General features: G+C 70.5%; 246 protein-coding genes and 6 pseudogenes (2 of these 252 cut by a window edge). 78 read left to right on the forward strand and 174 right to left on the reverse strand.

The annotated features are described in order from the left end of the window. On the forward strand, positions 1-1115 hold the 3' portion of the coding sequence (locus tag QFZ58_RS01870) for a 4-hydroxybenzoate 3-monooxygenase (protein WP_307123106.1). The gene continues 85 nt to the left of window position 1, outside the view; 1115 of the gene's 1200 nt are visible here — the last part of the coding sequence; its start codon lies beyond the left edge, outside the window; its stop codon occupies positions 1113-1115. 63 nt (positions 1116-1178) lie between these two features. On the opposite strand, the pseudogene QFZ58_RS01875 reads toward QFZ58_RS01870, so the two are convergent. Together QFZ58_RS01875 and QFZ58_RS01880 are read right to left on the reverse strand one after the other, a co-directional pair. Continuing rightward, positions 1179-1695, reverse strand: a pseudogene (locus QFZ58_RS01875) (glycoside hydrolase family 48 protein); the annotation flags it as partial. Between the two features lie 85 nt (positions 1696-1780). Continuing rightward, positions 1781-2494 carry a VanZ family protein gene (locus QFZ58_RS01880; RefSeq protein ID WP_307123107.1) on the reverse strand — a complete coding sequence of 238 codons (714 nt, stop codon included), beginning with the start codon at positions 2492-2494 and terminating at the stop codon, positions 1781-1783. 60 nt (positions 2495-2554) lie between these two features. On the opposite strand from QFZ58_RS01880, the gene QFZ58_RS01885 reads away from it, so the two are divergent. Next, a complete protein-coding gene (locus tag QFZ58_RS01885; RefSeq protein ID WP_307123108.1) occupies positions 2555-3055 on the forward strand; it encodes a tetratricopeptide repeat protein in 501 nt (166 codons plus the stop codon). Between the two features lie 304 nt (positions 3056-3359). On the opposite strand, the gene rpmG is transcribed toward QFZ58_RS01885, so the two are convergent. After that, a complete protein-coding gene (gene rpmG / locus QFZ58_RS01890) occupies positions 3360-3524 on the reverse strand; it encodes a 50S ribosomal protein L33 (RefSeq protein WP_307123109.1) in 165 nt (54 codons plus the stop codon). Positions 3525-4051: 527 nt separating this feature from the next. On the opposite strand from rpmG, the gene QFZ58_RS01895 reads away from it, so the two are divergent. Further along, the gene (locus QFZ58_RS01895; RefSeq protein ID WP_307123110.1) at positions 4052-5479 is read left to right on the forward strand and encodes a SpoIIE family protein phosphatase; all 1428 of its coding nucleotides are present in this window, start codon (positions 4052-4054) and stop codon (positions 5477-5479) included. A 67-nt stretch (positions 5480-5546) separates the two neighbouring features. On the opposite strand, the gene QFZ58_RS01900 is transcribed toward QFZ58_RS01895, so the two are convergent. Next, positions 5547-7040 carry a hypothetical protein gene (locus QFZ58_RS01900; protein WP_307123111.1) on the reverse strand — a complete coding sequence of 498 codons (1494 nt, stop codon included), beginning with the start codon at positions 7038-7040 and terminating at the stop codon, positions 5547-5549. Positions 7041-7271: 231 nt separating this feature from the next. On the opposite strand from QFZ58_RS01900, the gene QFZ58_RS01905 reads away from it, so the two are divergent. Next, positions 7272-8408 carry an aminoglycoside phosphotransferase family protein gene (locus tag QFZ58_RS01905; protein WP_307123112.1) on the forward strand — a complete coding sequence of 379 codons (1137 nt, stop codon included), beginning with the start codon at positions 7272-7274 and terminating at the stop codon, positions 8406-8408. A 113-nt stretch (positions 8409-8521) separates the two neighbouring features. On the opposite strand, the gene QFZ58_RS01910 is transcribed toward QFZ58_RS01905, so the two are convergent. Then, positions 8522-9856 carry an N-acetylmuramoyl-L-alanine amidase gene (locus QFZ58_RS01910; protein WP_307123113.1) on the reverse strand — a complete coding sequence of 445 codons (1335 nt, stop codon included), beginning with the start codon at positions 9854-9856 and terminating at the stop codon, positions 8522-8524. Between the two features lie 237 nt (positions 9857-10093). Between QFZ58_RS01910 and QFZ58_RS01915 the strand changes: the two genes are divergently transcribed. Beyond that, on the forward strand, positions 10094-12358 hold the full coding sequence (locus QFZ58_RS01915) for a germacradienol/geosmin synthase (RefSeq protein WP_307123114.1): 2265 nt from the start codon (positions 10094-10096) through the stop codon (positions 12356-12358). On the opposite strand, the gene QFZ58_RS01920 is transcribed toward QFZ58_RS01915, so the two are convergent. Together QFZ58_RS01920 and QFZ58_RS01925 are read right to left on the reverse strand one after the other, a co-directional pair. Then, positions 12297-12797: a hypothetical protein gene (locus QFZ58_RS01920; protein WP_307123115.1), complete on the reverse strand. Its 501-nt coding sequence runs from the start codon at positions 12795-12797 to the stop codon at positions 12297-12299. The genes QFZ58_RS01915 and QFZ58_RS01920 overlap by 62 nt on opposite strands. Positions 12798-12854: 57 nt before the next feature. Further along, positions 12855-13256, reverse strand: a complete 402-nt coding sequence (locus QFZ58_RS01925; RefSeq protein WP_307123116.1) for an ACT domain-containing protein — start codon at positions 13254-13256, stop codon at positions 12855-12857. Positions 13257-13469: 213 nt separating this feature from the next. Here QFZ58_RS01925 and QFZ58_RS01930 point away from each other — a divergent pair, with 213 nt between their 5' ends. Both QFZ58_RS01930 and QFZ58_RS01935 read left to right on the forward strand, forming a co-directional pair. Beyond that, complete coding sequence (locus tag QFZ58_RS01930) at positions 13470-14552, forward strand: nitrous oxide reductase family maturation protein NosD (protein ID WP_307123117.1); 1083 nt, start codon at positions 13470-13472, stop codon at positions 14550-14552. 35 nt (positions 14553-14587) lie between these two features. Next, positions 14588-15685, forward strand: a complete 1098-nt coding sequence (locus QFZ58_RS01935) for a methyltransferase (protein ID WP_307123118.1) — start codon at positions 14588-14590, stop codon at positions 15683-15685. 74 nt (positions 15686-15759) lie between these two features. Here QFZ58_RS01935 and QFZ58_RS01940 read toward each other — a convergent pair whose 3' ends face one another. From QFZ58_RS01940 to QFZ58_RS01970, 7 genes are all read right to left on the reverse strand, one after another. Next, entirely contained in the window at positions 15760-16092 is a 333-nt protein-coding gene (locus QFZ58_RS01940) for a TcmI family type II polyketide cyclase (protein ID WP_307123119.1), read from the reverse strand. Between the two features lie 19 nt (positions 16093-16111). After that, positions 16112-16591 carry an SRPBCC family protein gene (locus QFZ58_RS01945; RefSeq protein WP_307123120.1) on the reverse strand — a complete coding sequence of 160 codons (480 nt, stop codon included), beginning with the start codon at positions 16589-16591 and terminating at the stop codon, positions 16112-16114. 1 nt (position 16592) lies between these two features. After that, a complete protein-coding gene (locus QFZ58_RS01950; protein ID WP_307123121.1) occupies positions 16593-16850 on the reverse strand; it encodes an acyl carrier protein in 258 nt (85 codons plus the stop codon). A gap of 16 nt (positions 16851-16866) precedes the next feature. Further along, positions 16867-18117: a ketosynthase chain-length factor gene (locus QFZ58_RS01955; protein WP_307123122.1), complete on the reverse strand. Its 1251-nt coding sequence runs from the start codon at positions 18115-18117 to the stop codon at positions 16867-16869. Then, complete coding sequence (locus QFZ58_RS01960; protein WP_307123123.1) at positions 18114-19382, reverse strand: beta-ketoacyl synthase; 1269 nt, start codon at positions 19380-19382, stop codon at positions 18114-18116. Before QFZ58_RS01960 ends, QFZ58_RS01955 begins: the two co-directional genes overlap by 4 nt. Then, on the reverse strand, positions 19379-19813 hold the full coding sequence (locus QFZ58_RS01965) for a cupin domain-containing protein (protein WP_307123124.1): 435 nt from the start codon (positions 19811-19813) through the stop codon (positions 19379-19381). The genes QFZ58_RS01960 and QFZ58_RS01965 overlap by 4 nt, the downstream gene beginning before the upstream one ends. Positions 19814-19884: 71 nt before the next feature. Beyond that, a complete protein-coding gene (locus QFZ58_RS01970; RefSeq protein WP_307123125.1) occupies positions 19885-20997 on the reverse strand; it encodes a SchA/CurD-like domain-containing protein in 1113 nt (370 codons plus the stop codon). Between the two features lie 258 nt (positions 20998-21255). On the opposite strand from QFZ58_RS01970, the gene QFZ58_RS01975 reads away from it, so the two are divergent. Further along, on the forward strand, positions 21256-22893 hold the full coding sequence (locus QFZ58_RS01975) for an FAD-dependent monooxygenase (protein ID WP_307123126.1): 1638 nt from the start codon (positions 21256-21258) through the stop codon (positions 22891-22893). 164 nt (positions 22894-23057) lie between these two features. Here QFZ58_RS01975 and QFZ58_RS01980 read toward each other — a convergent pair whose 3' ends face one another. After that, on the reverse strand, positions 23058-23618 hold the full coding sequence (locus tag QFZ58_RS01980) for a TetR/AcrR family transcriptional regulator (RefSeq protein WP_307123127.1): 561 nt from the start codon (positions 23616-23618) through the stop codon (positions 23058-23060). 111 nt (positions 23619-23729) lie between these two features. Here QFZ58_RS01980 and QFZ58_RS01985 point away from each other — a divergent pair, with 111 nt between their 5' ends. Both QFZ58_RS01985 and paaK read left to right on the forward strand, forming a co-directional pair. After that, on the forward strand, positions 23730-24197 hold the full coding sequence (locus tag QFZ58_RS01985) for a nuclear transport factor 2 family protein (RefSeq protein ID WP_307123128.1): 468 nt from the start codon (positions 23730-23732) through the stop codon (positions 24195-24197). A gap of 119 nt (positions 24198-24316) precedes the next feature. Next, on the forward strand, positions 24317-25606 hold the full coding sequence (gene paaK / locus QFZ58_RS01990; RefSeq protein ID WP_307123129.1) for a phenylacetate--CoA ligase PaaK: 1290 nt from the start codon (positions 24317-24319) through the stop codon (positions 25604-25606). Between the two features lie 106 nt (positions 25607-25712). On the opposite strand, the gene QFZ58_RS01995 is transcribed toward paaK, so the two are convergent. The 3 genes from QFZ58_RS01995 to QFZ58_RS02005 form a co-directional block, all read right to left on the reverse strand. Then, positions 25713-26624, reverse strand: a complete 912-nt coding sequence (locus tag QFZ58_RS01995) for a class F sortase (protein ID WP_373428505.1) — start codon at positions 26622-26624, stop codon at positions 25713-25715. Positions 26625-26894: 270 nt separating this feature from the next. Beyond that, on the reverse strand, positions 26895-27395 hold the full coding sequence (locus tag QFZ58_RS02000; RefSeq protein WP_307123130.1) for a sortase: 501 nt from the start codon (positions 27393-27395) through the stop codon (positions 26895-26897). A 362-nt stretch (positions 27396-27757) separates the two neighbouring features. Beyond that, the gene (locus tag QFZ58_RS02005) at positions 27758-29269 is read right to left on the reverse strand and encodes an acyl-CoA synthetase (protein ID WP_307123131.1); all 1512 of its coding nucleotides are present in this window, start codon (positions 29267-29269) and stop codon (positions 27758-27760) included. 287 nt (positions 29270-29556) lie between these two features. On the opposite strand from QFZ58_RS02005, the gene QFZ58_RS02010 reads away from it, so the two are divergent. The 3 genes from QFZ58_RS02010 to QFZ58_RS02020 all read left to right on the forward strand — a co-directional run bounded on the left by QFZ58_RS02010 (position 29557) and on the right by QFZ58_RS02020 (position 33960). Next, complete coding sequence (locus QFZ58_RS02010; RefSeq protein WP_307123132.1) at positions 29557-31410, forward strand: serine hydrolase; 1854 nt, start codon at positions 29557-29559, stop codon at positions 31408-31410. Positions 31411-31437: 27 nt separating this feature from the next. After that, positions 31438-32079: an SIMPL domain-containing protein gene (locus QFZ58_RS02015; protein ID WP_307123133.1), complete on the forward strand. Its 642-nt coding sequence runs from the start codon at positions 31438-31440 to the stop codon at positions 32077-32079. Between the two features lie 468 nt (positions 32080-32547). Continuing rightward, on the forward strand, positions 32548-33960 hold the full coding sequence (locus tag QFZ58_RS02020; RefSeq protein ID WP_307123134.1) for an endo-1,4-beta-xylanase: 1413 nt from the start codon (positions 32548-32550) through the stop codon (positions 33958-33960). A gap of 210 nt (positions 33961-34170) precedes the next feature. Here QFZ58_RS02020 and QFZ58_RS02025 read toward each other — a convergent pair whose 3' ends face one another. Further along, on the reverse strand, positions 34171-35751 hold the full coding sequence (locus QFZ58_RS02025; RefSeq protein WP_307123135.1) for an NAD(P)/FAD-dependent oxidoreductase: 1581 nt from the start codon (positions 35749-35751) through the stop codon (positions 34171-34173). A 136-nt stretch (positions 35752-35887) separates the two neighbouring features. Between QFZ58_RS02025 and QFZ58_RS02030 the strand changes: the two genes are divergently transcribed. Then, positions 35888-36514 carry a DinB family protein gene (locus tag QFZ58_RS02030; protein WP_307123136.1) on the forward strand — a complete coding sequence of 209 codons (627 nt, stop codon included), beginning with the start codon at positions 35888-35890 and terminating at the stop codon, positions 36512-36514. A gap of 7 nt (positions 36515-36521) precedes the next feature. On the opposite strand, the gene QFZ58_RS02035 is transcribed toward QFZ58_RS02030, so the two are convergent. The 3 genes and pseudogenes from QFZ58_RS02035 to QFZ58_RS02045 all read right to left on the reverse strand — a co-directional run bounded on the left by QFZ58_RS02035 (position 36522) and on the right by QFZ58_RS02045 (position 40023). Beyond that, positions 36522-38801 (reverse strand): serine/threonine-protein kinase, encoded by a 2280-nt coding sequence (locus QFZ58_RS02035; RefSeq protein WP_307123137.1) that lies wholly within the window; start codon positions 38799-38801, stop codon positions 36522-36524. Positions 38802-38828: 27 nt separating this feature from the next. After that, a pseudogene (locus QFZ58_RS02040) lies at positions 38829-39587 on the reverse strand (oxygenase MpaB family protein); the annotation flags it as partial. A gap of 190 nt (positions 39588-39777) precedes the next feature. Further along, positions 39778-40023 (reverse strand): hypothetical protein, encoded by a 246-nt coding sequence (locus QFZ58_RS02045; protein WP_307123138.1) that lies wholly within the window; start codon positions 40021-40023, stop codon positions 39778-39780. A 244-nt stretch (positions 40024-40267) separates the two neighbouring features. On the opposite strand from QFZ58_RS02045, the pseudogene QFZ58_RS34375 reads away from it, so the two are divergent. Together QFZ58_RS34375 and QFZ58_RS02050 are read left to right on the forward strand one after the other, a co-directional pair. Next, positions 40268-40456 (forward strand): annotated as a pseudogene (locus QFZ58_RS34375) (GntR family transcriptional regulator); the annotation flags it as partial. A 33-nt stretch (positions 40457-40489) separates the two neighbouring features. Further along, positions 40490-40879, forward strand: coding sequence for a hypothetical protein (locus QFZ58_RS02050; protein ID WP_307123139.1), 390 nt, complete (start codon positions 40490-40492; stop codon positions 40877-40879). A 903-nt stretch (positions 40880-41782) separates the two neighbouring features. On the opposite strand, the gene QFZ58_RS02055 is transcribed toward QFZ58_RS02050, so the two are convergent. Then, positions 41783-42970: a helix-turn-helix domain-containing protein gene (locus QFZ58_RS02055; protein ID WP_307123140.1), complete on the reverse strand. Its 1188-nt coding sequence runs from the start codon at positions 42968-42970 to the stop codon at positions 41783-41785. Between the two features lie 102 nt (positions 42971-43072). After that, positions 43073-43714, reverse strand: a complete 642-nt coding sequence (locus QFZ58_RS02060) for an HAD family hydrolase (protein WP_307123141.1) — start codon at positions 43712-43714, stop codon at positions 43073-43075. 54 nt (positions 43715-43768) lie between these two features. Between QFZ58_RS02060 and QFZ58_RS02065 the strand changes: the two genes are divergently transcribed. Both QFZ58_RS02065 and QFZ58_RS02070 read left to right on the forward strand, forming a co-directional pair. Next, positions 43769-43942 carry a hypothetical protein gene (locus tag QFZ58_RS02065; protein WP_307123142.1) on the forward strand — a complete coding sequence of 58 codons (174 nt, stop codon included), beginning with the start codon at positions 43769-43771 and terminating at the stop codon, positions 43940-43942. Between the two features lie 40 nt (positions 43943-43982). After that, positions 43983-44204: a hypothetical protein gene (locus QFZ58_RS02070; protein WP_307123143.1), complete on the forward strand. Its 222-nt coding sequence runs from the start codon at positions 43983-43985 to the stop codon at positions 44202-44204. Positions 44205-44214: 10 nt separating this feature from the next. Here the strand turns inward: QFZ58_RS02070 and QFZ58_RS02075 are convergent, their stop codons facing one another. The 6 genes from QFZ58_RS02075 to QFZ58_RS02100 all read right to left on the reverse strand — a co-directional run bounded on the left by QFZ58_RS02075 (position 44215) and on the right by QFZ58_RS02100 (position 46303). Then, the gene (locus tag QFZ58_RS02075) at positions 44215-44883 is read right to left on the reverse strand and encodes a hypothetical protein (RefSeq protein WP_307123144.1); all 669 of its coding nucleotides are present in this window, start codon (positions 44881-44883) and stop codon (positions 44215-44217) included. A gap of 176 nt (positions 44884-45059) precedes the next feature. Continuing rightward, on the reverse strand, positions 45060-45308 hold the full coding sequence (locus tag QFZ58_RS02080; protein ID WP_307123145.1) for a hypothetical protein: 249 nt from the start codon (positions 45306-45308) through the stop codon (positions 45060-45062). After that, positions 45305-45556, reverse strand: a complete 252-nt coding sequence (locus QFZ58_RS02085; protein WP_307123146.1) for a hypothetical protein — start codon at positions 45554-45556, stop codon at positions 45305-45307. The genes QFZ58_RS02080 and QFZ58_RS02085 overlap by 4 nt, the downstream gene beginning before the upstream one ends. Beyond that, on the reverse strand, positions 45553-45708 hold the full coding sequence (locus QFZ58_RS02090) for a hypothetical protein (RefSeq protein ID WP_307123147.1): 156 nt from the start codon (positions 45706-45708) through the stop codon (positions 45553-45555). Before QFZ58_RS02090 ends, QFZ58_RS02085 begins: the two co-directional genes overlap by 4 nt. A gap of 149 nt (positions 45709-45857) precedes the next feature. Further along, positions 45858-46103 carry a hypothetical protein gene (locus tag QFZ58_RS02095; protein WP_307123148.1) on the reverse strand — a complete coding sequence of 82 codons (246 nt, stop codon included), beginning with the start codon at positions 46101-46103 and terminating at the stop codon, positions 45858-45860. Beyond that, entirely contained in the window at positions 46100-46303 is a 204-nt protein-coding gene (locus QFZ58_RS02100; protein ID WP_307123149.1) for a hypothetical protein, read from the reverse strand. The genes QFZ58_RS02095 and QFZ58_RS02100 overlap by 4 nt, the downstream gene beginning before the upstream one ends. Positions 46304-46378: 75 nt before the next feature. Here QFZ58_RS02100 and QFZ58_RS02105 point away from each other — a divergent pair, with 75 nt between their 5' ends. Both QFZ58_RS02105 and QFZ58_RS02110 read left to right on the forward strand, forming a co-directional pair. Beyond that, a complete protein-coding gene (locus QFZ58_RS02105; RefSeq protein WP_307123150.1) occupies positions 46379-46813 on the forward strand; it encodes a hypothetical protein in 435 nt (144 codons plus the stop codon). A gap of 95 nt (positions 46814-46908) precedes the next feature. Then, the gene (locus tag QFZ58_RS02110) at positions 46909-47241 is read left to right on the forward strand and encodes a DUF6233 domain-containing protein (RefSeq protein ID WP_307123151.1); all 333 of its coding nucleotides are present in this window, start codon (positions 46909-46911) and stop codon (positions 47239-47241) included. Here QFZ58_RS02110 and QFZ58_RS02115 read toward each other — a convergent pair whose 3' ends face one another. Continuing rightward, entirely contained in the window at positions 47242-47676 is a 435-nt protein-coding gene (locus QFZ58_RS02115; protein WP_307123152.1) for an HNH endonuclease, read from the reverse strand. Between the two features lie 72 nt (positions 47677-47748). Here QFZ58_RS02115 and QFZ58_RS02120 point away from each other — a divergent pair, with 72 nt between their 5' ends. Beyond that, complete coding sequence (locus QFZ58_RS02120) at positions 47749-47958, forward strand: hypothetical protein (RefSeq protein ID WP_307123153.1); 210 nt, start codon at positions 47749-47751, stop codon at positions 47956-47958. Positions 47959-48093: 135 nt separating this feature from the next. Further along, a complete protein-coding gene (locus QFZ58_RS02125; protein WP_307123154.1) occupies positions 48094-48225 on the forward strand; it encodes a hypothetical protein in 132 nt (43 codons plus the stop codon). Between the two features lie 183 nt (positions 48226-48408). Here QFZ58_RS02125 and QFZ58_RS02130 read toward each other — a convergent pair whose 3' ends face one another. The 3 genes from QFZ58_RS02130 to QFZ58_RS02135 all read right to left on the reverse strand — a co-directional run bounded on the left by QFZ58_RS02130 (position 48409) and on the right by QFZ58_RS02135 (position 49864). Continuing rightward, entirely contained in the window at positions 48409-48687 is a 279-nt protein-coding gene (locus QFZ58_RS02130) for a hypothetical protein (protein ID WP_307123155.1), read from the reverse strand. Further along, positions 48684-49172 (reverse strand): HNH endonuclease, encoded by a 489-nt coding sequence (locus tag QFZ58_RS34380; protein WP_373428645.1) that lies wholly within the window; start codon positions 49170-49172, stop codon positions 48684-48686. Before QFZ58_RS34380 ends, QFZ58_RS02130 begins: the two co-directional genes overlap by 4 nt. 71 nt (positions 49173-49243) lie before the next feature. Next, a complete protein-coding gene (locus QFZ58_RS02135) occupies positions 49244-49864 on the reverse strand; it encodes a recombinase family protein (protein WP_307123156.1) in 621 nt (206 codons plus the stop codon). Positions 49865-50037: 173 nt separating this feature from the next. Here QFZ58_RS02135 and QFZ58_RS02140 point away from each other — a divergent pair, with 173 nt between their 5' ends. Beyond that, entirely contained in the window at positions 50038-50193 is a 156-nt protein-coding gene (locus QFZ58_RS02140; RefSeq protein WP_307123157.1) for a hypothetical protein, read from the forward strand. Positions 50194-50265: 72 nt separating this feature from the next. Here the strand turns inward: QFZ58_RS02140 and QFZ58_RS02145 are convergent, their stop codons facing one another. Beyond that, entirely contained in the window at positions 50266-50802 is a 537-nt protein-coding gene (locus QFZ58_RS02145; protein WP_307123158.1) for a hypothetical protein, read from the reverse strand. 145 nt (positions 50803-50947) lie between these two features. Here QFZ58_RS02145 and QFZ58_RS02150 point away from each other — a divergent pair, with 145 nt between their 5' ends. Further along, positions 50948-51640: a hypothetical protein gene (locus tag QFZ58_RS02150; protein ID WP_373428646.1), complete on the forward strand. Its 693-nt coding sequence runs from the start codon at positions 50948-50950 to the stop codon at positions 51638-51640. Positions 51641-51696: 56 nt separating this feature from the next. Here QFZ58_RS02150 and QFZ58_RS02155 read toward each other — a convergent pair whose 3' ends face one another. The 15 genes from QFZ58_RS02155 to QFZ58_RS02225 form a co-directional block, all read right to left on the reverse strand. Further along, the gene (locus QFZ58_RS02155; RefSeq protein WP_307123160.1) at positions 51697-51858 is read right to left on the reverse strand and encodes a hypothetical protein; all 162 of its coding nucleotides are present in this window, start codon (positions 51856-51858) and stop codon (positions 51697-51699) included. Positions 51859-51860: 2 nt separating this feature from the next. Then, a complete protein-coding gene (locus QFZ58_RS02160; RefSeq protein ID WP_307123161.1) occupies positions 51861-52190 on the reverse strand; it encodes a hypothetical protein in 330 nt (109 codons plus the stop codon). 446 nt (positions 52191-52636) lie between these two features. Continuing rightward, complete coding sequence (locus tag QFZ58_RS02165) at positions 52637-52984, reverse strand: hypothetical protein (protein WP_307123162.1); 348 nt, start codon at positions 52982-52984, stop codon at positions 52637-52639. Position 52985: 1 nt separating this feature from the next. Continuing rightward, a complete protein-coding gene (locus QFZ58_RS02170) occupies positions 52986-53960 on the reverse strand; it encodes an N-acetylmuramoyl-L-alanine amidase (RefSeq protein WP_307123163.1) in 975 nt (324 codons plus the stop codon). Between the two features lie 57 nt (positions 53961-54017). Next, on the reverse strand, positions 54018-55694 hold the full coding sequence (locus tag QFZ58_RS02175) for a right-handed parallel beta-helix repeat-containing protein (protein WP_307123164.1): 1677 nt from the start codon (positions 55692-55694) through the stop codon (positions 54018-54020). Then, positions 55631-56215, reverse strand: a complete 585-nt coding sequence (locus QFZ58_RS02180) for a hypothetical protein (protein WP_307123165.1) — start codon at positions 56213-56215, stop codon at positions 55631-55633. Before QFZ58_RS02180 ends, QFZ58_RS02175 begins: the two co-directional genes overlap by 64 nt. 8 nt (positions 56216-56223) lie before the next feature. After that, on the reverse strand, positions 56224-56955 hold the full coding sequence (locus QFZ58_RS02185) for a hypothetical protein (RefSeq protein ID WP_307123166.1): 732 nt from the start codon (positions 56953-56955) through the stop codon (positions 56224-56226). Beyond that, positions 56955-58052, reverse strand: a complete 1098-nt coding sequence (locus tag QFZ58_RS02190; protein WP_307123167.1) for a DUF5047 domain-containing protein — start codon at positions 58050-58052, stop codon at positions 56955-56957. The genes QFZ58_RS02185 and QFZ58_RS02190 overlap by 1 nt, the downstream gene beginning before the upstream one ends. 11 nt (positions 58053-58063) lie before the next feature. Continuing rightward, positions 58064-60304, reverse strand: a complete 2241-nt coding sequence (locus QFZ58_RS02195) for a hypothetical protein (protein WP_307123168.1) — start codon at positions 60302-60304, stop codon at positions 58064-58066. Positions 60305-60308: 4 nt separating this feature from the next. Further along, positions 60309-65093 (reverse strand): hypothetical protein, encoded by a 4785-nt coding sequence (locus tag QFZ58_RS02200; RefSeq protein ID WP_307123169.1) that lies wholly within the window; start codon positions 65091-65093, stop codon positions 60309-60311. Positions 65094-65112: 19 nt separating this feature from the next. Beyond that, positions 65113-65451, reverse strand: coding sequence for a hypothetical protein (locus QFZ58_RS02205; protein ID WP_307123170.1), 339 nt, complete (start codon positions 65449-65451; stop codon positions 65113-65115). An 86-nt stretch (positions 65452-65537) separates the two neighbouring features. Further along, positions 65538-65954 carry a hypothetical protein gene (locus QFZ58_RS02210; protein ID WP_307123171.1) on the reverse strand — a complete coding sequence of 139 codons (417 nt, stop codon included), beginning with the start codon at positions 65952-65954 and terminating at the stop codon, positions 65538-65540. A gap of 91 nt (positions 65955-66045) precedes the next feature. Continuing rightward, on the reverse strand, positions 66046-66633 hold the full coding sequence (locus QFZ58_RS02215) for a phage tail protein (protein WP_307123172.1): 588 nt from the start codon (positions 66631-66633) through the stop codon (positions 66046-66048). 70 nt (positions 66634-66703) lie between these two features. Then, positions 66704-67105, reverse strand: coding sequence for a hypothetical protein (locus tag QFZ58_RS02220; RefSeq protein ID WP_307123173.1), 402 nt, complete (start codon positions 67103-67105; stop codon positions 66704-66706). Next, entirely contained in the window at positions 67105-67440 is a 336-nt protein-coding gene (locus tag QFZ58_RS02225) for an HK97 gp10 family phage protein (RefSeq protein WP_307123174.1), read from the reverse strand. Before QFZ58_RS02225 ends, QFZ58_RS02220 begins: the two co-directional genes overlap by 1 nt. Between QFZ58_RS02225 and QFZ58_RS02230 the strand changes: the two genes are divergently transcribed. Continuing rightward, on the forward strand, positions 67439-67786 hold the full coding sequence (locus QFZ58_RS02230) for a DUF4429 domain-containing protein (protein WP_307123175.1): 348 nt from the start codon (positions 67439-67441) through the stop codon (positions 67784-67786). The two genes, QFZ58_RS02225 and QFZ58_RS02230, sit on opposite strands and share 2 nt — an antisense overlap. A gap of 358 nt (positions 67787-68144) precedes the next feature. Here the strand turns inward: QFZ58_RS02230 and QFZ58_RS02235 are convergent, their stop codons facing one another. The 29 genes from QFZ58_RS02235 to QFZ58_RS02375 form a co-directional block, all read right to left on the reverse strand. Next, positions 68145-68552 carry a hypothetical protein gene (locus QFZ58_RS02235; RefSeq protein ID WP_307123176.1) on the reverse strand — a complete coding sequence of 136 codons (408 nt, stop codon included), beginning with the start codon at positions 68550-68552 and terminating at the stop codon, positions 68145-68147. 9 nt (positions 68553-68561) lie between these two features. After that, positions 68562-69593, reverse strand: a complete 1032-nt coding sequence (locus tag QFZ58_RS02240; RefSeq protein WP_307123177.1) for a glycosyltransferase family 4 protein — start codon at positions 69591-69593, stop codon at positions 68562-68564. Beyond that, positions 69593-70549: a phage major capsid protein gene (locus QFZ58_RS02245; protein WP_307123178.1), complete on the reverse strand. Its 957-nt coding sequence runs from the start codon at positions 70547-70549 to the stop codon at positions 69593-69595. Before QFZ58_RS02245 ends, QFZ58_RS02240 begins: the two co-directional genes overlap by 1 nt. A 21-nt stretch (positions 70550-70570) precedes the next feature. Beyond that, positions 70571-71200: a hypothetical protein gene (locus QFZ58_RS02250; RefSeq protein ID WP_307123179.1), complete on the reverse strand. Its 630-nt coding sequence runs from the start codon at positions 71198-71200 to the stop codon at positions 70571-70573. A gap of 80 nt (positions 71201-71280) precedes the next feature. Then, entirely contained in the window at positions 71281-71880 is a 600-nt protein-coding gene (locus tag QFZ58_RS02255) for a hypothetical protein (protein WP_307123180.1), read from the reverse strand. Positions 71881-72043: 163 nt separating this feature from the next. Then, entirely contained in the window at positions 72044-73489 is a 1446-nt protein-coding gene (locus QFZ58_RS02260; protein WP_307123181.1) for a phage portal protein, read from the reverse strand. Continuing rightward, complete coding sequence (locus QFZ58_RS02265; protein ID WP_307123182.1) at positions 73486-75237, reverse strand: terminase; 1752 nt, start codon at positions 75235-75237, stop codon at positions 73486-73488. The genes QFZ58_RS02260 and QFZ58_RS02265 overlap by 4 nt, the downstream gene beginning before the upstream one ends. Before the next feature lie 236 nt (positions 75238-75473). Then, positions 75474-75911 carry a hypothetical protein gene (locus tag QFZ58_RS02270; RefSeq protein ID WP_307123183.1) on the reverse strand — a complete coding sequence of 146 codons (438 nt, stop codon included), beginning with the start codon at positions 75909-75911 and terminating at the stop codon, positions 75474-75476. Between the two features lie 86 nt (positions 75912-75997). Continuing rightward, complete coding sequence (locus QFZ58_RS02275; RefSeq protein ID WP_307123184.1) at positions 75998-76636, reverse strand: bifunctional DNA primase/polymerase; 639 nt, start codon at positions 76634-76636, stop codon at positions 75998-76000. A gap of 780 nt (positions 76637-77416) precedes the next feature. Then, positions 77417-77620, reverse strand: coding sequence for a hypothetical protein (locus QFZ58_RS02280; RefSeq protein WP_307123185.1), 204 nt, complete (start codon positions 77618-77620; stop codon positions 77417-77419). Positions 77621-77941: 321 nt separating this feature from the next. Further along, entirely contained in the window at positions 77942-78178 is a 237-nt protein-coding gene (locus tag QFZ58_RS02285; protein ID WP_307123186.1) for a hypothetical protein, read from the reverse strand. Further along, positions 78171-78476: a hypothetical protein gene (locus tag QFZ58_RS02290; protein ID WP_307123187.1), complete on the reverse strand. Its 306-nt coding sequence runs from the start codon at positions 78474-78476 to the stop codon at positions 78171-78173. The genes QFZ58_RS02285 and QFZ58_RS02290 overlap by 8 nt, the downstream gene beginning before the upstream one ends. Beyond that, positions 78473-78826: a hypothetical protein gene (locus tag QFZ58_RS02295; protein WP_307123188.1), complete on the reverse strand. Its 354-nt coding sequence runs from the start codon at positions 78824-78826 to the stop codon at positions 78473-78475. Before QFZ58_RS02295 ends, QFZ58_RS02290 begins: the two co-directional genes overlap by 4 nt. Further along, a complete protein-coding gene (locus QFZ58_RS02300) occupies positions 78826-79044 on the reverse strand; it encodes a hypothetical protein (RefSeq protein ID WP_307123189.1) in 219 nt (72 codons plus the stop codon). Before QFZ58_RS02300 ends, QFZ58_RS02295 begins: the two co-directional genes overlap by 1 nt. Beyond that, positions 79044-79232 (reverse strand): hypothetical protein, encoded by a 189-nt coding sequence (locus tag QFZ58_RS02305; protein ID WP_307123190.1) that lies wholly within the window; start codon positions 79230-79232, stop codon positions 79044-79046. Before QFZ58_RS02305 ends, QFZ58_RS02300 begins: the two co-directional genes overlap by 1 nt. Before the next feature lie 25 nt (positions 79233-79257). Further along, the gene (locus QFZ58_RS02310; RefSeq protein WP_307123191.1) at positions 79258-79821 is read right to left on the reverse strand and encodes a hypothetical protein; all 564 of its coding nucleotides are present in this window, start codon (positions 79819-79821) and stop codon (positions 79258-79260) included. An 18-nt stretch (positions 79822-79839) separates the two neighbouring features. After that, positions 79840-80103, reverse strand: a complete 264-nt coding sequence (locus QFZ58_RS02315) for a hypothetical protein (protein ID WP_307123192.1) — start codon at positions 80101-80103, stop codon at positions 79840-79842. Positions 80104-80129: 26 nt separating this feature from the next. Beyond that, positions 80130-81002: an NAD-dependent epimerase/dehydratase family protein gene (locus QFZ58_RS02320; protein WP_307123193.1), complete on the reverse strand. Its 873-nt coding sequence runs from the start codon at positions 81000-81002 to the stop codon at positions 80130-80132. Continuing rightward, entirely contained in the window at positions 81002-81601 is a 600-nt protein-coding gene (locus QFZ58_RS02325) for a bifunctional 2-polyprenyl-6-hydroxyphenol methylase/3-demethylubiquinol 3-O-methyltransferase UbiG (RefSeq protein ID WP_307123194.1), read from the reverse strand. Before QFZ58_RS02325 ends, QFZ58_RS02320 begins: the two co-directional genes overlap by 1 nt. After that, on the reverse strand, positions 81598-82302 hold the full coding sequence (locus tag QFZ58_RS02330) for a glycosyltransferase family 2 protein (protein ID WP_307123195.1): 705 nt from the start codon (positions 82300-82302) through the stop codon (positions 81598-81600). Before QFZ58_RS02330 ends, QFZ58_RS02325 begins: the two co-directional genes overlap by 4 nt. Before the next feature lie 13 nt (positions 82303-82315). Further along, positions 82316-84733, reverse strand: coding sequence for a glycerophosphodiester phosphodiesterase (locus tag QFZ58_RS02335; protein WP_307123196.1), 2418 nt, complete (start codon positions 84731-84733; stop codon positions 82316-82318). Positions 84734-84998: 265 nt separating this feature from the next. After that, positions 84999-85244, reverse strand: a complete 246-nt coding sequence (locus QFZ58_RS02340) for a DNA-binding protein (protein WP_307123197.1) — start codon at positions 85242-85244, stop codon at positions 84999-85001. An 83-nt stretch (positions 85245-85327) separates the two neighbouring features. After that, positions 85328-85612 (reverse strand): hypothetical protein, encoded by a 285-nt coding sequence (locus QFZ58_RS02345; RefSeq protein ID WP_307123198.1) that lies wholly within the window; start codon positions 85610-85612, stop codon positions 85328-85330. Continuing rightward, complete coding sequence (locus QFZ58_RS02350; RefSeq protein WP_307123199.1) at positions 85609-85944, reverse strand: hypothetical protein; 336 nt, start codon at positions 85942-85944, stop codon at positions 85609-85611. Before QFZ58_RS02350 ends, QFZ58_RS02345 begins: the two co-directional genes overlap by 4 nt. Beyond that, positions 85941-86336, reverse strand: a complete 396-nt coding sequence (locus QFZ58_RS02355; RefSeq protein WP_307123200.1) for a DUF6221 family protein — start codon at positions 86334-86336, stop codon at positions 85941-85943. The genes QFZ58_RS02350 and QFZ58_RS02355 overlap by 4 nt, the downstream gene beginning before the upstream one ends. Then, complete coding sequence (locus tag QFZ58_RS02360) at positions 86333-86905, reverse strand: DUF5565 family protein (protein ID WP_307123201.1); 573 nt, start codon at positions 86903-86905, stop codon at positions 86333-86335. The genes QFZ58_RS02355 and QFZ58_RS02360 overlap by 4 nt, the downstream gene beginning before the upstream one ends. After that, positions 86902-87609 carry a hypothetical protein gene (locus tag QFZ58_RS02365; RefSeq protein ID WP_307123202.1) on the reverse strand — a complete coding sequence of 236 codons (708 nt, stop codon included), beginning with the start codon at positions 87607-87609 and terminating at the stop codon, positions 86902-86904. The genes QFZ58_RS02360 and QFZ58_RS02365 overlap by 4 nt, the downstream gene beginning before the upstream one ends. Positions 87610-87781: 172 nt before the next feature. Next, positions 87782-87919: a hypothetical protein gene (locus QFZ58_RS02370; protein WP_307123203.1), complete on the reverse strand. Its 138-nt coding sequence runs from the start codon at positions 87917-87919 to the stop codon at positions 87782-87784. A 119-nt stretch (positions 87920-88038) separates the two neighbouring features. Further along, positions 88039-88308, reverse strand: coding sequence for a hypothetical protein (locus QFZ58_RS02375; protein WP_307123204.1), 270 nt, complete (start codon positions 88306-88308; stop codon positions 88039-88041). Between the two features lie 182 nt (positions 88309-88490). Here QFZ58_RS02375 and QFZ58_RS02380 point away from each other — a divergent pair, with 182 nt between their 5' ends. From QFZ58_RS02380 to QFZ58_RS02395, 4 genes are read left to right on the forward strand one after another with little or no spacing between them, the layout of a single operon-like run. Continuing rightward, on the forward strand, positions 88491-88754 hold the full coding sequence (locus tag QFZ58_RS02380) for a hypothetical protein (protein WP_307123205.1): 264 nt from the start codon (positions 88491-88493) through the stop codon (positions 88752-88754). Beyond that, positions 88751-89059, forward strand: a complete 309-nt coding sequence (locus QFZ58_RS02385) for a DUF6221 family protein (protein WP_307123206.1) — start codon at positions 88751-88753, stop codon at positions 89057-89059. The genes QFZ58_RS02380 and QFZ58_RS02385 overlap by 4 nt, the downstream gene beginning before the upstream one ends. Continuing rightward, entirely contained in the window at positions 89056-89523 is a 468-nt protein-coding gene (locus tag QFZ58_RS02390; protein ID WP_307123207.1) for a DUF6221 family protein, read from the forward strand. Before QFZ58_RS02385 ends, QFZ58_RS02390 begins: the two co-directional genes overlap by 4 nt. Positions 89524-89571: 48 nt before the next feature. Further along, positions 89572-89760: a hypothetical protein gene (locus tag QFZ58_RS02395; RefSeq protein ID WP_307123208.1), complete on the forward strand. Its 189-nt coding sequence runs from the start codon at positions 89572-89574 to the stop codon at positions 89758-89760. Positions 89761-89763: 3 nt separating this feature from the next. Here QFZ58_RS02395 and QFZ58_RS02400 read toward each other — a convergent pair whose 3' ends face one another. The 18 genes from QFZ58_RS02400 to QFZ58_RS02485 all read right to left on the reverse strand — a co-directional run bounded on the left by QFZ58_RS02400 (position 89764) and on the right by QFZ58_RS02485 (position 99939). Beyond that, positions 89764-90045, reverse strand: coding sequence for a hypothetical protein (locus QFZ58_RS02400; protein WP_307123209.1), 282 nt, complete (start codon positions 90043-90045; stop codon positions 89764-89766). A gap of 7 nt (positions 90046-90052) precedes the next feature. After that, positions 90053-90562: a hypothetical protein gene (locus QFZ58_RS02405; protein WP_307123210.1), complete on the reverse strand. Its 510-nt coding sequence runs from the start codon at positions 90560-90562 to the stop codon at positions 90053-90055. 76 nt (positions 90563-90638) lie between these two features. Further along, a complete protein-coding gene (locus QFZ58_RS02410) occupies positions 90639-90788 on the reverse strand; it encodes a pRL2-8 (RefSeq protein WP_307123211.1) in 150 nt (49 codons plus the stop codon). A gap of 13 nt (positions 90789-90801) precedes the next feature. After that, positions 90802-91269, reverse strand: coding sequence for a hypothetical protein (locus QFZ58_RS02415; RefSeq protein WP_307123212.1), 468 nt, complete (start codon positions 91267-91269; stop codon positions 90802-90804). Positions 91270-91289: 20 nt separating this feature from the next. After that, positions 91290-91484 (reverse strand): DUF4236 domain-containing protein, encoded by a 195-nt coding sequence (locus QFZ58_RS02420; RefSeq protein WP_307123213.1) that lies wholly within the window; start codon positions 91482-91484, stop codon positions 91290-91292. A 9-nt stretch (positions 91485-91493) separates the two neighbouring features. Further along, positions 91494-92276 carry a hypothetical protein gene (locus QFZ58_RS02425; RefSeq protein ID WP_307123214.1) on the reverse strand — a complete coding sequence of 261 codons (783 nt, stop codon included), beginning with the start codon at positions 92274-92276 and terminating at the stop codon, positions 91494-91496. A gap of 207 nt (positions 92277-92483) precedes the next feature. Beyond that, positions 92484-94502, reverse strand: coding sequence for a hypothetical protein (locus tag QFZ58_RS02430; protein ID WP_307123215.1), 2019 nt, complete (start codon positions 94500-94502; stop codon positions 92484-92486). Continuing rightward, positions 94499-95857: a hypothetical protein gene (locus tag QFZ58_RS02435; protein ID WP_307123216.1), complete on the reverse strand. Its 1359-nt coding sequence runs from the start codon at positions 95855-95857 to the stop codon at positions 94499-94501. The genes QFZ58_RS02430 and QFZ58_RS02435 overlap by 4 nt, the downstream gene beginning before the upstream one ends. Before the next feature lie 26 nt (positions 95858-95883). After that, complete coding sequence (locus QFZ58_RS02440) at positions 95884-96306, reverse strand: hypothetical protein (protein ID WP_307123217.1); 423 nt, start codon at positions 96304-96306, stop codon at positions 95884-95886. Further along, positions 96303-96611, reverse strand: a complete 309-nt coding sequence (locus QFZ58_RS02445; protein ID WP_307123218.1) for a hypothetical protein — start codon at positions 96609-96611, stop codon at positions 96303-96305. The genes QFZ58_RS02440 and QFZ58_RS02445 overlap by 4 nt, the downstream gene beginning before the upstream one ends. A 22-nt stretch (positions 96612-96633) precedes the next feature. Then, complete coding sequence (locus QFZ58_RS02450) at positions 96634-96807, reverse strand: hypothetical protein (protein WP_307123219.1); 174 nt, start codon at positions 96805-96807, stop codon at positions 96634-96636. Positions 96808-96969: 162 nt separating this feature from the next. Beyond that, positions 96970-97353, reverse strand: coding sequence for a hypothetical protein (locus QFZ58_RS02455; protein WP_307123220.1), 384 nt, complete (start codon positions 97351-97353; stop codon positions 96970-96972). A gap of 88 nt (positions 97354-97441) precedes the next feature. Next, on the reverse strand, positions 97442-97891 hold the full coding sequence (locus QFZ58_RS02460; RefSeq protein ID WP_307123221.1) for a hypothetical protein: 450 nt from the start codon (positions 97889-97891) through the stop codon (positions 97442-97444). A gap of 36 nt (positions 97892-97927) precedes the next feature. Continuing rightward, entirely contained in the window at positions 97928-98077 is a 150-nt protein-coding gene (locus QFZ58_RS02465; RefSeq protein WP_307123222.1) for a hypothetical protein, read from the reverse strand. Beyond that, positions 98077-98379 carry a hypothetical protein gene (locus QFZ58_RS02470; RefSeq protein WP_307123223.1) on the reverse strand — a complete coding sequence of 101 codons (303 nt, stop codon included), beginning with the start codon at positions 98377-98379 and terminating at the stop codon, positions 98077-98079. The genes QFZ58_RS02465 and QFZ58_RS02470 overlap by 1 nt, the downstream gene beginning before the upstream one ends. A 112-nt stretch (positions 98380-98491) precedes the next feature. Beyond that, positions 98492-98626 (reverse strand): hypothetical protein, encoded by a 135-nt coding sequence (locus QFZ58_RS02475; protein WP_307123224.1) that lies wholly within the window; start codon positions 98624-98626, stop codon positions 98492-98494. Positions 98627-98795: 169 nt separating this feature from the next. Continuing rightward, positions 98796-99029 (reverse strand): hypothetical protein, encoded by a 234-nt coding sequence (locus tag QFZ58_RS02480; RefSeq protein WP_307123225.1) that lies wholly within the window; start codon positions 99027-99029, stop codon positions 98796-98798. 145 nt (positions 99030-99174) lie between these two features. Continuing rightward, on the reverse strand, positions 99175-99939 hold the full coding sequence (locus QFZ58_RS02485; RefSeq protein WP_307123226.1) for a GntR family transcriptional regulator: 765 nt from the start codon (positions 99937-99939) through the stop codon (positions 99175-99177). A 191-nt stretch (positions 99940-100130) separates the two neighbouring features. Between QFZ58_RS02485 and QFZ58_RS02490 the strand changes: the two genes are divergently transcribed. The 4 genes from QFZ58_RS02490 to QFZ58_RS02505 all read left to right on the forward strand — a co-directional run bounded on the left by QFZ58_RS02490 (position 100131) and on the right by QFZ58_RS02505 (position 103369). Next, positions 100131-100673, forward strand: a complete 543-nt coding sequence (locus QFZ58_RS02490; protein ID WP_307123227.1) for a GntR family transcriptional regulator — start codon at positions 100131-100133, stop codon at positions 100671-100673. A gap of 87 nt (positions 100674-100760) precedes the next feature. After that, positions 100761-101222 (forward strand): hypothetical protein, encoded by a 462-nt coding sequence (locus QFZ58_RS34385; protein ID WP_373428506.1) that lies wholly within the window; start codon positions 100761-100763, stop codon positions 101220-101222. Positions 101223-101352: 130 nt separating this feature from the next. Further along, a complete protein-coding gene (locus tag QFZ58_RS02500; RefSeq protein WP_307123229.1) occupies positions 101353-102456 on the forward strand; it encodes a hypothetical protein in 1104 nt (367 codons plus the stop codon). Between the two features lie 79 nt (positions 102457-102535). After that, on the forward strand, positions 102536-103369 hold the full coding sequence (locus QFZ58_RS02505; protein ID WP_307123230.1) for a hypothetical protein: 834 nt from the start codon (positions 102536-102538) through the stop codon (positions 103367-103369). A gap of 151 nt (positions 103370-103520) precedes the next feature. Here QFZ58_RS02505 and QFZ58_RS02510 read toward each other — a convergent pair whose 3' ends face one another. From QFZ58_RS02510 to QFZ58_RS02580, 15 genes are all read right to left on the reverse strand, one after another. Next, entirely contained in the window at positions 103521-103763 is a 243-nt protein-coding gene (locus QFZ58_RS02510; RefSeq protein ID WP_307123231.1) for a hypothetical protein, read from the reverse strand. Further along, positions 103760-104101, reverse strand: a complete 342-nt coding sequence (locus QFZ58_RS02515; protein WP_307123232.1) for a hypothetical protein — start codon at positions 104099-104101, stop codon at positions 103760-103762. The genes QFZ58_RS02510 and QFZ58_RS02515 overlap by 4 nt, the downstream gene beginning before the upstream one ends. After that, positions 104098-104277 carry a hypothetical protein gene (locus QFZ58_RS02520; RefSeq protein ID WP_307123233.1) on the reverse strand — a complete coding sequence of 60 codons (180 nt, stop codon included), beginning with the start codon at positions 104275-104277 and terminating at the stop codon, positions 104098-104100. Before QFZ58_RS02520 ends, QFZ58_RS02515 begins: the two co-directional genes overlap by 4 nt. Next, positions 104277-104447: a hypothetical protein gene (locus tag QFZ58_RS02525; RefSeq protein ID WP_307123234.1), complete on the reverse strand. Its 171-nt coding sequence runs from the start codon at positions 104445-104447 to the stop codon at positions 104277-104279. Before QFZ58_RS02525 ends, QFZ58_RS02520 begins: the two co-directional genes overlap by 1 nt. Further along, entirely contained in the window at positions 104444-104836 is a 393-nt protein-coding gene (locus QFZ58_RS02530; RefSeq protein WP_307123235.1) for a hypothetical protein, read from the reverse strand. The genes QFZ58_RS02525 and QFZ58_RS02530 overlap by 4 nt, the downstream gene beginning before the upstream one ends. Positions 104837-104911: 75 nt before the next feature. Continuing rightward, the gene (locus QFZ58_RS02535; protein ID WP_307123236.1) at positions 104912-105487 is read right to left on the reverse strand and encodes a hypothetical protein; all 576 of its coding nucleotides are present in this window, start codon (positions 105485-105487) and stop codon (positions 104912-104914) included. Further along, on the reverse strand, positions 105484-106020 hold the full coding sequence (locus QFZ58_RS02540) for a hypothetical protein (protein WP_307123237.1): 537 nt from the start codon (positions 106018-106020) through the stop codon (positions 105484-105486). The genes QFZ58_RS02535 and QFZ58_RS02540 overlap by 4 nt, the downstream gene beginning before the upstream one ends. Further along, complete coding sequence (locus tag QFZ58_RS02545) at positions 106017-106616, reverse strand: hypothetical protein (RefSeq protein ID WP_307123238.1); 600 nt, start codon at positions 106614-106616, stop codon at positions 106017-106019. Before QFZ58_RS02545 ends, QFZ58_RS02540 begins: the two co-directional genes overlap by 4 nt. An 88-nt stretch (positions 106617-106704) precedes the next feature. Next, positions 106705-106974 (reverse strand): hypothetical protein, encoded by a 270-nt coding sequence (locus QFZ58_RS02550; RefSeq protein ID WP_307123239.1) that lies wholly within the window; start codon positions 106972-106974, stop codon positions 106705-106707. A 74-nt stretch (positions 106975-107048) separates the two neighbouring features. Then, positions 107049-107642, reverse strand: a complete 594-nt coding sequence (locus QFZ58_RS02555; RefSeq protein ID WP_307123240.1) for a hypothetical protein — start codon at positions 107640-107642, stop codon at positions 107049-107051. 86 nt (positions 107643-107728) lie between these two features. Beyond that, on the reverse strand, positions 107729-108310 hold the full coding sequence (locus QFZ58_RS02560) for a hypothetical protein (RefSeq protein WP_307123241.1): 582 nt from the start codon (positions 108308-108310) through the stop codon (positions 107729-107731). A gap of 184 nt (positions 108311-108494) precedes the next feature. Beyond that, complete coding sequence (locus QFZ58_RS02565) at positions 108495-109238, reverse strand: hypothetical protein (RefSeq protein WP_307123242.1); 744 nt, start codon at positions 109236-109238, stop codon at positions 108495-108497. Beyond that, positions 109235-110572: a DnaB-like helicase N-terminal domain-containing protein gene (locus QFZ58_RS02570; RefSeq protein ID WP_307123243.1), complete on the reverse strand. Its 1338-nt coding sequence runs from the start codon at positions 110570-110572 to the stop codon at positions 109235-109237. The genes QFZ58_RS02565 and QFZ58_RS02570 overlap by 4 nt, the downstream gene beginning before the upstream one ends. After that, positions 110573-110845, reverse strand: coding sequence for a hypothetical protein (locus tag QFZ58_RS02575; RefSeq protein WP_307123244.1), 273 nt, complete (start codon positions 110843-110845; stop codon positions 110573-110575). A 655-nt stretch (positions 110846-111500) separates the two neighbouring features. Then, positions 111501-112469 (reverse strand): DUF5131 family protein, encoded by a 969-nt coding sequence (locus tag QFZ58_RS02580; protein ID WP_307123245.1) that lies wholly within the window; start codon positions 112467-112469, stop codon positions 111501-111503. 165 nt (positions 112470-112634) lie between these two features. Between QFZ58_RS02580 and QFZ58_RS02585 the strand changes: the two genes are divergently transcribed. Further along, positions 112635-112910 carry a type II toxin-antitoxin system prevent-host-death family antitoxin gene (locus QFZ58_RS02585; RefSeq protein ID WP_307123246.1) on the forward strand — a complete coding sequence of 92 codons (276 nt, stop codon included), beginning with the start codon at positions 112635-112637 and terminating at the stop codon, positions 112908-112910. Positions 112911-112967: 57 nt separating this feature from the next. On the opposite strand, the gene QFZ58_RS02590 is transcribed toward QFZ58_RS02585, so the two are convergent. The 20 genes from QFZ58_RS02590 to QFZ58_RS34390 all read right to left on the reverse strand — a co-directional run bounded on the left by QFZ58_RS02590 (position 112968) and on the right by QFZ58_RS34390 (position 123522). Next, on the reverse strand, positions 112968-113141 hold the full coding sequence (locus tag QFZ58_RS02590; RefSeq protein ID WP_307123247.1) for a hypothetical protein: 174 nt from the start codon (positions 113139-113141) through the stop codon (positions 112968-112970). Beyond that, positions 113138-113863: a hypothetical protein gene (locus QFZ58_RS02595; RefSeq protein ID WP_307123248.1), complete on the reverse strand. Its 726-nt coding sequence runs from the start codon at positions 113861-113863 to the stop codon at positions 113138-113140. Before QFZ58_RS02595 ends, QFZ58_RS02590 begins: the two co-directional genes overlap by 4 nt. After that, positions 113860-114093 (reverse strand): WhiB family transcriptional regulator, encoded by a 234-nt coding sequence (locus QFZ58_RS02600; protein WP_307123249.1) that lies wholly within the window; start codon positions 114091-114093, stop codon positions 113860-113862. Before QFZ58_RS02600 ends, QFZ58_RS02595 begins: the two co-directional genes overlap by 4 nt. Next, positions 114090-115073 (reverse strand): hypothetical protein, encoded by a 984-nt coding sequence (locus tag QFZ58_RS02605; protein WP_307123250.1) that lies wholly within the window; start codon positions 115071-115073, stop codon positions 114090-114092. Before QFZ58_RS02605 ends, QFZ58_RS02600 begins: the two co-directional genes overlap by 4 nt. Beyond that, positions 115070-115351, reverse strand: a complete 282-nt coding sequence (locus QFZ58_RS02610) for a hypothetical protein (protein WP_307123251.1) — start codon at positions 115349-115351, stop codon at positions 115070-115072. The genes QFZ58_RS02605 and QFZ58_RS02610 overlap by 4 nt, the downstream gene beginning before the upstream one ends. Further along, positions 115348-115797 carry an SLOG family protein gene (locus QFZ58_RS02615; protein ID WP_307123252.1) on the reverse strand — a complete coding sequence of 150 codons (450 nt, stop codon included), beginning with the start codon at positions 115795-115797 and terminating at the stop codon, positions 115348-115350. The genes QFZ58_RS02610 and QFZ58_RS02615 overlap by 4 nt, the downstream gene beginning before the upstream one ends. Next, a complete protein-coding gene (locus QFZ58_RS02620; protein WP_307123253.1) occupies positions 115794-116162 on the reverse strand; it encodes a hypothetical protein in 369 nt (122 codons plus the stop codon). The genes QFZ58_RS02615 and QFZ58_RS02620 overlap by 4 nt, the downstream gene beginning before the upstream one ends. Continuing rightward, positions 116159-116590, reverse strand: a complete 432-nt coding sequence (locus QFZ58_RS02625) for a hypothetical protein (RefSeq protein WP_307123254.1) — start codon at positions 116588-116590, stop codon at positions 116159-116161. Before QFZ58_RS02625 ends, QFZ58_RS02620 begins: the two co-directional genes overlap by 4 nt. 77 nt (positions 116591-116667) lie before the next feature. Beyond that, entirely contained in the window at positions 116668-117237 is a 570-nt protein-coding gene (locus QFZ58_RS02630; RefSeq protein ID WP_307123255.1) for a hypothetical protein, read from the reverse strand. A gap of 63 nt (positions 117238-117300) precedes the next feature. Next, positions 117301-118179 (reverse strand): hypothetical protein, encoded by an 879-nt coding sequence (locus tag QFZ58_RS02635; RefSeq protein ID WP_307123256.1) that lies wholly within the window; start codon positions 118177-118179, stop codon positions 117301-117303. Beyond that, positions 118176-119048 (reverse strand): PD-(D/E)XK nuclease-like domain-containing protein, encoded by an 873-nt coding sequence (locus tag QFZ58_RS02640; RefSeq protein ID WP_307123257.1) that lies wholly within the window; start codon positions 119046-119048, stop codon positions 118176-118178. Before QFZ58_RS02640 ends, QFZ58_RS02635 begins: the two co-directional genes overlap by 4 nt. Positions 119049-119246: 198 nt before the next feature. Next, entirely contained in the window at positions 119247-120281 is a 1035-nt protein-coding gene (locus QFZ58_RS02645; protein ID WP_307123258.1) for a hypothetical protein, read from the reverse strand. 109 nt (positions 120282-120390) lie between these two features. Beyond that, complete coding sequence (locus tag QFZ58_RS02650) at positions 120391-120885, reverse strand: hypothetical protein (protein WP_307123259.1); 495 nt, start codon at positions 120883-120885, stop codon at positions 120391-120393. A 108-nt stretch (positions 120886-120993) separates the two neighbouring features. Next, positions 120994-121341, reverse strand: a complete 348-nt coding sequence (locus tag QFZ58_RS02655) for a hypothetical protein (RefSeq protein ID WP_307123260.1) — start codon at positions 121339-121341, stop codon at positions 120994-120996. After that, positions 121338-121613, reverse strand: coding sequence for a hypothetical protein (locus tag QFZ58_RS02660; protein WP_307123261.1), 276 nt, complete (start codon positions 121611-121613; stop codon positions 121338-121340). Before QFZ58_RS02660 ends, QFZ58_RS02655 begins: the two co-directional genes overlap by 4 nt. Further along, positions 121610-121879 carry a hypothetical protein gene (locus tag QFZ58_RS02665; RefSeq protein ID WP_307123262.1) on the reverse strand — a complete coding sequence of 90 codons (270 nt, stop codon included), beginning with the start codon at positions 121877-121879 and terminating at the stop codon, positions 121610-121612. The genes QFZ58_RS02660 and QFZ58_RS02665 overlap by 4 nt, the downstream gene beginning before the upstream one ends. Beyond that, the gene (locus QFZ58_RS02670) at positions 121876-122553 is read right to left on the reverse strand and encodes a hypothetical protein (RefSeq protein WP_307123263.1); all 678 of its coding nucleotides are present in this window, start codon (positions 122551-122553) and stop codon (positions 121876-121878) included. Before QFZ58_RS02670 ends, QFZ58_RS02665 begins: the two co-directional genes overlap by 4 nt. Then, positions 122550-122888, reverse strand: coding sequence for a hypothetical protein (locus QFZ58_RS02675; RefSeq protein WP_307123264.1), 339 nt, complete (start codon positions 122886-122888; stop codon positions 122550-122552). The genes QFZ58_RS02670 and QFZ58_RS02675 overlap by 4 nt, the downstream gene beginning before the upstream one ends. A gap of 89 nt (positions 122889-122977) precedes the next feature. Beyond that, on the reverse strand, positions 122978-123283 hold the full coding sequence (locus QFZ58_RS02680) for an AlpA family transcriptional regulator (RefSeq protein ID WP_307123265.1): 306 nt from the start codon (positions 123281-123283) through the stop codon (positions 122978-122980). A gap of 44 nt (positions 123284-123327) precedes the next feature. Beyond that, positions 123328-123522: a helix-turn-helix domain-containing protein gene (locus tag QFZ58_RS34390; protein WP_373428647.1), complete on the reverse strand. Its 195-nt coding sequence runs from the start codon at positions 123520-123522 to the stop codon at positions 123328-123330. A gap of 298 nt (positions 123523-123820) precedes the next feature. Between QFZ58_RS34390 and QFZ58_RS02685 the strand changes: the two genes are divergently transcribed. From QFZ58_RS02685 to QFZ58_RS02695, 3 genes are all read left to right on the forward strand, one after another. Then, positions 123821-124252, forward strand: coding sequence for a hypothetical protein (locus tag QFZ58_RS02685; protein ID WP_307123266.1), 432 nt, complete (start codon positions 123821-123823; stop codon positions 124250-124252). Between the two features lie 153 nt (positions 124253-124405). Then, positions 124406-124849 carry a hypothetical protein gene (locus tag QFZ58_RS02690; RefSeq protein WP_307123267.1) on the forward strand — a complete coding sequence of 148 codons (444 nt, stop codon included), beginning with the start codon at positions 124406-124408 and terminating at the stop codon, positions 124847-124849. A gap of 21 nt (positions 124850-124870) precedes the next feature. Beyond that, positions 124871-126196, forward strand: a complete 1326-nt coding sequence (locus QFZ58_RS02695; protein WP_307123268.1) for a site-specific integrase — start codon at positions 124871-124873, stop codon at positions 126194-126196. Positions 126197-126281: 85 nt separating this feature from the next. Here the strand turns inward: QFZ58_RS02695 and QFZ58_RS02700 are convergent. From QFZ58_RS02700 to QFZ58_RS02710, 3 genes and pseudogenes are all read right to left on the reverse strand, one after another. After that, positions 126282-126449: pseudogene (locus QFZ58_RS02700) on the reverse strand (oxygenase MpaB family protein); the annotation flags it as partial. A 245-nt stretch (positions 126450-126694) separates the two neighbouring features. Next, complete coding sequence (locus tag QFZ58_RS02705) at positions 126695-127852, reverse strand: methyltransferase (RefSeq protein ID WP_307123269.1); 1158 nt, start codon at positions 127850-127852, stop codon at positions 126695-126697. Positions 127853-127911: 59 nt separating this feature from the next. Continuing rightward, the gene (locus tag QFZ58_RS02710) at positions 127912-128124 is read right to left on the reverse strand and encodes a hypothetical protein (RefSeq protein WP_307123270.1); all 213 of its coding nucleotides are present in this window, start codon (positions 128122-128124) and stop codon (positions 127912-127914) included. Between the two features lie 245 nt (positions 128125-128369). On the opposite strand from QFZ58_RS02710, the gene QFZ58_RS02715 reads away from it, so the two are divergent. Continuing rightward, positions 128370-129194: an endonuclease I family protein gene (locus QFZ58_RS02715; RefSeq protein ID WP_307123271.1), complete on the forward strand. Its 825-nt coding sequence runs from the start codon at positions 128370-128372 to the stop codon at positions 129192-129194. Here the strand turns inward: QFZ58_RS02715 and QFZ58_RS02720 are convergent. After that, positions 129157-129492 carry a hypothetical protein gene (locus tag QFZ58_RS02720; RefSeq protein WP_307123272.1) on the reverse strand — a complete coding sequence of 112 codons (336 nt, stop codon included), beginning with the start codon at positions 129490-129492 and terminating at the stop codon, positions 129157-129159. The genes QFZ58_RS02715 and QFZ58_RS02720 overlap by 38 nt on opposite strands. A gap of 397 nt (positions 129493-129889) precedes the next feature. Between QFZ58_RS02720 and QFZ58_RS02725 the strand changes: the two genes are divergently transcribed. Further along, the gene (locus QFZ58_RS02725) at positions 129890-131002 is read left to right on the forward strand and encodes a chemotaxis protein (RefSeq protein WP_307123273.1); all 1113 of its coding nucleotides are present in this window, start codon (positions 129890-129892) and stop codon (positions 131000-131002) included. Positions 131003-131121: 119 nt separating this feature from the next. Here QFZ58_RS02725 and QFZ58_RS02730 read toward each other — a convergent pair whose 3' ends face one another. The 8 genes from QFZ58_RS02730 to QFZ58_RS02765 all read right to left on the reverse strand — a co-directional run bounded on the left by QFZ58_RS02730 (position 131122) and on the right by QFZ58_RS02765 (position 141056). Next, entirely contained in the window at positions 131122-133536 is a 2415-nt protein-coding gene (locus tag QFZ58_RS02730; RefSeq protein ID WP_307123274.1) for a phosphoketolase, read from the reverse strand. Between the two features lie 9 nt (positions 133537-133545). After that, positions 133546-134964 (reverse strand): NADP-dependent succinic semialdehyde dehydrogenase, encoded by a 1419-nt coding sequence (locus QFZ58_RS02735; RefSeq protein ID WP_307123275.1) that lies wholly within the window; start codon positions 134962-134964, stop codon positions 133546-133548. 147 nt (positions 134965-135111) lie between these two features. Beyond that, positions 135112-135573 (reverse strand): ATP-binding protein, encoded by a 462-nt coding sequence (locus QFZ58_RS02740; protein ID WP_307123276.1) that lies wholly within the window; start codon positions 135571-135573, stop codon positions 135112-135114. Positions 135574-135723: 150 nt separating this feature from the next. Further along, on the reverse strand, positions 135724-137820 hold the full coding sequence (locus QFZ58_RS02745; protein ID WP_307123277.1) for a xanthine dehydrogenase family protein molybdopterin-binding subunit: 2097 nt from the start codon (positions 137818-137820) through the stop codon (positions 135724-135726). 42 nt (positions 137821-137862) lie between these two features. Beyond that, the gene (locus tag QFZ58_RS02750) at positions 137863-138861 is read right to left on the reverse strand and encodes a xanthine dehydrogenase family protein subunit M (protein ID WP_307123278.1); all 999 of its coding nucleotides are present in this window, start codon (positions 138859-138861) and stop codon (positions 137863-137865) included. Continuing rightward, positions 138858-139427 (reverse strand): 2Fe-2S iron-sulfur cluster-binding protein, encoded by a 570-nt coding sequence (locus tag QFZ58_RS02755; RefSeq protein WP_307123279.1) that lies wholly within the window; start codon positions 139425-139427, stop codon positions 138858-138860. The genes QFZ58_RS02750 and QFZ58_RS02755 overlap by 4 nt, the downstream gene beginning before the upstream one ends. Positions 139428-139470: 43 nt before the next feature. Beyond that, positions 139471-139866 (reverse strand): hypothetical protein, encoded by a 396-nt coding sequence (locus tag QFZ58_RS02760; protein ID WP_307123280.1) that lies wholly within the window; start codon positions 139864-139866, stop codon positions 139471-139473. A 224-nt stretch (positions 139867-140090) separates the two neighbouring features. Continuing rightward, positions 140091-141056 carry an LLM class F420-dependent oxidoreductase gene (locus tag QFZ58_RS02765; RefSeq protein WP_307123281.1) on the reverse strand — a complete coding sequence of 322 codons (966 nt, stop codon included), beginning with the start codon at positions 141054-141056 and terminating at the stop codon, positions 140091-140093. An 88-nt stretch (positions 141057-141144) separates the two neighbouring features. On the opposite strand from QFZ58_RS02765, the gene QFZ58_RS02770 reads away from it, so the two are divergent. The 3 genes from QFZ58_RS02770 to QFZ58_RS02780 all read left to right on the forward strand — a co-directional run bounded on the left by QFZ58_RS02770 (position 141145) and on the right by QFZ58_RS02780 (position 143474). Beyond that, positions 141145-141483 carry a DUF6479 family protein gene (locus tag QFZ58_RS02770; protein WP_307123282.1) on the forward strand — a complete coding sequence of 113 codons (339 nt, stop codon included), beginning with the start codon at positions 141145-141147 and terminating at the stop codon, positions 141481-141483. A gap of 148 nt (positions 141484-141631) precedes the next feature. After that, the gene (locus QFZ58_RS02775) at positions 141632-142546 is read left to right on the forward strand and encodes a cation diffusion facilitator family transporter (protein WP_307123283.1); all 915 of its coding nucleotides are present in this window, start codon (positions 141632-141634) and stop codon (positions 142544-142546) included. Between the two features lie 103 nt (positions 142547-142649). Continuing rightward, positions 142650-143474: a VOC family protein gene (locus QFZ58_RS02780; RefSeq protein WP_307123284.1), complete on the forward strand. Its 825-nt coding sequence runs from the start codon at positions 142650-142652 to the stop codon at positions 143472-143474. A gap of 29 nt (positions 143475-143503) precedes the next feature. Here the strand turns inward: QFZ58_RS02780 and QFZ58_RS02785 are convergent, their stop codons facing one another. Then, complete coding sequence (locus tag QFZ58_RS02785; protein ID WP_307123285.1) at positions 143504-144082, reverse strand: DUF6328 family protein; 579 nt, start codon at positions 144080-144082, stop codon at positions 143504-143506. 68 nt (positions 144083-144150) lie between these two features. Beyond that, a complete protein-coding gene (locus QFZ58_RS02790) occupies positions 144151-144687 on the reverse strand; it encodes a cysteine hydrolase family protein (RefSeq protein WP_307123286.1) in 537 nt (178 codons plus the stop codon). Positions 144688-144955: 268 nt separating this feature from the next. Here QFZ58_RS02790 and QFZ58_RS02795 point away from each other — a divergent pair, with 268 nt between their 5' ends. Beyond that, a complete protein-coding gene (locus QFZ58_RS02795) occupies positions 144956-145342 on the forward strand; it encodes a VOC family protein (RefSeq protein ID WP_307123287.1) in 387 nt (128 codons plus the stop codon). Between the two features lie 61 nt (positions 145343-145403). Here QFZ58_RS02795 and QFZ58_RS02800 read toward each other — a convergent pair whose 3' ends face one another. The 4 genes from QFZ58_RS02800 to QFZ58_RS02815 form a co-directional block, all read right to left on the reverse strand. Then, positions 145404-145901 (reverse strand): GNAT family N-acetyltransferase, encoded by a 498-nt coding sequence (locus QFZ58_RS02800; protein WP_307123288.1) that lies wholly within the window; start codon positions 145899-145901, stop codon positions 145404-145406. Between the two features lie 36 nt (positions 145902-145937). Then, positions 145938-146342, reverse strand: coding sequence for a DUF1992 domain-containing protein (locus tag QFZ58_RS02805; protein ID WP_307123289.1), 405 nt, complete (start codon positions 146340-146342; stop codon positions 145938-145940). A 250-nt stretch (positions 146343-146592) separates the two neighbouring features. Then, positions 146593-147387, reverse strand: coding sequence for a tyrosine-protein phosphatase (locus QFZ58_RS02810; RefSeq protein WP_307123290.1), 795 nt, complete (start codon positions 147385-147387; stop codon positions 146593-146595). Between the two features lie 105 nt (positions 147388-147492). Further along, positions 147493-147990 carry an SHOCT domain-containing protein gene (locus QFZ58_RS02815; protein WP_307123291.1) on the reverse strand — a complete coding sequence of 166 codons (498 nt, stop codon included), beginning with the start codon at positions 147988-147990 and terminating at the stop codon, positions 147493-147495. A 189-nt stretch (positions 147991-148179) separates the two neighbouring features. Between QFZ58_RS02815 and QFZ58_RS02820 the strand changes: the two genes are divergently transcribed. From QFZ58_RS02820 to rho, 4 genes are all read left to right on the forward strand, one after another. After that, positions 148180-150036: a methylmalonyl-CoA mutase subunit beta gene (locus QFZ58_RS02820; protein ID WP_307123292.1), complete on the forward strand. Its 1857-nt coding sequence runs from the start codon at positions 148180-148182 to the stop codon at positions 150034-150036. After that, complete coding sequence (scpA, locus tag QFZ58_RS02825; RefSeq protein WP_307128748.1) at positions 150036-152258, forward strand: methylmalonyl-CoA mutase; 2223 nt, start codon at positions 150036-150038, stop codon at positions 152256-152258. The genes QFZ58_RS02820 and scpA overlap by 1 nt, the downstream gene beginning before the upstream one ends. Positions 152259-152268: 10 nt before the next feature. Then, on the forward strand, positions 152269-153294 hold the full coding sequence (gene meaB / locus QFZ58_RS02830; RefSeq protein ID WP_307123293.1) for a methylmalonyl Co-A mutase-associated GTPase MeaB: 1026 nt from the start codon (positions 152269-152271) through the stop codon (positions 153292-153294). A gap of 321 nt (positions 153295-153615) precedes the next feature. Beyond that, positions 153616-154755, forward strand: a complete 1140-nt coding sequence (gene rho / locus QFZ58_RS02835) for a transcription termination factor Rho (protein WP_307123294.1) — start codon at positions 153616-153618, stop codon at positions 154753-154755. A gap of 99 nt (positions 154756-154854) precedes the next feature. On the opposite strand, the pseudogene QFZ58_RS02840 reads toward rho, so the two are convergent. Together QFZ58_RS02840 and QFZ58_RS02845 are read right to left on the reverse strand one after the other, a co-directional pair. Next, positions 154855-155066 (reverse strand): annotated as a pseudogene (locus QFZ58_RS02840) (IS110 family transposase); the annotation flags it as partial. A gap of 64 nt (positions 155067-155130) precedes the next feature. Next, entirely contained in the window at positions 155131-156090 is a 960-nt protein-coding gene (locus tag QFZ58_RS02845; RefSeq protein ID WP_307123295.1) for a GlxA family transcriptional regulator, read from the reverse strand. 148 nt (positions 156091-156238) lie between these two features. Here QFZ58_RS02845 and QFZ58_RS02850 point away from each other — a divergent pair, with 148 nt between their 5' ends. Beyond that, complete coding sequence (locus QFZ58_RS02850; RefSeq protein ID WP_307123296.1) at positions 156239-157135, forward strand: NAD-dependent epimerase/dehydratase family protein; 897 nt, start codon at positions 156239-156241, stop codon at positions 157133-157135. 367 nt (positions 157136-157502) lie between these two features. On the opposite strand, the gene QFZ58_RS02855 is transcribed toward QFZ58_RS02850, so the two are convergent. Then, entirely contained in the window at positions 157503-158024 is a 522-nt protein-coding gene (locus QFZ58_RS02855; RefSeq protein ID WP_307123297.1) for a MarR family winged helix-turn-helix transcriptional regulator, read from the reverse strand. Positions 158025-158154: 130 nt separating this feature from the next. On the opposite strand from QFZ58_RS02855, the gene QFZ58_RS02860 reads away from it, so the two are divergent. Both QFZ58_RS02860 and QFZ58_RS02865 read left to right on the forward strand, forming a co-directional pair. Beyond that, a complete protein-coding gene (locus QFZ58_RS02860) occupies positions 158155-159624 on the forward strand; it encodes an MFS transporter (RefSeq protein WP_307123298.1) in 1470 nt (489 codons plus the stop codon). Between the two features lie 21 nt (positions 159625-159645). Next, the gene (locus tag QFZ58_RS02865; protein WP_307123299.1) at positions 159646-160119 is read left to right on the forward strand and encodes an LLM class flavin-dependent oxidoreductase; all 474 of its coding nucleotides are present in this window, start codon (positions 159646-159648) and stop codon (positions 160117-160119) included. Here QFZ58_RS02865 and pgm read toward each other — a convergent pair. Next, a complete protein-coding gene (gene pgm, locus QFZ58_RS02870; protein ID WP_307123300.1) occupies positions 160058-161704 on the reverse strand; it encodes a phosphoglucomutase (alpha-D-glucose-1,6-bisphosphate-dependent) in 1647 nt (548 codons plus the stop codon). The two genes, QFZ58_RS02865 and pgm, sit on opposite strands and share 62 nt — an antisense overlap. A 624-nt stretch (positions 161705-162328) precedes the next feature. Between pgm and QFZ58_RS02875 the strand changes: the two genes are divergently transcribed. From QFZ58_RS02875 to QFZ58_RS02915, 9 genes are all read left to right on the forward strand, one after another. Beyond that, a complete protein-coding gene (locus QFZ58_RS02875) occupies positions 162329-163519 on the forward strand; it encodes a glycosyltransferase family 4 protein (protein WP_307123301.1) in 1191 nt (396 codons plus the stop codon). After that, positions 163516-165006 carry a sugar transferase gene (locus tag QFZ58_RS02880; RefSeq protein ID WP_307123302.1) on the forward strand — a complete coding sequence of 497 codons (1491 nt, stop codon included), beginning with the start codon at positions 163516-163518 and terminating at the stop codon, positions 165004-165006. Before QFZ58_RS02875 ends, QFZ58_RS02880 begins: the two co-directional genes overlap by 4 nt. A 3-nt stretch (positions 165007-165009) precedes the next feature. Continuing rightward, positions 165010-166392, forward strand: a complete 1383-nt coding sequence (locus QFZ58_RS02885) for an O-antigen ligase (protein ID WP_307123303.1) — start codon at positions 165010-165012, stop codon at positions 166390-166392. Further along, positions 166389-168011, forward strand: coding sequence for a lipid II flippase MurJ (locus QFZ58_RS02890; RefSeq protein WP_307123304.1), 1623 nt, complete (start codon positions 166389-166391; stop codon positions 168009-168011). Before QFZ58_RS02885 ends, QFZ58_RS02890 begins: the two co-directional genes overlap by 4 nt. Further along, entirely contained in the window at positions 168001-168774 is a 774-nt protein-coding gene (locus QFZ58_RS02895; RefSeq protein ID WP_307123305.1) for a polysaccharide deacetylase family protein, read from the forward strand. The genes QFZ58_RS02890 and QFZ58_RS02895 overlap by 11 nt, the downstream gene beginning before the upstream one ends. After that, entirely contained in the window at positions 168771-169916 is a 1146-nt protein-coding gene (locus QFZ58_RS02900; RefSeq protein WP_307123306.1) for a glycosyltransferase, read from the forward strand. The genes QFZ58_RS02895 and QFZ58_RS02900 overlap by 4 nt, the downstream gene beginning before the upstream one ends. Next, complete coding sequence (locus QFZ58_RS02905) at positions 169913-170590, forward strand: YveK family protein (RefSeq protein WP_307123307.1); 678 nt, start codon at positions 169913-169915, stop codon at positions 170588-170590. The genes QFZ58_RS02900 and QFZ58_RS02905 overlap by 4 nt, the downstream gene beginning before the upstream one ends. After that, a complete protein-coding gene (locus QFZ58_RS02910) occupies positions 170587-171756 on the forward strand; it encodes a GNAT family N-acetyltransferase (protein ID WP_307123308.1) in 1170 nt (389 codons plus the stop codon). The genes QFZ58_RS02905 and QFZ58_RS02910 overlap by 4 nt, the downstream gene beginning before the upstream one ends. Positions 171757-171917: 161 nt before the next feature. Further along, complete coding sequence (locus QFZ58_RS02915; RefSeq protein WP_307123309.1) at positions 171918-172232, forward strand: chaplin; 315 nt, start codon at positions 171918-171920, stop codon at positions 172230-172232. A gap of 96 nt (positions 172233-172328) precedes the next feature. Here the strand turns inward: QFZ58_RS02915 and QFZ58_RS02920 are convergent, their stop codons facing one another. Both QFZ58_RS02920 and QFZ58_RS02925 read right to left on the reverse strand, forming a co-directional pair. Next, positions 172329-173189 carry a tyrosinase family protein gene (locus QFZ58_RS02920; RefSeq protein ID WP_307123310.1) on the reverse strand — a complete coding sequence of 287 codons (861 nt, stop codon included), beginning with the start codon at positions 173187-173189 and terminating at the stop codon, positions 172329-172331. Positions 173190-173207: 18 nt separating this feature from the next. Then, positions 173208-173672 carry a tyrosinase family oxidase copper chaperone gene (locus QFZ58_RS02925; RefSeq protein WP_307123311.1) on the reverse strand — a complete coding sequence of 155 codons (465 nt, stop codon included), beginning with the start codon at positions 173670-173672 and terminating at the stop codon, positions 173208-173210. Between the two features lie 419 nt (positions 173673-174091). Between QFZ58_RS02925 and QFZ58_RS02930 the strand changes: the two genes are divergently transcribed. The 3 genes from QFZ58_RS02930 to QFZ58_RS02940 all read left to right on the forward strand — a co-directional run bounded on the left by QFZ58_RS02930 (position 174092) and on the right by QFZ58_RS02940 (position 177916). Next, the gene (locus tag QFZ58_RS02930; protein ID WP_307123312.1) at positions 174092-175381 is read left to right on the forward strand and encodes a cytochrome P450; all 1290 of its coding nucleotides are present in this window, start codon (positions 174092-174094) and stop codon (positions 175379-175381) included. A 111-nt stretch (positions 175382-175492) separates the two neighbouring features. Beyond that, positions 175493-176686 (forward strand): glycoside hydrolase family 26 protein, encoded by a 1194-nt coding sequence (locus QFZ58_RS02935; RefSeq protein ID WP_307123313.1) that lies wholly within the window; start codon positions 175493-175495, stop codon positions 176684-176686. A gap of 114 nt (positions 176687-176800) precedes the next feature. Continuing rightward, the gene (locus tag QFZ58_RS02940; protein ID WP_307123314.1) at positions 176801-177916 is read left to right on the forward strand and encodes an AI-2E family transporter; all 1116 of its coding nucleotides are present in this window, start codon (positions 176801-176803) and stop codon (positions 177914-177916) included. 59 nt (positions 177917-177975) lie between these two features. Here QFZ58_RS02940 and QFZ58_RS02945 read toward each other — a convergent pair whose 3' ends face one another. Beyond that, positions 177976-179376 carry a hypothetical protein gene (locus QFZ58_RS02945; protein WP_373428507.1) on the reverse strand — a complete coding sequence of 467 codons (1401 nt, stop codon included), beginning with the start codon at positions 179374-179376 and terminating at the stop codon, positions 177976-177978. Between the two features lie 151 nt (positions 179377-179527). Between QFZ58_RS02945 and QFZ58_RS02950 the strand changes: the two genes are divergently transcribed. Next, positions 179528-180814: a molybdopterin-dependent oxidoreductase gene (locus QFZ58_RS02950; RefSeq protein ID WP_307123315.1), complete on the forward strand. Its 1287-nt coding sequence runs from the start codon at positions 179528-179530 to the stop codon at positions 180812-180814. A gap of 307 nt (positions 180815-181121) precedes the next feature. Here the strand turns inward: QFZ58_RS02950 and QFZ58_RS02955 are convergent, their stop codons facing one another. From QFZ58_RS02955 to QFZ58_RS02965, 3 genes are read right to left on the reverse strand one after another with little or no spacing between them, the layout of a single operon-like run. After that, positions 181122-181895, reverse strand: coding sequence for a bifunctional 2-polyprenyl-6-hydroxyphenol methylase/3-demethylubiquinol 3-O-methyltransferase UbiG (locus tag QFZ58_RS02955; RefSeq protein WP_307123316.1), 774 nt, complete (start codon positions 181893-181895; stop codon positions 181122-181124). Then, complete coding sequence (locus tag QFZ58_RS02960) at positions 181892-182551, reverse strand: DUF2064 domain-containing protein (protein WP_307123317.1); 660 nt, start codon at positions 182549-182551, stop codon at positions 181892-181894. The genes QFZ58_RS02955 and QFZ58_RS02960 overlap by 4 nt, the downstream gene beginning before the upstream one ends. Next, positions 182548-183279, reverse strand: coding sequence for a glycosyltransferase family 2 protein (locus tag QFZ58_RS02965; RefSeq protein WP_307123318.1), 732 nt, complete (start codon positions 183277-183279; stop codon positions 182548-182550). Before QFZ58_RS02965 ends, QFZ58_RS02960 begins: the two co-directional genes overlap by 4 nt. Before the next feature lie 124 nt (positions 183280-183403). Here QFZ58_RS02965 and QFZ58_RS02970 point away from each other — a divergent pair, with 124 nt between their 5' ends. Then, positions 183404-184174: a response regulator transcription factor gene (locus QFZ58_RS02970; protein ID WP_307123319.1), complete on the forward strand. Its 771-nt coding sequence runs from the start codon at positions 183404-183406 to the stop codon at positions 184172-184174. 5 nt (positions 184175-184179) lie between these two features. Further along, positions 184180-185292, forward strand: a complete 1113-nt coding sequence (locus QFZ58_RS02975; protein ID WP_307123320.1) for a sensor histidine kinase KdpD — start codon at positions 184180-184182, stop codon at positions 185290-185292. A gap of 42 nt (positions 185293-185334) precedes the next feature. Here QFZ58_RS02975 and QFZ58_RS02980 read toward each other — a convergent pair whose 3' ends face one another. Next, on the reverse strand, positions 185335-186396 hold the full coding sequence (locus tag QFZ58_RS02980) for an NAD(P)-dependent oxidoreductase (protein ID WP_307123321.1): 1062 nt from the start codon (positions 186394-186396) through the stop codon (positions 185335-185337). A gap of 83 nt (positions 186397-186479) precedes the next feature. Here QFZ58_RS02980 and QFZ58_RS02985 point away from each other — a divergent pair, with 83 nt between their 5' ends. Then, entirely contained in the window at positions 186480-187367 is an 888-nt protein-coding gene (locus QFZ58_RS02985; protein ID WP_307123322.1) for an oxygenase MpaB family protein, read from the forward strand. Between the two features lie 23 nt (positions 187368-187390). On the opposite strand, the gene QFZ58_RS02990 is transcribed toward QFZ58_RS02985, so the two are convergent. Genes QFZ58_RS02990 through QFZ58_RS03000 form a run of 3 tightly spaced genes read right to left on the reverse strand, consistent with a single transcriptional unit; the run spans position 187391 to position 189914 of the window. Continuing rightward, on the reverse strand, positions 187391-188155 hold the full coding sequence (locus QFZ58_RS02990; protein ID WP_307123323.1) for a polysaccharide deacetylase family protein: 765 nt from the start codon (positions 188153-188155) through the stop codon (positions 187391-187393). Beyond that, positions 188152-189099 (reverse strand): DMT family transporter, encoded by a 948-nt coding sequence (locus QFZ58_RS02995; RefSeq protein WP_307123324.1) that lies wholly within the window; start codon positions 189097-189099, stop codon positions 188152-188154. Before QFZ58_RS02995 ends, QFZ58_RS02990 begins: the two co-directional genes overlap by 4 nt. After that, positions 189096-189914: an SDR family oxidoreductase gene (locus tag QFZ58_RS03000; protein WP_307123325.1), complete on the reverse strand. Its 819-nt coding sequence runs from the start codon at positions 189912-189914 to the stop codon at positions 189096-189098. The genes QFZ58_RS02995 and QFZ58_RS03000 overlap by 4 nt, the downstream gene beginning before the upstream one ends. 119 nt (positions 189915-190033) lie before the next feature. Here QFZ58_RS03000 and QFZ58_RS03005 point away from each other — a divergent pair. The 4 genes and pseudogenes from QFZ58_RS03005 to QFZ58_RS03020 all read left to right on the forward strand — a co-directional run bounded on the left by QFZ58_RS03005 (position 190034) and on the right by QFZ58_RS03020 (position 194617). Further along, positions 190034-191132, forward strand: a pseudogene (locus QFZ58_RS03005) (galactosyldiacylglycerol synthase). A gap of 57 nt (positions 191133-191189) precedes the next feature. After that, the gene (locus tag QFZ58_RS03010) at positions 191190-191798 is read left to right on the forward strand and encodes a flavodoxin family protein (RefSeq protein ID WP_307123326.1); all 609 of its coding nucleotides are present in this window, start codon (positions 191190-191192) and stop codon (positions 191796-191798) included. A 242-nt stretch (positions 191799-192040) separates the two neighbouring features. Then, entirely contained in the window at positions 192041-193867 is a 1827-nt protein-coding gene (locus tag QFZ58_RS03015) for a thiamine pyrophosphate-requiring protein (protein ID WP_307128750.1), read from the forward strand. A 135-nt stretch (positions 193868-194002) separates the two neighbouring features. Next, complete coding sequence (locus tag QFZ58_RS03020; protein ID WP_307123327.1) at positions 194003-194617, forward strand: DUF1349 domain-containing protein; 615 nt, start codon at positions 194003-194005, stop codon at positions 194615-194617. 29 nt (positions 194618-194646) lie between these two features. On the opposite strand, the gene QFZ58_RS03025 is transcribed toward QFZ58_RS03020, so the two are convergent. The 3 genes from QFZ58_RS03025 to QFZ58_RS03035 form a co-directional block, all read right to left on the reverse strand. After that, positions 194647-196764: a SpoIIE family protein phosphatase gene (locus QFZ58_RS03025; protein WP_307123328.1), complete on the reverse strand. Its 2118-nt coding sequence runs from the start codon at positions 196762-196764 to the stop codon at positions 194647-194649. A gap of 121 nt (positions 196765-196885) precedes the next feature. After that, a complete protein-coding gene (locus QFZ58_RS03030) occupies positions 196886-198067 on the reverse strand; it encodes a GDSL-type esterase/lipase family protein (protein ID WP_307123329.1) in 1182 nt (393 codons plus the stop codon). A gap of 133 nt (positions 198068-198200) precedes the next feature. Then, positions 198201-198770, reverse strand: a complete 570-nt coding sequence (locus QFZ58_RS03035) for a TetR/AcrR family transcriptional regulator (RefSeq protein ID WP_307123330.1) — start codon at positions 198768-198770, stop codon at positions 198201-198203. Between the two features lie 223 nt (positions 198771-198993). Here QFZ58_RS03035 and QFZ58_RS03040 point away from each other — a divergent pair, with 223 nt between their 5' ends. The 4 genes from QFZ58_RS03040 (at position 198994) to QFZ58_RS03055 (ending at position 203494) form a co-directional block, all read left to right on the forward strand. Next, positions 198994-201078, forward strand: coding sequence for a SpoIIE family protein phosphatase (locus QFZ58_RS03040; RefSeq protein WP_307123331.1), 2085 nt, complete (start codon positions 198994-198996; stop codon positions 201076-201078). Positions 201079-201438: 360 nt separating this feature from the next. Continuing rightward, positions 201439-202431: a dihydroxyacetone kinase subunit DhaK gene (gene dhaK / locus QFZ58_RS03045; RefSeq protein WP_307128751.1), complete on the forward strand. Its 993-nt coding sequence runs from the start codon at positions 201439-201441 to the stop codon at positions 202429-202431. Positions 202432-202469: 38 nt separating this feature from the next. Next, positions 202470-203087 carry a dihydroxyacetone kinase subunit DhaL gene (gene dhaL / locus QFZ58_RS03050; RefSeq protein ID WP_307123332.1) on the forward strand — a complete coding sequence of 206 codons (618 nt, stop codon included), beginning with the start codon at positions 202470-202472 and terminating at the stop codon, positions 203085-203087. Next, positions 203084-203494 carry a PTS-dependent dihydroxyacetone kinase phosphotransferase subunit DhaM gene (locus QFZ58_RS03055; RefSeq protein ID WP_307123333.1) on the forward strand — a complete coding sequence of 137 codons (411 nt, stop codon included), beginning with the start codon at positions 203084-203086 and terminating at the stop codon, positions 203492-203494. The genes dhaL and QFZ58_RS03055 overlap by 4 nt, the downstream gene beginning before the upstream one ends. A gap of 101 nt (positions 203495-203595) precedes the next feature. On the opposite strand, the gene QFZ58_RS03060 is transcribed toward QFZ58_RS03055, so the two are convergent. Then, positions 203596-204738 carry a cellulose binding domain-containing protein gene (locus tag QFZ58_RS03060; RefSeq protein WP_307123334.1) on the reverse strand — a complete coding sequence of 381 codons (1143 nt, stop codon included), beginning with the start codon at positions 204736-204738 and terminating at the stop codon, positions 203596-203598. 275 nt (positions 204739-205013) lie between these two features. Between QFZ58_RS03060 and QFZ58_RS03065 the strand changes: the two genes are divergently transcribed. Next, on the forward strand, positions 205014-205520 hold the full coding sequence (locus QFZ58_RS03065; RefSeq protein WP_307123335.1) for an NUDIX domain-containing protein: 507 nt from the start codon (positions 205014-205016) through the stop codon (positions 205518-205520). A gap of 15 nt (positions 205521-205535) precedes the next feature. Here the strand turns inward: QFZ58_RS03065 and abc-f are convergent, their stop codons facing one another. From abc-f to QFZ58_RS03085, 4 genes are all read right to left on the reverse strand, one after another. After that, entirely contained in the window at positions 205536-207191 is a 1656-nt protein-coding gene (gene abc-f / locus QFZ58_RS03070) for a ribosomal protection-like ABC-F family protein (RefSeq protein WP_307123336.1), read from the reverse strand. A gap of 529 nt (positions 207192-207720) precedes the next feature. Then, positions 207721-208926 (reverse strand): glycoside hydrolase family 6 protein, encoded by a 1206-nt coding sequence (locus QFZ58_RS03075; RefSeq protein WP_307123337.1) that lies wholly within the window; start codon positions 208924-208926, stop codon positions 207721-207723. A 113-nt stretch (positions 208927-209039) separates the two neighbouring features. After that, entirely contained in the window at positions 209040-210305 is a 1266-nt protein-coding gene (locus QFZ58_RS03080; RefSeq protein ID WP_307123338.1) for a PP2C family protein-serine/threonine phosphatase, read from the reverse strand. 26 nt (positions 210306-210331) lie between these two features. Continuing rightward, positions 210332-211099 carry a GNAT family N-acetyltransferase gene (locus QFZ58_RS03085; RefSeq protein ID WP_307123339.1) on the reverse strand — a complete coding sequence of 256 codons (768 nt, stop codon included), beginning with the start codon at positions 211097-211099 and terminating at the stop codon, positions 210332-210334. A gap of 710 nt (positions 211100-211809) precedes the next feature. Between QFZ58_RS03085 and QFZ58_RS03090 the strand changes: the two genes are divergently transcribed. Together QFZ58_RS03090 and QFZ58_RS03095 are read left to right on the forward strand one after the other, a co-directional pair. Next, complete coding sequence (locus QFZ58_RS03090) at positions 211810-212682, forward strand: RNA polymerase sigma factor SigF (RefSeq protein WP_307123340.1); 873 nt, start codon at positions 211810-211812, stop codon at positions 212680-212682. A 480-nt stretch (positions 212683-213162) separates the two neighbouring features. Next, complete coding sequence (locus tag QFZ58_RS03095; protein ID WP_307123341.1) at positions 213163-214419, forward strand: sulfite oxidase; 1257 nt, start codon at positions 213163-213165, stop codon at positions 214417-214419. Positions 214420-214526: 107 nt separating this feature from the next. Here QFZ58_RS03095 and QFZ58_RS03100 read toward each other — a convergent pair whose 3' ends face one another. Both QFZ58_RS03100 and QFZ58_RS03105 read right to left on the reverse strand, forming a co-directional pair. After that, positions 214527-215414 (reverse strand): NAD(P)-dependent oxidoreductase, encoded by an 888-nt coding sequence (locus QFZ58_RS03100; RefSeq protein WP_307123342.1) that lies wholly within the window; start codon positions 215412-215414, stop codon positions 214527-214529. A gap of 101 nt (positions 215415-215515) precedes the next feature. Beyond that, entirely contained in the window at positions 215516-216100 is a 585-nt protein-coding gene (locus QFZ58_RS03105) for an adenosylcobinamide amidohydrolase (RefSeq protein WP_307123343.1), read from the reverse strand. 368 nt (positions 216101-216468) lie between these two features. Between QFZ58_RS03105 and QFZ58_RS03110 the strand changes: the two genes are divergently transcribed. Further along, on the forward strand, positions 216469-216881 hold the 5' end (the start) of the coding sequence (locus QFZ58_RS03110; RefSeq protein ID WP_307123344.1) for a PRC and DUF2382 domain-containing protein. 568 nt of this gene lie beyond the right edge of the window; 413 of the gene's 981 nt are visible here — the first part of the coding sequence; the start codon lies at positions 216469-216471; its stop codon lies beyond the right edge, outside the window.

A 216881-nucleotide genomic window follows, 5' to 3' on the forward strand; every position in this document is an offset into this window, starting at 1 on the left:
TGCACGGGCACGGCGTCGAGTGCGTCGTGCTGGAGAGCCGTGACCGGGCCTACGCCGAGCGGCGCCAGCGCGCCGGGATCCTGGAGCAGGGCGCGGTCGACGCGCTGCGTGCGTGCGGGGCGGGCGCGCGGCTGGAGCGCGAGGGGATCGCACACGACGGGGTCGAGCTCCGCTTCGACGGGCGCTCGCACCGGATCGACTTCCCGGCACTGACCGGCGGCAGCCGGGTCTGGGTGTACGCGCAGACGGAGGTGGTCAAGGACCTGATCGCACTCCAGGTCGCCGAGGGCGCGCCCCTCCTGTTCGAGGCGGAGGCCGTCGCCGTGGAGGGCGCCACCACCGACCGGCCGGTCGTCCGGTACCGGCACGCGGGTCGCGACCTCACACTCGAGTGCGACTACGTGGTCGGCTGCGACGGATTCCACGGGGTGACCCGGCGGTCCGTGCCCGACGGCGTGTCGCGGACGTTCGACCGGACGTACCCGTACTCCTGGCTGGGTGTCCTGGCGGACGCTCCGCCGGTGTACGACGAGTTGGTCTACGCGCACTCGCCGCGCGGCTTCGCGCTCGCCAGCATGCGCTCACCCGCCGTGAGCCGCCTCTACCTCCAGGTGCCGAACGGCGAGGACCCCGCCGCGTGGTCCGACGACCGGATCTGGGACGAGCTCGACGCCCGGCTGGCCTCGGCCGGCAGCCGGAAGCTGGAGCGCGGTCCGCTCACGGCCAAGTCCGTGCTGCCGATGCGCAGTCACGTGACCGAGCCGATGAGTCACGGGCGGGTGTTCCTCGCCGGGGACGCGGCGCACATCGTCCCGCCCACGGGCGCGAAGGGGCTCAATCTCGCCTTCGCCGACGTGGCCGTGCTCGCCCGTGCCTTCGACCACCTGGCACGGACCGGGTCCGCCGAGTTGCTCGACGCCTATTCGGACACGTGCCTGCGCCGGGTGTGGCGCGCCGAGCACTTCTCGTACTTCATGACGACGACGCTCCACGCCGATCCGGCGCAGAGCCCTTTCGACGCCCGCCTCCAGCTGGCGCAGCTGCACCGGCTCGCCGACTCGCCCCATGCGGCGGCGGAGTTCGCCCACAACTACACGGGGCACTTCCCCGGGTAGGTGGGGGCGTCGACGCCCGGCGGCTGCTGAACCGGCGGCCCAGGCGGCGTCCCTGTGGTCCGGTCACTCACTCAGGGAGATCGGCATGGGCCCCAGGGCGAGCGCGATGTCGGCCCGGGCCCGGAACCGGTGGTGGGTGAAGGCCGGAGCGGCTCCGCCGTCCAGGTAGGCCTGCGCCTTCGGCCAGTTCGGGCCGTCCTTGCGGAACGACCGTGGAACGACCGGACGGAGAGGAACGTCGAGCCGTTGTCGACGGTGTCACCGTCGGGCACGGCGCCCGTCCAGCCGCCGGGACGTACACCGGGTCGTCGAACCGGCTGCAGTCGGCGCGCGGCTCCGGCACCGCCGTCCCCGTGTCGTCCTGATAGTGGCTCCACATCCCGTCGAGCAGCCCCTTGGTCACGGCCTTCGCTCGCGCGTCACCGGACGTGGCGGCGTCGCAGGTCGGCGTCCTGGCGTAGGCACCGGGAGCGGGCGCGTTCCAGGTGTCGGGGGCACCGGGCCACGTGAGCGTGGACGGCACGAGACGGGTGCCGTCCGGATCGACGGTCGTCTCGGAGAGGGCCCGGTCGACCCACTCGAAGAACGCCTTCCCGGCGCTCCAGGACGGCGAAAGGCTCCGCCCCGTCGGGCGGAGCCGGCCGGGAGCGACATCACGCTCCGCGTCAGCGGGTTCCGGGCTCTCCCCCGCCCGGGCCCGGCCTGCGACCGCGCCACCGTTCGACGAGAGCACGTCCGCGAGCCCCCGGCGTGGATGCGCCCCGGCGTGGGGCCGGCATCGTCCCGTCGGTCTCTCCGGCCCCCTCGGCGGACCTCTTCGTGTACCCGGCGCCGGTCCGGGGGCCACCGTCATCCGGCGCATCGGTCCCGGCCGCACCCTTCGCAACCGGCTCGTCCGACAGCGCGTGGTAGCGGTGGCTGATCCGCCGGCCCACCAGTACGTAACCGAGCAGCGCGCCGCTGGTATTGAGGATCACGTCGTCGATGTCGAAGGCCCGTCCGGTGACGAGGGCTCCCTGCACCAGCTCGACGACGGCCATGACCAGCACCGTCAGCACGGTCATGCGGAGCATCCGCAGCCTACGGGGGACCAGGATCGGCAGAAGCACGCCGAACGGCATACCGAGAAGGAGATTGCCGCCTGCCTGTTTGCAGGCGGCGAGGAAGGTGTACTGCTCCGCGTACTGCCGCAACGAGCGTCCGGGCCGCAGGTTGGACGTCACGATGTCCTCCGACGCGGGTGACGGTGTGAGCGTCACCTTGGCCAGGACGACGGAGAACGCCACCAGGCCGAGGAACGCCACGGCCAGCACCGCCGCGCGCAACAGGAGACGGCCCACATGTCTGCGTCGCGCACCGGAATCCATCTCTACAGTCATGGCCAACGAATGCCCCCCAGCCCGGCGGCCACACCCCCTGCCGGGTGCGACCATGTGCTCATGAGCGCACAGGACAAGGACCGACTGCTGGCGGAGGCCGTCGCCCTGCGGGAGCAGGGCCATCCCGAACAGGCTCGGGAGCGCCTCCTCTCCCTCACCACGTCGTTCCCCGAAGCCGCGGACGTGGCCTACCAGACCGCCTGGGTCCACGATGTGCTCGGCCTGGAGGCGGAGGCCGTCCCGTACTACGAGCGCAGCCTGCAGGGCAGCGGTCTCGGCGACGAGGAACGCAGGGGGGCGCTGCTCGGGCTCGGCAGCACCTACCGGGTGCTCGGCAGGTTCGGACAGGCCGTCGAGACGTTGCGGCGCGGCGTGGCCGAGTTCCCGGACGACGGCGCGCTGCAGACGTTCCTCTCCATGGCGCTGTTCAACACGGGCGAGCATCACGAGGCGATGCAGCTTCTGCTGCGCCTGCTCGCGGCGACCAGCGACAACCCTTACGTGCAGCGGTACCGGCCTGCCATCGAGCACTACGCGGCCGACCTCACGCGGATCATCTGATGCCGGTCCCCAGTGGTCCCTCGCGGTCACCGGAGCGGCGCTCACGCGCACCCGCCGCGGCGGACAAGGGGAAGCCCCGGCCGGATCGGGGGAATCCGGCCGGGGCGGCTCGTGTGCGGAGCGCCGCAGGCATGCGCCGGCTCGCTCCCACATATAGGTGAACGATAAACCGCTCACTGCCGTTCCCTGGAATCGGCATCCCGCGGTGTGATCCACACCACGGTGACCTGGGGCGATGCCGGGTGTCAGCCGTTACCCCGGTAGCGGCACGAAGCCCCGGCAGCCGGCCGGATCCGGCCGGAGGTCAGCGGGCCTCGCGGAACAGGACGTGCCCGCCCGCGGCCGGGTCGTACTTGCGCAGCTCGAGCCGGTCGGGGTCGTTGCGGCGATTCTTGCGGGTGACATAGGTGTGCCCGGTCCCGGCGGTCGACCGGAGGAGAACGACGGGCCTGGTCTCACTGCGTGCCATGGGAACCTCCAGAGAACAGCGACCCCGGCCCCTAGGTGGGGATGGGTATCGTTTTCGTTCGGTGGGGTCAACGCGGCGGGGAGCGCCCGCATTCCCCCGCGCGCCGGCGACGTCGGCACAGGGATTCGAGCATGAAGCGCACGACCGACGCACGGCCGATCGCCGTATCGAACCTCTCGGCGGCTCGTCACCGCACGACGCCGGTGACAGGCGATCCGCACAGCCACCTGGTTTCCGCACAAGCCCCGCTTCGGTCCCACTCACACCCCGCCGCAGGGAGCGCGCACCGCTCGAGGGACGCTCGCGCGGGCGTGAGTTCCATGGTGCACGCCGGTCAACTTGCGCCAACCACCCGTAAACGCAAGGGTGTTCGGCGGACCTCGGCTCCACTCGGCCGACGGCATATGCCAGAAGCAACTACGCATCGAGTGTTGCCGAATCCCTTACGGGCTGCCGCACCCTGTGCGACAGTCGAGTCCGGCCCACCCCCACGAACCGGCCGCGCCGCGCCTGTATCGGAGTACGAGATGCCGTCCCATTCGTTTGCGGACCGCCCCGGCCCCCAGCCTCCTGAGCGGCACGCCGTCGACGCGTTGATCACCCGGGCGCGACGGCTTCGCGGAGATGTGGACGCCGTACGACGCGACACCGCGGTCATGGATGAGGACGATCCCCGGCTGCGGTGGCAGCACGCGCTCTGCGAACTCGCGGTCCACCAGCTCGACGACCTCGGCGAACACCTGGGACACCTGAGGAACGGCATCCCGGCACAGACCACCACCGGCCGAACGGCATGCATCTCGCGGGAGTCCGCGGCCGAGCCGGAGACGGGCGCACCGCCCAGCAGGGTCGGCAGCGCCGAGTGGAACCTCCTCACCGACGAAGTCAGCTGGTCGGACGAGCTGTACCGTATCTTCGGCAGGGCCCCGGAAGCCGGTGCGCTGTCCCTGGACGAGCTGCCGTCCATGCTTCTCGCCGAGGACCAGCCCGTGCTGACCTCCATGGTGACCGGCTGCCTGGTGGACGGCAGGCCGATAGACGGTGAATTCCGGATCCTGCGGCCCGACGGCGACATGCGGACGCTCCACATGAGGGGCGAGCCGGTACTCGACTCGAACGGCTGCACCGCCTCCATGTGGGCCGTGCTGCGTGATGTGAGCAGCCTCCGGCGCAGCCAGCACGTCGTGGGCAGCGCCCGGGACTCACTGGGGCACCGCGAACGCCTGGCCCGGGCCGAGCGCCGGATGGCCGTGGAGCTCCAGGAGGCCGTTCTGCCGGCGCGTCCGGGATCGCTGCCCATATCCGCTCCGGGAGGACCGGACATCGCCGGCCACTACCTGCCGTCACGGTCGAGCGACCTGATCGGCGGCACATGGTACGACGCGATGCGGCTCCCTGACGGCCGGACACTGCTCTCCGCCGGGGAACTGACCGGCCATGGGATCCCCGCCACTTCGGCCATGGCGATGCTGCTCGGTGCGCTGCGCGGGATCGCAGTGGCCGGCGTCGGACCGGGGGCCGTGATGAACCATCTCAACCAGCTGATCGAATGCTCGGCCCAGCCGGCTCTGGGCAGCGCGGTGTGCTGCCGCTTCGATCCTGCGACCGGCACGCTCACCTGGGCGCAGGCGGGGCACCCCGCGCCGTTGCTCTTCCGCGACGGAGTGGGGCGCCCTCTTCCCCCGGTGGACGGCGTACTGCTCGGTGCCGCGTCCGAGGTTGCCTACGAGCAGGACCAGGTGGCCCTGCTGCCGGGCGATGTGCTGATGCTGCACACCGACGGACTGACACGGCAGAGCGGCCAGGGTGCGGGTCCGGAGGCGCTCCTGAGCCTCGCGCCACGGTTCGCCGGGGCCCGCACCGCGCAGGACTGCGTTCGCACGGTCGTCGAGGAGTTCGGTGTGGCCGAACGCTCCGACGACGCATGTGTGTTGGTGGCCCGCATAGCCGATTGAGGGCACGCCCGGCCGATGGGCTGTCCCCTGCTGAGTGCTGAACGGTGGCCCGAGGACGGCCTCCGGGTCAGATGCGGGAACCCCCGGACTTCTTGAACGCGCTCTGCGGCAGGGCGAGCTGAATCTCCTCCCGCAGGTCCTCGATCTTGGCGTAGCCGGCGAACTGTCCGGTGAGCCGGTACATCTCGCGCAGCCGGTCCCAGGTGCGGTGCGAGGACGTCTCCCCCATCGACACCAGGGCGAGCCGTGCGTAACGGTCGGCCTGCTCCGGGTCGTCGGCGATGAAGCAGGCCGACGCGAGAGAGATGTAGTCGAAGATCTTGGAGCGCTGGCGACCGTTTATGCGCAGGTCCAGAGCTTGCTTGGCATGGCGCTGCGCCGTCGTGGCCGCCGCCGGATCGTGCTCGGCCAGCGTACGGAACGCCAGCGCCTGCATGCCGTGCATGTCCGCCTCGTCGAACATCTGCATCCAACTGGGGGGCGGCACGTCACCCTTGTCCGAGACGAAGAGCTCCTCGGCCTCACCGAGTGTGCGCCGCATGGCCTGGCCGCGGCCCATCGAGGCCTGTGCCCAGGCCTCGATGGTGCGCAGCATCGCCTGTGTGCGCGGCAGCATCTGGTCGCCCGAGCCGGACTTGGCGAGCTTCATCAGGTCCAGGGCGTCGTCCGGGCGGCCCAGATGGACCATCTGGCGGGCCGCGCGGGAGAGTGCCTCCCCGGCACGGGGGCGGTCGCCTCCCTCGCGGGCCGCGTGGGTGGCGATGATGAAGTACTTCTGGGCGGTGGGCTCCAGGCCGACGTCGTGGGACATCCAGCCCGCCAGGACCGCGAGGTTGGCGGCGACCCCCCAGAGGCGTCGCTGCAGATGGTCGGGGTGGCGGTAGGCGAGCATGCCGCCCACCTCGTTGAGCTGGCCCACGACGGCCTTGCGCTGGAGCCCGCCGCCCCGGGACGCGTCCCAGGCCCGGAAGACCTCGACCGAGCGTTCGAGCGCCTCGATCTCCTCGGAACCGATGGGCGCGGCCTCGTACCTGTCGAAGCCCGCATTGTCCGCGTGGAGGGGGTCGTCGGGGCGCGCGGTCCGGGCCGCCGGAGCGGGGTCGGACTGCAGCCAGTCGTGCATGGCACCGGTGAGTACTGAGCCGGCGGTGAGCGCGGCGCCCGCGCCCACCAAGCCGCGTCGGTTGAGCATGAGGTCCATTCCCGTGAATTCGGTGAGGACCGCTGCCGTCCGTTCGGGCGCCCACGGCAATCCGTCGGGATCCTTCTCCGTCCCGTTGTCTCGCCGCTTCCCCACACGCCCGCGCCGGCCGAACCCGAGGTCCTCGATGGTCACGACACGGCCGAGCCGCTCGGTGAACAGAGATGCCAGCACTTCGGGCACCGGGTCGCGGGGCGACTCCCCCATGTCGATCCAGCGCCGGATCCGCGAGGTGTCGGTCGCCAGCTGGTGGTGGCCCATGGCCGCCGCCTGCCGGTTCACCATTCTCGCGAGCTCGCCCTTGGACCAGCCGGCCAGGCCGAACAGGTCGGACAGACGGGTGTTGGGTTCTCCGGTCACTTCAAGCCCCCAGGTTCTCGGCTGACTTGACACTAACCCGCTGTCAGATGCTGAGCGACTATTCGCCAGGGTTCGCCAGGGTCCGCCAGATGGTCTGCCACCCGCGGGCCGGTGTCAGGTAGGAAAGCGCCACCCCGCCCGGCAGCCCTCGGTACTCCCCAGGGTGCCGAACGGCCGCCGGCCGGGGCGGCGCACGCAACTTGTCGGCGCACGAAGGGATCTGTCTCGCTCATGTACACAGCATCGTCCTCCGTGTCCGCCCCGCCCCGGCCGCTTCGTCCCATGGGGGCGGGCGGCGGGCCTTATCTCGACCCCCGCGCCGCGGCACCGGCGTCCGGCACGGGTCGGACCCGGCGGGCCGCGGGGCCGGGCACCCAACCGCTGAGCGGGCGCCTCGACCTGTCGGGCCCTCAGGGCGCCCAGTTGAGGATGGCCATCGCCTCCGTCCACCGCATCTGTCCCGAGTTCAATCCGGTGCAGGTGCTGCGCCGCAGCGGGCGCTCCGTGCTCATCGTCGGCACGACCGGTCGCGCCACCGCGGTGGCCAAGTGCTTACTGGACCACTCCCCCGCATGGACGGAGCGGTTCCGGCACGAAATAGCTGCATACCGCGCCTTCGTCAGGCACCGCCCACCGGTTCGGGTCCCCCGGCTCATCGCCGCGGACCCGGAGAACTGCACCCTGGTGATCGAGCGGATGCCCGGCAGGGTCGCGGCACTGACGAGGCACCCGGCGGAGGCTCCGCCCCGCGCGGACGTGCGCGCCGCTCTCGGAGCGATCAGCCGCGTCAACGCATGGCGGCCCCCGGCCGGCCTGTTCGACGCCCCGCTGGACTACGCCTCACGCATCGCCCGTTATCACGAGTTGGGGCTCTTCACCGACCGTGATCTGGGTGACCTGCAGAAGCTGCTGCACGGTCTGGCCCATGCGGGCGGCAGGCAGGGGACGGGCCAGTTCTGCCACGGTGACGCACTGCTCTCCAACATCCTGCTGCCCCCCACCGGCCCCGTGCTGGTGGACTGGGAGCACGCGGGCTGGTATCTGCCCGGCTACGACCTCGCCACGCTGTGGGCCGTGCTCGGTGACGCGCCGGCGGCTCGGCGTCAGATCAGCCAGCTCGCGCAGGCGGCGGGCGCGGCGGCGCGCGACGCCTTCCTGGTCAACCTCATGCTCGTACTCACGCGAGAGATCCGGACGTACGAGACGGCTGTGCAGCGGGCCATGCGGGAAGGGGCACCCTCCGGGGCCGGGCAGACACGGCAGGGCGCGCTCTCCTCGGGCGAGGAGCAGCGACTGCTGCTGCGCAGGCTGCACGACGACTGCGCGATGGCCCGCCGGGCCGTACGCGCAGCGGTGGGCACACGCTGACCGTGCCGGGCCGGCCGGGCCGGCCTGACCACGGGGGTGCGCGCTGCGGGACCGGTGCCGACACACGGGTCCCACAGCGCGATGCGGACGGCCCTGCCGTCCGCTCCGGCTCGCTATGAGCCGGCCCGCACCACATCTACGTCGGACGCCTTGACGAAGGCGATCCGGTGCCCGATCTGGACCGTCACGTACTTCTCGGCCCCCCGGAAATACGTGTGGTCGTACGGCTTGGACGCGTCGATCGTCGGCGCGTAGTAATACCCGGTGGGTGCCACACCACCGCCCGGGAAAGCCTGCCCCGACTTGATGGTGTAGACCAAGGGACTGCCCACGGTCGGCTTGGCGAAGTCCGAGGGGTACTCCCCCTTTTCGGGGTACGCCACCCCGTAGACGGGCACCTGCGCCCTGCCGTTCCTGGGCTTCACCACATATCCCGACGTCGGAGTGGTGGTCCGGGATCCGTGGGGTGAGCGGAACCACGCCTTCTGCCCGTACCACCAGATCGCCGTCCAGCCGGACACCCGGCCGGCGACCACGGCCTGCTGGGTGGCGCTGATCTTGCTGCCCCAGTCCGCCGCACAGTTCGTGCCGGGCGAGCCGTCCGGGTGCAGCCCCGGGTCGGAGAAGAGCGGGGAGTCGTCGGACGGCTCCGTGTGCAGGGGAACAGCACTGCTCCCCTGCAGCGGCAGGTCGACGCCCTTCTCGCAGTCACGGAACTCCTGCCGGTTCTCGGCGAAGGCCGCGCTGACGGTGACCAGTTCGCTGCTCCTGGGCGCGCTCGGCACAGTGGGTCTGCCGAGCAGTGCCATGAAGCGGTTCCAGTCCCAGTACGGCCCCGGGTCCCAGTGCATGTTCTTCGTACCGGCGGCACTGGTGGGCGGGACGCCGTCATGGCCGAGGATGTGCTGCCGGTCCAGCGGGATGTCGTACTTCGCCGCCAGGTGACGCACCAGTCTGGCAGTCGAGCGGTACATCTCGGGCGTGTACCACTTGGCGCCTTCCGCCGCGAAGCCCTCCTGCTCGATGCCGATGGAGTGGGTGTTGAGATACCAGTTGCCCGCCTGCCAGGCGATGTCCTTGCCCTTCACCATCTGGGTGACGTGCCCGTCGGCCGACCGCACGACGTAGTGGGCCGAGGTCTGGTTGCGGGGGTTCTGGAAGATCTTCAGGGTGGTGTCGTAGTCGACCTCGGTGTCGTGCAGGACGATGAATTTGACCGCGTTGCTGTCCGGCCGGTCCGCAGTGTCGTAGTTGCCGTACGTTTCCTTGTCCGCCGGATCGCCGGTCTGCTGGTAGGCGGCCGGTACCCAGTCGCAGGTGAGGTTGTGGGGACATTCCGGGCGTACCTCGTCCGCGCCGGCCTGGGCCGCCGGGCTGAGCAGCGCGGCGCCCAGGGCCCCCGCCGTGGTGAGTGCGAGCGCGAGCCTGGTCCTCTGCTTCGACGTCATGACAACCCTTCTTGAGCCGGGCGGACCCGGGCCGGTACTGGGTGATCTCAGCGTTCCGTTGTCGGCGCACACTCTGGGGCGCGTGGTGAGGGTGAGTCAACGGTGCAGTGTCACAGCATTTTTGGGCTTGTCTGACTATTTCGCGCAGCGCGTGCCCCGGATGGCCGAAGGGTAGTGCTGGCGCAGACAGGACCGTTCCGCGCCGACCGCGCGGAGTCTTCGAAAGGCCGGACGCACATGCCGCAGCCCTTCTCACTGCCGGACTTCTACGTGCCGTACCCGGCGCGCCTCAACCCCCATCTGGAGGCAGCCCGCAGCCATACCCGGGAGTGGGCGCGCGGAATGGGGATGCTGGAGGGGTCCGGCATCTGGGAGGAGAAGGACCTGGAGGCCCATGACTACGCGCTGCTCTGCGCGTACACCCATCCCGACTGCTCGGCCGAGGCACTTTCCCTGGTCACCGACTGGTATGTGTGGGTCTTCTTCTTCGACGACCATTTCCTGGAGCTGTTCAAGCGCACTCCGGATCGTGAGGGCGGGAAGCGGTATCTGGACCGCCTGCCCGCCTTCATGCCGATGGAGCGGGGTGCTGCCACGCCCGAGCCGGTCAATCCGGTCGAGGCGGGGCTGGCCGACCTCTGGGCCCGGACCGTACCGGCGATGTCCGACGCCTGGCGGGTCAGGTTCGCCGAGGCGACGGAGAACCTGCTCAACGAGTCCCTGTGGGAGCTGGCGAACATCAACGAGGGGCGCATCGCCAACCCCGTCGAGTACATCGAGATGCGGCGCAAGGTGGGCGGCGCGCCGTGGTCCGCGGGGCTGGTGGAGTACGCGGCGAACGCGGAGGTGCCGCCGTCGCTGGCCGGCTCACGGGCACTGGGGGTGCTGCGGGACGCGTTCTCCGACGGCGTGCATCTGCGCAACGACCTGTTCTCCTACCAGCGGGAGGTCGAGGAGGAGGGCGAGAACAGCAACGGCGTGCTGGTCCTGGAGACGTTCCTGGGCTGCACGACCCAGGAGGCGGCCGAGGCGGTCAACGACCTGCTGACGTCCCGCCTCCAGCAGTTCGAGAACACGGCGCTCACCGAACTGCCTCCGCTGTGCGCCGAAAAGGGGCTCACCCCGGACGAGACGGTCGCCGTCCTGGCGTACGTCAAGGGTCTCCAGGACTGGCAGTCCGGCGGCCACGAGTGGCACATGCGCTCCAGCCGCTACATGAACGACGGGGGCGCCGCAGCGAGCGTGCCCGGTTTCGGGATGGCCGCGGCGTCCATCCGCCTCACGCCACGCTCGGAGTCGGCGCGGCTGCGGAGCCACACCCACGTCCCGTACCAGCACGTCGGCCCGTCCCTGCTCCCCGACTTCGACATGCCGTTCACCACGACACTGAGCCCGCACCTGGACGGGGCGCGGGTGCGGATCGTGGAGTGGTCCCGCCGGATGGGACTGCTGGAGGCGCAGCCGGGGGTCCCCGGTTCACACATCTGGGACGAGGAGCGGCTCGTCGCCACGGATCTCCCGCTCTGCGCGGCGGGGTTGCATCCCGACGCCACACCCGACGAGCTCGATCTGTCCTCCGGGTGGCTGACCTGGGGTACGTACGGCGACGACTGGTTCCCGGTGGTGCACGGGCGGACGCGTGACCTGGCCGGTGCGCGGCTGGCCAACGAGCGGCTGTCCCTGTTCATGCCGCTGGACGCCACGTCCGCGCCCGAGCCGGTCAACGCGCTCGAGCGGGCTCTCGGCGACCTCTGGCAGCGGACCGCGGGCCCGATGGACGAGAGCGGGCGCCGCACCTTCCGCGAGGCGGTGGAGTCGATGACCGCGAGCTGGCTGTGGGAGCTGGCGAACCAGGCCCAGAACCGGATCCCCGACCCGGTCGACTACATGGAGATGCGCCGGAGGACGTTCGGTTCGGACCTGACGATGAGCCTGTGCCGGCTGGGTCACGGCAGGAAGGTGCCGGAGGCCGTGTACCGCAGCGGCCCGCTGCGGTCCCTGGAGAACGCGGCGGCGGACTACGCCTGCCTGCTCAACGACGTGTTCTCCTACCAGAAGGAGATCGAGTACGAGGGGGAGGTGCACAACGGCGTCCTGGTCGTCCAGAACTTCTTCGGGGTGGACTACCCGACGGGTGTGGCCATCGTGGACGACCTGATGAACGCACGGATGCGCCAGTTCCAGCACGTGGCCGAGCGGGAACTGCCCGTGCTGTACGACGACTTCGCGCTCGACGAGGACGCCAGGGAGGTCCTGGCGGGCTATGTCGTCGAGCTCCGGCACTGGTTGGCCGGGATCCTGATCTGGCACCGGGACTGCCGGCGTTACCGCGAGGAGGACCTGCGGCGGGGCACCGGCACCCCGTGGCACATCTCCGGCCCCACGGGGATCGGCACCTCTGCCGCGCAGGTGACGCGGCTGATGACGACGCAGGGACGTTTCAGCCCTGCTGGAAGAGCTCCGCGGGCAGTGGCTTCAGCAGGGCGTACAGGTCGTCGGTGATCGGCCGGTCCCAGCTGGCGATGGTGACGAGCACACCGTCGCTCCTGTCGAACTGGACGCAGGAGATCCGGCTCTCGCTGAGCTTGACGCGGCGCACGATCAGCAGGCTGTCGCCCTGCATGACGGGCATGTCCTCGGTGCCGGTGACCTCGACCGGTTCGTCGTTCTCGAGCGCGAGGAGGAGCTGGGCCACCTCGAAGGGGACCTGGCCCTCCTCGGTCTCCCGGGCCGGCGAACCCTCGGGCAGGTTGCCGATGATCATCGCCGGGCCGCGGCCGCCGAACAGGTCGTAGCGCAGGAACACGCCCTGGCAGCTCCCGTCGGGAGCGGGGAGCAGACCGGCGCCGAGGTTGCCGGGCCAGTCCCCCGGGTCCATGGCCAGGACGTCGAAGTCCGGGCCCGCGGGTGTGGCGGCGCTACGGCGGCGGAGGAAGGACATGCAGCCATGTTACGTGTCCCGGCTCACGTCGTGGAGCCGGGCACTCCCGGGCAGGACTCAGCCGGACTCCGCGGCCAGCCGTTCCAGCACCTGCACCGCCTCACTCGCACGCGCGTACGGGACGAAGAGGTGGTCGTGGTGGTATCCGGCGACCACGTTGCAGCTCACGCCCACGTCGGTGAGGGCCAGGGCGACCGCGGCCGTCAGGCCGACGGCCTCCAGGGAGGAGTGGACGCGCAGGGTGATCCAGCCCGCGACGAAGTCGTACCCGAGCCCCGCGGCCACCGCTTCCCTCTCGGGGAGGACGAGGGTCACCCCTTCGCCCTCGGCGACGGTGACCACGGGGGTGACGCCGTCGGGTGCCGCCCCGTCGGCCAGGGTCGTGAACACATAGCGGCCCGGGTTCAGCTCCGGTCGCATGGTGTGCAGCAGTTTCCGAAGATCGCGCTCGCCCGTCATGAGGTCACGCTACGGCTTCCGAGCACCGCCGCTCGCGGAACAGGGCCGCCGGAGCCCGGTTGCCGGCTGCCGTTCGGGACCCGGCGCGGCAGTGCCCCCTGCGGCACGGGGAGGCGTGGAACGCGGCCGCACGAGTAAGCCATTCAGGCACGCCATGTACCCGTACGCTCACCTTCCGTGGCAGCAGGGTGTGATCGCCCCTAGTTTCGGCTCATGAGGAAAAAACACATCACCTGCCTGGCGGGCATCACCGTCGCCCTGACCACGGCGCTGGGCGGGGCGGCGATCCCTTCCGCCGCGGCCGGGCCCGATGACCACGTGGTGCGCCCGGGCGGTTCGATCCAGAGCGCGGTGGACGCGGCCGAACCGGGAGACACCGTCGTCATCCTGCCTGGCACCTACCACGAGAGCGTCCGGATCACGAAGCCGGGCCTGACCCTGCTCGGTGTCGGTGGCGGGGCCGTGATCATGCCGTCGGCCACGGACACGAAGGCCGCAGGGAGCTGTGCGGCGGCCGGCAACGGCATCTGCGTCGTCGGCACCAAGGGGCACACGGTCGACGGCGTCAGCATCCGCTCGCTCACCCTCTCCGGATTCGGCAAGAGCGGCATCTGGGCCTCGTGGACCGACGAGCTCTCCGTGCGCCGGGTGACCGCCCGGTCCAACGGTACCTGGGGCATCGCCCAGGAGCACTCGACCCGCGGTGACTTCCGGCGCAACGTCGCCACCGGCAACGGCGACGCGGGCATCTTCGTCGCCAACAGCGTCAGCGAAGAAGGCGGGGCGACCGACACGCAGGGGACGAAGATCCTGGACAACTCCCTGAGCGGGAACCGCATCGGTGTCACGGCCCGGCGGGTCAGGAACCTCCTGATCGACGGCAACAACATGACCGGCAACTGCAGCGGGGTCTTCGTCGTGGGTGACGAGTCAAAGCCCGCGGCCGGGGCGATGACCGTCAGCAACAACCGGATCGTGGAGAACAACAAGTACTGCGCGGCGACCCCCCGGCTCTCGGCCATCCAGGGCTCCGGCATCGTCCTGACCGGCAGCGAGCGCACGGTCGTGCGTTCCAACGTGATCCGGGGCAACGTCGGTTCCACCCCGCTCTCCGGCGGGATTCTGCTGTTCAAGAGCTTCGTGGGCGCGCTGAACACCGACAACACGATCAGCCGGAATTTCGTGCGGGACAACCAGCCGGCCGACCTTGCCGACCGGGACACCTCCGGAACGGGCAACACCTTCGACAGCAACACGTGCGGGACGTCCGTACCGGCCGGCATGTGCGCCGAGTAGCGGCTCACCCGCCGCACGACGAGAAACGAGACGGTATGACCACCGTGAGTCCCACCCCCGACACCACCCCCGTCACCTCACCGCTCTCCTCCCCCTCGGCACCGGCCGCCTCGGGTGCCGGCCAGGCCCCGCCCCCGGCCATGAGGCTGAGGGAGCTCGCGTTCGGAGCGGCCTGCGCCGCGGCCGTGCGTGCGGCTGCGAGGCTGGGCGTCGCCGACGCGCTGGGCGACACGCCCGCCTCGGCCGCGGAACTCGCCCGGATCGTGGACACCGAGCCCGTCCCGCTGAGGCGGCTGCTGCGGGCGCTGTGCTGCTACGGGATCTTCGGCGAGACCGAGGACGGCACCTTCGTCCACACGGAGATGTCCCGGCTGCTGCGCGAGGACGATCCGAACAGTCTGCGGTACATCTGTCTGTGGTGCACCGAACCCTGGACCTGGGAGGTCTGGCCACGGCTCGAGGACGCGGTGCGCACCGGTTCGAGCGTCTTCCCGGAGGCGTTCGGCAAGGGCTTCTTCGACTATCTCCACCAGGACGCGGGCGAGTCCGCCCACGTGTTCAACCGGGCCATGACCACATCCAGCATGCAGTCCGCGCGGGACGTGGCCGAACTCCTCGACCTCACCGGGGTCTCCTCGGTCGCCGACATCGGCGGCGGCCAGGGCCACGTGCTCGCCAGCCTCCTCGAGAAGTATCCGTCCGTCCACGGAACCCTCATGGACCTGCCGGGAGTCGTGGCGAGGGCGGACGCCAGGCTGCGGGACGACGGCGCCCTCGCGAACCGGGTACGGATCGTCGCCGGGGACTGCCGTGAGGACATCCCCGTCGACGCGGACCTCTACATCATCAAGAACATCCTCGAGTGGGACGACGAGAGCACGCGCCGGGCTCTGGGCAACGTCGTCGCCGCGGCCCGTCCGGGCGCCCGGGTGGTGGTCATCGAGAACCTCGTCGACGACTCGCCGTCCATGCGCTTCACCACCGCGATGGACCTGCTGCTCCTCCTCAACGTCGGTGGCGCGAAGCACACGCGGGAGAGCCTGCTCGCCCGGATGTCCGACGCCGGCCTGCGGATCGGCGAGGTTCGTCCGGTCAACGCGTACCTGCACGCCTTCGAGTGCCTCGTCCCCTGACCGGGGCACCGCGCACACCAGGATCGCCCCGGGTCCGGCACGCAGGTGCCGGACCCGGGGCGATCGTCCGTGTGTCAGGCGGAGGCGTCCCGCTCCCACCGGTAGAACTGCTGGGCCATCGCGTCCTTCGGACCACGCCAGGTCTTCGGGTCGTAGGGGCTCACGAAGGCGGTGAGCCGGTCGCTGATGGCCTTGAACTCCGGGTGCTCGGTCACCTTGGCGATCTCCGGGCCCGGGGGCCGGTCCGACTCGATCAGGTGCAGGTACACGTCCCCGAACTGGAAGAGGGTGCGCCTGTTGACCCCGACGAGATGGGGCAGTTCCGTGTCGTCGGACTGCGCGAACAGGCCGGCGATGTCGGGTGCGGACTCGGGTGCCATCCGCGCGACGATCAGTGCGTGGTGCATCTGGCTGCCTTTCGGGGCGTCAGTTGACGGGGACCGAGGCGGAGCGGCGTTCCCGGTCCCGCTGCTCGATCTTGTCGCGGATGAGCTCCATCTGGACGCGCGAGTTGCGGTTGATGTTGTCGGTCATCCACGCGTCGTCGACCGGCGCGTCGGGCCTCATCGCGAAGTCCTGCTTCCAGTGCATCCGGGTGCCGCCGGGAACCTCCGAGTACTCCCACCGGATGTCCATGTGCAGGAAGGGCCCGGGCTCGACACGCCGTGCGCGGACGTTGCGGCCCTTGCGGTCCGTGGTGCGCTCCGACACCCAGCTCCAGACCTTGCCGTTGTCGTCGGGGTGCATGGTGAGCCGGAAGGTCGTCGTCTCACCCTTCCGCTCGATCACCTCGACGGCCGCGTACTCGCTGAACAGCTGCGGCCAGTTCTCGAGATCGTTCGTCATGTCCCAGACGAGGTCCAGGGGTGCGGCGATGGTGATCTCGTTCTCGGTGTGTCCCGACATGTCAGACTCCAGTCACGAGGTTGCTGTTCACGAGGTCGAGGAACTCGCCGGGCGTCCTGCAGCGGTCGGCGTCGGCCGGCAGCGGGCGGCCGTACCGGTTCTCCAGCGCGGCGACGATGCCGAGCAGGCCGAGCGAGTCGAGGCCGTACTCGTCGAAGGCCGAGCCGGGACGGCTCTCCATCTCCGACGGGTCGACGGTGAGTCCTGCGCCGTTCTTCATGAGCACGGCAAGCTCCGCATACGTCAGTCGATCGGTCATGAGGAAGTACTCCTTCTCATCCGGTGGTGTCGGTGCGGTGCCGCAGCACCAGGGCCGAGTTGGACCCCATGAGTCCTCGGCTCAGTACCAGCGCCGTCCGCAGCTCGGCGGGGCGCGCGCGGCCGGTGACCAGGTCGAGGTCGTGGCACACGTCGAAGACGTTGGGCGTCGGAGGGATCAGCCCGTGCTCCATGGCCAGTACCGCGGCGGACGTGTCCAGCACGGGCGCGCCGCAGTAGGCCCGGCCGGTACCGGTCTTGGGTGCCGTCACCGGTACACGCCGCCCGTGCCGGCCCAGGGTGTCGGCGATCGCGAGAGCTTCCGCCCGGTCCGCGGACGGTACGCCCAGCGCGTCCGCGAAGACGACGTCGATCTCCTCGGGTGCGCAGTCCGCCTCGCGCAACGCCCCCTCGATGGCGCGGGCCAGTCCCTCGCGGGACTGCTCCCACCGGGACGCCCCCGTGAAGGTGGCGGCATGTCCGGCCAGTTCGGCACGGATCCGCGCCCCGCGGTCGCGTGCCTTGGTCTCCTCCTCGACCACCAGCATGGCGCCCCCCTCCGCAGGGACGAACCCGCAGGCGTCCGCTGTGAAGGGCCGGTAGGCGCGGGTGGGGTCTTCGCAGGTGCTGAGGTCCTCGTAGCCGAGTTGGCAGACCACGGAGTACGGGGCCAGGGGCGCCTCGGCCGCGCCGACGACGACGGCGCCCGTCCCGCGGCGGATGGAGCGCGCGGCGTGCATGAGCGCGTCCAGACCACCGGCCTCGTCGCTGGCCACCACGGCGCACGGCCCCTTGAATCCGCCGCGGATGGAGATCTGGCCGGTGCTGGCGGCGTAGAACCAGGCGATGGACTGGTACGGGCCGACGTACCGGGAGCCCTGGCCCCACAGCCGCTGCAGCTCGCGCTGCCCGAACTCGCCGCCGCCGGAACCGGCGGCGGTGACCACCCCGACACTGAACGGCGCGTCCTCGTAGTCGGCGCGGCCGAGCCGGGCGTCGTCCAGGGCGAGATCGGCCGCGGCCATCGCGAAGTGCGTGAAGCGGTCGGTCTGGACGAGGTAGCGCTCCTCGATGAGCGCGACCGGGTCGAATTCCCGGACCTCGCCCGCGACGCGCAGCGGAAGGTTCTCGCAGCCCTCCCGGGATACGAGGTCCAGGACGCTGACGCCCTCCTGCGTCTGCTTCCAGAAGGCACCGGCGCCCGTCCCGTTGGGGGCGACGACACCGATCCCCGTGATGACGGATCGCCGGTGTGTCCGGTCGTTCATGGAGTCCTCCCGCCTGATCGGGTCAGCGCGACGGCGGACTGGAATCCGCCGAAGCCGCTGCCGACCGAGAGCACACTGCGCAGCTTCAGGGGCCGGGCGGTGCGCGGCACGTAGTCGAGGTCGCACTCGGGGTCCGCGGTCTCGTAGTTCGCCGTCGGCGGCACCGTCTGGTGCTCGAGAGCCAGGACGCACGCGGCGATCTCTATCGCTCCGATGGCTCCGAGCGAGTGTCCGACCATGGACTTGATCGAGCTCATCGGCACCTTGTACGCGTGGGCGCCCAGGGCGCGCTTCACGGCCGCCGTCTCGTGCCGGTCGTTCTGCTTGGTGCCCGAACCGTGCGCGTTGACGTAGTCGACCTGCGAGCCGTCGATCCGGGCGTGGGCGAGGGCGGAGTTGATGGCCTCGGCCATCTCGAGCCCTTCGCCGGTCAGCCCGGTCATGTGGTAGGCGTTGCCGAAGGTGGCGTAGCCCGATATCTCGCAGTACACCGTCGCGCCGCGGGCCCGGGCGTGCTCCAGCTCCTCGAGCACGAGCACGGCTCCGCCCTCGCCCATGACGAATCCGTCCCGGCGGGCGTCGAACGGCCGGGAGGCGTGCTCCGGGTCGTCGTTGTTCGCCGAGGTCGCCTTGATCGCGTCGAAGCAGGCCACCGTGATGGGAGTGATCGGCGTGTCGGACGCGCCGGCGATGCACACGTCGACGCGACCCTCCTCGATGGAGTGGAAGGCGTATCCGATCGCGTCGAGGCCGGAGGTGCAGCCGGTCGAAACGGTCTGTACGGGCCCGTGCGCACCGACCTCCTCGGCCACCGCGGAGGCCAGGGTGCTCGGTGCGAACGCCCGCTGGAGGTGGGGGCCCGCCGGGCGGTGGTCGACGTCCCAGCGCGAACCGCTGCCGCTGACGGCGACGTAGTCGTGCTCGAGACGGGTGGTGCCGCCGACCGCGGTCCCGAGGGACACCCCGATGCGCCAGGGGTCCACCTTCTCCGTGTCGAGTCCGGCGTCGCCCAGCGCTTCTCTGGCCGCCACCAGGGCGAACTGGATGTACCGGTCGGAGCGTGCGATGAGCTCTTCGTCCAGGCCGTGCGCCACGGGGTCGAAGTCGCACTCGGCGGCGATGCGCGAGCGGAACGCCGCCGGGTCGAACAGGGTGATGCCCCGTGTCGCGGTACGGCCGTTGGAGAGCAGGTCCCAGAACGCCCGGGCTCCGATGCCACCGGGGGCGACGACGCCGACCCCGGTGACCGCCACGCGTCGTGTCATGACGCCGCCCCCGTTCGTTCTGGCGGCGCACCGCGCTCGGCCACGTCCGTGATCTCGGTGTCCACATGGCCGAGTTCGGGCCGGGGGGCGAGCGGGCCGAGGTGGAAGACCATCCGCGCCTCCACGTCGCCCACGTTGCGGAAGCGGTGGCGTACGTGCGGGGGGATGAGCAGGCCCTGGTCGGGTCGCATCGGGTGCGCCTCGCCGTCCAGGTCGACTTCGAGGAGTCCGTCCACGACGTACACGAACTCCTCGGAGTACGGGTGGTAGTGCTCACCGATGCGCTCACCGGGGCCGACGATGGCCAGTCCCATGAAGCCGCTGGTGGCACCCACCGCCGTTGGTGTGAGCATGGCGCGCAGGTCGCCTCCGCGCCTGCGGTTGGGCTGAGTCTCGCTGAGGTCCACGATGCGAGGCCGGTGCGTGGTCATGACTGCTCTCCTCGAGGCGGGTCGTGCGGTGTGACGGCAGCACGGGCGGGCCCCCGCTGCCGGTGGCGCCGTCAGGCCTCGGTGGCCCGGCGGTCGGTGATCAGCTTCATCTCGGCCTGGGCGAGGAACCGCGCGGCCTCCTGGTCGTTGCTGGGCAGGCCGTTGGCGCCGCCGTCGAGGAGCCGGCCGAGCATGGCCGCCTTGCGGGGGCCGCCGATTCCGAGTGCCAGCGCGGGCTGTGCGCCGAGCGGGCCGCTCACTTCGAGGAGCCGCACCACGACGTCGTCGCGCTGGAAGATGGTGCTGCTGGCGACGGGGCTTCCGGCGTCGTCCGCCGTCTCCTCGTCCTGGCCGGCGAGCAGGCGGGCGAGCGCCATGCCGCAGCCTTCCTTGGCCTGGTAGAAGAGCGCGTGCCGCTGTACGTCGCCCGGGGCGTGGTGGCCGGCCGTCACGTGGTGGACGGTCGGGAGCGCGGCCCGGGTGAAGAACATGCGGGCGGAGTCGGGGTCGCTGAGATCCCGGTCCTGCTCCAGGTAGGGGTTGAGGGCCTCTTCGACGGCCCTGACCTCGGGCTGGCGCGACACGTGGCGCAGCGCGGCCAGCAGGTCGCCCTCGACCTCGACCGCCCGCACGACACGGTTGCCGTGCATGAAGAGCGAGGTGCGGCGCAGCCGGGTGTTCTCGTCGACACGGGCCTGCGGGGATTCGTAGTCCGCGAGGATCTTCGCGACGATGTCCTCGGTGCCGGGCTTGACGGTGAACGTGAGCGCGTGTCGAACCACTCCGTCGCCGATGCGGGGTACGGGCTGCAGACCGCTTTCGACCGGGGCGGCGCCGTCGGTCCTCGCCGTCTCGCGCAGGACGCTGAACCGCAGGGAGCGGGTGTCGCGCACGCAGCTGTGCAAGGGCTGGACCGTCGCGACGTGCTCCTCGCTGTTCACCCAGGCGAGGAAGGGCGGCGCGCTCTCCCATTCGCTGGTGATGAGCCACTGCGAGGGGTTCTCGATGGACTGGCACAGCTGGTCGCTGATGTGGCCGGGGATGGACGCCACCTGGTTGCGCATGTGTTCGTACGCCTCAAGGAACTGCTTCTGGGCGCCGTCGTGCAGGTCCAGCAGCAGGACGACCCGGAGCCTTGAACCGTCGAAGGCGGACTGCGAAACCCGTTCCGATATGGTTGTCATCTTTGTCTCCTTCGAGACGGCGCGGTGACCACGTCGAGTGGTCTCTCGTCATCCGTCGGCTGTCGGGGAACCGGAGCGGCCTCTTCCGCAGACGCGTGTGGTCCACCCCCGCATCACGGGCATCGCTCCCGCGACTGATCGTGGAACGCCGCCACCGGAGGCGCGAGATTTATGCACCGTTCAGGTGAGGTGGTGACCGAACCCCTCGTACCAGGGCATGGACACTGCATCCGTCGCGCGTCCGAGCTGGAGCAACTGATGAACGAGAACGTCGACCACCGCGTACCGGTCCTCATCGTGGGCGGCTCCCTCGTGGGCCTGTCCGCCTCCCTCTTCCTGAGCCGGCTCGGCGTACGCCACCTGCTCGTCGAGAAACACGCAGGCACCTCGACGCACCCGCGCGGGCGGGGCAACAACGTCCGCACGATGGAGCTGTTCCGCACCGCGGGCGCCGAGCAGCTGATCCGGGACGCCGCCTCGGTGCTTGCGGACAACCACGGGATCCTGCAGGCCGGATCGCTCACCGGCGACGACCAGGAGTGGCTGTTCAAGGAGATCGACCCGGGTGGCGGCCTCGCCCGTTTCAGTCCGAGCAGCTGGTGCCTGTGCAGCCAGAACGACCTGGAGCCCGTACTGCTCAACCATGCCCGGTCGCAGGGCAGCGAGCTGCGGTTCTCCGCCGAACTGCTCTCCTTCGACCAGGACCCGGAGGGCGTCACCGCCGTGGTGAAGGACCGGGAGACCGGGGAGCACACCACGGTCCGGGCGGACTACCTCGTCGCGGCCGACGGGCCGCGCAGCCCGATCCGCGAACAGCTGCGGATCGGCCAGACGGGTTCGGGCGACCTGTTCCACAACGTGAGTGTCACCTTCCGGTCCCGGCAGCTCGCCGGCATCGTGGGCGACCGGCGGTTCATCGTCTGCTACCTCACCGACCCGGAGGCGGACGGGGCGCTCCTGCCGGTGGACAACAAGGAGCAGTGGGTCTTCCACGCGCCGTGGCAGCCCGAGCGGGGCGAGACGCTGGAGGACTTCACCGACGAGCGGTGCACGGAACACATCCGCCGCGCGGTCGGGGCTCCCGATCTCGATGTCGAGATCACGGGCAAGGCACCGTGGCACGCCGCCGAACGGGTCGCGGAGCGCTACGGGTCCGGCCGGGTCTTCCTGGCGGGTGACTCCGCGCACGAGATGTCCCCGACCGGCGCGTTCGGGTCCAACACGGGTATCCAGGACGCGCACAACCTGGCGTGGAAGCTGGCTGCCGTGATCAACGGCGCTGCGGGCCCGGGGCTCCTGGACACCTACGAGGCGGAGCGTCTGCCGGTGGCGACGGCGACCAGCGAGCGGGCGTCGGCGCGGTCCGCGGAGCACAGCCACCCGGGATACGCCGGCTCACCCGGCCCGGGCGGTGGCGGCCCGAAGGGCGGCATGCTCACGATCGCGCTCGGCTACCGCTACGTCCGGGGCGCCGTGCTCGGCGTGGAGCCGGGCCTGCCGGTGGTGCCCGAGCGCATGTCCCTGGCGGGCGATCCCGGCACCCGGGCGCCGCACATGTGGCTCCGGCGGCAGGGCGCCCGTCTCTCGACCCTGGACCTCTACGAGCAGTCGTTCGTCCTGCTGCACGACGCCCGGCATCCGGAATGGGGCGCGGCGGCCGCGAAGGCGGCGGAGCGTCTGGCGGTGCGCCTGGACGCCTACGGCATCGGTTCCGGCCAGGGCGCCGATCTGGAGACCGAGGACGGGGCCGACTGGGCCGCGTCCCACGGCACGACTGCCGAAGGCGCCGTCCTCGTGCGCCCCGACGGCTTCGTGGCCTGGCGGGCCGAGGGCGCGGTGGCGGATCCGGCAGCGACGCTGGACGACGCTCTGACGGCCCTGCTCCACCGGGGCTGACGCATGCGCCGTGCGAACCGGTGCGCCTGACGGTGCGCCGGTTCGCGGAGCGGGCGCCCATCCGGCGCAGCGCCGGTCCGCGAGCGCGTCACAGGTGCGGACCGGCCCACCGGCCTCGATGCGGGGCGGGGCGGCCGGTTCCGTCCGCCCCGCGCCGCGGCGCCTCAGACGGCCTCGGCGCCGCACAGCAGCCGCGCGGCCGCCTCTCCGGCCTGCCGCGCCGGCTCGGGCGTCCCGGAGATGGCCGCCGTGACGATCGCCCCTTCGGCGAGCAGTACGAACGCGCCCGCGGATTCCTCCGGCCGGCCCGCCGCGACGACGAGCCCGGTGACGTAGTCACGGAAGGCCTCTTTGTGGGCGCGTGCGACGCCGGCCACCGAGGCGTCGGTGGCCCCCAGTTCACCGAAGCCGTTGATGAAGGCGCAGCCTCGGAAGCCCGGCTGGGAGAACCACTCGTGCAGCCACTCGAAGACGGCGAGAAGCCGCTCGCGAGGGGTGGAGCGGCTGTCCACGAACGTGGCCAGCCCCGCGCGCCACTTGATGTCCCGGGCTTCCAGACAGGCCTGCACCAGTGCGGACTTGGAAGGGAAGAGGGTGTACAGGCGTTTCAGTGAGACGCCGGACGCGGCGCGGATCTCGTCCATGCCGACCGCCTGGATGCCCCGCTCGTAGAACAACTCCTCTGCGGCGTCCAGCGCCGCCGCCCTTGCCCGTGCGAGATCCACCGCGACTCCCCCAGTCTTCCGCCCCCCGCCCCTTGCGTGAGAACGACCGTTCTCCTATCGTACGACGCACCCACGGAGAACGCTCGTTCTCCCCCGCGCGAGGAGACCTTCATGACCGCCCAGCCGCTCGTCCCGCCGTTCACGCGGGAGACCGCAGTCGCCAAGGTGCGGCGCGCCGAGGACGCCTGGAACAGCCGGGATCCGCAGAGCGTCGCTCTCGCGTACACACCGGATTCGCGCTGGCGTAACCGGTCCGAGTGGCTCCAGGGGCGGGAGGAGATCGTCGGCTTCCTGACCCGCAAATGGGCCCGGGAGCTGAGCTACCGCCTCGTCAAGGAGCTGTGGGCGCACGACGACGACCGGATCGCGGTGCGCTTCGCCTACGAGTGGCACGACGACACCGGCCGGTGGTTCCGTTCCTTCGGCAACGAGAACTGGGAGTTCGACGGCGCCGGGCTCATGCGGGTGCGGCACGCGTCGATCAACGACGTGCCGATCGAGGAGCCGGCGCGCCGCTACCACTGGCCCCTGGGGCGGCGGCCCGACGGCCACCCCGGGCTGAGCGAACTGGGCTTCTGACCCGGTCGCCACGCGTGAGGCGCCGGACCTCTTGCCACGCTGCCCGACCTCCTGCGTTACTGCTCCGAGGAGAATCGACCGAATGATCGGTCGACTGCCCCGGCGAGAGGATCATCCGTATGACGGCGTTGCTGGTCGCGGCCGAGCGGCTCGGCCGCGACGAGCTCGAGACGCTGCAGCTGGAACGGCTCCGGGCCACGCTGCGGCACGCGTACGACAACGTCGCGTTCTACCGCACGGCCTTCGACGCGGCGGGCGTGCGGCCCGAGGACTGTCACACACTCGCCGATCTCGCCCGGTTTCCCTTCACGGTCAAAGCCGACCTGCGCGACAACTACCCGTTCGGCATGTTCGCCGTCCCGGAGGACCGGGTACGCAGGATCCACGCCTCCAGCGGAACGACGGGCCGGCCCACGGTGGCCGGGTACACCGAGCGCGATCTGGACACATGGGCCGATGTCGTCGCCCGGTCGATCAGGGCGGCGGGCGGGCGCCCCGGCCACAAGGTGCACGTGGCCTACGGCTACGGGCTGTTCACCGGCGGCCTCGGCGCGCACTACGGGGCGGAGCGGCTCGGCTGCACGGTCATTCCCGCGTCCGGCGGGATGACCGCCCGCCAGGTGCGGCTGATCCAGGACTTCCGGCCCGAGGTCATCATGATCACCCCCTCGTACATGCTGACGCTGCTGGACGAGTTCGAACGCCAGGGAGTCGATCCCCGTACGACGTCACTGAAGGTCGGCATCTTCGGCGCCGAGCCCTGGACTGAACAGATGCGTGCGGAGATCGAGGGGCGCTTCGCCATCGACGCGGTCGACATCTACGGGCTGTCGGAGGTGATGGGCCCAGGTGTGGCGCAGGAATGCGTGGAGACCAAGGACGGACTGCACATCTGGGAGGACCACTTCTACCCGGAGGTCGTCGACCCGTTCACAGGTGAACTCCTGCCGGACGGCGAGGAGGGGGAGCTGGTGTTCACCTCGCTCACCAAGGAGGCCATGCCGGTGATCCGTTACCGGACCCGGGATCTGACGCGGCTGCTGCCGGGTACGGCACGCGTCTTCCGGCGGATGGAGAAGGTCACCGGCCGCAGCGACGACATGGTCATCCTGCGCGGGGTGAATCTCTTCCCCACCCAGATCGAGGAGATCGTGCTGCGGACGCCGGGGCTGGCACCGCACTTCCAGCTGCTGCTGACCCGGCAGGGGCGCCTGGACGCACTGACCGTGCGGGTGGAGGCCCGGGCCGGCGCGACGGCGGACGAGCGGGAGGCGGCGGCCCTGTCCATCGCGGTGGCCGTGAAGGACGGGGTCGGTGTCGGCGTCGGCGTCGAGATCGTCGATCCGGAGACGCTGGAGCGGTCGGTCGGCAAGATCAAGCGACTCATCGACCTGAGGGAGTCCGCGTGAGGAAGCCGACGTGAGGGAGCCGACGTGAGGGAGCCCACATGAGGGAGCCCACATGAGGGAGCCCACATGAGGGACTCCACCCGGCGCCTCGTCCCGGCCTGGGCGGTCAACGAGAGGCCGTCAGGGCGGCGAAGACCACGACGTTGCCCTGGTAGCCCGTCTTCTCGCTGTAGTCGCCCCCGCAGGTGATCACCCGGAGCTCGGGCCGGGCCGAGGGGCCGTAGACCTTGTCGTCGGGGAAGTCGTTCTTGCTGTAGAGCTCCACGGCGTAGACCGTGAACACGGCGGTGCGCCGATCGGCCCGGACGATCTCGACGGTCGCGCCTTTGCGCAGGGACCCCAGGGCGAAGAAGACACCGGGCCCGACGCGGGTGTCCACATGCCCCGCCGTGATCGCCGTGCCCGCGGTGCCCGGCACGGTCCCGCCGGCATACCAGCCGGTGAGGACGGGGTCGTCGTCGGGCGGAGGTTGCAGGGCGCCCGTCGCGTCGAGGCCGAGCTCCAGCATGGGCGCGTCCACCTCGAGAGCCGGAATCCGCAACCGGAGCGGGGTCGAGGGCGGAAGCGGTTGTACGGCGGAAGGCGAGGCGGCGTCGCCACGGCCGGGAGCCGGGCGGGCAGGGGCCGGAGCGGCGGCCGCCCTCGTCGGCGCCGGGTTCGGCGTCAGGGGCCGCAGGGGGGTGGGCGGCTGGGGCAGAAGAGTGCCGGGAAGAGCGGACGGCAGGTGCAGGAGCACGGGCGGGGCCGAGGCCCGGCCCGTGGGGAAGGGGGTGGCAGGTTCCGGGACAGGGTGGGCAGGAGCCCGCACCCCACGCGTGGGGCGAACGGAGGGCACCGCGAAGGTACCCGACGGCGCGGGGACGGCAGCGGCGGTTCCGGGAGCCGGTGGCTGCGGTGGCCTGTCGTCACGCAGTCCCCCGACCACCAGCACGGTACCCGCCAGGGCGGCCCATACGAGGTGCTTGACCGTCGGGAACGGCTGGGGTGACGTGGTGCCGGCCTTGCGCCCGGTTTCCATCGCGTGTGCCTCTGCTTCGCAGCGGGTGGGTGGGGATCCCGAGGGCTCCCGGACCCGTACGGTGTCCGGCGCCCTCGGGGCGGGCGGTGCGTCGTTCGTCCGGACGGCACCGGAACAGGGAGCGGTGCGAGCAGCTGCACGCCGGGGGGAGAGCCGACGCGAAACGGTGTGTCCCTGGCCCGGGTGCCCCGGGGAGTCGGTGATGGACGACAACGCCGCGAACGTGCGCGCGAGGGCGCATCCCGTGTGATCCGGACGAGACGCCCCGGGTCAGCCCCGGGCGGCGACCGTCCGGCGGCGTGTCCTGATCACTCCCCCCGCCACGGCGCCGGCGAGCAGTACGCCCCCCACGGCAAGCTGGGCGCTGTTGTCCGAGGGCGTCCCGAAGCCGGCGTCGACTCCGCCCCTGGGGGCACGGTCGGTGATCCGGTAGGTATCCGTGATCTTGATGCGGGGCGGGCACTTCACGGTGACGGTGTCCGTACCCGGCTCGGCGTCCCTCGGGATCTGGAACACACCGACGAGCACGCCCTTGCGGTCGCCCTCCAGGAGGTGGAAGGCCCCTCCTGCCTCCGACGTCCCCTTGCCGTAGGTCTCCTTGCCGCAGGCCCTGGTGCTGAGGGTGACCTGCGAGCCCGGGGAGGCGTGGGCCGGGCTGATGTGAATGGTCTGGTCACCTGAGGGACCGGCCGCCGCTTCCGCGGCGGGGGCCGCGAACGCAAGGGAACCTACGGCCAGACAGATGCCCGCGCCGATACGTGTGTTGCGCATGAGGATCCTCCAACGGGAGCAGGGCCCGGCAGGTCGCACGGCGCCTCTGCTGTGCTCCGTTCCCGAGGCAACCGACAGCCCGTCACGTGCGCAACACGAGCCGTCACCCCGCGCGTCACCCGGCCAGACCCTGGACTCCGTCCCCGGACAGTCGTTTGCGCAGGTCAACCGATCGGCGCCGAGAGCTGCAGAAGGATCGTCCGGCAGACGGCGAACGGGCTAAGCCGTCCACGCCCGCCACACGATGCCCGGACGCCGGGCGACCCGTGAGGGAGACGCGCGGACCGGGCCGTGCGGCCCCGGGGCCGTTCCACCGTCCCGAGCGCGGCCGGGACCGCTCGGCGTCCGCACGGCACGCGCCCTCAGGAACCGGGTCGCGAGAAACGGTCCCTCAGCTCCCTCTTGAGGATCTTGCCGCTGGCGTTGCGCGGCAGTTCGTCGACGAACAGGACCTTCTTCGGGGCCTTGAAGGGAGCCAGTCCTGCGCGGGTGTGTGCGATGAGTTCGGCCTCCGTGGCCTCGCCGCGCAGCACGACGATCGCGGTGACGGCCTCGATCCAGCGCTCGTCGGGCAGGCCCACGACCGCCGCCTCGGCCACCGCCGGGTGGGTGTACAGGGCGTCCTCCACCTGCCGGGAGGCGACGAGCACACCTCCCGAGTTGATGACGTCCTTCACCCGGTCGACAACGGTGAAGTAACCCTCGGGATCACGCACCGCGAGGTCCCCCGAGCGGAACCAGCCGTCGCGGAAGGCATCGGCGCTCTCCTGCGGCTTGTCCCAGTAGCCCTTGCACAGCTGCGGGGAACGGTAGACCACCTCGCCCGCCGTTCCGTCGGGGACCTCCTCGCCCCGCTCGTCGACGACCTTGGCCTCGACGAAGAACACGGGCCGGCCGCAGGAGTCCATCCGGCCCTCGTGCTCGTCGGGGCCGAGCACGGTGGCGAGGGGACCGATCTCGCTCTGCCCGAAGCAGTTGTAGAAGGCCAGTCCCGGCAGCCGTTCCCGCAGCCGCTCCAGGACGGGCACCGGCATGACCGAGGCTCCGTAGTAGGCCTTGCGCAGGGCTCCGAGGTCACGGGTGGCGAAGCCGGGGTGGTCGGCCAGGCCGATCCAGACGGTGGGCGGGGCGAAGAAACTGTCGGCCCTGCCTGTCTCGACCAGGTCGAAGACACGGTCCGCGTCCGGGGCGTCGAGGATGGTGTTCTCGGCGCCCACCGCGAGGTACGGGAGCAGGAACACGTGCATCTGCGCGGAGTGGTAGAGCGGCAGCGAGTGCACCGGGCGGTCGGTGGCGCGCAGGTCGAGCGCGGTGATGGCACTGACGTACTCGTGGACCAGGGCGCCGTGGGTCATCATCGCGCCCTTGGGCCGGGCGGTGGTCCCGGAGGTGTACAGCAGCTGGACCAGGTCGTCGGAGCCGGGCGCGCGTTCCGGGGTGAAGGGGCGCGGGGTGTCCAGTTCGCCGAGGAGCGAGTCCGGTGCGTCGCGCAGGGGGTGCACTGCGTGGCCTGAGGGCACGCGGGAGGCCAGGTCGGGATCGGTGAGGACGAGGGAGCTGCCGGACTGCCGGAGGATGTACGCGAGGTCGTCGCCGGTGAGGTTCTGATTGACCGGTACGTGGATCAGACCGGCCCGGGCGCAGGCCAGGTAGGCGATCAGGTACGCGTCGGAGTTGTGGGCGTAGGAGGCGACCCTGTCCCCGGGGTGCAGCCCGTGGGCGCCGGTCAGCACGGCTGCTGCCGTACTGACGGCCGCGTCCAGGGCGGCGTAGGTCCACGACCGATCCGCGTACCGCACGGCGGTGCTTCCGGGGGTGCGCCGTGCGCTGCGCGCCACGACACCGTCGACTGTGCTGCTGCGTACACCTGTCATGACGTGATCCTGTTCGGCGGGGCGGCGGGGGTCAAGAGACCTGACAGGGCCCGGCGGGTGACACCCGCGGCGGCAGGCGGAGGCGCACCTCTTCGCGGCCGCGAACGCTGCGCCGTGCCGGTGGACGGAGTGGGGTGACGCACCGTCAGATACTTTGTGGTGCCGGGGGCCCACGGAGTGGGGGCGACGCCAGTAATCTCTGCTTCGGCGAGAAGTTTCATTGCCTGACGAGATTCTGGCAGTTACTTTCACACTGGTGCGCTCGACGTGAGGGGAAGGGATTCCTGATGGCCGGGAACGTGTCGGACCGGGGAATGAGCCGTCGCAGGACGGCCGGCGGGATACTGGCGCTGGGCGGGGCGCTCGCGCTCGCCCCGATCCCCTTCGCGAGGGCGGCGGGAGCGGCCGCCGGCGCCGAGCGGGGTACGGGAGCGGCGGACGAGGGAGCCGGGACGGACATGCGGGCAGGGTCGGACGGCACCACGTTGCGCCGGGGCTCGGCCGCACGTGCCGGTCTGCTGGCCGAGCCGCTCGACCAGCTCGTCGCGGACGCGGAGAAGTACCTCGCCGATTCCCCCAGGCACCCGTGGTACGCCGGTGCGGTGCTGCTCGCCGGGCGCGGCGGGACCGTGGCGCTGCACCGGCCGATCGGAAAGGCGGTGCGCTACTCGGCGTACGACGAGACGACCGACACCGGAGTGGAGTTCCCCGCGGACCAGCAGATCGCGATGGCCGAGGACACGGTCTTCGACCTGGCGTCGGTGTCGAAGCTGTTCACTTCGATCCTGGCCGTGCAGCAGATCGAGCGGGGCGCGCTCACACTGGAGGCTCCGGTCGCCTCCTACCTCCCGGAATTCGCCGGCGGCGGCAAGCAGGACGTCACCATACGTCAGCTGCTCACCCACACCTCCGGCTTCCGGGCGTGGATCCCGCTCTACAAGGCGCCGACCCGGGAGGGGAAGCTCCGCCTGCTGTGGGACGAGGTGCCGGCCTCCACCCCCGGCACCGCGTACCTCTACTCCGACCTCAACCTGATCTCCCTGCAACTGGTCCTGGAGAAGATCACCGGCCGGACCCAGGACGTCCTGCTCCGCCAGGAGATCACCGCTCCGCTCGGGATGCACCGCACCCGGTACAACCCGCCCGCCTCCTGGAAGCCGAAGATCGCGGCCACCGAGGACGCCCGGCTGCCCTGGTCGGGGCTGGAGCGCGGGCTCGTCTGGGGCGAGGTGCACGACGAGAACGCGTACAGCCTGGACGGGGTGGCCGGCCACGCGGGCGTCTTCTCCTGCGCCTGGGACCTGGCGGTCCTCGGCCGTACGCTGCTCAACGGGGGCGCCTACGGCCGCTCCCGGATCCTGTCCGAGGACTCCGTCGAGCTCCTGTTCACCGACTTCAACACCGCCTTCCCCGGTGACGAGCACGGCCTGGGCTTCGAGCTCTACCAGCACTGGTACATGGGAGCGATGGCCACCCCGCGCACAGCCGGCCACACGGGCTTCACCGGCACCAGCCTGGTGCTCGATCCGACGACGGACTCCTTCCTGATCGTCCTGGGGAACTCCGTACATCCCGTGCGCAGTTGGCGCTCGGGCAGCGCACCACGGGTCGCCACGGCCAACAGGATGGCCCGCGCGGTGCCCGTCCACCCCGCTCACGGCCGTACCGCCTGGTTCTCCGGTATGGCGAGCTCGGCGACCGCGACACTCACGCTGCCGGCGCTGCGTCCGGCTTCCGCCCACCCGGTGCTGAGCTGCGCACTGTGGTGGGACACCGAGCCCGCCTCCGACTTCCTGCGCCTCGAAGCCTCGGTGGACGCCGGGGCTTCGTGGCAGCCGGTGCCGTTCACCACCGTCCCGGGCCGGGGAGAGGGGCCTCAGGAGCCGCGGTCGCACGCGACGGGCTCGGTGTCCGGGTGGTCCGGGCGCATTTGGCACCGGCTGGAGGCGGACCTGGCCGGCTGGCGCGGAAGGGAGGTGCTGCTGCGCTGGCGGTACACCACCGACGAGTTGTACGTGGGGCGCGGGGCGTACGTGGACGATGTCCGGGTCCGGGACGGGCGCCGTACGCTCTTCGACGGCGACAAGGCCCGCGACGCCCGGCGCGTCGAGGCGACGGGATGGACCGTCTCGAACGACTGAGCGCGTGCTGCTGGTTGGATGACCGTCATGAACGAAACCCAGTCCATAGACAGTCCGTGGGGCGTGTCGGTGTTCGGGGCGGCGAGCGTGGACGCCGCTCCCGACCTGGCACGCATGCGCGTCGCCATCGAGCAGACGAGGAACACGCCGGGTGAGGCGTTCACCGCCACGCGGAGCGCGGTGAACCGGATCCGGGAGGTCCTGCGTGGGCACGGGGTGCCCGAGGCCGCCGTGTCGACGTCCCGGCTGAACCTCGAGTCCCAGTGGAGCTACGGCAGCGAACGCACGTTCCTCGGCTACGAGTGCACCGCCTCGTTCGTGATCGAACTGCGGGAGCTGGACACGCTCGAATCCGTGCTCATCGACGTCGTGGACGCGGGGGCCAACCAGGTCAAGGGTGTGGAATTCGACGTGAGCACGAAGAAGGAGCTGCGTGCCCGGGCACGCACCGCGGCCGTGGCGGCGGCTCGGGAGAAGGCGGTCTTGTACGCGGACGCGGCCGGGGTGCGGCTCGGTCCCGTCGTCCACATCAAGGACGTGGACGCGGAGCAGATGCAGGGTTACCGGGGCCACGGCAGCCCCAGCGGCGGGGGCGAGGGAGATCTCACGCCGGGAAAGGTCACGGTGTCGGCGGGAGTCGTGATCGGCCTCTCCCTCACAGCCGGCTGAGGACACGCGCCACGGCGCGCACAGGAGCGCGGGCCGCCCGGGAGGGCGGCCCGCGCTCCTGTATCCGGACCTCCGCACGTCCGGATCCGAAGCCCTATGGGCACATCGAAAGTTTCGTAACTTCCCGTGCGGAAATTTCGTCACCCCCGAGCGCCATTACGTCGCCGCGCAACCCGACGGCCCCCATCAACCCGCCGGGAGCGCCATAGGTGCAGCTCATCGCCTCAACTCCCCTCACGTGAGCGGGCATTCGCTCGGAAATGTTTCGGAAATACAGCGTTGACCTGACGTGGCGTGAAGCGCATACTCTCCCTCGCTCCCTTGTTCCACCGCTCGTTTCCTCCCGTCGGCACAGGCGCCCTTCCGCCGCCGCCGACTGCTGCACAGCACCTCGAACGGTTCGACTCATCCCGCCCGGGCGTTCCCTCCGATCAGCCCGGCAACCGGAAGAAGAGGCTGGAAAACGTGATGGCCCAGAGGATATTCACCGCGGGCGGGCCCGCCCGCCCGCAGCTGCCGGCTCGCGCCCGGCGCGCACTGTCCCTCGTCACGGCGGGGGTCCTGGCCGCTGCCGGCGTCGTGTCGCTCGCGGGGACGGCCGAGGCCGTCGGTACGCTCGGCAACGCCGCGGCGGCGAAAGGCCGGTACTTCGGCACCGCGGTGGCGGCCAACCACCTCGGCGAGGCCCCGTACGCCTCGACGCTGGATGCGCAGTTCGGCTCGGTCACCCCCGAGAACGAGATGAAGTGGGACGCGGTGGAGAGCACCCGCGGCTCGTTCAGCTTCTCGGCCGCCGACCAGATCGTCAGCCATGCCCAGGCCAAGGGCATGAAGGTCCGGGGGCACACGCTCGTGTGGCACTCGCAGCTGCCCGGCTGGGTCAGCGGCCTGAGCGCCACCGATCTGCGCTCGGCGATGAACAACCACATCACCCAGGTGATGACGCACTACAAGGGCAAGATCGACTCCTGGGACGTGGTGAACGAGGCGTACCAGGACGGCAGCAGCGGTGCGCGGCGCAGTTCGCCCTTCCAGGACAAGCTGGGCAACGGCTTCATCGAGGAGGCGTTCCGCACGGCCCGCACGGTCGATGCGAACGCCAAGCTCTGCTACAACGACTACAACACCGACGGCCAGAACGCGAAGAGCAACGCGGTCTACGCCATGGTAAAGGACTTCAAGCAGCGCGGCGTGCCGATCGACTGCGTGGGCTTCCAGTCACACTTCAACAGCAACTCCCCCGTCCCGTCGGACTACCGGGCCAACCTGCAGCGCTTCGCCGACCTCGGTGTCGACGTGCAGATCACCGAGTTGGACATCGAGGGTTCCGGTGCCGCGCAGGCCGCCAACTACACCAGCGTCGTGAACGCCTGCCTGGGCGTCACCCGCTGCACCGGCATCACGGTCTGGGGCATCACCGACAAGTACTCGTGGCGCAGCAGCGGCACCCCCCTCCTGTTCGACGGTGACTACAACAGGAAGCCGGCCTACGACGCGGTGCTCGCCGCGCTCGGCGGGTCGAGCGGTGGTGGTGACGACGGTGGCGGGGACAACGGCGGCGGAGACGACGGCACCGGCGACTGCACGGCGGCCTACACCCAGACCGCCTCGTGGAGCGGCGGCTACAACGGCCAGGTGACCATCAAGGCCGGCACCTCCGCGATCAGCACGTGGGCGGTTCCGGTGACCATCACCGCGCCGCAGAAGGTCTCGGCGACGTGGAACGGCACCCCCACCTGGAACGCCGGCGGAACCGTGATGACGGTGAAGCCCGCCTGGAACGGGAACCTGGCCGCGGGCGCCTCGACCACCTTCGGTTTCACCGTCACGACGAACGGCTCGACGACGGCGCCCGTGGTGGGCGCCTGCACCGCCTCCTGACCGGAGGCGGCCACCGGCCGGGACGTGCGCGACGGAACCCGCACCCGTCCGCCCGTCCCGTAGCACCGCCCCGCCCGGTCCTCCGACCGGGCGGGGCGGTCCGTCGTGCACCGGCGGGGCGGCGGCGGAGCCCACCGCCGTGGCGTCCGGCCGCGCAGTACGGCGTCCCCCCTTCTGCCGGGAGGCGGCTCTGCCGGGAGGCGGCCCTGCTCACCGGCCGAGCGCCGCCATGGCGGCGTTGTGGCCGGGCACGCCGCTGACGCCGCCGCCGCGCACCGCGCCCGCTCCGCACAGCAGGATGTTGGCGTGTGCCGTCTCGACACCCCAGCGGCCGGTGGTCCCGGTGGCGTACGGGAAGGCGAGGTCCTGGTGGAAGATGTGGCCGCCGGGCAGCCCCAGATCGTGTTCCAGATCGAGCGGGGTCTTCGCCTCGATGCACGGCTCGCCGTTCTCGTCGCGTGCCAGGCAGCCGGCGACCGGTTCGTCCAGGTGGGCGTCGAGTTCGGCCAGTGTGGCCGCCAGGAGCTCGCCGCGCGTCACCGCGTTGTCCGCGGTGAAGAGCCGGGCGGGCGTGTGCAGTCCGAAGAGGGTGAGGGTCTGGTGGCCTCGGGCGGCGAGATCCGGGCCGAGGATCGACGGGTCGGTCAGCGAGTGGCAGTAGATCTCGGACGGCGGGACGGCGGGCAGCCGTCCCGCCACCGCGTCCCGGTAGGCGTCGGCGAGTTGCTCGTACCCCTCGGCGACGTGGAACGTGCCGGCGAAGGCGGCGCGCGGGTCCACCGAGCGGTCGCGCAGCCGGGGCAGCCGGGTGAGCAGCATGTTCACCTTCAGCTGCGCGCCCTCGGCCGCAGCGGGCGGCTGCTCCCCGAGGAGGCAGGCGAGCGTCTGCGGCGAGGCGTTGACCAGGACGCGGCGGGCCGCGACGACGTGTTCGGCCCCGTCCGAGCGCACGGTGACCTCGGCCCGTGTCCCGTCCGTCTCGATACGGGTCGCCTCGTGCCGGACGCGGATCTCGGCGCCCGCCGCCCGGGCGGCTGCGGCCAGCGCGTCCGTGAGCGCCCCCATGCCGCCGACCGGGACGTCCCAGTCCCCGGTGCCGCCGCCGATCACGTGGTAGAGGAAGCAGCGGTTCTGGCGCAGCGACGGGTCGTGGGCGTCGGCGAACGTGCCGATCAGCGCGTCCGTCAGGACGATTCCGCGGACCAGGTCGTCGGTGAAGTACTCCTCGACGGCCACGCCGACGGGCTCCTCGAAGAGCCTGCGCCAGGCATCGGCGTCGTCGATCCGTTCCCGCAGGGACGCGCGGTCCGGCAGGGGCTCGGTGAGGGTGGGGAAGACGCGTTCGGCGACCCGCCGGGTCATGCCGTAGAAGCGCCGCCAGGCGTCGTACTCGCGGTCGTCGCCCGTGAGCCCGGCGAAGGACGCCCGGGTCGCCTCCGCGTCTGCGCCCACGAGCAGGCCGGTGGGACGCCCGCCCCGCACGACCGGGGTGTAGGACGAGACGGTGCGCCTGCGTACGGCGAAGTCGAGCGCGAGATCGTCGACGATCTTCTTCGGGAGCAGCGAGACGAGGTACGAGTAGCGGGAGAGCCGGGCGGCGACCCCGGGGAAGGGACGCGTCGACACGGCGGCCCCGCCGGTTGCGCCGAGGCGCTCCACGACGAGGACGGACTGCCCGGCGCGGGCGAGGTAGGCGGCGGCGACCAGGCCGTTGTGGCCACCGCCGACGACGACCGCGTCGTAGCTGTCGTGCGCGGGCCGGCCGGGCGGGTGCCTCTCGTCTGCGGACATGCCCCTTCGTAGCACGGGACGATCGCGTATGACCAGAAGGCGCAGGCGAGCGGGGCCGGCCGGAAATCGGTGCGCGCGGGAGCGGGAGTTGTGGGAGGGTACTGGCCGATCACCGACCCCTTCCCCCGGAGACACCATGGCCGCACCGGCACGCCTGATTCCGCTTCTGGAGCAGTTCGACTGGGCGCGGGAGCGGCTCACGCACCGGTTGACGGGCCCGTTCGTCGACAGCGGCAGCGGTACGGACGTGCCCACGGCGGCGATGACGGACCAGGAGTACCTGTGGGAGCCCGTGCCGGATTGCTGGTCGGTCCGGCGCCGGTCCGACGGCCCCGGCCCGGGCGCGACCCTCCTGACCGGGACGGGTGACTGGGGCCGGGACGCGACACCGTTCCCGCACCCAGCACCGCCGCCGTTCACCACGCTCGCGTGGCGGCTGAGTCACCTTTCCGAGCTGCTGACCCTCCGGGCCGACCACACCACCGGCAGCCACAGCCTGACCCGGGACGACTACCGGTCCGCCGGCGACGCCGCCGGCGCGATCGCGGCGTTCGGCTCGGCGGCGGACTCGTGGCGGACGGCACTGCTGGCCGCCGACGACACCGCCCTCGACACGGCCGGGCACAGCACGTATCCGCACGGCAGTGATCCGGAGGACCCTTTCGTCGACGTCGTCTGGTGGGTGAACCAGGAACTCCTGCACCACGGCGCCGAGATCGCGCTGCTGCGCGACCTCTACCGGGCCGGGTGGGCAGGAGCCTGAGCACCTCTCAGGGCTGCGGCGTCCCGCGCCCGCCGCGCAGGTCCGCGACCCGCCGGTAGAGATCCACGGCCTCGGTGCTGCGGCCGAGCTGTTCCAGGCAGTGCGCCTCGTCGTTGCGGCCGGCGAGGGTGTCGGGGTGGTCGGCGCCCAGTATCCGTTCGCGGGCTTCGGCGACCCGCCGGTAGTCGGCGAGCGCCTCCGACCAGCGTCCGAGCCAGCCGAGGCCGACGGCCACCTCGCGGCGGCTGACGAGGGTGTCGGGGTGGTCGGGTCCCAGGGTGCGCTCCCGGATCGCGCACACCTCGCGGGCCTCGGCGAGCGCCTCCTCCCAGCGCGCCATCCGTCCGAGGTTGACACCGAGGCCGTGCCGCGCGCGCAGCGTCTCGGCGTCGATGGGCCCACCGACCCGGGTGCGGTCCTCGACCAGCGTGCGGTACAGCTCCAGCGCCTCGGCGCTGCGGCCGAGCCGGCCGAGGCTGATGCCGACCTCGTAACGGGCGGACAGGGTGTCGGGGTGGTCCGGTCCGAGCGCCAGGGCGCGCGCCCGTGCGACGTCGCGGTAGGTCTGCAGGGCTTCGGCCCAGCGGCCCATCCGGCCGAGCGTGTACGCCACTTCGTACCGGGTGACCAGCGTGTCCGGGTGTGTCTCGCCGAGCAGCCGGCCGCGGGCGTCCGCCACCTCGCGGGCCATGCGGTACGCGTCCTCGAGGCGTCCGAGCCGGCTGAGGTTGAAGGCCAGGTTGTGGCGGCAGCGCAGGGTGTCCGGGTGGTCGGGGCCCATGGAGCGCACCCGGGAGGCGAGCACGGCGGCGTACACCTGGTGGGCCTCGAAGTGCCGGCCGAGCTGTCCGAGGGCGTACGCCGTCTCCTGACGGGCCGCCAGTGTCTCCGGGTGGTCGGGGCCCAGGATGCGCTCGCGGCCGTCGGCGACCCGGACGAACTCGCGCAGCGCGTCCGCGGCGCATCCCGTGCGGCTGAGCGTGAAGGCGGACTCGTAGCGGCTGGCCAGGGTGTCGGGGTGGTCGGGACCGAGCGCCTGTTCGCGCATCGAGGCGACCGTACGGTGCACCTCACCCGCCTCCTCCCAGTGGCCGAGGCGTGCGAGGTCGAGCCCCGCGCTGTGCCGGTCGGCCAGGGTGGAGAGCAGTGCGGGTGACGGGGTGGGGCGTTCGGCGGACGCCCCCTCGGCGAACAAGGACGTGGCGGCGGGGAGGCCACCCGTGAGGGCCGGCAGAGCGGTCCCGGTCGTCCACGCACCGGTCAGCTCGGCCGTGTGGCCGGTGCCCGGCGTCGGGGTGCGGACCGTCCCGGTCGCCCTGTGTCCCGTGGTCATGTTGCGGGTCCAGGACGGCAGCGGGGGCAGCGCGGCGCCGGGCCGCGGGCCGGGGACGGGAGCCGGCTGCGTCCGCCCCGCCCCCGGGGCGGCGGGCTGCTCGCCGGTGCGGCCGAGTGCGATGCGCTGCCGCAGGTCGCCCGCGTCGGCCGGCCGTTCCCCCGGTGCCTTGGCCAGCAGGTCCAGGACGACCCGGTCGAAGAAGCCGGGGAGTTCGGCACGGTGGGTGCGCAGCGGTTCGGGCTGGGTGTCGCGGTGTCCTACGAGTACGGCCCAGGCGTCGTCCAGGTCGAACGGGGGGACCCCCGTGGCGATCTCGTAGAGCACGCAGCCCAGGGAGTAGAGGTCGCTGCGGTGGTCGACCTCTCCGCCGCTGATCTGCTCGGGCGACATGTAGTGCGGGGTTCCCATGGCGATGCCGGTGCCGGTGAGGCGCGAGGTGAAGCCGACGTCGTGCCCGAGTCTGGCGATGCCGAAGTCGCAGATCTTCACGGTGCCGTCGTCGAGCCTCATGATGTTGGCGGGCTTGAGGTCGCGGTGCACGATGCCCTGCCGGTGGGTGTAGCCGAGCGCGTCGGCGACCTGTTCCGCGATGTCGACGACGTCGGGCACCGGCAGGGGGTGCTGTTTGTTGTCCTCGAGGAGCTGACTGAGGTTGCGCCCCTCCAGGAGCTCCATGACGAGGTACAGGAGGCCGTCGGACTCGCCGAAGTCATGGACGACGGTGACGCCCCGGTGCTGGAGCGCGGCGGCCACCCTCGCCTCGCGGCGGAAGCGTTCACGCAGGACGCGGGTGAAGGACCGGTCGTGCTGGGGACCCATCGGTTTGAGGCACTTGACGGCCACGTACCGGCCCAGGGACTCGTCGCGGGCCCTCCACACCTCGCCCATACCGCCGCGCCCGATCAGATCGAGCAACTGGTACCGGCTCTGGATCAGCCTGGTGTCCGCCATCGCCTGTTGCCGCCCCCGTTGCATCGCCTACTGCTGCGCCCTCCCCGGCCCGTCCAGTATGGCGCCCTGTCTGCGGAGTTTGTACGGCGCGGGGCCGCTGCCGGGCCCCAGTCGTCGCATCGCCTTCGCGATGTGGCCGGGCGGCAGGAGCCGGCGCACGGGCGCCGGGATGCGGCGCAGCGCGGTCCCCGCTGCGCGCAGGCGGCGGTCGACGGCCCCGAGGGGCGGCGCGGCCCTGCCGTACAGCTCGTGGGCGTACGGGGGCAGTGAGTCGTAGGCGAGTGCCGCCACGCGCCGCCACAGCAGCGCACGCGCAGGGGTCAGCAGGGCATGGACCGGCGGCTCGCGCAGGAAGTCGTCGACCTCCAGGGCCTCGGGTCCGGCGTCGAGTTCGAGGCGGACGCGCTCGAAGTAGGCGGCGAGTGCTGCTGCGGTTCCGGGGACGCCCGACGGGTCGAGGCCGACGAGGCGTGCGCTCTCGCGCTGCTCGTCGACGTACCGGTCGGCCAGGGCGCTGGTGAGCGGGAGGCCGGAGCGGCGACCGACCTGGAGGTAGGAGTCGATCTCGGCGCAGTGGACCCAGAGCAGCAGTCCGGGTTCGTCGACGCCGTAGCTCTCGCCGGTCAGCGGATCGGTGGCCTTGAGGAGGCGGTGGATCCTGCGGACCCGGGCGCCGTACTTCTCGGCGGCCTCCGCCGTGCCGTAGGTGAGCGTGCCGACGAAGTCGGCCGTGCGCATCAGCCGTCCCCAGGCGTCCTGGCGGAAGTCGGAGTTCTGCATGACACCGGGTTGCTCAGCTGCGGCATCCTTCCGCCGGTACCTCGAAATGCCTGTTGACCTGCCGACTTTCACTTCCCTTGACTGCCCGCGAGTTCCCTTGAGTCCCATTCCTGAGTCCCCCCGGTTACCCCCCAGGGACTCAACGCCCCCCAGATTCTCCCCGAAAACCGCCCGGCACCGAGGCCCCCACCAGGGCCTAGTCGGGCTCGCACGCCTCTCCGGCGTGGCCGGGTTCATACGCGACACCTGCCTCTTCGCACAATCTCTGCCGCTTCGCCTCCATGGCCACGACGCAGGACGGGCAGGCCCTGATGTGTTCCACCGACCCCAGGCGGGTGCGCAGCGTCTGCACAACAGTCGTCTCGAGCTCGCCGGCGCCAGGATGCCGAAAACAGGTGCCCAGCTCCCACGTGTAGAGCCCGAGAATTTGCTGGTGGTCCATGGCTGGCCTCCTGGATGGCATGTCGTCGATTACCGGGGTGGATCGCATATTCCCTCCCTCTCTAGCGAGAACCGCAGGCTGCGGGTGGGCTACTCGCGTAAGCGAACGCGCGCTCGGGCGCGGACAGTAGACCTAGCCTGCGGCATATGCCAGGCCACCGCGACTAACCTGATATATCAGGCTGCCCGTCCACTTCGTAAGTTCGGACCCCACTCGATGATCATCGGTCGCGTCAGGGGTTCGGATGCCAGGAGCGGCGGAGTACAGGCGCATCGCCGCCGACATCCGCCGCCGCATCCAGGCCGGGGAGTGGGCCGTCGGTCAGGCACTCCCTTCCCGCAAGGGCATGGCCCGGGAGTACCACGTCCACGAGCAGACAGCCCGCCTCGCCTACGACCTCCTCCGTCGGAGTGGAGTCCTTGATGGCGAGAGGGGTCGTCACGTCACCGTGGCGCATCCTCCTGCCATGCGGACTCTGACCGACGTGGATGCCGAGTGGCCGTTCGACAGCGAGAAGACGGACACCCGGCCGTGGCGTGCGACTGATGAGCTGGCCGGCCGCCTGGGCGTTCTGCCCGGGAGCCTGCTGCAGCACGAGACCGTCGAGCGGCTGGAGCCTGGCGGGCGGTCGACGATGCTCGCCTCGGCGTGGTGGCAGGGCCGGCGTCGCCCGCACGTGTCGTTCGTTGCCGAGCTGGGCGTGATTCCGCTGAACGAAGTACAGGCTCACGCCTTGGGGCTGCTCGTCGATTCGCTGGCGTACCGGGTGATGCGCACTCGCCTTGACGCTCATGGTGCCCCCACAGAAACTGCTGATCTGATCTTGCCGTTGGATCGGTGGACCATCCGTCTGTGACGCGGTCAGCCTGGCGCAATTGCACGAAGGCCAACGTTCAACGACCCTTACCCATATTTGACCTAAAAACTAGTGTTGGACGGCAGGTATTTGCAGCTACCACCCGGTACGGTCACCGCGCGTATAACCGCTGGCCAGAGCGCTGGGCTACTTCGCGGTACGGTGCCCCATCTTCACGTAATCGGTCACTGGCGTAGACCTCATCCGTCTGCCCCGCCCGCGGCTTCGGCGTAGCCGCGGGCGGGAGTCATGTGACGGTCGGCTTCGTGCAGCACGGGCCCGCCCACACCGTCGTGTCCAGGACGTGCACTCCGTCCCGCCCATGGATCACGCCCGCCAGCACGGCGCCGGCCGTGAGTAGCCGGTTGCACCAAATGCACGCCCGGCCCATCGACTGATCCCAACTCAGCGACTCCAGCGAGGGCAGTGGCCGGTCCGGGGTCACAGCGTGGACTCCCGCGCGGCGCAGGCCGCCATGTTCGGGCAGGCCCGCGGGAACCACGCGTAGGCCGCACCACTGGCCGGCCGATGCCGTTGTTCGCCGAGATCCCGCGCGGTCCCCGTGTAAAGCTCCGTGCCGCACCAGACGCACACCCAGCCGCGCTGCTGCTGCATCGTCAACGAGCTGACTGGCGGGAGTTGCCTGGTCGTCACAACAGCCCCCGCCCCTGATGCGCAGGGCATGTGACGACCGGCCAGGCCCGTGTCTCGTCGTCGAGGGTGACCTCACCGGCGGGCTGCAGGTCGGTAGTGACGGCCCCGCAGTGCCAGCAAGCCAGACCGTGTAACCGGGCGAAGCTGGGCTGTACGCCGGTGGCCGGCGCGGAATGTGATGCGCTCATGGGCAGATCATGGACCGCACGGAAGGGCACAAGTACCCCGGCGAGGGGTACCGAGGGGTACCTAATCCGCGTGGCACCACTCCGCGAAATTGGTGAGGCTCTCAGCATCCGCCCGCTTCAACCGGCGCAGTGTCGCGGCGTCCTCCCGTACCCACGGATGCTCGCGGGTGTGCTGCGGCGCGATCCGGCGAGCGACCTTGAGAGACTCGAAGGCGTCATCGGCGAGTCCGCCCCACAGCTGGGCGCGCGCCAGCTCCACATAGAAACCGGAGCGGCGCTCTGCCGGCAGGTCTACGGGCGGTGCCCACTCGCGGGCGACGTCGAAGGCCCGCTGCACATGGTCACTGCCGAGGCTCACCGCGGTGGACACCTCGTGGATGCGCACCGAGTCCGGGCCGAACGCCGTCCCCTGGTAGACGTTTTCGGGGACCTGGTCCCCCAGGGTCCTGGCTGCGGTGAGGTGCTCGTCGGCCGAGTCGCTGCTGCCTGCTCGTCCGGCGATGACCGCAGCCCTCATGTGCAGTGCGCCGCGGGCAGCTACCGCAACCACGCCGGTAGCCGGCGGGCAGGAGTCGATGGCCTGCTCCAGAGCACGCAGCCCAGCCGCATGTGCCCGGGCGGCGAAGAACGTTTCCGTCCGGACGTACCCCACCGCGGCGATGAGGAGCGGGTCCTGGGCGGCGGGGGCGGCCCATCGCATCAGCTCGACAAGGCGTGCGGACAGGTCGCGGGCCCCGTACTTGTACGCAACCGCGTCAGCTGACCGGTACGCGGTGACGAGGAGGGTGGCGAGCTCTGCCTGCCGCTGCGGGGGCGCATTGTGGGCGGCCCGGGCAAGCTCGACCAGCAGGTCAGGAATCGTGCGGACGATCTGCAGGTACTGCGCTGACAGTCTCCACGCTGTGGCCTGGGCGACGCCGGCCCGCAGCTCCGGGAGCGGGCGGACCGGGCCGTCGTCCGGAATGTCGTAGGCGGCGATGGCAGCCGACAGGGCCGGCAGGGCGCTGCGGACTCGGCTGGACGCGTGCTCCCGGTCGGCGACCAAGCGGGAGGGGTCCACGCCCAGGGCTGCCGCGATGGCGTCCAGTGTCTCGTCGGTGACGCCGCGCTCCCCCCGCTCAATCTTCCGGATCGTGCCCAATGCGACGCATGCCGCTTCGGAGAGCTGCTGCTGGGTCATCTTGGGGCGGGCGACGCTGCGGTAGTAGGCGATGCGCCGGCCTACCGGGCTGCCTGAGGTCGGCTGCATACTGACTCCGTTCGGGGCTTCACTCCGAACCGTACCGGCGGCTATGTGCCGGTGGTACGCGAGCGGCCCCGCCCGACACGCGCTCGGGGCGGGGCCGTTCGGTTAGTAGCTGACGAGGTTGATGAGCTCGGTCAGGGAGTTGATGGACCAGTCCGCAGCGGCCCGGACGTCTGGGGTGTCTGCCCACCAGTGGCCCCACGGGCCGCGGCGGATGTGCGCAGTTCGCAGGCCGGCCCTGCGCGCTGGGAAGATGTCGTTGGCCGGATGGTCGCCGACGTAGAGGGTTTCGGATGCCATGGCGCCGGACACCTCGAGGACCCGCGCGTAGAAGGCGGCGTCCGGCTTAGCGACCCCCCACTCGGCGGACGTGGCGACCAGGTCGGCGGGCAGGTCGAGGGTGCGCAGAAGTTCACCCGCCTTAGTGGTCTGGTTACCTGCGACGATCACCCGGACTCCGAGCTCGCGTAGCCCCGTCAGGGCAGGGCGGACGTCGGGGTAGATGTCCGTTTCGTCGAGGTACTCGCCGCGGCCGGCTGCCTCCCGCGCCGCGTACTCGGCGTCGACGTCGAGGCCCGGGCGGACGAGGCGAAGGGCGTCGGCGTTGTCTCTGCCCTGGGTGACGACGGCGCCTACCAGGGCGCTGACCGTGTGCTGCGGGATGTCGAGCCAGTCAGCCCATGTCCCCCAGTAGCGGTCGTCGCGGACGAGGGTTTCGCCGACGTCGAAGACGATGGTCTCAATCACGGTGCCGACCTTACGGGAGGGCCTATTGTCGGCGCCCGCCCGTAGAATCTGGGCATGCCCATACCCCCTGCCGAGGTGTCGCGTGCCCGGTCGCTGGCCGAGCTGAACGCGGTAATCCGCGCGCTCGTGCACGGTGGCCTGTCGTCGCCGGAGGCCCGCCGGGACTACGAGCAGCTGCTCGTGGAGTGGGCGGAGGCCGTGCAGGGCGATGAGCGGTTAGCGGCGTGACGTGCGCCCTCTTGTCAGTGCCGCCGTCTAGGATCCCGCCGTGGCGAATCCGAGTGATGAACTGATCCAGCTGTGCCGTGCTGCCGTCGAGGCCGAGCGCGAGGCGACGAGCGCGCCGTACACCAAAGAGGGGTGGGCGCCGTGGCTCCAGGCGGCAGAAGCGTTTCAGCGGGCCGTGACCGAAGAGGCCGGCGACGGAAACCGATTCGAGCTGGAGCAGGCAGCGAAGACGGCGGTACTGCACCCGGCACCGGAAGATTGAGGGACAAGCCTCAAAGCTCCGTGACGATCAAATAGTCCCAGAATGCGCGAAGGCTCACGTCCTTGACGCTGCCGTTCGATAGCCCAAAGTGGCCGCCCCTGTGCGTCACATCCAAGATCGGGCCCGTCGTCCAGGACGAGTCACCGAGGCGCCGGGCCTCCACCGTCGTCGGCGTGACGTCGATTTCGATCGTCATGGCCTCGTCCGCCCTGGGTGGGCGCGTTCGGATGTCCCCGCCGCCGAGCGCGACACCTGCGGCGCTGCCGGAGACATGCCGGAAGAGCCGCATGAGTCCGTTCTGGCGCATCACCAGGTGGTAGCCCGGCGTTCCGTTCGGAGCCCCGAACCGGTAGGTTTCGGCGCTACTTCTGCCGAAGTACAAGCCGCTGTGCAACGTGGCGTCGGGCCCGATAGCGCGGTAGCCCATCTCGATCTGCATCCGGTAGCCGCCTGGCCCTGGGGTGATGTTGCCGAGCGCGTGGCTTCCTGGGGTGCTGGCGATAAAGACGCGACCGTATCCGTCGACTGCGATGTTCTCGTCGTCGAGTACGTCTCCCCAGCCCACGATTAGCTGCTGGCGGTCGGCTGGCGGCGGGTTCTGGCCGTTCATGCCGAGCTCGTGTTCCAGGCGGGCGATGCGGGTGTAGTCGGGTCGCGGGATGGGGCGGGGCTTGGTCATGGCATCCATCATCCTCGTGAACCGTTCATCCCGGCCGGCCCGGGCGCAGCTCCGCCCCCGTCCTGGGAGCAGCCAGGTTGGGGGCGGGAAGCAATCCCTGCGTAAGCGCGGGCCCGCAGGCCCTGGGATTGATGGTGACCCGAGTCTACGAGCCCGGTATGACAATCCGGGTTCGATCAGACGGCGTGGCTCAACGCGGCCCGCAAACCGACCCTCCCGAGTGCCGCTCCCAGAGTCTCGGCCTTGACCGCGAGCCGACGATGAATCTCGGCGAACTCGTCCGGGTTCGGGCCGCCGAAGCGCGATGCGAGGGTCTGCAGATCCTGGTCGGTGAGCTCGGTCAGCGGCACGGCGGTCAGCGTGCGCCCATGCCGGTCGAGCTGGGCCAGGGCGCGGTTGACGTTCGGGTACGGGCGGTGCGTCACAGTGTCCTCATGAGATAGGGCGGGTTGGCCCTGGCGTGGCGGCCGAACTCGGGGTAGCCGCTCCTGCGCTCACGCTCGCGCCACTCGTTCTCGATCCGCGCCAGAACGGCAGGCAGCCCCTCGGGCGTCGGCAGGAGCGTGGAGCCCCGCACGTCCGGGTGAGGGGTCTGCTGCTTCAGCTCCTCCGCGAGGCGCGGCAGGTTCGTAGCGGTGGCCGCCTCGGCGCGGCGCAGGAGCCAAGCCCTCACGACTTTCTCCTCGGGTAGGGCCGGTACTCCCCCGGCGAGAGCTGTACGAGCGCTTCGTCCGGGCGCGGGGTGTAGGGCGGGATCGTGCCGCCGCGGACGGGGCCCGGGACACCGCAGCGGCGGAGAACGGCGGCCAGCAGGCGGCGAATCACAGCATCCTCCTTTGGGTGCCCCCGTCGACGGGGGAGGCGACGGGGGCACAGCCAGTGTGGCAGGCGGAGGCCGGCTGGCGGCGGCGATACGCTGACACGGCGACGCCCCGGCCGCTTACCTCGGCCGGGGCGTCGCACTGTGCGGGCTGTTACTGCTTGACCTTGACGGGGCGGTCCGCTGCATCGCAGTCGTGCAGCAGGTTGGTCGAGGTCCCGCACTCGCACAGGGTGGGCCCCGGCTCATCTCCTTGGTAGCTTCCGCCGCAGGAGCAGTGCTGCCCCTCGTAGATGTAGCAGCGCTTGTAGTGCGGGCCTTCGAGAGGTCCGCCGTTCGCGACCACTTGGTCGACGAGGAAGTTAATGCTCGTAGTCCTCGCTGCTCGGTGGTCCGTCACACGGCTCCCTCGTAGTGGTACATGCAGAACGAGCCTGTTGCACCCGAATGCACATCCCCCCTCCGATAAATGAGCTTTCGCACCACCCCAGACTCGGTGACATCCAGGGGCAGGTACTCGCGAGGAGGATCGAGCGGGTCGCCGTCCAGGGTCAGAATCCGCCCATCCAGTGGGCCGTCGAATAGTTTCGCGTCCAGCATGGTCGTGTCCCTCACTGCTCGATGGTGCGGTTGGGCTGGCGTCGGTTACCAGTCACGGGAGGGCTTGTTGGCGGCGTGCTGGAATACCTCGACGAGGTGCTCGGGGATGAGGTAACCGACGACCTTGCCGAAGCCGGGACCTTGCGCCTGGATCGGCGACGAAAGGGTGTCCGGCCACCAGCCCTCCCGTGCCCCTCGGTCGACGGCGCGCTTGATTGCGGCGCTGTGGCCCCGCAGCGTGCTGTCTTCGCTGCTGCGCAGGTCGTTGGCGGAGACGAAGCCGCCACGGTTGGCGGCTTCCTTGATGATGCGGCGCGCGTTCGGCGGCAGGGCCAGGTAGAGGCGCTCCGCTCGCTCCTTGGTCCATGTGGGGCCGGTTTCGATGTCGGCTGCGTGGTCGGCGAGCAGGGCCAGAAGCTTCCTCTGGAAGTCTCCGGTCGGCTGGTCAACGATGAGTGTGATCTTGATTGGACCTCTCCTGACGTAAGACGAGGATTAATGTCCCTCTAACGAGAGTAGCGGAGTGAGACACTTCTGTCTGCCGTTATTTCACGTTAGTTCTCGTCTTCTCGCGACGGGTGGCGAGACACAGTAGACTCGAACACGTGAACGATTTGCCGCCGGACCTGCCACGCCTCCGCACCCTGGAGACCTGGCTCGCCCTATCCCTCGACCGGGTCCGCCAGCAGATCGCAGCAGCCGAGCAGCGAGAGAAAGAGCGGCAGCAAGGCGAGGAACACCGCCCACCCCCACCCGACTGGGTCCTCGAGCTCGGCATCGGCGTTGGCGCACCACCCACCGAAGTCCACACCGGTGACTGCTACGCCATCGGCAAGCGGCGCCGCACCATCACCCGCGAGCAGGCGCTCGAAGCACTCACCGCGGGCGTCCGGGCCTGCGTGCACTGCCGGCCAGACACCGACCTCGGAGTGCTGTGATCAGGAGCTGATCGGCTGTACTGCACCATGGTCGGCCGCCCCAGGGATCCGCTCGCTGGGCCACGTATTGCACCAGTGGCAGCACCAGCACAGGTTGCCCACAGAGTTCCGCCCGCCGTCGATACGGGCGACGACGTGGTCGAGGCTGCCGATCCTCCGACCAATGTGCCCCCACGGCATCGGCTTGCGGGACACGGGATGCGTGGGCGCCGCCTGAACGGCGAGGGAGCCGCAGTACCGGCACCGTCCGCGGGCTGCAGTCAGCACCGCGACGACATCGTCGGTCGTGATCCGTCCCGTAGGGTGCCCGCTCAGCAGGCGCCCGCGGTTGGCCCGGATGGCCTTCCTGCTGCACCAGAGGCGAATCTCCCGCATGGGGGTGCCGACAAGGAAGTCCTCGAACGACAGCCACAGCGGCTGGGGGATCTCATCCACGCGTCTCTCCTTCGGCCGGCTGGGCGCCGGGCTCGGGGTGCTGTGACCAGCAGATCGTCGCACCCTGGAAAGATGAGCGCGCCGATAGTCATCCACCGCCCCTCCCCCACCGGCGGCCGGCGAGTCACCATTCGCGGCCAGATCGCCGGCCTCGCCTACGACGACCACGACGTCACAGAGTTCCTGCGCCGGGCCGGGCTCCCCGACGCCGAGACGCTGCTCGATCAGCCCGAGTGGGTGGAGTGGCGGGGCGGACGGGCGCATCAGTACGCGGCGGCGTGACCTGCGGCAATGGGGACCGGGGGGAACGATCGGTGAAACCCGTGCCACCTTGAATGCATGGACAAGCCGAAGACGCGGTACCCCAATTCTGAAGCGCAGAGACTGCGCCCCCACCCCTGCCCCGACTGCAGGCAAATGAGCCCTCGGAGAATCGGCAGAGACAAGGGCGCCCAGACGAACCCGCTCGACCCCGAGGTCAATGTCACCTGGTACTGCCCGAACAACATCTGCACTGGCAGCGACGGCTTCTGGATCGAGTCGCGGTAGCCAGCAGGAGGGCAGCCGCCAAGCCTCCCGTGGGGAGCCGGGAGGTGCGGCAGGCCCCGCCCGCAGGGGGTCCAGACGGGCAGGGCCTGAGCGGGGGAACTGCCTGGGGGCGAGCTCCTGCCGCGTGATCAACGATGCACCTGAACCAGCCACAACGCTAGAGGTGTGACTGGAAAAGTGCGGTCAGCCCTCCGAGCCGTCCTCGATCATCTCGCCCATGTCGACGTCCCCGTTCTCGTCGATCCAACCCTCCTTCTCGGCAGCGACGACGATGGCAAGCCTCGCGTAGTCGTCCTTGCTGAGATCTGCGCACCCCTTCGGCTTGCCCGTCGCATCCTCGGAGCGTTCTGTCAGCTCCTTGCGGCAGGCGGCGACCTTGTCGTCGTAGCTGGCGCCGCAGCCGGTGAGGCCGGCGAGCGCGACGGCGACGGCAGCAGCAGCGATAGCGATGCGGATCTTCATGAGTCCCCCTGTGGAGCGCCGACGCCTGCGACGGCGCTGCGAATGATGGCAACGCGCGTGCCCTGACTAAGTCCAACGCCCCAGTGAAGACCAGCCCGGCGTGCAGCGTCCCAGAGCATGGCTACGATCCGGTCTGCCGAATCAGGATCGCCAGCAGAAGCAGCCAGCATCTGAGAGAACTCCGGAACTTCACCAGCAGCCGCAATCCAGGCTTCCATCTCCTCGAACTCCTTACTGCGTCTCGGAGTCCTAGCCGCAAGCCAGCGGGCCATCTCCCCAGGGTCAGACCAATCCGGCGACTCCTTGTGGCAGGGGCCGCAGAGCAGGATCAAGTTGTCCACCCCGTCGGAGCCACCCAGACTGGAAGGAACGATGTGGGCTCGCTCCAGCGTTGCGCGCTGCCAGTTGATGCGGGCGCTCCCCTTATCCCACCGCTCCGAGTACCACCCGCAGCCGAAGCAGCATGGTTCACCAAGGTCGTACATGCTCGGGGCGAACGTGCTGCGCTTGGGACTGGCAGCCCAGTACGCAGCGATCTCCCACTTGCTCGGAGTGGTCACGAGGCCACCTCCGCGTCGGAAGCCTGGCTCGCGTCGTAGACACGAAGGGCCTGGGAGATGGCGCCGATGCTCGGGTTCTTCCCCTTGTTTGCACCTTCGGTGATCCGGAGGTGCGGCTGGATCTGCTTGAGGCTGTAGCCCTTCGAGCGCAGCGCAACGGCTTGAACGATCAGAGCGTCGGTCATGACGGGGCGGCGCCCACCGACGCGGCCACGAGCGCGCGCGGCCTCAAGTCCGTCCTTCGTCTTCTTCACGATGTCGCGGCGGCGTTCGGAGGCGAGGACGAGCGCGAGTTCCAGGAGGAGGTTCATCTCGTTGTGCTCGCCGGCCCCGACTCCCGTGAGGACCTTGACGGAGATGTTGCGCTCGAAGAGTTCTGCCAGCGTCATCAGGCCGGTGAGGGTGTCGCGGCCGAGGCGGTCGACTTCCTGGACGCAGAGCATGTCGCCGTCGCGTAGATAGCCGAGTGCCGCACTGAGGCCGGGGCGATCGGAGACGGCCAGCTTGCCTGAGACCTTCTCCTCGAAGACCTTGACGCAGATTGGGTCCAGGGCGTCGTGCTGGCGGTCAACGTTCTGCTTGTCGGTTGAGACTCGGACGAGTCCGACTAGCGCCAATGCAGCCTCTTTTCATCTAAGGGGGTGGAGTGCGTAGTTGAACGCTACTGGTTGATGAACCGTTTGATGAAAGGATCGCCCACATCTACGCTCGAACTACGCCTTCCGGCGCCCCGTTTCATCAATCGACCGATTGATGAACGCCTCCTGGGGGTCCCGCGTACAGTGCCGCCATGGACTCCAACGAGACGACCCGGTTGCAGGAGGCGTGGAAAGCCAAGGGCTCCCCGCCGTGCGACCACCCGCACAAGGAGAAGGAGAGGCACCTCGGCGCACAGACCGGCGATAAGGTCTGCACGACCTGCGGTAAAGAGTTCTGGGCTGGCTAGACCCCGACACAGCACTGCGCCCCGCCCTCGGATGAGAGCGGGGCGCAGTCGTGGTCGGCGGTTCAGCCCGCTTCAGGCAACCTGGAGGTACCAGCGGCGCTTGAAGCTGCTATCGGTGCCGTAGAAGGAGGCGAAGTGACGGAGGACGGCGTACCCCGCGTCGCGGTCCTCGTCGGATCGGTCGGGGCTCAGTGCCGCCTCCGCCCGGTCAAGGATGTAGGTGTAGCAGCGCTCCCACCCCTTGTTGTCGGCGATGCGGGCGCTGCCCTCGCACTTCTCCCGTGTGAAGGCGAGGAGTTCACTCCAGTCTTCTGCGGCCAGCTCGTTCACCTTCGCCGCTTCATGGATCGCGTAGCCGGAGGTGATGAGCCGGTGCGAAAGGGCCTTGGCGCCGGCAACCAGTTCGCGCTGTTCCTCGGGCAGGGAGTTCACGTCGACGCTGTGTAGACGCCCATGGGTGATGCGCGCGGCCTCGGAGAAGGGACCGTCTTCCAGGTACGTCATCTCGTAGTGCTGGGCTTGGCCGACGGCGAGGAGGGCCCGCTGGAATTCGACTCGGGCGGCCTGGTCGCCGAAGAGGTCTGCGACACGGTCGGGGATCTTGAACATGGTTGGTCCGTTCGTTTGGCCCCGCGCCGTTTACAGGGTACGCGCGTCGGGCGAGGGACGCCCCACCCTGCCGCAGCATCCGTCCACCTTGCCCCCACGCTTTGGTCACAACTCCGTCAACACCGGAACATGCCGCTCCCCTCTTGTGCACTGCGCCGCTACGGTCGGGTTCACGAACCACCATGGGGGCACCTTGAACACCCGCACGTACACAGCCGCGCTCGCCTGCCTTGCCGCAGTAACCCTCGTTGGCTGTGATCCAGCGGCCACGGAACCAAAGCCTGCGGCGACGGCCGCCACTGAGGCCCCAACCGCGGCACCGGCCGCAACGCCGCCCCAGGAGACGGAGAAGCCCGCCAAGCCGAAAGCGGTCCTCAACTTCGTTGGCATGGGACTTCAGTCAGCACAGGACAAGGCGCAGGCCGAAGGGTTCTACCTGCTGGCGTCCCACGACAGCGCTGGCCGGGACAGGCTCCAAGCCCTGGACCGGAACTGGAAGGTCTGTTCCCAGAACATCAAGGCAGGCAAGACCGTACCCACCGACAGCAAGCTGGACTTCGGTGCGGTGAAGCTTGAGGAAACCTGCCCGTCCAACGACGCCAAAGCCCCTGAAGCGACAGGCGGGAAGATGCCGGACCTGGCCGGGAAATCCGTGAAGGCGGCCCGCGGTGCCCTGGACTCGGGCACGTCCATCACCGTGACGGACGCCTCGCAGGGGCGCATGGTCCTGCTGGAAAGCAACTGGCAGGTCTGCACCCAGTCCCCTGCTCCTGGTGTGACCCTGAACGGACAGCCCGTTGAGTTCACCGCGGTGAAGTACGAGGAAAACTGCCCGTAGGGCAGCCGCTGAACCGATCGATGCCCCCGCCGCCCATGAGGGCAGCGGGGGCATCGTCATGCGGCATCGTCCGGCTCGGGCGGGATGTCCGGCTCGAGGAAGAGGCCGGCGTAGGTGGGGGTCGGCGGGGGGTCGATGACCCCCATGTCGACGAGCGTCTGCCCGTCCGCCGCCGTCTCATCGACAGGCGGCTCCACCGGCTGCGGCTGGAAAGGCATCGTCACACTCCAGTTCGGTTGTACTCATCCACCAGCGGGTGCGGCGCCTCGGGGTCGATCCCGGCCCGGTGCATCTGGCTGGCCCATCGGTCTGTTGTCCACGCGAAGGCGCGCAGTAGCGACTCAAGCCGGGACTGGTTTTGCCGCAGCTCTTTGTTCTCGACGTCCACTCGCTCGACGGTGGCCTTGAGCACCGTAAATTCGTTCTGCTTCTCAGCCGGCCCGGCTGCAATGGCTGCTGCCGTCCTGCTTCCCCGGTACGTGAAAAACCCCGTGACGATGACCCCAATCACCGTCACGCCTGTGCCGACTATCCCCAACCACCCGTTCAAGCCGGGCTCCCCTCTACTGCCCCCTCAGCAGCCGGGCGCCGACCACCGCCACCAGGAGGGACGCGCGACGCGCACCAGATCACGCCGCAGTGCGACGTGAGGTACCACAGGAAAATGAACACACCCCGCGGGTAATGCCCGAGCAGCGCCGCCCACCCGTATACCCACGCCCACAGCGCCGGCGGGACCGATGCGGCGAGAAAACCCCACCTGTCCTGCCCGAACCGCACCCATGCGCTGGCGAACGTGATTGTCCCCGCGAAGATCCACACCCAGGCCCAGCAGTGCAACGGGGCCAAATCCGTCAGCAGCTCCAGGCCCTGGGGAGACGGGGGCTCGACGATGAGGCCGATCCCCCAGCAGACTTTGCCGATGCCCATGAACGCCAGAAACGGTCCCCGGCGGCCCAGGCTCCGTTGCAGCCAGCGGGCCGCACGGAGTGGCATTTACACCCCTACGGGGCGGGTCGACTCCTTGGCCGGGGACACCTGCCCGCGGGTCAGTAGGCCGAGGACCGCGAGTACACCAGCGTTGAGGGCGCCGACGGTCTCCGCGGAGACGTCCAGGCTGTAGGCGGCGAGCAGCGCCACGGTCGCTGCGACCACACCGGTGAAGGCGGCCGGGGCGATCGGTCGGGTGACAGCTGCGGTGGCCGCAGCGAAAACGGCGCTGACCACGGCGACGATCGCACCGGCCTGCTCGGCGGACAGCCCGAAGCCGAAGCTGACCAGCAGCGACAGACCGGCGGACAGGGTGGCGATGACGAGAGCGGGCTCTCTACCGAAAAGCTTCATGTCAGGACTCCTGGTTGATGTCGACGTCGACCGTGATGACGGCGTCGCGGATGGCGGATTCGACGGCGGCGACGATCGTCGCGGTGTCGGCGCCCCCGCCGAGCCACCCGGCAAGGGCCTTGATGGCGACGGCCTGTGCGGCGACGGTGGCGTCCATGCGGCGGACGCGACCGTGCAGGTCGGTGAGGACCGACTGGGCCGCCCAGGTCTGGTTGGTTTTGATGTCGGCGGCGTCGGCGGGTGCCGGAATCTGATCGGTCTTCCAGACCGCGTCGTAAATGTCCTGCTTGGTGATGCCGGCCATGGGATTCTCCTCGGGACTTGGGGCGGGGGTGGGCGTGGTCGCCCCGGGGGACCAGCCCGCGGGGTGGGTGAGGCGTTCGGCGACGTCGGCGCGGAGGTCCGGCATGGTGAATCCGCGGGGGTCGACCTTGTCCGAGGACCACTCCAGGTGGCCGATGACGGATTTCGCCGACCATCCGTGGGCCCGGCACAGGGCGACCTGGACGCGGACGATCGCCTCGTACTGGGCGGCCGGCCACGGGTCCTTGCCGTCGCCGAGGTTCTCGCACTCCCACCCGTAGAAGCGGGCGTTGCCGTCGACCCCGTTCGCGTTGCCCTTTGTCGGCGCGGACGGTCGGGTGTCGTAGGACTCGGCGGTCACCTGTGTGAGCACGTTGCCGTCGCCGCCGCCGGCGTGGTTGGCCCGGCCCCAGCCGACGAGGTGCACTTGGCCGTTCTTCGCGATGACGCCGTGGCAGAGCGGCCCGGGGAGAGCGCTGTGCCCGTCGCGGCACAGGGCGACGGTGTTGGCCGTTCCGCGGGTGACGGTGTGGTGGACGATGCTCCCGTTGACCGGGCCCCAGGCGCCCTTGTGGTTGCGGTTGTGGGTGCGCCAGTCGCCGACCTCGACGACCTGGACACCCTCGGCGCGCAGGGCCGTAAGGACAGCGGCAGCAGAAAGTGGTGTGGCCATCAGGCCTCCAGACGTGACGAAGCCCCGGGCCGGACCGGCGCGGGGCGAAGTGGCGAGTCAGATGCGGTTGTGGCCCGGGCTGGTGGTGCCGCCGGCCCAGTCGAGGACCGGGGCACCGGCCGCGACGATGGCAGTGGCCGGCGCCCAGCCGTTGCCGGTCAGGTCATTCCCGGCGATCACGCAGCCGGTTGCGGTCGACGCCATGGTGATTCCGTTGGCCGTCCTCCCGCCGTCCTTGCGGACCTGGTTGCCGGTGACGAGGCAGCCCGGAGCGGTGAGGCGGATGCCGGCCGCAGCGACGCCGCGGATGTGGTTGCCCTGCACGACGGCGTTGCCGCCGTTGCTGGTTGCCGCTGCGCCGATGGCGATGCCGTGGTTCGAGGCGGTGCCGTCGACGAGGTTGTCGTTCACGACCGCGGACGGGCATCCGGCCACGTTGATGGCGTTGGAGCCAGACCCGGCGACTTGGTTGTCGGTGACCGTGGCCCGGGTCGACTCCTGCGCGAGGATCCCGCCCTTGGTCGAGGAGACGACGCGGTTCCCGTGGATCAGCACGCCCGGGGTGAAGTCGGCCCGGATGCCGTAGGCGTTCGCTGATTTCACGATGTTGTTCTCGATGCTGACGTCCGACCACAGGGCGCCAGCCAGGGCGGTGACCCGGATGCCCGCGTTCGCCCCGGAGCTCCCGACCTGGTTTCTTGAGATGGTGAGCCCGGTGCAGGCGTGGCCCGCCGCCGCGTCCGTGAGCGCGTAGATGCCCTCGGTGGCTGTGCCGCTGATGCGGTTGCTGCTGATCTCGCTGTCTCGCCAGTACAGGGCCCGGATCCCGCAGTCCGCCGTCGTTCCGAGGATGATGCAGTCCCGGACTGTGATCCGGTCGTAGTACGCGCCGGCGACGATGCCGTGCGAGCCGATCGCCCGTCCGGCGGCTGGCAGGCGCGCGCTGGGGCCGAACCAGCAGCCGGTGAAGTTGATGTCCTCGCACGGCGTGCCGTCGAATGCGCCGATGGCCGAGGAGCCGCTTTTGGCGATGTCGATCTCTACGAACTCGCTGGTGACCCTGCTCTGATCGGCGCTGTTGTCGATGAAGCCCTCGAAACGGCAGTTGCTCACGGTGGCGCCGCTGACCGCGTTGAGCTCCAGGGCGTGCGCCCCGCAGGTGTCGCGGATCGTAGCGTCGCGGACGGTGATCCTGCCGCAGTGAATGAACGTCATGACGTTCGTCATTGACGCGACGATCCCGGTGCCGTCCGCCTGCTTGTAGGCGTTGCCGTCCCACGTGCCGCCCAGCACGGTGATGTCCGAGTGGCCGTTGTGCCCGGTGAAGCTGTCGTCTGGCATGAAGTTGCGTAGGCAGCCGCGGGCGGCGTGGATGCTTTTGATCGTGGCCCCGTAGGCGAGCAGGGTGGTGCGGGCCTTGGTGACGATGAACGTGCCGACGGCGTAGACCTTGCCGGGCGGAAAAACGACGACGCCGCCACCTGCCGTATATGCGTCGTCCAGGGCGGCCTGGATTGCGGGCGCGTCGTCGGTCGTCCCGTCGCCGACCGCCCCGTAGTCGGCGATGGAGTGCCAGCCCATCGCGTCGAGTACCCCGGCAGCAGGCAGTGGCGTGGCCATCAGATTAGAGCTCCAAACATGGTGATGCACCCGAGCGGCGCGGGGCGGGATCAGATGTATACGGCGGCGAGCTTCAGCTGGCGGGTGGCGATGATGGAACCGGTCGGGCTCCACGTCCGCAGCGTGACCAGGCCCGCCGTGTCGATGATTGCGCCGCCGGAGCCGAAACCGTCATCGACCAAAACGGGGATCTGTTCCGGCGGCCTCCACCCGACGGGCAGGGTGGCCATTACCGTGTCAGCGATGTTCCCTGCCGAACCCGCGTCGATCTGCGAGCCGGTGCGCGTGATCGTCAGGTTGACCATGTACACCCCGGCTGACGTGGACCGGCCGGAGAAGCTGACGATGGAGAAACCGCTGGCCGCGCTCGCGCCGGCCGCCGTCGTCGTGAGCGTTGACGGTGGCGGGGCCCAGGTGGTGCCGTTGTAGACCTCCAGGCGGTTGACGTCCTGAAGCCACACCGTCATGCCCTCGACCGGCGCGGCGATAGCGGCCGTCCGGGCGGTCGCCGACGCGAATTTCATCACGCCCAGCCCCACAATTTTGAGCAGGCTTTCGCCCATGACCTTCAGGTCTGGAGTCTCCCCGTAGTCGAGGCTGGTGATGCCCTGCCCGTAGGCGTCGGTGATCGGCATGTGGCCTCCTAGGCGCGGCGGGTCAGGGACATGTACGAGTTGAGGTAGAAGGTGAGGCCAGCAGGATCGGCTGCAGCTTGCGACCAGTTGACCGAGGCGGTTCCGGCAGTGGCCGAGGTGACGATGAGCCCGTGGATCAAGAAGATGCCGTGGGCGGTCGACCATCCGGCGCCGTAAGTTCGCTCGGTGCCAAGATCCTGCGCGATGGGCCGGACCGTGGATGGCTCGGCAGTCGCACTCGTCGACGGGGAGTAAGTGCCCCACGAACCGGACGACCCGGTCGGGCCCGTGATCGACATTTTCGCGTCGCCGGTCAAAGCAGTGGAGTTGTACATGATCAGTCCGCTGATTTCGTAGGCGGCGTTCGCGCCGACCGGGATCACGAGATGCGGATCCGCTGTGGCCGTGGCCGTAGATGTCCGCGTTGTGGACACGGTTTTCCGGGCGAAGGCGGCCTGCCCGATACCGAGCATGCTGGTCGACAGGCGGCCGAGGGCGACCCAGTTGCCCGCCCCGGACTGACTGATGACAACCTGGTCGCCGACAGCCGGCCCCGAATACGAGTCCAGGCAGCGAGCCTGGATCACCCCGACAGCTACCGTCCCGTCACCGGGGACGGCGGTCACTGTGCCAGTGCGCCAGTCCGACCCGCGGACTGACGGGTCGGCGGCGCCTGCAGTCTGCGCCGCGGTCACAAGGGCGGCAGCCAGGGCCGCACCGGAAGCCTCGACCATGCTCATCAGGCGTCCTCCCGTCCACCGATCGTGTCGATCTGCATGGAGCCGAGCCCCAGATCGAGGGTGAGGCCCTGCACCTGGTGCAGCTCCCGGTCGCCGTTGGCGTAGGTGACGCGCAGGACATCGCCGGGTTCCAGGCACGGGTTCGGGGCGGATTCCAGGGTCACTGTGGCGGCCGGTTTCACCGAGTCGCGCAGCAGCTTCGTCGCTGCGGCGGTGCACTGGTCGGTGCTGATCAGCAGGCTGGAACTGTAAAAGCGGGGCACCCGGCCAAAAGGGCCCCCGACGTAGGTTGGGCTTGTCGGATCCGTGTCCTGCACCGTCGAAGACACGGCGGCCACGTTCGTCTCCGTGTTCTCGCCCGAGGCGACGACCACGTTGTACATGCCGGCCCGGTTGTACCCGCGGGTCGCGGCGATGAGGACGCCCTGCTCGCCGGCGTCAACGGTCCACGCGATCGGGGCTGCCGCTATGTCGGGGAGTTCCGCGATGACGAACTGGCCGTCAGCGTCCGCATACACCTCGGCCCCGATAGCGGTGGCGCACGCCTGAACGGCCGCCCACCGGTCGCCTTGGGCGTCCCAGGTCGTCGGGCCAAGCAGTGCGTCCGCGACCCGGCTCGTGACGACCGCGGTCGGCATGCTCGACCGGATCAGGTCGGTGATCGCCGTAACGGCTCCGGGTCCGCCGCGCGTTGTGTAAGGGACGAGGAACGCGTCGTCGGCGATTGCCGCCTCGATGCTGGAGCCGGTGATCGTGACTGGCCCGTAGTCCGGGTCTCCGCCGACCTCGTCGATACGGAATTCGCCGAGCGGAACCGACTCGACACTGCCGTCGGGGTAGGCAATGCCGCGCAGGATCCGCAACCGGGCCCCGTAAATGGCCATCTGCCCAGTCGGCCGGATCGGTATCAGTGAGGTGTCCGGGACGGTGACGGAGCAGGTGCGGCGCACGGCCTGCCCGCGGGACACGGTGACGCTGCCGCCGGTGTGCGGCAGGACCGTGACTGTGCCGTCGCTGGCGGTCATGCGTACTTCGGTGTAGGGCACGTGGGCGGTAGCCAGCGTCGCCAGGAAGCGGTCGGAGGGGGGTGGGTACACGAATTCCCCTCCTAGGTGGTGCGCTGATCGAGCGCCAGGACGAGGACTGTGGCGTACCGGTCAAGCAGCGACAGCACCGTGGCGTTCTCGACGAGGACGTCCTGCACGGTCCACGTGCCTGAGCCGGCCAGGCCGGTGATAGGCCGGTCCACCTCTGTCAGGGGCAGCGTCCATTCCCGCCACGGTTCCGGTGCATACGGCACCACCCGTGGTGCCGCCGAGTCGCCAACCGACACGTAGATGTCCGGCTCGCCCATTTCGGGGGTGGACTGCCACAGCAGTACCGACCCGGTCGCCAGGAGGAGGCGCAGGGCCTCCCGGCCTTGGTCCGTCTGCGTCCACAGCACCAGCGAGCCTTCACGGCCGCTACGGACGCCCGAGAGGACCAAGGCGTTCTGCCGGCCCCGGATCCGCATCACCGCCCGGTCGATCGGCTGCGACCAGTCCGGCGCCTGCTTGACCATCACCCGGACATTCAGTTGCGGCCGGGCCGGGTCCTTCAGCCAGGAGTAGTTGCGGTCGCCCGGGTCGATAGTCACGGACGTTGTGGATGTTGATCCGGTGTAGACGCCCGTCGTGCCGTCGTACATCTCGAGCCGGTAGCTGACCGGGACGCCAAGCGGCGCTTCGTAGTCCTCCACCACCAGCGTTTCAGCGGAGACCGGGACATTGTCCAGCAGGCCGGTGCGCCCGCGGACGATGGTGCGCGCGCCGCCCTGGGTGATGCGGTACAGCGTCATCGTGCGGGTGGTATCGAGCTCCCGCACGACCAGCTGAATGCTGGCCGTGGCGTCGTCGGCGGTCACCTGCGACGCGGGCAGCCGCTGAGACAGGCGCACCCAGTCGATCTGCAGGACCGACGAGGTACTGGTCGCCGTGACAGGCAGCTCGACCTGCCCGGTAACCGCCCCGGCCGGGGCCGTGAAATCGTTGAAGAACGTCCACCAGCCGGTCGCAGGCAGCGGATCCGCGGGGCTCGTGGACGTCGAGATCAAGGTGTCGGTGGCGTCGTACCAACGGACCGACAGGGACACGGTCCATGAGCCGGCCGTCCGGTGAAAGGTGACCGCCGGGCGCCACGAGAGAAGCTGCTGCACCGGATACTTCCCGGACCGCAGAGTGGTGGCCGTGGCCGTCGCAGAGGTCAGGGTCAGGCTGTAGCTGGCGCTGACCGACTGGGCACCCCACGGGGTGGAGCGGGCGATCGTGCCCGTACCGGACGTCACCGTCCACTGCCCGACGCCGGCTTCGAATTCGGCGTCTGCGTAGGCGACGACGCTCGTCTCCGGCACCGAGCCGGTGATGACGGTGGTCCGGGCCTTGAGGACAACGCCGTCCGAGCGGACGATTTGCCCCGCAGTCGCACCTGTGATGCCGATAGCGACCGAGGCTGTGGCTGCGGTCGCAGGCGCCACACCCGAAGTGATCTGCCGGTACAGCCCCGTTCCCGGCGCCGCCAGGACGGACCGATTGGCCTGCACTTGGACGCCGGCCGCGTTGTAGTAGCGCAGCTCGATCCATGCCGCCGATCCGGACGTCGGCGGGGTGAGGTACCCGTAGGCGACGTACTCGGCTCCGGGCGTGACAGGCGGTCGCTCAGGTGACAGCGCCGCCGCGTTGCCGTTCGCGGTCACCGTCAGGGTCAGCATCTCGCCGCCGGCCCAGTACCAGTCGACCGGCCACTGCAGCATGGGCACGCTCGTACTCAGGGCGCAGTTCGATTCCACAGCCCAGCCGGCAGCGCTGATCTCCATTTGCTCGGCGTTGAAGGACAGCAAATTCCCGGCGAAGCGGAGCGGCCAGCCGAAGTACACATTCTCGAAATGGTTGACGACGCCCGCACCGGCGGCCGTCGCGGACACGAGAACCTGGGCCCGGGTGGCCCCCATCGGGGCCACCCCGCCGACCCCGATCCTGTGCCATGACGAAGAGGCCGTCGACGTCGTGAGGCCCCACGTGATGCCCACCTCGGCGTTCGATGCTGTGATCCACCGGATGCCGATCCGTTCCGGCACCGTGACACCCGAAGCATCGGCGAACGCAGCGTAAATCTCACCGGATGTGACGTCGTAGGACGATGCCGTTCGGGCCTGCATCTCCCCCGCCGCCGACGACGCCAGCCGCAAGGTGCCGTCGCCGTTCCGGCCGCCCGTGCCCTGACTGATCGTGCAATTGATCCTGGGCGTCCACCCGGACACGTTCGGATCCATGGATTCCGTGGTCAGCGACAGGAAGTTCCCGGGAATCGCCACTTTGCTACCTCCCTACCGGTCGGGACCTGAGAGCTGTCAGCACTGCGGAGTTCTCCTGGCGGACGACGCCCCTGAACTTGCCCATGAGCTCACCGGAGTCGAGGACCAGTTGGCCTGTCATCTCGACCGGTCCGTCTGCAACGCCGCCGCCTGCCGTTACCGACGTGAGCGCGTTGGCCTGCGCCGTCGTGAACACGGGCTCGGGCCTCCCGGTCCCGTTGTAGGCCAAGTTCAGTCCGGGCTGGAGGTAGCCTCCGGAGTCGTACTTGCCCTTGTAGGCGTACCGGTGCGTGAACAGGGGGTCCATGTACGAGCGGGCCCGGCTGCCGATGACGACCCCGCCCCCGCCCCTGCTTTCCACGTTGACGCCGTTGATGGTGCCCGCGGTGTGGCCGACACCGGCATTGGTGATGCCGATCATGTACGGGGATTTGCCGCCTAGCTGCCATCCGCCCGGGGCGGTCTTCCCGGAGAAGGAGCCGGTTGCCCACCTGCGATGAGGCTTCTGGCCTCGGATGACGGACTCGATGGCGGACGTCAGTCCGCTGCAGTCCCAGCTGGGGTTGCCGTTGCCGCCCCACTGGTAGGGCAGGCCGTTCTGGGTGCGCGCCCACTTGAGGCCCGCCTTGAATCCTCCGCCTCCGATGCCCGCCTGGCCCAGCTTGGTGTCGGCCTGGCCGGAGAAACCGACGATCGCTTTGATCATCTTCTTCGGGATGCCGGTCACCATGTCCCGATACAGAGACTTCGACCCGGCGATCTTCGACACGAGCGGCTTCACGACAGCGTTAAGACCAGCTGTCGCGGACGCCTTCATCCCGTCCTTCAGCCAGCTCGCGCCAGTCTTAGCGAAGTCGACGGTCTTCGAGGCGGCCTTCCCGACCCAGTCGAAGATGCCGCCCTTCGCGAAGCCCTGGAACTCGGACAGCGGCTTACCGCGCATGGCGGCCTGGTTGACGGCGTGGAGGCGGGCCCGCTCATACGGATCCCGCATTGCCTCGGAGACGTACACGCCCTCACCGCGGCGCATCGGAACGAGCTGGTCGTCACCCTGCCGGTAGGTGGACGCCCCCGGAAGAACACCCCCGCGAGCAAACCCCTTCGCAGCAGGAAGGGTCGGCGCCCCGAACACCTTGGCCACAGTGTTCCAGGTGGGGCGGATTCCCTTCTCGTACACCGTATTCACGATGAAGGCCACAGGCTTCTTCGCGATTCCCTCGAGCTTGTCCCATGCCTTCTTGATGGCGTCCTTGGCCGTTCCGAAGGAATCGGAGACCAGCTTTACGCCCTTCTTGATGTTGTCGAACGCGGGCTTCAGCGCCTTGTCCCACAGCCACCTGCCCTTGTCGCCAATCCACCCGAACACCGGTGACAGGACGTTGCTCCACAACCATTTCGCCTTGTCGGCGAGCTGCTGAATACCCGTCTTGAACTGGCCGAACACGGGCTTGACCGCGTTGTTCCACAGCCACTTCGCCTTGTCGCCGATCCCCGTGAAAACGGGATTGAAAACGTTCTTCCACAACCAGGACGCCGCAGCCCCGATCGCCCGAAACGCCGGCCCCAACGCCCTGTCCCACAACCACTTCCCGATCGCACCGAGCACCTTGATTGCGGCAATGATCGGCAGCAACACCACAACAACGAGCGCCGTGAAAAGAATCTTCGCTGCCGTAGCAATGAAGTTGAATACCGGCGACAGGACGTTCGCCCACAGCCACGATGCCACCGCCCCCACGGCCTTCAGCGCAGCCCAGATACCGTTGAAGACAGGCTTCAGGACATTGTTCCACGCCCACAGGGCGGCCGTCTGGATTGCCGACCACACCCCGTTGACGAGGTCACGGAACCAGGCGAAGTTCTTGTACGCGTAGATGACCGCGGCGACGAGCGCGACGATTCCGACGATGATGAGCGTGATCGGGTTCGCGTCCATCACCAGGTTGAAGGCGAGCATTGCGAGCGTCCACAGCTTCGTGGCAATCCACACCGCATAGAGCAGTTGGATCAGCCACGGCAGGTCCCGGGCAATGTCCGCGATAGCAAGAGCCACCGCGCCCAGGGCCTTCAGTACCGGGCCGGATAGTGGTGAGACCGCCTTCGACAGCTGGTAGAACGCCGAGCTGATGTCGCCGATGGCCTCCGCGAGGATTGGCCCCATCCGGTTCGAGTAGGCGAGGAAGCCCTCGAACTTTTCCGAGCCCTTCAGGCTCGTGCCCCAGTTCGCGAACCGGCCGGTGATGTCCTGCATCCGCTGCGAGATGGAATCCATGTGCGGCAGGAAGGCCTGGATGATTCCGGCCATGCCCTTGAACGTCCGGCCGAAGGAAACGCCCAGGCCGACGATCGCGGGCTCTACAGAGCCCGCCAGATCCGCCTTGAACCCCTTCCACCACGGCGATTTGAAGCCGGCCGACACCCGATCCTGCAGCTCACCAATCGCCCGGGCAGCGGCCAGAACGAACGGCGTCAACCCAGGCAGGGAGTTCTTCAGCCCGATCAGCGCCCGGGTGAACAGCGGCATCACCTGAGGCTGAAGCGACGTCGACCACGCCTTGAACGCGGAACGCAGCGACACGAACGCGTCGAACGTGCCACGCGCGGCCGGCGTCATTTTCGCCAGCTCCGCCCGGTACTTCGCCTGCGCCAGGGCAGCCTGATCCACACCCCCGGCCGCCGACTGCGACGCGGAGGCAATCTGACGCTGAGCACCAGCAATCGAATCAGCAGCCGACTGCTGAGCGGCAGCAAGGGACTCCTGGGCCCGTTGCACCGACCGGGCACCATCAGCCTGCGTCTTTGCCACATTGCGCTGCGACTCGGCGACCTTCTCCTGCGCCTGCGCAATGTCCTGCTGACTCTTGACCTGCTGCCGGGCAGCATCATCGCGGGCCTTCGACAGGGCCTTGCCCTGGTCCGCGACATCCTTCTCGGCCTCAGCAATACGCTCCTGCGCAGCCTTGACCGTCTCCGACCCCTCGACGCCCGCCTTGTCTGCCTTCGCCTGCTCCGAGGACAGGCTGCGCGTCTCAGCCTTCTGCTCCTTGAGACGCTGCACAGCCTGGTCGTAAGCAAGCTGCGCACGCTGCTGCTCGACGATCGTGGCCTTCGACCCGACTGCCTGTACGGCCCGAAGCCGGGCCTGCGCCTCCTGGACGTCGAGAGTCGCATCCCGCTCCGACAGCCTCGCGTTCGCCAGTTGATCCGCCAGGTCCGCGAGCTCCTGGGCAGCATCCCTGCGGGCCTGCGTCAGATCCTGCTGGGCCTGCCGCGCGGTGCGCTGAGCGTCCGCCAGCGACTCCTCAGCCCGGGCCACCTGCTCCGCCGAGTCCCGCTGCCGGTCCGCGGCCTGCTGCACCGCATCCGCCAGAGACTGGCGGGCCTGCTTGACCTGCTGGGCGGCCTGCCGATTCGCCTCAGCCGACGAACGGACCGCGTCCCCGACGGCCTGCTCGGCCTGGCCGATCTGCCGGGCCGCGTTCCGATGCGCCGACGCCAAAGACTGCTGGGCGCCGGCCAACTGCAGCGCCTTCGAAGCGCCCTGCCCGCTGGACTGGGCACCCTTCATCGTCGACGCCGACGCCGCGTCCTGGGCCGCCTTCTGCGCCTGCAGCGCGCCCGCAATGTTGATGACCGCAGGAATGGCCACAGCAGCCAGCGCCCCGACACCCACACCGGCCGCCACAGCAGCCGACCCGATCGCACCGATCCCAGCAGCCAGCACAGGGATCGCCGGGATCACGGCCAGGCCACCAATTGCGACCGTCAGGTGCAGGATCGCGTTTAGCGCACCAGCCGTATTGACGTTGACGCGCGCCGACTGCCCGTCGAGGCGCGTCACCATCGCCTGCACCACAGCCAGCTGCGCCATGGCGTTCGCCGCATCGACCCGCACGGCTACATCCGCATCGGAGGCGGACAGGCGCTGAAGGCGGGCCTGCAGTTCCGTGATGCGCGCCAGGGCAGTTGCGGCGTCGATGTCGATACCGATGCGCTGGTCGCTCAGAGCCGTGAGCTGGCCTCGGAGAGAAGCAATCTCAGCCTGGGCCGGCGAGGTGTCCGCACCGATGTTGATGTTCGGCAGGGACGCCTCGGCAGCCTGAACCTGCGCTCGCAGCCGCTGTCCGAAAGACCCGTCCGTCTCCAGCCGGATTGTGCCCGGGTTGGCGGAGATCCGGTCGATCTCCTCGCGCACCGCTGCCAGCTCGGCACGAGCCCTGGCGGTGTCCGCCCGCACTGTTACATCAGGGTGCGACGCTCCCAGGCGGCGAAGCTGCTCCTCGATGTCAGTGATCTCTGCGCGAGCCTCGGTGGCGTCGATGTCGACACCAATCCTCTTGCCAGCAAGGCTCTCCATGCGGGCGCGAAGAGCCTGCAGATCGGAGTCGGCCTCTGACGTGTCAGCGCCCACCGTGATGTCAGGGAGGCTCCGGAAAGCAGCCTCGATTCGGGCGCGGGCGGCGCGGGCAAACGCACCACCCGTCTCCTCTCCCTGTCGCGTCGCGGCGGGACGGGCTGCCGCGCCACCCTGCCTGATGCCCTGCGTCAGCGACGTCCGGATCTGGGCAGTGATCTGCGCTGCGATCTGCTGGCCGATCTGTCGGCCAATCTGAAGACCAACGTTCCCGACCTGAGACTGCATCGCCGGGCCGAATGCCCGCCCTGCCGCATTGCCAGCGTCACTGCCAGCACGCGTCGCAGCAGGGACAAGGCTGGACCGCAGGTGCTGGTAGATCCCACGGGTGTTCGGAATAACATCGACCTCGACCGAACCGACACTGATCGCCACGGGAGCCTCCTCCCGCGCGTCAGGCCGCGCCGCCAGGGTTGATCATGTTGAACAGGAAGTCGGCATGCGCGTCGGTCAGAGACTCGCGCTTCTTCGGAACCGCCGCACCCACACCCGGCCTACGCATAGGCTCCGGGCGCTTCGGCTTGCGCCCCTTGCCGTCGCTGTTCGCGACGACAGTGATGTACTGCAGGTCCCTCAACGCATCCGTGATACCGGCCAAAAGCTGCTGGTCCATCGACCAACGGCCTTCCTCGGGCCGGCCGTTCTGCGACTGCTCCTCCAGCTCCTCCGGAGACAAGGCGTTGCGGAGAGCAGTCATCGTCAGCGACTGCGGCGGCAACCCCTGAATCAGCACACGCAGCCGGCGAGACGACATCTCACCCCGCCAGAAGGCATCGATCTGGTCGGCATCCCTTGGGTAGTGGTGAGCCAGGTCGGCCTCTACCGCCTCCGCGTGCGCCTCGACGACCGACTGGGTCCACCGGACTTTCCCACCGGCTCCCCGGACGTCTCGCTCGCCGCGCTGATGAAGTCACCGAGCTCCGCGTTCGTCGGGTCGAGCTCGAGGTACAGCTCGTAGGACTCGGGGCTCAAGACGTCCTCCATGAAGGCGTCCATCTGGTTGTTGTTCAGCTTGCGCATCGTGGTCTGGCGCCACGCACCGGACGGGACGATGTCGAGTTCCTCACCGCACAGGTCAGCAGAGAGGTAGTGCCCCTCAGCCTCGATCTCCTGCGCGTCCGCGGGACTGAGTCCGGTGTCCTCTCGGACCTCCGCTTCGGCGGGCGCGGCCTCGCGGACAGTGCGGACGGGGCGGGTAGCGGTCTTGCGGGCAGTGGTACGGCTGTTCGCGGCCATCGGCGCGGGCCTCCTCAATCACGGCGCGGGCATGGGAAGAAAGGGTGGGCGGGTCGGGCCCGCGCCAGCAGAAGTGACCCGCCCACCCAGCTCAGGAGCCCGTGTACGCAGGCGTCACGGGCAGCTTGTCGACGTGGTAGACGGTGTTACCGGCCTCGTCGGGGTACGTAGTGATCGTCCACTCGAAGCCGGACATCTCGTCCTGCTTGAACGTGACGTCACTGCGGTCGTTGACCTCGCCCTGAGGGACGTAGAAGCCCTTGTAGGCGTCGCCGTCGATGACGAGAAACCAGAACGCACGCCGGTCCGGAACCGGGCTGGCCGTGTCGGCATACTTCGTGATGCCGTCCTCGTCCGGCGTTAGCTCTGCCGCGTCCAGCCGGTTCTGAAGGCTCATGACTGCGACACGGCTGGTCTCCCACACCGTCAGCCCGAACGTCCTCACGGACTTGGTGATCTGGGTTCGGAACGGACTGGTCAAACCCCAGGGCGTGAACTCCTGGCTGTCCTCGTCGAAGCCGTAGGTGAGGCCATCGTCGCTGATAGCGCCCAGCGGCTCCCACGGAGCGGGCGGCTGACTCAGAGGCGAGTCGAGGGCGGGGGTGCCGACAGGGGCCACCCAGCCAGCGCCGTTCGCGCCGACGAGTGCCAACTCCGCAGCGCGGGTGATGAGAACCATGATGTGTCTCCAGACATGGAAAAGCCCGCGCACGGGCGGGACAGGGGCACGGCGCGGGCCCAAGGGGTGGTCAGGAGGCCGGGTGCGAGTAGATCTCGTAGACGGCACCGGCGCGACGAAGCCCGGTGTTTTCGTAAGGCCGGATGGCCGGTGGGGGCGAGGATCTGACCCGCCCGTACTGGGCGCGGTCAGTCTTCGAGCCGCGCAGCTCGAGCAGGAGCCAGCCGCGGACCAGACCGGCTAGTTCGAGCGCCTCGCCTCTGGTCGCCGCGTACACATCGACGTCGATGAGGGCGCGGTCGAGGCGCAGGCCGTCGTCATCCCCGACCGGTAGCCGCTGCACCTGGATCGTCGGAAGCTCTTGGAGCAAGTTGTTGTCGACCTCGTCGCGGACCACCACGTCGAAGCCAGCCTTGGCCTGAAGCCACTGAATGACGTCGAGTTCGAGGTCGACTGAGCCGACGGCACCCATTAGCGCCCACCCGCCTGAGCCGCTCGCAGCAAGACGTGATGGGCTCGCACGCGTTCCGTGCCGTACTCGACCCAGCGCGCATAGTACGACGGGTTCCACACAACACCGACTGGACGCTTTTTGCGGGAGCGCCCGACCTGCTTCTTACGCACTTCGGCATGCCAGTCAGCCTTGTACGCGCCGCTGTGCGGATCACCGGGCCCGCCAACGGGCGAGATGGCCTCAGCAACCCCTTTGATCACTTCAGCCCGGCGCAGCATCTCAGCACTGACCATCGGCGAGTTGAGAAGCTGCCCGACGCCCTTCTTGGACATCTTGAACTTCGCGGGCATCATGACCACCTACTCATCTGGGGGCGGCATGGACGTCAAGGGCGTACAGGGATCCATCAGCTTCGACGGCGAATGGGTCACCATCACAAAGAAGGAGATCGGCCAGCAAGACCGCCAGTTCCGCATCAGGGCCGCCGAGATCACCGGCACCAGGCTCAAGCCCGGCACCCGCCTGTACCACGGCTACGTGCAGTTCCTGCTCCCAGGCAGCCCAGCCGCGACCGAGTCAAAGAGCCTGCTCACCGGCGGCCGACCGCCGCAGTCCGACCCGCACAGCCTGTCGATCCGCCACAGCGCCAACGGCGCCGCCGAGAAGCTCGTGGCCGCCGTCGAGCAAGCCCGCGGCTAGCCCGTCACTCGGTCGGCAGCGAACTGCACCGGACCACGGGCGCCAGTGAACGGGGACTGACCCCAATCGCCAGGCCATCCAGTGATGTCGCAGGTCTCACCACGGATCCGGCATCGGTCCGTGGTGCGGACCGAGCTGCCCGCCGGGGCGTACACCGTATACCCGACGATCACTGTGTCCCTGGCCTGCTGCTCATCCCCGCCGACCGTCGGAGTCTCCGCGCGCGGAGTCACCACACAGCCCACCAGATCGAAGGACTCATCGGCGCCCGGCAACGGCTGTCCGCGTGGATCCCGGCCAGGGGAGGCACCGGTACGAAGAACCCGCACCGTCTCCCCATACGGATACGGGGCAGGCACTACGACCACCCCGGCTCATACTCGCCATCCCAAGACAGGTCATCCAGAGGCCACGTCGGCGAAGGATCAGCCGTCGCCGGCGTCGGATCGACAGTGAACGCACCACCCCGGCCGGCAAGGCTCTTCAACGCAGCCTTGTCGGCCTTCGTCAGATACAAACCACCCGACCCGGACGGACGCTGCACCGACATCGGACCGATCGTCTCGTAAGAGACCTGCTGCGGATTCACATAGGCGCGGCCAGCAACAGACAGCACCACGGCAGTCGCCTCATCCGGCAAAGGCTTGACCACCGACTGCGCCAAGGCCACAGCCTGCTGAATCAGCAGATCCGCCCGGTCCCCATCGATCTCATCCATCCCGAGGTACATGCCGAGCTGCTCAGCCGTGGGAGCCACGAACGCCATGACGACCTCCTACCGGGCCAAGCCCTCGATAGCAGTGCACCAGTCGGCCAGCTCAGCAGCAGGGTTCAGCTCGGCAGACCGGGCCTTCGCACGCTTTGACGCCAGCCGATACTCGGGGGCCGTAAGGAGCTTCCGGAGAACTGCCTCGTAGCCGTCCAGGTCTTCGCGGTCCACGAAAATCCCGGCCTCACCAAGAGACTCCGTGAGGCCCGGGGTCGGGTGGGCGACAACGGGAATTCCGCTGGCCAACGCCTCGACGCCGGCCCGCCCCCAAGACTCGTAGGAGCTGGGCATCAGCAGCACCTTCGTGCGGCCGTACACCTGGTCCCGCATATCCTGGCCGTCCACGTGCTCGACGACCTCGAAGTTCGGCAGGTCCGGGAGGATCTGCTCCCCGTAGGCGCCGCGCACCGCAATGAACTGCTGATCCGGCATCCGCTTGGCCAGGGCCTCGAGGACGCGCCCGCCCTTCTCCGGATTGCAGTTGACCAAGGTGATCGCCTTGCCGGGCTTCGTCGCGTACTCGTTGGCGAAGACGGGCGGGCGCACGATCAGCTCACTGGCCGGCCGGACGCTCTTCGGGTACTCGGCGTAGAACAGCTCGGCCTCCCGCTGCATCCACTGACTGTTGTAGACCGCCAGGGCGGTCCCGCCCGCCGCGGCGTCCCGGAAGGTGGGCCGGTGCGTGTTGTGGCAGACCACCACCAACGGCCGGCCGTACCCGCGGGCCAGCGACGCCGTCTGAGGTACGCACTCCAGGTGCGACACCAGAACATGCGCGCGCTTCACCGCGGTCGGGAAGTCCAGACGAGCTTCCAGCGGCACCACCTGGATACCCCGGTACTCGTAGGCCTTGGAGGCCTTTCCGTACCGGGACAGCCAGACCTGCACGTCGTGACCACGCTCCACCAACGGACGAAGCATCGACACGAGCATGTGCTCAGCCCCCGCATTGTGCTCAGGGGGCATCGCATGCACCCGGGCCACAATCCGAAGCGGCTTGGCCGTCCCGCCCGGCGCGGAGACCGGGACGGCCACCATCAGGACCCCGAAGGCGTGCCGGTGTACTTCACGAACGCATCCGCGTCACCCTGTACGTAGCCGTAGTAGGCCTCCGCCAGCAGGAGAACCAGGTTCTCCTGGAACGCCGAGTGAACGCCACCCTCCTCGTCGACGTAGGTCGCCTCCTTGGAGATGCGCACGGTGATGTCCATGCCCACCCCGTAGGCCGCCTGCGACCAGTCGCCGCCGATCGCACGCAGACCCGTGTCCGAGCTCGCCGACTGCCGGCGCTGCTTGCCCGACACGCTCCGCGAGTACGCCAGCGGCTCGCCGATCAGGGTGCCCGCCGACGCCATCTGCGTCCCCGGAACCGTCGTGTCGACCAGGATCGGCCGGCCCGTCGTGTCCGTCGCCAGCAGCAGAGACGGCTTCAGCCGGTGGTCAGCGACCGTCCCGGTGTAGTCCCAGTCCTCGTCGATGACCTCCGCCATCCCGTTGACGAAGTCCGCCCAGATACCGCCCTGCGCCTGTGTGGCCGTACCCAGCGCCACAGCGTTGGACGTCATGGCCAGGTAGTCGGAGAAGGGGCCGGTGGCACCCTTCATGGTCTTGCCGTGGATCGCCGCGTGGTCGAACGCGCGGGCGAACGCGGTCGGGAGATCCGTCTGGAGCTGCGTCCACAGGCCACCCGAGTTGGTCATGACGACCTCTTCGGCGACCGGTATGAGGACCGCGAGCTTCTTCGCGGTCATCTGCTTCACGCCGACCGACGAGGTCGACAGCGGCTTGCGTGCCGCCTGGCCCACCCAGTCTGCGGTCGGCACGTCCATCGGGATCGGAACCGACGTGGTCGCGTCCAGGGCCAGCGGAGCCTGCCGCGCCAGCGCCATCACCGCGGACTGCTCGACGGACTTCTCGAAGATGGGCCCGGCCAGAGTCCTCGGCAGGAGCGCATCGTTGACATCGGTGATCTTCAGGGGGGCGGTGACCGCCATGGTGTCCTACCTTCTCTGCAGCTACTTGAGCTGCGGCTTCAGCCAGCCGGCGAACTCGTCGCCGGGCGCGGGGGGCCTGCTTTTGTTAGCGCCGGACGCCTGAGTGCGATCCGGTGCGGGACGCCGCGGGCCCTCCTGGGGCTGGGCCTTCGCCCAGTGCGGCTTGCGCTCCAACAGCGCCTGGAGGTCGGCCTCGATGGCCGCCTCGTCGATGTCGCCATCGCCGTCGATGTACGAGTCAAGATCCAGAGCGCCGACCGCATCCTCGGGATCCGCGAACGACGCCCCGGCAAGGGCCTGCACCTGGCTCTTCACCAGGCGCTTGCGGGTCTTGTCGATCCGCTCGTTCGCGGCAGCCAGCTGGTCGGCGAGGCGTTCGGTGTCCGACTTCTCGGCATCCTTGATGCGTTGCAGCTCCGCTGCCTTCGGCTCCAGTTCCTTCAGGCGCTTACGGAGGCCCTCGGCCTCCGAGTTCACCTTGCGGATCTTCGCTTCGGCGCGCTTCCGGTCGAACGGCTTCTCCTCCTCGGTCGTCGCCTCCTGGGCGTCGTCCGTGGACTCGGTGCCGTTCTCCTCGGTCGCCGTCTCCTCGACGGCCTCCTCGGTGCCGGTCTCGGCCTGCTGCTCAGTGCTCTCGGTCTCTTCAGTCATGACGAATCGGCCCTCCAGGGGCGGGTGGAAATGAGAAAGGCCGCCACCAGGGCGACCATGTGAATCAGTGAGCGACGGCCTCAGCCGTGCTCGGCGATCGCGCGCCGGAACCGGCGCAGCTGATCACCAGGAAATGGGGCCGCGTACTCGCGATACAGCCGATCCCATTCCTGCGCATGGGCGGACAGCTCAAAGCGCTGACCGCGAAAGACGGGAATGATGCCGCAGTGGCAGTTGTCGTGGAACTTCGCCAACGACGCGTCCCCAGAGAACTTGTCGTTGGCATCCCGGCCGGCGGTCCCAGCCGTCTTGTAGACCATGCCGCGGGACGCCATCAGCTTGCAGAACGAGCAGGCGCCCAGGGCAGCAGCTCTTGCGTAGCCGACTGCCTGCCGATCTACGCGAGCTGCCTGCCGGATTGTCTCCCGGCCCTGGTCGGCGACAAGCTTCTGAGTAACCGCTCCCGTCTGGCGTTCCGCGACGGCAAGGCGTGAAGCCAGCGGCTCGCGCTGCGTCTCAGCATCGGCGTCCTGTGGCCACACATCATGCGTCGCCCAGCGTAAAACCGTCTCCGTCTGGTCGGCAGGCGGAGAGTCCGCCAGCGGAACGGTGAACGCGTCACCGACGTCCGCGTCGGCGCGCTGGGCATCGTAGAACTCGGCAGCCAACGAAGCGGACATGTCGCCATACCGGACGACTACCTCATGGGCAGCCTCCAACCAGTCCGGGAACGATGCTGGTCGGGCCGGGCTGAAGAGCCGCCACAGCCTGCCAACGTCCCGGAGCAGCAGCCGGGACAAGCCCCGCTGCGCCCGCCTGTAGCGGTCCGCAGCACCGTCCCCGTCAGAGACTGTCGACGCCATCAGGCACCCCCGATGGTGCGGCCTCCGCACCATCGTCGAGCTGCGCCAGTCGGTCCATCAGGCCGGCACCAGCCGAAGAACGGCGCCGGTCAGCGCGAACCCGCTGCCGCTGTCCCTCGGTCAGGCCGGCCATCTCCAGCGCCACGTCGGAGTCGGCGGGGATGATGCCCGCCTGGACGAGCTTGACTGTGGCGTCGGTCTGCGCGGCAACCGTCGGGGTTGCCGGGTTCCGGAACACGGTCTCGATACGGCGCGTCTTCTCCGGCGGCTCCCCGTCCCGCACCCACAATGCGAGGCGCATCGCCTGCTGCCACGCGGAGCCGAAGCGTCGGATCCGGCGCTCGGAGCGCTTCACCAGCTTCGCCTCGGTACTGCGGATGGCATCCGCGGACGCCGGGTTGTCTGTGGTGTAGCCGAGCATGTGCGGCGGCAGCCCGAACTGGGCCGACATGATCCGGGCGTACAAGTCGACGATCTTCGTCATACCGGTCGGGTCGTGCGCCGAGAACTGTCCGACCTCCGGGACGTTTCCATCCTCATCCCGCTCCAAGGCGAGCATCCGGCCGATGTATGTCTCCCACGCCGACTTCGCCGTACCGTCAGCGTCCTGGAATGCCGACTCGCTCACGCCCAGCAGATAGCGCTGCGGTGCACCGAAGAACTCGGCCGCCACCTCAATGCCCATCAGCCGGCGGCACGCCGCATCCGTGATCGACATGACCTCCGGCGTGATCTCCGACCGGCCAACCCGGTCCGCCGTCCGCTGCCGGTTCGCCATCCTGATCACAGGAACGACGCCAAGCTGATGCATGTCCCGGTCGATAACCTCCCAGCCGCCAGACGAAGACGGCAGGCAGGTGATGGTCTGATCTGGGGTGTACAGGACCAGCATTCGCTCCTCGGGCCCCGACTCGATATAGCTGTCGGCCGCGCACTCCCTCAGCGCAGCAGTGCCCATCCGCAGGCGGGCATCCCACAGCAGCGTCATGTCCAGCGGCGACTCCACCGTGATCAACGGCGGGCAATCATCACCGCAGTCACCGGAGCCAACAGACAGGTACTCGCGACCGTAGATCAGCGCATCCGTGTGGGCCAGGCTCGACTCCTCGATCAGGTCGTTCGCCTCGACGATCTCGTCCAGCTCCACACTGTCCGACCCGTCCGCCCACCGGACCGCCTCCAGGTCGATCCGCTCCTCCAACGATTCGACCCCGACCCGCGGCCACCCAATGATCGTGTGCAGGCCCTTGAGTTGCGGAGGAATACTGATCCCCAGGTCACGGACCAGCTGCTCGCCATTGAAGTACGCGTCCCTCAACAACAGCGCGTACCGGTCCCGCATCATGTCCGCACGGAGCATCTGGATGAGGGCCAGCTCGTCATCCGACAGATACAGCAACGGCAGGTCAGGGATGGAAACGGTCATCGCAGCACCACCACCCGTCCCTTGCCGCGCGCAGTCTTGCGCTTCTCGTTCTTCGGGCTGTTCAGGATGGTTCGCCGCAACATCCGGGCGCCGATCATGCAGATCGCAAGGTCGATCTTCCGGGCGGACTCGCGGTGCTCCTTACCGATCGTGATCCCCCAAGCATTCGTCCGCCTCCGGGCGTTGATCACATGAGTACGCATCACCTTGTGGCCGTCATGAACCAACTGGCGCTGCAAGATGTCCTCACGGGTTCGCTTCACCGCATCCGTGAACGTCTCCTGGTTCCGACGGTCACGCATGTCCCAGCGGACGGCATGAGCCTTCGACCCAGCGATGACGGCCCGGAGTAGGAGCTTCTTCCCGTAGGCCTGCCCCCAGCGGTCCAGGAACGTGTCCCAGTACATTTCGCCGTCCTCGTCCTGACCGGAGCCCGGGTCGGCGAAGAAGGCCAGCACCTTGAACCGAGTGAACGCGTTCTGCACGACGCCGTCGACGTCCTCGCGCGGCACCTGGTACGGCACATAGCCCGGCGATTCCGGTGCCGGCCAGTTCGGCGGCTTCTGCCACACCCCCAGCGTCGACACCAGACCGTCCGACATGCGGCAAGCAGCCAGACCAGTCGCGTCATCCGATTTCGACCCGTCGAAGAACATGACGATCTCGTCGCCATCCGCCAGCGCCAGATCCTCGCGCTTGCAGGCCTCCCACTCATAGCGGGCCATCCATGCATCCTCAGCAGCGACGATCTGGTTGTACCAAAAGCGCCGAGACCGGCTCGCCGGGTTACGGGTGTCAAGGATCGATGCCTTCAGCCGGTCAATGTCCAGCCACGTCGAGTCCCCTCGAACCGCCCGCAACGTCGGCTCAATCCACGCCTCCGTCAGCTTCGCCTCAGGCGGAGCCTCCAACGAGTCGTAGAACAACCCGACATCCTCAGCCCGGCCGGCCTCGACAGCTTCGTAGGCGTCGCGCGTTTGCTCGGCCACCGAGTCCTCACCGGGCTCGAAGGCGTTGGTGTTGGCGAGCGACCGGGCCTGCCCATCGGCCGACTTGGTGGCGTTGCGCTCAATCACGGCGGCCATCTCATGGCCCCCATTCGAAGCCAGCCAGTGATGCGTTTCCCCCATATTTACGGCCGTCGGCCGCCCCCCTTCGAGGGCGCGAGGCGACGACGTCACCGCTTCGATCCGGGCCCGGCCCTTGTCGGCGTAGATGATCTCCTTGCCGAGGTCGATCCGGTACTCCTCGATCGCCCGCTTCGTAAGAAGCAAAGGGAACAAGGTCATCGTGTTCCGCGTCTGGTCCTGCGACACCGCGGCAATCTGCACCCACGCCGCCGGGTGCTGCATCCCCAGCGGCTGGCCGGCCGGAACGCCCCACTCGTTGCCCGCTTCGGCGACCTGCTCAAATCGGCACGGGCCAACGAACTCGAAGGCCGAATACGTCGCCACCAGCGGGTCCTTGCCGTGGCCCTTCAGTCGCTGAATCACGCCGTCGCGGTACAAGAACCGGTTCGTCACCGGGTCCATGGCGTACCACCAGAGCGTCAGCCGGGCCTGCTCGGGCGTGTACTGCCACGGCCGGCCGACGTAGTGCTGCAGGTACGTCTTCGTCCACGCCAGCGCATGCCAGCCCAGCGTGTACTCGGGGAGGACGAACTTGCCGTCTGGGCCGCGCTTCCATGTGGGGCCGAGCGTGAAGGGTTCGACGACGTCGGGGACCTGCTCGTCAGTCTCCTGAGTCATGACGGGTGACCAGCGGGGAACGCCGCTTCAATTCGTTCCTACGCAGACATGCCTCGATCTCATCCCGGTCCGGCCGGTCGAAGAAGCCCCGCAGCCGGACCACGGCGAAGTCGCGAAGGCCCTCGATCGTCCGCGTCTTGGCGGCGTACAAGCACTGCCGCTGCGGGATGCCATGGAGACGGGCCCAGGCCCGCGCCTCAGCCTGACTGCCCGCACAGATGACGTACATCAACACGTCAGCCCCCTGCAATGTCGCGGTAGGAGTCCAGCGGGCTCACCGATGCCAGCTTCGGCCCGGCCGGCTTCTTTCGCTCCAGCTCCATGCGCGCCCGGCGCCGGTCGCCCTCAGTCGTCAGCAGGGAAGACATCACTGAGTTCAGCGCCGCGACCAGCTGGCCGTTCGGCCCCCGCTCCGACAGCAGCACCTGCGACATCACATGGGCCGCATACCGGGCCATCGCCCAGTCCGACGGCTCATAGAACGCCGACTGCCCCGAGTCGCGGAGCGACAGGTACCAGTCCGAAGCGATCGGATGCCACAGCGCATCCGGCTCCGGCAGGTCAGGCAGATCCTGAGGGCCCCCCGATGGGGCCTGAATCATCTCCGGGCCATCGTCCTTGTTCCGGCGGCGGCGCTCTTCAGAACGCTTCGGGATAGGTCCGTATGCGCCCATGACGACCTCCAGGGTCAGAGCACGCCACCAGGGCGTGCGAAGGGCTGAATCAACGACAACGCCCCCTCAGGGACGCCGCCGGGGCGTCACACGAGCAAGGCAATCACACCGGCCGCATCAGGCAGCTCGGCAAGCTCAAGAGGCGTACCGGGCACCCGGTCGCCGATGATGATGTAGCGGCGGTCGGAGTACACCTCAACCGCCAACTCGCCCTGACGGATCCGCCGACCAGCAGGAACCTCGCCGCGGAACCACAGGTGCAGGCCCGTACCGGACCGGCCGCGCTCCATGTACGTCGCAGGCAGCGCATCCACGATCCGCTGCGCCCACGGCAACAGCTGGCCGGCCTCAACCGCATGGTCCAGGTCGACCACGACGATCCGGTCATGCGCGGTCAGGACGAACCCGACGCCCTCACCCGCTGGCGCAGTGGCAGCAGCATCGAAGTCCGACCAGGACGAGGGGTCATTGACCGCGGCGAACCTGCCGTCCACCCGCAGCGGCACCTTCCGCGAGCTGTAGCGCACCCATCGCGGTCGGGAGGTCAGTTCGACCGGGACCCGGGCCGCCTGCTCCACGGTCACGCGCTCACGCTCAGCCGAAGCCCGCGCCCTATGTGCACGCTTCCGGCAGGTATCGCCGCAGAACCTGGCGTCGGCCCGGGCCATCAGCGGCATCGGGCCGGCACAGGACTCGCAGTGAGTGCGGCGCGCGGTCGTGGTCACGAGACCAGTCTAGCGCATCGATGCCACGGCTACAGCCCTTTGACCTGCATAGATGCCAACGAAGGCATGGCGACCGAGCGGCGACCTAAGCGCTTGGTCACGCGTTCCCGCAGGCCGGGGGCCTTGGGAACCCGTACACAGGGTCAGGTGCTATACGGCCCCGATCTCTAAAAGATCATGATCATGGGTATCCCCCCAGGTGATCATGGCCGGTTTGATCATGGTTTCCGGTGACCCTTTGGATCATTGGGCAAGGTCAAGAGGCTGACCACCCGAACCGTCAAGGTCATCACTCGAATCCGAGTCGCGTTGATCGTTGATGCTCGATCAACGAACCTTGATCACTCATCGAGTGATCACGTCGATGCATGACCATCGCGACCTCACCATGCTCGCCTCGCCCATGACCTGCCTCGCCGGCCCGCGTCCACCCTGCCTGCCAGTGCGTGGCATGCCGGCGGTCAGCCTGCCTCGCTCGTCGACGCTTTCGCTTCGACTCTTTGACCTTTCTCGCCGAAGCGTTCGACTACCTGCGCCGGCCGACGTTGGCCCTACTGCCGCTGTAGACCCCAGTGGTGCGGCGGTGCATCAGGTTGCAGTACCCCTTGGCCCGAGCTCCCATGTACTTGGACAGCTGCCGGTTGCAGCGACCCCAGTCGCCTGGCGTTCCCCATCGGATCTTGGCTGCGCCGGCTCCCGTGCTCCAGTATCTGCGGAGCGTCTCGGCGTTGCCTCGTTGGCTTCGTCCTCGACTGCTTCGTCCCTTGCTTGCCACAGTGCTCACTCCTTCTGTGGCGCGGGCTCGTGGTCCTGGGCTTCGTCTACCCGTTCGATCTGGGCCTCATTGGCGGGGAGCGCGAGGTAGACGCCCTCCTTGTCGCTGAAGACAGCCCAGTTCCCGTGGAAGTCGAGAGCGAGGGCGGGGTCTTCGATGAGGATGTCGTCGCTCTGCTTGCCGGGGTGCCGGATCAGGTAGCGGGCCATGGTCACCGCCTTGGTTCAGAGAAGGCCGGGGTGTTTCTCTCCGGGGACCTGTTGCGCCCGGGCCGCCCTTTGGCCTTGGCGGCGGCTGCCCCTTCGCGTGCGGACTTCTGGTCGTGGCATGGGCCGCAGACGCCTTGGAGTCCGGTGTCGTTGTGGTCGTCGGCCTTGGCGATGATGTGATCGCAGAACGCCGATGGCCTCACGTCGCAGATCTTGCAGATCGGGTCTCGTTCGAGGATGCGGGCCCGGATCTTTGTCCAGCCTGGCGGAAGTCTTTTGCGCCGATCGGATCCTTGCCAGCCTCCGCTCATGCTGGCCTCCTCAGCCGTCGTCGTCGGCGCGTCGGATGTTCCCTTCGCTGATGTCGATGGCGCTGCGGAGGAGTCCGGTTTGGTTGATCCAGTCGCGGGTGTCGGTGGCGCCGATGCTGAGGGCGATGGATCCGTCGGGTTGGAGGACTTTGAGGATGACGAGTGCGTCGGTGACGTAGTCGCCGTCGTCGAGGTCGGCGGTGACGCCGAGGCTGTCGAGGAGTTGCCCGATCTGCTGGTCAGCCATGAGTGGGGTCCGCCTTGTCCCACCATTCGGCGAGGGCTTCGCGGACGTCGTCTTCGCCGTAATCGTTGGAGTCCCACCATTCGATGGCGTGCCAGACGTCGGTGAGCTCCTGGGCCTTTTGTTCGGCGAGGTCGAGGTGGATGAGGACGTACCGGGTGAGCCGGGCTGCTCGCGCGGCGCCTGGGATGCGGTCAGCTTCGAGGCCGGCGAGGCGGTCGCGCATGGCTTCGATGTCGCCGCGTTGGGTTTCGAGGCCGCTGACGTGGCAGTACAGGTAGTTGTAGCTGCCGCCGCTCACAGCCGGGCCTGCCGTACAGCGTCGATCGCTTCGACCTGAGCCTTGGCGACTTCGGCCATGACCTTCTCGGTGAATCCTTCGAGGTCGGGTTCGACGCGGATGCGGACGACGTTGCCGTCGGCGGCATCGCTGAGGGTGATCTCGTTGGCGGGGATGTCGATGGTCTCTTCGAAGGCGAGAATGGCGCGGGCGCCGATCTTCTCGGCGACGTGCTCGAACTGGTCGACGGGCTCCGGCTGGTCGGGCCCGAGGACGTATCGCTGCGCCGTGTACTGGTCGATGACGAGCACGAATGGCGGCCGGTTGTCGTCTACGCCTTCGGGGAGTTCGAGGATCTGCAAGCGGGCCATCAGGCGTCACCTCGGCTCAGGTGTTCGCGGAGGACGTCGCCGATTTCGAGGAGGGCTTGCGCGATGGCGACGGTGGCGATGGCCTGCGCCTGGCTGGCGCGTGCGGTGATCTCGGCGCTGGCTACCTGGCCGGTGGGCATGGCGTTGAGGTGGGTGGCGGCTTCACGGAGGGTGCCGCTGGCGAGTTCGCGTTCGCGGTAGCGGGGTGCGTCGGTCATCAGCCGCTCACCGCCTCGTCCAGTGTGGCCAGCACCTTGCGTGCGAGGTCGGGTACCCATTCCTGATCGTCCGGGTGGTCGTTGAGGGCGATGTCGATGTCGTTGAGGCCGTAGTTGTCGAAGGGGAAGTCCCTGATGACGTCTTCGACTCGCTGCTGGATCGAGGGGTCTTCTTCAGTTCGGGCCATGGCGCGGGCTCCAGGGTGTGGTGGGTTATGGCTTCCAGCGGGGCCCGCGTAGGGATGCGGGCACGTCGCTGGTGGTGATGGGCGGGGTGAGCCAGTGGGCGAGGCGCGGCCCCGTGGACGGGTTCGGCTCGGGTGACTGCGGCCGGTCGAGTCCGGCAAGCGTGGCGGGGGTGATGCCGTGGGCGTGCGCGAGGTCGAGCAGCTCGGGGCAGTCGTTGAGGTTCTCGGTGTTCGGGTCGTCGCAGTAGCCGTAGGTGCCGCAGCCGTGGCAGGCCGTCGCGAACATCTGGCTGTCGCTCGCCTCGGGGTCGACGTTGTGCCGGGCGAGGATGCGGCGGTCCGCTTCGCAGCGGCGGAGCGTAGCGGTCACGGACTCGACTGGTGCAGGGGTGCCGTCTCGTGGTTCAACGCCGCACTGGGAGACGTCGAGCTGGATGCCGTCTGCGCACGGCGTGGTACCGGTGACGACGCCGGTGATGGCGGGTCCTCCGTTGTGCGGTTGGAAGACGACCAGCCGGTGCTCCAGCTCGGCACGGGCGGCCTCTTCGGCGCGGTCGACTTGCTGGGTGATCCAGGTGTGGAGATCCATGGCGCGGGCTCCGGGGGCTTAGGTGATCAGCTGGTCGTCGGCGTCGTAGTACTCGATGTGGTCGAGCTGGACGCATCGCTCGGGCGGCGCGGTCACGCTATAGATGGGCAGCATGGTCACGGCTCCGGAAGGAGCGTCGGGGGCGGTGCGCTCGAAGATGACGTGTCGCTCGCCGCCGTTCAGCTTTCGGCTCACGGTGCGGCCCGGCAGGAGGTGCTCGTGCTTCTTGAACGCCTCTTCCAGTTCGGCAGCGACGACAAGAGCAACGGTGGGGTCAGCCATGGCGTGGGCTCCGATGGTGGTCGGGGTCAGGAGTCGAGCGCCCGCCGGATGCCCTCTTCCAAGGTCACCTCAGGCTGGTAGAAGCTGAGCATCCGGGTCGGGTCGCACACCCGGTGATGCACCCCCTGCGGGGCGGTCGGCAGGTGCTTGATGAGCGGGGCGTATCCGGCGGCTTGGGTGACGTAGCCGGCGAGCTGGTCGAAGCTGGTGGCCCGGCCCCAGCCAAGGTTGATCGGCCCGGTGACGTCCTGGTCGATGGCGGCGAGGGTGGCTCCGACCACGTCGTCTACGTGGATCCAGTCGCGTGTTGAGCTGCCGTCGCCCCAGACTTCGAAGGGGTCTTCGCGCCGCTTGGCCCTGCCGATGAAGGCGGGGAAGGGGTAGCAGTCGTCCTGGTCGGCCCCGTACCCGGACATGGGGCGGAGGACGTGGACGCGGCATCCTTCGGCTTCGGCGTACTGGGCGAGCCGCTCCCCTGTCACCTTGGCGAGCCCGTAGGTGGCGTCGGGGAGGCCGGGGTTGTCGAGGTTGATGTCGTCTTCGGTCAGCCGGTGAATGTCGCCGGGCTGCTGGAGCTCGACGGGGTACGCGGCCGACGAGCTGAAAAACACGGCGCGTGGGGTGCCAGTGCGAACCAGCCACTGGAAGTACCAGCTATCGAGCGCAAGGTTCGTGGCGACGGCGAGCGGGGATCCGTCGATGACCGCCCGGCCGCCGACGTTCGCGGCGCAGTGAATTGCGAGGTCGTATTGGGCGTCGGCGGTCCGGAAGTAGTCAAGGGCGTCGACGCTGCTGCCGTTGTTGAGGTCGATGCCGACGACGTAGTCGCCACGGGCTTCCAGCGCGGCGTGCAGGTGGCGGCCGATGAAGCCCCGGTGGCCGCTCAGGAGGACGCGCATCAGCTGCCTGCCTTCACTGCCCGGTAGACGCCCCATGGGAGGTCGCTGTCGACAGGTTCGAGTCCGATGGCCGCGCACGCCTTGTACTGCTGTTCGCGGGACCAGGTGGTGACGCCGATCCACGAGTCGGCCTCGGCGGGCGTGTCGGAGAGCGGCCAGTCGAGGACGAGGATCCCGCCGAGCTTGGTGGCTGCCCGGAGCTTGCCGATGATGTGCAGGCAGTCCGTGTAGCTGTGGTGGATGAGGACGGCCAGGCAGTACACGGCGTCCATGCGGCGGCGGCCGAGGTGTCCGGCGATGCCGTCAGCGTCGGCTCGCACGGCGTTGATGTCGGGGGCGTGTGCGGTGAGCCTGTCGAGCATGTTCTGGGAGGCGTCGACGGCGGTCACCTCGTAGCCGAGCCCGGCAAGCGGGATGGCGACGCGGCCGTCACCAGCACCGAAGTCCATGACCTTGGCCCCATCGGGGATCATGCTGGCGAGCATGCTGGCCTGCACCTTGCCGGATTCCCAGTAGGTGCCCTCGGAGACCTGCCGGAGCGGGTGGATCGCAGTGGGGTCGGCCTGGTCCCACGCCCGGATGACGTCGTCGACGGTCACGATGCCTCCTCGACGAGCTTTCGGAGCTTCGCCAGGTCGTCGGCGAGCCCACCGTTGTCCCGGTAGTCGTAGTACGCGGTGCTGTCGGCGGAGACCATGGCTTCGGAGTTGACCTCTTCGTACCCAGCGTCCAGTTCGGCCTTGCCGTTGGCGGGATGTAGGTGCTCGATGACCATGTCGTCGAGGTAGGTGATGCGCCCCATGCCCCGGCCCCAGTCAAGCCAGCACAGGTCCAGGCACAGGTGCACCAGGGTGGGCGGGCTGAAGTAGCCGAGGGTCTGCACGATGTCGGCGGTCATGGCGACCGCAGTCGGCATCCGCTCCCCCATCAGCAAGTCGTTGCCGTAAACGACGCCGGGGCCACCGGACAGGCAGACCCGAATCCGCTCGTCCCACCCGGCGGTCCTCGGCCGGTGGTCGTCGCCCATGAACGCCAGGTACCGGTACCTCTTTGCCGCCTTGACCGCCTGCTGGTTCAGGGTGCCGCACAGCCGCATCCGCTTCCCGAATACGAAGCGGACCTGGCCACCCTTCATGAACTTCGCAGCCTCACGCTTGTACGCGTCGAGCTCCGGGTCGTCGTTGTCGACGGCGAACAGCAGGTCCGCAGTCGCCCCCGTCTCATGCCACGCCCTGACGAGCGCCATGACGGCTTGGGGGCGTCCTCGGGTGGGGATGATGACGAGCAGGTCGTCGGCCATGGCGCGGGCCCTTCTACAGCTGGGTGATGACGAGGTTCCGCCAGTAGGGGCGGGTGGTGAGGTCGGTGATGCTGCCGTTCGACAGGCCGAGGTAACCACCGCGGTAGGTCGTGTCGGCGATGGGCCCAGTAGTCCAGCCGGCCCCGTCGGTGCGTTTCAGTTCGACTGTCGTCGGCGTCACGTTGATCTGGAAGCTCATGGCCGTGTCGGCGATCGGGGCCGGCGTCGTGATTGTCGACCCGATCTGGGTTCCCGTCGTCGACCCTGCGGTGTGCCGGTACAGCTGCATGTCGCCAGATGCCCGCATCACCACGTGGTAGCCGCCGCTCGCGTTCGCCGTGCTGAACCGGTAGCCATCGTCGGCGGCCTTCCCGAAGTAGAAGCCGCCGTGGACCGTTGCCGCGGGCAGGGTTTTGTACTTCATGTCGAAGGCGATCCGGTAGCCAGCCGCACTGCCCTGCACCGGCGCATAGGTTCCCAGCCCATAAGACTGATTGGGCAAGGCGTTGATGCTGACCCAGCCGACATCAGGGGCCGGAGCGAACAGCAGCGAATAGGTGGCGTCGTAGTCCAGCCCCGGGGTGCCCCCGGATTCTTTGACCTGGAGGTCCCACCTGGACGCGGTGCGCTGCGGCAGGGCAGTGGATACGTACCGGGGGTCGGACGCCATGATGCCGACGACCCCAAGCCCGGTGAGCCGCGCGACCTGGCTGCGCCGGTAGACGGGCCAGGAGAAGACCGGCTTCCCGCGAGCGACGATCTGGGCGACCCTGGCATCCGCCATGGTCGTGGAGACACCGAGGTAGTCGATGTACTGGTCTTTCGCGGTGATCGCCGCATCCGATGTTCCGTCGTCGAGGTACACCCAGGTCTTGTAGTTCCGTGACGGGTCCTTGGCCCAGGGCAGGCTCGCCGTGCCGATGTGGCACTTCCAGATCACCGAGCGGGGGGCGTGCGGGTAGTACGTGCTCAGCAGGGTCTGGGTGGGGACAACAGCGTCGTTGCCCTTGGCCTCGAGAAAGATCGGGATCTTACCGAGGAACTCATCGAGGACCTGGCGCAACGGCACCATCGGCTGTTCAGTCCAGCCGGGGCCGAGCATGACCCGCCCGTTGGTGAGGACCTGCTGCCCGATCTCTTCGGTGAGGTAGCTATTGACGGCGCCGGTCTTGTACGTGGTGCGGTCCATCGTCGGGTCGTGGATGCACCACAGCTCACCGGAACCGTCGATGTTGGCGGACACCTCGGGCGGAAAGCCCTGGGCTGCGGACGCCCGGTAGCCGGCCATGGTGTGCTCGGGCCGGACCATGCCGCCGCCTCGGTGGGCGAAGAACCGTGGCGAGGCGGGGCTAGCGCCGGCGAGGTACGAGTCGATGGTCTGGATGGCGCTCGGAAGGTACAGGGTTGCGGCAGAAGTGGCGGCGGCGCTTACTGCGGCGGTCTGCGCGTTGCCTGCCTTGGTAGTCGCGTCACCTGCTGCCACTGTGGTCGCGGCGGCCTGGGCGGCGTTCGCCTTCGTGGTGGCGTCCGATGAGGCTGCGGCGACAGCGGCGGACTGTGCGGCATTGGCCTTGGTCGTAGCGTCGGAGGACGCCGTGCTTATGGCTGCAGCCTGAGCCGCGTTGGCTTTGCTGGTGGCGTCAGATGCGGCTGCGGTCGTTGCCGTGCTCTGTGCTGTGCCGGCCTTGGTTGTGGCGTCTGCTGCTGCGGTTGAGATGGCTGCGGCTTGGGCTGCTGCCGCTTTCGTTGTGGCGTCGATGGCGGCTGCGGCTTGCGCGGCGTTGGCTTTGCTGGTGGCGTCTGCGCTGGCCGTACCGGTGGCGGCGGCCTGAGCTGCCGCGGCTTTGGTCGTCGCGTCGTCTGCTGCGGTGCTGATGGCTTGGGTGCGGGCGGTCGCAGCGGCGCCGGTGGGGTCGTAGGCGGCGTCGGAGCGGGTGGCTTCGGCGGCAACAGCGTCGTCGGTGTACTGCTCGGCGTCTGCGTTGGATCCGGGCGGGCCCGGTTGGCCCTGCGGGCCAGGCTCCCCGGCAGTACCGGCGGGACCTTCGGGTCCGGCCGGTCCGGTGACGACGACGTAGTCGCCTTCGGACGGGGAGGCGGGGGTGATCGCGGGGAGCTGCACGGTGGGGGCGCTGGCGGGGAGTGCGATGAAGAAGCTGTCGCCGGTCGCGTCGGGGAACGCGATCGTCACCCGGTAGGTGAAGTTTTCCGGGTTGATCCCGGCGGCGTCGGTGGCGAGGACGGTGAGGCTGACTGCGCCGTTGCCGTCGAACTTTTGCTTGGCCCGGCCTTGGACTGTGAGCCCGCTGTCTGCGGCCACGATCTTGCCTGGGACGGGGGTGATGCTGACGGACCCTTTCATGGGGGATCCGTCGGGGTGGGTGTAGGTGCCGGTGAGGGTGACGGTGGGGAGGTCGTCGGGCAGTGCCATGGCGGTCCTCCTGCCGTGTGGGGTGTGGCCCCGCCGTCGGACGGGGGAGTGTTCGACGGCGGGGTCACGTCGGGACTGGAAGTCCCGGGCTTTATGTGCCCCGCCGACTTATCCGGAGTCGGCTGGGCACGTTCGAGGCCGGTAGTCCTCGAACTTGGGGCCGGTAGTCCCCAAGTCTGTGTCCGCCCGGACCCTCGACCGGGCGGACATGGGGGCCGAGCGCGTGGCGCATCGAGGCCCTACCTGCGCCCACCAGCGCAGGGGATTAGGCGGCCAGTAAGTCGTCTTGGCCGAGGATCGGTGGTGTCGGTGCTGGGGTGATCAGGGCTCGGGTATCTGCGTCGCGTTCGGCGACGGGCAGCTCTTTGAGGCTGTAGAGCACACCGTTTTTGCGCCGCCCGTGGTCTTGGTGGCGGGTGAGTCTGCCTTCTGCGGCCCACCTGCGGATGGTGGTGGCGGGTCGTCCGGTCCAGTAGGCCGCGAGGTCTTCGGTGATGAGCTGCTCGGGCATGTGGTCACCCCCGAACATGCGTGAGGCCCACCGGTGGGGTGGGCCTCCAGACACAGCGAGATCGATTGGAGCAGACGATACGCTCATCGCTGGTGGATCGGCAAGTGGTGTTGCTGATTCGGCATGTTGCTTTCTTCGTCAAACAGCGGCCTGATGAGGTTGAGGTACTCCCAGATCCAGATGCCGAGTTGTTCGGCGGCGGCGTGGTAGCCCTCGCGGCGGATGTGCCGGTTGGGGGTCCAGGTTCGTTCGCGGTGGCGTCGTAGCCAGTAGTGGCAGCGGGCGGAGGGTTCTGGCGGCGGGCTGTTCCAGTACTGCTCACTGTCGTCAACGGGTGGCGGCTTGTGCCCCCATGGCGGGGCAGTCATGGCGTGGCTCGCTGGACGCCAATCCGCTCGCCGTCCCACAGCAGCGTGTCCCCGACGGTAGCGAGGATTGCGGCTTCGTCGTCGCGCTGGATGACATACCCGCCCATACCGGCGACCGCCCGGTATCCGTGTTGGCGGCACCAGCGGTCGGGGATGTCGATGAGCATCGTCATGGTGATGGTGATTTGTGCGGGGTCAGCGGCCTGTCGGTTGCAGATCATGCGGCGAAATAGGCTTGCGTTGCGGCGGCGCTCGTCGCGGGTTTGCCAGCGGGAGGCGCTGGATGCTTCACGGTCATAGGTGGCGGCCAAGTCGAGCAGGGTTCCGCTCATGCTGCCCAGTCTTCCTTGTAGTCGGGGTGCCCGGCGAAGGGTCGGGCGAGGAGGGAAAGGGTCTCGTCAGCGTTCCCCACCGCGCCGTAGTGGTCGACTTCGGAGTCCCCCTCGGCGAACCGCAACGTGCGTTCCATGAGGTCGATGATGGCGAGCTTGGCGTCGAGGTCGGCGATGACGTCGGGGTCGGGTGCGGGCGCGGTGGCGATCTCGGCGTACTTCTCGACGGGGTATGGGTGCCCGTCGACATACAGGGTTTCGGGGTCGCCCATCCCATAGCGCCACTCAACGTTGTGGTCGTCGAAAGCGCTGGGGATGACCTTGCGCTTGCCCTGCTCTCGCTCGCGCGTCTCCGCGTATCGGGCGCGGAGGAAGTCGGCAAGGTCCGTCACTGCTGGTCCTGGCGCGGGAAGTCCTTGCCCTTGATCTTGACCATGCGCCCGTCGGGGTGGTGCCAGACGATGCCCTCATACGGGCGAGCCTGGAGCCATTCGCGGAGCCCGTCGTAGTCGCGGGGGGCGGTCGCGAAGTCCTGCCGGATGGACAGGATCGACCAGCCGTGCGGTATGAGGATGTGGTCGGCGTAGTCGTCCGGGTTGCCGTTGATCTTCGGCCCGAGTAGTTCGTAAGTCCCTGGACTGGTTGGCCCGACGTTGGCGAGCGCCTCGGCGTGGAACTTCGCGAAGCTGGACTGGGCGACGGGTTCCCAGCCGACGGTTTTGCCGGTCTCGTCGTCGGTGGAGATCGTCACGTAGCGAGGGTGCGGCGTCTTGCCACGCTTCACTTCGCGCCGCGCCCACCACTCGCCGGACTGGTCGAGCATGACGCAGGTCCCGTCGTATTTGCGGGTGGCCTCGCCTTCTCCAGCGAGCACCCATTCGCAGCCTGGCGCCACCTTCGGCAGGACCAGGGCCGGTCGGGCGTCGAAGTCTCGGACGAACAGAGTCGGGATCTTCTTCATGCTGCTACTCCTGCGTCGGCGGCGAGAACATCCTCTTGTGCCTGCCTCAGTAGCCGCCAGTCGTTAAGCGTCTCCCACCGGCTGCCGCATCCGCCGCACCGCACCCGGTGGCTGGCGGCGGTGGCGGTGAGCTCGGCCCGGCAGAGGGTGCCGTCGTCGTACCGGGCGGGGCACCGGCCGATGGACACCTGCCCGGGGCGGCGTTCGTTGGCTGTGGCGGCGGTGCATTCGGCGTGGAGCTTGCGGAGATCGTCGATGTCTTGGCCGACGGACTCGTAGGCGTCGACAGCCCACGGCAGGTTGTTGACCAGGAACTTGATGTGTACGGGGACGGCCTGGGCCGGGTTGCCGCGCCATGGTGCGACGGTCCAGCGGAGGGCCTTCCGCCAGGAGTCTTCGATGTCCCGGAGCCGGGTGGCGACTCCGCCAGCTGCGGTCAGCGACAAGACCTCAAGCCGTGGGGGGATGGGCGGGGTTTTCGACCCGCTGGTGGGGCCGCCGCCTCGGGCTGCCCCGCGCATGAGGGTGGCGGTCTGGTTGAGCTGGGTGAAGAGGCCGGGGAGTTCGGCGAGCCGTTTCGCTGTCTGGTCTTCGCACGGGCGGCAGGAGTAGCGGCCAGTTTCGGAGACCCAGAGCTGGCGCCCACAGTTCGGGGTTATGCAGGTCGGCCACTCGTAGCCATCGTCGGCGGGGTGTTCGTGCACGGCTGGCTCCTCGGCGGTGGTACGAGAGCAAGATGCGTCTCAGCCATTGTGCACGGGGGTGTTGACAACCCCGGATCGATTTGCGGGGACACGCAGGCGGCCCGCCCTGTGGTTCAGGGCGGGCCGCGGCTGAGAGGTCAGAGGGCATCGGGGTCGGGGTCGCCTGCTCGCTTCACCCACGACGCAATGGGATCAGCGTGCCCTGGTCGACGGCGGTGGCGATCTGGCCGGACAGGCATCGGTAGCCGAGGGGCCGGGTCGCGGTGCGGGCTGCGCGGTGGGTGCGGGCGATGTGGCGGGCGGCATTCACGCGGGTCCCCCTCGGGTGTGCTGTGCTGTGGCGGTTTCGCTGGGTGCCCTGCCGCGAATTCGAACCGCGCGCCCTGGCGCTGGGACGCCAGCGGGCTTGCCTATGCGGGGCGGGTGAGGCTAGTTGAGCGGCTCCCACGTGCCAGTAAGTCGATTGAGCGTCGTCCACGAGCCGTTGGTGTCACGAGTTGCGTAGGCGTCGGTGAGGTTGCTCGATGCCCGCCACACGGATACGCCACCCGGAGCGTTGAGGCTGTCCAGGAAGTCCCGCGCCTCCCGAAACGTCGTCGAACGCTGCTCCCTCCCGGAGTGCTTCGTTCCGTCCTCCCGAGTCTTGGTCTCGGTCGCGTAGAACACGCACTTGGCGTTCCTCGGGATGCGGGTTGTCATCTCGTCCTCCTACGGCCTGCCTCATCAGCGCGGGTAGACCTGCTGGTCCCCCTGGCGACGACCCCACCATATAGGCCAACGTGTTGCCCACGCAAGAGGCCAACGTAGTGGTCGCCATGATTCCTCAGCTAGGGCAACTCGGTGGCCTTATAGGTGGCCAACAAATGTGGGACCATGACCCCATGGCCACCGACTACACACCCGACGACGAAGCCACCCGGCTCTACGCCCGCTACAAGCGCGCCCGCGAAACCGAAGCCGAGCTCAAAGACCCAGTCCGGGCGCAAGCGGCGGCCGATCTCAAAGCCGGCGCAACTGTCAGCCAGCTGGCGAAGCTCACGGGCCTCACCCCCGAGTACTTCCGGCGCATCGCCCGCGCCGAGGGTGTCGAACGTCTTCGTCCACCAACCGTCGGCAAGCTCAAGCTCGAGGGCGGCGACGCATGACCGCCGCTCTGGCTACGTTCCTCCGCGCCCGGTTCGCCGAGGAGCTGGAGAAGGCCCGCTACGCCAGCAACGTGGTGGTCCAGGACCCGGCCCGTTTCGGCGTCAAGCCCGAGGACGCTGCTGCGCACGCCCGGTTCACCATCGCCACCGCCGAGGTACACCTGGCGCTACTGGAGGACACGGTGGTGCCGAACCTGGGGGCCAACGGGTCGGCCGGCGAGACAGCCGAGTACCAGCTGCGGCTCCTCGCCGCCCCCTACCTGGAGCACAAGGAGTACCCGCACGAGCCTGGTAGCCCCGCATGACCGCCGCCCTGGTGGCCTTCCTCCGGGCCCAATTCGACGAAGACGACGCAGTTGCGCGGGCGGCAGATGCCGAGCTGAGCACGGTGTTTACCCGCATTGCCACCTTCGACCCCGAGATGGCGGCGGATGAACGCCACATCATGCGGCACCGTCCAGCCCGCGCCCATTACGAGGTCGTAGCGAAGCGGCTCATGCTCGACGAGGCCCTGGCCAGTCGGCACCACGTCAGCGCCGATCAGTACGAGACGTGCCCGCGCGCCACAATGGCCGACGGGCTCGACGCTCGACAGCAGGCAGCACTGAATGCCCTGAACGACGAGCACCGCCAAGAGGACGGTCGTGAACCTGCGTGCTGGGACTCCTGCGGCCGGGACGCCCGGGTCCGCCGCACCCTGGAACTGCTGGCCCTGCCCTACGTCGACCATCCCGACTACATGCAGGCCCTGTCCGCCGACCAGGCGTAGTTCCGCTGATGTCCCCCATTGCCGCTGCTCCCCCGGCAGACTGCTGTCATGGGCGCAAGGTTCACGGTGCACGGCAGGACTGAGGCGGAGTGCCAGCAGGCGTTGGATGACCTGTGCCGGCTGATGCCCGTGTCGGTGACGATGCTGCCCACGGACATGCTGGGCGGCCGGTGGATCGCCCGCGTGACACGCAAAGAAGCCCCGGACCATGAGGTCCGGGGCTTCGCTGTGCGGTAGAGGTCAGTCCGCGGACGCGACGCGATCCTCCGGGTGCGGGTAGTACACGGTGGTGGCCGCATCCTCGGGGTGCTCCTTATAGAGGGCGTTCTCGAGGGCTGTGCGTGCCTCGTCGATTGCCTTCCGCGCGGCAACGACCTTGCGGGCGGGGAGAGCCGCGGGCCCTGTCTGTGCGTAGGCGCCGGACAGTTGCACGTGGATGGCGCTCAGCTGGTCTCGGATCACGGCGAGTTGACGCCCGAGGTTCGCATGGTCCTGCGCGGTGAGCTTCGACTTCTTGGTCATCACGTCATCATCCCTGAGCGGTGGCGGCACCGGGTCGGGTCTCCATCATCTGCCGGTGGGCGACTCGGGCGACGTCCTCCCATTCGCCGTCCGTGATGGGGCGAGGCCTGGCACCGGCGGGCCGAACGTCCGGGCCGACGACTGCAGTGAGGAGCGGGACACCGTCCTTGTAGTCGCCGCGGTGCACCCAGACGGGGAGCTGGGCGTCGTAGCGGGTTCCCGGGGGCAGGAAGCGGTCGCGGAGGTCGAACTCTTCGCCGGTAGCCGGGTCGACCCACGTGTTGGCCTTGGTGGCGGCGTCGGCGCAGCTCTCGCATCGGTTGTCGCCGAGCAGGTGCTGGCCGCAGAAGTAGCCGCCGCAGCCGTGCTCGTCACCGCCGGGCGTCTGGCCGCAGAGGTTGCCGAGGCCGCGGTCGATCTTCTCGTCGCAGCCGGTCTTCTCGCAGGTCGTCTCGACGCTGTAGCCGGCCCGGATGGTCTGGCCGTTGCGGGTGATCTCGTAGCTCGCGTATCCCATGGTTGAGCCTCCTTGTTCGTTGATGGTCTCGCCGAGTGCGAGGCCGGTTGACTAGTTGAGGGCTGCCGCGTGTCGGTCAGCCGTGGCCGTTGAGCATGTGGTCGACGCAGGCCGGGCAGTCCTCGCGGGAGCCGAGTCCTTGGTGGGCCTCTTTCGACGCGTAGGCGTGGTACCAGCACTGGGAACATTCGCCTGCCGGGGGGGTCAAGGCTGTTTTGCTTGCCATCGTGGCGGTCTCCTCAGTTGTCCGTGGAGCTGTGGCTCCACCAGCTGGTGTGGTTGTGGGTCTCGTTGTGGATGTTCGTGGTGTTGCCGCGGCGGGCGGCGTTCGGGAGTTTGGCGGCGAGTAGCAGCAGGGCGATGGCGATGACGGCGCTGCTGGATCCGATGGCGGCGATGCCTGCGGCGGCTTGGCCGATGCCCCAGCCGACTCCGGCGCCGGTCATTCCGGCTGCGGCGCCGCCTGCGAAGACCAGCTGGGCGCGGGGGTCGATGAGCGGCTGGGGGGTCAGGTCGCGGGGCTGCGGGGCGGTGGCCGGCTGGATGAGTCGGGCGTCAATGGCGATAGAGGTGCCCGGGTTGTAGGGGTCGGGGACATAGGCGATGGGCGGGCGTTCGGCGTACAGCTCGACGTTGGCGGGGCGGGTGTAGCCGGGCTGCGGCTGCCCGACCGGGGCGTGCTGCTGGTACGGCTCGGGCAGCTGCATGAGGGGTCTCCTTCGGTGGGTTAGCGGTTGCGGCGGCGGGTGGAGCGGTAACCGAACGGGCCGGGAAGATCGAGCGATGTGGTGCGCCGCCCGGTGGAGCTGATCGTGTGCCGGGGGCCGCGGCCGGCACCGAGGGTGATCGACCAGGACAGGCGGTTGATGTTCAACCGGACCCCGGGGAAGATCCGGAACGACTTGCGGAACGTGATCGGCATGCGGGGCTCCTAGAGTGTGGGCTGGTCGGCACGGTGCTTGCCGGTGCCGGTACAGATCGGGCAGACGGTGGTGGTGTGCTGGCTGTTGCGGGCCGAGTAGAGGGCGCCCTTGCCGCCGCAGCAGAAGCAGACGCCGCGGGTTTCGGCAGCTTTCTGACCGAGCGGGGTGTTCTGGGCTTCCCATTGCTCATCGGTCATCGACGAGGCGCCGTCGACCTTGGTGACGGCCTGGCCTTCGGTGATGGCCTTGGCTGGCTCGGTGGTGTCGGCGCCTTGTCCGTACCAGGCTCCGCCGACGGTCTTCCCGCCGTGGCGCTTCTTCTCGTGCTCGCGGAGGGCCTTGGTGGCTTCCTTGGCGTCCCGGAAGCGGGGCTTCTCCTTTTTGCCGCAGGGGCAGGTCCAGCCGACGAGCCCGGTGCGTTTGTCGGGGCTGAACCGGGCGGCCATGGCGACCTTGATCCGGCCGGCCTTCTGCTTGGTCGGTTTGGCGGGGCAGGGCTTGGAGCCGGTGAAGGAGCCGTCTTTGCCCTTGGTGAAGATCTGTCCGTTGCCGTGGCAGGTGGTACAGCCTTCGTGGGTGTAGCGGAGGATCGCGGCGTCCTTGCGGGACATGACGACGCTCTTGCGGGCATCCATCTGTGAGGCGGCGATGAGGGCGACGCGCATGCCGAGTCGGGCGTGTAGCGGCACCGTTTTGGGGACCTTGAGGCCTTTGCCGACTCGGGCGCGCGGGACGGGCTTCCGGCGGCGGGTGGCCGGCTTCCTGGTGGCGGTGGGCGTCTTCGCGGGCATGATCGGCGGGTCCTCTCGTCTGATCACTTTGTGGTGGTTTGCGGGGTGCTCAAGGAGTGCTCAGCGCTGCTCCGTCGCAGGTCAGGGCTGCTCAACTGGGTGCTCAGGGGGTGCTCACGATTTCGCTGAGCAGGCAACTGAGCAGGGCCTTGAGCGGCTCTGACCTGCGGAGGAGCAGTCGTGAGCACCCCATGAGCAGGGGGCAAATCAGGAGATAGCGACCAGAGCTTCGAGCTTGTAGCCGCGAGGGTTCTTAAGCCCGTCGAGCGGGCCCAGAGTCACCGCAGAGCCTGCACCGGCATCACGGAGTAGCGATTGCAGATCAGCCAACTCCAGCGCCTCGTAGGCTTCCTCGTCGTGCTCCCTCAGCGCACCTGCCAGGACTTCGCTGCGCATCCGGTCGACTCCGGCGTTCGCCATGACGGCAATGGAGTCGGCAATGACCTGGCTACTCACAACGACGCGCTCAGAGCCTCCATCCGCCAGATGTAGGAGGCCGGCGGCGGCTAGCGTGTCGCGGTCGAACCAGGGGCGCCCGGCGTCCTTGCGCGCGGCGACAGCCTGCTTGATGGCCTGGTTGCTGTGCTCGTTCCACCCGTACAGCAGCGGTCGGTTGAGGCCAGGGCCCTTGATGTACGACTGGCCGGCGTCGTTCTTGAGGTCCTTGTTCTGGGCAGGGACGAGCCTGTCTGGGCGGAACCCGTCGGAGATCGCGCCGCGGCCAAGGACCAGGGGGATGTCGTCCCACCGAGAGGCGAGCATGATGCTGAGGGTGAATGTGTCGGCGATGGCGTCACCCATGGCGTCAGAGGTGGCGTCCTGGCCGGCGGCGATGGGGTAGATGCCGGACTGCTTGCCGAGGCGGAGCAGCTCGATGAAGCTCTCCTTGGCCGTCTTGCTGAGGTAGATGAACTCGTCGACGAACGGGAAGATCGCCGGGTGCTTCTGGGTGGCGATCCAGGTGTCGCCCATGTTGAGCCGGTTCCGAACGATCTGCCGGCCGCGGGCCATCTTGACCAGGTGGCCAAGCCACTTTTCGCAGTCTTTGTTGCCGCGGATCGGCGGGGCGGCCATCACGCCTTCGAACTCGCGGAGCCCGTCCTTGACCGGGTCGAGGTCGAGGGCGATGGCGTTGTGGCAGGCGGTGATGACCTCGGCAAGGTCGCGCAGGACGCCGGTTGTCTTCGCGGCACCTGATACGCCGATTGCAAGGATGCGCAGTCCTTCGAGAATCAGGTTGAGATCGCTTCCGTCCATGCAGCGACCGAAGTTGTGCGGGGCGGAGATGTCGAGGCTGTTCGGGGCGTGCGGGGTGGGCTTGGGCATGTTTTCGAAGGGGTTGGCCTGGACGAGGCGCAGCGTGAGGTGGGCGGACTCCTGCGGGTCGGGGTCGATGAGGGTGCCGCCCCGCTTCACGTTGAAGTGGGAGTCGAGCTGGTCCGCGGCACCGTTGACCTTGCCGACGGTGGAGCCCTTGAGGACGACGTCGACTTCCCAGCCCCATGCCTGGTGGCCGATGGCACGGACGGCCCGGGTGCCGATGCCTTCGGCGGCGAGGGCGCGGGATACGCATTCGGCGACCTGGTCCCCGCTGGTGCAGTGCCCGAGGGGGAACGGCTCGTCGCTGTTCGGGTCGTCGTGCTCGGCGATGACCTGCTCGGGTGCGATGTCGGGTGCGTTGAGCCGGTACCTGCCGTACAGGGCGGTCGTTGTGACTATTGCGAGGCCGGTGGTGCTCGGCGGGATCGCCCACGAGTAGTCGAGGGCGGTCATTCCGGCACCGGCGACGAGAGCCCACCAGCCGGCCAGGTTGAGACCGGCGGCGCCGATTGCAGACCAGCCGAGGAACCGCCACCGGGACTTGCGCACCTGCTGGACCTTGTTCCAGTCGGCGCCTTTGTTCATCCCGCCGAGGACTTCCTGGAGGTCGTGGGCGCGGACGTATCGGTAGCCGAGGTAGCTGCCGGCTTTGAGCCCGGCCCACAGCCAGCTGCCGGCGGTCAGTCCGCCGTAGGCGCTGAGGCCGACGGCCCGCCCGGTGACGGACGCGACGACCATCGCCGCGGAGCCGGCGTGACGGAGGACGGGGCGACGCTCCGGGAACGGCTCGAGAACACCCGGGGCGATGTCCTCTTCGAGGTCGTCGTGATCGATGGCCTGGCCGGGGATGACCTTCGTCAGGTCCCAGCCGGCGGGGATCGTCAGCGGCTCGGCTTCGGTGCTCACTTCTGCTCCTCGGTGGCGGTGTTCTTGGCGGTGATGGCGGCCTGCTTGCGGGCGGCCGAAACGAACGGAGGGGCGTCCCCGGCGCGGCGGGTTCCACGCACCTTCGGGCCGGTCCTGGAACCCCTGCCAGACTTAGGGGGGAGATGTGGAACACGCTGCGATGACGTGCCCTTGCTGAGGGTGTTCGCGGGGTCACGTTCAAGGACTCGCTTCATGCGTTCGGCGGCGGCGTTGCGGGCGCTGATGCTGTTCGCGGTGACGCCCGGCTTCGCGGCGTGCTTGTCGTCCCACGCCCGGTCCCAGACAGCGTCGGTAACGGTGGTCTCGCCCATGGCGACGGCGAGCTTCAGCGCGTACTTCCACTCGTCCGGGAACTCCGTCCTGCGCTGCTCGGCCAGCCGCAGGTTGATGGCGTCCCGAGCCTTCTGCCGCGCCTCTTCACGGGCGGCTTCCCGCTTCTCCTGGGCGACCTCCTGGGCGGCCTGCTTCTCTGCCGCCTTCCGCTCCGCCCGACGCTCCCGCCAGCTGAGCACGCCGTCGCGACGGCGGATCCGGCCGTGCTCGTGGAGGTCCCACACGCCGGGGCCGGCGAGCGAAGCGAACGCAGTACCAATCGCGGTGGCAGGGTCGAAGTGCTCCAGGCCGTGCCAGAGGTTGACGCCGGCTGCGACGAAGGCGAGGGACCAGGCGATAAGCCGGTAGTGCCAGTGCGGACGGTGTGCGGCGACGGCGGCTGCCGCACCGGCGAGGATGACCCAGGCTCCGGCTTCGAGCATGATCGGGGCAGCGAGGAGCCACTTGGCGTTGGGGTTATAGAAAGCGGACATCTGCACCGGCAGTGCGACAACCGCACACATGATCGCGAACGCGAGAGCGGCGTTACGCCACCTGTTCGCGGACTGGTCGACCTTCTCCGCGCCCTTCGCCTCAGCCTGCTCGGACTGCTTCGCCGCGGCCCGCTCTTCTTCGTCGAGGCGGGCTGCCTTCTCGCGCTTCCGCTGGATGTCTTCGAGGTGGGCGTCGTGTTCGGCGCGGTCCCGTTCCATGCGCATGGCGGAACGCTCGTTGGCGAGGCGCATCTTCTCGGCCTCGGCCTCGGCCTTAATTTCGATGGCCTTGGCTTCGGCCTCGGCGTTGATGCGCTGCTCCTCGGCGTCGGCGTATGCCTTGGTGCGGATGGCGTCGGCTTCGGCCTGGGCGACGAGGTCGACCGCTGTTGCGGTCGGCTCGGGTGTGGGTGTGGGGGTGGGGTCGACGACCGGCTGCTCGGCCGGCGTCCCAAGGAACGCCTGCCAGTCCGTGATCACGGGCAGGGGGCGGCGGTGACCGTTCACCTGGGGCGGGCTGGTCGTCACGGTGCTGGTCCTTTCTGGGTCAGGTACTAGCGGGTGGGGGTGGGCTCGTCCTTGAGCCAGTGGTGGATGTCGCTGTCGGTGAAGCTGAGGAAGAGTCCGCCGTCGTCGGTGGGGTCGTCGGGCTCGGGGTCGTCGTCGTAGTCGTCGCCCGGCCCGTCGCAGCACTGGCAGTCGATGTCCTGCCAGATCCGGCCGGTTTCCCAGAGGCCGTGGGCGTAGTAGCCGCACAGGTCGAGGGCCCAGCTGGGGCCGGCAAGGAGGAAAGCCGGGAGCAAGGAGCCGACGCCGAACCCGGGCGCCCCGGTGGCCACCAACACGGCGACCAAGGCGATGAACCCGGCGCCACGCCACTGGTGGTGGTTCCGGCTGAGGAGTACTTCCCTGGGGTGGAGAGCCAGGTCATGCCAGAGGCGGACGAGGTCGGCGACGGGTCGGGGCAGGCGCTTCATCGGGGGCTCCCAGCTGCTGCGGTCCGGCGTGCACGGTGGAATTCGTTGATGAACTCGTCGGTGATCCCGGCTCCGACCAGTCCACTGACCGGGGGCCGGCCTATCCGTTGGGCCGCCCACAGCTCGAGGTAGATCGCCCGGGTGGCCGCGTAATTGATGAGCGGTCGGATACAGCGGACGGTGAAGACCGCTGTTCCGAGGAGGGCCATGACGGTGAAGGCGAGGATCCGTACCGTCCACACGCGGAGCACGGTGAGGGTCCGGCGGATGCGGCCCGGCTTCGCGGTGATCAGGTACGGGTGCACGGTCCAGTCCTCTCGGGTCGGGTCAGGCGTTGATGGGGGCGAACGCTGCGACGATCTCCCTGAGCAGCACTTCGGCGCTCATGAGGTGCCCGGCGAGCACCCCGGCACTGGTCATGTCGATCACGCCGATGTCCTCGACGTAGGCGCGGGCGGCCTCGATGATCACGGCCTGCTCGGCGGATTGCATGGCGTCCATGACGGGTCCTCTCGGTCTGCTGCTGGGGGCTACTTCTCGACGGGGGTGCACCCGCAGGGGGCGGGCAGGTCGCGGGCGAAATACGCCTCGTGGTCCAGCTCCTGCGGGCAGTGGTCAGCGCACGGGTCGGGCTGTGTCATGACGAGCTCCTCTCGGCTCGGGTCAGCGGCAGCGGCGGCAGCCGGCGCCATGGGCAATGCGGCACAGTTCGGCTGGGGTGAAGCCCGCCAGGGTGCCGGTGTGGGTCACCTCGGATTCCGCCACGCGCCCACGGCTGCTGCCGTCGGGAACGTTGACCTCCCATCCGGTGGTGACGTAGCGCCCACGGCCGACCTTCTTGATTTGGCCGACCTTTGTGATCCGTGCGCGCTTTGCCGCTTTGGCTTCCCTGCGGGCCTGCGCACTCGCCATAGCGGAACGGCTGGCCTCCGCGTACATGGCCTCTCGGTCCGCCGCAGCCTGGGTGACTGCCGCAGCCTGTTGGGGGGCGCGGTAGCGCTCCTCCTCCGTGCTCACCTGGTCGATCTTTCGGCTGAACAGGCCCATGGGTCCTCCTTGGGGTGTCGGGTCCGGGTGGTCCGGGCCTCTCTGCCGCCACCAGCCGCGGGGGCTGGGGACGACAGGGCGGGCCGGGTCAGAGAGTGCGGGTGACGGTGCGGCTGATGCGGGCCTCGGGGAAGGCGACTTCGTACCCGTCCGAGAGCTTGATCTCGACCCAGTCGAGCGACATCTCGTAGCTCTGGACGACGGCGGGGATGTTCTCGCCGGTGTCGGTCGTGACGGTTCCGGTGGGGGCGGGCTGGCCCATGCGGTAGACCGCCCCGTCGAGGGTGGTGATCTCGAAGAAGACTTCCTGCTTGGCGCCAAGGGGCTGCTTCGCCTGGTGGGTGGGGGTGATGGTGAGGGAGTGGTACGAGCCGACGGGGCGTCCGCTGCTTCGAAGCTCCTCCCAAGCGCGGGCGCGGATCTCGTTCTCGGTGAGGTTGGCGGGGACGGTGAGGGTGTCGGTGGTGGAGCGGTTCGTCGCCCCGTCCAGGTAGTGGGCGGTCCAGCGGTACTCGGCGGTCTCGGTCTGCGTGGTCATGGCGGGTCCTTGTCGTCGTCGGGGTGATGGGCGGGGTCAGGAGTTGTTGATCCGCTTGGAAGCGATCTGCATGTTCTCGGCGACGAACCGCTGGTGCTGTTCCGGCGTGCACTCCTGGCGCTCGCAGGTCACGGCCTCTCGGATCACGTCGGCGACCACCTGCACGGGCTCACGGTCGGCGGCCATCAGGCGGCGGCCGAGAAGGCGAGGGCGTCGAGGGTGTCGAGCTCGTCGATGAGCCGCGGCCCGAACGGCTGCACGGCGTCAGCCTCGGCGGCCAGGTTCCGCAGCCAGTACTGGGTGCCATGGTCGCCGCGGGCCGCGATGTACCGGGTGACGATCTCCCCCGGGGCCACGCCCTGCTTCTCGTCCCACATGACGTTGATGTCCGTGGCGACGAGCTCGGTACGCAGCTGGCGAACCTCGGCGGAGATCGTGGCGAGGTCGCCGGAGAACAGGCTGGTGACGTTGGAAACGAACGGAGACATGGGGGTGCCCTTCGAGTGATGGGGTGAGGTGAACAAGAGGGGTGCTGCGATGGGGTGGAAGCCGCGCCCGGCCGACCGGGGGATTCGCCGGCGGGGCGCGGCGGTCTGCGGGTTAGCGGGACGTCGCCTTGGTGGCGGTCTCTCTCTTGGCCTTCGCGGCGTCGGCCTGCTTCGCCGCCTGCCTGGCGCGGTGGATGCTGGCCCTGGCCGCCTGGTCGGCAACCGTCAAGTCACCGGATCCGAACATGCCGGTCACCAGCCGCGCTGTGCGATGAACCTGCGGCGGGCAGCCGGCTCAGACGGCGGCTTCGGGGAATCCTGCGTGGGGACTACGGTGCGGCGGATATGCGAGGCCAAGTCGTGGGCCTCCACGTCGGCCGGGGACTGCGGCGCCGACGTCGGAGCGATCGAGGGGGTCATGCCGCCACCTCGCTCGGGGTGACCGGGCGGACGGCGCGGTCGGCGAGGAACTTCTCGACGGAGTCGACCGTGACTCGGAACCTGGCGCGCTCTCCGGTTCCGATGTCGATGGCATCGAAGTGGCCGGCGTGGATCAGCTCGCGGACGTACTGCGAGGTGGACCCGATCCGGGCTGCTGCCTGGCCGGTGGTGATGTAGCCGCTCATGGGAGCGGCAGGGGTGGGCGTCATCAAGTGCTCCCAATTGCTTGGCTGGGGTGACACCCATAGATAAGCACAACCTCTACATAGCAATCAATGCCTCTATAGGTCAGTTGGCGGGTTCGGGGCGGCGAAAAGGCCCCCACCCGACAGGGTGAGGGCCTAAAACCGCAGGTCAGCCGTGGAAGTCGTACACGAGAAGAAATTTCGACGCGTCCAGAATCATTCGGGCTACCTCAACGACGCGGCCATCCTCGCGCATCGCTTTCCGATACTGCTCGATCACGGTAGCCCCAGCGGGCAGGCGAAGGTCATCAGCCTCCGCAGCGGTCGCTGGCCTGCCTCGCAGTTGCTCACGGAAGTCGACCGGCCCATGCCCCGCCTCGCGAAGCCTCTCGTAGACGCCACCCTTACCCGTGTCGCTCTCGGTGATCCGAGTGCCACGGGCGAGCTCATCCGGAATGAAGGACACGGCCCTCATGACAGGCACGCCATCAACCACGTACCTGCGGTTCCGGTGCCAGACCTTCACCCGGGTTCCAACGCCGAGCGCGCGAGCAACCTCAGGTGGTGCGGGGGCGAACTGCACCTGAAGGTCTTCCACGTCGAGCTGCCGACCCTCGATGTCGACATCCCACATGGACTCCGCCGAGCCCCACCGGTCGGGGTAGAGCCGCTCCAGAGCGTTCCTGACGATCGGCTTCCACTCTGCGACGTACCAGCCCGAGCCGACTCGCGACTCGACCAGCCCTTCGTCCCGGAGAACAGACAGCGCCTGGCGGATGGTCATCGCCGAGGTGGTCGTCGCCTTGTACTCCGCGACGAGATCACGTTCGGAGGGGAGCTTGCGGCGCCCTCCATTGAACTCCCCCTCGTTGATGCGCCGACGCAGGTCGTCGGCGACCTCTCTGTACTTGCGTTCGCCGGCCTTGCGTTCCACGGGCGCTCCTATGGGTGGATTCATCTATAGCAACGCTACCCGCTATGCATCACCCCTGGTCAATGGCCGCTCCGCTCGTCGTTTCGGGAAGAAGGTAGTGCAGATTGCTCTAGAGAGCTACAGTGCTTGTAGTCGAAGCGACACCGTGCGCTTTCGACGTCACCCATTGCCGCGCCCGAAAGGGGTGCCGAGTGACCGAACCACCCGAGCGCACCGCGCTCTATCGCCTCTACGACGCCAACGACGTGTTGCTTTACGTCGGCATCTCGAACGACCCCGAAGCCCGCTGGGCACGCCACAAGATGCTCCGCACCTGGGGGCCTCGCATGGCCCGCAAAGAGGTTGCCTGGTTCGCCAGCCGCGAGGCGGCGGAGGCCGCCGAAGAGGATGCCATCCGCCTTGAGGCGCCGCTGTTCAACGGAACCCACAACTACCCGCTGGCCCCCTTCAATGGGGCAACCTGGCCGCAGGTGACCGGTAGGGGCGGCAGGAGTGAAGCGCTAGCAGAGCTAATGCGGCAGGAAATCCGGGGCGGCACATGGCCAGTGGGCTCGAAGATTCCCACTTGTCGCGCTCTCGGGGAGGCGACCGGGGCCGGCAAAACGGCGGCTACTCACGCCGTCCGTCTCCTTCAGCGAGAAGGCCTGCTTGAGCTGCTGCACGGTTTCGGCCTCTTCGTCGTCGATGGAAACACCGATCTACGCCCGCATAGCTGCCGCAACCCTGCGGCATAGATCGCGCTCGCCCCCTGAGCGCGGGCACGAAAAAGCCGGGCGCTACCAACGCCCGGCCTGTTTCACCAGCGGCTGTAACCGCTGGCCATGAGATCCATCCCGATCAGAGGAGTCCTCGTGAACACTGTAGCAACCTCCCCTGCCGCCGTCGCGGCCCCTGTCGTCTCGGCCCCGGTTCCGCCGCATCTGGCTCCTCCGCGTATCCGCCCGGCTTTGGTGAACGGTGTCCGCATTTTCGTGGAGTGCGAGCCGTGGTGCGTTGAGGATCACGTGGCGGCGAATCAGCGCCACCTGGACGACCTGGATCACGGCGGGGAGATGGTGGATTTCCTGGTGCCGGATGTAGATGGCGAGGTGCAGCTGCTGGGGCATGTCCGGTTGAGTGCGGAGCCGGGGAGTTCGCGTCCGGAGCTGCGTCGCCCGCATCTGTTGGTGGAGGACGGCAGCGGCTTCACCGTGTTCGTGGCCCTGGACGGCGCTGACGGGTTCGCGGACGGCTTGGTGGCTGCGGCGGAGCAGGTGCGTGCGATGGTGCGGGCGGCCGGCTGACGGTCTGCGGTTCCTCACGGCCGGGTGGCGTCTGCCGCCCGGCCGTTTCCACAGCGGCGAGCAGGCCGCGTCTCGTTGATGTCCCCCTGAGCAGCCCGCGCCTGGAGGTGCGGGCCCAGAAGAGGCGCGTGTGTTGAAGATCCGGCGGTCGAAGCCGACCGCGAATTTCACGATCATTCCGAATGGCCTGCTGCGCGACGACCGGCTGTCGTATTGCGCCCGCGGGGTTCTGGCCGAGCTGCTGAGTCGGCCATCTGGTTGGGAGACGAACGCCGACGCGCTGTCGGAGCAGGCGCGGCGACACCGTGGCGATGTGGTCGGCGAGGGACGCCGCGGGCTTCGGTCTGCGTTCGCCGAGCTCGAGGCTGCGGGCTACATGGTGCGGTCGAAAGAGAAGGGTGAGCGGGGCAGGTTCGTAACGGTCCTGGAGGTCTTCGACGTTCCCGTTCACCGGGGTACCGCTGGCGGTACGTCCGTCGACGGCACGTCGGCCAGCGTGACGTCGGTCAGCGGTACCTCTTCTGTAAGGACTGAGGGAGGAAGTAGTGATGAAGAAGATCTTCTAGAAGAAGGAGCCACCACCTCCTCCCCTGCGGCGCCGCCTTCATCTGCGGTCGCACCGGTCGACGACGGAGGAGGCGGCGGCGTTTCTTCTTCAGAACAGAACCCTCAAGCCGAAGCCCTTGTGGCTGCCTTGGACTTTCGCGGCCGGCCGCCGGGGATGAAGCAGCGACGGCAGCTGGTCGCTCTTGCTGCTGCTGCTTTGGACGCCGGTTGGGTGGAGCAGGACTTGAAGACGTACCTGGATCTCGGGGGCGCCGCGGTGAACAGTGCTGCGGCCGTGTACGCGCACCGACTGGACCCGGGCGAGCTCCCGGACCCGGTGACGTTCCGGGAGGCGGCCAGGCGGCTCCCGGAGGGCACTGACGCGGCCACGAGCGGGTGGATGGCGCAGTCCCGCCAACTGGGGTCGCCGGAGGAGCGGGAGCATGCCCCTGCCGGGCACCGGCTGCCGTCAGGGCGCCGCGGGTACAGCGGGCCGGCACGCCCCAACACCGCCTGGGACCGCATCGCAGCGGACGCCGCGAACGGCGTGTCACCCCCGGGCGCCGAGAGGTACAAACACTGCGGTGCCTGTGACCCGATCACCCGGACCCGCGAGGAAAAGGACCGGACCGGCGAGAAGAAGCACACGCCGTGCGTCGGCTGCCATCCGTCGATGCAGTTCAGCTAGCGGGCCGGACCGAAGCCGGGACGCGGGCGCTCATTCCGGGACAACATCAGATCCACACCGAAGCCCTCGAGAGGACCGCATGACCAGACAGCTCACCACCCAGAACGCGACGATCACCACTGCCGCCGTCGAGGTGAAAACGCTCACCATCAGCGGCAAGCAGGTGACCCTCGCCGTGTTCCGGCAGCTCAAGGAGGAGCCGCTCATCACCGAGGACGGCACCCTGAACGGCGAGCCTTGGGGCTCTGTGAACTACCACCCTGACAAGTGCAGCGCCGACGCCGAGCACCTGCACATCGTCTGGCAGAAGGGCGCCGAGCTCCGACGCTCCAATGTCACCGCCGTCCCCGACTTCGATCGGGTCTCGCCGGGGGGCCACCAGGCTGGCACTCACTGGTACCGCAGCACGGCCGCCAACCGATACCTCACAGCCCTCGTTTACATGGGACTCAGAGCCGGTAGAGAGCCGCTGCTTTCGCCACTGCCACGCGGCTCCAACAAGTTCGACACATACATGGCGAAGCTCGAACTTCCGGCGGGGCTGTCCGAGACCGAAGAATTCCCGGTGATCGGCACGGTGCCGCAGGCTACCGTCGATGCCGCAGATCTTTGTGCCGCTTACCGGTTCGCCAAGGCGGAGATCGACCGCGGGCTCAGCGACTACGAGCGCACCACGCCGCCCGAGTGGCAGGCGAAGGTCATCGCCCAGCGACATGCAACAGCTGACCATCAGCGTCACAAGTACGACGAAGCCATGGGGGTCCTGGGCGTCGCGGTCGAACGATGCGGCGGCATCGTCGACATGAAATGCGCGTACACGGCGGAGATCAGGGCGGAAGAGGCTCGTCGCCAGCGGCATCGCGACGCTCATGCAGCACTTGCCGAGCTCCCCCAGCTGTTCATCGCCGTCTGACCCGCACCACGGCCGCCCCCGCGGGAACCGGGGGCGGCCTTTCTCAGCATGACGCACAACGCCCCCGCTCGGCCTGACGGCTGGGCGGGGGCGCAGTGCTGTGCGGGTCAGGCGCTCGAGGGACTGAAGGGACTCCGCCCCGGAGATGCCGTCACGGCGAGGCGGGGTGGCACGGGCAGCTGCAAGGCACCCCGGTGAGGTGGTTGCTGTGCGGGCACTGCTGGTGCATCTTGTCGCGCCGGGCGGGGAGGTCTGCCCGCCCGGGGTTGCGGATGATGGCCCCGTCGATCAGCCGGGCGGTTTCGCAGGCGGTCGACAGGTACGTGCGGTGACTCAGCAAGGCCAGGACATCCGCGGGGAGCTGTGCACGGGGTGAGGCGGGCGGGTTCGTCATGCTGCCGCCTCCTTGATCGGGAAGACGGTGTCGACGGCTTCGAGGGTCGGGCACGGCCAAGGGGTGACGAGGCCGAGGCATCGAACGCCGTTCCAGCCGGAGCATTCGCTGCAGACTGCCATGCTGCCCCGCTGGACCGGCCGGTGAATGGCTTCGAGGCGGCGTTGGAGTGCGCGAACCCGGTTTCCCCAAGCGGTTCCGACGCCCTTCCGGGTGACAGCGAACCGGTCGATGCCCGCGCGGAGCCGGCTGACTTCTTCGGGCCTGAGGGGCCCGCGGTCGGCGCGGTCGGCGAGGTTGTGGAGCTGGGCGATGGTGGGTGCTTTGGTGCGGCTCACAGGTACCTCCCGGTGGGCACGGTGCGGATCGCGCGTCGACGTCGCCGCCGGTGCAGGTCGAGGGGTTTCGGGGCGCGGGTGGCGGGCCGGCTGTAATCCGCGGGTATCCGCCTCATCCGTGGGACGGTCGCGGCGAGTTCGTCCGGAGACCACAGGGGGTCCTGGAATTCGGTCATCAGGTCACCCTCCGTCCGGTGCGGATGCTGCCGTCAGGGGCCAGGTGCCCATCGGCGCCGGCGAGGAGGCGTACCGCCCGGCCGATGACGGCAACGGGTGACTGGCCGCGGTATAGGCGGAGCAGCCGGGATGTGTCGGGGTCGAGGCGGACGGTCAGGGGGCGGATCACTGGGCCTCCTCGACGCTCGGGTGCGTGTAGGTGATCGGTTTGCCGAGTTGGCGGGCGTAGGCGATCTCGCTGCGGGTGCTGTCGCCGATGTAGTCGCCGACGACGATGACCCGGTTGGCCAATCGGATCTTCTGCCGGTGCTGGTCGTCGAGGCGGACCTTCAGCGCTTCGGCCTCGACGGGGTCGGCCCACAACGGGTGCTGGATCTTCATGTTGCAGTCGGGCTTGAGGACGGCGCTGCCGCGGAGCACGGACTCCTGGATCGCGACCTCGGCCATCAGCTCGGCGAACCGCATGCTGCCGCACAGGACGACGACGTCCTTGATGCCCAGGCCGGCTTTGCCTTCGGCGAGCTTCTCTGCGGCGGTAATGAGCTGCGGGTACGGCATGTGGATCTCCTTCGGGTTGTGTGCTTGGGTGGCGGACGCCCGCCCCGGATTGACCCCGGGGCGGCCGGCCGGCGTTCACGGGGTCGGGGGCTGCTGTGGCTGGTCTAGGGCGGATTGGATGCGCCCGGCAGCCTGGCCAAGCGCCTGGCCCCACTCGCATTCGCAGGCCGGGTTGTGGTGGGCGAGGAACCCGTCGGCTTGGTCAGCAAGCGCACTGGTGGCGGCCTGCACCCGGTCGACGGTGGAGCGTGCGGCGACGAGTTGTCCTTCGAGTCCGCGGCATTGCCCGGTGACTGTGGCAAGGGCTTCCCGGAGCTGGTCCCGCTCGTACCGCAGCTGGATCATCTCGGCGTCGCGGACCGCCATCACGACATCCGTCTCGGCCTGGACCGGGCGGGTGTGGTGCTGCTCGCACATGCGGCGGGAGTCGATGCACTGCCCGGCGGTGAGCCGGGTGACCTCGGCCTCGGCCTGGCTGGCCCGGAGTTCGGCGGACTCTGCGCGGCCTCGCCATCGGCGGATCGTCTCGGCGTCGTGCTCGATGCGGTGGTGGAGGTTCGGCAGCGTCGTCCGGTCGAGGAAGTCGAGCCGTTCGTACAGGGCGTCGAGCTGGTCGCTGGTGAGGTCGTCGAGCGAGATGCGCTCGGTCATCGGGTCGGCTCCTCGGCGGCCATGCGCTTGAACTTCTCCAGGGCGGCGTGGTCCTCGTCGGTGAACCCGTCGGTCGAGACCATCTCGTCGAACGCGAGGTCCAGAGCGAAGGTGAGGAACTGGCGTTCGGCGGCCGTGAGCGCCTCGACCTCCGGCTCCTCGGTCACGGAGGGGGCGGGCTGCTCCAGTGCGTCCACGACCCGCTGCCCCGTCTCGGCGTACAGGCCGCGCGCCGCTTCCCGGACCTGCTCCATGGCTGCGTCGTGGGAGTAGCGCCGGTAGTCGGTGGGCTCCATGCCGAGGGCGGCGGCCTTGCCGGCGGTCGTCACGGCGGGGGCGGGCTGCTGCGCCTCGTGCTCGTCGAGGATTCCCCGGGCGACAGCAATCGCCGGGTGGGTGATCGTGGCGACCAGTCCGGCGTCCCCGGCCGGGTGGTGGTCGGCGGCGTCGGCGAGCGTGGCCAGCAAGGTGGCGAGCGCCCGGTCCGGGGTGCGGGCGGCGGCCTGGCGGAGGGTGCGGGCGGGGGTGGTCATCGGGGGTCTCCCTGCTGCGCCTCGTCGGCCAGGCGGCGGAGCTCGGCGGCGCGCTCACGGATGGCGTCCCACGGGGCCCCTGTGCCGAGGCCGAGCGCCTCGGAAAGGGCCAGACGGTGCATCTCGGTCATGATCAGGTCGGCTTTGGCGGTGGGGCTCGGCCACGACACCCACGGGTACTCGGTCGTGCTCTGGCACTGCCTGGGGTGCCCAACCGGCAGCACGCAGCGCATGATCTCGCCGGAGTAGGTCGGCTGGGAGAGGCTGCCGCACGGCTCGGCAGGGGCGGATGTGGGCAGAACGGCCAGGACCGCGACGGCGGCGGCCACCGCGTTGCACTCGTCGCCGTCCCAGTCGGTGAGCGGCCAGAGCACAGCGGCAATGCGGTCGCGGAGATCGGCGTCAACAGGCACCTCGGTCTCCGGGAGCGCGGTCACGGTGCCGAGGACCTGCCGGGCCACCGTGAGGGCGGGCGCGGGCAGGACGGACAGGACCGCGTCGGCAATCTCGCCTGGCGTGGCATCTCCCAGACGCTCGGTTCCGGGCGGGTGGCGGAACAATGCGGCAATGCGGTCACGGAGCTGGTCGGTGGTCATGTCCCCTCCTGGGGTGATGTTTGAGTGGTGGGATGCTGGGGTGGCCGGCCCCGCCGAACTGCAATCGGCGGGACCGGCCGTCATGCGTTCAGCGGAAGTTGTCCGGCAGGACATCGGGCACGCGCGCCATCGCGTCAGTGACGAACCGCGCCGGAAGCACGCGAATGCTGCCGTTGATCTCCCTCGTGGCGGCCTTGGCGTTCAGGCACTCCAGTTCGGGGCGGATCACGGCGAGTGCGGCGCCGGCCATGTCAAGGCGGACGCCAAGGCCGAGAACAACGTTTCGGCCGTTCTCGTCCTGTCGGATCGGCACGTCCGCGAGGGCGCGGGCGATGCGGTCAAGCAGGGTCTCGGTCACGGTGTCTCCTCGTGTGGTGGTGTGCGGGGTGGCTGGCCCGGGACGCGCGGTGAACACGCCCCGGGACGGCGGGGTCAGGCGGCGGGGTCGCAGGCGCAGCAGCGGGGCGAGCAGCCGCAGGCGTTGCACGCGGTCACTGACGGGAGCGGGAACCCGGCCTTCGCCAGCTCCTCGATGAGGACGTCCCGGCCTTCGCTGCTGTCCGCCCACTCGTCGACGAGCCGGAGTACCTCGTCCCGCTGCCGCTCGGCCTGCTGACGGAACTCGTGGGGCGTCGGCCGTTCCCGGCGGCGGACGGTGACGGTGAACGCGTCGCCGTTGGCCCGGTCGGTCATCTCCATCTCGACGTAGTTCGAGGCGCCGTGGCCGTCGAGGCAGCCCCGCATCCCCGCGGCGAAGATGGTCACCATCTCGGTGGCCTCGGCGAGTTCCAGGGTGGCGACGCCGTCGCGGATGGTGAGGGAGCGCATCATCGTGCCGTCGACGAGGATCTCGGCGGCGAGTTCACCGAGCGAGTCCAGGGCGATGTCGGCGGCGAGGCCGAGGTTGGGCTTCCGTCCGGGACGGCGCCACGCGGGCCACGTCTCGGTGAGCCGGGCTTCGATGAGGTTCCGGGTCCGGGTGCGGCGCTCCTCGCGCTGCTCCTCGGTGAGCTCGGTCAGGGCCATCGTCTTGTCTCCTGTGCGTGTGGTGGACACTGGGCGGGAGGGGCGGCCCTGCCTGTTAGTGGCAGGCAGGGCCGCCCTGTGGTGCGTCACGGGGTGGGGGCGGCCTGCGCGGTGCAGTCGGTCCAGGCGACGACCGGCGGCAGGTCCGAGGTCTCCGGGTCCGGGGAGCAGCCGAGGCAGATCTCCATCTCCCGCATGTGGGAGCAGGTCGTCTTGCCGGGGAGCTCGGCGCCGTCGTCGTTGAAGAACTCCTCGCACTCGCGCTCGAGGCATTCAAGGCTGCCGACGTCGGCAATGCCGGGCTTGTGCGCGGTGGTGGCGGAGGCAGGGCGGGGACGGGCGTGGTCCCGGTCGCGGCAGGAGGCCCACGGGACCATCTCGCCGTCCTCGGACGAGCAGGCACCGCACGCCTCACCGGCGGGCGCGTCAAGGCAGATGTACACGTCCTGCGGGCTGCCCGTGTGGCGGTCGGCCCAGATGTCCCAGGCGTCGCTCTCCCGGTCGGGCTCGGCGCCGTGGGGGCAGTGGTCGCTTCCGACCTCGTGGAACCAGTTCTCGGGCTGGTGGTCAGTGGTCATGTCGCTCCTGGTGAGGTCGAGTTGTCCGGGGATGGGGTCGGGCGCCGGCTGGTCGAGGAGCGCCCGGGTGCGGTCGAGGGCGGTCGTCACGCGGCGGCTCCGGATCGGGTGACGGGAAAACGGCGAGGCCCTGTGTGGCCGCCTACGGGGTCAGGGCGGGGTTGGTGGCGCCCGGCCCCACCCGGAGGGGTGTTCGCCCCACACGCGGCCACAGGGAGGCGCAGGCGCGGATACCCGGCCAACCGGTCCCCCAAGGCGATTCCCGTTGCGCGCATCACGCCGCGTCCTCGCCGTCACCTACGGGCTTTGGTCCCTTGATCCGCCGGAACTCAAGCTCGGACGCGCCAGCCTGGTAACCCATGCAGCCGGCAAGAGGTCCGCGGCAGGCCCGGCATTGAGACGACTCGAACCAGGTGCCGCGGTCACAGTCAGCGCAGCGGGTGAGCCACAGAGCACGGTCTCGGGTAGACGACCAGTTCGGGTGACCACCGTGACGTTTGCTGGCCCTGGCCATTGCCCGGTAGTTGATGTTCTCGCTGTCGTTGAAGCGCGGGTCGGACCACGGGTCGTAGGGCCGGGGCGGGTGGCCGATGACGACGAGTTCACCACCGGGCCAGTCACAGGTGCAGGCGTAGGCATTGCAGTCGCAGGCCAGGATCTGCCCGAACTCGACAGCCTTCTCGATCCGCGGGACTCCAGTGCCCTTGACCTCAAGCCACGCCCCGATCTCGGGGAGCTTGAAGTCGGGGATGTACGTGACCCCGGACGGCAGAGTGATCGTCTCGGGCTCGTACTCCCAGACAATGTCCAGCGTGTCGAGGGTCGCCGCCCAGGACGCCTCGAGGGCGGACCGGAAGGTGGTGCCGCCGTACCAGGTGGGCAACGCCTCGATCGTCATGTCGCCGTCGAGGGCGCCGGGCTGGCCAGGGACGTGGTTGGCGCGTGCAACCTGCTGGTGCAGGGTTCGCTCGACCGCTTCGCCGGCGAGGGTCGTGTGCCAATCCTTTTGGATGCTCACCAGATCGCTCCTGTCGGGGAATAGCCGGTGTATTCGTCGGCGTCGATGGGCTTGTACGAGGTCCAGGGCCAGCGCTCGCCCTGCTTGATGAACTGGGGCCAGTCCCGCTCGTCGCGCATTCCGCGCCAGGGGACGACTCGCCGCCCGCGGGCGCCTTCGGTGTTCTGTGCGGACTTCTCGTCCTCGACGGGGCGAAGGCCGAATCCGAACTCGGGCCAGCGCATCCACAGCGAGGAGCCGAGGGGGCGCAGCGAGCGGGGGCCCATGTTGTTGCCGTGGGGGGCGTGGGCTTCCATGAGCACGGCGCAGCGTGCGGTGGACCGGGCTTCGTCGATGACGACGGACACCTTGCGGGCGAGCTCTTCGTCATTCGGGTTCCCGGCGTGGAGCCGGTAGACGGGGCCGATGATCAGGATGTCGGGGTCGAGCTTCTCGACGCGGCGCATCATCCAGGCCCGGTCTTGCGGGCGGGTCAGGTCGAGGCCTTCGGGCCGGCATTCGATGTGGAACTGGCCGCGGGCAACGTCCTGCTTGATGTGCGCGGCGGCCTCGAGCAGGGGCCGGAACTTGCGGCGGGAGGCGGCGGCCCCGTTCTCGCAGTCGAGGGTGAGGACCTTGACCGGGTCGATGGTGTCCCACGTCTTGAACGGGTGGACGCCGGCGGCCATGGCGACGGCCATCTGCCGGAGCAGGGTGGACTTACCACCGCCTTCGGACGCGGTGAGGATCAGCCGATCATGGCGCTCGAGGAGCCCGGGCACCAGCCAGTCGTAGGTGTCTTCGTGCTGGACGAAGTCGAGGATGTCCTCGGTGGGGAGGTCTTCGGCGGCCATGCCGCGGTCGCGGAGGTCGCGGGTGAGGGTGACGGCCCGTTCGACGAGGTCGGCGGTGGCGCTATCGGCGCTATACCCCATTTGTACGAGGGAGGTGCCGAGCTCGATGAGCGCCCGCCGCAGAGAGCGGTCCTGGACGATGTCGGCGTAGTAATCGGCGTTCGCCCAGGTGGGTACGGCGCTAACGAGTTCGGACAGGTACTGCCAGCCGCCGGTGCGGGTCGAGTCGCCGCGGTCCGCGAGGTACTTGCTGAGGGTGATCGGGTCGACGGGCTGTTGGGCCCCGTGCATCTCGCGGATCGCGCTGAAGATCGTGGCGTGGGCCGGCTTGTAGAACGCGGCCGTGTCCACGATCTCAAGGACAAGGGCGCGAGCTACCGGGGAGAGCATGCAGCTGCCGAGGACGGACATCTCGGCGGCGACATCGTGGGGTGGGGTGCGTTCGAAGACGGTGCCTTCGAGGGCGTCAAGGTCTTCGGGTGCGTACTGGTCGGTGGTCATTTAGAAAATGCCTCGCTCTTCGGGGCTTTGGCCCACGGCTCGAAGGTGGGGCCGCGGTGTGTGTACTGGGGTGCCGGCGGCGGGCTTGGGCGGGAGTTCGCTCCAGCCGCGCATGAAGTACTTCGCTGAGTCGATTGGTGCCGGCGAGCGGTCGACGGTGCGGCGGGCGTACTCGACGAGGGCCGGGGTGCCGCATTTGCTGATGAGCGCCAAGACCGGGAACCAGCCGTTGCCGACGAAGGGCCAGCGGACGATGACGCCGCTTGCGGTCATGCTGTCGACGAGGGGTCGGGCTGTGTCCGGGATGCCGTAGGAGGCGTCGGGTGCGGGCTCCTCCGGCCGTTCGGGTCGCGCCTCTTGCTTGCTGGGTGATGGGAATGGGGAGTGTGGGCCTGATTCCGGCCCACTAGAGGGCCTGATTCCGGCCCACTCTGGGCCTGATTCCGGCCCACTAGCGTGATCATGGTCGGGGCCTAGTGGGCCTGATTCCGCCCCACTAGGACGGGTGTCACGGGGGGCTAGTGGGCCTGATTCCGGCCCACTAGCGACGGAGGGGCGGATGAATCCGACCGCCTTCGGAAGGCAGTAGAGGGACGAGCGCGTCCCCTTCCCCTGCTCCACGATCTGAAGCTCACCGCTCTCCGCTGCCGCCTTCACAGCCGCCTTGACGACCGAGCGAGAGGCGTTCAGTGCCGGAGTGAAGTCCGCGTAGCTCAGCCGAACCTCACAGGCAGAGGTACGCACCTGGTCCGCCACGAAGAGCACAGCAAGCCGGGCGTTACCCCTCGTCTGAGAGTGGTTCCACACCCAGTGCATGGCGTCCAACGTCACGGCGGTCTTCTTTCGAGCGGGGTACGGATGGGTCTGCCGGTCGCAGCTCGTGGGCTGCGGTCAGGTCAGGTGGGGGCCGGTATCGGCCCGGGGCGGGTCACGCGGCGCTCGGCTGCGGGTACTCGCGGACGCGGAGTTCGACCGGCCAGTCGTCGGGCTTGCCGCCCTTGGTGTCGGACGCGTTGTTCTCGCGAGCCCACACGGAGCCGAGCTGCTTCACGAAGACGGCGGTGCCGGCGCCACCGGCGTCGCTAACGAGCTCGTTCACCCACGCCTCTTGCAGGGGGCGGGCGCCGGCGCCCGACTCCCCTCCCGCGATGACCCAGTCGATTCCGTGGAGGCGGTTGTCGCAGCAGCCGTTGGCGTGGACGAAGGAGGCAGTCAGTCCGTGCCCGTGCTCGCTGCCCATGGTCCGAACGGCTTGCTTCAGGCTGACGGGCCCGAGGAGCGGTTCACAGGAGAGGAATCGGACGGCGGCCGGGGTGTCGAGCAGGGCGGGGATGCGGAGGTCGGCGTACTTCTGGTTCTCGACGGAGACGCCGAGCCAGACGTTCGGGAGGGGCTTGGCGAAGTTGCTCCACCACTGGGTGGCGTACTGCTCGCGCTTGTAACGCGGCAGCCCGGGTGTGGTCGAGTCGCTTACGAGCTCGGCCTCGGCCTTCTCGCACGCGGTGCGGAAGTGAGCGCTGGAAAGCAGCGACCGCATCCGGGCGTGCCGCTTCGTGAGCAGCTGGTAGGTGTGCTGCGGGGTAAGCGACATGACTGCGAACACGCGGGCGATGAAGTCGTCGGTGACCTTTGCGTGGAACAGGTCGCTCATTGAGTTCACGAAGACCCGCCGCGGCTTGGACCAGCGCAGCGGGTCGGTGAGTGTGTCCTCGTGCATGGCGACGCCGAAGCCGGGGCCGGAGGTGCGGGGGTCGCCGTCGGTCTGGTACTTCGCCTGACCCATGCCCTTGAGTCGCTTGGCCATTGTGAGGGCGTAGCAGTTGTCGCACCCGGGGCTGACGCGGTCGCAACCGGTCGTCGGGTTCCAGGTCTGCTCGGTCCATTCGATGCTGCTCATGCAGATCCTCTTTGGGTCTGAGGCGTGTCGGGTGGCCGCCGAGTGGGCGCACGGAACCAGGCCCTTGTGGGCCGTTCGGTTCGAGCTGTGCACTCCTGCGACTTCATGTACATCATAGCGCTCAACGCGCTGATGTACATGAAGTCTGTGAGGTACAGTAGCGACATGACCGCGCCCAAGAAGGAGCACCAGGAGAAGATCGCCGACGTGCGCAACGCGCTCGCCGACGCCATCGAGAAGGCCCGCTACTACGACGAGACGACCGTGCTCACGTCCCGCGGGAAGCGCGTCGCCGTCCTGGTCGGCATGGACTTCTACGAGCGCGCCCTGGAAGCCCTCGGCGAAGAGCGAGAGCTGGTCGAGCCCGCACCGGAGAAGAAGCGCGTCGTGAAGGTCTCGAAGGCCACCGCTGACCGCATCCGCGGCAACGACTCGGACTGACGTCACGTCCCCTCCCTTCCTGCCCCGCGTCGCCGCGGGGCTTTGTCGTGCGTGCGTTCAGCTGGTCTTGGTGCCGGGCTTGTGCTGCTGGCAGAACCACCCGCCGGGGAAAAGCCGGGCTGGCTCTCCGCACGGTGTGACTCCGGCGTCGCAGACGAACGGGACGACGGGTCGCAGCTGCGGGGGTCGGAGCCGGCCGGTGTCCGGGTCGCGGTTCTCGAGGGCGCTCATGCGGCCACCGCCCGGGCGGCAGTCCTGTGTTCGGCTCGGGCTTGGAGGCAGGGCTGGCAGGTGGGAATGCCGAGCTGGTAGTGGGCGCGGAATCCTTGGGGGGTCCCGCATCGCCCGGTCCAGTCGGGGAAGGCCGCTGGGTCGTCGATCGTGTCGTCGTCCCATGCACCGACCGGCGCCCACCGCAGGTCGCGGGCTTGACGCCGGGTTCGCTCGTATACATGAGGGCGGACTCCGTGGTCCCGCGGGTCGGCCCGCCACAGCTCGTCGTACAAGGCGACAGCCGCGCGAGCGGTCGTGACCCGGACCGGCTGATCGCCGTGCATCGTTTTGGTGAAGTTGCTGATCCCGATCCGTGCAGCGATCCGGGTCTGCGGCCAGCCAGCAGCAACGAGGGCTTGGAGGCGACGGCGCGTGCCGGCGCCGTCGACGGCGGCCCTGTCCGCCAGGTTGTCGAGGGTGGGTTCGACGGCGAGGAGCGCGGCAGCGTTTTTAGGGAGGATCCGCTTCGACGGGCCCATGCCGCGGTTTGAGTCGCCGTACAGCAGCTTGGACACGGTGCCGCGTGGAACGTTCGCGATGCGGGCGAGGCGCATCCAGCCGATGCCGAACTCCGCGAGAGTGCGGACGTGCTCGCGGACGGGTTCGGCGTCGACGTAGGGCTGGCAGCGACAGCCGTCGAGCTTGTACTTGGCGTAGGTGCCATGTTCGCGCATGCTCATGCTGCTTGCTCCTGCCGGGCTCGGGCGAGCTGGCGGAGTTCTTTCTCGCTGGCCCCGCCCCAGATCCCGAAGCGCTGCCCGCTGCTGATCGCGTACTCGAGGCATTCAGCTCGCACCTCGCAGCTGCCGCAGATCTGCTTCGCGGGCCGGGACGTTCCGCCGGGCAGCGGGTGCCAGGCGTCCGGGTCGGTCTGGGCGCAGAGCGCACTTTCTTCCCAGGTGTTGCTCATGCGGCCACCTGCTCGGGTGCTTTCTCGGGGTGCCGGAGCAGTTCCTGCTGAAGGTGATTCCGGGTGACGCCGAGCCGCGCGGCTGCCGTCTCGTAGGTGTGGCCGAGGCGCATGAGCTCGCGCCCGTCTTCGGCGATGTCGCTGCCACGGCTGGACGCGGACGCCCGGGACTTCATGAGGGCGGCCTGGAACGCGGACCGCTCGAGGCCCCGGTGTTCGGCCTTCCACTGCTCATGGGCCACGTTGCAGCGCTCGCATCCCGGGATGTGCTGGAGCGAGTGCATCCACCAGCCGCGGTCCGTGCCGCAGCAGCCGGTCCATTCGGGTCCGGCCGCCGGGTCGTCGATGCTCCCGTCGTCCCAGGCGGCGGGAGGTCCCCAGCCTTCGCGTTCAGCGCGGCGAAGGCTACGGGCGAAGTTCGCAGGGGTGGTGGAGAGCGCCCGGTATGCCTTGTCGACGCGCTGATGGAGCTCGTAGTGAATGGTCTGGGGGTGGCCGTTCAAGAGGTAGCTGGCGCTGGAGTTTTCCATGCCAGCGGCCGTGGAGATGATGCGGAGCTGGTGACCGAGGGCAATGAGGGCGCGGATGCGGCGGGTTGCTCCGATGGCGGGCACGGAGCGGTTTCCGGCCGGCGCGTTACCGGGCTTGATCGCGAGGATCTGTTGGGCCAGGGCCCGACTGATCTTTTTGCGGGGACCGAAGGCGATGCTGGCGAGGGTGCCGTGGTTGATGTTGTGCTGGTCGGCGAGGACGGTTAGGGCGTCACCGCTGGCTTGAAGGGTGCGGAGGTGCTGGTGTGCGGGGGCGGCGTCGACGAGGAGGCTGCGCCCGGTGCGGTGGAGGTAGTTGCGGTGCTTGGTGTAGGAGTTTTCGGCTGCGCGGCAGGGAGGGCAGGGGCAGCGGGGTATGCCTGCGGCACGGCTTCCGCGCGCCCTGTTGATTGTTCCGTGGGGGGCCTGGGTCCGGGTGGCGGTGGTCATCGGCCTTCCTCCTGGGCGTGGTCGGTGTCAGCGGGCAGCTGTGCTTCGAGGCGGGCGTTGACGAGGTCGCGGGGCATGGCGAGGAGTGCGTCTGCCCGGCCGGCGACCTGGTGGAGGCGGGCGGCGAGGGCGGTGTAGTGCCGGCGGTCGGCCCTGTCGTCGTGCCGGTTGCGGGCCCACCGCGAGGTCCGCCGGGCGGTGCCGATCGCGGCGATGAGGAGGATCCCGGGCCCGTAGTAGAGGGCTGCGTTGATCAGCTGGTCGGCGAGAGGGGTCATGCCGCCCACCGCCTCGTGGGCACGCTGGCCTTGGCGAGTCGGCGCAGGCAGTCCGCGGTGCCGGTGGACTCCCCGACCTGAAAGGCGAGGGCGACCAGCGGCTTGCGGTCGACCATGTTTTGGTTGCGGCGGTGTCCGGCGAGGGGGCAGTACTCGGTGCCATTGCGGCGGGTTCGGCGTTGTCCGGGCGGGCAGTTGGCGGTGCAGGGGCCTTCCCAGTCGGCAGGGACGGGGAGGTGGCCGATGCCGTCGATGAGGCGGGCCTTGGCCCAGTCGCCGCACATGGTGTCGGCGCCGTCGGCGGTGCCTTCCATTACCTCGATGCCGCAGTAGCCGTCCTGGAGGGCGTCGTGCCATGTCTCGGTCAGCACGTGGTCGATGAGGTTGCGGTCGGTCCAGGCGCGGGAACCGAGACCGAGGATCAGGGCGAGGTAGGGGCCGTTCATGCCGCCCTCCCCTGTGCCCGTGCGGTGCGCTCGGCGGCGATGGCCCGGCCGCGGGCGGTCAGTCGCCACACTGCGATGCGGTGCGCGTGGGTGTTGGCCTGCGTGGACGGCACCATGCGGTCGGTGTGCTCGATGATTCCGCCGCGGTTCAGCGAGTTGATGACTATGCCGAGGAACCTCTGACCCAGCTCGGGCAGGACCGCCCTCAGGTCGTTGCAGGACCACTCGTCGTGGATCTGGCCGAAGTGGAAGACGGCCTGCTCGACAAGGAGGCGATCCCACGAGTCCTGGTTGGCGAAGTCCTCGAGGAGGATGTCCTTCTTGGCGGCGGCGAGACGCTCGGCGACGGACAGGCGACGGGTCATCGGGAGCCCCCGAACTGTCCACCGGCGCGAGCGCTGTCGATGACGGTCCAGGCGTTGAGGAGGGCGCGCTTACGGGCGTGCCCAAGCCACTTGGCGGCAGTGGAATGAGCGACGTCAAAGTGCGCTGCCACGGCGCGGGTGGGCGGTTCGCCCTTCTCCCTGGCGCCGCCGTATACCGCCACCACGTCGCGGAGATGCTCGTCGGTAATGCGGTAGCGCTTGCCGGCGGGGACCGTGCTTGTCTCGTCGTTGATCGAGCGGTCGTATTCGGCTGCTGCGACCAAGGCGCGGCCGACGTTGTTTGCTTCACTGGCGGTCATGCGCACTTGACCGAGCGGTGTGCTGACGTAGATGAAGGTGATGCTTGGTCCGTCTGCGCCTAGCTGTTCCCCGGCGCAGTAGACGCCAAAAGTCTCGGTTGCCGTCATGACGTGCTCCCTTCGGTGTGGTGTGCTGGGTTCCGGGGCCGACGCAGGTTCGGGCCGCGGCGGCCCCGAAGCGCGGGCTAGAAAGGGATTTCGTTGGTGGGCCCGCCAAGGGCCATCCGCTGCATGTGCTGGCCGATCTCGTCGATCAGGTCGATGCGTTCGCGCTTCAGCTCGTGGGCGAGGCCCCGGGCCCATGTGCGGACCTGTTCGGACTTGCCGTCGAGGAGCGCCTCGGCGAGGTGGAGGGTGACGACGTTGGCCATGGCCTGGTCTCGGGTGACGCCGGGCCCCCACGGTTCGCGGGCGGCGGCCTCCATCGCCTGCGCCCACGGGTCGTCGGCAGAGGTGGACGCCGGCTCGGCCTCCCCGTGCTTGTCGTACTCGTCCTCGTGGTTGCGTCCGCAGTCGCCGCGGCGCCGTTCCTCGTTGGTCATGAGGGAGCAGGGCATGCGGCCGGTGTCGATGAGGTGCTTGAGGTCGCGGATGTTCCGCAGGTAGATGTGCCGGTAGTCGGCGTAGGTCTGGGTGTGGGCGTCCCAGGGGGCGGGAACATCGCCGGGCTTGTACGCCTTGGCGACTTCCTCCCACCGCTCGAGGAGGGTGTCGAGGAGGTCCAGCGGGATGGTGGTCGTCTGTTCGGCGGTCATGTGTGGTTTCCTTCCGGTGGGACGCCCCCGCACTGCCCGCGGGGGCGTCCTGTGGTGTGCGGGCTAGTTGCCGGAGCCGGGCTTGGCGACGTTCTGACCAGCCCACGGGTCGTCGGGCGGCGGGGTGTTGCCGGACTTGGCCGGTGTCTTGCCCTTGATCTCCGCAGCGGTGACGCGGGCCTGGGGGAACTCGTCCTCGATGGCGATCTCGCGCCGCTGGATCGACTTGTGGGTGATCAGCAGCTGGGCGATGTCCGGGCCGGTCCACTGGTCGCGCTTCCGGCCGAGCTTCTGCTCCAGACGGTCCGCGGTGATGCCGAGACCGGCGAACACCTGGACCGCGCCTTCGATGCGCTCGGGGAGCGGCTTTCCGTCGCCCTTGTTCAGGGTCTGGCGGCAGAGGTCTTCGGCCTCCTCGATGAACCAGTCCGGGAGGGTCGCGAAGATCGCTTCACGGAGTCGCCTGGCACCGTTGTTGGCGTTGTTCTCGTAGATGTCCCGCAGGTCGATGAGGGCTTCGACCTTGCCTTTGGCGAACCGGGCGTGAGGGACGATGAAGGTGAGGACGTGCCGGGTGTTGTTCTCGACGTCCCACGCCCACGCCTGCATTTCGGACTGTCGGTAGTCGTCGTCGCGGCGGAGCTCGGTGACCCCGTACTGGAGGTTCCCGAAGGACTGGGCGAGGGCCTTGGCGAGGTGGATGGTCGAGCCTTCGACGGCTCCGCCGGCCCGCGGGAAGCGGTAGAACGCCTTCCCGGCCAGGGCCATGGACTGGCAGGCGGCCTGCATGGTGTTGCGGGCCCGGCCGATCTCGCGGGGGAACTGGCGGGCCACGTAGATCGCGGCCTGCACCTCGGCGACGGCGCGGCTCTGCTCGACGGCGGTGCCCTGGCCGATGCGGTCGGCACCGGGGGCGGCGGGCATCTGGGCGGGGAAGTTCACAGGTACATCTCCTTGTCGCGGTTCTCCGCGTATCCGGGGAGGGCGAGGTAGTTGGGTTCGTCGCCGTAGCCGGGCCAGTTGCCGGTGCTCATGCACTCGGCGAAGGTGTTGATTGCGGCCCGGTTCTTGGCGCCGCCGATGATGCGAGACCCGAACTCGATACCGATGACGTTGATCAGGTACGGGGGCTTCTTCTCCTGCACGATCAGCAGAAGTTCGGCGTCATCCCCACCGAGGCCGAGCGCGCGGGAGGCTTCCTCGTACCAGTCGGCCTGCATGTTGTAGCCGTACTTGGCGATGTCTTTCTGCATGGCGTCATCGCTGGCGTCGGCCGCCGTCTTGTAATCGGGGATGATCAGCCGGCCGGACTGGATGGAAGGCAGCCAGTCGAAGCGCACCCGGCGGCGGATGCCGGTCGGGCCGTCGATCCAGAACCCGGACTGCTCGGGCGCTCCGTAGGCGGGATCGAGCAGCGCCGCGGCCAGGGGGTGCTGGCGGATGGCGGCGGCCATGCCGGTGACCATGTCCATCTCGTGCTGCTTGAGCGGTATCGCGCCGCGCTCGCGGGCTTCCGCGACCTCGGCTTTGGCGGCCTTGGTGGTCCACGTGTCGTGCTTGATGACGACGAGGTCGGGGCCGTTGCCGAGGACCGTCTTGTGAGCGGCGTTGCCGTAGTCGAAGGTCTTCGTCGGGGTCGGCGGGTTGTCCTGCTCCCACCGGAAGTGGGCCGGGGTTGACGGGGGCAGGAGCTTGCGTGCACCGGATGAGGAGAGCGACGTCTTATCGGCGTGGTAGTCGGCGTTCGACAGGTCGGTGTGGATTCCGAGGGCGGGGGCTGTGGCGACCGGCGACTCGATGGTGGTGGTCATCGCTTGTCCTGGTCGGTGAGGCAGTCTTCGCAGACGGGCCCTTCGGGCTGGCGGGTGAACGGGCCGGCGGTGTCGTCGCAGCGGACGCAGGCGATCATGTGGTTCTCCGGTTCGGTGTGGGTGCCGCGGGCCGCCCTGGGGGTGGCGGCCCGCGGCGTGCGGCAGAGCTAAGAACTCCACGCCACGTCTGGGGTGGGCTCAGGCCGCGGCCTGCTCGGTGGCCCGCTTGGCGGCGAGTCGCTTGAGGTGGGCTTCGTAGTCGTCGGACCACGCCTGCGGGTCGTGGCCGGCCTTCGCGGCGATGTCCCATGCGTTCTCGCTGAAGTCGCCCGCTTCCAGTTCGTCGCCGAGCTCGGCGACCGTCTGGGCGGCGAGCCTCGGGTCGGCCTTGTGGAGGGCGTCGAGGAGCCGGTACGCGGTCCATGCGTTCACCCCGGCGAGGGCGTAGGAGGCTGTCGCGCCCGGGTCGTCGGTGGGGGCGCCGAGCAGGTCGCTGGTGGAGCGGAGGGTCTGCTGCAGAAGAGAGCTCACCATCTCGGGGATGGTGCCCATCTCGTCGTCCCCGGCCGGCATCTCGGCTGCCAGGTCGGCGAGCGCCTCATTGTTGTCGTCGAGGGTCGGCCACTGGGCCAGGGCTTCCTCGAACGTCGACTCGCCGGAAGGGCTGACGCCGTTGTACCGCTTCGGCATCTGCGCGCCGATGAAGTCCTCGCCGAACAGCAGCATGGCCGTCAGGTCGGTGGTGACGTGGACGCGAAGGGTGTCGCCGGTGTCGGCCCAGCGGGCGAGCATCCGGGAGTCGACGGCAGGGAACGCGAACTTGGTCGGGATGTTCGCGGTGATGCCCGTCAGCAGCGACCGCCAGTTCGGGAACTCCTGGTCGTCCGCGACGGGGATGCGGATGTCGGTGTGCTCCGTGCCGAAGATGACGCGGCCGGGGACGACGCTGATCGTGATGGTGTCGCCGCCGCCGTGGGCGCTGGTCCACTCGCGGAGGGGCTTCAGCCAGTCGGCGGGGATGGTACGGGCCCACGGCTCCTGCCCCTGCTGGTCGCCGTTGAGGCGGTAGCGGGCCGCGGCGACGGTGTACCGGTCGGAGGCGACGGCGTGCAGGTGGGTGGCGTCGACGTCGAGCCGGATGCCGTGCAGCACCTCGACGTACTCGCTGCCGATGTGGCCGCGGACCTTGTCGATGAGGCGGCCGAGCTGGTGGGCGTTGATGGTGACGGACATGCGTGTCTCCTGAGAGAGTTGTGGTGGACGCCCCGCCACTTCGATTGGCGGGGCTTCTGTGTTGGGCTGCCGGGCCGGGGATCCCGTGTCATTCGCCGGCCCGGCAGAGTCAGGCGGCGACGACGCGAAGCGTCTGCGTGGTCTCGCTGTCCGGGCTGGGAACCCAGGTCGGGGTGCGCGGGTCGTCTGCGCTGGGGGCGTCGGCGACGCGGATGACGGGGCTGATGCCGTGCGCCTCCCACAGGGGCTTCACGTCGATCGGGGCGGTCGCCTGGTCCTCGATGGCCGTCGTGTCGCGCTCCGCGCCGGGGACGGTGACCGCACCTGCGTTCGCCTCAGCCGCCAGGTACGGGGCGAGGAGGCCGTTGACCCGGGCCAGCTCCGCCTGCAGCGCGTTCGCACGGGCCCACGACCTGTCGCGCTGCACCGTCACCTTCATAGCCGTGGCTTCGAGGCACGCGTTGACGATCTCGAGCTGGCCGATGTACTCGATGGCCCCGCCGACCTGCCGGAGGAGCTGCTGGTTCTCCGTCTGCTCCTTGGCCCTCTTGCGGCCGGTGCCCCGGTGCTTCGGCTGGCGGGCCCGGGCGGATATGAGACTCACTGGTGCCTCCGGTTGATGTGGTCGCTGATGCGCTGCCCGAACAGGGCCAGGAAGAGGACCAGGGCAAGGAGACCGATGGCCATCCATGTCGGGGCGGCTAAGGCCACGTCAGACATGGACTCCCCCGGTCTGGTCGGTGCGGATGGCTGCGAGGAGGCGGGTGAAGCCGTCCATCGGGTTGGGTGCCAGCTCGGCCCAGATGCTGTTCAGCTCATCCGCGGTCGGGGTCGGGATCGGCTGCGGGGTCGGCTGCGGGATGGAGCAGCCGGCGGGGAGTGCCACGTAGCCGGCGTCGACACTGTCCGCGTAGTCCCGTTCGGCCTTGAGGTCCCTCGGCCGGTCGATGAGACCCAGCCCCCGGAGAAGTAGCGGTTCGGCGATCTCGCGAGCCTCGACCGGCGCTTCTGGCAGGACGTTGAGAAGTTCCGACGTCACCGTGACCTCGGGGCGCGTCATGCCGCCCGCCCCGTCCGCTGGTACGGGACGCCGATGAAACGGATCCCGTCCTCGGCGGCCACCTGGCTTGGTACCTCGGCGGCGGTCTCGCGGGCCTCGACGGCTTCGGTCAGACGGTCGATGATGGCCTGCATCGTGGCCGTCGGCGCCTGTTCCAGGAGCATCGTGAACTCCGACCCGAACTGCAGGGCCGGGTACGGGCCGTTGGCGTCATGCAGAACAACCTTGTCTGCCCGCATATCCAGGTGCATCACGACGTTCGTGAGGCTCATGACGCCCTCCGGCGGGTAATCGCGTTCAGGTCTTCCTGCTGGGCGACCCAGTCGGCGAAACCGGGGTAGTCCCCATCCGTGGCGAGCGGGGTCTTGCAGGTGCAGGAGAGGAGAGCGAACGCGGTGTCCTGCGGGTCGCACAGGTGGCGGTCCTCGACGAGCAGGGCGGCAACCGTCCGCGCCTGCTTTAGGGCGGTCATCTCCTTCACCTGGCACAACAGCTCGGGGAGCGGCACGTCCACGCGTTCCAGGTCGGCGGCGGTCATGAGGTGCTCCCCTGCGGCTGGAAGACCGGCCGGTTCTCGGTGCCGGTGGGTACGGTGGGCGTCTGGGCGAAGTGCTGGGCGACCTGCAGCGCGATTCCGGCGCCGTCGCGTGCATCGCCGGTGAGGTGGTCCGTGGCCGTCTCCAGGTCCCGGGCGAACTCGGCGAAGATCTCGCTACGGGACGGGCGGTTGTGCAGCTCGCCCCGCAGGAATGCGGCCCGGCCGGCGAAGTGCCGCGACGCCTTCTCCTGCTCGGCCAGCTCGGCGCGCAGCCGGTCCACCTCGGCCAGCAGGTCAGTCACGTGCTGTGCCGACGCCTCGATCCAGCGGGCGACGGGGTTGGCGACGCCGACGATGGCGTCCGGGTCGTACTCGGTGCGGCCGACAGCCAGGCTGTTCCCCGACCGCATCGTCGAGTACGTTTCGCCCTCACGCTGGTCACGGAACTCAAGGTCGCCGTAGACCACGGAGTACGTCTCGGGGTCGAGGAGTTCGTCGCCTCGGTGGTCGGTCGGCTTGGTGGCGCGCAGCAGGTACTGGCGGCCGGAGTGGTCGGTGACCAACTGCGGGCCACCGGCGCCACGGGAGCCGATCCACCGCCACGGAGGTGCAGGAACAGCAGCCAGATCCGCACGGATCTCGGACTCGCGCGCCGGTGCCATCGAGTCGTTCATGACGCGCCGCCCATGTCGCAGGGCTTGATGCCGCCGCTGCAACCGCACAAGCCGTTGAGGGCGATCTCGTGGGCCGTGCCCCAGGTGAGCGAGTTCGAAGCCTTGCCCTGCCGGACGAAGTCCTCGGCGATCTCGTTGCGGACCTGCTGCTCGATCTCGGAACGCTCGGTCTTCAACTGCTCGACCCCAGCGACCAGGAGCAGCATCGACTCCTTGGCGCGGTGGCTGTAGAAGGCGATCGACGACTCGTAGCGGAGGAGATCCTTGATCTCGGCGATCCGTTCCGGCGTCAGTTCAGTGAGGGCGTTCGTGGCTGCGGATGATTTGATGGACATGGGTCCACCTCTCTGTTCACGCGGATGGTGGTGGTGGATCTGGAGGTCGTCCCGGGCTTGGCAGTACGGGGCGGCCTCTTTTGCTGCGCTCAGGCAGCTGCGGCGTGCTGGCGGGGCTGGCTGGCTCGCAGCCTGCGAGGCTCCGGGGGGCGGCTGCTGTGCGCCTTGTCGGCGTCCGGAGCGGGGTGTCGCTGCTCCTTGAGCCAGGCGTTGATGCCGTCGGGACCCTCAAGGGGGAAAGCGAGCTTCCGGCCGATCAAGAAGCTGGCCGGTCCCTTGTCGAGGTGCCGGTAGTTCCACAGCGTCTTCACGCTGAGTCCGGTGAGGCGGGACGCCTCCTGGCTCCAGACGTGTCCGGGCGGGGCAGGTGTGGGGTTCTGGCTGAGCCTGGGCACTCGACACTCCTTTCTACTTAGCTCGTTCGGATGACGAGTCGTCCCTATGTTGGGGACGCTGGGGGCATGAAGAGGACCAGTACGGCAACCCCGAGGGCCTCCGCTATTTGGTGCGCTTCATGGACGGGCAGGTCAGGCAGTTCGCCGCTCACGAGGCGCCCCACCTGAGATCGTGAGATTCCGCTGACTTCAGCGAGGCTTCGCACGGAGTACGGAGCTCCGCGACCTGGGTGTTCCATGACCCATTTGAGGACTGCAAGGTCTCTGAGTTCATAGCGCACGCTCAATGGGTCTCCAGTGGTGCGGTGCGGTGATGCCTTTCACTGCCCTTGAGTTAACCGCTTGCGGGACGATTCGTCAACACTTCAGGGACGATCAGATCCCGACTGTCGGTCGACTCTTTGGCTGGATAGCATTGATCTATAGACGATCCGTCCCAAGTCCAGGAAGGTTGTACGGATTGACCAGCAATCTTTCCAGGACCATCCGGCATCTAGAGAGACAGTCGGTACTGATGTGACACGAAAGGAAGAGGACATGACGGCCGCAGCGACCGCCGAGGACCACCGCCCCACCGGACCCTCCACCATGGGTGCGCTGTCGCGACTCATCCAGGAGGTGCAAGAGAGCGGCCTCTCCTACCAGGAGATGGCGAACCGTGCCGTAGACCCCGAGACCGGCACCCGGCTCGTCAAGCAAGCCCTGCAGAAGCTCGTCAAGACACCACCCGTGAACCCGCCCCTGCTCCCCCAGCTGAAGGCCATCGCCAACGGCACAGGCCTGCCACTGAGGCGAGTGAAGGAAGCAGCCGCCGACCAATGGCTTGAGTACGAGGCAACCGAACTCGCCGGCTACGGCGACGAGGTGCGCATCATCCTGGGCCACCTGGGCGGCATGTCCCCCCAGGAGCAGCGCCGTTGGCGCGCGATGATCGAAGCCGACGAGCGGGCAAAGCGCGAGAGCGAGTAGCTCGACCGACAAGTAAGTGTTACCTGACCGAAAATGTTGCAAGTGGACAATTCCTGAACTGATTGTCGATCACCCGTAACTAGTCGTACCCTTCCACAACGTGCACATATGGCCTACCCGTCACATGTGCACCCATCAACGGGAGGGCGCCTCATGCTGCACGTTGTATACACAGTCGCCGACCTCGACGCAGGGATCATCTCCGACTGGCACGAAGCCCGCGGTCTCCTGGAAATCAGGGTGGCCAGGTCCGCGACGCCCCGCCAGTTCACACAGTCCCTCAACCGAACCCTCGATGCTGTCCTCGCCAGCGCCCACTGGTATCAGATGTGGAGGGGCGAGGTCGTCTCGATCGCCTCCCCCGCCAGCCCGCTGCGCGTGCGCTTCCAGCTGTCCGACTTCACCCCCGCGCCCCTCGTGGAGATACGCGAACGCAAGGGCCTGGTCGCCGTCCACGTGTCCCCCGTCGCTACCGCCGACGAGTTCGTTCACGCCATCAACCCCGCCCTGGAGGAACTCCTCGCCGGCGGACAGTGGTTCCAGCACTGGGAAGGGGAGATCGTCACCATGGACTCCCCCGATGCGGCGCTCGTATAGGCGCCCACAGGAGGCCATGGCATGCCGGGATACATCGAGGACCGCTGGTACACCAAGCGGCCCGACCCCGCGACAGGCAAACGGCGCCCGACAGCCCGGCACGGGCAGGGCAAGCGGTGGCGTGTCGCGGGGATCCCCGGTGTACGAGACCGGTCCTTCAAAAGCCTGGAGGGCGAGGGCGGCGCCAAGGCCTGGCTGAAGGAAGCGGCCACGGACACCACCCGCGGATCCTTCTACGACCCGCGCGACGGCAGCATGAGCCTCGACGAGTACGTGCGAGAACACTGGTGGCCGACTCTGCGTAAGGCGCCCACCACCAAAGAGGTCATGAAGCGCCGGGTTTTCAACCACATCCTCCCGCATGTGGGCACCCTGCCTCTCAACCGGATCGGCCACGACGAGGTGAAGGCCTGGCTCACCCGTGTCGAGCAGGACATCGACATCTCCACTGTCCGGGCGACCTGGGCTCACTTCTCCTCGATCCTGCAGGCGGCGCACAAGGCCAAACGGATCCCGTTGAACCCGTTCCGCGACCCCGACCTGAAATGCCCGACGGCGCCGAAGTCCAAGGCGAAGGCATGGACGGAGGACGCGGTGGCGGCCGTCCGTAGGGAACTCGACGACCGCTACCGGATCCTGATGGATGTGTCCCTGATTGCCGGTCTGCGGCAGGGTGAGGCCTTCGGCCTTTCGCCGGATGACATCGACGGCGAAGTCATCAATGTGGTGCGGCAGGTTGTGCGGGTCGGTACAGATCTCGCGTTCGCGCCACCGAAGGGCAACAAAACCCGCGAAGCGCCGTGTCCCCCAGAGCTGGCCGCCGCCGTCAAGGAGTACGCGAACGTCTTCCCGACGCTCGAGGTTACCTTGCCGTGGCTGGACCCGGACCGGCCCAGCGTGCCGTGGGAGGACCGCCCGAAGAAGACGGTCCGCCTCCTGGTCACCTCGCCCGAGTCCAAGACCGCAATGGGGCGCGACGCCTTCAACAACGGCCAGTGGAAGCCCGCTCTGGTTGCAGCAGGGGTGATCCCCGCTCCGGTCGTCGAGTACGTGGAGGGCAAAGGGAAGCGCCCGTGGCGGCGCACAACCTGGGCGATGCCCCGTGAAGACGGCTTCCACGTGCTGCGGCACACGTTTGCCAGCGTGGTCCTGCACGAAGGGGAGACGATCGGGAAGCTGGCCGAGTGGCTCGGTCATTCCGATCCGGCGTTCACGCTCCGGACGTATGTGCACTTCATGCCCAGGTCTGGACGGCGGGGCATGGTTGCGCTGGGTGCGATGCTGCATACTGCTATGGGCAGGACGGAAGTCGAGAGTGGCGGGGCCGCCGAGGCGGCTGGCGCCTAGCTCCTACGGTTCTCCCCAGATTCTCCCCAGCAGGTGTTTCGATCAAGTATCGAGTCGTGATTCAGCAGGTGGGGAGCCTGCCTAATCCCCAGTTTCGGCGGAAGTCGGAGTTCTGCATGACACCGCGTACGGCGCGCGGGTGCAGCGCCTGGAGGTAGAGGGCGCGTACACCGGCGACCCACATCATGGGGTCCGCGTGCATCTGCCAGGTGACGGAACCGGGGCCGAACAGCCCCGGGTCTGGTTCGCTCATCGGCTCTTACCTTCCGCTCGGCGGTGGAACCGTGCCCGGTGGAGCGCGCGGGTGGGCAGACGGGGTGGCACCGGTTACATGCGTACCGCAACTGCTCGCGTACGTCACGGGGGCGGGCGGGAGGCCACGACGCGGGCCGCGCTGCCTCCCGGTGATCCCGCCGGAGGCCGGACCCGGGGCCGAACGGGCCCCTCCCGCCCCGGACCCGGAGGCCGGGCCCGTCCGTGAGGTGTCCGCGCGGCCGATCAGCGCTTGACGGCCCGCAGGACCACGAACTTCGGGTCCCCGGCCACGGTGGTGCAGTTGCCGAAGATCCGGCGGAGCTGCGTGTGGTAGCCGAGGTGCCGGTTGCCGACGACCCACAGTTCACCGCCCTGTCGGAGTGCCGCCTTCGCCCCGTGGAACATGTTCCTGGCGGTCGCGTCGGTGACCGCCTGGTGCGAGTGGAAGGGCGGGTTGCAGAGGACCAGGTCGACGCTCCTCGGCGGCACGTCCGCCATCGCGTCGCCGACCAGGAACTCCGCCTCGGCGTCCGCCCCGGTGTTGGCCCGGAAGGTCTCCTCGGCGGAGGCGACCGCCTGGTACGACTCGTCGACGAACGTGACGGACGCCTCCGGGTTGGCGAGCGCGACGGACGTCCCCACGACTCCGTTCCCGCAGCCGAGGTCCACGACGCGGTCGGGGCCCGTCCGGCCGGGCAGGTGCTTCAGGAAGAAACGGGTCCCGACGTCCAGCCGCTCGGCGCAGAAGATCCCCGCGTGGTTGACGACGGTCCGGCCCGAGACCGCGCCGACGTCGTCGGGCAGGTCGTAGCGGTACGGCCAGGGGCTGGGGACCCTGGGCAGCGCCGGGTCCGGGGTGCAGTGGATGAGCCGGGCCTTCTTGACCGCGAGGGAGGTGCGGGTCGGCCCGATGATGCGTTCGAAGAGCTTGAGGGTGGAGGTGTGGATCTCCTTCACCATGCCGGTACCGATGACGACGGTCCCGGCGTGGACGGCGGGCGCGAGCCGGTGGAGCTGGTCCTCCAGGAGCGCGAGGCTCTTGGGTACCCGTACGAGCAGGACGTCGACGCGCTCCGGCGGCGCGTCGCGCACCGAGAGCATGCGCACGGAGTCCGGCGCGGCGCCGTTGCGGGCCAGATTGGCCAGGGTGGCGCGTTGTGCGAGGTACGAGTCGGTGATCTGTACCGGGTCGTGCCCGGAGAGCGCGGTGGCGAGGGCGCCCCAGCGGTCGCCCACCACGGCCACGGTGCCTGTCAGGTCGACCGGTTCGCCGTCTTCACCACCCGCCAGCCGGCTCAGCAGGTACTCGTCGGCGGCGTCCCAGGCACGGAGCTGGTCACGCGGGTTCTCGGGATGGCGGGCGAGGTCGAATCCGCCCTGTGGCGTCGTCAAACGGTTCATATGGCGTTCAGGCTAGCCGAGTGGCGGGGAGCGCCTCGCACGCTCCCCGCCCGCGGGTCCTACGGAAGCCGCTTGTCGACGGCCGACCGGCCCTCCTCGGCCAGCCTGCGCTCCGCCCACTCCAGGTTCCCGGGGGTCAGGTCCCGGCCGGAGGCCAGTACCAGATCCTCCGCCGTGGGCTGATCGTTCCCGCCGGTGTGGAGCAGACGGTCGGGAGTGACCCCCCGCACCTCCGGCACGGATACGGATAGGGATTCGGGCTCTTCGCTCATACCGCCTCCTCGTCCTTGCGGCAATTCTCGCGCCGGGGGGACGTCACCGCATCCGATGCCGGACGAGCCACGACGGAGCCGTCACTTGACTTGCACATGATAAATACGCAGCGTTCACCCGACCGGCACCGTGCGTGTGGAAGGCTCCCGGCTCACCAGCCATCGTCCGGTGACCACGGAGCCGCTCCCGCAGAGGTCCTCGGGGCGGCGGCGCTGTCGCCGGAACATCGGAGAGGACACCCCACATGTCCGGTCGCCGTCATGTCTACGCGCGTCCGCTACTGGCCACAGCAGCCTCGATCGGCCTGCTCACCGGCCTCGCGGCCACCGCTCCAGCCGCTCCCGCCGCAACCCCCACCGCCTTCGCCGCCGCATCCACCGCCCTGGACGACACGTACTACCAGGACGCCCTGGGCAAGACGGGCACAGCGCTCAAGAGTTCGCTGCACACGATCATCAGCGACCAGACCACGCTCTCCTACAGCCAGGTCTGGAACGCCCTCAAGGACACCGACGAGGACCCGGCCGACTCCTCCCACGTGATCCTCCTCTACACCGGGCGTTCGCAGTCCGAGAACGACAACGGCGGCGACGTCGGGGACTGGAACCGGGAGCACGTCTGGGCCAAGTCGCACGGCGACTTCGGTACGTCCACGGGCCCCGGCACGGACATCCACCACCTGCGCCCCGCGGACGTCCAGGTCAACGCCGTCCGCGGCGACAAGGACTTCGACAACGGGGGCAGCGCCGTGCCGGGGGCTCCCGGCAACTACACCGACAGCGACTCCTTCGAACCGCGCGACGCGGTCAAGGGGGACGTCGCCCGGATGGTCCTCTACATGGCGGTGCGGTACGAGGGCGGCGACGCGTTCGCCGACCTCGAACCGAACGACAAGGTGGGCAACGACTCCGCCCCGAACATCGGGCGGCTCTCGGTGCTGAAGCAGTGGAACCAAGAGGACCCGCCGGACAGCTTCGAGCAGCACCGCAACGACGTCATATTCGACCGGTACCAGCACAACCGGAACCCGTTCATCGACCACCCGAAGTGGGTGGAGGCCATCTGGTAGGGGCTGGGTCCGGCCCGGTCAGGGGCCTGCGCGCAGCGCTCCACGGCCTTCTCGCGGGAGCCGAGCGCAGCAGGTCCCGGCCGGTCCGCTCGCGCAGCAGGTCCCGGCCGGTCCGCTCGCGCGGCAGGTCCCGGCCGGTCCGCTCGCGCGGCAGGTCCCGGCCGGTCCGCTCGCGCGGCAGGTCCGGCGGGCCCGGCCGGTTGCCCGGATCGACGACGGCCGCGCGCCGCCCGTCCGTCGCCATGCGGGCCAGGCCGGCGTGCAGCAGCGCGAGGGCCAGGAAGTCCGCTCCGGCCACCTCGCGCAGATGACTTCCGGCAGTGCGCGGTACGGGCCACCGCCGTCGGGACCTCGCCGTGACGGCCGCCACCCTCGCGCACGGCGGCGTCAACCCGCTGACCGGGGAGGCATGGCCGGCCTTTGTTACAGCGCCGGCTCGGCGGACACCTGCCTCACGGCCCGTACCGCCGAATGCTTCTGAGGGGCTTTCAGCGCCGGTTCCACGTTCTCCCCGCTCCTCGGCCGACCGGAACTTCCACGCCGCGAGCGGGGGCATGGGCATGCCTTCGACGACACGTACGAACAATTCGCCCATACTGTGACCGCACGGTATGAATTGACTCGTCGAGTCACCCGCTCCCCGCCCGGGGCGGGCTCAGTACCTCGATACAAGCCCAGCCCTCCGGGAGGCAACGATGGATACGGATGCCCTGACCGCCGGCACCCTGCAGAAGCTTCGGGCGACCCGGCCCTATCCGGCCCTTTCCCTCACGATGCCCACCCACCGCCGGGCGCCGGACAACGTCCAGGACGCCGCACGGCTGCGCAATCTGGTGGCTACGGCCGGCACCCGCCTGAAGGCCGACGAACGGGTCGCCCGCGAAGCGCGGGACGCCGTCAAGGCACAGATGGACCGCGCCGTCGCCGAGGTGGACCAACGAAGCGCCCTGGAGGGCCTGGTCATCCTGGCCGACTCGAACGAGTACCAGATCTGGTACGTGCCGCGCACCGTGCCCGAGCGGGTGGTCCTGAGCGATACCTATCTCACCCGGAACCTGGTCGCCGCCAAGGCCGGGGCGCGACTTTACTGGGTGCTCGGAGTGTCCGCCGAGCACGCGACGCTGTGGTCGGGGACCAACGAAGATCTGCGCGAGGAGGACGGGCGCGGCTTTCCTCTGAGCCCGCCGCACGTGAACTTCGACCCGGAGCACCAGGCCCGGAGTGGGGACACGCCGAGCATCTACGTCAACGAGGACACGCGCAACTTCTTCCGCAAGGTCGACGGCAATCTCCGCGCCGTCCTGACCGCGGACCCCAGGCCGCTGTTCCTGGTCGGCCTGCCACCGGCGCTCGCCCTGTTCGACGAGGTCGGCGAGTGCGCCGGCGCGGCCGTCTCCAAGGTCGCGAAGGGAACGACGTCGGAGACGAGCGCTCCCGAACTCCTGAAACTTCTGGGTCCGGCGCTGGAGGACTGGCACGCGCAGAGCGCTGCGGCAGTGCGGGCGAGACTCGACGACGCCCGCAGCAGCAAGTCCTTCGCCGGTGGCCTGGACGAGGTGTGGGCCGCCGTCCGGGAACGCCGCGCCGGGCTCGTCGCGGTGGAGGAGCACTTCCGTCAGACGGTCGAAGTCACGGACGAGCACCTGGAGCCGGTCGACCCCGCGAGCACCCCGCCGAACGACCGTGTCCGTGAGGACGTCGTGGACGAGCTCATCGAAGCGGCTCTGGACACCGGGTGCGAGGTCGTGTTCTGCGCGGACGACTCGCTCGTCGGACACGGACGCATCGCGGCGGCGCTGCGCTTCTGATTGGCCGGCGGGACCACACCGGCCGGCACGTCACGGGGCCGGACCCGGCGCCCGTTCCCGCGACGCACCGCGGCCGGCCTGCACGTCAGCAGGCCGGCCGCGGTGCGCCCCGGCGCGCGTCAGCCCTCCCAGGACCAGTCGGCCACCTCGGGCAGGTCCGTGCCGTGTTCCCGGATCCAGGCGTGGTGGCGGGTGCGGACGTCGGCCATCGCCTGGCGTACGGCGACGGCGCGGACGCCCAGTCCGGGCACCCGGTCGGTCACGTCCATGACCAGCCGGTAGCGGTCCAGGTCGTTGCGGAGGACCATGTCGAACGGCGTGGTGGTCGTGCCCTCCTCCTTGTAGCCCCGCACGTGCAGATGCGGGTGGCCCGCCCGCCGGTACGCGAGCCGGTGCACCAGCCACGGATAGCCGTGATAGGCGAAGATCACCGGCTTGTCGCGGGTGAAGAGGGCGTCGTACTCCGCGTCCGGCATCCCGTGCGGATGCTCCTCGTGGGGCAGCAGCCGGGTCATGTCGACGACGTTGACCACGCGGACGGCGAGCTCCGGAAGGTGCTTCCGCAGCAGGCCGGCCGCGGCCACGGCCTCCAGGGTGGGCACGTCCCCGGCACAGGCGAGGACGACGTCGGGCTCACGGCTCCCGTCGTCGGTACCCGCCCACTCCCACATCCCGGCTCCGCGCGCGCAGTGGACCCGGGCCTCGTCGAGCGTGAGCCAGTCGAAGCCCGGCTGCTTGCCGGCGACGATCACGTTGACGTAGTCGCGGCTGCCGAGCACGTGCTCGGCGGTGCACAGCAAGGTGTTGGTGTCCGGCGGCATGTACACCCGGACGACCTCGGGACTCTTGTTGAGGATGTGGTCGACGAAGCCGGGGTCCTGGTGCGAGAAGCCGTTGTGGTCCTGGCGCCAGACGTGCGAGGTGAGCAGGTAGTTCAGGGAGGCGACGGGCCGCCGCCAGGTCAGCCGCCGTGACGTGCGCAGCCACTTGATGTGCTGGTTGACCATCGAGTCGACGATATGGGCGAAGGCCTCGTACGAGGAGAAGAGGCCGTGCCGTCCGGTGAGGAGGTACCCCTCCAGCCAGCCCTGGCACAGGTGCTCGGAGAGCACCTCCATCACCCGGCCGTCCCTGGACAGGTGCTCGTCGGTCGGAAGGGTCCCCGCCTGCCATGCCTTGCCGCTGGCCCTGTAGATCGCGTCGAGGCGGTTGGACGCTGTCTCGTCGGGGCCGACTACTCGGAAGTCCCTGCGCCTGCCGGTGGCCGCCATGACGTCCTCCAGCAGGCCGCCCAGGACGCGGGTGGGTTCGTGCAAGACCGTGCCGGGCCTCTCGACCTCGACGGCGTGGTCCTCGAGCGGAGGGATCGGCAGGTCACGCAGGAGCAGCCCGCCGTTGGCGTACGGTGTCGCTCCGAGCCTGGCCGTGCCCTCGGGGACGCAGCGCAGGACCTGCGCCGTCGGCCGGCCCGAGGCGTCGAAGAGTTCCTCCGGCCGGTAGGAGCGCATCCAGGCTTCGAGCTCGCGCAGGTGGTCGGGGTTGTCGCGGACGCCGGACAGCGGCACCTGGTGCGCCCGCCAGGTGCCTTCGACGGGCAGCCCGTCCACCTCCCGGGGGCCGGTCCAGCCCTTGGGCGTGCGGAGGACGATCATCGGCCAGCGCGGGCGTTCCGTCGCCCCGTCGGTGCGGGCCGCCCGCTGGTACTCCGCGATGCGGTCGAGGGCCAGGTCCATGGCGGCGGCCAGCGCGCGGTGGACCGCGGCGGGATCGGCGCCCTGGACGTGGACGGGGTCGTGCCCGTAACCGCGCAGCAGCGCGTCGAGCTCGTCCTCGGGGATCCGGGCGAGCACCGTGGGGTTCGCGATCTTGTAGCCGTTGAGGTGCAGGATCGGCAGGACCGCTCCGTCGTGGACGGGATCGAGGAACTTGTTGGAGTGCCAGGAGGCGGCGAGCGGCCCCGTCTCCGCCTCGCCGTCCCCGATCACACAGGCGACGACCAGCTCCGGGTGGTCGAAGGCGGCACCGTACGCGTGGGCGAGCGCGTATCCGAGCTCGCCGCCCTCGTGGATGGAGCCGGGGGTCTCGGGGGCGACGTGGCTGGGCACCCCGCCCGGGAAGGAGAACTGCCTGAACAAGGCGCCCATCCCGGGGGCGTCGCGGCTGACATCGGGGTACGTCTCCGAGTAGCTGCCCTCCAGCCAGGAGTTGGCGAGCACGGCCGGGCCGCCGTGGCCCGGACCCCAGACGCAGAGCATCTGCCGGTTGCGTTCCTTGATCACCCGGTTGAGGTGGGTGTGGACGAGGTTGAGTCCGGGAGAGGTCCCCCAGTGGCCCAGCAGACGAGGCTTGATGTGTTCCCGGGTGAGGGGTTCCGTCAGGAGCGGGTTGGCCATCAGGTAGATCTGCCCGACGGCCAGGTAGTTGGCGGCACGCCAGTGCGCGTCGAGCGCCGCGAGGTCCGCGTCGGACAGCGGCGACGCGGCCGGCGGTACGGACGGTGCGGGCACGGCGGACGGGGCGGGGGCGTCGGTCATGAGCGTCTCCTAGCGGGTGTCCGGCTCGGGGCCGTACCAGACGGTGGTGGCGTTGCAGAACTCGCGGATGCCGTGCCCCGCGAGCTCGCGCCCGTAGCCGGAACGCTTCACCCCGCCGAACGGCAGCGCCGGGTGCGAGGCGGTCATGCCGTTGAAGAAGACACCGCCCGCCTCCAGGTCGCGTACGCAGCGGCTCATCTCCTCCTCGTCCCGCGTCCAGACGTTGGAGCTGAGCCCGAAGGGGGAGTCGTTGGCGAGCTTCACGGCCTCGTCGAGATCCGCGACCCGGTAGAGCGTCGCCACGGGGCCGAAGCTCTCCTCGCGGTGGATGCGCATGCCGGACGTGATGCCCGCGAGAACGGTCGGCCGGTAGAACCAGCCCCGCTCCAGGCCGCCGCCCAGCCCGGGGGGACGCCCGCCCCCGCACAGGACGGTGGCCCCCTTGCCCACGGCGTCGTCGACGAGTTCCTCGAGGTCGGCGCGGCCCTGTTCGCTGGCGAGCGGGCCCACGTCGGTCGACTCCTCCATCGGGTCCCCGACGGTCAGGGCGCGCATCCCGGCGGTGAACCGCTCGGCGAAGTCGTCGTACACGTCGGTGTGGACGATGAAACGCTTGGCCGCGATGCACGACTGCCCGTTGTTCTGGGTGCGGGCGGTCACGGCGATCTCCGCGGCCCGGGCGATGTCCGCCGACGGCAGGACGAGGTAGGGGTCGCTGCCGCCCAGCTCCAGCACCGTCTTCTTCACCTCGTCACCGGCCACGGCGGCGACGGAGCGCCCGGCGGGTTCACTGCCGGTGAGTGTCGCCGCGACGACCCGGGGATCACGCAGGATCGCCTCGATGGCGCCCGACCCCACGAGCAGCGTCTGGAAGCAGCCGGCGGGATACCCGGCCCTGGTGAAGAGGTCCTCCAGGTACAGAGCGGTCTGCGGCACGTTCGAGGCGTGCTTGAGCAGGCCGGTGTTGCCGGCCATGAGCGCGGGCGCGGCGAAGCGCATGACCTGCCAGAGCGGGAAGTTCCACGGCATGACGGCGAGGACGGTGCCCAGCGGGCGGTAGTGCACACGGGCCCGGGACGCCCCGGAGTCCTCGACGTCCGCGTCCCCGGGGTGCTCGTCGGCGAGCAGCCGCTCGGCGTTCGCCGCGTACCAGCGCATGGCCTTGGCGCACTTGGCGGCCTCCGCCCGGGCGGCCGCCAGCGGCTTTCCCATTTCCGTGGTCATGATGCGGGCGATGTCCTCCCGGTCCTCGTCCAGCAGGTCTGCGGCCCGGTTCAGCAGGCGGGCCCGCTCGTCGAAGCCGGTGGTGCGGTGACGGCGGAACGCGCGGTCGGCGGCATCGAGCCTGCGCTCGATCTCCTCGGCATCCAGTGCGTCGAACGTTCTGAGAGTCTCGCCGTTCGCGGGATTGACCGTCGCGATGGGCATGGCTGTGGCCTCCTTGCATCGGTGCTTCGACCGTGCCGCGCCACGCTCCGCCGCGCAACGCGGCCCCCCGTGCACACGTACCCGGCCGGCGCGGATCATGCGTACGGGTCGTACGCCGTCCGCGCCGGCCGGGTGGCCGTCCGCCTGTCAGACGAGTTCGGCGACCGGCCGGGGACGGAACGCGTCGCCCGAGGGGAGGGGCGTGCGCGGCAGCAGTCCGGTGGTGTGCGGCGTCTGCGCGTAACGCGTGAACCAGACGACTTTGCCGTCATCGGTCCGGCAGGTGCCCCAGCTGTCGCTCAGGGCCATGACGCGGCTGAGGCCGCCGCCACCGCCGCTGAGCAGCCTGGGCATCCGGGACCCTTTGTCGGCGACGGACACCGTCAGGTGCCGTCCGGTCCAGCGCAGTTCGACGACGCACCCGCTGTCGTCACCGACATGCCTCTGGACGTTGGTCAGGAGCTCCTCCGCGGCCCGGCACACCGGCCGGACGTGGAGATCGAGACTCCAGTGGCGAAGGTGCGCGGCGACTATGCGCCGGAGCTGGGAAATGCGCTCAGCCGACACCTGCATTTCGACCTGGTAGTGCCGGTCGAGTGGAACGGTCATCGTCGAGGCTCCTCACCGCGAGGCCCACGTGCTTCACCCCGTCTGAACCAACGACCCCCGAACACGAAGCGTGAGCAGTCATCACTTCTGGGTCACTCATCAGGGTGACTCGAATGAGCCGGTTGCGCAACCGAGAGCCGCGGCACCCGGTCACGGCAGGTAGGGCAGCACCTTGTCCGGCGTGAGCGGCAAAGCGCGGAGCCGGGCACCCGTGGCGTGCCGTACGGCGTTGCCGATGGCGGCCGCCGTGCCGACGATGCCGATCTCGCCGATGCCCTTGCTTCCCATGGGGTTGAGGTGGGGGTCCTCCTCGTCGATCCAGTGCGCCTGGATGTCGGGGACGTCGGCGCAGGAGGGCACGTGGTAGGAGGCCAGGTCCCGCTCGGTGAAGTCTCCGTACACCGCGTCCATCGTGCTGCCCTCGGTGAGGGCCATGCCGAGCCCCATGACCATGCCTCCGACGAACTGGGAGCGCGCGGTACGGGCGTTGAGGATGCGCCCGGCGGCGAAGACTCCGAGCAGCCGGCGTACCCGTACCTCACCCGTGAGGGAGTCGACCGCCACCTCGGCGAAGTGCGCGCCGAAGGCGTGCCGTGCGTACGGGGACTCCTGCGCCGCCTCCCGCTCGGTGTCGGCCGTGGCCGTGATGCCCTCCGGCGGGACCGGTCCGGTGTGCTCGGCGAGCCTGCGCACCAGGGCGGTGGCGGCCTTGTGCACCGCCGTGCCCCAGGACGCCGTGCCCGAGGAGCCCCCGGCCACGGAGCCCGCGGGCAGATCGCTGTTGCCGATGTCGATGCGGACGTTCTCCTGCGGTGTGCCGAGCGCCGAGGCGGCGATCTGCGCGAGGACGGTACGGGCACCGGTGCCGATGTCGGTGGCGTTGACGCCGATCCGGTAGGAGCCGTCGGGCACGGCGGTGGCGGAGGCGGCGGACGGTGAGAGGAGTACGGGGTACGTCGCCGAGGCGACCCCCGTGCCGAGCAGCCACTGCCCCTCCTGCCGGGAGGCGGGGCTCGGGTCCCGGTCGTACCACCCGAACCGCCGCGCCCCTTCGTCGAGGCAGGCGATGAGGTTCCGGCTGCTGAACGGGCGGCCGCTGTCCGGCTCGGCCGCCGGCTCGTTGCGCAGCCGGAGTTCGATCGGGTCGAGCCCCAGCGCGCAGGCCAGTTCGTCCATGGCCGACTCCAGGGCGTACATCCCGGAGGCCTCCCCCGGCGCGCGCATCCAGGACGGGCTGGGCACGTCCAGGGCGGTCACCCGGTGCGCCGTGCGGCTGTGGGGCGAGGTGTACATGACGCGGGCGGGTACGGCGGCCTGCTCGACGAACTCCTTGACGGTGGACGTGTGCGTGGCGATCTCGTGCGCCACGGCGGAGATGACACCCTCGCGGTCGGCACCGAGCCGTACCCGCTGCACCGTCGGCGCGCGGTGCCCCACGATCGCGGGCATGTAGCGACGGGGCACGGCGAGTTGGACCGGGCGCCCGGTGTGGCGGGTGGCCATCGCCGCCAGGACCACCTGGGGGCGGGGAGTGCCCTTGGAGCCGAAGCCGCCGCCGACGTGCTCGGAGATGACGGTGATCCGGTCCCGGTCGATCCCGAGGGCCTGGGCGAGGCTCTCGCGCACGGTGGTGGAGCCCTGGCTGGAGTCGTGCACCGTCAGATGCCCGTCGGCCCAGGTGGCGGTCGAGGCGTGCGGCTCCATCGGGTGGTTGTGGAGTCCGCCGAGGGTGTACGTCGCGTCGATCCGCACGGGCGAGGCGGCGAACGCGCCGTCGAAGTCACCGCGTTCGCGGACGGCCGGGTAACCGCCGTTGGCCTGTTCGGGAGTGCGGAGACCCGGGTGGTCACCGGTGAACACGACGTCGTGGCCGGTGGTCGCGTACTCGACGCGGACGGCGTCGGCGCCCTCCCGTGCCGCCTCGAGGCTCTCGGCCAGGACCAGGCCCACGGGCCAGCCCCGGTGCGGCACCCGGTCGTCCTGGAGGACGGCGAGGACCGGGTCGTCGGGCTCCTCGAGCCGCGGCGCGTTGTCCGGGGTCAGGACGGTGTGTACCCCCGGCACGGCGAGCGCGTCGGCGGTGCGGACCGCCGTGACGCGGCCCCTGGGCACCGCGGCGGGGACGATCCAGCCGTACAGACAGCCGGGCGGGGTGTGCTCCGCGGCGTAACGCGCGGCGCCGGTGACCTTGTCCCGGCCCTCGCGGCGGACGACGGGGGCGCCCAGCGGCTGGGGGGCGTGGCTCATGACGGTGGTCCTCGGTTCGTCGGAGGGGTCGGGCAGGGTGGTTCACCCGGCCGGCGTGGCCGGGGAGGTCAGCTCGGTCAGGGCGCCGACGGCCAGGTTGCGGGCCAGCCCCACCTTGAAACCGTTGTCCCGCAGGGGTCTGGCGGCCTCCAGTTCGGCCTCCACCGCCCGCGCGAAGGCCTCGCGGCCGGCGGGTGCTCCGCGCAGGACGTCCTCCGCGACCCGCGCACGCCACGGGCGGTGGGCGAGCCCTCCGAAGGCGAGCGACACGTGCGCGACGCGGCCTTCGCTCACCGTCAGCGACACCGCGACGGAAGCCAGCGCGAAGGCGTACGAAGCGCGGTCGCGGGCCTTGCGGTACAGCGATGCCGCGCCGTCCGGGCGGGGCGGCAGCACCACCTCGGTGATCAGCTCCCCCGGCCTGATGACCGTGTCCTGGTCGGGGTTGTCGCCGGGCAGCCGGTGGAAGCCGGTGACGGGCACGGTCCGTTCGCCCTCGGGCCCGTACAGCCGGACGGTGGCGTCGAGCGCGGCGAGGGCGACCGCCATGTCCGAGGGGTTGGTGGCCACGCATTCCGGCGAGTGGCCGAGCACCGCGAGATCGCGGTGCGCCCCCTCGCGGGCCGGGCATCCCGAGCCGGGGCTCCGTTTGTTGCAGGGCTTGGAGATGTCCTGGAAGTACGGGCAGCGGGTGCGCTGGAGCAGGTTCCCGGCGGTGGTCGCGGTGTTGCGGAGCTGCCCGGACGCCCCGGCCAGCAGTGCCTGCGACAGGGCGGGGTAGTCCGAGCGGACGTCGGGGTGGGCGGCGAGATCGCTGTTGCGTACGGTCGCACCGATGCGGAGGCCGCCGTCGTCCGTCCGCGTCACGCGGTCCAGCGGGAGCCTGCTGACGTCGATGAGCACGCCGGGCGTCTCCACCCCGAGCTTCATGAGGTCGACGAGGTTGGTGCCGCCGCCGAGGAACCGGGCACCGGGGCGCTCCGCGCTCGCGTGGACGGCTTCGGCGACGGATCCGGGGCGCAGGTAGGCGAAGGGTTTCACGGGGCCACGTCCTCGATCGCCTGAACGATGTGCGGGTAGGCGCCGCACCTGCAGAGGTTGCCGCTCATCCGTTCGCGGATCTCGTCCGCCCCGAGCGGTGCGGGCCCCTCGTGGACGGCCGCCGTCCGCGGGGTGACGTGGGACGGAAATCCGTCCGCCGCCTCGTCGAGCATGCCGGCCGCCGAGCAGATCTGCCCGGGGGTGCAGTACCCGCACTGCAGTGCGTCCCTCTCCAGGAAGGCCGCCTGGAGAGGGTGCAGCCGGTCGCCGTCCGCCAGGCCCTCGACGGTGGTGATGCGGGAGCCCTCCTGGGCGACGGCGAGGAGCAGGCAGCTGTTGGCGCGCCGGCCGTCGACCAGTACGGTGCAGGCGCCGCACTGGCCGTGATCGCAGCCCTTCTTCGCACCGGTCAGCCCGAGGTGTTCGCGCAGGGTGTCGAGCACCGTGGTGCGGTGGTCGAGCGTCAGGGTCCGCTCGGTGCCGTTCACGTGCAGGGTGACGGTCGAGCGGTCGCCTTCGGCCTGGGCCTGCGCGGCGGCGCCGCGCCCGGCGGGGGTGGGGTCCATGTACACGTACCTTCCGGATTCCGGTCGTGCGGTCGTGCGGTCGTCACGCGGGGCGGTGGCTCTCCAGCCGCAGCCGGACCTCCTGTTCCTGGTCCCCTGCCGCAGTCCCCACGACCCGGACGGCGAAGGCGTCCGCCAGGTGCTCGCGGAGGCGGCCGACCGCCCAGTAGCCGCCCTGCGCCTCGACCGTCACCGGGGTGGAGAGCTGTGCGGGTTCGGCACCGGCCTTCGTCTCGGAGACGTCGACGGTCGCCGTCCACACGGTCGGGCGTGTCTCGGACGCGTCCTCGGGTGCGTCGCCCGCCGGCCGGTCGGAGGCGAAGGAACGGCGGAGCACGTCGAACACGGTCTGCGCGTCCTCCTTGGGGCAACCGGTCACCGCCACGACGACGTCGCCGCTCTCCTGGTGTTCCTGCGTCTGCTGGGGCGTGGTGTTCACGCTGGTTCCTTTCACTGGAGTGCCGGGGAGCACCGCTCGGGAGCCCGCGCGCCGGGGTCCGGCGCGTGTGCGGCTCCCGGGCACGGGCTCCGCCCGGCGGCTGACCACATCGCGTACTCCCCCTCGCGTGCCCACCGGCGTCGTGGGGATTCCTTCCAGGCTGACCCCGCGTCCGCGTCCCGGCGACACGAGCCACGCGGCCCGGCCCACCGGCCGGGCCGGTTTCAGAGTTCGCGCAGCGCCGGCAGGAGCGTGCTCCTGGCCCAGTCGATGAAGGGCCGCTGGTGCTCGCCGCCCACCTGCACCAGGGCGATCTCGGTGAAGCCCGCGTCGCTGTAGGCGCGGACGGCCTCGACGAACGTGTCGACGTCGTCGCCGCACGGGACGGACTCGGCGACGTCCTCCGGCCGGACGTGCTGGGTCGCCTGCTCGAAGCCCGCGGGGCCGGGCAGTTCGGAGTTGACCTTCCAGCCGCCGACCGACCAGCGGAACTGGTCGTGGGCGCGGGCGACGGCGGCGTCCCGGTCGGGGTCGTAGCAGACGGGCAGCTGGCCGACGCGCGGCTTGCCGGTGCCGCCGTGGCGGTCGAAGGCGCTCAGCAGGTCACGCTCGGGCTCGGTCGCGATGACCAGGTCGCCCAGCCGTCCCGCGAGCGCGCACGACTTCGGCCCCGAGACGGCGATGCCGATGGGGACGCGCTGCTCGGGCAGGTCCCAGAGCTTGGCGTTCTCCACGTCGAAGTGCGTGCCGTGGTGGTTGACGCAGTCGCCGTCGAAGAGCGCCCGGATGATCTCCACGGCCTCTTCGAGCATCTCCAGGCGCACGTGGGCGGCCGGCCAGCCCGCGCCCACGACGTGCTCGTTGAGGTTCTCGCCGGAACCGAGGCCGAGCCGGAAGCGGCCTTCGGCCAGGAGCTGGAGCGTCGCCGCCTTCTGGGCGATCACGGCGGGGTGGTAGCGCGTGGTGGGGCAGGTCACGTACGTCATCAGCGGGATCCTGGACGTCGCCTGGGCGGCGGCTCCCAGCACGGACCAGGCATAAGGCGCGTGTCCCTGGGAAGCGAGCCAGGGGAAGTAGTGATCGGAGGTGACGGAGAAATCGAAGCCCGCCTCTTCCGCTGCCACCACGTCCTCGACGAGTGCGCGGGGGCCTGCCTGCTCGGTCATCATCGTGTAGCCAATTTTGATCATACGAAACTCTTTTACCGTTACATCGCCATAAAACATGAATTCATGTCAATGGCTGTCTGCGGGCCGGTTCCCGGGGTATGCGCCATGCATGGACGTAACGAACGGAGCATGGGAATCGCTCGCCACCACCGGCGGTGCAAACGGGCCGGGCGCGGTCGGCGTGATCATCGGCATCGTCGGCCTCTTCGTCGTGCTGCTGCTGATCGGGGGCTTCGTGTTCGGGATGAGGCGCCGTGACAAGGAATCACGGCCCCCTCGCCCCGAGGAGCAGCCGCACCGCCCGGACCACCGGACGGAGGTGCAGGAGAGCGGTTCGCACCACGCGGACAAGTTTCCCGAGAACGGCCGGGCCCTCTCCCCGTACGAGCTGAGTGACCACGGTAACGAGGTGATCCCGCCGCCGGAGGACGAACCACGGCGTGACTGACGCACGCATGACCGATACACAAGCACGCCGGCCGACGGGGTACAGCCGTCCGGGCCCGGCATGGAACGGGCCCGGACGGCTGCGTCCGGGCCCGTCCCCGTCCGCCGGAGAGCTGAGGAACTCTGAGGAACCTGGAACCGGGGGGAACATGCAACGGCCTGAGTCGGACCGCAGGACCCGCATCACCGTCCTGGTCGCTCTCGCGGCCAACATCGTGATCGCGGCGGCCAAGGCGGTGGGAGGGCTCCTCTCGGGCTCGCCCGCCCTCCTGTCCGAGGCCGCCCACTCCGTGGCGGACAGCGTGAACGAGGTCTTCCTCCTGGCCGCGCTGCGGCGCAGCAGCCGCCCTCCGGACGCCCGTCATCCCTTCGGGTACGGCAAGGAGCGGTACTTCTGGTCGCTGCTCGCGGCTGTCGGGATCTTCGTCGTGGGGGGCTGCTTCTCGTTCTTCCAGGGCTTCGAGGCCCTCAGCAGTGACGAGCACGAGTCACCCGGCGGGTACACCGTGGGCCTGATCGTCCTCGGCGTCGCCTTCCTCGCCGAAGGCGGTTCACTGGTGCGCGCACTCCTCCAGCTCCGGGGCGAGGAGGACGGCGCCCGTGACCCGGCGTTGCGGACAGTGGTCGCCGAGGACAGCACGGCCGTACTGGGCGTGCTGCTGGCCATGGCGGGGATGGTTCTGCACCTGGTCACGGGAGACGTCGTGTGGGAGGCGTCGGCCTCGCTGGGGATCGGCCTGCTGCTCGTCCACGTCGCCTTCCGGCTGGGCAAGGACGCCCGCGACCGGCTGATCGGGGAGTCCGCCGATCCCGGGCTGCGCAGGGGCGTGGAGGAGTACCTCATGGCCCAGGCCGAGATCGACAACGTGGCGGCCCTGTTCACCATGGGCCTGGGTCTCGACTCGGTGCTGGTGGCGGCCAGGATAGACCTGGCACCCGGCATCGACAGCGAGGAGGTCGAGCGGGTCTCCGTCCGGATCAGGGAGTCGATGGCCCGTGAGTGGCCGGAGGCCGATCACATCTTCCTGGACATCACGAACGCTCCCCCACGCGGCGGTGTGTGAACGCCGGCCCGCGTGTTGCGGGAGGCAGTGACGCACCTGAGGCTGGTTCTGGCCCCGCGGCACCGAAGAAGTCATGCCGCAAGACACATAAGGCAGTGGGACCATGACCGCTAGCGAACCGCGGACCGCGCCGGAGCCGGCACCCCTGACCGGTGCCACCGCGCCGTGCTGGGTCCATCTGGTGACCCACGAACTGGAGGCCGCGCAGCGCTTCTACGGCGCCGTTCTCGGCTGGACCTTCCGGGCGGCCCCGCTGGGCAGGGACTTCGCCATGGCCCGCTCCGACGGGGTGCCGGTGGCGGGTATCGGCGCGGTCGCCTCCGCCTACCAGGTGGCGGTGGCCTGGACCCCGTACTTCTCGGTGCGGAACGCCGACGTGGCATCGGCCCGCATCCGCGAGCGCAGCGGCACGGTGGCCGTGGGCCCTTTGACCATCGGCGTGGGCCGGGCGGTGCTCGCCGCCGACCGTGACGGTGCCTCGTTCGGCATCTGGGAGTGGACGGGCCGGGCCGCTTCCCTCTCACCGTCCGGCCACCGGTCGCACGCCTGGCTCCGGCTGCGCACCAGGGACGCCTTCGACGCCGCCATCTTCTACGGTGAGGTGCTCGGATGGGCGAGCGGGGAACCGGGCGGGTGCGAGGTCGCGTACGTCGGGGACGAGGTGCTGGTGCGCTGCAACGGCCGCCCGCTGGCCCGGATCAGCTCAGGAGCCGTCGAGGCCGCACCCGACCCGGTGGTGCGCCCGCACTGGCAGGTGCAGTTCCCGGTGGCCGATGTGGCGGCGACGGTCGTCGCGGCGGAACGGCACGGCGGCGCCCTCATGGAGCGGCGCGCCGTCCCGCACGGCAGCGAGGCGACGCTGCGTGACCCGGACGGCGGGCTGTTCACCGTGACGGACGTACGCAGTCCCGCGGACTCGGACGACTGAAGCGCCGGGCCGCAGGAGGTGCGGCAGGATCAGCCCCGCGTGCCGCGACCGTCGCCGTCCCGATCCCCGCGACCCGGCTGTGGGCCGTCGCCCCGGACGATGGCCCACAGGGGGAACACGAACCAGCAGGCCAGGAACCACAGGGCCATCGCGCCGACCAGCCACAGGGCCACCACGTTGTGCAGTGCCACCCTCAGGATGAGCAGCAGGGTGCTGCACATGGTGCAGAAGAGCAGACCGAGCCCCAGTTTCGTCATGCGCGAGGCCCAGGTGACCGTCTGCGGCTTCATCCGCCGCCCGGTGAGCAGCCGGTGGTACGAGACCGGCCCTATCAGAGCGGCGGCCGTCGCGGACCCGAGCATCACGGTCACGACGTAGATGTTGCGGTCGGTGGTCGAGAGATCGGCGAAGCGGGGCTGGAAGACGACGGCGAGCAGGAAGCCGAAGAGGATCTGCACACCGGTCTGGGCGACGCGCAACTCCTGGAGCAGGTCGCCCCACCGCCGGTCCGCCCGTTCCTCCTCGGTCTCGCGACGGCCACTCTGCGGGTGCACCCCCGGCCTCGCCGTCCCGTCGTCCTCACTGCCGTCCGCCGGTATGTGTCCCATCGGTGCCTCCGCCACGTCGTACACGAGGTCGTACTCGTTCCCCGCGGCCGCTCCGTGAATCCACCCGGTCAGAACTCCACGGTGTCCACCGTCCGGATGTCCGCCCCCATGTTGCGCCGCATCATCGCGAGCGCCGCCTCGGCGAGGTCGGCGTGGATGTGGGCCACGGCGTCCTCGGGGACGGTGACGCCCAGGTACCGGATATGCGCGTCGAGTGCGGAGTAGAGGATGCACTGTTCGGTCACCTGGCCGCACAGGACGACCTGGTCCACATCGAGTTGGTTCAAAAGGTAGGCCAGTGGCGTCTCGTAGAAGGCCGAATGCCTGGCCTTCACCACGAAGAGGGACGATTCGTCGGGCCGCACCGGCTCGACGAGTTCCGGATGGGAGCCGGCGAGCGCCTGGTCGACGATCTCGCCGTGATGGGAACGCCATTCCCCGAAGTTGTCGTTGACGTAGATCACGGGCACCTTGGCGTCCCTGGCCCGCTCGATCAGTCGCGCGATCGCGGGGGTGGCCCGTCTGACCGACGGGAGGAGCAGATCGGCGTCCTGGTGCTCGTAGCTGTTGATCATGTCGATGACGATGACGGCGTGCTTACCCATGTCCCCCATGGTGTCATCCACCAGCGTTTTCACCACAGCGGGAGCGGTCCGTCCCGCTTCGTGGCGGTGCGGGAACACGGCCTCATGACGGTGCGGGAGCGGCCCCGGAAGCCGTCCTGGGCGACGATGGCGAGCCCGGATTCCTGGGCAGACCCTCGACGTACGGTGACCGGCTCGTCTAAGATCGTCCCTACGGCATCGCGCGTCGGTCACCGGCCGGGTGAGGCGTGGAGGTAGCCCGTGAGATGCCCGTTGGAGGCATTCCACAGTGTCGGTCGAGCTGAATCACACCATCATTCACTGCCGGGACAACCGCGAGTCCGCGGAATTCCTGGCGCACATCCTGGACCTCACCCCCGGAAGGGAATGGGGACCTTTCATTCCGGTCGTCCTCGCGAACAACGTCACGCTGGACTTCGCGACCGTTCCCGCCGAATCCATCACCGCGCAGCACTACGCGTTCCTCATTTCGGAAGCGGAGTTCGACGCGGCCTTCGGCCGCATCGAGGCGCAGGGGACCCCGTACTACGCCGATCCCCACCGGAAGCATCCCGGCGAGATCAACCACAACGACGGCGGCCGTGGCGTGTACTTCCCCGATCCCAGCGGCCACGGGATGGAGCTCATCACCCGCCCGTACGGCGGCTGGTCGTAGCGGCACCGGTCCATGGCTCATCCAGGGCGGTCCGGCCGGAGGTACGGCCGGACCGCCCTGTTCATGAGCCGTCGGTCGCGAGGCTCAGCTCTGGCCTGTCCCACATCACGGCGGGCGGGGCGGCCGTGACCGTGCCGGTGCGCCGCGCCCCCACACTGCGGTAGAAGCCCTCGGCCGGGGGATGCGAGACGATGCGCACGGCGGCCAGGCCGGCACGGCGCGCCTCCTCCCGCATGTGGCCGACGAGCAGGCGCCCGATGCCCCGCCCCTGGGCGTGGTCGCCGACGAACATGAGGTCCAGTTCCGGCGGGGTGAGGATCAGCGCGTAGAAACCCAGCACCCGTTCCTCCGCGTCCACGGCGGCGAAGACGCGGTGCGTCTCGATGTAGTCGGGGCCCACCCTGTACCCCGCGACCATCGGGGCGTAGTGGCCTTCGTAGGCGCGTGACGCGGTGACCAGGCGGGTGAGCCGCCGGGCGTCTCGCGCCACGGCTCTCCGCACCCGCACCTCACCGCGCCCGGCACCACCGCCCCGCGACGTCGTAATGCTCGATCTCATGGAAAGAGTATTACGCATGCCAGAGGCCGCGTGGACTCAATCCGCACGCCTGTGCGCGTGCCACTCCTCGACGACGGCGTCGACGTCGAAGGGCGCGAGGTTCAGCGGCGGCCCCTCCGGCGGCATCAGCAGAGCCTTGCGGATCTTCTCGTTGACCTCCGTGAGGATGCGCCGGACCTCGGCCTCGGACCTCGCACGGATGGCCGCTTCCCGTGCGTCCTCGGCCTCCTTGCGCAGCGTGAGCGAGGGCGGGAGCACCGAGAGCCCCTCACGCTGCATCTTCGCCTTGATCCACCACGTCTCGTCATAGGGCCGTTCCAGGCCGGTGATCGGCTTGCCGAAACCCGACAGCCCGGAGAAGTCGCCGCGCTGTTCGGCCTCGCGAATCTGCTTGTCCACCCATGACTCGAAGCTGACGCCGGCCGGCTTGCGCTCGGTCACCGCCCACCTCCTTCCGAACACGCCCCCGGCGGCTCGGCTTTCGGCCGGGGTCGGCACGTTCCACGATACCGAGGGCGTCCGGCGCCCACGGTGGGGAGCGGCTGCCGCCGGCCGGCGATCGGACCGCGGTTCTCGCAGGGCCTGCGGAGTTCCCGCACGGCCTGCGGGCGGCCGGCGCCCGGCGAGGGTGTACGGCGACCGCGCGCGGACCACCGTGACCGGCCCCGTGTGCCGGACGCCCGCCGCGCCGTCAGGGCGCCACCAGGTCCGCGCGAAGCCGCGCCACCACCGTCCGGGGGACGCGCAGCCCGTCGCGCAGGTAACCCTCGAGTCCGCCCCACCGTTCGTCCATGGCGTCCAGGGCCGCGTCGAGGTACCGGGGCCGCACCTCGATGATCGCCGAGGCGATGTCCGGGTCGCCGCCCGCATCGAGGTAGCGCCGCACCACCGGTGCGAAAGCGGCTCGGATCGCCCTGTTCACCGCCAGGAACTCGGCCTGGACCACATCGCGCGAGGCGCCCGCCAGCAGGAGCAGGAGCGCGGTGGCCCAGCCCGTGCGGTCCTTCCCCGACGCGCAGTGGAAGAGCAGGGGTCTCGCCCGGGGGTCCGCGGCGGTCTCCAGAAAGGCCCGGTAGGCGGCCCCGGCACCCGGGGAGAGAACCATGTCGCGATAGCTCTGGGCCAACAGGCTCTCGGCCCGTCCGCCGCCGAGGGAGGTCGCCGCCCCGTCCGCGTCGGAGAGCAGGGCCCGCAGCCGGGCCGGACCCACCACCGGGTGGTCACCCAGGACATCGGCTACGAACAGCCTGGCGCCCGGTGGCAGCCGGTCGGGGGCCCACCGGCGTTCGTCGGCCGTGCGGAGATCGACGACCGTACGGATACCGAGTGCGGCCACCGCCATGTCGCTCTCCGCGTCGAAGTCGCTCAGTTGGCCGGAGCGGAGAAGGATGCCCTGCCGCAGCCGGCGGTCGCGCCCGAGGGCGATACCACCGAGATCGCGCAGGTTGACGACGGTAGCGGCCGGGACGGCCCGGGCGGTTTGCACGATGAACTGCCTCTTTCCCGACAAACTGCACAGGTCAGAATCAACGTCGCACACGGCATGAGAATCATCAAGACAGGACGTGGGGTACCGGTCGCTGGGCAGGCGTCAGTCGGCGAGGATCCTCGCCTTGTGCTCCGCGAACTCGGCGTCGGTCAGAACGTCCTGCTTCTTGAGCTCCGCCAGCCGCTCGAGCAGCGTGATGACATCGTCCCCGCCGTCCGGTGACGGGACGACCGCATGTGCGACCAGCTCACCGCCGGCCGCCTGGACCACTCGGGTGAGGGCGACCGGCCAGCGGTCCTCCCAGGCGACCAGCGCGGCGACGGTGCCCGCCGGCAGGCGTCCGAGCGCGTCGACGTCCGAGAGGGCCGGCCATCCGGCCGCCTCGCGCACCGGCCGCTCGACGGGCACGAGTCCCCGCGGGTCGATCTCGGCCGTCTCCACGAGGTGGAGGGCTCCGTCCTCGCCACCGCGGGCGAAAGCCAGATCGAGGATGCGTACCGCCTGCGACGCGACCGCGTCGGCCAGCAGCGGCGCGACCGTGTCGGCGAACCGCTCACCGGGAAAGGTGATGACCAGGTACTCCACGGGTCCCACGGCCATGGTGCGTCCTTCCCCTTCGGTGCCGACTCGCCAGAAGCATAACTGTGGGCAATCCGTGCCGCATTGTGAAAGTTGATGACGAAGAGGATGTACCGCCTCACCGGGCGCGGGATCGCGCGGCCGGTGGAGAGGGCAAGGTCACAGGTGGTGCCACTGCTGCTCGTCAGAGCGCTGACCTAGCATCTGAGCATGACGGTCACGCCTGCTGACGGGTTTTCGCCGGCCGCCGCGTTCCCTGACCCCTCCCACGACCAGTGGCAGAGCCTCGTCGAAGGCGTACTGCGCAGGTCCGGCAAGGAAGTCACGGGCCCGGCGGCGGAGGAAGCGCTGTCCACCGCGCTCGGGGACGGGCTCACAGCCCGCCCTCTGTACACCTCCCACGACGCGTCGCCCGACCCCGGCTTCCCCGGCTTCGCCCCGTTCACCCGGGGCAGCAGTGCCATGGGGAACACCGTGGGCGGCTGGGACGTACGCCAGCGCCATGCGCTGACCGATCCGGCGCGTCTGAACGAGGCCGTGCTCGATGATCTGGAGAACGGCGTCACCTCTCTCTGGCTGGCCGTGGGCGGGCCGGGCGGCATCCCGGTCTCGGGCCTCGCCCGGGCGCTGGACGGCGTCCACCTCGACCTGGCTCCCCTCGCGCTCGAGTCCGGCGACGCGTTCGAGCCCGCCGTACGGGAGTTGCTGGGGCTGTGCGAGGCGCGCGGCACCGCGAAGGAGGCCGTACGCGGCAGCCTCGGCGCGGACCCTCTCGGGCACGCCGCCCGCACCGGCGGGGAACCCGAGACCGACGCCGCGGCCCACTGGGCACGGCGGTGCGCCCGCGAGTACCCGGGGCTGCGCGCGCTGACCGTGGACGCGCTCGTGTACCACGAGGCCGGCGGCTCGGCCGCGGAGGAGCTCGGCCTCTCGCTGGCCACGGGTGTCGCTCATCTCCGGACGCTGACGGCCGCGGGCCTCACGGTCCAGGAGGCCTGCGGACAGCTGGAGTTCCGCTACGCGGCCACGGCCGACCAGTTCCTGACCGTCGCCAAGCTGCGTGCCGCCCGGCGCCTGTGGGCCCGGGTCGCCGAGGTGTGCGGCGACGCCTCGGCCGGGGCGCAGCAGCAGCACGCCGTGACCTCGTCCGTGATGATGACCCGCCGTGATCCGTGGGTGAACATGCTGCGCACGACACTGGCCTGCCTGGGCGCGGGGGTGGGCGGAGCCGACTCCGTCACCGTGCTGCCGTTCGACCACGCGCTGGGACTGCCGGACGCGTTCGCGCGGCGGATCGCCCGCAACACCTCGACGATCCTCATGGAGGAGTCGCATCTGGCCCGGGTGATCGACCCCGCGGGCGGCTCCTGGTACGTGGAACGGCTGACCGACGAACTCGCCGCCGCCGCCTGGTCGTTCTTCCAGGAAGTGGAACGGGCGGGCGGTCAGGCCGCCGCTCTGCGCTCCGGCATGGTCCAGGAGCGGCTGGCGGCCACCTGGGCGGCCCGCAGCAAGGACCTGGCGCGGCGCAAGGAACCGGTGACCGGGGTCAGCGAGTTCCCGGACGCGACCGAGCGCCCACTGCAGCGCGAGCCCTCGCCGGCCGTCCGGCCGGCCGGCGGACTCCCGCAGGTCCGCCGGGACGAGGCGTTCGAGGCGTTGCGTGCCCGGTCGGACCGTCACCTCGCGGAGACGGGCAGCCGCCCGAAGGTCTTCCTCGCCGCGCTGGGACCCGCCTCGGTGCACACGGCGCGCGCCTCGTTCGCCGCGAACCTCTTCCTGGCGGGCGGCATGGAGCCCGTCCACGAACCGGCGTCGGTCGACGCCTCCACCGCTGCCGCCGCCTTCGCGGCCGGCGGGGCGACGGCAGCCTGCCTGTGCTCGAGTGACGCCCTCTACGCCGAACAGGCCGGCCCGGTCGCCGCGGCCCTCAGGCGGGGCGGGGCCGCGCAGGTCCTCCTCGCCGGCCGGCCGGGCGGGTACGCCGGTGTGGACACCCATGTGTTCGCCGGCTGCGACGTGGTCGCCGTCCTCTCCTCCGTACTCGACCGCATGGGAGTGGCATGATGCAGACCCCCGAGACGAGCCATCCGGTCCCGGACTTCTCCGACGTCCCGCTGGGCGCGGACACCCCGTCCGCCGGATCGGCGGACCGGTGGCGAGCCGCGGTGAAGGAGTCGGCGGGCCGGTCCGAGGACGACCTGCTCTGGGAGACGCCCGAAGGCATCGCGGTCAAGCCGCTGTACACGGGACAGGACCTGGAGGGGATCGACTTCCTGGGGACCTACCCGGGCATCGCACCGTATCTTCGCGGCCCGTATCCGACGATGTACGTCAACCAGCCGTGGACGATCCGGCAGTACGCGGGTTTCTCCACGGCCGAGGAGTCCAACGCCTTCTACCGGCGCAACCTGGCGGCCGGTCAGAAGGGTCTCTCCGTCGCCTTCGACCTGCCCACCCACCGCGGCTACGACAGCGACCACCCACGGGTGACCGGCGACGTCGGCATGGCGGGCGTCGCGATCGACTCGATCTACGACATGCGACAGCTCTTCGACGGCATCCCGCTGGACAGGATGTCGGTGTCGATGACGATGAACGGCGCGGTACTGCCGGTCCTCGCGCTGTACATCGTGGCCGCCGAGGAACAGGGCGTGCCGCCCGAGAAGCTGGCCGGGACCATCCAGAACGACATCCTCAAGGAGTTCATGGTCCGCAACACCTACATCTATCCGCCGAAGCCGTCGATGCGGATCATCTCCGACATCTTCGCCTTCACCTCGCAGAAGATGCCGCGCTACAACTCGATCTCCATCTCCGGCTACCACATCCAGGAAGCCGGCGCGACAGCCGATCTGGAGCTCGCCTACACACTGGCCGACGGGGTGGAGTACCTGCGAGCCGGCCGGGCGGCCGGACTGGACGTGGACGCCTTCGCACCACGCCTCTCCTTCTTCTGGGCGATCGGCATGAACTTCTTCATGGAGATCGCCAAACTGCGGGCGGCCCGGCTGCTGTGGGCCAAGCTCGTCAAGGAGTTCGAACCGAAGAACGCCAAGTCACTCTCCCTGCGCACCCATTCGCAGACCTCGGGCTGGTCGCTGACCGCGCAGGACGTGTTCAACAACGTCACACGCACCTGTGTCGAGGCCATGGCCGCCACCCAGGGCCACACCCAGTCACTGCACACCAACGCCCTGGACGAGGCACTCGCCCTGCCCACCGACTTCTCCGCCCGCATCGCCCGCAACACCCAGCTCCTGCTCCAGCAGGAGTCCGGCACGACACGCGTGATCGACCCCTGGGGCGGCAGCGCGTACGTGGAGAAACTGACACACGACCTGGCCCACCGCGCCTGGCAGCACATCCAGGAAGTCCAGGCGGCCGGCGGTATGGCCAAGGCCATCGACGCCGGCATCCCCAAACTCCGCATCGAAGAGGCAGCGGCCCGCACCCAGGCCCGCATCGACGCAGGACGCCAACCGGTGATCGGCGTGAACAAGTACCGCGTGGCGACCGACGAGAAGATCGACGTACTCAAGGTCGACAACTCCTCCGTACGCGCCCAGCAGATCGCCAAACTACGCCGACTGCGCGAAGAACGGGACGAGACGGCCTGCCAGGACGCCCTACGAGCGCTGACGGCAGCGGCAGGACGGGAACCAGGGCCAGGCCTCGACGGCAACCTCCTCGCGCTCGCGGTCCACGCGGCCCGCGCGATGGCCACCGTCGGAGAGATCTCGGACGCCCTGGAAAAGGTGTACGGCCGGCACGCCGGCCAGATCCGTACCATCTCCGGCATCTACCGTAAGGAAGCAGGGGAATCCCCCTCCGTGGACCGCACCCGGGCCCTCGTGGACGCATTCGCCGACGCCGAAGGCCGCCGTCCGCGCATCCTGGTCGCCAAGATGGGCCAGGACGGTCACGACCGCGGCCAGAAGGTGATCGCGACGGCCTTCGCCGACCTGGGCTTCGACGTCGACGTCGGCCCGCTGTTCCAGACCCCGGCCGAGGTCGCCCGCCAGGCCGTCGAGGCCGACGTGCACATCGTCGGAGTCTCCTCACTCGCCGCCGGGCACCTCACCCTCGTCCCCGCGCTCCGCGAGGAACTGGCCGCCGAGGGCCGCGAGGACATCATGATCGTGGTGGGCGGGGTGATCCCGCCACAGGACATCGAGGCGCTGCACGAGGCCGGCGCCACCGCGGTCTTCCCGCCGGGCACGGTGATCCCTGACGCCGCCCACGACCTGGTCACGCGGCTCGGCGCCGCGCTCGGCCACGAGCTGTGAGCCGCTGACGGTGGCGGCGCGCATCGACGTGGAGGGGTATGTCACGGGTGTACTCGACGGGAAGCGGGCCTTCGTGGCACGTGCGATCACACTCGTCGAGTCCACCCGGCCCGATCACCGGGTCCTGGCGCAGCGGCTGCTGAGCGAGCTGCTGCCCCACGCGGGACGGGCCAGGCGCATCGGTATCAGCGGGGTGCCCGGCGTGGGGAAGTCCACGTTCATCGACGCGCTCGGCACCATGCTGACCGGACGCGGGCACCGGGTCGCCGTGCTGGCCGTGGACCCCTCGTCCAGCCGTACGGGCGGCTCGATCCTGGGCGACAAGACCCGGATGGAGCGACTGGCGGTGGACGGCCGGGCGTTCGTACGCCCCTCCCCCACCGCCGGGACGCTGGGCGGGGTGGCCAAGGCGACCCGTGAGTCCATCGTGGTGATGGAGGCGGCGGGCTTCGACGTCGTGCTGGTGGAGACGGTCGGGGTCGGGCAGTCGGAGACGGCGGTCGCCCACATGGTCGACACGTTTCTCCTGCTGACCCTGGCACGGACCGGTGACCAGCTGCAGGGCATCAAGAAGGGTGTGCTGGAGCTGGCCGATGCCATCGCGGTCAACAAGGCCGACGGTCCGCACGAGCGCGACGCCCGCTCGGCGGCTCGTGAACTGGCGGGCGCCCTGCGCCTGATGCACCCGGCGGACGCGGCGTGGACACCGCCGGTACTGACCTGCAGCGCCCTGGAATCGACCGGCCTGGACGCACTGTGGGAACGGCTGGAGCAGCACCGTGCGCTGCTGGAGGCCACGGGACGGCTCACGGCGAAGCGCCGCGAGCAGCAGGTGGACTGGACGTGGACGATGGTCCGCGACGAGCTGATGGACAGCCTGCGCGACCATCCGGCCGTGCGTGCGCTGAGCCCGGGGCTCGAGCAGCAGGTGCGCGCGGGTGAGCTGACGGCCACGCTGGCCGCCGAGCAGATCTTGGGGGCGTTCCGCGGCGGCGTGGTGTCCCCTGCCGGACGAAGGACGCCCGGCGACGGCTGACAGGGCGTTCCGGACCGCCCTGGCCTGGGCCGGCCTCAGTCGTTCCGCGGGGCCGGCACGTGGTGCGGCCGCGTCCAGCTCTTCCCACGAACGACGACGCATGGTACGTTGCGATCAGCACGCGTGTACGCCCCTCTTTTCGGGCGCCGGTGCCGTTCTTCACTCTCCCGCTGTGGCGCCCGACCTTCGAGGTCGGCGATCCGGCGTCTTCGCACCACTTCTCCGTCCGGTCCGGGCCCTTGTGTGCCCGCTTCGCGAGGCGTGATCCCTCCGCCTCGGCTTCGCCGGACCTCTCATTCGCGTGTCCGCGAAAGGACCCACATGACCAGCACACTCGAACGCCCCGTCGCCCAGCAGAACCGGCCCGTCCGCACCGCAGGTGTCCTCGACACCGCGAACGGCGGGCATGGCGTCCTGCGCGTCGGCGGCGGCCACCCCTCCCCCGGCGACGTCCAGGTGCCGCCCGCACTGATCCGGCAGCACGGTCTGCGCAGGGGCGACGTCGTCGAAGGGACCTGCGACCTTCCGCGTGCCCTGTCCCGTGTCGACTCGGTCAACGGCCGGGCGGCCGGGGCCCTTCGCGGCCGCCCGCACTTCCGCGACCTCACCCCGCTGCACCCCCGGGACCGGCTCCGGCTTGAGACGCCGAAGGGCGGGCCGGCCCCGCGCATCGTCGATCTCGTCTCCCCCGTGGGCAAGGGCCAGCGCGGGCTGATCGTCGCCCCGCCGAAGACCGGCAAGACCGTGCTCCTGCAGCAACTCGCCGCGGCCGTCGCGTTCAACCACCCCGAGTGCCACCTGATGGTCGTCCTCCTGGACGAACGGCCCGAAGAGGTCACGGACATGCGCCGTTCCGTGCGTGGCGAGGTGTACGCCTCCACCTTCGACCGGCCCGCGAAGGAGCACATCGCGCTCGCGGATCTCGCCGTGGAACGCGCCAAACGCCTTGTCGAGCAGGGCCGGGACGTCGTCATCCTCCTCGACTCCCTCACCCGGCTGTGCCGGGCCCACAACAACGCCGCCGGGGCCGGCGGACGCACCCTGAGCGGTGGCGTGGACGCGGCGGCCCTCATCGGCCCGAAGAAGCTGTTCGGGGCGGCACGCCTGACCGAGGAGGGCGGTTCGCTGACGATCCTGGCGACGGCGCTGGTGGACACCGGCTCACGGGCCGACGACTACTTCTTCGAGGAGCTGAAGAGCACGGGCAACATGGAGCTCCGGCTCGACCGCGCGCTGGCGGACAGGCGGCTCTTCCCGGCCGTCGACGTCACGTCCTCGGGCACTCGCCGGGAGGAACTGCTGCTCCCGGCAGCGGAACTGGCCGCCGTACGGGGGCTGCGGCGGGCTCTCCTGGCCAGGGGCGGGCAGGCCACGCTCGAAACGCTGCTGGACAAGGTCCGCGGCACGCCCGACAACGCCACCTTCCTCCGGCAGGTCCGGGCCACCGTGCACGGCGCCTGAGGGCACCGGCCACGGCGACGGGCCCCGGAGAGCCGGGGCCCGTCGCCGTGGCCGGGCGGGATGCTCCTACAGACGTCAAGCCGCAGGAGTGAGGTCGTTTTAAGTGACTTGCCTGGGGGGTGCGGCAGTCAGGGCGCGGTAGACCTCGCGGGCGACGAATCGCTTGAGGCAGCGGATGATGTCCTTCTTGGAGAGCCCTTCTTCGGTGCGGCGTTCGACATGGGCTGGGTGCGGTCGTCGTAGCGCACGCGGACCAGCACGATGGTGTGCAGGGCATTGTTCGTGGCCCGGTCGCCGCCTCGGTTCGGTCGCCGCAGGCCGGGGCCTGCCACAGGCGATCACCTGTGAACACCAGGTCCGGACCGAGTCACGCGGTCACTGACCGGGTCTCACGCGCGGGCGGTGGAAGGCGCCCCGGTAGGCGGCCGGGGTCATGCCGATCTGGCGGCTCAGGTGCTGGCGGAGGGACTCACCGGAGCCGAGGCCGCTGCGGTCGGCCACCTGGTCGACGGTGAGACCGGTGGTCTCCAACAGCTCGCGAGCCCGCAGCAACCGCTGCTGGAGCAGCCATTGGAACGGGGTCACACCAGTCTCTGCGGTGAAACGGCGGGTCAGGGTCCGCACACTGACCTGGGCTCGGCCGGCCAGGTCGCGCAGGGAGATCGGCTGGTCCAGATGCTGCAGTGCCCAGATGCGGGCCGCGTCCAGTGAGGAGTCGGTCTCGGCCGGGAGCGGGGTCTGTACGAACTGCGCCTGACCGCCGTGGCGGACTGGGGTGACGACGGCGGCACGGGCCGCCGCGTTGGCCACGGCCGCGCCGTAGTCGGAACTGATCAGGTGCAGGCACAGGTCGATCCCGGCGGCCGAGCCCGCGCCGGTGATGATCTGTCCGTCCTCGGCGAACAGCCGGTCGGCGTCCACCCGCACCGAAGGGAAGGCGCGCTGCATTTCCTCGGCCAGGCCCCAATGAGTGGTGGCGACACGGCCGTCGAGGAGCCCGGCTTGGGCGAGGACGAAGGCGCCGCTGCAGATCGAGGCAACGCGCTTGCCCGCGGACGCCGCCACCCGCAAGGCATCCAGGGCGGCCGCCTCGGCGTCGTGCCGGCTACCGGTCGAGGGGACGATCACCGTGTCCGCCGCCGCGACCGTCTCGAGGCCGTGCCGGACCACCACCTCGATGCCGCCGGAAGCGCCGATCACGCCCGGCGTGGCGGTGCACACCGTCACCTCATAGCCGGGACGTCCGTCGAGCTCGGCGCCGCCGAGCAGCGTGGACGGCATGGACAGGTCGAAGGCTTTGACCGCGGGTACGGCCAGGACGGCGACACGATGCATGGCTGGATCCTTGGAGGTCATGGCTTTCAGGCCACTAACCTACCTTGCGTCCGCACGGCAGAGTCGGGTGTGCGGACGGGCCCTCCGCGCACCACGTTTCCCCCGTCGGGGAAACGTGCCATAGCTGAAGGTGGACGGAGACAAGACCATGGGTGAATCAGTCGTCATCGGGGCAGGTGCGACCGGGGCCGCGACCGCCAGGCAACTGGCCGAAAGCGGCCGGCGGGTCCGCCTCATCACCCGCAGCGGCAGTGGTCCCGACCACCCTGCCATCGAACGGGTCGCCCTGGACGCGGGCCGCACTGACGAGCTGGCCGAGGCGCTGACCGGAGCGGCCACGGTCTTCAACGCCGCCATGACCGCCTACCAGACCTGGCCGGAGACCATGCCGCCGTTGTTCGCCTCGATTCTCGCGGCGACCGAGCGTGCCGGGGCCGACTACGTGATGCTCGGTAATCACTACGGCTATCAGCAGACCACCGGGCCCGTCACCGAGCGCACCCCGATGGCCCCGCACACCCGAAAGGGCCGGGTGCGGGCCGAACTGTGGCAGCGGGCCAAGAACGCGCACGACGAAGGGCGACTGCGAACCACCGAAGTGCGAGCCGGCCAGTACCTGGGCCCAGGCGCAGTCTCAGCGTTCACGCTGCTGGTCGCTCCCCGGGTCCGCGAGGGTGAACTGGCTCTCGTCCACGGCAACCCCGATGCGGCGCATTCGTTTTCGTACACCGAGGACGTCGCAGCGGCGCTGGTGGCGGTCGGCAACGACGAGCGAGCCTGGGGACGGGCCTGGCACGCCCCGGTCATCACCACGACCGTGCGTCATGCCGCAACCGACCTCACCGAACTCCATGGAGCGCCCGAACCGCGGTTGGAGCCGCTCACCGAACGGGACCTGACACTGCTGTCCTTCACCGATCCACTGTGGCGGGAGTTCGCCGAGATGAGCTACATGTCCGAGCGTCCGTTCATCGTGGACGACAGCGATATCCGCGACACCTTCGGTCTCAAGCCTTCAACGCTCCGCGAAGCGCTGGCGGCCTGATGCGGCGGCATCCCGCCCGTCGCGGGCCACCCTGGTCGACCCCGCCGAAGGCCCGAAGCGCTGCTCGGTGACCAAGTGCGCGAATCCAACCCCTGTCGGGAAGGCCGCGGTCGATCGCCGCGCCCGCGCTGCGCCGGGAGCGCACCCTTTCTCCGGCCAAATCGAGCATTCGGCCCTCCCGGTACGACCGGTACGACAGATACCGCCCCTACGCGCCGCACGCGCACGGCGCGTGGGGCGGACGGAACACGCGGCACGCGCAAGGATGTTCGGGAAATCCGAGCCTCGAGGCGTGTGTCGCACGCCGCCGGGCCCCGGCCCCCGGCGCCGCTCGTCCACCGGAACCGGTTCGGCGCTCCGAGGGCCGTCAGCCGTCTGCACGGTCGTCCGCGTCGAGGATGCGCCGCAGCAGCAGGGTGAGCGTCTTGCGCTCGTCCGGGTCCAGGCAGGACAGGAAGGCGTCCTGGGACGCCTCCGCGACCTCGGCCAGCCGGCGCTGCTCCGCGGCGCCCTCGTCCGTGAGTTCCACCACCTGGCGCCGCCGGTCCGCCCGGTCCCGTGTGCGCCGCACCAGACCCCGCTCCTCGACGGTATCGAGGTACCCGCCCAGATGGCTGCGCTGGAATCCGAGCCGGTCCGCCAAGACGTGCTGGGGCAGCGGGCCGAAGTCGGCGAGCGCGGTGAGTGTGGCGAAGTGCGGCAGCCGGAGCCCTGAAGGGTCGACCGCGTCGACCAGGGCCTCGTGCCCGATGCGGGCCACATGGCTGGCGACGTACGAGGGCAGGGCCAGCAGGCTGGGCGGACGGAGCCCTTCCTGGGGCAGGTCCGATCGCGGGCCGGCGCTCTCCGGGGGGGTGCCGCCGGGTCCGCACTGCTCGGTGTCGCTCATACCGGCATCGTACGCGAACACAATGCCTGGACGTAATGGTGACGCCATGGAATGATTCCTTCATGACATTAATTTGGCGCTCCCGCCCCGTTCCGCATACGGCGGCGTCAACGTCCCGGAGGACCGCTCGATGACCGACACGCCCACCACCCCCGCCGAGGCCCAGGCCCCCGCCCCGGCCGCACGCTCCACCGCCGCGCCGTTCGCCGCCCTGCTGTTGGCGGTGCTGTCCTTCTCGCTGATGCAGACGATGGTCGTGCCGGCGCTGCCCGATCTCCGGGAGGAGTTCGGCGCCTCGACGACCGGCGTCTCCTGGGTGATCAGCTCTTTCCTCCTGTCCGCATCCGTCGCCACCGCGCTGCTGGGCCGGGTCGGCGACATGTTCGGCAAGAAGCGGGTGCTGATCGCGAGCCTCAGCGTCTTCGCCCTCGGCACCCTGCTCGCCGCCCTGTCCGACTCCCTCGGTCTGCTGATCGCGGCCCGCGCCGTCCAGGGCGTCGGCTCGGCCGCCTTCCCGCTGGCCTTCGGTATCGTGCGCGACCAGTTCCCGCGCGAGCGGGTCCCGGTGGCCATCGGCCTGATCTCCTCCACCTTCGGCATCGGTTTCGGGGTGGGCCTGGTGATCCCGGGTCCGATCGTGGACGCGCTGGACTGGCACTGGATCTTCTGGCTCGGACTGATCGTGATCGTGCTGGGCATCGCCGCCGTGGCCACCTTCATCCAGGAGTCCTCGGTCCGTTCCCCCGGCCGCATCGACTGGCCTGGCCTCCTCCTGCTCAGCACGGGCATCGTGGCGCTGCTGCTCGCCATCAGCCAGGGCAAGTCGTGGGGCTGGGCCTCGGTGGGGGTCATCGGCCTGTTCGTCGCCGCGCTCGTCCTGCTGGCGGTGTTCTGGTACGTGGAGACCACGGTGCGCCAGCCGCTCATCGACATCGAACTGCTGCGCCGCCCCGCGGTCCTGACCAGCCACATCGCCGCCCTCATCATCGGATTCGGCATGTACGGGGCCTTCACCCTCGTCCCGCTGCTCGCGCAGACCCCTTCCCATGCCGGGTACGGCTTCGACGCCTCGGTCACCGAGTCGGGGCTGTTCATGGTGCCGATGGCGGTGACCATGCTGGGCGCGAGCCCGCTCGCCAGCCGGCTCGGCGCGGCCTTCGGATGGAAGCTCCCGCTGGTACTGGCCTGCCTGATCGGCGTGGTCGGGTTCGTCGTCTACGCGGCGGCGCACGACAGTGAGTGGGCCATGTACGCGGGTTCCGCCGTCCTCGGCATCGGTGTCGGGTTCGCCTTCGCGGCCCTCGCCAACCTCGTGGTCAGCGCCGTCGACCGCAGCCAGACCGGCCAGGCGACCGGCATCAACACCATCATGCGGACCATCGGGGGCTCGCTGGGCGCGCAGATCGCGGCGTCGCTGGTCGCGGCGGAGACGATCCCGGGCACGCCGATCCCCGTCGAGTCCGGCTACACCACGGCGTTCGTGATGTCCGCGATCGCCCTCGGCGTAGCCCTCCTGGCCGCCCTGGCGGGTCCGGGGTCCTTACGCCGCAAGGCCGTGGCCCCAGTCCCCGCCCCGAGCAGCGGCCCCAGCGCCGCCTGACGATCCCAGGAGCCCAGAGTCATGCCCGACTACGGACACGACCTCCTCTTCGGCACCGTCCTGGTGCCTTTGGCAGGGGACGGCGACTCCGCCGTCGCCCTCGTCCGCACGGCCGACCGGGCCGGACTGGACCTGGTGAGCGTCCCGGACCACCCCTATCAGCCGGGCATGCTCGACGCCTGGGCGGCGCTCGCGGTCATCGCCGCGTCCACCTCCCGGGTGCGGGTCTTCCCCGACGTGGCGAACCTGCCGCTGCGTCCACCCGCCGTCCTGGCCCGCACGGCGGCGAGCCTGGACCTGCTGACCGGCGGACGCGCCGAACCTGCGTGGTGGCCCCGCCGATGCGCCGGCAAATCCCGAACAGGACAGTCGAAGACGCCAGTCAGTCGGCGAGTCGGACGTACCAGCAGAACCGCCACTCACATCATCACTGTCAGTCGGTGGCGCCCAGCGCCTCGGACACCAGGGCGCGGGCCTCGTCCTGCACCCTCGTGAGGTGCTCGGCGCCCTGGAAGCTCTCCGCATACACCTTGTAGACGTCCTCCGTGCCCGAGGGACGGGCCGCGAACCAGGCGCTGTCGGTGCAGACCTTGAGCCCGCCGATGGCCGCGCCGTTGCCCGGCGCCTCGGTGAGTACGGCGGTGATGGGCTCGCCCGCCAGTGTGTCCGCGGTGACCTGCTCAGGGGAGAGCCGGGCCAGTACGGCCTTCTGTTCGCGGGTCGCGGGGGCGTCGACCCTCGCGTAGGCCGGGTCGCCGAAACGGGCCGTCAGTTCGCCGTAGTGCTGGGAGGGTGTGGACCCGGTGACCGCCGTGATCTCCGAGGCCAGCAGAGCCAGCAGGATGCCGTCCTTGTCGGTGGTCCACACCCGGCCGTCCCGGCGCAGGAAGGACGCCCCTGCGGATTCCTCGCCGCCGAAGCCCAGGGTGCCGCCGAACAGCCCGTCGACGAACCACTTGAAGCCCACCGGAACCTCTACCAGTTGCCGCCCGAGGTCTGCGGCGACCCGGTCGATCATCGAGGAGGAGACGAGGGTCTTGCCGATGCCGGTGCCGGCCGGCCAGTTCTCGCGGTGGGAGTAGAGGTACCGGATGGCCACGGCCAGGTAGTGGTTCGGGTTCATCAGCCCGCCGTCCGGCGTGACGATGCCGTGCCGGTCGGCGTCCGCGTCGTTGCCGGTGGCGATGGTGTACGCGTCGCGCTGCTCGATCAGCGACGCCATGGCATAGGGCGAGGAGCAGTCCATCCGGATCTTCCCGTCCCAGTCCAGCGTCATGAACCGCCAGGTCGGATCGGCGAGCGGATTGACGACGGTGAGGTCGAGCCGGTGGCGCTCGGCGATGCGGCCCCAGTAGGCGACCGAGGCCCCGCCGAGCGGGTCGGCTCCGATCCGGATGCCTGCGTCACGTACGGCGTCCAGGTCCAGGACGGCCGGCAGGTCGTCGACGTACCCGGTCAGGAAGTCGTGCCGCCCGGTGGTGGCGGCGGCCAGCGCCCGGGCGTAGGGGATCCGCCGGACCTCCTTCAGGCCGCCCTCGATCAGGGCGTTGGCGCGGTCCTGGATCCAGGAGGTGGCGTCCGAACCGGCGGGGCCGCCGTGCGGGGGGTTGTACTTGAAACCGCCGTCGGCGGGCGGGTTGTGCGAGGGGGTGACCACGATGCCGTCGGCGAGGCCACCGGTGCGGCCCCTGTTGTGGGTCAGGATGGCGTGGGAGACGGCGGGGGTGGGTGTGTAGCCGTCGTCCGTGTCGATGAGGACGGTGGCCCCGTTGGCGGCGAGCACCTCCACCGCGGTGATCCGGGCGGGTTCGGACAGCGCGTGGGTGTCGGCGCCGAGGAACAGCGGCCCGTCGGTGCCCTGCTGCGCCCGGTATTCGCAGATGGCCTGCGTGGTGGCGGCGATGTGGTCCTCGTTGAAGGCCGCCGCCAGGGCCGATCCGCGGTGCCCCGACGTGCCGAAGGCCACGCGCTGGGCGGGCTCGGCCGGATCCGGGTGGACGGCGTAGTAGGCCGTCACCAGCCGTGCCACGTCGACCAGGTCTCCGGGCTGCGCCGGCTTGCCGGCCCGTTCGTGAACCATCGCTTCTCCTCTGTCTTCGTCGGCCGGGTCGGCCTCGGCGGACCGCCACGGGACGGGCGATCATCACGAGTTGTACCCATACTGCCGCGTCGGCCCTGCGCGCGAGTACCGGGGCCCGGCTGCCAGTACATCCGGAGCGGGTCCTGCCCCGGGCCCTTTCACCGTGATCGGCCGGTTCACGCGGGGCGCCCGGGGCGGCGGGGAAGGAGGGGCCACCGGGTGCCGGTGCGGCGGCCACCGGAATGTCCGAGGCCAACTCCACGGTAATGCCCGGCATTTCCCGGGCGCCGGTATCCATCCGGCGGGTTTCCCTTATGAGTTACCGGACGGCCGGAACTCCGGATTTACGCGCGGATCTCCACGGCATTGCCATCATGCGGCAACTGTCCGTAACAAAGGCGTCCCCCCGCATTCCGACACGCCGAAGCGCGCAGCGAGCACACCGCGTCACGTGCTGTAAGCAGATAATCCGCAGGGAGAGATGCGCGAGTCGTAAGAGTTCACCGCCCGCTGTCGTGTCACAGTGCATTTCGGTTTCGTCCACTTGATCTCCGCCGCCATATTCCATACCGCCGGTGCTTTTCCCGACCGGCACTTCGGGGGCAGGTGAGAAGAGAGTCGTGCGTGCTGCAGAAGAGTTTCACCGAGGAAAGCCGACTGACGGTCCTTCACCTGGTTCAGCCGGTGGAGGGGGGAGTCGCACGTGTCGTCACCGACCTCGTCACGGCGCAGGTGCGGGCAGGGCTGCGGCCCGTCGTGGCCTGCCCGCCGGACGGCTCACTGGCAGCGCGAGCGGCGGCGGCCGGGGCCAGGGTCTGCGTGTGGCCGGCGGAGCGCGCGCCCGGTGCCCGGCTGGGCCGCGAGGTCGCCACGGCGGGACGGCTGGTCCGCGCGTACGCGCCCGACGTGGTCCACGCCCACAGCGCGAAGGCCGGGCTGGCCGGGCGGCTGGCCGTGCGGAACCGTGTCCCCACGGTGTTCCAGCCGCACGCCTGGTCGTTCGAGGCCCTCGAGGGACGGGCCGCCGACGCCGCCGTGGCCTGGGAGCGTTTCGGGGCACGGTGGAGCGATCGCATCCTGTGCGTCAGCGAGTCCGAGCGCCGTGCCGGGCAGCGGGCGGGCATCGCCGCCCGCTGGTCGGTGATCCACAACGGCATCGACCTTGACCGTTTCCGGCCGGGTGGCCGGGACGCCTCCGCATCGGCCCGCGCCGCCCTGCCCGCGCTCGCGGGCGTTCCGGCAGGTGCTCCGCTGGTGGTGTGCGTCGGGCGCCTGAGCCGGCAGAAGGGCCAGGACATCCTGTTGGAGGCCTGGCGGCTGACGCGCGCACACGGCGCCCGGCTCGTCCTGGTCGGCGACGGGCCGTCCACGGCCGAGCTGCGGCGCACCGCACCTCCCGGGGTGCTGTTCGCGGGGGCGAGCCGGGATGTGCGGCCGTGGCTCCACGCGGCGGACGTGGTCGTGCTCCCCTCCCGCTGGGAGGGGATGGCGCTGGCCCCCCTCGAAGCCATGGCCTGCGGCACGCCGGTCCTGCTCACCGACGTCGACGGGGCCAGGGAGAGCCTCCCGCCCGGCCACGTCCCGCACTGCCTGGTGCCGCCGCGTGATCCGCGGGCGCTCGCGGCGGCGCTCACCGCTCTGCTGGCCGACCCCGCGCTGCGCGCGGAGCTGAGCCGCACGGCGCAGGGCCGCGCCCGGTCGCGCTTCGACGTGTCGAGGACGGCCGACGCGGTTCTGCGCCTCTACCAGGAACTTGTCCGCCAGTCCCGCCCCATGACGTCCCGCCCCACGACGAGGAAGCGCACCGAGCGATGACGACGGAGAGTGCACCGGCCCCCCGAGCCGCCCAGGCGACAGCCGTACACCGTGTGGCGTCCGCGATCCGTCCCCCGCGCGCCGGAAGCGGACGCGCGTCCTCGCCGCGGGCCGCCACGAGCCGGCGGAAGCGGTCGTCACCCCTGGGGCTCCTGGCCGCCGACGGACTGGCGCTCGGTCTCGCCCTGGTCCTGGTCCTGGTGGCCCACGGGCCGTGGCCACCGGGCGCTCTCCTCCCCCAGGCCGCCGCCCAGCTCCTGCTGAACGCCTACCGGGGCCTGTACCGGACCGGGCTGTCCCCGTCCGCCCTGGCCGAGCTGCCCGCCCTGTGCGGTCTCGCCGCGGTGCAGTGGTACGTCACCACCGAGGCCCTGACCGCCTACGACCCCGGCTACGGCATCGGCTGGCAGACCCTGGTCTGTGCGGTGGGCGCCCAGACCCTGCTGAGCTGCGGCGGGCGCGCGGTCGTCCACCGGACCCGGTCGCGGTCCGCCGCCCGCAACCCGCAGTCCACCCTGGTGGTGGGCGACGGGCCGGTCGCCCACCGGGTCACCGCCGTGCTGCAGGAGCACACGGAATACGGGCTGCGGCCGGTCGGCCGGGTGGGTCGCGGTGCCCGTGCCGAAGACGCTTCCGGGGCCGTGGGCGCGGCGGCGCTGCCCGTCCTGGCGTCCACGCGGGACGTGGGACGTGCGGTCATCCAGAACGCCGTGCGGCACGCCGTGTTCACCGTCCCCCCTGAGTCGGCACCGGACGGGTCCGCTCTCTTCGAGCTGTTCGTGGAGCACGGCTGCCGGGTGTGGCTGGTCACCGATCAGGCGACGTTCGCCCCGTGCCGGGCCGTTCCCGGACCGGACCATCTGTGGGGGTTCGCCGCCCACGCGCTGCACAGCGGACCGCACCGGCCGGCCGGCCACCGGGCGAAGCGGGTCATGGACGCGGTCCTGGCTTCGGCCGCCCTGGTCGTGGCGAGTCCGGTGATGGCGCTCTGCGCACTGGCCGTACGGGTATGCGACGGCCCCGGGGTCGTCTTCCGGCAGGAGCGGGTCGGCCACTACGGGCGGCCCTTCGTCCTGCTGAAGTTCCGCACCCTGCGTCCGGCCGACGCCCACGAGTCGGCCACCCGGTGGAACGTATCGGCCGACCGGCGGATGAGCCGCGTGGGCAGATTCCTGCGCCGTACGTCGCTCGACGAGCTGCCGCAGTTGTGGAACGTGGTGCGGGGCGACATGAGCCTGGTCGGACCGCGCCCCGAACGCCCTTATTTCGTCGCGAAGTTCAGCCGCGTCCACCCCGGTTACCGGGCCCGGCACCGGATGCCGGTCGGCATCACGGGGCTGGCCCAGGTGCACGGTCTGCGCGGTGACACCTCGATCGAGGACCGGGCCCGTTTCGACAACCGGTACATCGAGACGTGGTCCCTCTGGCAGGACGTGTGCGTCCTCGCCCGCACGGCGGGCTCCGTGTTCCGTCTCGGAGGCAGCTGACCCGTGACCTCCACCCTCACCACCCCGCTCCCGGCCGCCGCCGCACGTTCCGCCTCCGGCTCCGGTGCGCTGTCCCCGTCCCCGCTCCGCCGGCGGGACGATTGGCCGCTGCTCCCCGTGCTCGCGACCGTACTGCTCCTGGCCGTCCCGGCCGGCGGGGCGGTGGCCGGGACCGTGTACGGCGTCCCCGCGGCGGACCTGCTCTCAGGGGTGGCGGTGCTCGTCTGCCTGGGGTGCCTGCTGTTCCTGCGGGCCCGTCCGCTCACCCCCACGGCGGCGGCCGTGCTCGGCCTGCCGGCCGTGGGCCTCGCCCTGGCCACGGTCACCGCCGCCGACCCGGTGGCCGCGCTGCCGGGGTTCGTGCGCTACCTGCAGATCTTCGTCCTCGTGCCGGCCTGCGTCCTCCTCCTGGTGCGGGACGCCAGGGGCTTCCGGACCGTCACCGGCACACTCGTGCTGCTCGCGCTCGCCCAGGGAGCCACCGGCGTCCATCAGTACGCCACCGGCTCCGGTGCCTCCTACATGGGTGAGGAGATCCGGGCCGTCGGCACGTTCGGCCCCGGCGACGTGATGGGGATGGCCACGGTGGTGGGCTACGGACTGCTCGCGGCGGCCGCCTGCGCGATCGGCGCCCCCAAGGGCGCACCACGGTGGCTGAGGCCCTGTGCCCTCGCGGCCGCCGTCCTGCTGGTCGTTCCGCTCGCGCTGTCGTTCAGCCGGGGTGCCTGGATCGCGACGGCGGCCGGGGCCGCGGCCGTGCTCGTCCTGACGGGGCTCCGGCAGGCCGTCCGCGCTCTGGCGGTACTGAGCGCGGCCGGGGTGGTGCTCGTCGGGGGATGCGGGGTGGGCTCCGAGATGATCTCCCAGCGGCTCACCAGCATCACCGAGGTGACCAGCGCCCCCGACCGTTCGGTCAACGACCGGTACACCATGTGGGCGGCCGCGGTGGGCATGTGGCGCGAGCACCCCGTGGCGGGGGTCGGGCTCAAGGGCTTCCCCGCGCACCGGGACGGACACGCGTCGATCGCCCTTTCCTCCGGGAGCGACACGGCGGGGGCGGGGCAGACGTTCCGCAAGCAGCCGCTGCTTTCCCCCCACAACATGTATCTGCTCGTCCTCGGCGAGCAGGGACTCATCGGTTTCACGGCGCTGGTGGGCTCCTGGGCCGCATTGCTGGTGGGCGGGGTCCGCAGACTCGTGCTCGCCCGTGCCCGGGGCTCCGCGGCCGTCGACTGCGGTCTCGCCGCCGTCGGCCTGATGACCTGGCAGGCCGTCGACTTCGTGTACGCGGACATCGGCGGCCCGTCCACCGTGCTCACCGGAATCGTGCTCGGCCTGGCCGCGTGGTGGGCGCTGGCCGCGCCGGAGAGGACGTCGGCCGCGTGAGCGACACCGCTACGGAAGCCGCCGAGAAGGCACCGGTCCCCGGAGCACGTGATGCTCCCGTACGACCCGGACGGTTCCTCGCCCGGGCGGCGGCCGGGGCCGCGGGACTGACGGTGGTCGCCGCCGTGCTGGGACTCGTACGGGACCAGGCCGTCGCCCGGCTCTTCGGTGCCAGTCACGCGAGCGACGCGTTCCTGATCGCGTGGACCGTGCCGGAGATGGCGGCCACGCTGCTGATCGAGGACGGGATGGCCCTGCTGCTCGTGCCCGCCTTCAGCCACGCGCTGACCCGGCGCGCGGCCGCCGGCCACATGGAAGACCCCGTCCGGGCCCTCGTCGCGGGCACACTGCCCCGCCTGGCCGCCGCGCTAGCCTGCGCGGGTGCGCTGCTGGCTGCCGGCGCACCCTGGGCCGTCGGTGTGCTGGCGCCCGGCCTGGAGGACCCCGCGCTCGCCGTGGACTGCACACGGCTGACGGCCGTCACGGTGTTCACCTTCGGCGTCACGGGGTACTTCAGCGCGGCTCTGCGGGCGCACGGCCGTTTCCTGGCACCGGCCGGTGTCTACATCGCGTACAACATCGGCATCATCGGCACGACGCTCGCGCTGCACTCCCTGTGGGGGGTGCGTGCCGCTGCCGCCGGTGTCGCCGTCGGCAGCGTGCTGATGATCCTGACCCAGTTGCCCACGTTCGTACGGCTCGTGCTGCGCGGGGGGACATGGGTGCCGCGGCGCCGGGCCGAGCGGCAGGGCGTCACCGCCCTGCTCGGTGCGACGGTCCTCGCGCCGGTCGTGCTGTTCGTGGTGAGCCGTCAGTCCCAGGTCCTTGTCGAGCGGTTCCTCGCCTCGTCCCTGTCCGAGGGGGCCATCTCCCATCTGAACTACGCGCAGAAGGTCGCGCAGCTGCCGATGGTGCTGGCGATGATGATCTGCACGGTGACCTTCCCGGTCGTCGCCCGGGCCATGGCCGCCGGGGACCTGGAGGGCGCCCGGCGCCGGGTCGAACGCGACCTGGCACTGGCCGGGACGATCGTGCTGCTGGGCACGGCGATGGTGTTCGGCTACGCCCCCCACATCGTCGAGATCCTCTTCCAGCGCGGTGCGTTCGACGCCGCGGACACCGCGGCGACGGCCGGGGTCATGCGTGTCTACGCCCTCGGGCTGCTCGGCCACACGCTGGTCGGGGCGCTCTGCCGGCCGTACTTCTCGGCCGGGAGGCCCACGTGGTTCCCGCTCTGCGCGATGGCCACGGGCCTGCTGGTCACCACCGGGGCCGGGCTGTTCCTGACCGGTCCGCTCGGCGTCGAGGGCATCGCGGCGGCCAACGCCCTGGGCATCAGCACCACCGCGGCGCTGATGCTCCTGGGGCTCGGGTCGCACGCGGTCGCCGTGCGGGCGGGAGCCGTCGCGCTCTCGCTCTGCAGGCCGGCGGCCGCGGCGGCGGTGGCCGGGCTCGCCGGCTGCCTCACCGCCTCCTCGGTTCCCGGCCCGGTGCTCGGGCTGGCGGCGGGCTGCCTCCTCGTCCCGTCCGCGTTCCTCCTGACCTGCCTCGCGCTCCGGGCTCCCGAAGCCGTTCATCTGCTGGCTCTCATCCGACAGAGGTTTCCCCATGGCCGCTGACACGTCCGCACCCCCTGCCGAGGCCCTCACGCTCCGGCGCCAGCCGTGGATCCTCACCTATCACTCGGTGAGCGATCCGACGGACGACCCGTACGGCATCACCGTCTCGGCCGACCGCCTCGACGAGCAGCTGACCTGGCTCCGGCGCCGGGGTCTCGCCGGCGTGGGAGTCACGGCGCTGCTGCGAGCGCATGCCGCCGGGCGGCGCGGGCTGGTCGGGCTGACGTTCGACGACGGGTACGCCGACTTCCTCGACGAAGCGCTGCCGGTGCTGCTCGGCCACGGGTGCACGGCGACGGTGTTCGTCCTCCCCGGCCGGGCGGGCGCCGGCAACAGCTGGGATCCGCTCGGCCCACGCAAGCCCCTGCTCACCGAGGACGGCATCAGGGCCGTCGCCGAAGCGGGCATGGAGATCGGCTCTCACGGCATGCTCCACCGGGATCTGACGGCCCTTCCCGACGACGCACTGCGCGCCGAGACGCACGGCAGCCGTGAGGAACTCCGCCGCATCACCGGGACCGCCCCGGCCGGGTTCTGCTACCCGTACGGCACAGCCGACCGGCGGGTACTGCAGTCGGTACGCGAGGCGGGGTACGCGTACGGCTGCGCGCTCGTACCGGGCTCCCTGGCCGGGCCGCTCGCCCTGCCCCGCACCCACGTCAGCCACGCCGACCGGGGCGGTCGTCTCCGGGCGAAGGAGCTGAGGCACCGGCTGCGCCACCGGAACGCCGCCGTCCGCGTGTTCCCGGGCGAGGTCCGGTGAAGGCCCTGCACGTCATCACCGGGCTGGGTGTCGGCGGGGCCGAGCAGCAGCTGCGCCTGCTGCTGCGTCATCTGCCGGCGCACTGCGACGTCGTGACCCTCACCAACCCCGGGGCCGTCGCAGAAGGGCTGCGCGCCGACGGCGTCAGCGTCCGTGACCTCGCGATGGCCGGCAACCGGGACCTGACCGCCGTGCCCAGGCTGACCCGGCTGATCCGGCGCGGGGCGTACGACCTCGTGCACACCCACCTGTACCGGGCCTGCGTCTACGGCCGGATCGCGGCACGGCTCGCGGGGACCACCGCGGTCGCGACGGAGCATTCGCTGGGCCGGTCGGAGATCGAGGGACGGCCGCTCACGCGCGGTACCCGGGCGCTCTATCTGCGCACCGAACGGCTCGGGGCTGCGACGGTCGCCGTCTCCGCCACCGTCGCCGGGCGGCTGCGGGACTGGGGGGTGCCGGCGGCGCGGATCCACACGGTGCCCAACGGGATCGACGCGGCCGCGTTCCGCTTCGACGCGGGCCGGCGGCGCGTCACCCGGGCCGCGCTCGGGATCCCCGAGGACGCCTTCGTGGTGGGAGGCGTCGGCCGGCTCGTGCCCGGGAAGAACTACGACGCACTGATCCGTGCCGTGGCGGCCCTTCCGGGCGTCCGGCTCGTCCTGGCGGGTGACGGCCCCGAAGCGGAGCCGCTCCGTGCCCTCGCCGCCCGGCTGGGCGTCACGGACCGGGTCGGTCTCCTCGGCGAGTGCGACGCCGGAGACGGCCCTCGCGGCATCCCCGCGCTGCTCTGCGCCATGGACACGTTCGTCTCCGCGTCCCGTGAGGAGTCCTTCGGCCTCGCGGTCGTGGAGGCACTGGCCGCCGGACTGCCCGTGGTACACGGCCCCTGCCCCGCCGTGGACGACCTGCCGGCCGGCCGCGTGCCGGGCGCCGTCCGTGTCGGAGGCCAGGGATCCCCGGCCGGCCTCACCCGTGAACTGACGGCCGCCCTGCGGCACCGGACGAAGATCGGCAGGCACAGATATCCACCGCCTCCGGCCGTGGACCACTACGACATCACCCGCAGCAGCCGACGCCTCATGGACGTCTACGCACACGCCCTCGACTCCGCCCCCTCGACCGGGAGAACACACCCATGACCGAGTCGCCCGAGCAGCAGCCGGCCGCCCCCGGACGGTTGTCCAGGCTCCGTCCCGCATCCCTACGGCCCAGTTGGTGGCCCCTGCCCGCCTGCGTCCTGCTCGGCGCGGCATGCGGGCTGGGCTACGGGCTGGCCGCCGAACCCGAGTACGCGGCCACCGGATACGCCGTCGCGACCGCAGCCAAGGGCATCGACCCGGCGGCGGCCCTGGGGTACGCGCAGTCGTACGGCCGGCTGGCCACCAGCGACGCGACGCTCTCCTACGCCCGGGGCGCCGCCGGGGAGCCGGTACGCGAACTACGCGCCCACGTAAGGTCCGAGACCTCACCCGACTCCCCGATGATCGCGGTCACCGGCACCTCGTCCGATCCTCGCCGCGCGGCCGACATCGCCAACGCGGTCACCGAGGCCGTGGTGGTGGGCAGCGGGCACGTCGCCAAGGACACGGGGGTGAGACTCGTCGAGTTCTCGCACGCCGTGCCCCCGGTCGATCCGGTCTCCCCGTCGGTCCCCCTCGGCACGGCCGTCGGCGCGAGTGCGGGCGGACTGATCGGCGGGCTGGTCCTCCTCGTACGCCCCCGCCCGGGTCGCCGGGGCCTGACCGCGCAGGTACCGGGCCCCGCCCAGGCGGGCACGGCCGTCCGCGCCGGGGAACGGGAGCTCGTGCGATGACCTCCCTCCTTGGCGGCCGGCTCACGGTCACCCTCTGCCGGGACGAAGGGGAGTTCGCCGGGCTCGCCGGCGAATGGGACTCCCTCCACCGCCGGTGCCCCACCTCGACCCCGTTCCAGAGCCACGCCTGGCTGCATTCGTGGTGGCTGTCCTACGGGATGCCGGGCAGGCTCCGTGTCGTGCTGGCGCGTCGCGGGGAGCGGCTGATCGGCGCGGCTGCCCTGATGCTCGTGCACCGTCCGATGCCGCTCCTGGTGCCCCTGGGCGGCCCGATCTCCGACTTCTTCGACATCCTCGTGGACGGGGAGGACGCGCGGGACGCCGTCGCGGCCCTGGAGCGCGGGCTGGACCGGGCCGCCGTGCACACGGTCATCGATCTGCGCGAGGTACGGCCCGACGCCTGCGCCCAGCGGCTGTTCGACGTCTGGTCCGGCGCGCGGTGCAGGCTCAGCGACTCCACCTGCATGGAACTGCCCGCCGAGCCGATCGGCACCCTCATCGAGCGGATGCCCGGCTCGCGGGCGCAGCGGGCCCGGGCCAAACTGCGCAAGATCGACGCCCTGGGGATCGAGTGCCGTACGGCGCCCGAGCACCGGGTGGCGGACGCCATCGGCACGCTGGTGCGGCTCCACGAGCTCCAGTGGCGCGGACGGGGCGTCAACGCCGAGCACCTGCGGCCGCGCTTCTCCGCACACCTGGTGCGCGCCACCCGCCGCATGGTCCGTGACGGACAGGCCTCGGTCCGGGAGTACCTGCTCGGCGGCGAGCTGGTGGCCGCCGATCTGGCGCTCACCTCCCCGGGGCTGACCGGCTGCTATCTGTACGGGGCCGATCCGGGGCTGAGGGAGAAGAAGGTCGAGGTCGCGTCGATGCTGCTGCGTGAGGTGGCGCGGCAGGCCGCGGACACGGGGCCCGGTGGCGTCCTGAGCCTGCTGCGGGGGTCGGAGCAGTACAAGAACCACTGGGCGCCCGTGCCGGTCGTCAATGAGCGCCTGCTGCTGGCCCGTGGGGCCCTGGAGCCGCTTCTGCGGCTGCGCGAGTCGCAGGTGGCGGTGCGGGACCGGGCCGCGGAGAGTGTCAAGGCCCGCTTCCCCGCGGCGCGGGACTGGCACGCCCGGCTGGGCGGCCTCCCGGCGGCTGTATTGCCGGTCATCGGCCGATGGTGACCGGCACGGGGGCTGATTCGTGGCAGTGGCGGGGGATTGGGTGGGATGACACGAGATTACGACTTTTCGGTTGATCCGTTACCGTCTGCCGACTCTCGCGTTGTCAGGGCGTACCGGCCGCACGTCCTGCAGCCGGTCTCGACCCTCTCAAGGAGAACTGAATGTCGCGCATCACTAAGGTGGCCGCTGTCATGGTGGGTACCGGTGCCCTGCTCGCCGGCGGTGCCGGTCTGGCCACCGCCGACGCCGGAGCGCAGGCTGTCGCCGCCAACTCCCCCGGTGTCCTCTCGGGCAACGTCGTCCAGGTGCCCGTGCACATCCCGGTCAACGTCTGCGGCAACACCGTGAACGTGATCGCCCTGCTCAACCCGGCGTTCGGCAACACCTGCGCCAACGTGTCGGACCACGACAACGACCGCAAGCACGAGGTCAAGGACGAGCACGAGGACCAGCACGAGGACGAGTACGGTCACTGATTCCCGTAAGGGCGTCGACCGGGCCTCCCCCCTGCGCTCCGGCGCAGGGGGGAGGCCTGCCCGTTTCCGGGTCGTCCAGGAGCCGGTACGTGCCGCTCAGACGTACCGGTGGAAGCGGGTGTGGTCCATGAGCTGCGAGGGTGCCACGTCCCAGGGCGGCATCCGCTCGTCGAACGCGAAGACGCGCCCCCGCTGGGGGTCGCCGGCGCCGAGCGCCCGGCCCGGCAGGTACCGGGAGCGTGGGTGCGCCTTCTGCCAGCGCGTCCAGAGCAGGTCCAGGTACGCGTGGTGCAGCCAGAAGACGGGATCGTCGGGCGAGGCGGCGCCCGCCATCGACCCGCCGATCCAGCGGTGCACCCGGTTGTGGTTGGAGATCCCGCGCGTCCCCCGGATGTCCCAGCCCTCCATCCTGTTCCGGAAACCGGTGGTGCTGACGCTGTTCCAGGGGGCGGCGTCGTAGACCGGGTCGCGCAGAGCACGATCCACGTCCGCCCTGCCGGGGAGAGTGACCGGCGCGGACGGCCGGCCGAAGTTCCTCCGCAGGAAGTGGTCGCCGGTGACGCCGCCGCTGATGCGCCAGTTGCCCTCCTGGTAGGCGAAGGGACCGGTCATGACCTGCCGGTCGCCCGGCCGGCCGTTCCCGCCGAGGAAATCCGCCGCCCAGAGGGAGGCGGCCGGGGTGTTGTCCCGCGTCCAGTCCCAGTAAGGGATCGACACGGCCGGATCGACGGCCTGCAGCGCCTTCTCGAACTCCAGCAGGTACCGGCGGTGCCAGGGGAAGAAGGACGGGGTCATGTGGGCGGGCCGTGGCCTGCTCTCGGCGTCGGTGACGTAGTAGTGCCGGTGCATCGAGACGAAGTCGTCGTAGCGGCCCGAGCGCTTGAGCTCCAGGATCGCGCCCACGAGACGCTTCTTCTCCGTGCGCGTGAGGTTGCGCTGGTTCTTGCGGCTGTACACCCGTACTCGTCCTTCGGGTCAGATGGTGTGCGGAGAGGTGGCGGACAGCTGGGCGGGGCCGATCTCGTCGACCGCGGCCCGGGCCGTCGCGAGCAGCGTCGGGAAGGACTCGTAGTGGTTGACCGTGCTGAGGAAGCTCCCGTCGGCGCGCCTCATGACGTGCAGCGGTCTGCCGTCGATGCGGACGTCGACGGCCGGCGCGGCGGCCACGGCGCCGGCGTCGCCTGCGCGTGGCTGCCCGCCCGCCGCGACCACCGAGCCGGCCGTGCCGCGGATGTCCCGGCCCCGGTAGGTCTCGGAGAAGCGCTCGGGGCCCACGAAGTTGCGATCCGGGCGGGAACCGTGCCCGGTGCTGCCGAGGAGGGCGGGGGCGAGCGCACCTCCCGTGCACGCGACGACGGTTGCGGTGAAGGCCGCGCGCAGCGCGATACGGCGTGCCGGCCGCCCCGGCCCCTCGCCCTCACCGGTGGTCGGGTGGTCCATGTGTGTCCCTGCCTTTCGTCCGCTCTGCCGGATTTGCACTCTCGGGATGGGCAACGAGCCGGCGCGCGAACAGTTCTCGTCCCGGCCCCTTCACGCGACCGTGGGAATGTGCCGGCCGGTCCGGCCGCGTCGGCCGCCCAGGGCCTACGGCCCGGATCAGGCTGGGTCAGGGGAGCGGCCGGTGCCGTGCGTCGTGGGACGGAGGACGGCGCCGCCGGAGGTCTCCCCTGCTCGAGCGTGGGGGTCTCGCCCGCTCGAACGGAGCCGAGAGGTCGGGAGGAGGAGCCCCGGCAACTGACGACGCCGCGGCGAGGCGCGGCACCGGGGCCCGGGCACCTGAGCCCGGCATGATCCGCACGAGAGGCCCCGGCGGCACGCGCCCGGGCCTCAGGGACCGTCCGAACTACCGGAGGTTGAGCATGACAGCGCCGACACAGGTGTCCACGGGCCGGGTGCGCAGCGCGGCGGACATCGATCTGGCCGACCCGTCGTTCTGGCGGCTTCCCCGGCCTGAGCGGCTGTCCGCGTTCGCCCGCCTGCGGGAGCTGGACGCGCCCGTCCGGTTCACGCCGCGCACGGGTTCGCGCACACCGTTCCACGCGCTGGTGCGCCATGAGGACGTGAAGGCGGCCAGCCGCCGGCCACAGGCCTTCGCCAGCGCGCCGGGCGTCACCACTCCGGAACCTGCCCGCTGGGCCAAGGCGGTGTTCGGCAACTCGATGGTCAACATGGACGGTGCCGAACACGCCGGTCTGCGCCGGACCATCTCACGTGCCTTCACCCCGAGGCTGCTCGCCGCCGCCGAGGTGAACATCGCCTCCGTCGCCGCGCGGCTGGTGGACGAGACGGACGCCGAGCGTCCCGGTGACTTCATGCGGTCGCCCGCCTCCCGTATGCCTTTCGAGGTCATCTGCGACCTGATGGGCATTCCCGGGCGCCACCGCGCGAGGATCGCTGAGCAGATCGACCACGCCTCGGAGTACGTCGGCGTCCAGCGCAGGGGGCTCGCCAGGCTGCGTGTGCCCGGTCGGGGCCTGCGGTCGCTGGCCCGCATGCAACTGGTCATGGCGGGCATCGCCCGCGAGCGCCGGCGCGACCCCGCGGACGACGTCATCTCGGCGCTGGTCCGCGCGGACGTCGACGGCCTGGCGCTGTCCGCCCGTCAGCTGGGGGCGTTCTTCTCGCTCCTGCTCGTGGCGGGTGTCGAGACGACACGCAACGCCATCGCCCACGGGGTGGCCCTGCTGACCGCGCATCCGGAACAGCGGGCCCTGCTGGAGTCCGACTTCGACCGGTACGCGGACAGTGCGGTCGACGAGATCGTCCGGTACTCGACACCGATCATCCAGTTCCGCCGGACGGTCGCGGCGGAGCAGGAGCTGGGCGGCCGGACCTTCCTGCCCGGCGAGAAGGTGATCCTGCTCTACGCCTCCGCGAACCGGGACGGTTCGGTATTCGCCGACCCCGACGCGTTCGACATCACCCGATCCCCCAATCCGCACCTCGGATACGGCGGAGGCGGTCCGCACCATTGCCTGGGAGCCCATCTGGCCAGGCTGGAGATGAAAGCGCTCTTCCGGGAACTGCTCACTCGCCCCGTGGGTATCCGGGCGGTGGGCGAACCGCTCCTCGTCGATTCGAACTTCGACAACCGCGTCCGGTCCCTTCCTCTCGCCTTCGGCATTTCTCACCCGAATGGCGCGGACTGATTCTCCGGGTGTCGCTAATGGTCTACTCCCGGGCACGCGCACAACCCGTCGTGGGGCGTTTCTCCTTATCGTCGACACGGTCGGAGGTGTGCCACAAGCGAAGGAGGAGCCGTGCCCATACAGCGTCGTCTCAGAGACCTCGGCATCGGAGCGGCCGCGCTCGCCCTCCTCGTCGGTGGCGTGGTCGTCGCGGACCGGGACGGGCAGGACGCCCAGACCGGCAAGGGCGCCTCCCCCGCTCCCCCGGCAGGTGCCGGTACGACCGCGGTCGGCGCCTATCTGGACTACGGGCCGAAGGGCGTGGAGCGCATGGCGGAGCTGTCGGGCTGGCTCGGCGGCGCGGAGCTTCGCGTGGGGCACAGCTATCTGCCGGGTGATCTGTGGGAGAACATCGAAGGACGTCCGGGATTCCTCGCCTCGTGGGCCGCGTGGCGGCGGGGCGCCGAGGACCGGATGTTCGTCCTCAACACCCCGATGCTGGAGCGCAACGAGGAACGCGTCTCCGACGGGGAGGTGCGTGGCCTCCTGAACGCGGGCGCCGCCGGGGAGTTCGACGAGCACTTCCGCAGGCTGGCCGAGCGTCTGGTCCTGCTGGGTGTCCCGGACACGGTGATCGTGCTCGGCTGGGAGATGAACGGCACCACGTACACCCACCGCTGCGGCCCGGATCCCGTGGCGTGGAGGACGTACTGGAACCGGATCGTCACCACCATGCGCTCGGTGCCCGGCCAGGAGTTCCGCTTCGACTTCACACCGAGCCGTGGCCGGGACGCCATTCCCTGGACCGAGTGCTACCCCGGCGACGGCGTCGTCGACATCATCGGCATGGACTCCTACGACCAGCCTCCCGCGCGGACCTTCGACGAGCAGGTCAACGAGCCGTACGGGCTGCAGAAGCAGGTCGACTTCGCGGCCGAGCACGGCAAGCCCATCTCCTACCCTGAGTGGGGGCTGTTCCGCAACGGCGACAACCCCGAGTACATGCGCCGCATGCTCGCATGGTTCGAGCAGCACAAGCCGGTGTACCAGACGATCACGGACTACTGCCCGCACGGCGTGTGGCAGTGCGCCGAGAACCCTGAGTCCTCCCGCGTGTTCCGCGAGACGCTGTCCCGGAGACCCGGCACCGTCGACCCCGCCGAGCCCACGCCGGTGCCGAGCGGGACGCCGGAGCCCGACGAGCCCACCCCGACCGTCCCGGACCCGGACACGAACGGGCGGGAGTGGTGCTTCAGCGTGCCGATGGGCGAATGGTTCGGCCAGTGGCTGCCGGACCAGGAGTTCTGCCTGCGCGACCACGCGTGAGCCGGCCGCCCACAGCTCTCGGCCCACGCCGGCGGCCCCGCTCCCGGCCGTCGGCGCGGTCGTGGAGCGGCCCGCGCATCGGAGTGAACCCGCCGGGCCCATAGGGTGTGCCCCATGTCTGCTCCGTTGAGTTCCGTCAGGACCCGCGCCGCTCTCCGTACGTCGGCGCGCGTGTCGGGCGAGATGCTGCTGGTCCTCGTGATGGCCGCAGTGGCCTTGTGGGTTCTGGGCCGCATGTGGTCGGTCGTCTGGCCGCTCATAGTCGGCCTGCTGCTCACCACGCTCACCTGGCCCGTGACGCGGTTCCTGCGCCGGCGCGGGTGGTCACCCGCCCTCGCGGCCTCGGCTGTCACGGTGCTGTTCCTCCTGGTCGCCGCGGGCGTCGCGGCGCTCATCGCCGTGCCGGTGGCGTCGCAGTCGGGGGAGCTGGCCGACGGTGTGGGGGAAGGCATCCAGCGGCTTCGCGAGTGGGCCTCCGGGCCGCCGCTGAACGTCGGTGACGACCAGATCACGGGTGCGTTCGACGCCGCGACCTCCCGCGTCCAGGACAGCGTGGGCAGCTTGGTCACCACGCTCGTCACCGGCGTGAGCACCGTGGTCAACGGTGTGGTCACCGCCGTTCTGGCGGTCTTCCTGATGTTCTTCTTCCTGAAGGACGGTCCGCGGTTCCTGCCGTGGCTCGAGCGTCAGCTGCCCGGCCGGCTCGCCACCGACATCCCGACCGTCGCCGCGCGCTCCTGGGACACGCTCGGCGAGTTCGTACGTTCACAGGCGTACGTCGGTCTGCTCGACGCCGTGCTCATCGGGCTCGGTCTGTGGATCGTGGGGGTGCCGCTGGTGCTTCCACTGGCGGTGCTCACCTTCGTGGCCGCGTTCGTGCCGATCGTGGGTGCCCTCTTCGCCGGCTTCGTCGCGGTCCTCATCGCCCTGGTGTCGAACGGGCTGACGGACGCGCTGATCGTCCTGGCGATCATCATCGTGGTGCAGCAGCTCGAGGGCAATGTCTTCCAGCCCATGATCCAGAGTCGCGGACTCGGCCTGCACGCCGCGGTGGTCCTGCTGGCGGTGACGCTCGGCGGCAGTCTGGCCGGCGTCGTGGGCAGCCTGCTCGCCGTACCCGTCGCCGCGCTGATCGCCGTGGTCTGGAACTATCTGCGCGAGCAGCTCGCCGCCCCGGGGCAGGGACCGGATGCCACCGAACCGTCGGAGGGTGCCGTCGTTCCTTCGTGACGGCCCCGGCGCGGCGGCCGGTTCTCGACGACGACGGCCGGTGAGCAGGGCCCCGCCCCTCACCACCCGGTCCACAGAAGGTGGTTGACCAGCAGCACCACGACCGCGTGGGCTGCGAGCCAGCCCTTGCGGTCCCTGCCGGGCAGGAGCGCGGCGGCGGGCAGGAGCCAGACCATGAAGGGCTGCCAGATACGTTCCGTCTCCGCCTTGCTCATGCCGGAGAGGTCGGCCACGAGGAGTGCCAGGAGAGCGGCCAGGGTGAGGACCGCCAGCCGCTGCGCCGTGGTCGCGGAACCGTGACGCACCGCTCGCAGGGCCGCGGGGGCACTCGCCCCGGCCCGGCGCAGACCTGCGACGGTACCGAGGCCGACGGCGAGGGTGGTGCAGGCGAGGTTTCCCCAGACCCAGTAGGAGTACGGGCGGACCCCGCCCGCGCCCTGGTAGTAACGCTCGACCAGCTGCCGGTACCCCTCCCACCAGTTGAACCCCGCCAGGGTGAAGACCACGGGGACGGTCAGTGCGCCGAGGAGGAACAGCGGGGCCGGGCGGGCCGTACGCGCGAGCACGAGGACCGCGAGCAGGAGCGCGGCGACGAGCGTCAGACCGTAACTGAGGTAGCAGGTCAGTGCGAACAGGAGGCCGGAGCCGAGCGCGGCGGCTGCCGGGAACCGTGCCGTGCGGGTCGCGGCGAGGGCCAGCAGGGCGACGGACCACGCCGCGACGGCGGCGAAGTAGCCGTCGGCCGAGGTGCCGGTCCACACGGCGAAGGGGGCGAGGACGAGGAAGGGGGCCGCGCGACGTGCGAGGTGTTCGCCCGTCAGGGCGCGCAGGGTGATCAGGACGGCGACTGCCGCCGAACCGCCGAGAACGATGCACCAGACACCCGCCCAGGCCCCGCCTCCGAGTCCGACCCGGTCCAGGCCGACGAAGGTGAGGGTGGCGCCCGGCGGATGGCCGGCGACGTGGGCCGGCCAGTTGCCGGGAGGACCGATCACGATGTGGTCGGTGAAACCGCGCAGAGCCGCTCCCACGTCGTCGAAGCGGTCGATGACACGGAGGTACTCGTGCTTGGTGGTCAGCCTCCGCGCGATTCCCCGGTACCAGCCCTCGACCAGCGCCAGGGAGAGGATCCAGGCCAGGGAGGCCGCCCAGCCGGTGAGGAGCAGGCGCCGCCAGGGAAGCCGGACCGCGAGTCCCGGCCCGTAGGCGATCACGACGACCGCGACGGCCACCGCGGCCGGTGTGCCGGGGCCGAGATGCGGGTCCCACGAGGCCAGGAGGGGCGGCCATCGCACCTGGAGGCTGCCGTTCGCGTCCTGGAGCACCCGCCCGACGAGTACGGCCGCGGCCACGAGCAGGATGCCTCCGGCGGCGGTGGCCAGATCGCGGCGCCGTCCAGTCGCGGGGAGCACGGTGGGCGCGGTCGTGCGGGTGCGTTCGCTGTACTGCTCGGTCGTCACGCAGGCACGCTATGCACAAGGAGGCCGAGGCGGGTGGTGCGACGCAGGCGCGTCACACAACCGTCAGATCCGGCGCCTCCCACGGTGACGTCAGAGTTTCGTCAGGAGTCGTAACCCCTGCCGGGTGGTGTGCCCGGCATACCGTCTGCCCATGGGCCACAGACCTCTCCGTACTCTCACTCCCCCGCCGCCCACCCGGCCGGCGTTCTGGCGCAGTCCGGTGCGCGGGGTCCGGTTCACGGCCGTACTGGGCCTGGTACTGCTCGTCGGGCTGACGCTGCTGTTCGTGACCGGACTGCTGTCGTACGCGGCCTACAACCCGGACCTGGCCGCGGTGAACGACAAGACGCCCGACAAGGGGTGGCTGGGCTTCTACCTCTTCGACTGGCCGGCCGGACCGCACTGGCTGTACCGCCTGACGCAGGGGCTCCACGTCACCGCAGGCATCGTGCTCGTACCGGTGCTGCTGGCCAAGCTGTGGTCGGTCGTCCCGAAGCTCTTCGCGCTGCCGCCCGCCCGGTCCATGGGGCGCGCCCTGGAGCGGGTGTCGCTGCTGCTGCTCGTGGGGGGTGCCCTGTTCGAGTTCGTCACGGGGCTGCTCGACATCCAGCTGGAGTACGTCTTCCCGGGCTCCTTCTATCCGCTGCACTTCTACGGCGCCTGGGTGTTCTTCGCCGCGTTCCTCACCCACGCCGGGCTGAAGCTGCCCCGGGCCGTGCGCGTCCTGCGCCACGGCATCCCGCGGGGGGATACGGACGAGCCGGCCGGCATCCTGCGGGGGGAGACGGACGAGCTGGCGTCCCCGTCCCCCCTCGCCCCGTCCGTCTCCCGGCGCGGCGCCCTCACGACGGTCGGTGCGGGGTCGCTGCTCCTGCTGGTCACCTCCGCGGGGCGGAGCTTCGACGGGCCGCTGCGGCGTACGGCCCTGCTGACGCCCCGCGGCGGAGCCGAACCGGGATCCGGACCCAACGGCTTCCAGATCAACAAGACCGCCGCCAAGGCGGGCATCCGGCCCGCCGACACGGGAGCGGACTGGCGGCTCACGGTCGTCGGCCCGGCCGGTGAGTTCCGGCTGACCCTGCGGGAGCTGCTGGCGATGGACCAGCACAGCGCGGCGCTGCCCATCGCCTGTGTGGAGGGCTGGTCGACGTCCGACCAGTGGTGGCGCGGGGTGCGGCTGCGCGACCTGGCGGCGCTCGCCGGGCACCCGCGAACACCGCCCGGGGTACTCGTACGGTCCGTCCAGCGCAGCGGTCCCTTCCGCACGGTCGCGCTGCGCGACAACCAGGTGCGCGATCCGCGTTCGCTGCTGGCCCTGGAGGTCAACGGCGAGGTCCTGTCACCGGACCACGGTTATCCGGCGCGGACCATCGTGCCGGCCGCCCCCGGGGTGATGAACACGAAATGGGTCACCCGGCTGACGTTCGGAGAGGTGTGATGAGGGTGCTGCGCCGCTGGTACGGGCAGGGGCCGCTCCATCTGCTGCTGATGGCGGCGTCGTTCGCCCTCGCCGGCTATGCGGGGGTACGGCTGCTGGACGGCGACACGTTTCTGATCATCCTGTGGTTCGTGGGTGTCGCGCTGGTGCACGACCTGGTCCTGGTGCCGCTCTACGCGTCGGCGGACCGGGCCCTGCGCACGGTGCCGGTGCGGCGCCCGGGGCTGGTGAACTCCGTGCGCGTACCCGCTCTCCTGTCCGGGCTGCTCCTGCTGATGTGGTTGCCCCTCATCACGGGGTCGGAACACTACGAGCCCGCGAGCGGGATGTCGCCCGACAGGTTCCTGGGGAACTGGCTGCTGATCACGGCCGTGCTGTTCGCCGCCTCGGCGCTCCGGCTCCTCGTACCGGCGGTACGGTCCCGGCGCAGGGCGAGGAAGGGCCGCCCGCCCGCCTCCCACTGATCGGCCGGCTGCCAGCCGCAGGCCCGCGCGTACCTGAGCAGGGCGGGGGTGCCCACCCGGGCCCAGGGGAAGTGGCCTGCGGCCGGCCTGCGGCCGTCGTCCAGCCGGACCCGGACCCGCTCGTCGACGTCCTGCGGCGCTGTCTCGGTGACGAGCAGTCCGCCCGGGGCCACCAGGGCGGCGGTCCGGCTGAGCAGGGCCCGGGGGTCACCGCCGATACCGATGTTGCCGTCGATGAGCAGGGCGGTGCCCCAACGGCCTTCACCGGGCAGCGGGTCGAAGACGCTGCGGCGCAGGGCCGAGCCACCCCATCGCTGGGTGTGGTCGACGGCCGCCTGACTGACGTCGATGCCCAGCGCGCGGTGCCCGCGCGAGGCGAGTTCCGCGACGAGCCGGCCGGGACCGCACCCGATGTCGATGACGGGCCCTTCACAGCGGCGCAGGGCCGAGAGGTCCGCGGCGTCGGCGCCCGCGCACCAGCGTTCGACGTCCAGGGGCAGCAGCCAGCCGTCGGTCCGGCGCAGGAAGAGCGGCCCCCGGCCGTTGCGCAGCGCGTTCGCGTACGGGTCACCGGTCCAGGTGGTGGCGGGGTCGGACGGCGGGAGTGTCGTGCTCATCGGACCGCCTGCGGGGTCAGCCGGGCCAGGGCCGACGCGAAGAGTCCGTGCGGAGCCGCGGCGGCCACCAGGGCCGCGTCGCACGCGGTGTCCACGTCGCGCATCGGGGGCAGGTCGCGCACGGTGAGCCCGGCATCGGTCAGGCGTGCCCGCTGCAGCCTGCCCGTCCCCGGGAGGGACATCGGGACGCCGCGGACGAGGGCCGGATCGGGCGCGGCCATCCCCAGGGCCCAGAACCCGCCGTCCTCGGCCGGTCCGAACCATGCGTCACAACCGTCCCAGCCGCCCGGGGCGAGAGCGGGGGCCAGATGTGCGGCGGAGAGCTGAGGGGTGTCCATCCCGATCAGGAGAGCGGGGCCGGCGCAGTCGCCGAACGCCGCCGCGATGCGTTCGTCCAGGGTGCCGGCGCACTGCGGGCGCACCTCGAAACCCGGTGGCAGCCACGGTCCCGGACGCCCTTCCAGGACGACGACGCGGCGCCGCGCGGGCAGGGTGAGCACGGTCCGCAGGGTGTCCTCGAGGGCGGCCGCTGCGATGTCGGCGGCCTCCTGCGGACTGAAGGGCGGTGTGAGCCGGGTCTTGACCCGGCCGGCCACCGGCTCCTTTGCGATGACCAGCAGCGTCGTGGGTCCGGTGACCGGGACGGGGACGCTCATCGGACGGCCTCCGCCCGGGCGGTTTCCGGTGTCCGCTGCGGCGGCTGCCGCAGCACGGCCCGCATGTCACGCACCGCGTGCCACGTTCCCCGCCAGGTACCGGTGACCTTGGACTTCCCGGTACGCGGCAGGTAGGGCACGTCGACCTCGGCGACGCGCAGTCCGGCGTCCGAGGCCCGGACCACCATCTGCAGCGGATATCCACTACGGCGGTCGGTGAGGTCCAGGGCGAGCAGTGCCTCCCGGCGTGCGGCCCGCATCGGTCCGAGGTCGTGCAGCCGCAGGCCGGTGCGGACGCGGAGCATCCGGGCGAGGGCGAGATTGCCCGCCCGGGCGTGCAGCGGCCAGGCGCCGCGCCCCTCGGGGCGGCGGCGGCCGAGGAGGAGGTCGCCCTCCCCCGCCGCGACGCGGCGTACGAGGCCGGGGAGCAGCGCCGGGTCGAGGGAGCCGTCGCAGTCGCAGAAACAGACGTACTCCGCCTCGGCGGCGAGCAGTCCCGCGTGGCAGGCCGCGCCGAACCCGCGCCGGGGCTCGTGCACGACGGTCGCTCCGAGCGAGCGGGCGATCTCCGCCGATCCGTCGGTGGAGCCGTTGTCGACGACGACGGCACGCCAGCCGTCCGGGATACGGGCCAGCACCCGGGGCAGGGCGGCGGCCTCGTCGAGGCAGGGCAGGACGATGTCGGCGCGGACGGGGACGGCGAGGTCAGGCGGCGAGAAGTCGGTCACGTCGATCACCCTACGGAGGGGAAACCGACATTTCGGGCTTCAGGTTCTTACGAAACGTGGACGTCGGCCGTGTGGCGGCCCGTGACCCGTCCGCACCGCCGCGCACGGGTGCCACAGTGGCGGTATGCAGAACGATCCGGCCGCCCCGGGCCCCGGCCCCCTGTCCCGCCACGGTACGGGGGACGGCGTGTCGCAGGGCCGCATCCTTGTCGTGGACGACGATCCGACGGTCGCGGAGGTGGCCGCCGGCTACCTGGAGCGGGCGGGTTACGCCGTCGACCGTGCGGACGACGGACCTGCGGCGCTGGCGCGGTTCGCCGGGTGGCGGCCCGACCTGGTGGTGCTCGACCTCATGCTGCCGGGCATGGACGGTTTCGAGGTGTGCCGGCGGATGCGCGCGTACGGACCGGTGCCGGTCATCATGCTGACGGCGAGGGGCGACGAGGACGACCGCATCCTGGGGCTGGAAACGGGTGCGGACGACTACGTCACCAAGCCGTTCAGCCCACGCGAACTGGTGCTGCGCGTCGGATCGGTCCTGCGGCGCGGCCGGGATTCCGCCGGCGGCGACCCCGTCCCGTTGGGCGGCGCCGGTCTCGTGCTGGACCCCGTGGCCCGTCGGGCGACGCGTGAGGGCCGCGAACTCGCGCTCACCCTTCGTGAGTTCGACCTCCTGGCCTTTTTCCTGTCCCGTCCCGGCCAGGCCTTCGGCCGCGAGGAGCTGATGCGGGAGGTCTGGGGCTGGGACTTCGGTGACCTGTCGACGGTGACCGTCCACGTACGCCGCCTGCGCGGCAAGGTCGAGGCCGATCCCGCCCGCCCCGCCCTCATCCGGACGGTGTGGGGTGTGGGCTACCGCCTGGACCTGCCCGACGCCACCACCCCCGGGAGCTGACCGCCGTGGACGACACGCTGCTCATCGCCCTCCTGGCGTTCCTCGGCGCAGCCGCCGCCGGGCTGCTCGGCGCGCTCGCCCTGCGGCGGTTGAGGCACCGCTCCCTCGTCGTGTCACTGGCGGTCGTCGCCACGGTGGCCGTGACGGCGATGCTGGCCGGAACGCTGACCGTCGCCTGGGCGATGTTCCTCTCCCCGCACGACCTGTCGGTCGTGACCACCGTCGTCGCCATGGCCGCCGTCGTGTCCCTCGCGACCGCGCTGCTGCTGGGGCGCTGGGTGGCCGCCGGCAGCCGGGACCTGGCGGCGGCGGCCCGTTCCTTCGGCGACGGCGGTACGTTCGCGGCCCCCGAGGGGCAGGTCGCCGCCGAACTGGCGACACTGACGCGCGAACTGGCGGCCACCAGCGCGAAGCTGGAGAACTCCCGGGAGCGCGAGCGTGCTCTGGAGGCGTCACGCCGTGAACTCGTGGCCTGGATCTCGCACGACCTGCGGACCCCGCTGACCGGGCTGCGCGCGATGTCCGAGGCGCTGGAGGACGGCATGGCCGCCGACTCCGGCCGCTATCTGCGGCAGATCCGCACCGAGGTGGAGCGCATGAACGACATGGTCGGCGATCTCTTCGAACTCTCGCGCATCCACGCCGGCTCCCTCACCCTGACCCCCGCCCGGATCTCCGTCTACGACCTGGTGGGGGACGCCCTGGCCGGCGCGCACCCGCTCGCCCGCGAACACGGGGTCCGGCTCGTCGGCGACAGGATCGACGCGGTGCCCGTGGAGGTCGACAGCAAGGAGATGAGCCGGGTCCTGGGCAACCTGCTGATCAACGCGATCCGCCGCACCCCCGCCGACGGCACGGTCGCGGTGGCCGCACAGAGATCACCGAGCGGCGTCGTGCTGTCCGTGACCGACGGATGCGGCGGGATCCCCGAGGAGGACCTCGGGCGGGTGTTCGACACGGGCTGGCGGGGCAGCCATGCCCGCACTCCCCCGGCGGGAGCGGGCCTCGGGCTCGCCATCGTGCGCGGGATCGTCGAGGCCCACGCGGGCCGGGCGGACGTGCGGAACGTGACGGGCGGCTGCTGCTTCGAGGTCACCCTTCCCGCGGCGTCCGGCTGAGGGCGGGGCGGGCCCGTTCCGTGGGACCCGCCGCGCGCGCCGTCACTGCGCATCCCTCAGGGGCGAGGCGGCGAACTCGCGCATCCCCGCGGTGAAGTCCGTCTCCGGCTTCCAGCCGAGTTCCTCACGCAGCCGCCGCGAGTCCGCCGTCACGTGGCGGACGTCCCCGAGCCGGTACTCGCCGGTCACCACCGGCGCCGCGCCGCCGTGGGCCGAGGACAGGGCCCGGGCCATCTCGCCGATGGTGTGCGGCCGGCCGCTCCCGGTGTTGTACACGTCGAACGTGCCAGGCTGCCGCTCCCGTACGGCCGCCAGAGCCACCGCGTTGGCCGCCGCCACGTCCCGCACGTGCACGAAGTCCCGACGCTGGCCGCCGTCCTCGAAGACGCGGGGAGCCTCGCCCCGCTCCAGGGCGGAGCGGAAGAACGACGCGACACCCGCGTACGGGGTGTCGCGCGGCATCCCGGGGCCGTACACGTTGTGGTAGCGCAGGGCCACGGCCCGGCCGCCCGTCGCGCGGGCCCAGGCCGAGGCGAGGTGTTCCTGGGCCAGCTTGGTGGCCGCGTACACGTTGCGGGGGTCGGTGCCGGCCTGCTCGGTGACCAGACCGGGCTGCAGCTCCGCGCCGCAGGCCGGACAGTGCGGCTCGAACCGGCCGGCCTCCAGATCGGCCACCGTCCTCGGCCCCGGCCGGACCGGGCCGTGCCGGGGGCAGTCGTACCTGCCCTCGCCGTAGACCACCATGGAGCCTGCCAGTACCAGGTCACGTACGCCGGCCGCCGCCATCTCGGCGAGCAGCACCGCGGTACCGAGGTCGTTGCAGCCGACGTACTCCGGCGCGTCGGCGAAATCCTTCCCCAGCCCGACCATCGCCGCCTGGTGGCACACGGCGTCGATCCCGGACAGGGCAGCGGCCACCGCCCCCCGGTCTCGTACGTCCGCGACGACGGTACGCACCCCGGGGAGCGGGGCGGTGACCCGTGAGCTCCCGTGGGCCGACGGAAGCAGGGCGTCGAACACCACCGCCTCGTGGCCGCCGGAGGCGAGAGCCCGGACGACGTGTGACCCGATGAACCCGGCTCCGCCGGTGACCAGTACGCGCATGGCCACCACGCTAGGCCGGTCGCGGCCGGGTGGGCCGACGCGGCACGCCCACGTCACCGGACCGTAAGGCGGATACTGGAGGCATGGGCCTCCTCGCGCTCGGACCCCGCACGATCCGGCAGCGGATCGGCTCCGGTCTGTTCAGCCGTGTGGCCGGCCCGGGAGGGCCTGCCGCGCGTGAGCGGATCCACCGCACACCGGGACCGCGCTGGTTCGGGCCCGAGCGGCCGATCCGCCGGGTCCATGGTGACGCGTCCATGTTCATCGGCGGACTGCGGGCGCTGCTCCTGCAGTCCCTGCACCCCCTGGCCATGGCAGCGGTGTCGGCCCACTCCGGTTACCGGAGCGACCCGTGGGGCCGCCTCCAGCGGACGAGCACCTTCCTCGCGGTGACCACGTTCGGGACCGCGGCGGACGCCGAGGAGGCGGTGCTGCGGGTGCGGGCGCTGCACGAGCGGGTGGAGGGCGTCACCTCGACCGGTGAGCGGTACCACGCGTCCGACCCGCATCTGCTCGCCTGGGTCCACGCGACGGAGACGGACAGTTTCCTGCGCGCGCATCAGCGGTTCGGGCGTCAGCCTCTCGACGGTCCCGGCTGTGACGCCTACATAGCCGACACGGCTCGCGTGGCGAGCGCTCTGGGGGTGGCGGACCCGCCGCACAACCGGGCGGAACTCGCCTCGTGCATCGAGTCGTACCGGCCGGAGCTGCGTGGGACACCGCAGGCGCGGGAGGCCGCACGGTTCCTGCTGATCCGGCCGCCGCTCCCGGTGTTCGCCTGGGGCCCGTACACGGTGCTCGCGGCCAACGCGGTCGCCATGCTCCCCCCATGGGCCCGCAAGCCGCTGCGCCTGCCCCTGCTGCCCAGGTTCGAGAACCACTGCGTGCGCCCCACCGGACGGGTCCTCACGAAGTCCATCCGATGGGCGATGAGCCCTCCGCCGTCGCCGGACCGGCCGCAGGACGCCTGAACCGCCGGATCGCGGACGGGCCGCTACGACCGCCGGCCGGCTCCCCGGCCCGCGATGCCGTGCTCGGCCAGCGGTCCGACGGCCAGGCCGCTTGCGCGGAGGCCGTGGACGAGCGCGGGCAGCATGGCCAGCGTCGCCCGCCAGCAGCCGGGCGCCGCCATCCGGTCGGTGTCGTGCAGGAGGACGGTGCCGCCGCCGCGCACGTCACGCCGCACGGCGGCCAGCACCGAGGCGGCTGTGGCGTCGGCGGTCCAGTCGCGCCCCCACGCGGACCACAGGACCGGGCGCAGTCCCGACCGCACCGACGCGGCCCACCGGCCGGCCGTCAGGATGCCGTACGGCGGCCGGTACCACAGCGGCGCCGTGCCCGCGGTCCCGGCCACCACCTCAACGGCACGCGCCAGTTCACGGGTGTCCCGGGCGAACGACGAGAGCCAGGGCCGGCCGTGCGTCCATCCGTGCACCCCGAGTTCGTGGCCCCGGCTCACGATCTCGCGCCCGATGTCCGGGTACTTCACGAGGCTTTCGCCGAGGACGAAGAACGTGGCGCGGGCCGACGTGCGCTCCAGGGCGTCGAGGAAGAGCGGGGTGGAGCGCGGGTCGGGACCGTCGTCGAAGGTCAGAGCGACGTGATCGCCGTGCCCGAGGCCGGTCAGGGCGGGGAAGAGGGTCCTGCGCACGCCGGGCAGCCAGGTCCCGGCCGGGAGCACGTGGGCACCCAGCGCCAGTGCCGCGAGCGCCGCCGGGAGCCGGCCGGCGGGCGGAAGGACCCGGCCCCGCGTCCTCATGCCCGCCCCGTTCCGCCGGTGCCCGCGGGCCCTCCGCGAGCCCGCCGCCGTGTCGTGCCGACCTCCGCGTCGAAGGAACCGGAGACCGGGAGGGACTGCGCGAGGAACGCGGTACCGGTCGCCACCAGGAACGCTCCGAGAGCACCGGTCAGGAGGTTGAGCCCCAGGGGGATCCGCTCACCGAAGAGCGTCCATCCCAGCCCCACACTGACCAGGGCGTCCCCCAGCGTGAGAGCGGGCTGGGACGCGGCCAGGGTGCCGGCTCCCAGCGTGCTCTGCAGCAGCATGAAGCTCAGCAGCCCCACGGCGGCCGCCGCGTACGGGTAACCGTTCGCGAAGACGGCCGCGAAGCCGTCCCCGATCCGGCCCGTGACCTCTTTGATCAGCGCGGCGGTACAGGCGAAGCAGACGGCCGTGGCGCAGCCCAGTACCGCCGCTCGCGCGGCGCCGTCGAGGGTACGGGCGGCCGGGAGCAGGCCCAGCACGGTCACGGCCAGCACGGCTCCGACCGGCAGCCAGCCCGTCGCCTCCCCCGTCTCCTCGCCGCCGGACGGGCTGACGGCGAGCAGGAAGAGGGCGAGTCCCGCAGCGAGCGCCAGGAACGACAGCCAGGTCCTGCCGTCCGGACGGTGGTGGAAGACCATGCTGCCCACGACCAGCGTGAACAGCAGTTCGCTGGCGAGCAGGGGCTGGACCACCGACAACCTGCCCACCGCGAGGGCCCCGGCCTGGAAAGCGGCGGACAGCACGAGGGCGGCGGCTCCGGCGATCCAGAACGGGCGGCGCGGCAGCCCGGCCCACCGGCCGATCGTCCGCCTCACCCGGGAGCCCTCCGGCTCCGGCACCCGATCGGCCCACTCCACCGCGGCCCGGCGCTGCAGTACGGACGCCGCGGCGTTCGCACAGGCCGAGAGCAGTGCCAGGACCACGGTGACGACGTTCATCCGAACCGGGCGGCGAGCCGCCGGTAGAGGGCCGGAGCGACCCCGCGCACCCGTCCGGGCAGCCGCAGCCACGCCGGCACGAACACCTCCTCGTGTCTGCGCACCAGGGCGGTCCAGACCGCGTCGGCGACCCGCTCGGCAGGGACCGGGCGGGGACACGACCGGGTGTACGGGGTGCCGCGGCGCTCGAAGAACGGGGTGGTCACCACTCCGGGGACCACGTGCAGTACGCGCACGCCGGTACCGGCCAGTTCGTAGCGCAGCGCCTCCGCGAGGACCGCGACCGCGGCCTTGGCGGCGGAGTAGACGGCCTCCTCCCGGACCCCGACCGTGCCGGCGACCGACCCGATCAGCACGAGCTGCCCCCGGCCCTGGGCCAGCATGTGCGGCAGGACGAGACGCACCAGGTGGACGACGGAGACCAGGTCCACCGCGAGGACCTGGTCAGCGGCCGCCGCGGGCATCGTGTGCAGGGGCCCTGCCCAGCCCACACCGGCTCCGGCGACGAGCAGATCGATGCGTCCGGCGGCGTCCAGGGCGTCCCGCACCAGCCCTTCGGCGCCCTGCGGAGTCGCCAGGTCCGCGAAGAGGGCCTGGCCCGACGTGTGCGTGGCCACCTCCTGCAGACGGACGTGATCCCGCCCGCTGACCAGGAGCTCCCACCCGCCCTCCACCGCGATCCGCCGGGAGATGGCGGCTCCGATCCCGGAGGAGGCACCGGTCACCAGGGCCACGCCTTTGGTAGTCCGGCGATGCCCGGGGTCGCCCGGGGCATCCAGGCGCCGGTGGCTTGTGCCGGGAAGGGCTCGCCCCATTGCGGCTTCCTTTCTCAGCGCACCTCGCCAGGTACACGGCACACCATAGGAAAACAGTCATAACATGATGAAAATGACACAACGTACGGGGATCGTCGCACACCACCAGGGGGGTTCGCATGGCCGGACGTTTCCTCGTCCTCAGCGCGAGCATGGGCGCCGGCCACGACGCGGTGGCCTCGGAACTGGTACACCGTCTCGAAGCCGCCGGTGACAGCGCGCTCCTGATCGACGTGCTCGACCTGCTGCCCCACGGGGCCGGGGCCGGGCTGCGCGGCTTCTACCGGAACGCCATCCGTCATGCCCCCGCGCTGTACGCGGGCCTGTACGCCGCCTTCTTCCGCACCGGTGACGGACCACGTCCCGGCAGCGCCCCGCTGGCCGCCCTCGCCGAGAAGCGGCTGCTCGCCGTCGTGGAGCGGCAGCGGCCGGACGTGGTGGTCCCGGTGTTCCACCTCGCCGCGCAGCTCACGGGCCGGCTCCGCAGCCGTGGCGCGCTCGAGGCGCCGAGCGCCGTTCTGGTGACCGACTTCGCCGTCCATCGTCAGTGGCTCCACCCCGGCAACGACCTCCACCTGTGCCTCACGTCGCGGATCGCGCAGGACGTGCGCCGGATGGTGGGCCGGCCGGCCGTGGCCTGCGGCCCTCTGGTGCCGAAGCGGTTCCTGGAGCCGGCCCCCGGTGCCGGGGAGTGGCGGCGGCGCCTCGGCGGGGACGGTGCGCCGGCCGTGCTGGTCTCGGCGGGGCGCGTGGGGGGCCGGTACACGTTTCACGCGCACCGCGCGGCTCGTGGCCGCCGCGGGCTACCGGGCCGTCGTCCTCTGCGGCAGGAACGAGGCGCTCCGGCGTACCCTCGCGCGGACACCGGGGGTGCTCGCCGCGGGGTGGGTGGAGGACATGCCCGGCCTGATGGCCGCCGGCCGGGTGCTGGTGGACAACGCGGCGGGCCAGACGGCGTTGGAGGCCCTGGCCGCAGGGCTCCCGGTAGTGGGCTACCGCCCCATTCCGGGCCATGGTGTGCAGGGCGTCCGGCTGATGGCCGAGCACGGGCTCACCGAGCACGCCCGTGACCCCTGGGCCCTGGTCAGGTCGCTGGACGTCCTCAGCGCGCCCGGCCCGGAACGGGACCGGCGCGTCGCCGAAGGGCGGGCCCTGTTCACCGGGCACCCCGGCGCCGTACCGGCCCTGGAACGGCTGGCCGCCGCGGCGCGGCGGTGATCGGCCGTCATCCGAATGCCCCGTGAGGGCGCACGCCCGAGCGGGTACCCCACCGGCATGAGAGCCCTCGTGATCAACTGCACACTCAAGTCGTCACCGGACCCGTCGAACACCCAGGCCCTCGCGGAGAAGGTTGCCGAGCAGCTGGAAAGCTACTCCGTCGACGTGGAGTTCGTCCGGGCCGCCGACCTGGACATCGCAGCCGGAGTGGTCACCGAGGCCGCCGGGCCGGGCGACGCGTGGCCGGACGTCCACCGCAAGCTGCTCGACGCCGACATCCTGGTCATCGCCTCGCCCACCTGGCTGGGCCGCCCGTCCTCGATCGCGCAACGCGTCCTGGAGCGCATGGACGCCATGCTCTCGGAGACGGACGACGTGGGGCGCCCCGTGGCCTACAACCGCGTGGCCGGTGTCGTGGTGACGGGCAACGAGGACGGCGCGCACCACGTCATCAGCGAGATCTCCGGCGCACTGGCCGACATCGGTTACACCATCCCGGGCCAGGCGTGGACGTACTGGCACCTGGGCCCCGGCCCGGGCCCGGACTACCTCGACGACGAGCGCGGTCACGACTGGTCGCACAGGACCGCCCGTGCCATGGCGGCGAACCTGTACGGGACGGCGAAGGCCTTCGCAGCCACCCCGCTGGGCGCTCCGCCGCAGTAGCCCGGCCGGTGCCGCCGCCCTCGGGGCGGGCTCGGGCAGTCACGGCTTTTGGCTGCCTTTTTACCCGAGGTGACGGTTTCTCACGGGCCGGCGGGGTGAGGCGAGGGGGCGTCGCCGCGTCGGCCCGGCGCGGCATCCCTGGAGCGAGCGGCTCCTCCATCCGCGACCGCACCTCCTGACCACGGGGGTTGCGATGTCCGACCACACCGTTGCGAGCCCTACGAAAGGCAGACCTCGTGTCCATGAAGGTGTCCGACTTCATCCTGCAGCGGCTGCGCGAATGGGACGTCGACCACGTCTTCGCGTACGCCGGTGACGGCATCAACGGCCTTCTGGCCGCGTGGGGCCGCGCCGACGACGACCCACAGTTCGTGCAGGCACGCCATGAGGAGATGGCCGCCTTCGAAGCGGTGGGGTACGCCAAGTTCTCCGGCAAGGTCGGCGTGTGCGCCGCCACCTCGGGGCCGGGGGCGATCCACCTGCTCAACGGCCTCTACGACGCGAAGCTGGACCACGTCCCGGTGGTGGCGATCGTCGGACAGACCAACCGCAGCGCCATGGGCGGTTCCTACCAGCAGGAGGTCGACCTGCTCAGTCTGTACAAGGACGTCGCCTCCGAGTTCTGCGAGATGGTGACGGTTCCCGAGCAGCTGCCCAACGTCATCGACCGGGCCATTCGGACGGCGTACAGCAAGCGCACGGTGACTGCCATCGTGATCCCCGCGGACGTGCAGGAGCTGGACTACTCCCCGCCGACCCACGCGTTCAAGATGGTTCCCTCCAGCCTGGGTGTGTCCGACTACGCGCCCGTCCCCGCGGCGGCCGAGGTCACGCGGGCCGCCGAAGTGATCAACGCCGGGGAGAAGGTGGCCGTCCTGATCGGGCAGGGGGCCCGTGGCGCCCGGGCGGAGGTGGAGCAGCTCGCCGAGCTGCTGGGCGCGGGGGTGGCCAAGGCTCTGCTCGGCAAGGACGCGCTGCCCGACGACCTGCCGTACGTCACCGGCTCCATCGGACTGCTCGGCACCCGGCCCTCCTACGAGCTGATGCAGGACTGCGACACGCTCCTGGTCATCGGTTCCAGCTTCCCGTACACGCAGTTCCTGCCGGAGCTGGATCAGGCCCGGGCGGTCCAGATCGACATCGACCCGTTCATGGTCGGACTGCGCTACCCCTTCGAGGTGAATCTCGTCGGGGACGCCAAGGAGACGCTGAAGGCACTGCTGCCGCAGCTGAAGCGCAAGAAGCACGGCGCCTGGCGCAAGAAGATCGAGAAGGACACCGCCCGCTGGTGGGAGGTCATGCAGCGGCGCGCCGCGGTGGACGCCGACCCCATCAACCCGGAGTACGTCGTGCACGCGCTGGACGCCCTGCTGCCGGACAATGCCATCCTGGCCGCCGACTCCGGCTCGGCCGCCAACTGGTACGCCCGCCACCTCAGGATGCGTGGTTCGATGCGCGGCTCGCTGTCGGGCACGCTCGCCACCATGGGGCCGGGCGTGCCCTATGCGATCGGTGCCAAGTTCGCCCACCCCGACCGCCCGGCGATCGCCCTCGTCGGGGACGGCGCGATGCAGATGAACGGGATGGCCGAGCTGATCACCGCGGCCAAGTACTGGCCACGGTGGGGTGATCCGCGGCTGATCGTGGCGGTGCTGAACAACCAGGACCTCAACCAGGTCACCTGGGAGATGCGCGCCATGTCGGGCGCCCCGCAGTTCCTGCCCTCGCAGTCGATCCCGGACGTGCCCTACGCGGACTTCGCACGGTCGATCGGCCTCGACGGCGTACGGGTGGAGAAGCCCGGGGAGGTGGAAGCGGCCTGGCACCGGGCCCTGGGGGCCGACCGGCCCTTCGTCATCGACTTCCGTACCGATCCGGCCGTGCCCCCGATCCCGCCCCACGCGAGTTTCGACCAGATCGAGGCGGCGGCCACGGCGATCCTCAAGGGGGACAGCGACCGTGGCGCGATGGTCCGGCAGGGCCTGAAGGCCAAGGTGCAGGAGATGCTGCCCGGCCGCCGCCACCGGGACGACAGGCCGGGCGCCCAGGAAGACCCGGGCGGGAGCTGACCGCTCCTGCGGGGGGTCCCACCGGCGCGTCGCCACCGCGTCCCCGGCCGGGGCCCGGCCGGCGGCCGCGCCGAACCGGCAAGATCCGGCTTCCGCGCGGCCCGTAGACTTCGTCACCGGCGACCGAGGAGACGTATGGACGGGCAGCGGGCAGTGGACTGGGCGCGGGCGACCTGGCTCAACCCGCCGCCAACCGTCACGGTCGACGACGGCGGCCTCGAAGTGGCCGCCCGGGGGCGGAGCGACTTCTGGCGCACGACGGGCTACGGCTTCGTACGTGACGACGGGCACGCCCTGCTCACCGCCTTTCCCGCCGGGGCCGCCGTCGAAGTCACCTTCCTCGCGCGCTTCGACGAGCTGTACGACCAGGCCGGCGTCATGGTGCGGGTGGACGAGCGCAACTGGATCAAGGCCGGTATCGAGATGTCCGACGGCGTTCCGCACCTCGGCGCGGTCGTCACACGCGAGTTGTCGGACTGGTCGCTCTCGCCCGTGCCGGAGTGGGCGGGGCGCCACGTCACCGTGCGGGTGAGCCGTGCGGGTGACGCCGTCACGGTCCGGGCGCGCTGCGAGGACAGGCCGTGGCGCCTGGTGCGCCTGGCGCCCCTGGACCCGGACGCGGCCGCCTCGGCCGGTCCGTTCTGCTGCTCACCGCAACGCGAGGGGCTGCGCGTGCGCTTCACCGGCTTCACCACCGGGCCGGCGGACACCGCTCTGCACGCGGAGCAGGTCCACCCGGCAGGTCACTGACGCTCCCCGAGGGTCTGCTGCCCATCCGCTCAGGAGACGTCCGTGTCCGTCGCGCCGGACAGCGGCAGCTGGGCCCAGATCGTCTTGCCATTGCCGCTGTACCGGGTGCCCCAGCGTTCGGTGACGCTCGCCACCAGCAGGAGCCCGCGGCCGCCCTCGTCGTACATGCGTGCGCGGCGCAGGTGCGGGGCGGTACTGCTGCCGTCCGACACCTCGCAGACGAGGGCGAGGTCGCGGATGAGCCGGAGGGTGATGGGCGGGCCGCCGTAGCGGATGGCGTTGGTGACCAGTTCGCTGACGACGAGTTCGGTGGTCAGGACGGCGTCCCCGAGGCCCCAGGCCTCGAGCTGGCCCGCAGCGCGTCTACGGGCCTCCACCACGACGGCGGGGTCGGCGGCCAGGTCCCAGGAGGCGTGGTTCTCCTGGTCGAGCCGGCGGGTGCGGGCCAGCACGAAGGCCACGTCGTCCACGGGCCGCTCGGGCACCAGGGCGCTCATCACGGTGTCACAGGTCCGGTCGAGCGACACCTCGGGCGGCGCGAGCAGGTGGCAGAGTTCGGCGAGGGACGCGTCGGCGTCCGGGCCCGGCGCCGCCAGCAGGCCGTCCGTGTAGAGAGCGAGCCGGCTGCCTTCCGGCAGCTCGAAGCGGGCCGCTTCGAAGGGCGCTCCCCCGGCGCCGAGCGCCGGCCCGGCGGGCAGCGCCAGTTTCTCCGGGTACTCGTGCGGTCGGGCGAGCACCGGCTCGGGATGGCCGGCCCGGGCCATCGTGCAGGAGCATGAGATCGGGTCGTAGACCGCGTACAGACAGGTCGCGCCGGCGACCGATGCCGTGCCGGCGGCGCCCGCCTCCTCCTCGCGGTCGAGCTTCATCACCAGGTCGTCGAGCTGCGTCAGCAGTTCCTCGGGAGCCAGGTCCACCTCGGCGAGGGCGCGTACGGCGGTACGCAGCCTGCCCATGGTGGCCGACGCGTGGATGCCGTGGCCCACGACGTCGCCCACGACCAGGGCGACCCGGGCACCGGAGAGCGGAATGACGTCGAACCAGTCCCCTCCGATGCCGGCCCCGACCGTCGACGGTACGTAGCGCGAGGTCACCTCGACGGCCCGCTGCGGGGCGGAACGGCTCGGCAGGAGACTGCGCTGCAGGGCGAGCGCGGTGGCGCGTTCCCTGGTGTACCGGCGGGCGTTGTCCACGCAGACGGCGGCGCGGGCGACGAGCTCACCGCAGAGGGAGAGGTCGCTGTCGCCGAAGGGCTCGGGGGTGCGGTGACGGCAGAACATGGCCATGCCGAGTGTGATGCCGCGGGCTCGCAGCGGGGCGACGATCCCCGAGTGGATCCTGTGCTTCCGCAGGCTGTGCACGCGGTCGGGATCTCTCTGCTTCCACTCGCTCAAAGTCTCTTCGTCGACCGTGTACCGGGCCGCCTCACCGAGGAGCAGGGTGCGGCCGATCGCGGACTCGCGGTCGAAGGTGTGCGCCTGGCCCAGTCGGACGATCGATTCCGGACACCCCTCCAGGACGGAGCTCTGGGCCACACGGAGGAACCGGATCTCGTCCCGCGCGCGTGGGGAGCGCGCCTCGTCGCCGGTCAGCACCTCGGCGAGCAGGTCGACCGTGACGAAGTCCGCGAAACCCTCCGTGGCCAGCTGCGCCAGTTCCTCGGCGGTGCGGCCCACGTCCAGGGTGCTGCCGATGCGCGTGTTCGCCCGGTCGAGCACGGCCATGCGCTCACGTGCCCAGAACTGGTCGGTGGTGTCCACGGTGACCACGGACACGCCCAGGAGTTCTCCGGCCCCGTCCCTCACGGGGGTGAGCATGGCCTGCCAGACGTGCTTGCTGCCGACGAGCAGCAGGTACGTCTCGTAGGACTCAGCCTCGCCGGTCCTCATCACGCGGTCGATCGCGTCGGCGAGCCCCGCCCCGCCCTGCACGACCACCCCGGGTTCGACCTCGCCCGGCAGCAGCCCGAGCAGGGAGGCCTCCGACCTGGCCACGACCGACGCCGCGGCCGCGTTGGCCATCGCAAGCCGCTGGTCGCGGCCGAAGAACGTCACCGCGACGGGCAACTGGTTCAGGATCCGCGCCCTCATCGGGGCCGACGGCGCTTCGGTAGGGCTTCCGTCGGCCTGCTGGTCACGCTCTTCCATGGGCCACCACTCGCCCTCCGCCGCTTCCCGGTCCGTCGTCCACGCACCGCGGTCGCCGCTCTTGTCCCAGAATGCCTCCGCAGTGGCCGACCCTCAACCAGTCCGCCTACTCGCAGGGGGTTCAGGCGCCTGCGAGGAAGGGGCTCCCCGCGGCGAGCGCCAGCCGGGCGAAGCGTTCACCGATGAGGCGGTGGGTGGCGGCGTCCGGGTGGAGCCGGTCGGGCAGCGGCAGCTCGACGGCGTCGGACTCGCCGTAGAGGGCACGGCCGTCGAGGTGATGGATGTGGGGGTCGTCGGCCGCCCGCTGCTCGACGATCCGGGCCAGCTCCTCCCGGATGACGCCCAGGCTCAGCTTGCCGTCGGCGCGCTCCGCAGGGTCGCCCGTGGCCCGGAACCGCAGGTGACCGGCGCCGAGTCCGGCGGGGTCCACGGCGCAGGGCCCCGGGGTGTCCTCGTGGATGGGGCACAGGATCGGTGAGACGACCAGCAGGGGGGCGGTGGGGTGCCCCTCGCGGATGGTGTCGAGAAAGCCGTGGACGGCCGGCCCGAAGGCCCGCAGTCGCATCAGGTCGGCATTGACGACGTTGATGCCGGTCTTGACGCTGATCAGGTCGGCGGGGGTGTCCCGCATGGCCCGAGCGGTGAACGGGTCGAGCAGGGCGCCGCCGCCGAAGCCGAGGTTGATCAGGTCCACGCCGCCGAGCGAGGCGGCGAGTGCGGGCCAGGTCGTCGTGGGGCCCGCCGCGTCGGAGCCGTGGCTGATGGAGCTGCCGTGGTGCAGCCACACCTTGCGGCCCCGGTCCCCGGCGGGCTCGACCGGCGCGTCGGAGCGCAGGGCGACGATTTCGGTGGTCTCGTTGTGCGGCAGCCAAATCTCGACGTCCTTCATCCGGTCCGGCAGGCCGGTGAAGCGGAGGGTGCCGACCGGTCCGGGGCGGTGTTCGGCGGTTCCTTTCGTCATGTCGATGGTCAGGGTGCTGCCGCCCGTGACACCGGCGCGTCCGGCCGGGCGGCCGTCGACGAGCAGCTCGTACACGCCGTCCGGGCGGGGAGGGGCCCCTACGTAGACGCGCTTGGTGGGCAGCGTGTCCAGCTCGACGGCGGTGGCCCGGGTACGGAGGACCAGCCGGACGCCGGAGGGCTGGGACTCCGCCATGGCGAGCTGTGCGTCGGTGTTCTGCGCGCGGGCCCGGGAGGGCAGCCGGTGCGGCAGGAGGCCGTGCGCGGTCTCCTCCAGGTCGAGGGCGCCCCGCAGGAGAACGGCGGTGACGGGCGTGGTGATCCAGTGGTACGTGTCGTTCATGGGGTCAGCCTTCTGCCGGAGGTGTGCGCGGCCCGCATGGGCCGGTACGCGGCCGAGGCCGGCGGCCTTGGGCGGCCGACGGCGGTGCGCCGTGGCCGCCGTGGACGGTCGCGGGCGTTGGTGGCGTGCCCGGTCAGCGCATGGGCCAGTTGCGGAGCATGGCGTCGAGGCGGTCCAGGGTCCATGCCCAGGTCTCCTGCGAGTCGGGAGCGCTGTGACTGAAGCCCCCGGCCAGCTCCAGGCTCACGTAGCCGTGGAAGACGCTGCCCAGCAGCCGTACGGCGTGGGTCTGGTCGGGTTCCGTCAGGTCGTAGCCCCGAAGGATCGCCCGTGTCATCCGGGCGTGCCGGCCCCCCGCGCTCGCGGCCGCCGCCTCGGGGTCGAGCCGGAGCCGCGCTGCCGCGTACCGGCCTGGATGTGACCGGGCGTAGTCGCGGTAGGCGTTGGCGAAGGCCGTGAGGGCGTCCTTGCCGGCCCGCCCGGCCAGCGCGGCCGCCGCGAGGTCGGCGAGCTCCTCCAGTGCGAGCAGGGCGATCCGGGTTCTGAGGTCCTGGGAGCTCTTCACGTGCGAGTAGAGGCTCGCGACCGCGACGTCGAAACGTCTGGCGAGCGCCGAGACGGTCACCTGGTCGAAGCCGACTTCGTCGGCCAGCTCCGCCCCCGCCCGTGTCAGGCGTTCCGTGGTCAGGCCTGCGCGCACCATGCCGTCCTCCTCTGCCGAACTCGATTATGCAGTTTCCTAAAGGCTTTAGGCAAACAGTGGCTTCGTTCAGGACGCAACCCCTCGCCGGTGCCCCCGGGCCGCGCCGGCAGGACGGGCGCGGACGGTCGGCTCCGCGCAGAATGGGCAGGGTGGTCGCGCCGCGTCCGGGCGCCCGGACCACCCCTACGGGGACGCGGCGGCCGTGCGAACCAGGAGGCAGTCGATGCATCGGTTCGGCCAGCGCGACAGCGGGCCCGGCCCGGGGAGAGAGCCCCCGGTCGCCGCGCACGTGGCCCTCGCCGTCAACGGCATGGGCAGCTTCACCTGGGACCTTCCCAGCGGCACGATGCGGTACGACGAAGCGGGCCTCGCCGTGATGGGCTTCCGGCCGGGCGAGTACGACGGCAGCCTGCGCACCCTGGGCGAGCGGATGGTGCCGGGAGAACTGAGCGCGGTCCAGGACCAGGTGGAGCGGGCGCTGCGGACCCGGTCGGGCTTCAGTCTCTACTTCCGGGTCCGGCACGGCGACGGCCGGCTGCGCTGGACGCACACCCAGGGCCACGTCGTCTGCGACGAGCAGGACAACCCCGTCCGGGTCATCGGGATCATCAGGGACGCCAGTCAGGAGCTACGGGCCCTCGACCAGACCGAACAGCTGCGCCAGGCCAGGGACGACCGCCGGCGGCAGGCCGACATCGTCGGTCACGTCAGCGACGCGCTGGCTCCCACCGTCACGGTGGAGGACGTCGCCGACGCGCTCACCACCACCCTGCTGCTGGAGCAGCTCGGCGCCGCCAGCATCATCCTCGGCCTGGTGGACAACGGCCGTATGCGACTGGCCGGTTCGAACGGTGTGCATCCGGATCTCATCCGTGACGTCCATCTGGCCCGCCTGGGCGCGCACCTGCCGCTCACCGACGCCGCCCGTACCCGCAGGGCCGTCTTCATCACCAGCCGCAAGGAGTACGGGGCGCGGTACCCGGAGATGCAGCCGTACCTGCACATGTTCTCCGACGCCACGGCCGCCGTGTACCTGCCGTTGATCGCTCACGACGACGCCATCGGCGCGCTGGGCCTCACCTACGACGGCAAAGCGCCCTTCGCGCACGACGAGCGGACCGTACTGACGGCTCTGGGCAAGGTCATCGCCCAGTCCCTCCAGCGGGCCCTCCTGTACGACCGCGAACACGAGCTCGCCGCCGGCCTCCAGACGGCCATGCTCCCCGGCCACCTGCCGCACGTCCCCGGCCTGGCACTCGCGACCCGCTACCGTCCGGCCAGGGCCCAGGGAGGGATCGGCGGCGACTGGTACGACGCGCTTGCGCTGCCCGACGGCCGCATCGCCGCGGTCGTCGGGGACGTGCAGGGCCACGACGTGACCGCGGCGGCCGTCATGGGTCAGCTCCGCATCGCCCTGCGGGCGTACGCCGCCGAGGGGCATCCCCCCACGACGGTCGTGGCGCGCGCCTCCGCCTTCCTCGCGGAGCTGGACACGGACCGGTTCGCCACCTGCCTCTTCGCCCTTCTCGACCCCACCACGGGGATGACCGTCTTCGTCCGGGCCGGGCACCTCGACCCCGTCCTGCGCAGACCGGACGGGAGCACCGTCTGGCTCGACGCCCCCGGCGGACTCCCGCTCGGCCTCACCGCCCCGGCGGCCCAGCCCGGGTATCCGGCGCTCGAGACGGTCCTGGAGCCGGGTGCGACCCTGCTCATGTGCACGGACGGCCTCATCGAGTCACGCACCGAGGACATCGACCAGGGCCGCGCCCGCCTCCTCGACGCACTCCGTACGGGCCCCGGGGACCCCGACGCCCTCGCCGATCACCTGCTCCGCACCATGGGCGCGCATACGGGGGGCGAGGACGACGTGGCACTCCTGGTCCTGCGGCGCTCCCCGGGCGAGCGCGCCACGAACCCGCAGATGGAGGTCACCATCACGCCCACGGATGCCGGCTCCCTCAGGGCCGCGCGCAAAGCCCTGCGCGCGGCCCTCGGCCGCTGGTCCCTGGACGCGATCGCCGACACCGCGGAGCTGCTCGCCTGCGAACTGGCCACCAACGCCCTCCTGCACACCCGTGGCAGCGCCACGCTCACGGCCAGGCTCGTCAGCGAGGACGGGCGCGCGGTGCGCCTGGCCGTCACCGACACCTCGACCTCCTCCCCCCGCCGCCGGGCCGCCACCGAGCAGTCGACCTCCGGGCGCGGGCTCATGCTGCTCGAGGAACTGGCCACGACGTGGGGGGTCGAACCCCGGGGCGACGGCAAGACCGTGTGGTGCGAGATCTCCGTGACGGGGGCGCGCTGACGCGGCACGTGCGGTCCTCCCGCCCACGACGACGGTTCCACCGGCGGGCGCGCGCCGGCCGACGGCCGCCGTGTCCTGACCGGCGGACATCAGCCCGGCGCCCGTCCTCCCGCTCGGCGGCCGCGTGGAGCGGTGCGCCCTCGCTCCCCCTCACCCGGGGCCGCGCCGGGGACGCCCGACCGGCCCCGCGGACCGGCGCGCCCGGAGGTGGCGGCCCCCTCGACGGACCGAGGACCCCGGCACGTCTCGGCCGGTCTTCGCCGCGTCGCTTCCCGATTGCCCCCGGCGTCTTCGATACTGGACGTGCTCGCCCCATCCCACTCCGTGGTGGCCCCGCAGGCACCCTTTCTGGAGGAACCGTTGCGTATGCTCATCAACGTGCCTGAGACCGTCGTCGCCGACGGGCTCCGGGGCATGGCCGCCGCCCACCCCGAGCTCACCGTGGATGTCGAGAACCGTCTGGTCGTCCGGCGCGACGCGCCCGTGGCCGGGAAGGTGGGTCTCGTCTCCGGCGGCGGGTCCGGGCACGAGCCGTTGCACGCGGGGTTCGTCGGGCCCGGGATGTTGTCCGCGGCGTGTCCCGGCGAGATCTTCACATCGCCCGTACCCGACCAGATGGTGAAGGCCGCCACCGCCGTCGACAGCGGCGCGGGCGTCCTGTTCGTGGTGAAGAACTACACCGGCGACGTACTGAACTTCGACATGGCGGCCGAACTCGCCGAGGACGAGGGTGTCCAGGTGGCCCGGGTCCTGGTCGACGACGACGTGGCGGTGGACGACAGCACCTTCACGGCGGGCCGGCGGGGCACGGGCGCGACGCTGTTCGTGGAGAAGATCGCCGGCGCCCTCGCCGAGGAGGGCGCCCCGCTGGAGCGGGTGGAGGCCGTGGCACGGCAGGTGAACGAGTCGGCGCGCAGCTTCGGGGTGGCACTCGGCGCCGTCACCACGCCGGCGAAGGGCAGCCCGACGTTCGATCTTCCCGACGGGCAACTGGAGTTGGGGATCGGTATCCATGGCGAGCCGGGCCGGGAGCGGCGCCCGATGATGACGTCCGGGGAGATCGCGGACTTCGCGGTGCACGCGGTGCTGGAGGACCTGCGCCCGAAAGGTCCGGTCCTGGTCCTCGTGAACGGGATGGGCGCGACGCCCCTGCTGGAGCTGTACGGGTTCAATGCCGAGGTGCAGCGGGTCCTGTCCGAGCGGGGCGTGGCGGTGGCTCGTACCCTGGTCGGGAACTATGTGACGTCGCTCGACATGGCAGGCTGTTCGGTGACCGTCTGTCAGGTGGACGAGGAGCTGCTGCGACTCTGGGACGCGCCGGTGCAGACGCCCGCGCTCCGCTGGGGCAGGTGAACGGTCCGCCCGTACGTGTGTGAGGAACAGGAGAGCGTGTGCTCGACACCGATTTCTTCCGTCGCTGGATGACCGCCACCGCCGCGGCCGTCAGCCGTGAGGCGAGCCGGCTGACCGACCTGGACGCCGCGATCGGCGACGCCGATCACGGAAACAACATGCAGCGCGGATTCACCGCGGTGACCGCCGTGCTCGAGAAGGAGTCGCCCGCGACTCCTGGGGCCGTGCTGACGCTGGCGGGACGGCAGCTGATCTCGACGGTCGGTGGTGCGTCCGGGCCGTTGTACGGCACTCTGCTGCGCCGCACCGGCAAGGCTCTGGGCGAGGCTGCCGAGGTGAGCACCGAGGAACTGGCCGAGGCGTTCGGAGAGGGCGTCGCGGCGGTGGCACAGCTGGGCGGGGCGCAGGCCGGCGACAAGACGATGCTGGACGCGCTGCTGCCGGCCGTCGAGGCGCTGAGCTCCTCGCTCGGGGCCGCCCGCGACGCGGCCCGGGCCGGGGCGGAGGCGACCGTGCCCCTGCAGGCGCGTAAGGGCAGGGCCAGTTACCTGGGCGAGCGCAGCATCGGTCACCAGGATCCGGGGGCGACCTCGGCGGCGCTGCTGATCGAGGCGCTCGCCGAAACGGCCGGACCGAGCGCCGGAGGGGACGCGTGAGCGAGGAGCCGCAGGTCGGAATCGTGCTGGTCTCACACAGCGGGCCCGTCGCGGAAGCCGTCGTCGAGCTGGCCAAGGGGCTGGCGGCCGGCGGTGCGACCGCGCCCGTGGCCGCGGCCGGGGGGACGTCCGCCGGCGGTCTGGGGACGAGTGCGGAGCTGATCTCCAAGGCTGCCAGGGCGGTCGACCGGGGCGCGGGGGTCGCGCTGCTCGTCGACCTGGGGAGTGCGGTACTGACGGTGAAGGCCATGCTGGCGGAGGGCGACGAACTGCCCGAGGGTGCCCGGCTGGTGGACGCGCCCTTCGTCGAGGGCGCGGTCGCCGCCCTGGTGACCGCCTCGGCGGGTGGCGACCTGGCGACCGTGGAGGCGGCCGCCACGGACGCGTTCGGCTACCGGAAGACGTGAGCGCGCGCTCCGCTGCTTTCCTCTCCGCCGGATGCGGAGCGCCCGGCCGGCTGCCCCTGCCGTGACGGCGGGGCGGCCGGCCGGGTGTGTCACGCGGGTGTTCAGGTCGCCGTGCAGGGCGTTCCGTCGAGCGTGAACCGGGCCGCCTGCGTGAAGGCACCCGAGTAGGTCCCCTGGAAGCCGAACGACTGGCTGCCGCCCGCCGCGATCCGGTCGTTGAACGCGACGCCGGTCGCCCGCACCGCTCCGGAGGCGGGGGTGACGGTCGCGTTCCACGCGCGGGTGATCGTCTGACCGGCCGGCAGCGTGAACCCGAGCTCCCAGCCGTCGACGGCCGTGGTGCCCGTGTTGGTCACCTTCACGTCGGCGGTGAATCCGCCCGGCCACGCGTTCGCCGTGTAGGTCACCTGGCACGCACCCGGGGTGCCCGGGGTCCCCGGATCCTCCGGGTTGCCCGTGTCACCGCCGGTGTTCACGGCCGAGGAGAAGGACGTGACCGCCAGACCCGCGCCGTTCTGCCACGGTTCGAACCCGGCCTGGACACTGGTGAGGTACCAGGAGTTCTGCGCCATTCCCCGGGCCACGGTCTGGTCGACGAAGTCCATGACGTCGAAGCTCCAGCTCGTGATCGCGGACGGCGCCACGAACGAGATCACGTCGTTGCCGCCGTTGTTGCCGGTCCAGACCTCCCAGGTGCGACCGGCCACCGAGGCCGTCCCGACCTTCGAGCCCACGGGCTGGATCGGCCCCACACGGTTGAACCAGATCATGATCTCGGTCCGGTTCACTCCGTCAGTCTTCGGCGCGGGGTCGAGCCAGATGTCGTAGGCCGCGTCGTAGACCGCGTTGCCGACGTACGCGTACGTGATGCTCGTCGGCGCGCTGCTGATCGAGCTCACCCGGGCGGGGAGCGCCGTCCCGGGTGAACAGTTCGTGTAGTGGCAGCCGTTGAAGAGGGACGGGTACGACTTGGGTGCCCCGTTGGTCGGGACCGAACCGTCCGCCCGGGTCACGGCGAAGCCGTTGGCCGTGACGTCGATGCACTGTTCCTCGCTCGTGCCCCAGCGGTTGTTCTGCACCACGTACCGGTCCTGGATCACGGTCGATCCGTACTGGCCGCAGATCGGGGCGGCGGCCTGTGCGGGCACCGTGGCGGCGGTGAGGGCCAGGACCGAGGCCAGGGCCGCGAGTAACGCCGTCACTGCGGTCCGTACGGACCGCAGTGAGCTTGTGGGGGTCTTCATGATGTCCCTTCGATGGGGCCTGTTGTGGGGGAATGCGTGGGGAGAACCCCGCCCGCGAGCGGGCCGCGGGTGCGGCCGCTGACACGACATCAGCAATGGGAGCGCTCCCAAACGGTTCGACGTGGAACCTATGGGCCGTCGCGATCCGGCGCAAGACCCAGATCCCACCACTTGACGACACTGCCGACCATGCGGCCGGGCCCGGCGGCCGGAACCCGACGGTGGCGCACGCGTGCCGGTGGTCGGGGGCGCCACCACCCCGCACACTTGACGACATGTCGACAGCCAAGCGCAGTGCCGGCCTTCTGCTCTTCCGTGTCGTCCCCACCGAGGGCGGCGGACGGGACGCCGAGGTGCTGATCGGGCACATGGGCGGGCCGTTCTGGGCGGGCCGTGAGGCGGCGGCCTGGTCGGTGCCCAAAGGTGAGTACGCACCCGGCGAGGAACCCGCCGCCGCGGCCCGCCGTGAGTTCGAGGAGGAGCTGGGTCTGCCCGTCCCGGACGGCACCTGGGTGCCGCTGGGAGAGGTGCGGCAGCCCAGCCGGAAGAGGGTGACGGTGTGGGCGGTGGAGGCGGACCTGGACCCTGCACAGGCGGTCCCCGGAACCTTCACGATGGAGTGGCCGCGGGGCTCCGGTGTGCAGCGGGAGTTCCCGGAGATGGACCGGTTCGCCTGGTGCACACCGGAGGAGGCCGCGGAGCGCCTGGTGGTGGGGCAGCGCGTCTTCATCGACCGGCTGCGACGACATGTGCGTGACGGTCGAGACCCCTCGGAGCCGTAGGGCCGTCCGCCGGCATCAGTCCGTGCGCGCCACCGGGCGGCCGGCCCGCAGTTCGAGGCGGTCTCCCGGGAACCGGTTGCAGAAGCTGCGGTCGTGCGAGACGACGACAACGGCCCCCGGGTACCGGGCGAGCGCGGCCTCCAGGTCCTCGACCAGGCTCAACGCGATGTGGTTCGTCGGCTCGTCGAGGATCAGCAGACCCGCCGGCCTCGTCACCAGCCGGGCCAGGGCGAGCCGGCGCTGCTGACCGACGGAGAGCGCGGCGACGGGCACCGTCAGGTCCTCCGGGCGGAACAGCCCCAGGGCCAGCAGCGCGTCCGCGTACTCGTCGGCGGGCCCGGGGCGGCCCGCCGCGAACGTGGCGAGCAGGGAGCGGCGGGTGGGCCTGACGGGAAGCTCCTGCGGGAGGTAGCCCACGGCCGCCCGCCGCCGGACCGTCCCGGCGTCCGGCGCGAGGTCACCTGCGAGAACGCGCAGCAGGGTGGTCTTCCCCGCCCCGTTGGGTCCTGTGACCAGCAGGCGCTGCCCCCGGCCGACGCGCAGTGCGGGTAGGTCCAGCCGGCCGCGGACGACGACCGAGTCGAGCTCGGCCGGCGGCCCGGGGTCTTGCGCGCCGTCCGGGGGACAACGGTCGGTCAGAGTCGGCGCGGAGGTGAAGCGCAGGGGTTGGGGCGGCGCCGGCACGGGTGCGCGCCTCAGCGCTTCCAGCCGCGTCCGGGCGGCTCTGACCTGGCCGGACAGCTTGGCCTCGTGGGATCTGCGGTGCTTGCCCCATCCTTCCCCAGGGTCCTTGCCGGCCCCGGCGAGACGCTGACCGGCCGTGCTGACCAGTTCCTCGGTGCGGGCGAGGTCGGCCAGCCACTCCTGGTGGTCCTGCGCCCAGCGGCGGCGGGCGGCGGCCTTCGCCGTGCGGTAGCCGTCCCAGCCGTTCCCGTACCGCGCGACGTCGCGCAGGTCTCGGTCGACCTCCAGGATCACCGTGGTGACCCGCTCCAGGAACGCCCGGTCGTGCGTGACGGCGACGACGGTGCCGCGGTGGGCGCGCAGGTGGTCCTCCAGCCAGCCGACCGCGGCGGCGTCGAGGTGGTTGGTGGGTTCGTCGAGCAGGAGGAGTTCCGGTGCGGCGGCCAGTACGCAGGCCAGGGCGAGCCGGGACTGCTCCCCGCCGGACAGGGAGCCGAGCAGGCGGTCCCGCCCGAGGTGCCCGAGGCCGAGGCCGTGCAGCGCCGCGTCGGTCCTGGCGTCCGCCTGGTATCCGCCGCGTCGCTCGTACTCCGTCAGCAGGTCACCGTAGGAACCGAGCTGAGCGTCGGTGGGGTCCCCGTCGGACATCGCCGCCTCCGCCTCGTGGATCCGCCGTTCCAGTACGCGGAGTTCGGCGAGTGCCGCGTCCACTGCGTGCTGGACGGTGCCTCGGGGGTCGAGCGTGAGTGTCTGGGCGAGATATCCGGTACCGCCGGGGAAGTGGACGGTGAGGTCGCCGCCGTCCGGCTCCTCGGCTCCCGCCATCAGCCTGAGCAGGGTGGACTTGCCGGAACCGTTCTCACCGATGACTCCGGTCTTCTCCCCGGGACGGACGGTGAGGGACACCTGGTCGAGAACGGAACGGTCTCCGTACGCCTTGGATACGCCGGTCATGGTCAGCTGGGCGCGGGCACGCTGGGTCGACATGGCTGCTTTCTCTGATGCGACAGGCCCTCGGTGGCGCGTGCGGACAGCGCGCAGCGCACTGCGGGGCGGGGGGAGTCGGGCACCGGAAGGACTGCGGCACGCGCGGCACGGCCCCGGCGGGCCGGGCGGCGGCGACTGCGGGCGTCACGCGCCGGCGCCGGAGCGCCGACGGGAGACGCCGGCCGTCAGGCGGCGGCGTCCTGGCCGGGAATCAGAGAAAGAAGTAGTGCGAAGCCATGCCCCCAGTCTAACCACGGGCCCGGCCGCGGGCGGTGGGCCGGACCGCGCCCGCCCCCCGTGGGAGCTGCGGCCCACGTCGCGGGGCGTGACGGGGCGTGGTGCGGAGTGGTGCGTCGTCGCTGGAGTCGAGCGGCGCCGGGCCGCGCCGAGGCAGTGCGTCGCCCGGAGGCGCCCGGAGGCGTGCGTCGCCCGGAGGCGCGGACGGGGCGCGGAAGCGGGTGGGGCCGAGCATGCCGGGAGGCGGTGCCGGGTCGGCTGTCCGCCGAGGCCGTGCACCGCCCACAAGGCGTCAGAGCAGCGGCGGCTGCGCGAACTTCACCAGCTCCAGTGCCTGTTGCGGGAACCAGGCGCCCGCCGCCGGGTCGACGGTCCCGCGCTCGGGGTCCTCGGGCCCGTCCGTACCGCGCAGGCAGAGTCCGTCCGACTCCCCCGGGATCTTGATCCACAGCCTGGCGTCGTGCAGCGGGTCGCCGGTCCGGGTGGTGGGGCGGGCGCCCAGGCCGCGGCCGGGCGGGTTGCACCACTCCTGCGGGTCGGCGTACTTCCCGGCGGGCGCGGCCCAGGTGCCCTGGCCGTTGCGGCTGGAGTCGGTGACGAAGTGCTTCATCCGGGCGGGATCGGCGTCGACGTTGGCGTCCAGCCAGGACTGGGCGTCGGTGCGGGGCCACCACTGGTCGGGGCAGTCGGCGCTGTCGCCGCCGCTCTCCACGTAGGCGAGGCAGGAGGAGATCAGCTTGCCGTACCAGACGTTGGTGTCCTCGGTGTGGTAGTTGGAGGCGTTGGTGAAGAAGCCCGTGGCCCGCTCGACGCCGCCCTCCAGCAGGCGCGGCACAATGGTGTTGACCGAGTGCCAGCCCTGGTGCCCGGTGTCGAGGTACACCTTCGTGCGGGCGAGCGGTTCGAGGGTGTCGACCGCGTAGTTCACCTCGCTGTAGCGGGCCGCCGTCCTCGTGCCCTCGGCGTCGTCCTGGCCGCAGTCGGAGGGGAGCAGGGCGAGCGAATCGGGTTCCAGGACGACCATGGCGTCGTGGCCGCCGATGCCGCGGCCGACGGCGTCGATCCATGCGCGGTATTCGGCGGTCGTCGCCGCGCCGCCGGCGGAGTAGTTGGCGCAGTCCCGGCCCGGGACGTCGTACAGGGCGAACACCGGTACGGCCCCCTGCCTGGCCGCTTGGCGGACGACCTTCTTCGCGTCCCGCTCGACCTCGGCGGGGCTCTGGTCCCCGTACCAGACGGCGTGCGGGGTGCGGGCCATGGCGACGACGCCCGCCGCGTCGCGCACCCGCCCCTGCCGTACGAGGTCCAGCGCCTGGCTGTATGCGCCGGGGTTGGCCTCGGGGGCGTACAGCCGCGTGTCCTGGCCGCCGGTCCGGGCGGTGGTGCCCCCGGATCGCCCACCGTCGGCGGGGCCGGTCGCGGCTGCCTGCACGGTGAGCAGCAGCGCGGCCGCGCAGGCGAGCGGCAGAGCCTTGATCAGCGTCGTTCCGGTGCGCATGAGTGTCCATCCCTCTTCGCGGCGAACGTGCGGGAGCGCTCCCACCGAACAGGTGCGGGAGCGCTCCCAAAGCGTTCCGGACAGCCATGTATGCGTCAAGAGCGGGGTGACCGCTACTTCGCGGGGTGGACGGGCCCGGCCCCCGGAGCCGCGATCCGGGCACCGGTGGCCGCCGGCGAGGAGCGGCCGCCGGTGCTCTCGGCGTCACGCTGCCTGGCGGGCGGGCACCCGCCGGTGTCGCCCGGCCGGCTGAGGAGGAGCACCGCGACGTCGTCGCTGCGCACTCCGTCGGCGTACTCGCGCAGGTCGTTCCGCAGGGCGTCGACCACCTGGCGCGGCTCGCGTCCCACCCACTCACCGAGCCGCTCGTCGAGCGGGTAGAAGGCCCCGGTGGCGTCCCGCGCCTCGGTCACCCCGTCCGTGCACACCAGAAGGGCCGCGCCGGGCGGGAAGGGGCACCACTCCTCGGCGCGTGCCTCGGCGCAGAGGTCTCCCATGCCGAGGGGCACGGAGGTCCGGTGCAGGCGCACCAGGGACGCCGACCCGTCGCACAGCAGGCGCGGCGGCACGTGCCCGCAGTTCACGGCCCGCACCTGCTCCTCTCCGTCGAAGCAGAGGAGCAGGGCGGTCACGAAGCGCTCGGCCTCGCCGGTCTCGGCGGAGAAGGCGTTGTGCCGGCAGACGGCGCCCTCCACGGCGTCGGCGACCGCGGTGAGGTCGGGCTCCCGCACAGCCGCTTCCCGGAACGCGCCGAGCGCGGCGAAACCGGCGCCGATCGCGGGCAGTCCCTTGCCCTGCACGTCACCGACGATCACCCGGGTCCCGAAGGGTGACTGGACGACCTCGTAGATGTCACCGCCGACGTAGCGGTCCTCCTCGATCGGCTCGTAGAAGCCCTGCGCGAGGATCTGCCGGGTGGTGATCGGAAGAGGGCGCAGAATCTGCCGCTGGAGAGCTACGGCGGCGGAGCGGAGCCTGGCCATCTCCCTGGCGTGCCGGATGCGGGCGGCGCAGGCGACCACGCCCAGCGCGCTGCCGATGACGGTGAAGCCGATGAGGAAGGCGACGTCCCAGAAGGCGCCCGTCGACGCGACCTGGGAACCGACGACCACGAGGGTGACCCACACCGCCACCGCGACGGTCTGGCGGACGGTACAGAAGACGGACGCCAGCGCGGGAAGCATGATCAGCAGCGGGATGAGCGGCAGACCGCGCCCGGTGAGCGCGTCCAGCAGGACGACGCCGGTCGTCAGCGAGACGAGCGACAGCGCGAGCGTGCCGTTGCCGATCCGGGCGGCGCCCGCCGCCGTCTCAGCCGGATCCGTCCCGGGCAGCGGCTTCCTGCGTACCGCCGCCGGGCGCCGCAGTCCCATGGCCACGGCACCGCCTCCCGCGCGTTCGTCGCTTAACGCTCCACCTGTTCCAAGCTACTCGCCCCCTGGTCCGCGGTCCTGACGTCTCGCGGGTCCGGTGCGGCAGGGACGAGGGCGGACAGGAACGTGGTCCGGCGGCGCAGCCCGAACCCGAGGGACTCATAGAGCCGCACCGCACCGGTGTTCGCTGAGGCGGCGTGCAGGAAGGGTGTCTCGCCCCGCTCCCTGATCCCGTGCGCGACGGCTCGGACGAGCCGCGAGGCGAGACCCTGTCCCCGCACGGAGTCGTCGGTGCAGACGCCGCTGATCTCGGTCCACCCGGGCGGGTGCATCCTCTCCCCCGCCATCGCCACCAGGACCCCGGACCGGCGGATGCCCAGATAGGTGCCGAGTTCCACGGTGTGCGGAGTGAACGGCCCGGGGCGGGTGCGCTCGACCAGCTTCAGCATGTCCGGTACGTCGGCGGGGCCGAGCGGAACGGCCTCCTCGTCGGGTGCCGCGGCCACGGAGTCGTCCACGAGCTGCACGCCCTCCGCGTGGAAGACGATCTCCCAGCCGGCCGGTGGCGGTTCACGGAGCGCGGTGAGGGTGACGGATGCGCCGGGGCCTGCGAGCGCGGCGACGTCGGCCCAGTCCCGCGCGTCCGGTTCGTCCGGGAGGGCGAGCCATGGTGTGACCTCGGGCCGGTAGCGCAGGACGCGGCCACGCCGCTCGGCGAAATGGGCGTGCGGACCGGTCAGCGAGGAGCGTACGGGGTTGTCCAGGGGGTGGGCGGCGGAGGTCTGCCGGGGGACGCTCATACGGCCACCCCGGTCCCGGCTGACGGGCGAGCGCCCGACCCGGCGCGCGGAGAGGGCCTGCGCCGCACGACCGTGGCGGTCGGCGGCTCGGCGGGACGCTCGGCCACGGCACTTGTGCACCGGGCGCGCGTGGGGGCTTCGGACATGGTCTCCCTCGTTCCGGCCGGTCCGATCAGCTGTTCGTGACCGGGGCCGGCTGTGGTCGCCGTCTTGCCGACAGCGGTTTCCGCCTTGTCGAGCGCGGGGTCGATTGCAGCACAAAGGCGATGCGGCCTGCGCGTATTCCCGGGGCGGCCGGGTGTTCACGAGCGCGCAACGCGCCCTCGCACCCGGCGCCGCGCGCACGACGGGGGGATGGGCAGGTCGCACGGGTTCCGGCCAGGTACGGGGGATCACGTGCACGGCTGCGCGGATCCGCCCCCCACCGGGCGGCCCGCTGTGGCACCCTGGACATGGCCGCCCCACCGGGCTCCCCCGTACCGGTGGGGCGGTTCTGTGTGCTCCCGCGCCCCGCCGGCCTACCGGTGAGGCGGTTCTGTGTGCTCCCGCGCCCCGTCGGCCCCAGCTGTCACGCCCCGTGGGAAAACCAACGGCTCCTCCCGGCCGACAGCCCCCTGAATACGGCTCAGTTCCCGGAATCCACGCATGGGTTGCTCCACAGCGGGCAGGCGCCTACATCTCAAGTCCATCAACCCGGGGAGCGTGACGAGATGACGGCGCACACTGCACAGACCACTGGTGTGGAACGAGCAGGCGCCGCGGACGGGCTTCCGTGGATCGAGGACGCCGGGAAGGTCGCTCCCCAGGACGCGCGTGCCCTGTCTAAGCTCTTCTTCGACCGGCTGCAGACGCTGGAGGAGGGTACGCCGGAGCATCAGTACGCGCGGAACACCCTCATCGAGATGAACCTCTCCCTCGTACGGTTCGCGGCCTCCCGCTTCCGTAACCGGGGCAGCGGCGACATGGAGGACATCGTCCAGGTCGGCACGATCGGCCTGATCAAAGCCATCGACCGTTTCGACCTCTCCCGTGAGGTCGAGTTCACCTCGTTCGCCGTCCCGTACATCGTGGGCGAGATCAAGCGCTTCTTCCGGGACACCACCTGGTCGGTGCATGTGCCGCGGCGCCTGCAGGAGCTGCGGGTGGATCTCGCCAAGGCGAAGGAGACCCTGGCGGCCGGCCTGGACCGGGACCCCACGGTCCAGGAGCTCGCCGAGCATCTCGGGCTCGACGAGGCGGAGGTCACCGAAGGCATCGTCGCCGCCAACGGCTACACGGCGGGGTCCCTCGACATGCCCGCCGACGCGGCGGACGCGGCCGGCCACCCGGCGAACGGGCGGACCTTCGCCGACGTGCTGGGTGAGCCGGACCCCGCCATGGAGACGGTGGAGAACCTGCACGCGCTGGCCCCGCTGCTCGGTGAACTCGACGCGCGCGAGCGCCGCATCATCGACATGCGGTTCGGCCAGGAGATGACCCAGGCCCAGATCGGCGACGAACTGGGCATCTCGCAGATGCACGTCTCCCGGCTGCTCAGCCGGATCCTGCGCAAGCTGCGCAGCGGAATGCTCACCCAGGACTGACCCGGCCCGAGGCGCCCCGCCCGTACGTACGCTCCCCGCGGCGACCCGCCTCACCCCTGGCCACTGCCCTCCACCGCCTCGCGTCCGACGACGCGGGGCGGTTCGGCGCGTTCTGTTGCCGCGGTGTTGCAGCTTCGTGAGTTCCCGCTCGCCACGCTTCCGCGGCCCTGCTGACGGCCTCTACGGTCCGTAACCAGACATCCGCAGTCGCGTCGCCGTCCGCGCATGCGCCGCCGTCGCGTCCCCGTCCGCGCATGCGCGGACATCCCCCACCGAGTCACCATGTGAGGAGGGCATGAGCCGGTCGATCGACCCCGTCCGGCCCGGGCGTAGCGCGGACCCCCGCACGGACGTCGCGTCCGTCCGGCCGCCGGGCGGACGCCAGGGCCCCGGCCGATTACGCGCGGACCCGGTGGTACGGATGCCGACGACCGTCCGGCCTCCCAGCCGGATCTCTCCCACCTCTTCCCTGGAGCGATCATGACGCCCGTCTCGCCGTCCGAAGGCGCGTACGACCGGAAACGTCTGCGCCAGTGGTCCCGTGGTCTCGCGAGACCGGCCGGGATCGACCGCCGCGCTCTGCTGAGGCTGGCCGCCGCGGCCTCCGCCGCCGCTCCGCTCCTCCCCGCCGCCGCGCCCGCGCACGCGGCGGCGGGGCCGGCCGGAGTGGTGAAGCCGCTCCCGCCGGAGCTGTTCACGGTGCGCGGCACCAACGCCGAGACGAATTTCGCGGCGCTGCGGGACACAGGGCTGCTCACCCCCGCCGACCGCTTCTTCGTCCGCAACCACACGGGTACGCCGCGCATCGACGCGGCCGCCTGGAAGCTGACGGTGTGGGGCGACGGGCTGACGGGTGGGCCGGTGGACTTCTCGTACGAAGCGCTGCGGGCTCTGCCGTCCGTCAGTCGTACGGCGTTCGTCGAGTGCGCCGGCAACGGCCGGAGCTTCTTCGCCTCCCAGCAGAACCAGCAGGTGAGCGGCACAGCGTGGACGTTGGGTGCGATCGGTACGGCCCGTTGGCGCGGGGTGCGGCTCGCCGAGGTACTGCGACGGGCCGGGCTCGGCAGGAACGCGGTCGACGTGCTGCCGCGCGGCCTGGACGCCGAGGTCGTCAGCGACGGTGTCGCTCTGGGCCGGGTGCGCAGGCCCCTGCCGGTGGCGAAGGCCCTGGACGACGTGCTCCTCGCCTACGAGATGAACGGCGAACCGCTGCCGCCCGACCACGGGTATCCGGTCCGGCTGATCGTCCCGTCGTGGGTCGGCATCGCCAACATCAAGTGGGTGGGTGACATCGAGGTGAGCGCGGAGCCGCTGCTGACTCCGTGGAACACGAGCATGTACCGCCTGTTCGGCCCGGGCCACCCGCCGGAGGGAAGCGCCCCGCTGTCCGGGCAGACACTCAAGAGCGCGTTCGAAATCGCCCCCGGCGCCACGTTCGCCGCCCACCGCAGACACCTCCTCACCGGCCGGTCCTGGTCGGGCGGAGCGCCGGTGCGTTCGGTGGAGATCAGCACGGACGGCGGCGCCCGGTGGCGTCCCGCCCGGCTGCGCGACGAACCCCGGGCGGGCAGCTGGGTCCGTTGGTCGGCCGGCTGGGTGCCGCAGGCACCGGGCCCCGGTGTGCTGCTCGCGCGGGCGACGGACCGTTCGGGCCGCGCCCAGCCGGAGACGACGGCTCCGAACACGCAGGGCTACCTCTTCGACGCGGTGGTACGGCACCGGGTGACGGTCACCTGAGTCCCCGGCAGTCCCCCGGGTCCGTGGCGGGCCTCCACGCACCGCCGGGGCGCGCCCCGGCGGTCGTCCGGCCACCGCCGGCCCCGCCCCCCTTACGGCTGCCCGGCTCAGCCCGCGTAGTAGGTGGCGATCATGTCCTGGTCTCCGTGTCCGGCCGCCTCCGCGCGGGCGAACCGCTCGGCGGAGGCGGCCACGAGGTCGAGTTCCACCCCCGCGGTCCGGGCCGCGTCGAGGATCAGCCGGGTGTCCTTGAGTGCCGTGGAGAGCGCGAAGCTCGGGGTGAGGTCGCCGGACAGCACCGCGGAGGACTTGGCCTGCAGATACGGCGTGTCCAGCGGGCCGCCCCTCATCGCGTCCAGGAAGAGCCGCGGGTCGAGCCCGAGCCCGTCGGCGAGATTGAGGCATTCGGCCACGCTGTTCACCAGGTTGATCACCCAGGTGTTGGCGACCAGCTTGAGGCGGGTGGCCGCTCCCGGCTCCTCGCCGACCCACACGGTGCGCTGCCCGATCGCCTCCAGGACCGGCAGCACGGTCGCGCGGGCGCCGGAGGGGCCTGAGACGAAGACCGTGAGCGTGCCCTGCTCGGCCGGCTGCCTGGTGCCGGAGACGGGGGCGTCGAGGTAGACGAGCCCGAGGTCCGCGGCCAGGCCTGCGAGGTCGCGCGTCGCATCGAGCCCCACAGTGGCGCTCTGCAGCCAGACCTGCCCCGGCCGCAGGCCAGGGGCGGCGGCGGTGAGGGTTCCGGCGACGGAGGGACCGTCGTGCAGCGCGGTCAGGACGACGTCGGCGCCCAGCACCGCCTCCTGCGCCGTGTCCGTGACGGTGGCGCCCTCGGTGGCCAGCGGAGCGGCCTTGCCCGGCGTGCGGTTCCAGGCCCGGACGGGCAGCCCGGCCCTCAGCAGGCTGCGTGCCATCCCGGAGCCCATGATCCCGGTGCCGAGGACCGCGACGGTCGGCCTGCCGGGGGTGGCGCCCGCAGAGGAGTCGGCGGTCATGACGGGTGTTCCCTTCGTCGGTGCGCCCGGCAGGGGCGCGGCGGGAGAGTAGCGGCGGCCGATGAGCCGTGACACGGGATGCACTCACGACCGGTCCGAGCTCAAGACTGCCGCAGCGCACCGTCGAGCACCGCACGGTGCACGGCCCTGGCGAGTCGGGACCCCCAGCGCGAACGCGGTCCGGCGAACGGCTCACCGTCGCCGGGCCCCTGATCGGGCGCGGCGACGCACACCGCGTCCGTGGGCGTGCCCGAGCAGTCGAGTCCGGCGTCCACGAGCGCCTGGACCTTCGCCTCCGTGGCGGTCGCCACCGCGTTGACCAGGGCGGCGTCGGTGAGCGCGACAGGCAGGGTGACGACGATGTTGACGGTGCCCGGGGGCGACGGGCCGTCGGTGCCGTCGCCCGGGACGGCGGCCCACCCCCGTACCCCGAGCCCGCTCGTGACGGTGGCGGCCACGCCGCCGTCGACCGCCACGGTGTGCGCGGTGACGTCGGCGGCCGTCATCAGTCCCGCCCCGGGGCCGCCCAGCCCTTGGGCGGCGGCGATGTCGGCGAGGTGACGGTGCGGGTCGAGCCGCGGGTAGCCGCCGGGTACCTGCGCGTTGAGTATCCAGGCGCGCGGCCCGATGCCGCCGCCGAGGACGGCGCTGCTGCACACACGCCAGCCGGGCCCCAACCGCCACACGAGATGGTGCAGTCCGATTCCGTCCTCACGCCGTGCCAGCAGTTCCGCGCGCGGTCCGGGCGGACGGATGCGTACGGAATCGATGGCGCACCCCCGGCTGCGGTCCGGCCGACGGTCGGCAACGGCGCATCGATCATACGTGCGGGCACAGGCCGTGCCTGCAGGGACTCTCTCACTCGAATGGCGTAATCCGCCGAGACAGCCGATAGCCGCATCGCGCGGCGCCACCGCCCACGCGCGGTGCTCGGGGCCGCCCGGGGCACGGGCCGGGAAGTTGCAGCGTCCAACCGGGTGAGGCGCGATGGAATCCGGACGCGCCACCCCTGCTGGACCCCCACAGGACGCGCCCGGGCGAGGAGGTATCGGCCATGGGAGCCGCTGACGGTTTCACGGATTCCGGAGAACTCGACGGTCTGACCGTCTACGACAGCGACGGCGAAAAGGTCGGCACTGTGGGGCGGGTGTACGTCGACGACGACACCGGCAAGCCCGACTGGATCACGGTCAAGACCGGCATGTTCGGCATGAAGGAGAGCTTCGTACCGCTTGCCGGAGCCCGCCGAGTGGGTTCCGACCTGCACGTCTCGCATCCGAAGGACCGCGTCAAGGAAGCCCCCCGGGTGGATGCCGACGCGCATCTCTCCGTGTCCGAGGAGGAGGAGCTCTACCGCCATTACGGTCTGTCCAGGAAGGCCGGCGGCAACGCCGGTGCGCGCGGTGAAGGGCGCACCGTGTCCGGGACCGGGACGGGAACCATGGGCGCCGCCGGGGCCGGTACGTC

Origin of the sequence: Streptomyces sp. B1I3, assembly GCF_030816615.1 — a bacterium.
GTDB lineage: Bacteria > Actinomycetota > Actinomycetes > Streptomycetales > Streptomycetaceae > Streptomyces.

Coding starts and splice junctions, on each gene's coding strand:
- QFZ58_RS01880 (WP_307123107.1), bottom strand. CDS start 2,494: ATGACTGTAGAGATGGATTCCGGTGCGCGACGCAGACATGTGGGCCGT.
- QFZ58_RS01885 (WP_307123108.1), top strand. CDS start 2,555: ATGAGCGCACAGGACAAGGACCGACTGCTGGCGGAGGCCGTCGCCCTG.
- rpmG (WP_307123109.1), bottom strand. CDS start 3,524: ATGGCACGCAGTGAGACCAGGCCCGTCGTTCTCCTCCGGTCGACCGCC.
- QFZ58_RS01895 (WP_307123110.1), top strand. CDS start 4,052: ATGCCGTCCCATTCGTTTGCGGACCGCCCCGGCCCCCAGCCTCCTGAG.
- QFZ58_RS01905 (WP_307123112.1), top strand. CDS start 7,272: ATGTACACAGCATCGTCCTCCGTGTCCGCCCCGCCCCGGCCGCTTCGT.
- QFZ58_RS01910 (WP_307123113.1), bottom strand. CDS start 9,856: ATGACGTCGAAGCAGAGGACCAGGCTCGCGCTCGCACTCACCACGGCG.
- QFZ58_RS01915 (WP_307123114.1), top strand. CDS start 10,094: ATGCCGCAGCCCTTCTCACTGCCGGACTTCTACGTGCCGTACCCGGCG.
- QFZ58_RS01920 (WP_307123115.1), bottom strand. CDS start 12,797: ATGTCCTTCCTCCGCCGCCGTAGCGCCGCCACACCCGCGGGCCCGGAC.
- QFZ58_RS01925 (WP_307123116.1), bottom strand. CDS start 13,256: ATGACGGGCGAGCGCGATCTTCGGAAACTGCTGCACACCATGCGACCG.
- QFZ58_RS01930 (WP_307123117.1), top strand. CDS start 13,470: ATGAGGAAAAAACACATCACCTGCCTGGCGGGCATCACCGTCGCCCTG.
- QFZ58_RS01935 (WP_307123118.1), top strand. CDS start 14,588: ATGACCACCGTGAGTCCCACCCCCGACACCACCCCCGTCACCTCACCG.
- QFZ58_RS01940 (WP_307123119.1), bottom strand. CDS start 16,092: ATGCACCACGCACTGATCGTCGCGCGGATGGCACCCGAGTCCGCACCC.
- QFZ58_RS01945 (WP_307123120.1), bottom strand. CDS start 16,591: ATGTCGGGACACACCGAGAACGAGATCACCATCGCCGCACCCCTGGAC.
- QFZ58_RS01950 (WP_307123121.1), bottom strand. CDS start 16,850: ATGACCGATCGACTGACGTATGCGGAGCTTGCCGTGCTCATGAAGAAC.
- QFZ58_RS01955 (WP_307123122.1), bottom strand. CDS start 18,117: ATGAACGACCGGACACACCGGCGATCCGTCATCACGGGGATCGGTGTC.
- QFZ58_RS01960 (WP_307123123.1), bottom strand. CDS start 19,382: ATGACACGACGCGTGGCGGTCACCGGGGTCGGCGTCGTCGCCCCCGGT.
- QFZ58_RS01965 (WP_307123124.1), bottom strand. CDS start 19,813: ATGACCACGCACCGGCCTCGCATCGTGGACCTCAGCGAGACTCAGCCC.
- QFZ58_RS01970 (WP_307123125.1), bottom strand. CDS start 20,997: ATGACAACCATATCGGAACGGGTTTCGCAGTCCGCCTTCGACGGTTCA.
- QFZ58_RS01975 (WP_307123126.1), top strand. CDS start 21,256: ATGAACGAGAACGTCGACCACCGCGTACCGGTCCTCATCGTGGGCGGC.
- QFZ58_RS01985 (WP_307123128.1), top strand. CDS start 23,730: ATGACCGCCCAGCCGCTCGTCCCGCCGTTCACGCGGGAGACCGCAGTC.
- paaK (WP_307123129.1), top strand. CDS start 24,317: ATGACGGCGTTGCTGGTCGCGGCCGAGCGGCTCGGCCGCGACGAGCTC.
- QFZ58_RS01995 (WP_373428505.1), bottom strand. CDS start 26,624: ATGGAAACCGGGCGCAAGGCCGGCACCACGTCACCCCAGCCGTTCCCG.
- QFZ58_RS02000 (WP_307123130.1), bottom strand. CDS start 27,395: ATGCGCAACACACGTATCGGCGCGGGCATCTGTCTGGCCGTAGGTTCC.
- QFZ58_RS02005 (WP_307123131.1), bottom strand. CDS start 29,269: ATGACAGGTGTACGCAGCAGCACAGTCGACGGTGTCGTGGCGCGCAGC.
- QFZ58_RS02010 (WP_307123132.1), top strand. CDS start 29,557: ATGGCCGGGAACGTGTCGGACCGGGGAATGAGCCGTCGCAGGACGGCC.
- QFZ58_RS02015 (WP_307123133.1), top strand. CDS start 31,438: ATGAACGAAACCCAGTCCATAGACAGTCCGTGGGGCGTGTCGGTGTTC.
- QFZ58_RS02020 (WP_307123134.1), top strand. CDS start 32,548: ATGGCCCAGAGGATATTCACCGCGGGCGGGCCCGCCCGCCCGCAGCTG.
- QFZ58_RS02025 (WP_307123135.1), bottom strand. CDS start 35,751: ATGTCCGCAGACGAGAGGCACCCGCCCGGCCGGCCCGCGCACGACAGC.
- QFZ58_RS02030 (WP_307123136.1), top strand. CDS start 35,888: ATGGCCGCACCGGCACGCCTGATTCCGCTTCTGGAGCAGTTCGACTGG.
- QFZ58_RS02035 (WP_307123137.1), bottom strand. CDS start 38,801: ATGGCGGACACCAGGCTGATCCAGAGCCGGTACCAGTTGCTCGATCTG.
- QFZ58_RS02045 (WP_307123138.1), bottom strand. CDS start 40,023: ATGGACCACCAGCAAATTCTCGGGCTCTACACGTGGGAGCTGGGCACC.
- QFZ58_RS02050 (WP_307123139.1), top strand. CDS start 40,490: ATGCGGACTCTGACCGACGTGGATGCCGAGTGGCCGTTCGACAGCGAG.
- QFZ58_RS02055 (WP_307123140.1), bottom strand. CDS start 42,970: ATGCAGCCGACCTCAGGCAGCCCGGTAGGCCGGCGCATCGCCTACTAC.
- QFZ58_RS02065 (WP_307123142.1), top strand. CDS start 43,769: ATGCCCATACCCCCTGCCGAGGTGTCGCGTGCCCGGTCGCTGGCCGAG.
- QFZ58_RS02075 (WP_307123144.1), bottom strand. CDS start 44,883: ATGACCAAGCCCCGCCCCATCCCGCGACCCGACTACACCCGCATCGCC.
- QFZ58_RS02100 (WP_307123149.1), bottom strand. CDS start 46,303: ATGCTGGACGCGAAACTATTCGACGGCCCACTGGATGGGCGGATTCTG.
- QFZ58_RS02120 (WP_307123153.1), top strand. CDS start 47,749: ATGAGCGCGCCGATAGTCATCCACCGCCCCTCCCCCACCGGCGGCCGG.
- QFZ58_RS02125 (WP_307123154.1), top strand. CDS start 48,094: ATGAGCCCTCGGAGAATCGGCAGAGACAAGGGCGCCCAGACGAACCCG.
- QFZ58_RS02130 (WP_307123155.1), bottom strand. CDS start 48,687: ATGAAGATCCGCATCGCTATCGCTGCTGCTGCCGTCGCCGTCGCGCTC.
- QFZ58_RS34380 (WP_373428645.1), bottom strand. CDS start 49,172: ATGTACGACCTTGGTGAACCATGCTGCTTCGGCTGCGGGTGGTACTCG.
- QFZ58_RS02140 (WP_307123157.1), top strand. CDS start 50,038: ATGGACTCCAACGAGACGACCCGGTTGCAGGAGGCGTGGAAAGCCAAG.
- QFZ58_RS02145 (WP_307123158.1), bottom strand. CDS start 50,802: ATGTTCAAGATCCCCGACCGTGTCGCAGACCTCTTCGGCGACCAGGCC.
- QFZ58_RS02155 (WP_307123160.1), bottom strand. CDS start 51,858: ATGCCTTTCCAGCCGCAGCCGGTGGAGCCGCCTGTCGATGAGACGGCG.
- QFZ58_RS02165 (WP_307123162.1), bottom strand. CDS start 52,984: ATGAAGCTTTTCGGTAGAGAGCCCGCTCTCGTCATCGCCACCCTGTCC.
- QFZ58_RS02170 (WP_307123163.1), bottom strand. CDS start 53,960: ATGGCCACACCACTTTCTGCTGCCGCTGTCCTTACGGCCCTGCGCGCC.
- QFZ58_RS02180 (WP_307123165.1), bottom strand. CDS start 56,215: ATGCCGATCACCGACGCCTACGGGCAGGGCATCACCAGCCTCGACTAC.
- QFZ58_RS02185 (WP_307123166.1), bottom strand. CDS start 56,955: ATGAGCATGGTCGAGGCTTCCGGTGCGGCCCTGGCTGCCGCCCTTGTG.
- QFZ58_RS02210 (WP_307123171.1), bottom strand. CDS start 65,954: ATGGCCGCGAACAGCCGTACCACTGCCCGCAAGACCGCTACCCGCCCC.
- QFZ58_RS02215 (WP_307123172.1), bottom strand. CDS start 66,633: ATGGTTCTCATCACCCGCGCTGCGGAGTTGGCACTCGTCGGCGCGAAC.
- QFZ58_RS02220 (WP_307123173.1), bottom strand. CDS start 67,105: ATGGGTGCCGTCGGCTCAGTCGACCTCGAACTCGACGTCATTCAGTGG.
- QFZ58_RS02230 (WP_307123175.1), top strand. CDS start 67,439: ATGACCACCTACTCATCTGGGGGCGGCATGGACGTCAAGGGCGTACAG.
- QFZ58_RS02225 (WP_307123174.1), bottom strand. CDS start 67,440: ATGATGCCCGCGAAGTTCAAGATGTCCAAGAAGGGCGTCGGGCAGCTT.
- QFZ58_RS02235 (WP_307123176.1), bottom strand. CDS start 68,552: ATGGCGTTCGTGGCTCCCACGGCTGAGCAGCTCGGCATGTACCTCGGG.
- QFZ58_RS02240 (WP_307123177.1), bottom strand. CDS start 69,593: ATGGTGGCCGTCCCGGTCTCCGCGCCGGGCGGGACGGCCAAGCCGCTT.
- QFZ58_RS02245 (WP_307123178.1), bottom strand. CDS start 70,549: ATGGCGGTCACCGCCCCCCTGAAGATCACCGATGTCAACGATGCGCTC.
- QFZ58_RS02250 (WP_307123179.1), bottom strand. CDS start 71,200: ATGACTGAAGAGACCGAGAGCACTGAGCAGCAGGCCGAGACCGGCACC.
- QFZ58_RS02255 (WP_307123180.1), bottom strand. CDS start 71,880: ATGTCCGCTTCGTTGGCTGCCGAGTTCTACGATGCCCAGCGCGCCGAC.
- QFZ58_RS02260 (WP_307123181.1), bottom strand. CDS start 73,489: ATGACCGTTTCCATCCCTGACCTGCCGTTGCTGTATCTGTCGGATGAC.
- QFZ58_RS02265 (WP_307123182.1), bottom strand. CDS start 75,237: ATGACTCAGGAGACTGACGAGCAGGTCCCCGACGTCGTCGAACCCTTC.
- QFZ58_RS02270 (WP_307123183.1), bottom strand. CDS start 75,911: ATGGGCGCATACGGACCTATCCCGAAGCGTTCTGAAGAGCGCCGCCGC.
- QFZ58_RS02280 (WP_307123185.1), bottom strand. CDS start 77,620: ATGGCCCGCTACCTGATCCGGCACCCCGGCAAGCAGAGCGACGACATC.
- QFZ58_RS02285 (WP_307123186.1), bottom strand. CDS start 78,178: ATGGCTGACCAGCAGATCGGGCAACTCCTCGACAGCCTCGGCGTCACC.
- QFZ58_RS02295 (WP_307123188.1), bottom strand. CDS start 78,826: ATGGCCCGCTTGCAGATCCTCGAACTCCCCGAAGGCGTAGACGACAAC.
- QFZ58_RS02300 (WP_307123189.1), bottom strand. CDS start 79,044: ATGACCGACGCACCCCGCTACCGCGAACGCGAACTCGCCAGCGGCACC.
- QFZ58_RS02305 (WP_307123190.1), bottom strand. CDS start 79,232: ATGGCCCGAACTGAAGAAGACCCCTCGATCCAGCAGCGAGTCGAAGAC.
- QFZ58_RS02310 (WP_307123191.1), bottom strand. CDS start 79,821: ATGGATCTCCACACCTGGATCACCCAGCAAGTCGACCGCGCCGAAGAG.
- QFZ58_RS02315 (WP_307123192.1), bottom strand. CDS start 80,103: ATGGCTGACCCCACCGTTGCTCTTGTCGTCGCTGCCGAACTGGAAGAG.
- QFZ58_RS02320 (WP_307123193.1), bottom strand. CDS start 81,002: ATGCGCGTCCTCCTGAGCGGCCACCGGGGCTTCATCGGCCGCCACCTG.
- QFZ58_RS02330 (WP_307123195.1), bottom strand. CDS start 82,302: ATGGCCGACGACCTGCTCGTCATCATCCCCACCCGAGGACGCCCCCAA.
- QFZ58_RS02335 (WP_307123196.1), bottom strand. CDS start 84,733: ATGGCACTGCCCGACGACCTCCCCACCGTCACCCTCACCGGCACCTAC.
- QFZ58_RS02340 (WP_307123197.1), bottom strand. CDS start 85,244: ATGCCCGAGCAGCTCATCACCGAAGACCTCGCGGCCTACTGGACCGGA.
- QFZ58_RS02345 (WP_307123198.1), bottom strand. CDS start 85,612: ATGACTGCCCCGCCATGGGGGCACAAGCCGCCACCCGTTGACGACAGT.
- QFZ58_RS02350 (WP_307123199.1), bottom strand. CDS start 85,944: ATGAGCGGAACCCTGCTCGACTTGGCCGCCACCTATGACCGTGAAGCA.
- QFZ58_RS02360 (WP_307123201.1), bottom strand. CDS start 86,905: ATGAAGAAGATCCCGACTCTGTTCGTCCGAGACTTCGACGCCCGACCG.
- QFZ58_RS02375 (WP_307123204.1), bottom strand. CDS start 88,308: ATGACAACCCGCATCCCGAGGAACGCCAAGTGCGTGTTCTACGCGACC.
- QFZ58_RS02380 (WP_307123205.1), top strand. CDS start 88,491: ATGGCCACCGACTACACACCCGACGACGAAGCCACCCGGCTCTACGCC.
- QFZ58_RS02385 (WP_307123206.1), top strand. CDS start 88,751: ATGACCGCCGCTCTGGCTACGTTCCTCCGCGCCCGGTTCGCCGAGGAG.
- QFZ58_RS02390 (WP_307123207.1), top strand. CDS start 89,056: ATGACCGCCGCCCTGGTGGCCTTCCTCCGGGCCCAATTCGACGAAGAC.
- QFZ58_RS02395 (WP_307123208.1), top strand. CDS start 89,572: ATGGGCGCAAGGTTCACGGTGCACGGCAGGACTGAGGCGGAGTGCCAG.
- QFZ58_RS02400 (WP_307123209.1), bottom strand. CDS start 90,045: ATGACCAAGAAGTCGAAGCTCACCGCGCAGGACCATGCGAACCTCGGG.
- QFZ58_RS02405 (WP_307123210.1), bottom strand. CDS start 90,562: ATGGGATACGCGAGCTACGAGATCACCCGCAACGGCCAGACCATCCGG.
- QFZ58_RS02410 (WP_307123211.1), bottom strand. CDS start 90,788: ATGGCAAGCAAAACAGCCTTGACCCCCCCGGCAGGCGAATGTTCCCAG.
- QFZ58_RS02415 (WP_307123212.1), bottom strand. CDS start 91,269: ATGCAGCTGCCCGAGCCGTACCAGCAGCACGCCCCGGTCGGGCAGCCG.
- QFZ58_RS02420 (WP_307123213.1), bottom strand. CDS start 91,484: ATGCCGATCACGTTCCGCAAGTCGTTCCGGATCTTCCCCGGGGTCCGG.
- QFZ58_RS02425 (WP_307123214.1), bottom strand. CDS start 92,276: ATGCCCGCGAAGACGCCCACCGCCACCAGGAAGCCGGCCACCCGCCGC.
- QFZ58_RS02440 (WP_307123217.1), bottom strand. CDS start 96,306: ATGAAGCGCCTGCCCCGACCCGTCGCCGACCTCGTCCGCCTCTGGCAT.
- QFZ58_RS02450 (WP_307123219.1), bottom strand. CDS start 96,807: ATGGACGCCATGCAATCCGCCGAGCAGGCCGTGATCATCGAGGCCGCC.
- QFZ58_RS02455 (WP_307123220.1), bottom strand. CDS start 97,353: ATGGGCCTGTTCAGCCGAAAGATCGACCAGGTGAGCACGGAGGAGGAG.
- QFZ58_RS02460 (WP_307123221.1), bottom strand. CDS start 97,891: ATGACCACGCAGACCGAGACCGCCGAGTACCGCTGGACCGCCCACTAC.
- QFZ58_RS02465 (WP_307123222.1), bottom strand. CDS start 98,077: ATGGCCGCCGACCGTGAGCCCGTGCAGGTGGTCGCCGACGTGATCCGA.
- QFZ58_RS02470 (WP_307123223.1), bottom strand. CDS start 98,379: ATGTCTCCGTTCGTTTCCAACGTCACCAGCCTGTTCTCCGGCGACCTC.
- QFZ58_RS02475 (WP_307123224.1), bottom strand. CDS start 98,626: ATGTTCGGATCCGGTGACTTGACGGTTGCCGACCAGGCGGCCAGGGCC.
- QFZ58_RS02480 (WP_307123225.1), bottom strand. CDS start 99,029: ATGACGCCCACCCCTGCCGCTCCCATGAGCGGCTACATCACCACCGGC.
- QFZ58_RS34385 (WP_373428506.1), top strand. CDS start 100,761: ATGAGATCCATCCCGATCAGAGGAGTCCTCGTGAACACTGTAGCAACC.
- QFZ58_RS02505 (WP_307123230.1), top strand. CDS start 102,536: ATGACCAGACAGCTCACCACCCAGAACGCGACGATCACCACTGCCGCC.
- QFZ58_RS02510 (WP_307123231.1), bottom strand. CDS start 103,763: ATGACGAACCCGCCCGCCTCACCCCGTGCACAGCTCCCCGCGGATGTC.
- QFZ58_RS02520 (WP_307123233.1), bottom strand. CDS start 104,277: ATGACCGAATTCCAGGACCCCCTGTGGTCTCCGGACGAACTCGCCGCG.
- QFZ58_RS02530 (WP_307123235.1), bottom strand. CDS start 104,836: ATGCCGTACCCGCAGCTCATTACCGCCGCAGAGAAGCTCGCCGAAGGC.
- QFZ58_RS02535 (WP_307123236.1), bottom strand. CDS start 105,487: ATGACCGAGCGCATCTCGCTCGACGACCTCACCAGCGACCAGCTCGAC.
- QFZ58_RS02540 (WP_307123237.1), bottom strand. CDS start 106,020: ATGACCACCCCCGCCCGCACCCTCCGCCAGGCCGCCGCCCGCACCCCG.
- QFZ58_RS02545 (WP_307123238.1), bottom strand. CDS start 106,616: ATGACCACCGACCAGCTCCGTGACCGCATTGCCGCATTGTTCCGCCAC.
- QFZ58_RS02555 (WP_307123240.1), bottom strand. CDS start 107,642: ATGGCCCTGACCGAGCTCACCGAGGAGCAGCGCGAGGAGCGCCGCACC.
- QFZ58_RS02570 (WP_307123243.1), bottom strand. CDS start 110,572: ATGACCACCGACCAGTACGCACCCGAAGACCTTGACGCCCTCGAAGGC.
- QFZ58_RS02575 (WP_307123244.1), bottom strand. CDS start 110,845: ATGACCGCAAGCGGCGTCATCGTCCGCTGGCCCTTCGTCGGCAACGGC.
- QFZ58_RS02580 (WP_307123245.1), bottom strand. CDS start 112,469: ATGAGCAGCATCGAATGGACCGAGCAGACCTGGAACCCGACGACCGGT.
- QFZ58_RS02585 (WP_307123246.1), top strand. CDS start 112,635: ATGACCGCGCCCAAGAAGGAGCACCAGGAGAAGATCGCCGACGTGCGC.
- QFZ58_RS02590 (WP_307123247.1), bottom strand. CDS start 113,141: ATGAGCGCCCTCGAGAACCGCGACCCGGACACCGGCCGGCTCCGACCC.
- QFZ58_RS02595 (WP_307123248.1), bottom strand. CDS start 113,863: ATGAGCATGCGCGAACATGGCACCTACGCCAAGTACAAGCTCGACGGC.
- QFZ58_RS02600 (WP_307123249.1), bottom strand. CDS start 114,093: ATGAGCAACACCTGGGAAGAAAGTGCGCTCTGCGCCCAGACCGACCCG.
- QFZ58_RS02605 (WP_307123250.1), bottom strand. CDS start 115,073: ATGACCACCGCCACCCGGACCCAGGCCCCCCACGGAACAATCAACAGG.
- QFZ58_RS02610 (WP_307123251.1), bottom strand. CDS start 115,351: ATGACCCCTCTCGCCGACCAGCTGATCAACGCAGCCCTCTACTACGGG.
- QFZ58_RS02615 (WP_307123252.1), bottom strand. CDS start 115,797: ATGAACGGCCCCTACCTCGCCCTGATCCTCGGTCTCGGTTCCCGCGCC.
- QFZ58_RS02620 (WP_307123253.1), bottom strand. CDS start 116,162: ATGACCCGTCGCCTGTCCGTCGCCGAGCGTCTCGCCGCCGCCAAGAAG.
- QFZ58_RS02625 (WP_307123254.1), bottom strand. CDS start 116,590: ATGACGGCAACCGAGACTTTTGGCGTCTACTGCGCCGGGGAACAGCTA.
- QFZ58_RS02630 (WP_307123255.1), bottom strand. CDS start 117,237: ATGACCGCCGAACAGACGACCACCATCCCGCTGGACCTCCTCGACACC.
- QFZ58_RS02640 (WP_307123257.1), bottom strand. CDS start 119,048: ATGACCACCACCATCGAGTCGCCGGTCGCCACAGCCCCCGCCCTCGGA.
- QFZ58_RS02645 (WP_307123258.1), bottom strand. CDS start 120,281: ATGTCCGTCACCATCAACGCCCACCAGCTCGGCCGCCTCATCGACAAG.
- QFZ58_RS02655 (WP_307123260.1), bottom strand. CDS start 121,341: ATGACGCGCCCCGAGGTCACGGTGACGTCGGAACTTCTCAACGTCCTG.
- QFZ58_RS02660 (WP_307123261.1), bottom strand. CDS start 121,613: ATGAGCCTCACGAACGTCGTGATGCACCTGGATATGCGGGCAGACAAG.
- QFZ58_RS02665 (WP_307123262.1), bottom strand. CDS start 121,879: ATGACCGCCGCCGACCTGGAACGCGTGGACGTGCCGCTCCCCGAGCTG.
- QFZ58_RS02670 (WP_307123263.1), bottom strand. CDS start 122,553: ATGAACGACTCGATGGCACCGGCGCGCGAGTCCGAGATCCGTGCGGAT.
- QFZ58_RS02675 (WP_307123264.1), bottom strand. CDS start 122,888: ATGTCCATCAAATCATCCGCAGCCACGAACGCCCTCACTGAACTGACG.
- QFZ58_RS34390 (WP_373428647.1), bottom strand. CDS start 123,522: ATGGAACACCCAGGTCGCGGAGCTCCGTACTCCGTGCGAAGCCTCGCT.
- QFZ58_RS02685 (WP_307123266.1), top strand. CDS start 123,821: ATGACGGCCGCAGCGACCGCCGAGGACCACCGCCCCACCGGACCCTCC.
- QFZ58_RS02690 (WP_307123267.1), top strand. CDS start 124,406: ATGCTGCACGTTGTATACACAGTCGCCGACCTCGACGCAGGGATCATC.
- QFZ58_RS02695 (WP_307123268.1), top strand. CDS start 124,871: ATGCCGGGATACATCGAGGACCGCTGGTACACCAAGCGGCCCGACCCC.
- QFZ58_RS02705 (WP_307123269.1), bottom strand. CDS start 127,852: ATGAACCGTTTGACGACGCCACAGGGCGGATTCGACCTCGCCCGCCAT.
- QFZ58_RS02710 (WP_307123270.1), bottom strand. CDS start 128,124: ATGAGCGAAGAGCCCGAATCCCTATCCGTATCCGTGCCGGAGGTGCGG.
- QFZ58_RS02715 (WP_307123271.1), top strand. CDS start 128,370: ATGTCCGGTCGCCGTCATGTCTACGCGCGTCCGCTACTGGCCACAGCA.
- QFZ58_RS02725 (WP_307123273.1), top strand. CDS start 129,890: ATGGATACGGATGCCCTGACCGCCGGCACCCTGCAGAAGCTTCGGGCG.
- QFZ58_RS02730 (WP_307123274.1), bottom strand. CDS start 133,536: ATGACCGACGCCCCCGCCCCGTCCGCCGTGCCCGCACCGTCCGTACCG.
- QFZ58_RS02735 (WP_307123275.1), bottom strand. CDS start 134,964: ATGCCCATCGCGACGGTCAATCCCGCGAACGGCGAGACTCTCAGAACG.
- QFZ58_RS02740 (WP_307123276.1), bottom strand. CDS start 135,573: ATGACCGTTCCACTCGACCGGCACTACCAGGTCGAAATGCAGGTGTCG.
- QFZ58_RS02745 (WP_307123277.1), bottom strand. CDS start 137,820: ATGAGCCACGCCCCCCAGCCGCTGGGCGCCCCCGTCGTCCGCCGCGAG.
- QFZ58_RS02755 (WP_307123279.1), bottom strand. CDS start 139,427: ATGGACCCCACCCCCGCCGGGCGCGGCGCCGCCGCGCAGGCCCAGGCC.
- QFZ58_RS02765 (WP_307123281.1), bottom strand. CDS start 141,056: ATGATCAAAATTGGCTACACGATGATGACCGAGCAGGCAGGCCCCCGC.
- QFZ58_RS02770 (WP_307123282.1), top strand. CDS start 141,145: ATGGACGTAACGAACGGAGCATGGGAATCGCTCGCCACCACCGGCGGT.
- QFZ58_RS02775 (WP_307123283.1), top strand. CDS start 141,632: ATGCAACGGCCTGAGTCGGACCGCAGGACCCGCATCACCGTCCTGGTC.
- QFZ58_RS02780 (WP_307123284.1), top strand. CDS start 142,650: ATGACCGCTAGCGAACCGCGGACCGCGCCGGAGCCGGCACCCCTGACC.
- QFZ58_RS02785 (WP_307123285.1), bottom strand. CDS start 144,082: ATGGGACACATACCGGCGGACGGCAGTGAGGACGACGGGACGGCGAGG.
- QFZ58_RS02790 (WP_307123286.1), bottom strand. CDS start 144,687: ATGGGTAAGCACGCCGTCATCGTCATCGACATGATCAACAGCTACGAG.
- QFZ58_RS02800 (WP_307123288.1), bottom strand. CDS start 145,901: ATGAGATCGAGCATTACGACGTCGCGGGGCGGTGGTGCCGGGCGCGGT.
- QFZ58_RS02815 (WP_307123291.1), bottom strand. CDS start 147,990: ATGGCCGTGGGACCCGTGGAGTACCTGGTCATCACCTTTCCCGGTGAG.
- QFZ58_RS02820 (WP_307123292.1), top strand. CDS start 148,180: ATGACGGTCACGCCTGCTGACGGGTTTTCGCCGGCCGCCGCGTTCCCT.
- scpA (WP_307128748.1), top strand. CDS start 150,036: ATGCAGACCCCCGAGACGAGCCATCCGGTCCCGGACTTCTCCGACGTC.
- rho (WP_307123294.1), top strand. CDS start 153,616: ATGACCAGCACACTCGAACGCCCCGTCGCCCAGCAGAACCGGCCCGTC.
- QFZ58_RS02845 (WP_307123295.1), bottom strand. CDS start 156,090: ATGCATCGTGTCGCCGTCCTGGCCGTACCCGCGGTCAAAGCCTTCGAC.
- QFZ58_RS02850 (WP_307123296.1), top strand. CDS start 156,239: ATGGGTGAATCAGTCGTCATCGGGGCAGGTGCGACCGGGGCCGCGACC.
- QFZ58_RS02855 (WP_307123297.1), bottom strand. CDS start 158,024: ATGAGCGACACCGAGCAGTGCGGACCCGGCGGCACCCCCCCGGAGAGC.
- QFZ58_RS02860 (WP_307123298.1), top strand. CDS start 158,155: ATGACCGACACGCCCACCACCCCCGCCGAGGCCCAGGCCCCCGCCCCG.
- QFZ58_RS02865 (WP_307123299.1), top strand. CDS start 159,646: ATGCCCGACTACGGACACGACCTCCTCTTCGGCACCGTCCTGGTGCCT.
- pgm (WP_307123300.1), bottom strand. CDS start 161,704: ATGGTTCACGAACGGGCCGGCAAGCCGGCGCAGCCCGGAGACCTGGTC.
- QFZ58_RS02880 (WP_307123302.1), top strand. CDS start 163,516: ATGACGACGGAGAGTGCACCGGCCCCCCGAGCCGCCCAGGCGACAGCC.
- QFZ58_RS02895 (WP_307123305.1), top strand. CDS start 168,001: ATGGCCGCTGACACGTCCGCACCCCCTGCCGAGGCCCTCACGCTCCGG.
- QFZ58_RS02905 (WP_307123307.1), top strand. CDS start 169,913: ATGACCGAGTCGCCCGAGCAGCAGCCGGCCGCCCCCGGACGGTTGTCC.
- QFZ58_RS02910 (WP_307123308.1), top strand. CDS start 170,587: ATGACCTCCCTCCTTGGCGGCCGGCTCACGGTCACCCTCTGCCGGGAC.
- QFZ58_RS02915 (WP_307123309.1), top strand. CDS start 171,918: ATGTCGCGCATCACTAAGGTGGCCGCTGTCATGGTGGGTACCGGTGCC.
- QFZ58_RS02925 (WP_307123311.1), bottom strand. CDS start 173,672: ATGGACCACCCGACCACCGGTGAGGGCGAGGGGCCGGGGCGGCCGGCA.
- QFZ58_RS02930 (WP_307123312.1), top strand. CDS start 174,092: ATGACAGCGCCGACACAGGTGTCCACGGGCCGGGTGCGCAGCGCGGCG.
- QFZ58_RS02940 (WP_307123314.1), top strand. CDS start 176,801: ATGTCTGCTCCGTTGAGTTCCGTCAGGACCCGCGCCGCTCTCCGTACG.
- QFZ58_RS02950 (WP_307123315.1), top strand. CDS start 179,528: ATGGGCCACAGACCTCTCCGTACTCTCACTCCCCCGCCGCCCACCCGG.
- QFZ58_RS02955 (WP_307123316.1), bottom strand. CDS start 181,895: ATGAGCACGACACTCCCGCCGTCCGACCCCGCCACCACCTGGACCGGT.
- QFZ58_RS02960 (WP_307123317.1), bottom strand. CDS start 182,551: ATGAGCGTCCCCGTCCCGGTCACCGGACCCACGACGCTGCTGGTCATC.
- QFZ58_RS02970 (WP_307123319.1), top strand. CDS start 183,404: ATGCAGAACGATCCGGCCGCCCCGGGCCCCGGCCCCCTGTCCCGCCAC.
- QFZ58_RS02980 (WP_307123321.1), bottom strand. CDS start 186,396: ATGCGCGTACTGGTCACCGGCGGAGCCGGGTTCATCGGGTCACACGTC.
- QFZ58_RS02985 (WP_307123322.1), top strand. CDS start 186,480: ATGGGCCTCCTCGCGCTCGGACCCCGCACGATCCGGCAGCGGATCGGC.
- QFZ58_RS02990 (WP_307123323.1), bottom strand. CDS start 188,155: ATGAGGACGCGGGGCCGGGTCCTTCCGCCCGCCGGCCGGCTCCCGGCG.
- QFZ58_RS02995 (WP_307123324.1), bottom strand. CDS start 189,099: ATGAACGTCGTCACCGTGGTCCTGGCACTGCTCTCGGCCTGTGCGAAC.
- QFZ58_RS03000 (WP_307123325.1), bottom strand. CDS start 189,914: ATGGGGCGAGCCCTTCCCGGCACAAGCCACCGGCGCCTGGATGCCCCG.
- QFZ58_RS03010 (WP_307123326.1), top strand. CDS start 191,190: ATGAGAGCCCTCGTGATCAACTGCACACTCAAGTCGTCACCGGACCCG.
- QFZ58_RS03015 (WP_307128750.1), top strand. CDS start 192,041: ATGAAGGTGTCCGACTTCATCCTGCAGCGGCTGCGCGAATGGGACGTC.
- QFZ58_RS03020 (WP_307123327.1), top strand. CDS start 194,003: ATGGACGGGCAGCGGGCAGTGGACTGGGCGCGGGCGACCTGGCTCAAC.
- QFZ58_RS03025 (WP_307123328.1), bottom strand. CDS start 196,764: ATGGAAGAGCGTGACCAGCAGGCCGACGGAAGCCCTACCGAAGCGCCG.
- QFZ58_RS03030 (WP_307123329.1), bottom strand. CDS start 198,067: ATGAACGACACGTACCACTGGATCACCACGCCCGTCACCGCCGTTCTC.
- QFZ58_RS03035 (WP_307123330.1), bottom strand. CDS start 198,770: ATGGTGCGCGCAGGCCTGACCACGGAACGCCTGACACGGGCGGGGGCG.
- QFZ58_RS03040 (WP_307123331.1), top strand. CDS start 198,994: ATGCATCGGTTCGGCCAGCGCGACAGCGGGCCCGGCCCGGGGAGAGAG.
- QFZ58_RS03060 (WP_307123334.1), bottom strand. CDS start 204,738: ATGAAGACCCCCACAAGCTCACTGCGGTCCGTACGGACCGCAGTGACG.
- QFZ58_RS03065 (WP_307123335.1), top strand. CDS start 205,014: ATGTCGACAGCCAAGCGCAGTGCCGGCCTTCTGCTCTTCCGTGTCGTC.
- abc-f (WP_307123336.1), bottom strand. CDS start 207,191: ATGTCGACCCAGCGTGCCCGCGCCCAGCTGACCATGACCGGCGTATCC.
- QFZ58_RS03075 (WP_307123337.1), bottom strand. CDS start 208,926: ATGCGCACCGGAACGACGCTGATCAAGGCTCTGCCGCTCGCCTGCGCG.
- QFZ58_RS03085 (WP_307123339.1), bottom strand. CDS start 211,099: ATGAGCGTCCCCCGGCAGACCTCCGCCGCCCACCCCCTGGACAACCCC.
- QFZ58_RS03090 (WP_307123340.1), top strand. CDS start 211,810: ATGACGGCGCACACTGCACAGACCACTGGTGTGGAACGAGCAGGCGCC.
- QFZ58_RS03095 (WP_307123341.1), top strand. CDS start 213,163: ATGACGCCCGTCTCGCCGTCCGAAGGCGCGTACGACCGGAAACGTCTG.
- QFZ58_RS03100 (WP_307123342.1), bottom strand. CDS start 215,414: ATGACCGCCGACTCCTCTGCGGGCGCCACCCCCGGCAGGCCGACCGTC.